Source organism: Afipia sp. GAS231 (genome assembly GCF_900103365.1).
Classification (GTDB): Bacteria; Pseudomonadota; Alphaproteobacteria; order Rhizobiales; family Xanthobacteraceae; genus Bradyrhizobium.
The window spans coordinates 5,386,408-5,610,146 of sequence record NZ_LT629703.1 but is presented as its reverse complement, the minus strand read 5'-3'; the positions used below and the strand labels follow the sequence as shown (position 1 = coordinate 5,610,146).

The following is a 223,739-nucleotide window of genomic DNA, read 5'->3' as shown; positions in this document are numbered from 1 at the left end:
GCGAGACTGCGCTGCCGGCAGGCGTCAATCCAGTCCACCACGGTGCCAATCGGATCAAAAGCAATTTGGGAGTTCGACATCGTCCACCTCACGCGCCTGCGCCCTCGCCCAGAAGTAATATAGGCGCGATGAACCCGCTCTGAACCGGCCATTCAGCCCGTGTTTGAAAACCGCGCGGGAACACCTGAGGGAACTTACCTCTCGCGCAGTCGTTTTCATGTCGGCCTCTCCCGAGGGAACCAACATGAAATTCGCCATCATCACGGTCGCGACCGCCGCCCTTTTCGCAAATTCGATGACACTCGCGCAGAACGCCAGCAGGGGTTCGACCACGACGACGGGCGATACCGCGGTTTCTCCCGCCATATCGAATCCGGCGAATGCCGGTTCCAGTAGCGATAATCGTCCGAGTCCTGGTGCAGGCGTTGCGAGTGGCGTGTTGAACAACGGTACGTCCGGCGACACGATCGGAACCGGTCATGGAACGCCCCCAGCTCCGGCGACGGGAACCGGCGCGGCGGGTCACAAATAAATGTAGTCCGCATGAACGCAGTGATATGCGGGGTGCCGACAAAGATCCCGGATCTCGCGGAGCCTGTCATCCGGCGCGCATTCGCGCGACCCGTTGGCTCATCCGGGCTACGCTCTACGCCACGCGCCGTGCCGTGAAGGTCCCGTTCGGCTGATAGAACATCAATTCATCGATCGTCGTCCCCTCGCCGCGGAATTCGATGACAAAGCCTTTAAGCTCGACAATACGGAAGCGCCGGCCCTGCTGGGGCGCGAGGTGATAGGCCGGCTGGAAGTCGGGCTTCAGCACCAGTCCACCTTTGTCATCGAGCGTCACGCGATGCATGGTCGCGCCGCCCTTGAACTCGCCGACGCAACGCGCACGGAAGGCCGGATCCAGGCAGTCGCCGGAGGCCAGGCGCGTGAACACGATATCCTTGACCATCGGCTCGAGCGAGGTCGAGAGACTGACGATGTTGCCGTCGCGATCGGTCAGGAAGGTGATGGCGAGCCTGTCCGGCAGCAGGCGATCCGGCACCTCGGGCAGTTCGAACGTCTCGTAATGACGGTGCAACAGCGGCGCGAACATGCCGCGCCACGACCACTGCAGCGCGCCGTGCTGATAGCGGACCGACATCACGCCATAGGCCGGATGTTCGTAGTCGGCGGCATAGGCTTCGAGTTCGTGCGCAGGCTTCGTGTTCTTGTGGCGGGCTTTCTCGCGCGCGTCCTTGTCGGCCTGGATATGGGCGATGAACTCGTCGCGGCGTTTCTTGGCCCGCCCGCGCCAGTCGACCGGTTCGCGGCCGCGCAGCCGGTCGAGGATATACCACGTCAGGGCCATCGTCGCCTCGCTCGGGCTGCGGTTGGTGAAGACGGCAACGCCGATGCCATGATCCGGCAGCATCGCCATCTCCGTGTTCCAGCCGGGCCAGCCGCCGCCGTGCCGCACCAGCCGGTCGCCGCGATAGGAATTGCACTGGAAGCCGAGGCCATAATGGCCTTCGCCGAACTCGGCCTCGCTTGGCTGGGAGATGTAGATGCGCGCCGCATGCAGTTCGGCGACCAGCGTCGCCGGCAGCAAACGCTCGCCATCGAGTTCGCCTTTGCCGAGGTGCAGTCGCATCCAGTTGGCAAGGTCTTCGACCGAGGTGTTGATCGCGCCGGCCGCGGTGGTGCGGATCGGCAGGCGCATCGCCGGCAGCCGCGTATCCTCATGCATCATGTAGGGCCGCGCAGCGTCCGGGATGGCTTCGAGCTCTTCGAGGGAAAAGCCGACCTTCATGCCGAGCCGGTCGGTCAGCCGGGCGCGGATAAATGCCTCGTAACTCTGCCCGCTGAGCCGCTCGATCAGGAGACCGGCGACGTTGTAGCCGAGGTTGCTGTATTGCCAGGTGGAGCGGAGATCGCGGCTCGGCTCGAGATATCGCATTGGCGCGAGCATTTCGGCCGGCGCACGGTCGCCGGCAAAATGCACCCAGTCATGGCGCGGCAAGCCCGAATGATGCGACAGCAGATCGCGCACGGTGACGCGCTCGGTCGCGATCGCATCGTGCAAACGAAACTCGGGCATGTAGTCGCGAACCGGTTTGGTCCAGTCGAGCCGCCCCTCGTTGTGCAGCAATGCCATCGCGGTCGCGGTGAAGGATTTGGTGATCGAGCAGATCACGAACTGCGTCGCCGTCGTCATCGGCAGATCGCGCTCGACATCGCGCACGCCCCAGGCCCGCGTCAGCGCCACCTTGCCGTCCTGCACCACGGCGAGCGTCGCACCCGGCACCTTCCAGTCTTCCAGAACGCCGGTGGCGAGTTGATCGAGTTCGGGGATCAGGGATTGGATCGATACGTGAGGTGCTTCGGCAGAGGAGTTCATCGAAAAACTCTCTTCGTTCAACCGTCAACAAACTGCGCCCTCACAGCACGGGCGCGGTGGCGTTCCGGCATGTCGGTTTCCCGACGGGCCAGCGGTTCGTCAGCGTGGAAGGAGATCGATGAAAATTGTCAGCATGGCTGCATCCTCGCCTCATGCGAATTTACATGAGGCGAAGCACCGGTCCAGCAGCACATGCTGCAACACGCCTCGCGTTACGAAGAATTAATGCGTGCTTGTAGGATGGGTGGAGCGAAGCGATACCCATCGCATCTTGGTGAGAATGATGGGTATCGCTTCGCTCCACCCATCCTACGGGACCTACCAGGCCACGCTATCCCTCGATCACATCAAGCACCTTCGGCGGCGACATCGGCAGTGCGTAGAACCGCTTTCCGAGCGCCTGGTGGACGGCGTTGGAGATCGCGGACATGACAGGGATCAGCGGCACTTCGCCGACGCCCTTGACGCCCTGCGGATGTTTCGGGTTCGGCACCTCGACCATGATGGTGTCGATCATCGGCAGGTCCGAACACACCGGCATGCGGTAGTCGAGGAAACCGGGATTATCGACCTTGCCCTGCTTGTTGTAGATGTATTCCTCGTTGAGCGCCCAGCCGATGCCCTGGCTGACGCCGCCCTGCAACTGGCCTTCGACGTAGGAAGGATGCACGGCGCGGCCGACGTCCTGAATCGCGGTGTAGCGGATCACCCTGACAATGCCGAGTTCGACATCGACCTCGACATCGGCGATGTGGGTGCCGAAGCCGCCCTCTGCGCCGACCGTATTGAGCTGCACACCAGCGCCGATCGGACCGCCCATCGACGGCGCCTTCTCGGCAAGCTCCTTCAGCGTCAGCGGTTCGAACTGACCGGCGTTGGGGCTGACCGGATGCGCGGCGCCGTTTTCCCATTTCACCGCTTCGGGATCGATGTCCCAGATTTTTGCCGCACGTTCGCGCAAGGTGTGAATGACCTTCTCGGTCGATTGCGTCACCACGATCGAGGACGCGAACAGCACACGGCTGCCGCCGGTGAGGTTCGAGAAGCCGATGGTTGCGGTGTCGCCGATCAGCACCGAGACGCGGCGATAGTCGATGCCGAGCAGCTCAGCGCAGATGTTGGCGATGCCGGCGCGGGAGCCGCCGATGTCGGGATGACCTGTGGTGACGACGACGTTGCCGTCCTCGGTGATGTTGACCTGCGCCGAGGATTCGCCGCCGGCGTTGAACCAGTAGCCGGAGGCAACACCCCTGCCCTGAAACTTGCCGAGCGGCGCCTTGTAATGGTCGGAGTCGCGCGCGGCCTCCAGCGTCTCGATGTAACCGATGCGCGGATAGACCGGGCCGTGCGCGGCCTTGGTGCCTTCCTTCGCCGCGTTCTTCAAGCGCAGCGCCAGCGGATCCATCTTCAGCGCCTCGGCGAGCTCATCGAGCACGCACTCCACGGCATAGGCGCCGATCGGTGCGCCCGGCGCGCGATAGGCCGCGACCTTGGAGCGGTTCGACAGCACGTCGAAACCTTCCGACAGAACGTGCGGAATATCGTAGGGCGCAAAGCTGCACCCAACCGCACCACGGATCGGCGAGCCCGGAAATGCGCCGGCCTGCAGATAGAAGATGCCGTGCCCGGCGACGATGGTGCCGTCCTTCTTGGCGCCGATCTTCACCGTGCTCTTGGAGCCCGATGTCGGCCCCGTCGCCCGCATCACTTCCTCGCGGGTCATCACCATCTTGACCGGACGGCCGGATTTTTTCGCGAGCATGGTCGCGAGCGGTTCGAGATAAACGATGGTCTTGCCGCCGAAACCGCCGCCGATTTCGGCGGGGATGGCGCGGATGTCGCTCTGGTTGATGCCGGTGAGATACGCCGTCATCGCTCGCACCATGAACTGGCCCTGGCTCGAGCTCCAGATCGTGGTCTTGTTGTCGGCGGCAACCGAGATCAGGCAGGCATGCGGCTCGATATAGCCTTGATGCACCGGGCGCGTCGTGAAGGAGCGCTCGATCACGACATCGGCTTCTTCGAAGCCTTTGACGATGTCGCCTTTCTTGACTTCGAGCCGGCCTGCGATGTTCGACGGCTTGCCTTCGAACTTCACGAAGTCATGCAGGATCGGCGCGTCAGGCTTGAGCGCATCGTCGATCTCGATCGACCATGGCAGCACTTCGTAATCGACCTCGATCAGTTCGCAGGCTTTCGCCGCGATCGCTTCGGTCGTCGCCGCAACGGCGGCAATGGGATGGCCCGGGAACAGCGCCTTCTCGCGCGCCATCACGTTGCGGCACATCCAGCGCATGTCCTGGATACCCAGCATCACCGACTTGTCGACCGGGAAATCGACGATGTCCTCGGCGGTGACGACGGCTTTCACGCCGGGCAGCGCTTCCGCCTTCGAGGTGTCGATCGACTTGATCCGCGCATGCGGATGCGGGCTGCGCAGCACCTTGCCCCAGATCATGCCGGGCATGGTGGTGTCGGCGGCGAACGCCGCACGGCCGGTGACCTTGTCGACGCCATCGGGCCTGATGGTGCGCTGGCCGATCCACTTGTTGTTGGTGACGACGTTCATTGTGCTGCCTCCCGCATTTCGGCGGCGGTTTCCAGAACCGCGCGAACGATCTTGTCATAGCCGGTGCACCGGCAAAGATTGCCGGCGAGCCAGAAGCGGACCTGCTCCTCGCTCGGATCGGGATTTTTCCGCAACAGCGCGTCGGACGCGATCAGCATGCCGGAGGTGCAGATGCCACATTGCAGCGCTGCCGATTCCAGAAACTTCTGCTGCAGCGGATGCAATTTGTCGCCGTGCGCCATGCCCTCGATGGTGCGGATCTCGTGGCCTTCGGCCTCGACCGCGAGCATCAGGCAGGAACAAACCAGCCGGTCATCGAGCGTGATCGAGCAGGCGCCGCAGTCGCCGGAGGCGCAGCCTTCCTTGGAGCCGGTGAGACCGAGCGGCCCGCGCAGCGCGTCGAGCATGGTGTCTGACGGTTCGCACAGATATTCCATCGGCTCGCCGTTGATGGACGTGGTGACGTGAACTTTGGCCATGAAAGTGATTTCCCGAATTCAGATTTTTTGGGCGCGCTGGGCGGCAATCAGGGTCGTGCGCTTCAACAGCACACCTGCCACCTTGGTGCGGTAGACGATGGTGCCGCGCTTGTCGTCGATCGGACGGCAGGCGGCGGAGCAGGCGCTGGCTGCCTTGGCGAGCGCAGCGTCATCGAGCTTGCTGCCGATCAACGCCTTCGCCGCGTCTTCCACCAGCAACACGGTCGGTGCCACGGCGCCAAGGCCGACGCGGGCCGCGGTGCAGACGCCGTCTTTCATGGTGAGGCTGACGCCGAGGCCGACGACGGCGATATCCATTTCGGTGCGCGGGATCATGCGCAAGTAAGCGTCGCTGGAGCCGGCGGGACGCGGCGGCAAAGTAAAACTGACGAGGATTTCGCCTGGCTTTAGATTGGTACGGCCGGGACCGGCCGGCACGTCTTCCACCTTGATATCGCGGCGGCCGTTCGGGCCCTGCACGGTGACGACGGCGCCGGCCGCGACCATCGCGGGCACGCTGTCGCCGGCCGGTGAGCCGTTGCAGAGATTGCCGCCGGCCGAGGCCCGTCCCTGGACCTGCTTGGAGCCGATCAGGTTGACGGCTTCCAGCACGCCGGGCCAGACCTTGCCAAAGCTCTCGTGCTCGGCGAGCTCCATGCCTGACACGGCGGCGCCGACGCGAAACCCGCCGTCCTTGGTCTGCTCGATCGAAGTCAGATCGGGAATTTTCTTGATGTCGACGATCAGGCCCGGCTTCACCATGCCGGCGCGCATCTGCACCAGCAAATCGGTGCCACCGGCCAGAATGCGCGCGGCGCTGCCTGCGGCGGCAAAAGCGCCAATCGCTTCGTCCAGCGTCGCTGGCGCCATGTATCGGAGTTCCGTCATACCGTTCCCCGTCTCCCTGATCGGTGCGCCCCATATGGGCGGCGGCCCTTTTTCGACCTGCGCCATAAGCCTACACGGCGGGGGTGGATTGGAACAGCCCGCGAGATCGGGTGCAGGCGGCAGGCTCCCATGCGCGGAGTGGGGCTTGCGCGGTGATATTGCTCCGAGTTTTCGGCCGTAGGGTGGGCAAAGGCGCCCTTGCGCCGTGCCCACCATTGCTTGTAGTTGCGGGATCGCCTGAGCTGGTGGGCACGCTACGCTTTGCCTACCCTACGATCCCCTATTTCACACCGGTGACATTGATGCCGTTTTCCAGATTTCTCGTTGTCACAGCGGCGTCACTGGCATTTTCAACCCTCGCATCGGCCCAACCAGCGCCGTCGCCCGTCCGGCCGGCACAGCCCCGGCCAGCGGCTGCGCCGAGAACAGTGACGGCGCCGAGGCCAGCCGTCGCAGCCCCCGGCCAGCCGGTCGCCATGGCGCCAAGCCCGCGCGCGGCGGCCTGTCACAACGGCCTGCCGTTCGACCGCTTCCTCGCCGAGCTCAAGCAACAGGCGATAGCCGCCGGCGTATCGCAACGCGCGCTCAGCGAGGCCGCGCCCTACCTCGTCTACGACCAGAGCATCGTCAACCGCGACCGCGGCCAGCGCGTGTTCGGCCAGGTGTTCACCGAATTCGCCAGGCGCCGGGCGTCCGACGGCGCGGCGCAACAGTCGCAGGCACGGATCCGGATGTATGCGGCGGCGTTCAATCGCGCCGAAAAGGAATATGGCGTGCCGCCGGCGGTGATCGCCGCGTTCTGGGGGCTGGAGAGCAGCTTTGGCGCCGAGCTCGGCAATCTGCATACGCTGCCGTCGCTGGTGTCGCTGGCCTATGACTGCCGCCGCTCCGAGATGTTCCAGAACGAGACCATCGCGGCGCTGAAGATCATCGATCGCGGCGACCTCACGGCCAGCGAGATGATCGGCTCGTGGGCCGGCGAACTCGGTCAGACGCAATTTTTGCCGACGCATTATTTCAACTATGCGGTGGACTATGACGGCGACGGCCATCGCAACTTGTTGCGCAGCGCGCCCGACGTGATCGGCTCGACCGCGAACTACATTGCCAACGGTTTGAAATGGCGGCGCGGCGAGCCGTGGCTGCAGGAAGTGCGCGCGCCGCAAAACTTGGCTTCCAGTTTTCCTTGGGATCAAGCCGATCTCACGATCAAATTGCCGCGCTCGAAATGGGCGCAGTTCGGCGTGACCTACGCGGATGGAAAACCGCTGCCGAACGACGACATGCCGGCCTCGCTGCTGCTGCCGATGGGCCGCACCGGGCCGGCGTTCCTCGCTTATGCGAATTTCGCGGCCTACACCGAATGGAATAATTCGCTGATCTATTCGACCACTGCGGGCTATCTCGCCACCCGCATCGCCGGCGCAGCACCAATGCGCCAGCCCTCGGCGCCGGTGGTGCAACTGCCGTTCAACGAGATCAAGGAATTGCAGCAGCTATTGGTGCGCGCCGGCTTCAATGTCGGCAAGGTCGACGGCGTGCTCGGCCAGCAGAGCCGCATTGCGGTGAAGACGATGCAGGCGAAATACGGACTGCCGGCCGATTCATGGCCGACAGCCGAATTGCTGGCACGGATGCGCAGCGCGCCGCGGTAAGGCGCAGCATGTCATTCCCCGCGAAAGCGGGGAATCCAGTACGCCGCGCCCTTTCGATTTAAACCGCAAACGCCTCTGGAATACTGGATCGTCCGATCCAGCCGGACGATGACGGCGTGAAATAAATCTCGTGATCGACGGGTGGATGCAGTTGCATTTACCTACCGGCCGCCCCACCTGCAGCACGCAGTCTCTGCATGCAACGATATTCCACAACACGAAAAGAGCATCCCATGTCTTTCTATGACGCCACCGTGCCGGCCTACCTGCAAGTTCTAGGCTCCCTCTCCGGCCTGCTCACCAAGGCCGAGGCGCATTGCACCGCCAAGAAAATCGCGCCCGAGGTGCTGCTCAATTCGCGGCTCTATCCCGACATGCTGCCGCTGTCCAAGCAGATCCAGCTCGCCAGCGATTTCGCCACCCGCGGCTGCGCCCGCGTCACCCATAGCGAAGTGCCGCAGACCCCCGATACCGAAAAGACCTTTGAAGAATTGCGCGCGCGGCTCGCCAAGACCGCCGACTATGTGAAGTCGTTCGAGCCCACGCAGTTCGAAGGCGCCGACGCTAAGGACGTCACCTTCCCCGTCGGTCCGGAAAAGACCATGACGATGAAGGGCCAGCAGTTCATCTCGAACTTCTCTCTGCCCCAGTTCTACTTCCACGCTGCGATTGCGCACGGCCTGTTGCGCCAAGCCGGCGTCGAAGTCGGCAAGCGCGATTTTCTCGGCGCGAATTAGTTCGCGTCATTCCGGTTCGAAGGCCCAGACCTCAGGGGTGCAATTGCACCCCGGGGAATCTCGAGATTCTCAGATGCGCAATTGCGCATCGTAGTTCGATGCTTCGCATCGGCCCGGAATGACAAGAGAGCGTTTCGTTGTTGCGAGGAGCCAACGGGTCGCGCGAATGCGCGCCCGATGACAGGCTCCGCGACGAAGCAATCCAGATTTTCCTCGGTGCGGGATTTCTGGATTGCTTCGCTTCGCTCGCAATGACGTGGTAAAGTTTCTCCCCTAATAACAAAAAACTCGCAGGGAGAAATCGCGCTTATGTCTACCACCACGCACGCCCCCAGAAAAATCGATCCGTCCGCCTCGCTGCATGCGGAATCGCTTGGCCTTGCCAAGAGCCATGGCCGCCTCGCCGGCCGCCGCATCATCGTGGTCGGCGCCGGCCAGCGCAAAATCATCGACGAGGAGCCGCCGATCGGCAATGGCCGCGCGATGTCGGTGCTGTTCGCGCGCGAGGGCGCGCATGTCGCCTGCATCGACGTCAGCAAGGAAGCCGCCGACAACACCGTGGCGCAGATCGCGGCCGAAGGCGGCAAGGCTTTTACCGATGTGGTCGATGTCTCCGACATTGCTGCGATCGCGCCTGCGATCGAGCGCTGCGCCAAGCGACTCGGCGGTCTCGATGGCCTGGCGCTCAACGTCGGCATTTCCTGCGGCCTGTCGCTGCCGAAGATGACGGCGGAAGCCTGGGACAAGGATTACGCCGTCAACGTCCGCAGCCACATGCTGTTCGCGCAGAAGGCGCTGGAGATCATGGCACCCGGCGGCGCCATCACCCTGACCTCGTCGATGGCGAGCCAGCGCGGCAACGGCCGCAACCCGGCCTATGAATCCTCCAAGGCCGCGCAGATCGCGCTCGGCCGGGCGATTGCCCGCGCCGGCGAAGAAAAGGGCATTCGCTGCAATGTGATCGCGCCGGGCTTCATCGACAGTCCGATGGGCCGCGACGCCAGCCGACGGCGGGCCGATCGCGCGCTGACGGTGCCGTTCGGCCGCCAGGGCACCGGCTGGGAGGTCGCCTATGCTGCGTTGTTCCTGATTTCGAATGAATCATCCTACGTCAACGCGCACACACTGTTCCTCGATGCCGGCCATATGGGCGGGATCGTGCGCGGCTGATCTCCGCCAATAGAATTGGGTGGGGCATTGCACTGCACGCGCCAATGCCCACCTGTTCCCTACCCGCCAACTTTCCGGAACCCAACAACATGAGCCAGACCAAACTGTTCGAGCCCTTCAAGCTTGGCCCGATTACGCTGCCGAACCGCCTCGCGATGGCGCCGCTGACCCGCAACCGCGCGATACCGCCCGGCATGGTGCCGAGCCCGCTGGCAGTGGACTATTACGGCCAACGCGCCTCGGCGGGATTGCTGATCACTGAAGCCAGCCAGGTCTCGCAGCAGGGCCAGGGCTATCAGGACACCCCCGGCATCTATTCCAAGGAACAGATCGCCGGTTGGCGCAAGGTCACCGACCGCGTCCATGAGAAGGGCGGGCACATCTATATCCAGATCTGGCATGTTGGCCGTATCTCGCATGACTCGCTGCAGCCCGGCGGCGGCAAGCCGGTTGGGCCCTCGGCGATCCGCGCCAAGGGCAAGACCTTCGTCAACGGCACCTTCACCGATATCTCCGAGCCGCGCGCACTGGAGCTCTCGGAAATCCCCGGGATTATCGAGGACTTCAAGCGCGGTACCGCGAACGCACTGGAAGCCGGTTTCGACGGCGTCGAAATCCACGGCGCCAACGGCTACCTGCTCGACCAGTTCGCCAAGGACGGCGCCAACAAGCGCACCGATGCCTATGGCGGATCGATTGAAAACCGCGCGAAGCTGATGCTCGAAGTATCGAAAGTGGTCGCAGCCGTCGCCGGCGCCGATCGCACCGGCATCCGCATTTCGCCGGTGACGCCGGCCAACGACGTTTCGGATAGCAATCCGCAGCCGCTGTTCGATTACATCGTGGAAGGGCTCAACGCGCTGAAGCTGACCTACATTCACGTCATCGAGGGTGCTACCGGCGGCCCGCGCGACATTGCGCCGTTCGACTATGCGTCGCTCCGCAAGCGCTTCAAGCAGGCCTACGTCGCCAACAACGGCTACGATTTCGATCTCGCCACCAAAGTGCTGGCCGAAAATGCGGCCGACCTGATTGCGTTCGGCAAGCCGTTCATCTCGAACCCCGACCTGGTCGAGCGCCTGAAGAAGGGCGCACCGCTGAACGCGTTCGACAAGGCCACGTTCTATGGCGGCGGCGCCAAGGGATACACCGACTATCCGACGCTCGGGGCGGCGCAGGCAGCGGAGTAACTGACTGTCATGCCCCTCGAAGGCGGGGCATCCAGTAATCACTGACGCCGGTGATTGAACCGAAAGGCCGCTGCGTACTGGATCGTCCGCCTTCGCGGACGATGACAGCAATCTTGGTGCCCACGACAACGCGTAACAAAAAAGGCCGGGATCGCTCCCGGCCTTTCGCTATTCGGATAAACTCCGCGACGATGCAGTCGGGCCTTCCCGTGCCGCTCTGGATGCTTCGCTTCGCTCGCGATGACGGCTAAGATGAACCCGCGCAGCCGCAGCGTTCGTCTTCGTCGGGGAGCATGGTCGAAGGATATGAGCCGGAACACCGCCGAGGACATCGCGCGTGATGCGACCGCAGCCTTCAACTCCGGCCAGCCCGACCGGGCGCGCAAGCTATGTGAGGAAGGTCTGGCGGATCGGCCGGGCGAACCGATGCTCCATCATCTTCTCGCCGCCGTGCTGTTTTCCAAGGGCGAGCTTGACCCCGCCCGTGTGCATGTCGAGGCCAGCCTTGCCAGGCGACCGGACAATGCGGCCGCGCGCCTCCTCGCGGCACGCATCGCTCGCACCGCGGGGGATTTCGACAGCGCATTGTCGCATCTGGATCTGATCATCGCCGCCGCGCCCCAGCGGGAAGCCTTTCTGGAGAAAGCGCGAACGCTCGATCAGGCAAGTCTCCAGACGGGCCTTCGCGAACAGGCGCGCGAGGCATGGCGGGCCATTCTGAAAGTCATTCCGCAGAGCCAGGAGGCCGCAGCGCGGCTCGGGCGGCTGGCATGGGAAGATGGCGACCAGGCTGCGGCGCTGCCCCTGCTCGAGCGCGCAACCCAGGGTGACACGCCGGCGTCCACCTGGTTCGATCTCGGCCTCGTCCGCCAGGATTTGCGCGACTACGTCGGGGCCGCAACCGCCTATCGGCGCGCCTTCGAGGCAAAGCCGGACTTTGCCGAAGCCGCGCTCAACCTTGGCGTGGTGCTGCAGGAGAGCGGCGATATCGACAATGCCATGCACGCCTACGCGCAGGCCTATCGCCTGCGCCCGCAAACTTTCGGCACCATCGCGATGGCGCTGACTTCGGCCTCGCACGGCCGCCTGTGGCTCGATGAGGATGCACTGCGCCGCAAGCTAGGACGTTAGGCGACCGCGCCTGGCCCGAAAATGCTTGCGATAGACATTGGGCGCAGCCAGCACGTCGGCAACAACCTTCGAATAAGCCTGCCGGTGCTCCTCATCAAAAGCCTCAAACACCAACTCGGGCGCCTCGCGCGGCACCGCAAAGCACTGCGCCACAGGCGTGCCCTTCGGCAGCACGCCGGAAAAATCAGGCTGGGTCCAGATCGCCGGAAAATTGATTCCGCCGTCGTGGAAGCGATCGGAATCCACCAATCCCGAGATCAAGCGAAATGGCAGGTCATCGCGATTGACCGGATGGGTTGCGAACAGCGACCAGCCGGGATCGACTTCGACGGTCCAGAAGCTGTTGAATTTGAGGGCAGCCTGCCCGTTGCCAAACGGCGCGGCGGCAAACTGCGCAGCGGGATGGAAGCTCAGCGGCGCGCGCGGATGGCCTGACGTCTCTGGCTTCGGAATGTCCCAATCCCAGGCGAACTCCCCACGCTCGACCCTGATGTCGCAGGGCAACGGAATAATGATCCCATAGGCCATCGCATCAACGAAAGGCGGACATTGCTTGACGGTACGAATTTCCCGTCCGTGGATTTCCGAGTGCGCTTTCGCCGGCATGGCACGAAGCCAGTCTGGAAGCGCGCTGCGCGCTAAAACCGGCTGCGGCAGATGATCCGACAGTGCCGGATCGCAGCGGAAAATCATGCGCATGGGGAAGCTCCTTAAGTCGTCGGCGCGATGTGGCGCTGATTATATCCTCATTGCGGGCCAACGGGTCGCGCGAATAGAAAAAGGCCGGGATTGCTCCCGGCCTTTCGCTTCTCTCTCCGTCATGCCCCGCGAAGGCGGGGCATCCAGTAGCCGCAGCCGTCGGCGATAGAGCCGAAAAGCCGCGGTGTACTGGATCGTCCGGTCAAGCCGGACGATGACGCCAAGGCGTTACTTCGCTTCGGCGCGCTTCGGCGGCGATGCCGGCCACGACTTGATCAGCGTGTCGTAGTCGATGGTTTCGCCCTTGGGCTTCTCGTTGGCCAGCTTGCGCTGGGGCGCGATATTGCCGTCCTTGGCCGACTTCGCGAACCAGTACTCAGCCGTTTCCTTCTTGTTGAGCTTCGGTCCGCACTCCTTCTGCACGCCGGATTTCTCGAGACGTTCCATCACCGAGTCCTGCGCGGCTGCGAGCGAGTCCATCGCGGCCTGCGGCGTCTTCGCACCGGACGACGCATCGCCGATGTTCTGCCACCACAATTGCGCAAGCTTCGGATAATCAGGCACGTTGTTGCCGGTCGGGGTCCACTGCACGCGCGCGGGCGAGCGGTAGAACTCGATCAGACCGCCGAGCTTCGGAGCACGCTCCGTGAACGACTTGTCCCAGATATCGGATTCACGGATGAAAGTGAGACCGACATGGCTCTTCTTCAGTGACACCGACTTGGACACGATGAACTGCAGGTAGAGCCAGGCTGCCTTGCGGCGATCAACCGGGGTCGACTTCAGCAAGGTCGCAGAACCCACGTCCTGATAACCCAGCTTCATGCCTTCCTTCCAGTACGAGCCGTGCGGCGACGGAGCCATGCGCCACTTCGGCGTGCCATCGGCGTTCATGACCGGCAGACCGGGCTTCACCATGTCGGCGGTGAAGGCGGTGTACCAGAACACCTGCTGGGCAATCGCGCCCTGCGACGGAACCGGTCCCGACTCGGAGAAGGTCATGCCTTGCGCCTGCGGCGGGGCATACTTCTTCATCCAGTCGAGATACTTGACGATCGAATAGACCGACGCCGGTCCGTTGACGTCGCCGCCACGCTCGACGGACGAGCCGACCGGACGACAGCCTTCCATCCGGATGCCCCATTCGTCGACGGGGAGTCCGTTCGGGATGCCCTTGTCGCCGTTGCCGGCCATCGACAACCACGCGTCGGTGAAGCGCCAGCCCAGTGACGGATCCTTCTTGCCGTAGTCCATGTGGCCATAGACGCGGACGCCGTTGATTTCCTTGATGTCGTTGGTGAAGAACTCGGCGATATCTTCATACGCCGACCAGTTCACGGGGACGCCAAGGTCGTAGCCGTACTTGGCCTTGAACTTCGCCTTGTACTCCGGATTGGAGAACCAGTCGTAGCGGAACCAATAGAGGTTCGCGAACTGCTGGTCGGGCAACTGATAGAGATGTCCGTCCGGCGCGGTGGTGAAGGACTTGCCGATGAAGTCGTTGACGTCGAGCATCGGATCGGTGACGTCCTTGCCTTCCTTGGCCATCCAGTCCGTCAAGTCGACGGCCTGACCGTAGCGGAAGTGCGTTCCGATGAAGTCGGAGTCGTTGATCCAGCCGTCATAGACATTCTTGCCCGACTGCATCTGGGTCTGGATTTTCTCGACGACGTCACCTTCCTGGATGATGTCGTGCTTGACCTTGATGCCGGTGATTTCCTCGAAGGCCTTTGCAAGCGTCTTCGATTCATACTCGTGCACGGTCAGGGTTTCGGAAGTGACGTTGATCTCCATGCCCTTGAACGGCGCAGCGGCCTTGATGAACCACTGCATTTCCTTCATCTGGTCGTCCTTGGACAACGTCGACGGCTGAAATTCAGAATCGATCCACTTCTTGGCAGCAGCTTCGTCCGCCAATGCGGGCGCGGCCATCGTGACCGATGCCGCGATCAGCGCAGCGGCGCTGGTCATCGTCAGAAGACGATCCTTGGTCTTTCCTCTCAAGTGTCGCATTTTGGTTCCTCCGGTTGCAGAATCAAAAACCAGGCCCGGGTTGGTCCCGGATCTGCTCATTTTTCGCCTCTCTCAGACGTTGCGGAAAATCGCAACGGCAGACAGCAGCGAAATTACGGTTGCGAGCCACAGGCTCGAAATCTCAACGCCCTCCCCGATTGGAAGCGTGGCGATCGCATCGGTACCGACGAAAGCGATCCACAACAGATGGATCACGGCTGATAGCACCAGCGAAATGAACAGGCGGTCGCCGCGCGTGGTCGGAATCCGCAGGATGCCGATCCGCTCGGCCTCCGGATAAGCGACCGCAAGCCATGTCATCACGCCCAGGGTGAGCGACAGCATCACGAAGAAGATCGCGGTCGGCACCGTCCACGCCATCCATGCGATGTTTTCCATGGCTACACCCTGCCCAGCGCGAAACCGCGCGCGATGTAGTTGCGAACGAACCAGATCACCAGCGCGCCCGGGATGATGGTGAGCACGCCGGCCGCGGCCAGCAAACCCCAGTCCATGCCGGCGGCCGAAACCGTGCGCGTCATGATCGCCGAGATCGGCTTGGCGGCCACCGTCGTCAGCGTGCGCGCCAGCAGCAGTTCGACCCAGGAAAACATGAAGCAGAAGAATGCCGCGACGCCGATGCCGCTGCCGATCAGCGGCACCAGGATCTTGACGAAGAAGCGCGGGAACGAATAGCCGTCGAGGAACGCGGTCTCGTCGATCTCGCGCGGCACGCCGGAAACGAAGCCTTCGAGGATCCACACCGCCAGCGGCACATTGAAGATGCAGTGCGCCAGCGCCACGGCCCACGGCGTATCGAACAGCCCGATCGCCGAATAGAGATTGAAGAACGGCAGCGCATAGACCGCCGCTGGCGCCATCCGGTTCGACAGCAGCCAGAAGAACAGATGCTTGTCGCCGAGGAAGCGGTAGCGCGAAAACGCGTAAGCAGCCGGCAACGCCACCGAAATCGAGATCACGGTGTTGATCACGACGTAATTCAGCGAATGGATATAGCCGGAATACCAGCTCTCGTCGGTGAAGATGCGGATGTAGTTTGCCAGCGTCGGCTGGTGCGGCCACAGCGTCATGGTCGAGACGATCTCGCCATTGGTCTTGAAGCTCATGTTGACGAGCCAGTAGATCGGCAACAGCAGGAAGATCAGGAACAGCACCATGATGATGCGACGGCCGGGAATCGAATGCATCATGCGACTCCCTGTTTGGCCGGGCGATCGGCGCCGGCGTTGGTCATGACGGTGTAGAACACCCAGCACACGATCAGGATGATCAGGTTGTAGACCAGCGACAGCGCCGCCGCCTTGCCGAGGTCGAACTGCCCGAGCGCGATCTTGACCAGCTCGATCGAGACGAACGTGGTCGAGTTGCCCGGTCCGCCGCCCGTCACGACGAACGGTTCGGTGTAGATCATAAAACTGTCCATGAAGCGCAGCAGCACCGCAATCAGCAGCACACGGTTCATCTTTGGCAACTGGATTGCGGTGAATACCGCCCAGCGCGAGGCGCCGTCGATCTGCGCCGCCTGGTAATAGGCGTCGGGGATCGACTTCAGGCCGGCGTAGCACAGCAGCGCAACCAGCGACGTCCAGTGCCAGACATCCATCACGATGACGGTCGCCCAGGCGTCGAATTCGTTGGAGACGTAGTTATAATTCATGCCGAGACTGTTGAGCGTATAGCCGAGCAGTCCGATGTCGGGCCGGCCGAAAATCTGCCAGATCGTCCCGACCACGTTCCACGGAATCAAGAGCGGCAACGCCAGGATCACGAGACAGGCAGCCACCGTCCAACCCTCGCGCGGCATCGACAGCGCCACCAGGATGCCGAGTGGCACCTCGATCGCGAGAATCACGGCGGAGAAGAACAGGTTGCGGCCGAGCGACGCAAGAAAGCGTCCGCCGAGATCGGTCGAGGGATCGAGCAGCTCCTTGAACCAGCCGACACCGTTCCAGAAGAACTGGTTGTTGCCGAAGGTATCCTGCATCGAATAGTTCACCACCGTCATCAGCGGCAGGATCGCGGAGAACGCGACCACCAGGAACACCGGCAGCACCAGGAACCAGGCTTTCTGGTTGACCGTCTTGTCCATCAGGCAACCCCCTCGACCAGGCGGCTGTCGGCATAGACGTGAACATGTGAGGGATCGAACACCAGCCCAACGGTGCTGTCGGGAACGGAGAACCCCGGCGGTACGCGCGCGGCGAATTTGGCGTCGCCGACACGAACGCGGGCGAAGCGGACGCGGCCGAGGTCGTCGATGCGTTCGATATTGGCCGACAACAGCCCCGAAGCGGGAGCCGCGACATTGACGAATTCCGGCCGCACGCCGATCTCGATCTTCGCCCCCGCCGGCAGCACGCCGTAATTGCGATGGAGGCCGATGGTATGGCCGTCGATCCGCGCCTCGTGGCCGCTCACCGTGGCCGGCACGATGTTCATGCCGGGCGAGCCGATGAAATAACCGACAAAGGTATGCGCAGGCTTGTCGAACAGTTCGGCCGGCGTGCCGCTCTGCACCACCCCGCCATCGTGCATCACGACCACGGTATCGGCAAAGGTCAGCGCCTCGGTCTGGTCGTGGGTGACGTAGATCATCGTGAGGTCGAGATCGCGGTGCAGTGCCTTGAGTTTCGAACGCAGCTGCCATTTCAGTTCGGGATCGATCACCGTCAGCGGCTCGTCGAACAGGATCGCGGCGACGTCGGAGCGGACCAGACCGCGGCCGAGCGAAATCTTCTGCTTGGCGTCCGCCGTCAGCCGGGTGGCCTTGCGGTTGAGATAGGGCGTGAGGTCGAGCAGGTCGGCAATCCGTTTGACGCGCGCGTCGATATCGGCCTTCGGCACGCCGCGGTTCTTGAGGGGGAATGCCAGGTTTTGGCCGACCGTCATGGTGTCGTAGATCACCGGAAACTGGAACACTTGCGCGATATTGCGCTTCTGGGTTGACAGCGGTGTGATATCGGCGCCGTCGAACAGGATCTGCCCGCGCGACGGCGTCACGATACCGGAAATCAGGTTGAGCAGCGTGGTCTTGCCGCAGCCGGACGGCCCAAGCAGCGCATAGGCGCCGCCCTGCCGCCAGGTCATGGTCACCGGCTTCAGCGCAAATGATTCGGGCGGCGCATCGTTGCCGCCGTAGGAATGCGCGAGATCGACGAGGTCAATGCGGGCCATGATGCATCTCCCTCAAATTGCTTTGCTGGGTGCCGCGACCAGCCGGTCGGCGGCGTCGAACACAAAAACATTGTCGGGATCGAGCACGGCATCGAGCACGTGGCCGGGTTCGTATTCATGGACGCCCTGCAGCACTGCCACCCAGTTCGACGCATCGCGGTTGAGATGCACAAAACTTTCCGAACCGGTAATCTCGGTCACGGTGACGGTTGCCTGGAACGCATGACGGCCGGCAATGCCGTTCGCCACTTCCAACTGATGCGCGCGGAAGCCGACGCGATAGGGTCCATCGGCCAGCGACGCGTAGAGTCCGCTAGCAGGCGCCTGGATGCCGCCGGCGTATTGGACCGAACCGCTTTTCTTCTCGATGCCGACGAGGTTGAGCGGCGGATCGGAAAACACCTGCGCCACCCGCAGCGTGTCGGGCTGGCGATAGACTTTTGAGGTATTGCCGGCCTGCAGCACCTGGCCTTCCCACATGCAGAGCGTGTCGCCGCCGAGCAGCAGCGCTTCGGAGGGCTCGGTGGTCGCATAGACGAAGATCGCGCCCGACGCCTCGAAGATGCGCGGCAGTTCGGTGCGCAACTCCTCGCGCAGCTTGTAATCAAGATTGGCGAGCGGCTCGTCGAGCAGCACCAGATCGGCGCCCTTGACCAGCGCGCGGGCGATCGCGGTGCGCTGCTGCTGGCCGCCGGACAGTTGCAGCGGCGTGCGCTGCAGATACGGCTCGAGCCGCAACAGGCTGGCCGCCTCCTGCACCCGCTTTTCGATCTCGCCGCGCGGCTTGCCCTGCACGCGCAAGGGCGAGGCGATGTTCTCGTAGACCGTCAGCGAGGGATAATTGATGAATTGCTGGTAGACCATCGCGACCGAGCGTTGCCGCACGTCGGCGCCGGTCACGTCCTTGCCATCGACCAGCACGCGGCCTGCGGATGGCTTGTCGAGACCGGCGAGCAGCCGCATGATCGAGGTCTTGCCCGACAGCGTCGGCCCGAGCAGCACGCTCAGCGTACCGCGGTCGAGCGTCAGCGAGACATCGCGAATGGTCGGGATGCCATCCACGGTGCGCGTGACATGTTCGAGCGTGACGCTCATGTCCGTCCTCCCGCTTCACGTAGGGGACGTTCGCCGGCGGCGCGGTTGGCGGCGATCCATGCATCGAGCGCGGCGATTTGGTCGGATGACAGCCGCAAGCCGAGCTTGGACCGGCGCCACACCACGTCTTCGGCGGTACAGGCCCATTCCGCCGACATCAGGTACCTGACTTCGCTTTCCGTCAAGCTGGCGCCGAATGACTGGCCGAGATCGGCCATCGATTTCGCACTGCCTAAAACCTTGGCGGCGCGGGTGCCATAGGCGTGCGCCATCCGGTTGGCATGGGCGGACGGGAGAAACGAATATTTCCGCACCAGTTCCGCAGTCAGCGCCGCAATCGCCGAGACATCCATGTCGCCGCCGGGCAGCGGTTGCTTGCCGGTCCAGCCTTCCTTGGCCTTGGCGCTACGCAGGTACGGCGCGAGCCGTTCCAATGCCTCTTCGGCCAGACGCCGATAGGTCGTGATCTTGCCGCCATAGATCGACAGCAGCGGCGCACCGCCCGGCGTATCGAGTTCGAACACGTAATCGCGGGTCGCGGCCTTGGCTTCGCTGGCGCCATCGTCATACAGCGGGCGGACACCGGAATAGGTCCAGACCACGTCTTCCGGCGTGACCGGATTTTTCAGATATTCGCTGGCGGAGGCGCAGAGATACTGGATCTCCTCGTTCGACGCCTTCACCTTCGAAGGATCGCCGTCGTAATCGCGATCGGTGGTTCCGATCAGCGTGAAATCGTCCTGGTAGGGAATGACGAAGATGATGCGGCCATCGGCGTTCTGGAACATGTAGGCGCGGTCGTGCTCATAGAGCTTGCGCACCACGATGTGGGAGCCCTGCACCAGCCGTACTTTGGCGCGCGCGTTGACGCCGGAGCCGGACGACAGCACCTGCTCGACCCAGGGACCGCCGGCATTGACCAGTGCGCGGGCGTTGATGGTGGTGCGCGCACCGCTGATGGTGTTCTCGACGGTGACCTGCCAGATGCCGTCGGCCTGCCGGATCTCGACCGCGCGGGTGCGGGTGTGAATTTCGGCGCCGCGATCCGCCGCATCGCGCGCGGTGAGCACGACCAGGCGCGCGTCGTCGACGAAGCAATCGGAATATTCAAAGCCCTTGGTGTAACGGTTGGCGATCAAGGGTTTTCCCACCTCGTCATGGGCGAGATCGACCGAGCGGGTCGGCGGGAGCAAATGCCGGCCGCCGATGTGATCGTACAGAAACAACCCCAGCCTGAGCAGCCAGGCCGGTCGCAATCCGGAATGGTGCGGCAAAACGAAACGCAGCGGGCGAATGATATGCGGCGCGATCTGCCAGAGGATTTCGCGCTCGATCAGCGCCTCGCGGACCAGCCGGAACTCGTAATATTCGAGATAGCGCAGACCGCCATGTACCAGCTTGGTCGACCAGGACGACGTCCCGCTAGCCAAGTCATTCATTTCACATAGGAAAACAGAATTACCCCGGCCCGCCGCATCGCGCGCGATGCCGCAGCCGTTAATGCCGCCTCCAATGATGGCGAGGTCGAATACCCTGTCCAAAGATCGCTTCCCCGGCGGTCGCCCGTTCACTTCGGCGATTTCGCTTTCGGATTCGATTAAATCACAACGGAAAACGAAAGCAAGCGAAAGTGAGGAACCCGCTGTGGAATTTTCCGAACGCGGTGGTGTAGAGGGCGGCCAGCATCCATCGAGACGCCGCGGAGCCTGTCATCGGGCGCGCATTCGCGCGACCCCTACTTCAGCCGCACCACCGTCGACGGCTCCGCCGCCTGGTCATCGATATCGGCGGCGGGCTTGTCCATCGCCTCGACCACCTCGATGCCTCTGCTGTGGCAGATGTTGGCGAGGCCGGCGGGTAGCGCGGCGTCGGTGACGAAGGTCTGGATCTGGCTGATATGGGCGATGCGAACCGGCGCGCTTCGGCGAAGTTTTGTCGAGTCCGCCACCAGCATGACGCTGCGCGCGTTGGCGATGATGGCTTGCGCCGCCTGCACCTCGCGATAGTCGAAGTCCAAGAGCGCGCCCTCCTCGTCGATCGCCGAAGCACCGATGATGGCGTAATCGACCTTGAACTGGCCAATGAGACTGATCGCGGTGGAACCAATCACCGCACCATCGGCGCGGCGCACCGCGCCGCCGGCCACGATGACCTCGATGCGCGGGTGCCGGTACAGCAGCATCGCGACATTTAGGTTGTTGGTGATGACGAGCAGGTCCTCATGCGAGGTCAGCGCGCTCGCGACTTCTTCGGTCGTGGTGCCGATGTTGATGAACAGCGAGCAGCCGTTCGGAATCCGCGACGCCGCGGCGATCCCGATCGCCCGCTTCTCCTCGGCGGCGACAAAGCGTCGCGCCTCATAAGCGAGGTTTTCGACGCCGGAGGCGATGATGGCGCCGCCATGGATCCGCGTCAGCGAACGCTGATCGCAGAGGTCGTTGAGATCCTTGCGGATGGTCTGCGCCGACACCTCGAAACGCCGCGCCAGATCCTCCACGATCACGCGGCCGGAGGCGCGGGCGATATTGAGGATTTCGGTCTGGCGGTTGGACAATCCGGCCATTGCAGCTCCCTCGGCAGCCCCTTTGGCAGCACCCTGGAAATGAGGCCCTTATGGTGCGGCGGTTTGGCGATGCGGTCAACGAGGGAGATCGGTTGCAAGGGCGGCCAGCCGGGCGAAACAACCAAACCTGGTTAAGACGATTGGCGCCGGAAGCGGCACCTGCCGTTCGCAACCGCACCATGCACAATCCTCGACAAAACAACGCGCGGCTGCAACACTGGTTGCACAGCCAAAAAATGGAGGAAGCGATGAACATCGATCGACGTCAGCTTGCTTTGCCTGCTCTCGCTCTCGGCCTGCTCAGCATTGTTCCAGGCTTGATTGCGCCAGCCTTCATTACTCCAGCTTTGGCCGGCGCCGATGAAGATGCGGTTGCGAAGAACGTCGAGGCATTTCGCAAGGCCCAGATATCAGCCAACGCCGAGGCGCTCGCCGCGCTGTGTGCCGCCGAACTTAGTTACAGCCACTCCGACGGCCGCGTCGAGGACAAGGCGACCTTCATCGCCAACGCCACCAACGGAAAATCGAAAGTCCTGTCGCTGGAATATCAGGACACCAAGATTGCCGTGGTCGGCCCGGCGGCGATCGTGCGCTTCCACTGGGTGGGCGAAGCTGAAGCCGTTGCCGACGGCAAGAAGAGCTCCACCAATCTGCACATCCTGATGAACTGGCAGAAGCAGGGTGCGGACTGGAAACTTCTGTCGCGCGCCTCCACCAAGCTCTGACGACGGACCGCCGTTTTCAGGCGAAGCCGGCTTGGCAAGGCCCGTTTCGCAAGACCCGGCGGTTACGCCGCTGTCGGCAGCACGCCGCCGGCGAGACGGGTCGCCGCGCGCTCGGCCTCGCGCGCGTTGCGAAACACCTGACCTTCCAGCCGGTTGAAACGGTGCGACGCGGCAAAGAACCGGAAACCGCCGGGACCGCGCACGACGATGCCTGCGGGTTGCGACGAAACTTCGATGATGAACGTATCCGACATTGCCTGGCCTTGGTTGATTCGCTGCTTGCAACGGATGTAGGGGCTGATTGTTCCGGGCGTGTGACGAAGCCGTGGCGTCTTCGCGTGCAACCGGGCCGTGTCAGTCGCGAAGCAGGCGATGACAACAGTGGGCGTGCGGACGTCGCCACATCTCATGTGCCGTCAGGCGTATTTTTGCCTTATTCCCCTCGGGAATCGCGGCCAGGCTGCCGCTGTGTTCCCGACGAATCTTTGCTATGAAGGGCCTGTCAGCAGGGAGAAATGGACATGATTTCGAAATTTGCGCTTTCGGCGCTTCTGGCCCTCGCGGTGTGCGGGCCCGTTCAGGAGGCCGCGGCGCAGGATGCGGTCGGTGGTGCGATCGCCGGCGGCGTGCTCGGCGGGATCGTCGGCGGCGCGCTCGGTGGCCGTGGCGGTGCGGCGGCTGGTGCGATCATCGGCGCCGGCACCGGTGCCGCGATTGCCTCCGAGGGCGAGCGTCGCGCGGGCGGCTACCGCTATTACCAAGGCGGATGCTACGTGGAGCAGCCCGGCGGCTGGGTCGCGGTTTCCGGCCGTTACTGCCAGACCGCCGAATACGACGGTCCGCCGCCGCGGGCTTATGTCGAACCGCCGCGCCCGCGCTGCACCTACTCGCCCTCCTACGATCCGCGCCGTGGCACGTTCATCGGCCGTGACGGCTACGAGCGTCCCTGCCCGTAGGGCTTGGGTCTGATCCAATCGGAACAATGACCACCCCGCATGACCTGCGGGGTGGTTTTTCGTTTGGGAATGCTGCTGCGCTTACGCCGGGATCGGTGGAGGTCCGGCCTGCGCGATCGGCTGCGGACGGCCCTGATCGTCGATCGAGACGTAGGTGAAATTGCCGTCCGTCACCAGGATCGGCACCATCTCCCGGCGCCGCAGTGCCCAGGCCTCGAGATGGACCGTGACCGAGGTCCGGCCGATCCGCACCAGACTGGCGTGAACGGAAACGAGATCGCCGACATAAACCGCTTTACGAAAATTCATCGCCTCGATCGCGACGGTAACGGTAGGCGATTTCGCGATCTTGGAAGCGAACACCCCGCCGCCGAGATCCATCTGGCCGAGCAGCCAGCCGCCGAAGATATCGCCGTTGGCGTTGGTGTCGGCCGGCATCGCCAGCGTGCGGATGCAGAGATCGCCGCTCGGCTCGATTTCGGTGGTCGCCGGCGCGTGGACGTGAGTCACTTGGGTATCGGTCACTTGAAATTCTCCCAGCCGGCATCGGGCGTGAACCGGCCGCCGAATTTTTCAGTCAGCGCGCGCAAGGTCGAGACCACGTTTTCGACGCCGCGGCTGCGCGCATAATTCAACGGACCGCCGCGGAACGGCGCGTAACCGGTACCGAAGATGACGGCACCGTCGACCACGTCGGCATTGTCGACGATGCCTTCGCGCAAGGACGCGACGCAGACATTGGACATCGGCAGGATCAGCCGGTCGATCATTTCGGGCGAAGGCTGGCCGGCCGACGACGCCGTCGGCGCGGTATCGGCCTTGCCGTCCTTCCAGATGTAAAAGCCCTTGCCGGTCTTGCGGCCGAGTTCGCCTCTCGCGACCTTTTCGCGCAGCCAGGCCGGCGTCGGCGGCAGCATATCGCCGAATTTCGAGCGCAGCATGTCGCCGACATCCAAGCAGATATCGAGACCGACCTGATCGGCGAGTTCGATCGGGCCCATCGGCATGCCGAACTTTTTGGCCGCGGCGTCGATGACTGATTTGTCGACCTTCTCGTCGAGCATCACCATCGCTTCCAGCATGTAGGGCGTCAGCGCACGGTTGACGAGAAAGCCGGGTGAACTCTTCACCGGCAACGGCAGCCGGTCGATGGCGCCGACAAAGGCCAGCGCCTCCTTCAGCAATTGCACATCTGTGCCGTCGTGGCTGACCACTTCAACCAATTGAAGCCGCGACACCGGGTTGAAGAAATGCAGCCCAAGCAGCCGCTCGGGTTTCTGCAAGGTGGTGCGTAAATCCTGCAGCGGAATGCTCGACGTGTTGGTGGCGAGGATCGCGCCGGGCTTCATCTTCGGCTCCAGGCCGGCATAGACCTTCTGCTTCAATTCCAGCTTTTCCGGCACCGCCTCGATGATGAGATCGGCGTTGCGGACGCCTTCTGCCTGCATGTCCGGCATCAGCCTGTCCAGTGCATCGCGGACGTCGGTGCGCTTACGCAGGATCTTTCCGAACAATTCCGACGCGCGCTTGATGGCGCCGGCGATCGGCTCCGGCTTCATGTCGGCGAGCGTGACCCGCATGTCCTGGCCGGCGCACCAGGCCGCGATGTCGCCGCCCATCGCACCGGCGCCGATCACGTGGACATGCGCAATCTTGTTGCCGGTGCCGGCGAGCTTCTTCATCTGCTCGCGCAGGAAGAACACCCGGATCAGGTTCTGCGCTGATGGCGTCACCATCAACCGGGCGAACGATGCCTTCTCGGCGGTGAGCATCGCCGCCTTGTCGCCGCCGTGCTTTTCCCAGAGATCGATCAGCGCATAAGGTGCGGGATAGTGCTCCTCGGGTGCGGCCTTGCCGGCCTCGGCGCGCATCCGCGAGGCAAGCAGCCCGCGCACCGGACCGAGGTTGAGTATGGTGTTGAGCAGCCCAGGCCGCGCGCGCGTGAGGCGGCCCGCCATCGCATCCTTTACCGCGCCGCGAACGTGACGCTCCTGCGTGACGGCATCGACCAATCCCAACGATCGCGCTTTCCGCGCATCGATGGTCTTGCCGGTCAGCATCAAGGTCATCGCCTGCATCGGATTGACCAGATGCGTGAAGCGCACGGTGCCGCCGAGGCCGGGATGCAGGCCGAGCATCACTTCCGGGAAGCCAAACCGCGCATCATCGATCGCGATCCGCATCTGGCAGGCCAGCGCCACCTCAAGACCACCGCCGAGGCAGAAGCCGTGGACGACAGCGACGGTCGGGATGCGCAGCGCCTCCATCCGGTCGATCACCGCATGTGCCCGGCCGATCTGGGTCTCGATCGCGCCGGCGTCGGTCACGCCGCGGAATTCGTTGACGTCGGCGCCGGCAATGAAGCCGGATGTCTTGGCGGAGCGAACGACAAGCCCGGTCGGCCGTGCACTTTCGAGCTCGGCCAGCACCTTGTCGAGCTCTTCGAGCAGATCGGCCGACAGCGTATTGGCGCTGGCCCCGTCACGGTCGAACAACAGCCAGGCGACGCCGTCCGCGTCGCGGGTCAGCTTGAAATTTTTGTACGGCCCGCTGGCATCGGGTTTCGGCCCGAGTTCGAGTACGCGATCGCCGAGAAGGTCCATGATCACTGAGTCCATGGTCACACCATCTCTATCAGCATCGCGCCGCCCTGCCCGCCACCGATGCATTCGGTGGCGATGCCGCGCCGTGTCCCCAGCCGCTTCATCGCGTTGACCAGATGCAGCACGATGCGGTTGCCGCTGCAGCCGACGGGATGACCGAGGCTGATGGCGCCGCCATCGACGTTCATTTTGGTCTGATCGATCTCGCCGGCCGCACCTTCGAGGCCGAGAATTTCCTTGCAGAACTTTTCGTCCTTCCAGGCGGCGAGACAGCCCAGCACCTGCGTCGCAAAAGCCTCGTTCAATTCCCAGGTCTCGATATCCTGCAAGGTCAGGCTGTTGCGCTTGAGAAGCTCGGTCGCCGACAGCACGGGGCCGAGCCCCATGATCCCGGGATCGAGCGCCGACCACTGGCTGTCGAGGATGACCGCCTTCGGCGTCAGCCCGTGCTTGGCGACGGCCTCCTCGGACGCAAGGATCACCCAGGACGCACCGTCGGTAATCTGCGAGGAGTTGCCGGCGGTGACCTTGCCCCAGGGCCGTTCAAACACCGGCTTCAGTTTTGCAAGAGTTTCCGGCGTCGAGTCCGGCCGCACGCCGTCGTCGTGATCGTAGAATTTGCCGTCGCGGCCGAACGCGGTTTCAACCTCACCCTTGAGCCAGCCTTGGCTTTGCGCGTTGGCCAGCCGCTTGTGGCTTTCGGCGGCATAGACGTCGGATTGCGCGCGGGTGACGCCGAAGAGGTGCCCGACCACTTCGGCGGTCTGCCCCATGTTGAGTTCGGTGATGGGATCGGTCAGCCCGCGTTCGAGGCCGATGATCGGCTTGAGATAGCTCGGCCGTACCCTCAGCGCCGCCATGATCTTGGCGCCGATACCCTTGGCGCCGGCCAGGCCAGCAAACCAGCGCACGCCCTGCTGCGACCACACCAGCGGCGCGTGGCTCAGCGCCTCGGCGCCGCCGGCCAGGATCAGGTCGGACACGCCTTCGCGGATGTAGCGGTAACCAGTGTCGATCGACTGCATGCCGGAGCCGCAATTGATCTGCACGGTGAAGGCGACCATCCTCTCGCCCATGCCGAGCCGGAGCGCGGCGACGCGCGCCGGGTTCATCTCATCGGCGATGACATTGACGCAGCCGAGGATGACCTGGTCGAAGGCTGTGGGCGCAAACGGCTGCCGCGCCAACAACGGCCGCCCGCATTGCACGGCGAGATCGACCGGCGAGAACGGGCCTGGACCGGAACGTGCTTTCAGGAACGGCGTCCGGCTGCCGTCGACGATAAAGACCGGTCGCGCCATCAGCTCGCTGCCCTCTGATCACCCAGTTCCTGAAAGAATTGATGCACTTCGGCAGGCTTCTTGTAAATCGGCGACAGCGCCTCCGGCGCGAAATCGTCGACTTCAATCACTTTGGCAACGGCCTCATGCGCCGCCGCAAGCTTTTCGCCCTCCGCCTGGGTAATGACGCCTTTCTTCATGGCTTCCTTCCAATCGTGCAGGCGCGCGGCGTGCATCTGCTTTGAAATATCCTCCGCGGCGGTGACCAGCAGGAACGCTTTTTCGAGCCGGGCAACGCCACCGTCATCGTCGACATGCGACAGATCAGGTGTCAGCCGGTCGCGCGCCGCCGATGGCTCCAGCACCAGTTGCGCGCATTGATGTACGACCAGATCGGAGGGGCCGCGCACGTTGGCACCGAACGGCTGGATCAGGAATTTCAGGATCACCGCCACGAACCGGTTCGGCAGGTTGGCGAGAATTTCGGCCAAACGGTTCTCGATGGTACGGAAGCCGCTCGCCATGCACCATTCGAGCGCGGGCAGATCCGCTTGTTGGCGCCCCTCGTCCTGCCAGCGCTTCAGCACTGCCGACAGCAGATATAGCTCGGACAGAATATCGCCAAAGCGCGCGGACAGCATCTCCTTGCGCTTGAGCGCGCCACCCAAGGTCAGCAGCGCCATGTCGGCGCACAGCGCAAACGCCGACGAATAGCGCGACAGCTGGCGATAGAACGGCGTCGCTTCGCCGGCATCGGGCGCCGGCGCAAACAGGCCGCCGGTCCAGCTGCGGCCCCAGGCGCGGAACATGGTCGTAAAACTGTGACCGACATGGGCCCAGAACGACTTGTCGAAGGCGTCGAGGCCCTTGACACGATCGGGTTCGCCGAGCGCGTTCATCTCTTCCAGGAGATAAGGATGTGCGCGGATCGCGCCCTGCCCGAACACGATCAGGTTGCGGGTCAGGATATTGGCGCCCTCGACGGTGATGCCGACCGGCACCGAACGGTAGAGATTGCCCATGTAGTTCTGCGGGCCGTCGATCACGGCCTTGCCGCCGTGGATGTCCATGGCGTCGTCGATCGCGATCCGCATCCGCTCGGTGGCGTGTAGCTTCATGATGCCGGAAATGACCGCGGGATGATGGCCCTGGTTGAGCGCCGCACAGGTCAGCCGCCGCGCCGCGTCGAGCAGATAGGCGGTGCCGGCGATGCGCGCGAGCGGCTCCTCGATGCCTTCGAACTTGCTGATCGAGATTCCGAACTGCTCGCGAATGCGCGCATAAGCGCCTGATGTGCGCGCGGCATAGGCCGCGCCTGCCGCCGAAAGCGAGGGCAGCGAAATGCCGCGGCCGGCGGCAAGCGCCGTCATCAACATCTTCCAGCCCTGGCCGAGCCGCTCCTGGCCGCCGATGATGTAGTCCATCGGGATAAAGACATCGTGGCCCCAGTTCGGGCCGTTCTGAAACACCTGCATCGCCGGCAGATGGCGATGGCCGATCTGAACGCCGGGCAGATGGGTCGGAATCAGCGCCACGGAGATTCCGAGGTCTTCTTGCTGACCGACGAGATGATCGGGGTCATAGGCCTTGAAGGCAAGCCCAAGCAGCGTCGCGACCGGTCCGAGCGTGATGTAGCGCTTGTGCCAGTTCAGCCGCAGGCCGAGCACTTCGCGGCCTTCGAACTCGCCCTTGCAGATGATGCCGGTGTCGATCATCGACGCCGCATCCGAGCCGGCCTCGGGGCTGGTCAATCCGAAACAAGGAATGTCGCGGCCGTCGGCGAGCCGCGGCAGCCATTGTTGCTGCTGCTCCGTGGTGCCGAAGCGCATCAGGAGTTCGCCCGGCCCGAGCGAGTTCGGCACCATCACGGTGACGGCTGCGGTCAGCGACCGCGACGAAATCTTGCGCACCACTTCGGAATGCGCGTAGGGCGAGAAACCGAGCCCGCCATGCTCCTTCGGAATGATCATGCCGAAGAATTTTTTGGCCTTGATGAAGGACCAGACTTCCGGCGGCAGATCGCGCCATTCCCAGCAGATCTTCCACTCATCGAGCATGGCGCAGAGCTCGTCGACCGGGCCGTGGAGGAAGGCGCGCTCCTCGTCGGTCAACGTGGCCGGCGCGGTCGCCAGCAGTTTCGACCAGTCCGGATTACCGGTGAAGAGGTCGGCGTCCCACCAGACATCGCCGGCCTCCAGCGCCTCGCGCTCGGTGTCGGACATCGTGGGCAATACGCCGTGCGCCCAGGAGAAGATCGGTTTGGTGATGAAGTCGCGGCGGAAGCTCATGGCGATCACCTCATGGTTGGCGGCGCGGCTGGCGCCGCACCTTAAGCCAAACGACGGTTCATCCTAGCTGATGGCGCAGGATTCGGGGGCACTTCGCGGCGGGAATGAAGCGAAATTGATGAACCAACCGATAACGGCGGTAGCCCGTTTCGGTTCCGAAATGGCTGCATTTTCCGTCGCTTGGGCGGGATGGACATGTTTCCTGGCCGACGGAAATCCGCCCCCGCGGCCGGTCCCTCTCGCTGAGCGATCGGACAACTCTACGAAATGCTGAACCGGGTCAGGGCATTGCTATGGTAATGCTCACGCTGTCCAGATCGATTGCTTTGAAGCGAAGACCTCATGGCGATGTCGGCTCATCCTGCGATCTTCGGATCCCGTGCGTCCTGCGCCCGATCGATTGCGGTTGCGGCGATCTCGGTCGCGATCTGGTGCGCCGCCTCGACAAGCCGTGCGGCCGACACGCCTGCCCCGTCGCCGGACAAGCTCGATCGCATCACCGAATTCTTCGACAACGAAATTGCCTCGGGGAAATTGCCCGGCGCCGTCGTGTTGATCCAGCAGCATGGCAAGCCGGTCTACCTGAAGTGCTTCGGCGTTCAGGACGTCGCCACCAAGGCGCCGATGACGCCGGATACGATCTTTGCGCTGCATTCGATGACCAAGCCGATCACCAGTCTGGCGGCAATGATGTTGATCGACGCCGGCAAGATGTCGCTGTCGGATCCGGCCTCGAAATTCATCCCGGCGTTTGCCGATGTGAAGGTCGGGGTCGCGGCAGATGGAGCGGCTGCACTGAAACTCGTTCCACCGGACCGGCCGATCACGATCGCGGACTTGCTGCGCCAAACGTCGGGCATCACCTACGAGTATATCGGCGGCAAGCTGATCATGAAGGCCTATTCCGAAGCCGGGCTTTTCAACGGGCGTTACGACAACAAGACGTTTGCCGATCGCATTGCAAAATTGCCGTTGGCGCGGCAGCCCGGGACGCTCTGGCGCTACGGCCATTCGACCGACGTCATCGGCCGCATCATCGAGATCGTATCCGGACAGACGCTGTACCAGTTCGAAAAGCAGCACATCTTCGATCCGCTTGGCATGACCAGCACCAAGTTCGTGCTCGACAACGCCGGCGAACGCGCGCGAATGGCGGAGCCGTTGCCTGATGATACCGTCCTGAAAGACGCCGAGACCGAACGCCGCGCCCATCCGGAATGGGAATCCGGCGGTGGCGGGCTGGTATCCTCCCTGACCGACTACGCTCGCTTTGCCCAGATGCTGCTCAACGGCGGCCAGCTTGACGGAAAACGATATCTTGGCCCGGCGGCTTTCAAGACGATGACATCAGACCATGTCGGAGCCGGTTCCGGTGTCGCGCGGGACTATTACTATTTTCCAGGCGATGGCTTTGGCTACGGTTATGGCCTCGCCGTGCGCACCGATCCCGGCAATGCCCGACCGCCGCCGCCGGGCTCAATCGGCGAACTCAAATGGGACAGCGGCAGCGGCACTTATTTCGGCGTCGATCCGAACCTCGACATGATCTATATCCTGCTGGAGCAGACCCAGAACGAACGCGCACGCATCACGCCCGCGTTCAAGAAGCTGGTTTATGACGCGTTCAGCCAAGAAAACAGCAAAGACGGCGGCAAGGAAAAGTGATCAATCCGGCCGGATCATCTCGAACATGTCTTCCGGCTTGACCGTGAAATAATCGCCGCGGCGGCCGGCGCGCACGATGGGCTTTGCCAGTGCCGTGATATAGACGCCGTCCTTGATCATGGCCTTGTCGATGTGGACGGCAACCACTTCACCCAGCGTCAGCCAGGCGCTGGCCTTTTCGCCATTGGCGCCCTTCAACTGGATGATCTCCGTCAACTTGCATTCGAAAGCGACCGGGCTTTCAGCCACCCGCGGCACGTTGACGAGCTTGCCGGGCACCGCCGTCAATCCGGCGATCTGAAACTCGCTGACATCAGGGGCAACATGGGCGGCCGTGGCGTTCATGTGTTTCGCCAGATCCACGGTGGCGAGATTCCAGATGAATTCGCCGGTATCCTTGACGTTCTGGACGGTGTCCTTCCAGGACGTCGAGGAAAAGCCGATGATCGGCGGCGTGTAACAGAAGCCGTTGAAGAAGCTGTAGGGCGCCAAGTTGACGTTGCCCTTGCCGTCCCGCGACGAAATCCAGCCGATCGGGCGCGGCGCGATGATGGCGTTGAAGGGGTCGTGCTTGAGGCCGTGGCCGTTTTTGGGTTCGTAATAATGCAGGTCTTGGCTGGTCACGGCTGGCGGTCCTTGTTGCTCAATTCCGGACCGCTCCTTTAGCATGCGGCGACAATCCCGCGATCACAAAGTCGATCATTTCGTCGATCGACGGGCCCGGCTTGTTGGCACACTGGGCGATCATTTGCGGGTGGAAGAACCGCATCATCGCCGTGCAGGTGCAAAGCGCCGCCAACGGCACGTCGGTAACCTCGAACTCTCCGGAGGCTGCGCCCTCGGCGATAACGCTACCGATAGTTCCGGTGATCCGCTCCATATGGGCCACGCAGACGTCCCAGCTTTCCTCCATCGCGATCTCGACCATCTCATGCAGCTTGGAATTGCCGACATAGCGTTCCGCATTCATGTGGTGGATCGAGGTCATCAGTTCGCGCAGGCGGCTCGCCGCCGGGCCGCCGGTGGACGCGATGGTCTGCGCGGCCTGCTCGACCTCGCCCATCAGGCCGCGCGCCACGCCTTCGTGGATCGCCTTCTTCGAGTCGAAGAAGCGATAGACGTTGGCCGGGCTCATCCGCAGTTCCTTGGCGATGTCGGCCACCGTGGTCTTCTGGTAGCCGATCACCCGGAACAGACGCTCCGCCACCACGAGAATCCGTTCCCGGGTGTCGGTTTCGATGATTTCCGAAGTCAGCGTCATGTCAGAGCAATCTTCAATTATTCCGCGGCATCGGCAAGCGGAAATGCGAGCGGAGGCGTCGCCAGATCCTTGGCCGGATGATGCTGCGGCGCAAGATCAGGCTGCTCGATTTCGCCGCTTTCTTCCAGGCTCTTGCGGAACCAGAGCGCGTAGAGGCCCGGCAGGTACAGCAAGGTCAGGAAGGTTGCAACAAACAATCCGCCCATGATGGTGATCGCCATCGGGCCCCAGAAGGCCGAGCGCGACAGCGGGATCATGGCCAGGATGGCGGCCAGCGCCGTCAGCACCACCGGCCGGGCACGTCGGACGGTGGCTTCGACGATGGCTTCCCGGCGCGTCAGGCCCTGGGCGACGTCGGACTCGATCTGATCCACCAGGATCACCGCGTTGCGCATGATCATGCCGGCCAGCGCGATCAGGCCAAGCAGCGCCACGAAGCCGAACGGCTGGTTGGCGACATTGAGCCCGAGCGAAGCGCCGACGATGCCGAGCGGTGCGGTCAGGAACACCAGGATCAGCCGCGAAAAGCTCTGCAACTGGATCATCAGCAGCGTCAGCATGACCAGCACCATCAGCGGAAACAGCACGAAGATCGAGGCGTTGCCCTTGGCGGATTCCTCGAACGCGCCGCCCGCCTCGATCCGGTAGGCCGGCTCGAGATGATCGCGGATTTCCTGCAATTTAGGCGAAATCTGGCTGGTGATGTCGGGCGCCTGGACGCCGTCGACGACGTCGCTGCGCACGGTGATCGCCATGTCGCGGTTGCGCCGCCACAGGATCGGGTCCTCATGGGCATATTCGATTTTGGCGATCTGTTGCAGCGGCACCGCAACGCCGTTGCGTGACGTCACAGTGAGGTCACCGACGCGGCCGAGATCGAGCCGTTCGGACGGCACCGCGCGCGCGATCACGCCGACCTTCTCGATGCCGTCGCGAATGGTGGTGACCGGCGCACCCGAGATCAGCATCGCAAGCGCCTGCGAGACGTCCTGCGGGGTGAGACCGAGCGCGCGGGCGCGGTCCTGATCCACGACCAGCTTCAGGTAGGGCGACTGCTCGTTCCAGTCGAGCTGAACGTCCTTGGTCTTGTCGTTCTGCCGCATCACGTCGCGCACCTTGTAGGCGATGTCACGCACCGTGTTCGGATCGGGGCCGATCACGCGGAACTGGACCGGGAAGCCGACCGGCGGACCGAAATTGAAGCGATCGACGCGCACCCGCGCCTCGGTCAGTTCGCCTTCATTGACGGCCTTCTCGAGCCGCGCCTTGATCCGCTCGCGGGCCTCGACGTCCTTGGAGACGATCACGATCTCGGCAAAGGCTTCGTTCGGCAGCTGCGGATTGAGGCCGAGCCAGAAGCGCGGCGAACCCTGGCCGATATAGGAGGTGTAGGTCGCGATATCCTTGTCGTCCTTGAGCAACGCCTCGGCCTTCTTCACGGACTTTTCCGTGACGTTGAAGGCGGTGCCTTCGGGCAGGCGCAGTTGCAGGAACAGCTCAGGCCGTTCCGACAGCGGGAAGAACTGCTGCTGGACATGACCGAAGCCGACGATCGAGAGCACGAACACGCCGACGGTCGCCACCACCACCTTGACGCGGTGATCGACGCACCACTGCACCACGCGGCGCAACCCGCGATACATTCGGGTCTCGTAGACGGCGTGCGGATCGTGGTTATGGCTGACGGTGATGTTCGGCAACAGCTTGACGCCGATATAGGGCGTGAAGATCACGGCGACGAACCAGGACGCGACCAGCGCAATCGCCACGATCCAGAAGATGCCGCCGGCGTATTCGCCGACCGCCGAATTGGCAAAGCCGATGGGGAGGAAGCCAGCGGCCGTGACCAGCGTCCCCGTGAGCATCGGAAACGCAGTTGATTCCCAGGCAAAGGACGCCGCGCGCACGCGGTCCCAGCCCTGTTCCATTTTCACCACCATCATTTCGACGGCAATGATGGCATCGTCGACCAGGAGGCCGAGCGCGATGATCAGCGCGCCGAGCGTGATGCGGTGCAGATCGAGCGACATCGCATTCATGACGATGAAGACTATCGCCAGCACCAGCGGCACCGAGGCCGCTACCACGATGCCGGTGCGCCATCCGAGCGCGACAAACGAGACGAACAGCACGATCGCGAGCGCCTCGATGAAGGAGTGCACGAACTCGCCGACGGCGCGCTCGACCACCTTCGGCTGGTCGGCGATCTGATCGACATTAATGCCCTGCGGCACCGCAGCCATGAACTCCGCGACCGCCTTCTCGACGTCCTTGCCGAGTTCGAGGATGTTGGCGCCGCGGGTGGTGACCACGCCGATGCCGAGCGCGGGCTTGCCCTCCTGACGGGCGATGAAAGTCGGCGGATCGACATAGCCATGCGTGACGGTCGCGATGTCGCCCAGACGGAACACGCGGCCGTTGCTTTCGACCGGCGTTTCCGCAACGGCCTTAACGCCGTCGAGCGCACCGGTGACGCGCAGCGGCACGCGCTGCGACGAGGTTTCGACGGTGCCGGCCGGGGTTACGTTGTTCTGCTTGGCGAGCGAATCGAACAGCGCCTGCGGCGTGATGCCGAGCGTCGCCAGCTTGGCATGCGAGAACTCGACATAGATGCGCTCGTCCTGGGTGCCGTAGAGATCGACCTTGGTGACCCCGGGCACCTTCAACAACCGCTGGCGCATGCCTTCGGCGGTCTTCTTTAACTGCGCATAATCAGCGCCGTCGCCGGTCATCATGTAGAGGATCGAATCGACGTCGGAGAACTCGTCGTTGACGACCGGGCCGAGCAGGCCCGCCGGCAGCTGGCCCTGCACGTCGGCCAGCTTCTTGCGCAGCAGGTAAAACAGATAAGGCACGTCCTTTGGCGGGGTCGAATCCTTGAAGGTGACCTGCATCGCCGTGAAGGCCGGCTTGGAATAGGTCTGCACCTTTTCGAAGAACGGCAGTTCCTGCAGCTTCTTCTCGATGGGATCGGCGACCTGGGTCTGCATTTCCTGGGCGGTGGCGCCGGGCCAGATCGCCGAGACGTTGACCACCTTGACCGTGAAGAACGGATCCTCGGCGCGGCCGAGCTTCTGGTAGGAGACGAAGCCGGCTGCGCCCAGCGCGATCATCAGGAACAGGATCAGGGTCGGATGGCTGACCGCCCAGCCCGAGAGATTGAAGCGCTTCATGTCACTCTCCAATGATAGGCAGGCTTAGAACGACAGCGACGAAACAACCCGGACCTTCTGGGCCGGATCGAGCTTTTGCACGCCGAGCGCCACGACCTTGGCGCCTTCAGGGACGCCGCCGGTGATGACGACGGAATTGCTTTCATAAGATTTCACGGTGACCGGCTTCAGCACCACTTCGCCGGAATCGCCGACGATGTAGAGCGAGGGCTCGCTGCCCTGGCTGAACAGCGCCGACAGCGGCAGCCTTGCGACGCGTTCGGTGGCGGGATCTGAAAGGGTCAGCGTCGCGGTCATGCCGAGCGAGACTTTGTCGCCGGCTTCCGGCAGCGAGAATTTGGCGAGAAAAGTCCGCGTCGCCGGATCGGCCGAGGGTGCGACCTCGCGCAGCTTCGCCGCGTATTTCTTGTCTGCGTCCGACCACAGCGTCACAGTGGCAGTGCCATCCTTGGCGCGGCCGACCAGCGTTTCGGGAATTGCGACCACGGCTTCCTTTTCTGCAAAGCGCGCGACGCGGATCGCGGTCTGGCCGGAGCCTACGACCTGGCCGGGATCGACGAGAGTCGCGGTGACGACGCCGCGGGTATCGGCGACCAGCGTTGCATACGACAGCGAGTTCTTCGTCAGTTCGACGGAGCGCTCGGCACGGTCGAGGCGCGCGCGGGCCTCATCGGCGGCGGCGCGGCTCGTATCCATCTGCGCATCGGTGGTCCAGCCCTTGGCGCGCAGATCCTTGGCGCGCTGTTCGGCGGCGCCGGCCTGCGCCAGCACGCCGGTGGCGGCGGTGAATTCGGCCACGGCCTGCTCGGCCTGCAGCTTCAGATCGACCTCGTCGAGGGTGGCGAGCGGCTGGCCGACATCGACGGTCTGGCCGACCTCGACCAGGCGCTTTGCGACCTTGCCGGGGACCCGAAAGCCCATGTCGGTCTCGATCCGGGGCTTGATGGTGCCGACGAAACTGCGCTCGGGCGTCTCCGCCTCGTAATGCACGGTCGCGACCAGAACCGGACGCCCGGGAGCCGCCACCTCGGCCGCCTTTTCATTGCAGCCGGTCAGCGCAACTACCGCCAGCGCCAGCGCTGCACCGGTCAAGAGCTTGTAATAGCTAGAAAAAATCGAACGGGCGAACATCGGACTCTCCATCGCGGATCTGATGAAGAGTGTCGAATACTAACTGACGATTGTCAATATTCGTCAGTGATCATGTGTTCGTGATGAGGAATTGGGTTAAGGGGTGGTTCCCTCTTTTTCCTGTATCGACGTCCCCCGCACCCTCCCTGTCGTCCCCGCGAACGCGGGAACGACGGATAGAGAGTCGCTACTTCGCCTGACCTGCCGCGGCGAATTCGGTCTTGGTGTCGTGCCCGCCGAGGAACACCAGCAGGCCGGCCGCGAGCGGCAACAGCGACAGCACCAACAAACCGGTCGACGTGCTCCCGGTGGCGTCCTTGACCCAGCCGATCAGATACGGCCCTCCGAAGCCCGCAAGATTGCCGATCGAATTGATCAGCGCGATCGCGCCGGCCGCTGCGGTGCCGGACAACCACGCCGTCGGCAGCGTCCAGAACACCGCGAAGGTGCAGAACACGCCGATCGCCGCAATCGTCAGCATGATCATGGTCGTGGTGGGATCGGTGATGTAGCTGGAGATGGCGAGTGCCGCCGCCGTCAGGAGCAGCGGTCCGCCGACATGCGCGACGCGCTCGCGCGTAGCATCGGAGTGACGCGCCCACAGGATCATCGCGATGGTGCCGAACAGGAAAGGTATCGCCGTGACGAAACCGGTCTGGGCATTGGTGAGGCCAAACGCCTTCACGATCTGCGGCAGCCAGAACTGCATGCCGTACAGCGCGCCGACGAAACCGAAATAGACCAGGCTCAGCATGATGACCTTCGGCGATGACAACGCCTGCCCGAGCGACAGATGCTTCACTGCCTGCTTGGTCGCGATCTCGGCCTGCAGCTTTGCCGCCAGCCATGCCTTCTGTTCGGCTGTCAGCCAACTCGCCTTCTCCGGCCTGTCGGTGAGATAGAACCAGGTGACGATGCCGAGCAGCATCGAGGGCACGCCCTCGATGATGAACAGCCACTGCCAGCCCTTCAGTCCCATGGCGCCGTCGAGCCCGAGCAACAGGCCGGAGATCGGCGCGCCGATCACGGTCGACACCGGCACGGCAATCGCAAATGCGGCGAGAAACCGCGCGCGATATTCCGCCGGATACCAATAGGTCAGATAGAGGATGATGCCGGGAAAGAAGCCGGCTTCGGCAACGCCGAGCAGGAAGCGCAGCACGTAAAAGCTCAACTCGCCGCTCACCAGTGCCATCGCCGCCGAAATGATGCCCCAGGTCACCATGATGCGGGCGATCCAGCGGCTGGCGCCGAATCTTTCCAGCGCGAGATTGCTCGGCACCTCGAAAATGAAATAGCCGATGAAGAAGATGCCGGCGCCCCAGGCGAAGATCAGCGGCGTGAATTTCAGCTCGGCGTTCATCGTCAACGCGGCGAAGCCGAGATTGACGCGGTCGAGATAGGAAAAGAAGTAGGCCAGCACCAGGAACGGTATCAACCGCCACGAAATGACGCGGATGGTTGAAGTCTCGATCTCGCTCTTCGCAGGCGTGGTGGCAAGCGTACTGGACTGGCTCATTGGTTTCCCCCGAGGTTTCTTGTGCCTCAGGGATTACCGAGTGCTTTCGCATCTGGCAACGGCGAATGCCCGCGCTGGCGTAACACGGGCATGCCGTTGGTGAGGGGCTGGCCTTTTCCGTAGAACTACGCGCGCGGATACTTACTCCGCCAATTGAAACCGCTCAAAGCGATCCAGTTCTTCCTCGATGCGGCGCTTGTAAAGCTTGGCACCACCGCGCGCGGCGCCCTTGCCGACCCAGGTCCATTTCTGCATCAGCAATTTACGGTTCTGGCGGTCGGCCTTGAGATCGATGGCGGCGACGATGTCGTCGCCGACCAGCACCGGCAGTGCGAAGTAGCCGAACACACGCTTCTGCTTCGGCACATAGGCCTCGAACCGGTGGCCATAGCCGAAGAACAGTTCGGTGCGCTTGCGCTGGATGATCAGGGGATCGAACGGCGACAGGATATGCACGAGACCGGCGTCGCCCTCGCCTGCCGATGCCGCCGCGTCCGGCTCCAGCACCTCGGATCGCGCCCAGTGTTCCTGCTTGCCGGCACCTTCCAGTGCTACCGGCGCCAATTCCTTGCGCCGCACTCGTGCCTCGATCAGGCGACGGATCGCGGCCTTGCTGGGAGCATCGAGATGGCAGATCGAATCCAGGCTGACGAGCCCCTGTGAACGCAGCGCGCGGTCGAGCAGGTAGGCCGTGATCTCCGCAGACGTTGCCGGCTTCGGCGATTTTTCCCAGCCGAAATGCCGCGCCGTCAGTTCATAGGTCTTGAGCATGCCGGTGCGCTCGGAGATCGTCACCTCACCGGTGTAGAAGGCCAGTTGCAGCGCCCGCTTCGACGGCTTGCGGCTCTGCCACAGGTGCTCCTTCTCCGTCAGCACGTCGTCCTCGATGTCGCGGATGGTGAGCGCTCCCTCGCGCTGCAGCAGCCGCATCACTTTGCGGGTGTCTTCGGGCTTGACGGAAGCGAACCAGCGGTGGCCTTCGCGCTTGTGCAGCTTCATCAGCGGTACGAAGAAGCGGAAATCCTTTGCCGGCACGTAGGACAGCGCATGCGTCCAGTATTCGAACACGCTCTTGTCGGCGCTCTGGGCCGCGCGCAGGTCCGCGCGGCTATATGCGGGGATGCGACTGTAGAGAATGTGGTGGTGGCAGCGTTCGATCACGTTGATGGTGTCGATCTGCACATAACCGAGATGCTCGACCGCGGCCGCGGTCGCCTGCGGCCCGTCGCCGAACGGCACTGATGTATCGAGCCGCTGGGCGCGGAGCCAGATTTGCCGGGCCTCGGCTTTGCTCAAAGGATGGGGATCGGTCTTGCGGGGCATCGCGCCGCAATGTAGTCGGATTCGCGCGCGTGAGAAGTCGGGAAACAGGCATCGCCTGCCCCTCACCTCAATGCTTGCACCTCAATGCTTGGCCCGCTCCGCAATACTGCCGGTCGCGACCGTGGCGTCGCAGGAGGCCTTACCCCGTTCCGTCGCCTGGCACCGATAGACGCTGCCGGTGAGTCGATCGACCAGCCAGGCGGTCTCCTCGGTGGGGCTTTCGACGCCGACATAGCGGCTGCCGAGCGCATTGATCAGCGTCGACAGCAGGATGGCCGCCGCTATCATGGCCGCACCAATCAGGATCGGTATCGAGCTTCCGGAACTTTCCGGTTCCGGTGTGCTGGGACGATAGCCCTGATATTCACGCTGACGCTTTACCGACTGAAACACCCGCCCGCCCGTCTCGCTGGTCTTGAACGATTTATTGCTCGAATTTTTTCTTGGATTTTCTTCGTGAGTTGCCTTGGTAAGTCGCCATCTGGCCAATTTGTTGTCCGCAGATCGGCGCTGGCGCGACGGCATTGAGACCGCTTCGTAACCTGAATGGAAAAGGCGGCCCACAAGCCGCCTTTTGTCTGTCCGCCTTTTGTCCGTCAGAGGTTTGGTGCTCAGCGCCGGAACAATCCGCCCATCATGCCGCCGAAGAAGGCGCCGGGGCCGCCACCGCCGCCGCGGTGATAATGACGGCTGCCGCCTCCGCCACCGCCGTGACGGCGGGACGAACGCACCGACTCGTCGTCGGCGTCGTCGCTGGAAGCGGACGCCACGCGGGTCGCCAGGATTTCGGACTGCAGCGCCTTGTGCTGCAGCGCGTTGAGGTAACCGCTCTTCGGATAGCCGCGGGCGGCCTGCCAGCGGGTGATCACGGCGCGGGTGTTGTCGTCGAACTTGCCGGAAACCTTGGTGTCGAAGCCGAGGCTGGTCAGGCGGCGCTGCACGTCGCGACGCTGGCTGCGATCGAGGCCGAGTTGGTCCTCGGTGGTCTGGCTGGCTTCGTCCGAGAAGGTCGAGGGGTCGACGCCGACGCCCGTGGTCAGGTTACGGGTAACGGTCGAGGGGCCGTCCTGCAGCGAGGCGATCCGGGCCAGCGCGATCGGCTTGAAGGTGCCGTTCGGATAGTTGGTGAGATAGGCGTTGAGTTCTTCCGGCTTGTTGGAGTCCTTGATCGACCGCCAGAATTCGAGTTCGACTTCGGAGGCGGGACCGGCGGCGGCCACCGGCGTGTTGACGGCCTCAACCGCGCTGCCGCTGGCGACGGGGTTCAGATAGACCGAGCCGATCAGGTTGGTGTGACCCCAGGGCAGCTGGTTCTTGCTGGTCTCCTCGTTGACCTGGGCGCGGACCTTGGTCATCGCCTGCTGGATCTCGACGCCGGGGGAAGCGATGTTGGCCATCAGGGCGCGGGTGAACGGGCTGTTGGTGCCGGCCTCGCCGTCGAGCGCGGTTTGTCCGGGGCCGGTGGCGAACGCGATCAGCGTGCCTTCGCCGGATTTCATTTCCGCAAGGCCGCTGGCGACGCTGACGCTGCGGGTCGCCTTGGCGGAACGGATCTTGGCAGCGAAGGGATTGTCGCGGCAGGCATCGAGGAACACCAGCTTGACCTTGGCATCGCTCATGGTCTGTTCGAGCGTGAGGTCGACATTGATGGCGGCGCCGAGCTTGACGTCCATTTCGGATTTTAAGTCGGCATCGACCGGCAGCAGATAGTTGGTGCCGTTCACCGCGATGCCGTGGCCGGCATAGAAGAACAGCGCGACGTCGGCGCCTTCCGCCTTCTTGCCGAAATCCAAAAGCTTCTCCGTCATCTTGTCGCGGGTGAGGTTGGAACCTTCCACGACGTCGAAACCGACATTGCGCAACAGCTTGGCCATCGATTTGGCGTCGACCGCCGGATTGGGCAGCGCCGCCACGTTCTTGTAGGCGCCGTTGCCGACCACGAAAGCCACGCGCTTGTCGGCCATGGCCGCATTGGCGCTGACGAGAAGTGTTGCTGCCGAGAGTGCCGCGATCAGGAAGCGCATGTTCATTCTCCCCTTGCCTGACCATCGGGGCTTCGCCCGAGGTCCTCATCCGATGGGGCAGTGTGATCCCGGGACAGGGGTTGTTACCGTGATTTAGATCACACAGAGAAACTGGGGCTCGAACCGGATCCCTGGACGTAGCGACGTGGCCGCAAAATCTGGGGAATGACGCAAAAGCCGCCCCCGACAAGAGCGCCAGGACCTTGGCGACTTCGCTCCGCCGGAAAGCCGGACCTTCCCTGCGTGATCCAAATCACATTCCCAGCTTTGAACCCGTCCTATGTTCCCAGCATCAAAACGCCATGCACGCCATGCTGGCGTAACCGTGAGGAACCCGACAATGACCCGCCTTAATGGACTTTCCATCGTGACTATCGGCGCCGCGCTGTCGATGACGGCGGGCCTGGCTTTTGCCGGCGATACCGTGTCGGCCGATCAGATCCTGAGCGCGCTGAAGCCGAAGCCGCTGACCCGCGGCCTTTCGACCGGCCCGCAAGAGGACACCGCAACACAGGCCAAGGAAGCAGGCTTCGTCAATACGCTGCGCAACCGCAAGACCCGGTCGCTCTCGCTCGACGAACGCCAGGAGATTGCCGAGATCGCCGCGACCAAGCCGAAGATCGATCTCGAAATTCACTTCGACTACAACTCCGCCGACATCAGCAAGGACTCGATGCCGTCGGTGCAGGAACTCGGCAAGGCGCTCTCCAACGCCAGCCTGAAGGGTTCGACCTTCGTGGTCGCCGGTCATACCGATGCGATGGGCGGCGAGGCCTATAACCAGGACCTCTCTGAGCGCCGCGCCGATACGATCAAGAAGTACCTGACCGACAAATACGGCCTCGTCGGCGCCAACCTCGTGACCGTCGGTTACGGCAAGACCCAGCCGAAGGATCCGAACGCGCCGATGGACCCGGCCAACCGCCGTGTTCAGGTCGTCAACATGGACACCAAGACCGCGTCGAAGTGACGTCTGGAAGTTGATCCGCCTGCCCGCTCCGGCAGGCGGATTTCATTGGGGGGACCGACATGAAATCGCAACTCATTGGCGTCGCGCTCGTTGCCCTGCTCGCGATCGGCGCATCACTTCCCGGCCACGCCGAAGATGCCGCCAAGCCCACGGATACCGCGGCGCCAGCCGCTGCCGCGCCGGCAACGAGCAAAGCCGACGCGCCCGCCAGCGTGCCGCGTCCGTCGATCGCGCCGAAGACCGCCGAGCCCGCCTCACCGCCTTCTGCAACCGAAGCGGCACCGCCGCGTCATCGGCGCTACGCGCGTCATCACTATCGGCGCTACGCCTATTGGGAGCCGTTCCCGATCTATCTGCCGCACTTCCATCGCCACCGGATCTATTGGGGCCGGATTCCGTGGTTCTCGTTCTGAAGCGGCTTCGCCTCAGATCCAGCTCTGAAAAATCATCAGGCGGCGATAGGTTTCCATCGACGTCCCCAAAGACGCCACCGAGATCGGCAGCATCGCCGCGAAGCCGAGCGCTGCCGCCGCGACGAAGGCCCACAACATCCAGCGCGGCGGCGCCCGCTCGCCTTGCGTGAACGCGTAGACCAGCGCCAGCGACGCAATCGTCGCCGACGGCAAATAGTAATAGATGAAGCCAATGGTGCGCGGCAGCGTTGCCCACGCCAGCCATGGACCGATGTAAAACGCCAGAATCAGAAACGCATCGGCGCGGCGCTTGGCGATCCAGTCTCGCAGGCAGATACCGACTGCCACCAATGCGGGCCACAGGATCAGCGGATTGCCGAGAAAGGCGATCGCCTGAAAGCGGTCGTCGGCGAGCTTGTCGAACTGAAACCAGATCGGCCGCATCAACAACGGCCATGACGGCCACGAACTCATATAGGGATGCGGCGGATGCGAACCGGAGTTCTCGACAAAGATCCAGCGCTGCGCCTCGATGAAATCGCCGACCGACAATCCATATAGCGGAACGTAGGTCACGTAATAGGCCAGCGCCGGAATCAGCACGAAGCAGACGGCGAAATGGGTGTACCTGAATTCGGGCCAGCGGTCCGGTTGATACCAGTCACTGGCCTCGGCGTCCGCGAACGAAGTACGCCAGCCCTGCATCAGGCGGATGACGGCAACGATCGCGATACATACGCCGAGCGGAAACAACCCGCTCCATTTGCTGGCTGTCGCAAGACCGAATGCGAAACCGGCCAGCGCGAACGCGATCTCCGGTTTCTGTTTCCTGTAGCCATGGATGAATGCCGCGACGCCGAACAGATCGAACGCCAGCATGTAAATATCCAGCATCGCGATCCGCGATTGCACGAACACCATCTGGTTGAGAAACGTCAGCGCCGCGGTCGCGAGCGCCGGCCCTTGCGCGGCAAACAACGCGAGCCCGCAAAGATACATCGCAACGATCGCCAGCGCCCCGAACACGACGCTGGGATAGCGCCAGCCGAGCGAGTTATCTCCGAAGGCGCGAATCGACAACGCCATGAACTCTTTTGCCAATGGCGGATGCATCGGGTTGAGCAATGGGTTCGGCACACCCGGCTCAAGCAACTGCTTTGCTGCAGGCACATAGTGCACTTCATCGAAATTGATTTTGTCGGGCGTGGTTAATCCGATCATCAAGGCAAGATGCGCGACGACGAAGATCGCGACAGAAATTGCCACAATCTTCCACACCGGATTTTGCGGAACAAACAGCGATTTGACGGCCGCCTCACGCGAATCTTCCGTCGCGCGCAGCGCTGCAGAGGGAGCGGCACTTTGCGATCGATCGCGTTGAACTTTTTTTCGTCTGGAGGTCACTAATCGACGGGCCGGTAAAGTGGAACAACTTTGTGATAAAATTACAACATCGCTGGCCCGCACAATCCGGTACGATGACCGATATAGATTGTACGGTGGGAAATGATTGCGCGTAACTACATTTTTGCTGTGTTGGGAATCTGCCTCGTGGCCGGTATCGACGCAGCGTCAGCTCAAGCTCCCACGCGTGTCGGCGAAGCCGCCGTCGTCAAAAACGAAGTCCTCCGCGTCGCGGCGTCTTCGACCAGCCAGATCAATGTGGGCGATGGATTGCTGCGCGACGAGGTCGTGCGCACCGGCCTCGACAGCGCGACGCGGCTGGTGATGGCCGACAGCACCAATCTCTCGCTCGGCCCGAATGCCACGCTCAAACTCGATCGCACCGTGTTCGACGACGAACACCATTATCGCGACATCGCGGTACGGCTGACCTCAGGCACCTTCCGATTCGTGACCGGAAATTCGGAAAAGGCCGCCTACAAGATCACGACGCCGCTGGCGACGATCGGCGTCCGCGGTACCGAGCTGGATATTCGGTCGCTGCGCGGCCAGACCATCGTCTATCTGCTGGGAGGCGCGGCCTCTGTCTGCACGCTCGCGTTTGACTGTATCCAACTGACGCTGCCCGGCGATACTGCCGTCATCACGTCAAGCGGCGGCAAGACCACGATCAAGAAGACGAACAACTCGCCGTGGACCTTCGCCAAGACCTGCGGCGCGGCCGCCGGCCTCTGCAGCACCACGCAATATGCGGACGCGACGCCCACGGTGATTCCTGCCGTCGATGACGGCAGCGATCCCACCGGCATGCTGTGCGGGCGCTGACGATGGCAAACCCCTCACGCGGCTGGATCGTCTTCGGCACCATGCTGGTCGCGGTGTCGCTGTTTTTTATACGCGGCGAATCGGGCATTGCCCGCGCGGCAACCACTTCCTGCGGAACTTCGACGTCGACGGGCACGTCGACACACATCAATACGGAATCCAGTGGTTATTCGGAAGGGTGCAGCACCTCGACGTCAACCTCCACTTCGAGTTCAACATCGACCTCAACGTCTTCGTCGACTCCGACACCCACTCCGACCACCACCGGCGCCGATTCCAGCGGCAACTCGGTCAACGATCTGGCCAAGCAGCGCTTCAACCAGATGATCACCAACCGCGTGCTCGGTACTGTGCTGCTCGGCATCAACGAGCAGGTCAACTGCAGCGATTGCGTCAGCGCGTTCGGCTCGGCGGGCTCGTTCTCGGCCGGCATTCACGGCCGCAAGAGCCTGACCGACAATCTGTCGCTGCTGGCGGGCATCGCCTATACCCAGTACAGCGAGGGCGGCTACAGCGTCACCAGCGCGCCGATCACCGCATTCGCGCTACGCTATGATTTCGTCGACTGGGGATCGTCGCGGCCGTTCTTCGATATCGGCACCATCCTGACGCCGTATGAAAAGGTGCGTTACACGCGCAGTTATACCACGAGCCTTGGCGCGGTATCGCTCGACGGCCAGACCACTGCCAGCAATTACGCGGTCTACGGCCGCGCCGGCTGGATGAGCCGGCTGTCGCCGCGCGATGAAGTCGCGGCCTCCGTCGAGGTGTGGCAATTGTGGCAACGGGTCAACGGCTATACCGATCCGTCCGGCGCACCGCTAAATCCGTTCGACGCCACGATCGCCGGCGGCACCGACAAGACCAGCCTCGTCAAGGTCGGCGGCCAGTGGACGCATCTGTTCGGCAGTAGCGTCGAGGCCAACGTCAACGGCGGCTGGGTGCAATCCTTTGGCTCGCACTCCGGCATCGTCGCCACCGTGACCGGCAACGGCACCGTGGTGCCGACGATCGGCAACCAGGGCTGGTTCGAATATGGCGGCCGCCTCGGCTTCCGTATCACCAAAGGCTGGGTCGCCGACCTCTTCCTCAACGGCACCGCTGGCCCGCAACCGGTCGGCAACACGCTGCATGGCGGCGTCGGATTGCGGATCAGTTATTAGCGCTGGGCGCCATCTCTCCTCACGTCATGGCCGGGCTTGACCCGGCCATCCACGTCTCCTCCGAAGAAAGAAAGCGCGTGGATGCCCGGGTCAAGCCCGGGCATGACGACGTTTGATGCGTTGAAACTAACTCATGTCGCGATCGGCGTCGGCATCGTCAGAAACGCCCGCGTCACGTGCCAGAACAATTGCCGGTTGATCGCCAGCGCCACCGAATGAGCGGTGCCGGGCAGGATGATGAACTGGCGATCGCCGTTCGGCAGCTTGTTATAGAATTCCTCGAGATCGGCGACGGTGGCGATGCCGTCATACTCGCCGCGCACCAGCAGCACCGGCGCCAGCACCTTCTCCGGATGCACCACCGGCAGGTTGGCGGTCATGTCGAGATAAGTCCCGGTCGGGATCTGGTCGCCGAACTGCATCTCGACATCGGCCAGCACCTCGATCGCGGCGGGGTCCGACGTGCCGGGCTTGTCGCGCGTCGCGATCGAACTGATCATCGCGCGGTCGCGCTTGCGCATGTTGTGGGTGCGATAATATTCGACCTGCTCGGCGCGCTTGGTCAGGGTCGGCGAGCCCTCGCCCTTGTAGGTGAAGGCGGCGAACACCAGTCGATCGACACTCTCAGGCTGCTGCATCGCAAAGGCGCCGGCGCGCAGCGCGCCCGAGGATTCGCCGACGAAATGCAGTTTCTTCTGGCCGGTCTCGCGCGCGATCAGTTCGACCGCGACCTTCAAATCCTCGGCGCCGCTGGCGATGTCGGCATTACCAGAGGTGCGGCCGGACTTGCCGTAATTCTCGTGGTCCATGGTCCAGACGTCGAAGCCGTAGCGGGCGAATTCGTTCATGACGGAATATTCGCCCTTGCCGGGCACGTTGAGATCGAACACCCGCGAGGTCACCGACGAACCGTGGACGAAGAACACGACCGGCCGCGCCGGCTCGCCAGCCTTCGGCGCGCCGATCCGCTTGCGGAACATCCACAGGGGAATGTCGCCCTTCTTGGTCCAGTATTCGCTGCTCCAGATCTCGCCGCCTTCGGTGGCGATGGCGGTCGCGGCCTGCGCCGGCATCGCGGCCGCGGCTATGGCGCCGATCCCTCCGATGCCGAGTGCCCCAAGAACCGTGCGCCGCGCCAGTGAAGTTTCGGAATCGATCATGGCTGTTCCCCATGCGTGAAATTTTCTTGATGCCAAGTCTAACATGCACATGGTGCTTTGAAAGCTGGTGTGCGCTGCAATGCAAAAACAATTATCGCGCGATCACCTGCGGAACAGGCTGACAGCCGGCGGTTGCGGGGCTTATCCTCCGCCGGCCAATCAGGCCAGGGAGCTAACGCATGAGCAGCAATCTCACAGAAGAAGAACTCGCCGCGTTGATGCCGTCCGAATTGTGTCAGTACCAGACCCCGATCCCCACCCAGATCGTCTCCAGTGACGAATTTTATCCGGACCCGCAGAACGAGCGACAGCGCGAGGTCGAGGCGCGGCTGCTGGCGATGGCCGACGACCTCGGCGGCAAGCAGGGCCTCGACCGCCGCCGGTTTTTCCAGACCGCCGCCGGCATGGCCGCGTCCTTCGTGGCAATGAACGAGGTCTATGGACCGCTGTTCGACGTTACGAAGGCGGAGGCCGCCACGCCGGCGATGGCGCAGGAACGTGCTGCCGCGCTGAAGGACCAGTTCATCATGGACATGCATACGCATTTCCTGCGCGACGACACCCGCATCATGACGTTCGTCAACATGCGCGCCGCAGTCGGCAAGGCCGGCTGGAACAAGCAGCTCGGCGATCACGAACAGACCATCGAGGACCTGAAGTTCAACAACTACAAGAAGGAGATGTTTCTCGACTCCGACACCAAGATCTCACTGATCTCGTCCGCGCCATCCGATATCGAGCAGGACTGGTTCCTGACCAACGAACAGATGGCCGACGCCCGCAAGAAGATCAACGACGAGGCCGGCTCGCGGCGGGTGTTCTCGCACATGATCTTCACGCCGGGACAGCCCGGCTGGCTCGACAAGCTCGATGCTGGTTTGGCGCTGAAGCCGGAATCCTGCAAGGGCTATACGGTCGGTGACAACACCCACAAGGAAATCAGCCGCTATCCCTGGCGGATGGACGACGAAAAGGTCGCCTACCAGGGCTACGAGAAGATGGTGAAAGCCGGCATCAAGAATGTCTGCATTCACAAGGGACTGTTTCCGCCTGGCATCGAGAAACAATATCCCAACCTGCGCGGCTTTGCCGACGTCGCCGATGTTGGCCAAGCGGCTAAAGACTGGCCGCAGCTCAACTTCGTCATCTATCACTCGGCCTATCGTCATGTCGGCGGCGACCCCAAGCAGGCGCTGGCAGAATTCGAGCGTACCGGGCGTATCTCTTGGACCAGCGATCTCGCCGACATCCCGGCGCAATATGGTGTCAGCAATGTCTACGGCGATGTCGGGCAGTTGTTCGCGACCACGCTGGTCGCCGAACCCAATGTCTGCGCAGCTTTGATGGGCACACTGATCAAGGGGCTCGGCGTCGATCACGTCTGCTGGGGTACCGACGCGCTGTGGACCGGCGCACCGCAGTGGCAGATCGAAGGCCTGCGGCGACTGGAAATCCCCGAAACGATGCAGAAGAAATTTGGCTACGCGCCGCTGGGCGCCGCCGACGGTCCGGTGAAGACCGCAATCTTCGGTGACAACAATGCGCGGCTCTACGGTATCCAGCCGAAGCGCGCGATGCTCGACCTCAAGGGCGACCGGTTTGCCCTGATGAAGGCGGAATACGAGAAGGCCGGACCGGAGCCGTCGAACATCCGCTATGGCTACGTGGTGCCGAACAAGCCGATGGATCACAGCGTGTTTGTGTGAGGCGTCCTGATTGAAATATCGAAAACAACCCCATGCAAAGTAGCAGGGGATCGCCTCCGCCCTCATTGCGAGCGAAGCGTCGAACCCGGAAGTTCGAGATTCTCCGGTGCGCAATTGCGCATCGGAGTTCGACGCTAACGCGTCGCCCCCGGAATGACGGCAAGAGCCGTCACCTCCCCTTGAACTGCGGCTTGCGTTTTTCGCTGAACGCCTTGACGCCTTCCTTGAGATCTTCGCTGGTGCGCACCGGATCAAGCAGCCGGCGCACCTCAGCGACGGTTTCCAGCGGTCCCTTCGGCATCGCCTCGCGCGCCAGCCGCTTCAGCGCCTGCACCACCAGCGGTGCTGCGGTGGCAATCTTTGCCGCCATCTCCTGGGCGAGCACGACATGCTGCCCCTTCGGCGCGATCTTGTTGACGAAGCCGATCTCGTAGGCGCGTTGCGCCGACATCTCTTCGCCGACCAGGAGAAACTCCATCGCAATCTTGTGCGGCATGCGCGCCAGCACCGACGACACGCCGCCGCCTGTCGTGCCGACCTTGACCTCGGGATAGCTGAACCGCGTCGTCTCCGACGCCACGCACATGTCGGCCATCTGCACCAGAACGAAGCCGCCGCCAACCACCCAGCCGGACGTCGCGGCAATCACCGGCTTGTCCAACTCGACGCCCAGTCCAGGCACCGCACGCCACATGTCGGCGGGAAAATCCCTGACGTCGGCGCCGACGCAGAAATACGCTTCCTCGGCAGCCGCCAGCACCGCGACGCGATCGTCGCTGTCGCGAAATCGCCGCCAGGCCTCGCACAGTTCTTCGCACAAAGCGGGGTTGAGCGCATTATGCGCGGACGCGCGATCCATCGTGATGGTAGCGACGTGGCCGGCGCTTTCGTAGCGTACAAGCTTCATGGGACCTCCCGTATTTTTTTGTCATTCCGGGCGATGCGAAGCATCGAACCCGGAAGTTCGAGATAATTTAATCTCGAACTTCTCCGATGCGCAATTGCGCTTCTTCGAGGTGGCCCGGAATGACGCGCTACTTCTTCTCGGCGGGATCGCGGTGCACGGGATCGATCCACAGCACGGTTTCCGGCTTTTCCACCGGCTCGATGTCGAGGTTGATCGCCACCGCCTCGCCGTCGCTGCGCACCAGCACGCATTCCAGCACCTCATCGCGGCTGGCGTTGATCTCCTGATGCGGCACATAGGGCGGGACGAAGATGAAATCGCCGGGACCTGCTTCGGCGGTGAACTGCAACTGCTCGCCCCAGCGCATCCGCGCCTTGCCCTTGACGACGAAGATGATGCTTTCGAGATGGCCGTGATGATGGGCGCCGGTCTTTGCGTCGGGCCGGATGGTGACGGTACCCGCCCATAACTTCTGCGCGCCGACGCGGGCGAAATTGATCGCGGCCTTGCGGTCCATGCCCGCGGTCGACGGCACATTGGGATCGAGCTGATTGCCGGGAATGACGCGAACGCCGTCATGCTTCCAGCGCTCGGCGTCGCCGTGCGAATGATCGTGGTCGTGGGAATGATGGGGATGGGTGTGATCGTGAGGACCGGTCATTCTTGTTGCTTTCCGAAAAGTCGCCATTGCGTTCCAAAACGTACATAAAACCGTGATCGCAAACCAGTCAAATAGAGGAACTTCGAGTGCCCCTGGCGACTTGTCGTTGCGAAGCTCAAACAGCGCAAAGGAGAGTTCCGATGGGTGCAACGGCAGACAAGATCAAGGGCACGACCAACGAGGCGATCGGCAAGGCCAAACAGGGCATCGGTGAAGCGACCGGCTCCGACCGCCTGCAGGGCGAAGGCGTGATCCAGGAATTGAAGGGCAAGGGTCAGAAGGCCGTCGGCGACGCCAAGGACGCCACCAAGGACGCGGTGAATAAGGCGGCCGCGGCGGCGAACAAGAATCTCTGATCGAGCATGATCTGAAATGGATGAGACCGGTCCTATGGGCCGGTCTTTTTCTTGGATCGAAACGGCAAACGATTTCGTCATGGCCGGGCTTGTCCCGGCCATCCACGTCTTTGCACACCAAAGAGGAAGTAAGACGTGGATGCCCGGGACATCTAGCGCGAAGACGCGCTTCGCGCTTTTGCCCGGGCATGACGTTTAGGGATATCGCTACCGCCGCTTCGCTATCACATCTGGATTGACCACGTTGCTCGGCGTGCCCGCGGCATAGGCGACGATCTGGTCAAAAATATCGGTGAACTGGAGCTGATATTCGTCGCGTGTGACGTAGCCGATATGTGGCGTACAGATCGCGTTTGGCAAATTCAGCAAGCCATCGTTGACGTCGACCAGCGGTTCCTTTTCGTAGACGTCCACCGCCGCCATGCCGGGCCGTCCGGCGCGCAAGGCGTTGACCAGCGCGTTCGGCTCGATCAGCGGTGCGCGGCTGGTATTGACCAGCAACGCGGTCGGCTTCATTCGCGCGAGGTCTTCGGCCTTGACGATGCCGCGCGTGGCATCGACCAGGCGCATATGCAGCGACAGCACATCGCACTGTTCGAAGAATTCAGCCTTGCTGGCCGCGGTCGCGTAGCCGTCGGCGCGGGCCTTGGCCAAAGCCTGCTCGCGCGCCCATACCAGCACCTTCATGCCGAACGCCTTGCCGTACCCGGCGACGACCGCGCCGATCCGGCCATAGCCATAGATGCCGAGCGTCTTGCCGCCCACGCTATGGCCGACACCGATCTGCCATTTGCCGGCTTTCATATTGGCGACCTGCTGCGGGATGGCGCGCATTCCCGCCAGCACCAGCCCCCAGGTGAATTCGGCGGTCGCAAAAGATGGCGTATCGGCGTGCTGGCTCGACGACACGACGATGCCGAGACGGGTGCAGGTGTCGATATCGATATGGGGAAAGACGCTGCGCTGGCTGATCAGCTTCAGCTTTGGCAGCCGCTCCAGCAGCGGCGTGCGGATCTGGGTCCGTTCCCGGATCAGCACCAGCGCCTCGTTATCGCGCAGGCGCTCGGCGAGAGCATCGACGTCCTGGACGTGGTCGTTCCAGATGGTGACGTCGTGTCCGGCCAGTTTCTTGAAACAGTCGAGGGTGCGCAGCGTGTCGAAGTAATCGTCGAGGATCGAGACTTTCACGATGCGCTCCCCCGTCAGTTGTCGTTCAAGAATTACTTCACGGCCAGCAATTCGACGTCGAACATCAAGGTCGCGTTGGGCGGGATGACGCCGCCGGCGCCACGGGCGCCATAGCCGAGTGCGGGCGGAATGATCAGCGTGCGCTTGCCGCCGACCTTCATCGAGGCGACGCCCTCGTCCCAGCCGGCAATCACCCGCTTCTGCCCGATCGGAAACTCGAACGGCTCGTTGCGGTCCACGGACGAGTCGAATTTCTTGCCCTTCTGGCCGTTTTCATAGAGCCACCCGGTGTAATGCATCACGCAGGTCTGGCCAGGCTTCGGCGAGGCGCCTGTGCCGACAGTGCTGTCGATGATCTGCAAGCCTGAAGCTGTGGTCATGGGTTTTCCTGCGGTCTGGGCCGATGCCATCCTGGAGGCAACGGGCGTGGCAATCGCGGCCGCCATGGCGGCAAACGCGGTCTGAATGAGGGTGCGTCGGGAAGATCGCATCTGTTGAACCTTTGTTGGAAAAGACGGAGGTCTCTAGCCCAAAGCAAGCGGTTTCCCTAGCCATTTTTCGCAAGTTTAATAGCCCAGCGCGCAACCGTCCTTGCGGGGATCCGAGCCGCCGGTCAGCGTGCCCTTGTCCCAATCGATCCAGATCGCCTGGCCGCCGCCGAGCGGGCCGACCACGCTGGTGGTCTTGTGCCCGATCTTCTTCAGGCCCTCGACGATCGCGGCCGGCACGCTGTCCTCGAGCTGGTAGACGCCCTCGTAATGCAGGCCGCGCGGCATATCGATGGCTTCCTGCACATCGCAGCCATAGTCGAGCATGTTGGTCAGCACATGGGTCTGGCCGACCGGCTGATACTGGCCGCCCATCACGCCGAACGGCATCACAGCGCGGCCATTTTTGGTCGCGAGGCTCGGAATGATGGTGTGCAGCGGCCGCTTGCGCGATGCGATGCAGTTGGGGTGGCCGGGCTGAATCCGGAAGCCGCCGGCGCGGTTTTGCAAGAGCACGCCGGTCTTGTTGGAAACGATCGCGGAGCCGAACGAATGCGCGATCGAGTTGATGAACGAACAGACGTTGCGGTCCTTGTCGACCACGGTGATGTAGACGGTGGACGGGTTCATCGGCGGCGCGACGTTCGGCAGATCGAGCAATCCGTCCATGCGGATCTTGCTGATGTGCTCCTCGGCGAATTCCCTGGCGAGGATGCCAGCGACGTCGACATGAACCTGCTCGGGGTCGCCGATATCCTGTTCGCGCATCATATAGGCAATCCGCGCGGCCTCGGCTTCGAGATGGAAGCGCTCCACGCTGAGCGCGGGGAATTTGGTCAGGTCGAAACGGGAGAGAATGTTGAGCATGACCAGCATGGTGATGCCCGGGCCGTTCGGCGGGCACTGCCAGACGTCGTGGCCTTTGTAGATGGTGCCGATCGGCGACGTGGTCTCGGTGGTATGGCTGGCGAAATCTTCCAGCGTGTGCAGGCCGCCGATGCCGCGCAAGGTCTCGACCATGTCCTCGGCGATGGCGCCGCTGTAGAACGCGTCACGGCCACCCTTGGCGATCGCGCGCAGCGTCTTGCCCAGTTCAGGCTGGTGGATGACGTCGCCGGCCACTGCCGGCTTGCCGTGCGGCAGCAGGTAGCGCTCGGTGTTGGTGCCGTTCTTCAGCTTGTCAAAACCGTTCTTCCAGTCGAACGCAATACGTGGAGCGACGATGTAGCCCTCTTCTGCGGCCTTGATCGCGGGTTGCAACAGTGTGTCGAGCCCCATCTTGCCGTGATCGCGCAGGATGGTGTCCCAGGCATCGATGGCGCCGGGAATGCTGACGGCATGGGCCGAAGTCAGCGGCACCGAATTGATCTTGCGCTCCAGGTACCATTCCGCCGTGGCCGCCGCGGGCGCGCGGCCGGAGCCGTTATAGGCCACGATCTTGCCCTCGCCTTTCGGCTGGATCAGCGCGAAACAATCTCCGCCGATGCCGGTCGATTGCGGCTCGATCACCGCGAGCAGCCCGGCTGCCGCAACCGCAGCGTCGGCGGCGGTGCCGCCCGCGCGCATCACGTCGATTGCCACCAGCGCCGCCGCCGGGTGCGACGTCGCCACCATCGCGTTCTGGGCATGGACCGTGGAACGGCCGGCGAAATGGAAATTCCTCATCGCTAGTCTTTCTTTATGAGCGTATTTTTGAGCGCCCCACCGTCATGGGCAGGTTTTTCAAGGTTTGCTTGCGTTTCTTGGCATATTCATCCCGGGCAGGGCAATGGCTGGTATGCCAGGGAATGACCTGCGAGAAATGCGCGGAATACACCTGACTTTGCGGGGTTTCCCCACCCCTGCCCGCCTGATAAACGGTCGCGATGCCGTTAAAAGTCGCCGCCTTCTATCAATTCGCAGCACTTCCGGATTTCCGGGAATTGCGGGAGCCGCTGCGCGCGATCTGCGCGAGCCTGGGGCTGAAAGGCAGCGTGCTGCTGGCACCGGAGGGCATCAACGGCACCGTGGCAGGTCCCTCTGAAGGCATCGACGCGCTGGTGGCCGAATTGCAGCACGGCGCGCTGTTCGGCGGCCGGCTCGACAGTCTCGAACTAAAATTCTCGCAGAGTTCGGAGATGCCGTTTCAGCGGATGAAGGTCCGGCTGAAGAAGGAGATCGTCACGCTCGGCGCCGCCGTCGATCCGACGCGGCAGGTCGGCACCTACGTCGAACCCGCCGACTGGAATGCACTGATTGCCGCGCCGGATACGCTGGTCATCGATACCCGCAATCAATTCGAGGTAGCGATGGGCACGTTCGAGGGCGCGGTCGATCCGGGAATAAAGAGCTTTGGCCAATTCAAGGAATTTACCGCGCAAAAGCTCGATCCGGCCAAGCACCGCAGGATCGCGATGTTCTGCACCGGCGGCATCCGCTGCGAGAAAGCCAGCGCCTATCTGCTGGCGAAAGGGTTCGACGAGGTCTATCACCTCAAGGGCGGCATCCTGCGCTACCTGGAAGGCGTGCCCGAAGCGGAAAGCCGCTGGCGCGGCGAATGCTTCGTGTTCGACGAACGCGTCGCGCTCGGTCACGGCCTGCGCGAGCACAAAACGAGTGACGGCTCCCATGAGTGAAGGCAACCCGCTGAACGAACGCATCGACGCCCTGGAAATGCGGCTGACCTATCAGGACGAGGCCATCGAAACCTTGAACCAGACCGTCACCAGGCAATGGCTCGAGATCGACCGGCTGAAGCATCAGCTTTCCGAAATGAAAGAGCGCCTGCAGGAAGCCGAAAGCCACGCGCCGGGCCCGGCCAACGAGCCGCCGCCGCATTACTAGGGGCCAATACAAACAGAAACGGCCTCCACAAGGGAGACCGCTTCGTCAGTCCCAATCGCACTGAAATCAGCGATCGCGCTCGATGATGACCTTGCGGTCACGATCGTAATCGCGGTCGCGGTCGTGACCTCGACGAATCACCACCGCGTCGTCGCGGTCGCGATATTCGCGCTCACGAACCACTTCACGGTCGCGATAGCGGTCGCCGTGACCGTTGCCGACGGTGACGCCGACGCCTGCCGGGCCAACACCAACACCAAATTCTTCCGCGCTTGCCGGCATCGCAACAGAAATCGCGGCCACTGCGACGGCAGCCATTGCAATATGCTTGATCATCGCTTCGCTCCTCTTGGATTTAATTACCGTGGATGCAATTCGCGGAAATGTGATTTGTTCCGCGCCATCATGCATCACGCGCAAATGAACTCACACGCGCATGCCAAACCAGATCGCAACCGCGATCATGGTCAGCACGATCGCCGCCCAAACCGCAGGGACGACAAGCTTCGAACTGCCGCTGCGCGGCGAGTCGTTGGCGGCATGGTTGAATTCGGTTTGCATCGGTTCACCCACCGGCGCTACCGAAAGACGGCGCGCAATTTTTCCCAAAGCGTTTCGTTGTCGATATGGCCATCGGCCTTCGACGGCGCCGGCTGCGTGGCGCTCACCGGGTCGGATGCCGGAAAGCTGTCCATCAGGCCGGTTTCGAGCTTTGCATGCATCTCCCTGTCGGCAGCAAGCGCGGAAGCCGGATTGGCCGCGTGCTTGTCATGCGGAGCAGGGTTAAATTTCTCAGCCATCGTGTTAGTCCTCCGTGACAGTATCAACGTCCCGTATTCCCCGTGGTTCCATATCTCGCCTTGGCCAGGCCGGAACCAACGTGTATCAGGGGCTCCAAATATCGGCAGCTCCGGCAGGAACCTTTCGTTGACCCAGAAATCGGCCACCAAACCCTTTATCGAAGTGCTGTCCGGCCACCGTCAGCCGGTGCCGCCGGTCTGGATGATGCGGCAAGCCGGGCGCTATCTGCCGGAATATCGCGAGCTGCGCGCCAAGGCGGGCGGCTTTCTCGATCTGTGCTTCACGCCGGATTATGCCGCCGAAATCACGCTGCAACCGATCCGGCGTTTCAACTTCGATGCGGCGATCATCTTTTCCGACATTCTGGTGATCCCCTATGCGCTCGGCCGCTCCGTGCGCTTCGAGGCCGGCGAAGGCCCGAGGCTCGATCCGCTGGATACGCCGGAGAAGGTGGCGACGCTGGCGCGGCAGGCCGACTTTGGCAAACTCGAGCCGGTCTGTGAAGCGCTGCGCCGCGTGCGCCGCGAGCTCGATCCACGCATCGCGCTGATCGGCTTCTGCGGCGCGCCGTGGACGGTCGCGACCTACATGGTCGCCGGGCAAGGCACGCCGGATCAGGGCCCGGCGCGGATGATGGCCTACCGGCATCCCGAGGCGTTCGCCGACATCATCGATGTGCTGGTGGAGAATTCGATTCAGTACCTGCTCAGCCAGCTCAAAGCCGGCGCCGATGTGCTGCAGATCTTCGACACCTGGGCCGGCGTGCTGCCGCCGCGCGAATTTCAGCGCTGGTCGATCGAGCCGGCCCGGCGCATCGTCGCCGGCGTGCGCGCGCAGGTGCCGGACGCCAAGATCATCGGCTTTCCCCGCGGCGCCGGCGCGCAGCTTCCCGACTATGTCGAGGCAACGGGCGTCAACGCGGTGAGCATCGACTGGGCCGCCGAACCGTCGCTGATCCGCGAGCGCGTGCAAAACCGCGTCGCCGTGCAGGGCAATCTCGATCCGCTGGTACTGATCGCAGGTGGTGCGGCGCTCGACCGCGCGGTGGACGATGTATTGGCGAACTACGCCGGCGGCCCATTTATTTTCAACCTCGGCCACGGCATTCAGCCGGAAACCCCGATCGCGCATGTCGAGCAGATGCTGAAGCGGGTAAGGGATTACAAGGGCTGAACCGACCACGGGCCGTCATACCCGCGAAGGCGGGTATCCAGTAATCGCCGGCGTCTGCAGGAGCCCAGATGTCACGGCGTACTGGATCATCCGCCTTCGCGGATGATGACAGTTACCGCGCATCCTCCAAAATCATGTCCGACGCCTTCTCCGCGATCATGATCGTCGGCGCATTGGTATTGCCCGACATCAGGTCGGGCATCACGGAGGCATCGACGACGCGCAGACCCTCGATGCCGCGCACCCGGAGCCGCTGGTCGACGACCGCCAAGGGATCGTTGCCCATCCGGCAGGTCGAGGTCGGATGATAGACCGTGCTGCCGGTGCGACGGCAGAAATCCAGCAACTCGTCGTCGCTCGCCACCTTCGGCCCAGGATCGACCTCGCCGACCGCGTAGGGTTTCAACGCCGGCGCCGCCAGAATCTTGCGCAGGATCCGGATGCCGTCGATGAAAGCCCGGCGATCGGTTTCGGTCGCGAGATAATTGATGCGGATTTCCGGCGGCACCGAAGCATCGGCGCTCCTGATGCGCAGTGAGCCGCGGCTCTCCGGCCGCAACTGGCACACCGAGGCGGTGAAACCGGATTGCGCATGCAGCTTCTCGCCCATCTTGTCGGTCGAGAACGGCAGGAAGTGGATCTGGATATCGGGTGACGCCAGCCGCGGACTGGTCTTGAAGAACGCGCCTGACGTTCCAGCCGCGATCGTCAGCGGTCCCTTGCGGAACGCCGCATATTGCGCGCCGGCCAGCATCTTGCGAATGGGATTGTTGACGATATCGTTCAGCGTGATGGATTGCGCGCACCGCGTCACCAGCCGCACCTGCATGTGATCCTGCAGATCGTTGCCGACGCCTTGCGCGTCGAGCACGACATCGATGCCGTGGCTCTTCAAGAGGTCCGCCGGTCCGACGCCGGAGAGCTGCAGCAATTGCGGCGAGTTGTACGCGCCGCTGGAAACCAGGATTTCCTTGCGCGCTTTGGCCGTGCGGAGCTGGCCTTCCTGTTTGTACTCCACCGCTTTGGCGCGGCGGCCTTCGAACAGGATGCGCTGCGCCAGCGCCGAGGTCTCGACGTGCAAATTGCCGCGCTTCAATGCCGGCCGCAGATAGGAGAACGCGGTCGAGGCGCGCCGACCGCGGCTTGTCGTGGTCTGGAAAAATCCCGCGCCTTCTTGCGTCGCGCCATTGAAATCGGGATTGGTCGGAATGCCGGCCTCGGCCGCGGCAACGACAAAAGCTTCCGACAGCGGATCGTGGTGGCGCCAGTCGGAGACCGGCAGCGGCCCGCTTGCGCCGTGATATTTGCTCTCGCCGCGCTGCTGGTTCTCGGCCTTCTTGAAATAGGGCAGCACGTCGTCATAGCCCCAGCCGGCATTGCCGCGCTGACGCCAGCGATCGTAGTCCTCGTGCTGGCCACGGACATACAAGAGACCGTTGATCGAACTCGAACCGCCCAGCACCTTGCCGCGCGGCTGAAACACCTGGCGACCGTTCAGTCCCGGTTCGGGCTCGGTCTGGTACATCCAGTTGACGGTCTTTTCCTTGAACAGTTTTCCGTAGCCGAGCGGCACGTGAATCCAGAGATTGCTGTCCTTGGGACCGGCCTCCAGCAGCAGCACCGAGTGCTTGCCGTCGGCGCTCAGGCGATTGGCGAGCACGCAGCCGGCCGAACCGGCGCCGACGACGACATAATCGAATTCGGCGGCGTCATTGTTGTTATTGTTCATTGGTTTCCTCCCGCGACACGAGAGGTAGCGGGGCCGCCACAGGCGGTCAATTGCCTCCCGGTCGCGGGCGCGGAAAAAACCGCGATCAATGATCGCGATTATGCCGGCTGCTTGGCAAGCTTCAGGAAGTCCGGCGGCCGGCGCTCGGCGAAGGCAGAGAAGGCTTCGCGCGCCTCCATGGTTTGCAGGCGTTTTGCAAATTGTTCGCTTTCGGCCAGGATCTGCGCCATCAGCACTTCCGGATTGCGCATCAGCCGTTTGGTCGTGCTGACGGCGCCAGCCGGCTGCCGGGCCAGACGAACGGCGAAAGCCCTTGCCTCGGCATCGAGCTTCTCCAGCGGCACCACCTTGTTGGCCAGCCCCCACGCCAATGCGGAACGCGCATCCACCGGCTCGCCAAGGGCGAACATTTCAAAGGCACGGGCATAGCCGATGCGGAGCGGCATCAGCAGGCTCGAGGCCGCTTCCGGCACCAAAGCCAGGTTGACGAACGGCGTTGAAAGCTGGGCATTCTCGGTCAGCACGACCAAATCGCAATGCAGCAGCATCGTGGTGCCGACGCCGACCGCGCGCCCCTGCACGGCCGCGACCAATGGACGGCTCGATCGTGCGAGCGCCTGCAGGAAGCGGCTGACATGCCGCTCGCCATGCGAACCACCTGCGGCAATGGCGGCGAATTCGCCGACGTCGTTGCCGGCAGTGAACATGTCCCCCTCGCCTCGGATCAGCACGACGCGAACGCTGTCGTCGGTCTCTGCGCCTTCGATCGCGTCGGCCAGCGCGCCGTACATCGCGTTGGTCAGCGCGTTCTTCTTGTCGGGCCGCGCCATCGTCAGGCTGAGAACGCCGCCGTTGTTTTCGATCTTGATATGTTCCGTCACTGATCTTCTCCTCTGGGAAAACTGGTTTGCAGGCTGGTCAGCCAGCGCGCCACGACATCGATTTCGGCTTCACTGAATCCGGCGGTGAGCCGCGCATTGACTTCGGAAAGTCCGGCCTTCGCCCGCGCCGCCGCCGCACGACCGGCCGGCGTCAGCCACAGCCGCCACGCCCGCCCGTCATCGGGATCGGCGCGCCGCTGAATCAGGTTCGCCGCCGTCATTCGGTCCACCAATCCGCTGATGCCGGGCGGGCCGAGATCGAGCGCCGCCCCCGCCTCGCCCATCAGCACACCGTCGCGCTGACCGAGGACAAACAGCAGGCCGGACTGCGCCGCCGTTACCCCGCTGGCATCGGTCTGCGCCGCCATCCAGCGCTGCAAGCGGCGCTGGGCGACATTGAGCAGGAACACCAGCCGGGGCTCGCGGGATTTAGTTCGCATGCGAAGTATCTAGGCCAACATGAGGCCGTTGTCACCTTGATTCTGAGGGAAGCAGCAGTAACGTTGCCGCGAGGCGGCCTTCAGTGCACCCGAAGCGCCTCGATCAGCGACTTGAACGCGCGGCTGTATTCGCTGCCCGCCTTGAGAACGTCCGACCGGCCGGCGCAGGCGACGGCGGCTTCGGTCGCGGCCCCGAGCAGCAGACGCGCCAGCGGCTCGGTCGGCTGCCGCGCGATCAGTCCGGCATCCATCGCGGCGGTGAGTGCGAGCGGAAATTTGCCGCCAAAGTGCCGTGCGTCGATATCGCGCCAGCGCTCCCAGCCGAGCACCGCCGGGCCGTCGCGCAGGATGATCTGGCAGATCGGTCCCTTCGCGCATGCGGCAAAATAGTGCTGCGTGCCTGCGACCATCGCTGCCAGCACATCCTTTTCCGTTCGCACCGCACGATCGATGTCGGCGACGAGGTCGCGCGAGACCACGTCGAACACCGCTTCGAATACCGCCTCCTTGGTCGCGAAGTGATGATAGACGGCGCCCTTCGCCACCTGCGCGGCCTGCGCGATGTCGTCGATGGTGGTGGCGGCAAAGCCGCGGTCGCCGAACAGGCGGCGTCCCGCCTTCAGGATCGCCTCCGTTGTCGCCGCACGCCGCTCCGCCTGTTTCGCCATCGAATTTGTCTAGTCGAAATTCACCGCGACGGCCAGTTGACTTTCCGACCTTTGGTCGGTATTTACCGACTTATAGTCGGTTTATATCCAAACGAGGTCACGCCATGCCCAGCCGTCAAACCGTCGAAGCTTTCGTCGCGCTGGTGGAAGCCGGCGACTATGTCGGCGCGATCGAACATTTCTACGCGCCCGACGCCTCGACGCGGGAGAACATCGGCGAGCCCGTGGTCGGTCGCGACGTCCTGATGGCCAAGGAGCGCGGCGTGATGGCCGGGTTCAGGAAGATCGAGGCCTCGCGCATTGGGCCCGTCCTGATCGACGGCGACACCGTGACGGCGCGTTGGAAATTTACCTTCACCGGCATGGATGGATCGTCGCGCACCCTGGAAGAAATCGCCTGGCAGACCTGGCGCGGCGACAAGTTGATTGAAGAACGCTTCTTCTACGATCCGCGTCAAATGGCGCAATGAGACGAGACCTCAAAAAATCGATTTTCGATTGACGACACCGGAATAACCAGCCAAGCTGCCCGTTATGAGCAGTATCGGGTTGAGTTTTGGCGACGATCTGGCCGGCGACCGGCCCAGAAGCCTGACGTCGGCTGTTCAGGAGCGGCTCCGGGCCGATATTCTTTCGACCCGGCTGCTGCCCGGCCAGAAGCTGCATATCGCGGGGCTCGCCAAGCGGTTTTCCGTCAGTCTTGCCGCGGTTCGCGAAGCCTTGTCGCGCCTCGTCGCCGACGGGCTGGTGCAGGCCTCCGACCAGCGCGGCTTCCGCGTCAGCCCGGTCTCACCGGCCGACCTCAAGGACGTCACGCAGACCCGCGTCGATATCGAGGGTCTGGCGTTGCGACGCTCGATCGAGCATGGCGACCAGGCATGGCTGGCGTCGGTCGAGCAGTCTTTCGCGGCACTCTCGGCCGTACCCTACACCTACCCGGATGATCCGACCCATCATTACGAGGAATGGGTGGTGCGCCACGGCGTCTTCCACCGGACGCTGGTGAACGCCTGCGGCTCGCCCTGGCTGCTCGGGTTTCGCGACGTGTTGCACGAGCAGAGCGAGCGCTATCGCCGGCTATCGATCCGGCGCAACAACGAACAATCCCGCAACGTCGAGGCCGAACACGCCGCGATCGTGCATGCCGTGCTGAAGCGCGATCCGGACGCCGCAGTCGAGGCACTCTCGAAGCATTTCATGACGACCATGCATCTGGTCGAACTTGCGACTCCCAAACCACCGGCGAAGATCGACACCGCCTGATCGAAAATTTCGAAAAACTAATCCAAATCAAAAAAAGCAGAGGGAACGTCACCATGAGTTTCACACGGCGTCACGTGTTGACCACGATTACGGCAGCCGCCCTGCTCGGCACGTCGGTGATGGCGCAGGCCGCGGACACGGTTCGCATCGGCCTTCCGACCAAGACCTATTGGCCGACCACGATCGCGGAGACCGCGGTCAAGCAAAAACTGTTCGAGAAGGAAGGCATCACCGCGGAACTGACGATCTATCGCGGCGGCGCCGAGACGTTCGAGGCGATGGCCGCGGGCGCCGCCGACGTCATCCTCGACGCGACGTCGCTGGCTGCGGCCGGACGCAAGAAAGGCGTGATGTCGAAAGTCGTCGCCAACGCCGCCATGGGCTACTACGGCTGGCAGTTGATGGTGCTTGCCAAATCGACGGCGGGGGTCAAGGACCTCAACGCCAAGAAGGTGGCGATCACCTCGGCGGGCTCCGGCTCCGACCTGCTGGCGCTGTGGACCATTCAGGACAAGAAGATCGACTTCACCCGGGTGCCGGTCGGCGGCGGCGGTCTGGTGCCGAACCTGCTCGCCGGCAATGTCGACGCAGCCGTGGTCTATTCGCCGCTGAGTTTCCAGATTTCCAAGTCCGGCGAAGCCAAGACCATTCTCGATTATTCCAAGGAAGTGCCGCCAAATCTCGCCGCCGGCTGGATCGTGCTCGACAAATACGCGCAGGAGAAGCCGCAACTGGTACAGAAGACGCTGAACGCACTCTATGGCGCGTTGATGTTCATGCGCGACAACAAGGACGTCACCGTCAAGCTGATCTCCGAACTCTACGAAATTCCCGTCGAGATCGCCGCGCTGGAATATGACGCCACCATCATGCATCTGGAAACCGACGGCAGCATGAGCGGGCCGAAGATCCCGGATGAGGTTCAACTGGCGCTCGACATGGCCAAGGCCGGCGGCATGAAGGATCTGGCGCCGGCGGCCGAGGTGATCTCGACCCAATTCAAGCCGGTTCCGACAAAACCTTGAGGCGACTTCGATGCAAGGGATCGGTGTAAAGGCGGCGCGGGTCGCGATTGTGGTGGCGCTGTTCGCGATATGGGAAATCCTGTCGCGAACCGGCCTCGTCAATCCGCGGCTGCTCCCCTCCGCGTCCGACACGCTGTCGACGCTCGGCGACCTCCTGCAGCGCGCGAGCGTCCGCAAGGATCTCGTGGTGACCGCGACAGAGGTCGTGACCGCGTTCGCGCTGGCGGTTCCCTTTGGCGCACTGATCGGCTTTCTGATCGCCGAGAACCGCTATTTTGCCGACGTGGCAAAACCCTTGCTGTTTTTCGCCTTCAGCATTCCCAAGTCGATCTTCCTGCCGATGTTCATCCTGGTGTTCGGGGTCGGCTTTTCGCAAAAGGTCGGCTTCGGCTTCTTCTCGACCATCTTCATCGTGATCATGTCGACCACGACGGCGGTCGACTCGGTGAAGGTCGAACATCTCACGGTCGCCCGCTCCTATGGCGCGACCTCGATGCAAACCGCGTTCCGGGTCTATCTGCCGAGCATGCTCCCGGTGCTGCTGGAGGCGTTGCGGATCTCGATGATCTTCAACCTGACGGGGGTCATCCTCGCCGAAATGTACGCCTCGCGCGACGGCATCGGTCACCAGATCGCGACCTGGGGCGAGAATTTTCAGATGAAGCAGTTGCTGGCCGGCGTGATCATGATCGCCGTGATCGCCATCAGCTTCAACGAACTGGTCAGATGGGTGGAAACACGATGCAGCCATTGGCGAACATAACCCCGCTGAAGCCGGCCGGCGCGATCGAGGTCCGCAATGTCGGCCAGATCTTCAGGACCCCGACGCAGGACGTCACCGCCCTCGAAGAGGTTTCGCTCGACGTCAAACCCGGCCGCTTCGTCGTGCTGGTGGGCCCGAGTGGCTGCGGCAAGTCGACGCTTTTGATGATGATGGCCGGCCTGCGCCAGCAGACCTCGGGCACCATCACCATCAGTGGCGCGCCGATCCCGGAGCCGGATCCAAATCGTGTCGGTGTGGTGTTCCAGGAGGCCAGCCTGTTTCCGTGGCTGACGGCGGAGGAGAATGTCGAATTTCCGCTGGCGCTGCGCCGCGTTGCCAAGGATGAGCGCCGCGCCAAGGCGCAGGATGCGCTCAAGCTCGTCGGCCTTGACGGCTTCGGCAGCCGTCATCCGCACGAACTGTCCGGCGGCATGAAGCAGCGCGTCTCGATCGCGCGCGGCCTGGTGCAGGACCCGCCGGTGCTGCTGATGGACGAGCCGTTCGCCGCCCTCGACGAGCAGACCCGCATGACCATGGGCGACGAACTGTTGCGGATCTGGGCCGCCACCGGCAAGACCGTGGTGTTCGTCACCCACAGCCTGACCGAGGCGGTTTATCTCGCCGACGAAGTGATCGTGATGTCGCCGCGGCCCGGCCGCATCGTCGACCATCTGCAGGTCTCGCTGCCGCGCCCGCGCACCTATGAGATGCTGAGCGGCGACGCCTTCGGCCGGATGCGCGACCGCATCTGGCAGCACATTCGAAAATCGGCATGAGGCTCGGATGACCGCGACAACCCTTCGCAGACTGATCGTGATCGGCCTGATTGCGCTGTGGGAAATCCTGCCGCGCGCCGGCCTCATTCCCGAACTGTTTCTGCCCTCGCTGTCCTCGACGCTGGCAGCCGGCTGGAGCGAGGCCGCGGAATACGGCCACGCGCTGGCGGTGACGCTCTATGAGGTCGCGATATCGATGGCGTTCGCTTGCGGCGGCGGCATCCTGCTCGGGGCCGTCGTCGGTAGCCTGCCGCGGCCGCGCATCCTGATCATGCCGATGGTATCCAGTCTTTACGCAGTGCCGCTCGTCATCCTTTATCCGGTATTCACAGTGTGGCTCGGCATCGGCTCGGAATCCAAGATCGCGTTCGCGTCGATCTATGGCTTCCTGCCGACGATGCTCGCCACCGCGGCCGGGATCCAGACCATCGATCCGCAGTTGCTGCTCGCCGCGCGCAGCATGGGCGCGACGCTGAGCCAGCGGCTGGTGCGGGTGATCATTCCGGCCGCGATCCCGACCGTGCTGTCGGGACTGCGGGTTGGCGGCGCGCTGGTGATCGTCGGCGTCGTCGTGTCCGAGATGCTGATTTCGTCCGCCGGCATCGGTTACCTGATCTCGCGCTACCGCACCATTCTCGACAGCCCGCATGTCTTCGCCGGGGTGCTGCTGGTGCTGGCGATGGCGATCGCCTTCAACGCCGGCATCAAATGGATCGAGCGCAAGGCCGCGATCTGGCAGACCGGATCGCGCGCCGGTCAGCGCGCCGCCGACGAACTCACTGCCGGCACCCTGCAGCCAGCGACCTGACGGAGTAATGGTGTGTTCGACCTGACGCTGACATTCGACAATGGCCCCGAGCCCGGCGTCACGCCGCGCGTGCTCGACATCCTGCATGAGCGCGGCATCAAGACCACGTTCTTCGTGATCGGCGAAAAGCTCGGCGATCCCGTGCGTAGACAGCTCGCCGTGCGCGCCCATAGCGAAGGCCACTGGATCGGCAATCACACCTTTACCCACACCGTGCCGCTCGGGCAGCAGCGCGATGCCGCCACGGCCCAGAACGAGATTGGCCGGACCCAAGCCGCCATCGGCGACCTCGCACATCCCAAGCGCTGGTTCCGTCCGTTCGGCGGCGGCGGCAATCTCGACGACCGGCTGCTGAAGCCGTCCGTCGTCGATTACCTCACCGACCACAAGCATAGCTGCGTGCTGTGGAACGCGATTCCGCGCGACTGGAACGATCCCGATGGCTGGGTAGACCGCGCGCTGGAACAATGCCGGTCACAGCCGTGGAGCCTGATGGTGCTGCACGATTTACCTGGTGGCGCGATGAACCATCTCGAACGTTTTCTCGACCGCGCCGCGGAGGCCGGCGCGCGCTTCCACCAGGATTTTCCGCCCGGTTGCGTCCCGATCCGTTCGGGCGAGATCGTGCTCCCCATCCACGCCTATGTGTCCAACATCGAAGAGAGTGTCACACCATGAAGATCGCAAGTTTCAAAGCGGGTACCATCGCAACCTGGGGCCTCGTCACCGACGCAGGGATCATCGACGCCGGCAAGCGGCTGAAGGCCTATCCGACGCTGAAGGCGCTGCTCGCGAATGGATCGCTTGGCGAATTGAACGCGCTGAAAGGTGAACGCGCGGACTACACGCTGGCCGAAATCGAGCTGCTGCCGACCGTGCCCGACCCGGACAAGATTTTTTGCATCGGCGTCAACTACGCGACGCATCTGGCCGAAAGCGGCCATCCCACCCCGCCGCACCCGATGATCTTCACCCGTTTCGCCAACAGCCAGGTCGGCGGCGGCCAGCCGATGATCCGGCCGCCGGAATCCGAACGCTTCGATTATGAAGGCGAAATGGCGGTCATCATCGGCAAGGCCGGCCGCCGCATTTCACGCGAGGCCGCGCTGTCCCATGTCGCAGGCTACGCCTGCTACAACGACGGCAGCATCCGCGACTGGCAGCGCCACACCTCGCAATTCGCGCCCGGCAAGAATTTCGTCGGCACCGGCGGCTTCGGGCCGTGGATGGTGACGACGGACGAAATCCCCGACATCTCCAAGCAGACCATCGCAACCCGCCTCAACGGCGTCGAGGTGCAGGCCGCACCGATTTCGGACCTCGTGTTCGACGTGCCGGCGTTGATCGCCTATTGCTCGACCTTCACCGAACTCGTCCCCGGCGACGTCATCGTCACCGGGACCACCGGCGGCGTCGGCGCCTATCGCACGCCGCCGCTCTGGATGAAGGAAGGCGACGTCGTCGAGGTCGAGGTTTCCGGCATCGGCGTGCTGCGCAATCCCGTCAACGACGAGATTGCGGCGAAGGCGACGCGGGCGGCCTGAACCAACAAGAAACAAGAAGAGCAAGGAGACGATCATGAACCTGCCAAAGCACCTGTTGCCGACCACGGTGGTCGGCAGCTATCCGCAACCGGAATGGCTGGTCGACCGCGCCATGCTGTCCAAGGTGGTGCCGCGCACGCGCATGCATGCGATGTGGCGGCTGCCGGCCGAACATCTGGAGGAAGCCCAGGACGACGCCACCGTCGTTGCTATCAGAGACATGGAGCGCGCCGGCATCGATGTGGTCACCGATGGCGAAATCCGCCGCGAAAGCTATTCCAACCGTTTTGCCACCGCGCTTGACGGCATTGATGCCGACAATCCCGCCCTCATCACCGCGCGCAACGGCACGCAAACGCCGGTACCGCGCGTGATCGGCCCGGTGAAGCGCGGCCGTCCGGTCGAGCTGACCGACATGGAGTTCCTGCGCAGGAATACCGACCGTGCCGCCAAGATCACCCTGCCCGGCCCGTTCACGATGAGCCAGCAGGCCAAGAACGAGTTCTACAAAGATGACGAGGAACTGGCGATGGCGTTCGCCGCGGCCGTCAACGCCGAGGCGCTCGACCTGCAAAAGGCCGGCGCCGACGTGATCCAGCTCGACGAGCCCTGGGTGCGCAACAATCCGGATCTGGCACGGCGCTATGCGGTCAAGGCGATCAACCGCGCCTTACAAGGAATCACGGTGCCGACGGTGGTGCATCTGTGCTTCGGCTATGCCGCTGTTGTGCCGGGCTCCACCAAGCCGGCCGGCTACTCATTTCTGGCCGAACTCGCCGACACCAGCGCCGAGCAAATTTCGATCGAGGCGGCGCAACCAAAACTCGATCTTGGCGTGCTGAAGGACCTGTCGTCGAAGAAGATCATGCTCGGCGTGCTCGACCTCGGCAATCCCGAGATCGAGACGGCGGAGGTCGTGGCTGATCGTATCCGCAATGGTCTCAAGCATGTCGCAGCCGATCGCCTTGTCGTCGCGCCCGATTGCGGCATGAAGTACATGGCCCGCCATGTTGCATTCGGAAAGCTGAAGGCGATGTGCGATGCGGCGGCGACGGTGCGTAAGGAGATCAGCTAGACCGGCGGCATTTTTTGACGCGTTTTCTTCACGCGAACCGGTACCCACCCCCGGATCAAGTCCGAGGGCATGCTTCGCTCGAAAACGCTATGTCAAAGCAGCTTGGCGCGGACGAACAGCGCGCGGAGCGCGTTGGTCGCCTGCACCGTCAACATCGCATTCCCGGCAGCGCGCTGCAGGGCGCCGACCGCATCGGCGTGCAGCGCGCGGAATTCGATCCACTCGATGCTGCTGAGATTGGTGATGAAGCGATAGGCCTGACCGACGGTCCCGATCGACACCGTCTGCCCGTTCAGACTGATCTTGAAAATTGCCCGTAGTGGCGTGTCGGAATCGGAAGCTCCGTCCGCGATAACGGTCATGACGGAGAGGTCGAGCGCCGCGACGCGGTGAGGCCCTCGCGAAGGTTCGGCACCACGACGAGACGCGTGACCTCGCCGTTGTTGTACGCCTTCAGGAACCTGTCGTATTCCCTGATCGAGACGCAGCCGTTGGAATCGCCGTTGGGGCCGAGCATGTAGCTGTGGACCAGCAGGCCCGACCGGCCGAGCGCGTCGCTATCGCCGACCGGCGTCATGCGCAGCGCTGCAACGCCATGGAACAGCTTTTCTCGCGGCTTCAGGTCGTAGACGGCCGGCGGCGTCGCTCCGACCATGCGTTGGTTCACGTGCGAGGGATCGTCCATCAGGCTGCCGAGGCCGGAATGCGCCTCAAGCCTCGCGCCGTTCGGCAGGTACACCGCGCGTGCCGAAATGTCGTAGACGGCGGTAAGGTTGTCGTAGCCCAGTGCGCCAAGATCAGGCTTCTCGGCAAACAATCCGTCGCCGGGCGTCAGCGAGGCCAGGGTGAAACGCATCGGCATCAGGTCGGCCAGTTTCTGGAATGCGGTACGGCTATCCGACGGCGCCGGCGGCGGTGGATCGTTTCTCGCCTGAAGATTGGCTTCGACCGGCCGCGACCGCGGCATCGGCACTGCCGCAATCTCCGCCGTGGACGCGGGCGGAGTGGCCGGGCCGCTGCTGTCGCGCAACTTGCCGATCAGCAGGCTTTCGATGTGATTGAACTCGGCGTCGAAATCGGCGCGCGGCGAACGGGCGACGGGGCGCGAGGGATAGCTGATCACGGACGCGCTGCGGGTCGGGCCCGAACCGAACCGGTCGTCGAACGAGGTCAGACCGGCGACGGACGAGTTCGCGCCGGCGACATTGGCGGATGCCGGCTTGTGGATCCAGCGGGCGAGATCGAAATCGGTGATCGAGGCAGCCAGCACTGATGCCATTGCGATCGCAGCGAAGGCGAACGCCGCCTTGGCGAACAATGGGGCACCGCGGCTCGACGCAAGCCTGGCATTTCTCGTCGTGAAGCTATCCATCCGTCCCCGGCTCGGCGCTCCGAAATCACCCCTGATTCGTAAGGGATTCACCGAATAATTGCCAATATAATGCAAACCAAAACAAGGCATAATCGAGACAGGCGGTGACCGCCACCACCCCCCCGGGCCACGTCATGGTAAACCGGCCGACCGTCCCACGGCCAACGGCCAACGGCCAACGGCGTGAAATAGCTGCCACAATTCAGGGCTGGAGGCCCGGATTCGTATTGGGAGCGGGCGCCGGCTCCATTTCGGCCTGTTCCGGCAGCTTTTCCGCGTGCACGGCCAGCGCCTCGCCGATCCAGATCGGATCGGCCAGATGGTCCCGCCGCGGGTTGGTGGTGTTCGGATGCACCAGGACGCTCAGCCTGCCATGGTTGAGCATCAGCCAGGGGACGAATTCGGGAAAGATCTCCCTGGCGAACGCCACCTGATACATCGCCTGGTCGTGGGGCCCGACCTTGACGTCGTGCCAGCGCCCCAGCGTGACCGAAAAGCGTTCGCCGATCCAGCTGCGCAATTGCTCGGCCTCGGCCCGCGTCGTCGCCGGATCGTAATAGATATGGGCGTGGTAGCTCGCGATCTCACCCGTCGATCGCGGACCCGTTTCCGCTGCACCGGTCATGTCATCCGCTCCACGCCATCGCCGCTTCGAATGCCGGCCGCGATGATCGCTGCAACCTGAGGCGTGGTCAATCCACGCGCCCGTCAGCGCCCGCCGACTTCGCGAATCGCCCTGGAGCCGTCCCAACCGATGGCGGCCTGCCTGATCCGCTCGAAGAACGCGCCCTTGGTGCCGCTGATGTCGGATATTTCGATCACGGTGCCCGGATGGAATTGCGTATCGAAATAGGCGAAGCGGCCCTGCTCGCCACCGATCTGGCCTTCGTGCCCGACCTTGTAACCGAGCGAGAGCGCACGGTCGTAGAGCGACTGGTAATCCCTCGACCAATACGACATGTGCTGCAGCCCTTCCCGGCCGGCGTCGAGAAACTCCTTGTACATCGACGGCGCATCGTTGCGTTGCTGGATCAACTCGATCTGCAGATCGCCGGAATTGGCAAGCGCGATGCTCATCTCGACGTCGGAGTCTTTTCCGCGGTGACGGAAATAGTCGGTCTTGACCCGATCCATGTAGTACCAGGGCCCGACCCCCATCACGTTGATCCAGTGATCCATGGCGGCGCGGATGTCGCGGACCACATAGCCGTTCTGGGCAACCCCACCGAAAATACGGCTCATGTCGCGCTTACTTCCCCTTGAACAGCACCGGAAGCTGGCGCGGCCCGCGCACGGTGCCTTCCGACCATTTCACCTCACCCGCCGGATCCAGCTTGAAATCCGGAATCCGCTTCAGCCATTCCTCGATCGCGACCGTCATCTCCATGCGCGCGAGGTTGGAGCCGACGCAGCGGTGAATGCCGAGGCCGAAGGCGGCATGGCGGTTTTCCTTGCGGTCGATCACCACTTTGTCGGCGTCCGGGAACATGGCCGGATCGCGGTTCGCAGCCGGGAATGACAGCAGCACCATATTGCCCGGCTTGACCGGGCAACCGCTGATGGTGGTTTCCCCGATCACTTCGCGGGCCATCGTCACCGGCGAATAGGCCCGCAAGAATTCCTCGATCGCAGTCGGCATCAGTTCGGGCTCGGCGATCAGGCGGTCGCGGTCGGCGGGCGTCTTCGCCAGATGCCACAACGAGGCGCCGATCCCGCTCCAGGTGGTGTCGATCCCGGCGATCAGAAGCAGCCGCAGCGAGCCCAGCACATGCATGTCCGACAGTGGCTGACCGTCCCTGTCCCTGGCGTTCATCATTGTTGAAATGAGGTCGTCGGTCGGGTTCTTCTTCCGCGCCTCGATATGTCCGGCGAAATAATGAGTCATTTCATGGACTGCCCGCATCAGGGCGGCATCGTCCTTGATGCCGAGCTCGAGAATTTCGTGGATCCACTTGATGAAGAGATCGCCGTCCTTTTCGGGAATGCCGAGCATGTGGGCGATCGCCCGAACCGGAATGTTCTTGGTATAGCGCGCCGCGGCGTCGCATTTGCCGTCCGCGATGAACTCGTCGATCAGTTCGTTGCAGATGGCGCGAACCCGCGGCTCCAGCTTCTTCATCGCATCGGGTGTAAAGGGCGGCAGCAGCAATTGCTTGGCGGGCTTGTGTTCCGGCGGATCTGACGTGATCGGCGGCGCCGTATTGGTGATCGGCGGCCGGACGTCGCGCACGATGACGCGGCGGGAAGAGAAATGCTCGGTGTCGTAGGCGATTTCCTTCACCGCCTGATAGGTCGTCGGCAGATAGCAGCCGAGGAAGCGCTTGGTGTGGACCACCGGACATTCGTTGCGCAGTTCGTCCCAGATCGGAAACGGATCTTCGGTCCAGCGCGGATCGGTATGGTCGAAATCATTGACCCAGTCCGCGACCGGGGGATGTTCGGGCATGACGCTGACGGTGTCGGACATCGGAAAATTCCTTCGGCTTCGTTCGTTCAAAACGGGATAAGCGGAATTGATTGGGACCGATTACTCTTCGGTCACTTCGATCGCGATTTCCGGGCAGTTGGTCTGGGCGAGCCAGGCCTTGTCTTCCAGGCCTGATGGCACCGAGCCGTCGCCGATCTCATGCGCATTGCCGAATTCGTCGAGATTGAACAGTTCGGGCGCCAGTGATTTACAGCGCGCGTGGCCCTGACATTTGTCCTGGTCGACGCGGATTTTCAGCTTTCCGGTCATGGCAAGCGTTTCCCTCTGTGGCGCGCTTGGCTGCGCGTGTACTGTTTGTTGATTTCGGGCGTCGCCAGCCGGCTGGGCTGGCGCACGTCGAAGTTATGGCCTATTACATTCGTTCTATGGTAGTGCTGTCAAGCAAATTGTTAGAACTGTTATAGGATCGTGAGACCAAATGCCGCCTCGACCTGCACGCAAAGCGCTCAACGCCTACCACCACGGGGATCTCCGCGATGCCCTGGTTCAGGCTGCGTTGCAGGAAGTCGAACTCGGCGGCCCGGAAGCGATCAATATCAGCGCGCTGGCGAAAAAGCTCGGCGTCTCGCAACCGGCGCCCTACAAGCATTTTGCCGACCGCGAGACATTGCTGGTCGCCGTCACGGCGGAAGCCTTCCGGCAGTTCAGCGCCATGCTGCGGGCGTCGATCGCCGAGCCGTCGAAGCGTTCGAAACTGTCGCGCTTTGCGCAACTCACGCTGGATTTCGGCCTGCGTCGCAACGGCGTCTACCGCCTGATGTTCGCTTCGCGCGTCATGGCCTGCGCCCCGAAGGGCAGCGAGCTTCATGTTGCTGCGATGGAGACCTTCGACCTTTTGGTGGAAGCGCTGGAAGCGCCTGCGATCGGATATTTGCGCGAGCGCAGCGCCTTGAAGATCTGGGCCTCGCTGCACGGCGTGGTGATGCTGGCGGAACAGGGCCTGCTCACCGGCGAGGTCGGCCATACCAGCCGGGAAGAATTGGTCGAGGAGATCGTCGAGCAGACCAAGCTGGCGCTGTCGGTGGCGATCGAGGCAGCCAAGACGGCCGGGTGAAATCCAGCGCCGGCCCTAATTGTGACCGGCTCCGGCAGTCCTGCGACATCCGGCTTCCTGACACTGCCGTGGAATGTTAGCGTCCGTCCTCGGAACAGCAGTTTCCAACAGGGAAAGAACGACGATGGCCGAAACCAAGATCGATGTGGATCCGCCCCAATCCGTCGCCGTTGCCACCACGCGGTCGATCGAGCTGACCCAGGTCGCGACGCGAAGCGAACACGATCTGATCGGCAACGCCGACGTTCCCGCCAACGCCTATTGGGGCGTCCACACCTTGCGGGCCGTGGACAATTTCCCCATCACCGGCGTTCCCGTCGGTCATTTTCCGGACCTGGTGCGGGCGCTGGCGCTGGTGAAGCAGGCCGCGGCGCGCGCCAACCGGCGCCTCGGGCATCTGCCGCCGGCGAAAGCCGACGCCATTGACCGCGCCTGCGATTTGATCGCCAAGGACGGACGCTTCCACGACCAGTTCGTGGTCGACGCCATTCAGGGCGGCGCCGGAACCTCCACCAACATGAACGCCAACGAGGTCATTGCCAACGTGGCGCTCGAACTGATGGGGAAACACAAGGGCGACTATGCCGCGCTTCATCCCAACGACGACGTCAACATGGCGCAGTCGACCAACGACGCCTATCCGACGGCGCTGCGGCTTGCGATCATTTTCGCCGCCGCCCCCCTGATCGCGGCGCTCGACGAACTCGCCTTTGCCTTCAAGTCGAAAGCCGTCGAGTTCGGCGACATCCTCAAGATCGGCCGCACCCAGCTTCAGGACGCCGTGCCGATGACGCTGGGCCAGGAATTCGATGCCTATTTTGCCACCATCAAGGAAGACGTCGCGCGAATAAGGGAAGCCGCAGCGCTGTTTCGCGAAGTCAATCTCGGCGCCACGGCGATCGGCACCGGCATCAATGCCGATCCGCGCTATGCCGCACTTGCGATCGAGGAACTGGCGCGGGCTTCCCATGAACCGATGGTGCCGGCCAGCAACCTGATCGAGGCGACCTCCGACATGGGCGCCTTCGTCCTATTCTCCGGCGTGCTGAAACGCGTCGCGGTCAAACTGTCGAAGATCTGCAACGACCTGCGTCTGCTGTCGAGCGGCCCGCGTGCGGGTTTTGGCGAGATTCGGCTGCCGACGGTGCAGGCGGGATCCTCGATCATGCCCGGCAAGGTCAACCCGGTGATCCCCGAAGTGGTCAACCAGGTCGCCTATATGGTGATCGGCCACGACCTCACCGTGACGATGTGCGCCGAAGGGGGACAGCTTCAGCTCAACGCCTTCGAGCCCACGATCGGCTACTGCGTGCTGTCATCGCTGCGCACGCTGACGGCAGCGATCAACACCTTGACGAAGAAATGCGTGGTTGGCATCGAGGCCGACCGCGAGCGTTGCCGCGCACTGGTCGAGGACAGCATCGGGCTCGTGACCGCGCTGGTCCCCGCTTTGGGCTACGAAACCTGCTCGCGGGTCGCCAAGCAGGCGCTGGCGCAAAAGCGCCGGGTCGCCGACATCGTGCTGGAGGAAAAGCTGCTGACGCCGGAACAGATGGAGCGTCTGTTCCGTCCGGAGGCCATGACCTCTCCTGCCCGTGCGCGGTAGGGAAAGCGAGCGCAACTCAATCCGGCGAGTAGCCTGCAGCGTTACTTCTTCGCCGCCGCCTCGGCCAGCAGATCATTGAACTCTTTCAACGCCGCCGACGCCGGTTTGCCGCGGGTATCGAGCGTTGTCGCCCACTCCTGGCCGACGCCCTTGAGCTTCTCTTTCATCTGGGCGCGGGTGTCTTCCGGGATCGCCACAAAGGTGACGCCGGATTTCTGCAAGTGCGCGCGCGTGTCGATCAGCTCCTTGTCGACCTCGGCGCAGACTTTCGGCACGATAGCCTCGGATGCTTCGTCCATCGCCTTCCTGACGTCGTCCGGAAGGCGATCCCAGACCGCCTGGTTGATCGAGTAGGCGACGATGAAGCTGCCGAAGCTGACGCCGTCGGTGGTGTATTTGATCAATGAGTCCATGCCGTAGGCGACGACGCTTTCCATCGCGAACAGCAAGCCGTCCATGGTGCCACGCGTCAGCGACTCATAGGCATCGGGCGCCGCCATGCGCACCGGCACCGCGCCGAGCGCGCGCAAGGTGAGGTCCTGCGCGCCGCCGGTGGTGCGCAGCTTCAATCCCTGCATGTCCTTCATGGTCTCGATCTTCTGCTTGGTCGTGAACACCGGATAGGGCGGCAGCACGACTTCCATCAGCAGCCGGATCTTGTTCGGCGCGTATTCCTGGGCCGCCAGAACACCCTGGCGCGCGCTCTTCCAGTAGGCGAGGCCGCCCTGGCAACTGGTATCGAAGGCTTCCGGTAACTGCGCCACCTCTGACAGCGGCATTTTGTCGGACACGTAGGACGGCCCGATGTAGCCGATATCGACGACGCCGGATTGCGTCAGGCGGAGCATGTCGGTCGCCTTGCCCAGTTGCTGGTTGGGATAATAGCTGAACGTGACGGCGCCGTTGGTTTTACGGGTGACCTCGTCCATCCAGGGTTTCAGCATCAGCCGCACCAGGTAGTGTCCGGCGGGAAACGAGTCCGCCACACGCAGTTCCAGCGCCTGCGCGGGGACCGCGACACTCGCCGTCAGCATCAGCAACCCCGCCAACCGAAACATCGGCTTTATTTTGGCTCGCATGGCGATCCCCTTGTTGCGTTGCTAGACGCCGAGATAGGCGCGCTGAACATAGTCGCTCTTGACGAGTTCCGGTCCCGGACCGCTCAAGGCGATGCGGCCGTTCTCCAGCACATAAGCGTAATGGCAGAGCCGTAGCGCGAGGCTGGCATTCTGTTCGACCAGCACGATCGACAGGCCCTCCTCCCTATTGATGGTCTGGATCAGGCGCCCGATCTCCTGCACCATGATCGGCGCCAGACCGAGCGAAGGCTCGTCCAGCAACAGCACCTTCGGCGCCGCCATCAGCGCGCGGGCGATTGCCAGCATCTGCTGTTCGCCGCCCGACAACGAGCCGGCCATCTGGTCTCGCCGTTGCCGGAGCTTTGGAAAGAACTCGAACATCCGTTCGACCGATTGGTGCAGATGCGCGCCCTGCGGCTGCAGATAGCCGCCGACCAACAGATTGTCGTGCACGCTCATGCGCGGAAATACCCGTCGCCCCTCGGGCGACAGCGCGATGCCGCGCGCCACGATTTCGGGCGGCGACATGCCGTCGATCCTTGTGTCGCCAAAGCTGATCTCGCCCTTGCTCGGCGACCTCAGCCCCATGATCGCGCGCAAGGTGCTGGTCTTGCCGGCGCCGTTGCTGCCCACCAGTGACACGATCTGCGCTGGTGCCACGTCGAGGCTGATGCCGCTGAGCGCGACGCGGCTGCCGTATTCGACGTGCATATCCCGGATACAAAGCGCCTGGCTCATCCGACCTCCTCGGAGCCGAGGTAGGCCTCGATCACCTTGCGATTGGCGCGAATGTCTGATGGCCCGCCCTCGGCGATCAACTCACCGTGGTCAAGCACGACGATGCGGTGGCACAGTCCCATCACCAGCCGCATGTGATGCTCGACCAGCAGCACGGCGACGCCCTCGGTTTCGTGGATTTGGCGGATCAGGCGGCCGAACTCGGCCGCCTCCTCCGGATTGAGCCCGGCGACCGGCTCATCGAGCATCAGAAGCGTGGGGTTGGCGGCAAGCGCAATCGCGACGCCGAGCCGGCGCTGACCGCCATAGGACAATTCGCCGGCGCGCCAATCGCGGTAGGGCGTGAGTTGCAGCCGATTGAGCAACACACCGCAACGTTCACCGGTCGCCGTCAGCGTGGCGCGTGCGGCACGGGTGTTGAACACCGAACTCAGCATCGACACCGGCGTGGTCGCGAACGCGCCGCGCATGACGTTTTCGATCACGGTGGCATCCGGAAACACCGTGGTGGCCTGGAACGTCCGCACCAGCCCTTCGCCGACGATGGCGCTCGGCTTCTTGCCGACGATGCCGTGCCCCTTGAACCGGATCGCGCCTGATGTCGGCGCCATCACGCCGCTGACGACATTGAAGCAGGTGGTCTTGCCGGCGCCGTTGGGGCCGATCAGTCCGACGATCTCGCCTTTGTTCACCGCGAATGAGACATCCTTCAGCGCATTCAATCCGCCGAAACGCCGGCTGATGCCATCCACTTCCAGCAAGGCGGTCATTTCGGCGCCTCCGCTCCGGAAGTTTTCCTGAACAGCGAGCGTCCGATCGAGACCAGACCGTTCGGCAGGAACAGCAATACTGCGAGCAGGATCGCGCCGTAGACGATATGTTGCGCCCCGACCAGGCCGCGCAACAGTTCCGGCAACGGCGTCAGGAACAGCGCGCCGAGCACGCCGCCGAGCAGCGTCTGCCGGCCACCGACGACCAGCATGGTGATATAGGCAATCGAATCGTTGAAGGTGAAGCTGTCCGGCGACAGGAAGCGGATGTAATGCACCATCGTCGCCCCGGCAGCCCCCGCGATGCCGCTGCCGAGCGCGAAGGCGATGATCTGATAGTGACTGACATCGATGCCAGAGGATTCGGCGAGCCGTACGTTTTCCGCGATCGAACGGAACGCCCGGCCATATTGCGACCGCATCAGGGCCCAGACGAAGATCAGGACGATGATGAACGCGGCCAGTGCAAAATAATAGAACCGCAGCCGGGTCGACAGCGGAAATCCGAACAACGAAATCGCGGGAATGCCAAGCAATCCATTGGCGCCGTGGGTGACGCTTTCCCAATTGAGCGCAATCAGCGTGAACACCTGCCCGGCGAGGAACGTGACCAGTACGAAATAGACGCCGCGCAGGCGCAGCAGGATTTTGCCGAGCAACGCTGCCGCAAGCCCGGTCACCAATCCGGCAAGCACGATGCCGAAGATCGGTGGAATCTTGAATGTCAGGGCCGCAAGCGCCGAGACGTAGGCGCCGGCGGCAACGAACGCGGCATGCCCGAGCGAGATCTGTCCGACCGCCGCGATCAGGCCGAGGCTGACCGCAAAGATCGCATTGAGCAGCATCAGATTCGCCAGATGAATATAGAACTGGTTTGCGGTCAGTTGCGGTAGCACCAGCGCCGCCGCTAGCACGACGGCGATGGCCGCACGCGGCAGCATACGGTTGCGCGCCGCCGGCGCAGACCCATCGCGGCCGATGGCGGATGATGATCCCTCCACCTCAGGCCTCCCTTTGTCCCAACAGGCCGGCGGGCCGGACCAGCAGGATCAGGATCACGAGCAGAAGCTGCAGGATGTCGGACACCAGCGATCCGAAGATCGTGGCGGTAAAGCTCTCGATCATGCCGAGCATCAATCCACCAACCACAGCACCCGGCACCGAGCCGAGACCGCCGAGAATGACGACGACGAACGCCTTGAGCATCGGCGTCAGTCCGACAAACGGCGACACCGAGAATACCGGACCCATCAGGGCGCCGGCGAGCGCCGCGAGCGCCACGCTCAGCCCGAACGCCAGCGGATAGATGGTGTTGACCCGAATGCCCTGCAGCAGCGCGGTTTCGGTATCCTGGGCAACGGCTCGCATTGCGCGCCCGAGGCGGGTTCGCTGCATGAACAGCCAGAAAGCGACGAAGATCACCGCTGCCGCCGCGATGACCACCAGCCGCGACCACGGAAAACTGAATGGGCCGATCGCCAGCGTGCCGGTGACGATGTCGGGCATCGCGCGCGGCGCCGGTCCCCACAGCAGCACGGCACCGTTCTGAATGATGACGGAAATCGCCAATGTTGCGATCATTCCCGACATTTCATCGGCGCGAAACGGCTGGATCAGGGTTCGCTCGATCAGCATGCCCAAGATGCCGACCGTCACCGCCGCGATCGCCAGGCAGACGACGAACGGCATTTCCCAGTAGACATAGGTAAAGAACGCCGTGAACGCGCCGAGCATATAGAACTCGCCATGCGCGAAGTTGACCACGCGCATGATCCCGAACGTCAGCGTGAAACCGACCGCCATCAGCATGTACATCGCGCCGATGACGAGACCGTTCAGCGCCGCCTGCGCCAGAAGTATCGAATAGTCCAAACCCGTTCTCCCGCGTCAGGCCGCAGCACTCAGTTGCGAAGCCTGCGCTATTCGCACACCACAGGCGTGCATTTGGCGACGACATGGGCTTCGCCGCCTTTGAGCAGTGCGACGTAGAAGGGAGCATCGAGCTGCTGGTTCGATTTCCATTGCGCCTGCCCGATCCAGTTCACCTTGCCGAGCACGCTGTCGAAATCCTTCAGGCCCAGCACCGCCTCGCGGACCTTGTCCACGTCGGTCACCGTTCCGGCCTTCTGCATGCCGGCGAACAGCATCTGCACGTTGGCATAGAAGAACGGACTGAAGGCGTTGAGCGGAACCTTGTATTTGGTCTCGAACCGCCTGGTGTACTCCTGGATCGATGCAAGCTCCGAATTGATCGGCTGATGCACGTAGACGTTTTCGGTCGCCTCCTTGCCCGCGATCTTCAGGATGTCCGCGGTGGCGTCGCCGCCGGTTCGGATGATCGGACCCTTGAAGCCGAGCTCGCGCAACTGCTTGACCAGCAGGCCTGCGGTCTGCGGCGAATTGCCGTCGAGCTCGAAGGCATCGATGTTCTGCGCCAGCACGCGCGTCAGCAACGGCACGAAGTCGACGCGCTCGCGCTCGAAGAATTCCTTGGCGACGAACTTGGCGCCGACCGCCTGGTAGGCGGCCTCGTTGGCGGCGCCGACCTGCTGCCCGGATTCGTCGTTCGGGAACAGACCGCCGACGCGCTTGGCGCCGAGCTTCTGAACCACCCACTTGATCTGCGGATCGGAGAACACGTCCGACGGAATCACCGGCCGCAGGCTGTATCTGTACTCGGCCGACAGCGCCTTCGGCGTGAACGCCATCGTCATGGTGATGACCTTGTTTTCGGTCGAGACCGGAAGCAACGCCAGCGCCGGCGCCGAGCCGAGCGGACCGACCACGTACTTGACGCCGTCGTCGAACACGAGGCGGTTGAACGCGGTCAGGGCGTCGGCGGCCTTGTAGTGATCGTCATAGGCGATGACCTCGACCTGGTACTTCTTGCCGCCGACCTCGAGGCCGCCCTTGCTGTTGACCTCCTCGGCGGCGAGTTCGGCCGCGCCCTGCATCGCGATGCCCCACGCCGTTCCGGCGCCGGACAGCGTCGCCAGCACGCCGAGCTTCAGGGCTTCGGCTCCGGCAGCATGGGAAGAGACGGCAAAGACCGACGACAGAAGCGCGACCTTCAGAAATCCACGCATGGCTACCTCCCTGGTGTCGGGAGCGGTCAAGGCCGCCCTCTCACGATCTCGCTGTTGATGGCTTCCGTCGGCGCAAGGCGCGACGGGCAGCGTCGAACCTAGCCCGCCGCCTTGACGAAAGTCAACTGTTGACAGTTTAACGCCCGTGTCGGAAACATTCGGGCGGCGTAGCGCCGCAGCGACCCTGTTCAGGAGCCTGATGACCGACGGCCAACGAGCAAACAGTTCGGACAGCAAGACCTTTCCGGCCTAAACCCATTCAACCGGGAAGTCCGGGCCGCTATACGAAAAGAAGAAACACAGCACAGGTGAAGGCCAAATGACCTATCTGGTCGCCCATGACTTGCCGACGCTGCCGGCCGGCGAGCGTTTTCGAAAGCTGCTGCAACGTCCCGGCATCCTGCAGATCCCCGGCGCCTATTGCGGCCTCGCGGCGCTACAGGCCAAGGCCGCCCGGTTCGAGGCGCTGTATCTGTCGGGTGCTGCGATGTCCGCCTCGATGGGGCTGCCGGACCTCGGCATTCTCACCATCGAGGACGTCTGCTTCTTTGTCCGTCAGGTGGCTCGCGCCTCGCAGCTTCCCGTGCTGGTGGATGGCGATACCGGCTTCGGCGAGGCGCTCAACGTGATGAACATGGTTCGCGCGTTCGAGGACGCCGGCGCTGCGGCGGTCCAGATCGAGGACCAGATCCTGCCGAAGAAGTGCGGTCATCTCAACGACAAGAAGCTGATTGCGCCCGAGGATATGGCCGCGAAAATCGCCGCCGCCGCCAAAGCCCGCCGGCACCTCTATGTCGTGGCCCGGACGGACGCCGCCGCCGACGAAGGGCTCGACAGCGCGATCAACCGCGCAAAACTCTATGTCGAGGCCGGCGCCGACGCGATCTTCCCGGAAGCCCTCCATGACCCCGAGGACTTCCGCAAGTTTTCCGAAACCATCAAGGTGCCGCTGCTGGCCAACATGACCGAGTTCGGGCGAACACCGTTCATGACGGCTTCCGAGTTCGAAGCGCTCGGCTACAAGATGGTGATCTGGCCGGTCAGCGCGCTGCGGATGGCGGCAAAGGCGCAGGCCGATCTCTATGAGGCGATCCGCAACGACGGCGGCACCCATCACCTGATCGACCGCATGCAAACCCGCGCAGAACTCTACGCCACCATCGGCTACCACGAATACGAGGCGCTGGATTCGTCGATCATCACGTCGGTGACCCCGGAGGGCATGCCGCAACGGTCAACCGGCAAGTAGATCGCAGTAGTCCAAGCGAAGCGCGGAGCTACCTTCGCGCCAACGCGGCGGCCCTGCCGCCCTTGCCGGACAGTGTGGTCGCGGTCTTCGGCTTCCGCAGCGGCGCAACCGGGGCGGCTTCCTGCCGAGCGGCCGCTTCCCGCATCTGCTCCTCGACATAGACGCGCGCGTTGCCGATATGCAGACGCATTTTACGTTCGGCTTCGACGGGGTCCCGCTTCATCAGCGCTGCGACGATATCCTTGTGCTCGCGCAGGGCCTGCTTGGCGCGTCCCGGCTTGGTAGAGGATTTGTAGCGATAGACCCGCAGCAGATAGTAGAGGTCCTCGCACAGCATCTGGACCAGCCGCGCGTTGCGGCTGCCCTTCACGATCCGGAAGTGAAAATCGAAGTCCTTCGACTCCTGGTAATAGCCGGTGCCTTCCTGGACGCTCTTCTGCTGCTGGTGCTGATCGAGTAGTTCGGAAAGCGCTTCCAGCTCCTCGTCGGTCATGTTCTTGGCGGCAAGCCCGCATGCCAGCCCTTCCAGCGCTTCGCGCACCTGCAGCACCTCATAGAGATCGCCGGGTGACAGGCTGGCGACGCGGACGCCGATGTTCGGCGTCCGCTGCAACAGCTTGCGGCCTTCGAGCCTGCGGATAGCTTCGCGCAACGGGCCACGGCTGACGCCCAGCGACGCGGCCAGCGCCTGCTCGCTGATCTTGCTGCCTGGCTGAAGATCGCCGCTCATGATCGCAGCTTCGATCCGCTCTGCGAGAGCGTCCACCAATGATTGCGCGGAAATCTTGCTGCTCAAAATGCCGTTCATGAAAACCTTCCAAGGACCACGGCTTCAGCAGCCTGCACAGACGCCTCCGCACTGGCTCGGCGCGGAGGAAACGACGATCCTGTTCGTCCCCGCGACATTGCCGGATCGGCCCTCTTGCCCATTACTATGTCCCTTCGCCGAGAACAATCAATCGCAGAAATACCTGTTCCATCAACTGTCTACAGTTAAGCGATCCGCAGTGCCGTGAGCGTCCCCTCCTCGATGGCCTGGAAGAATTTTCTCGGGCCGCCGACATCGCCAGCATAATGTAGGGGAATTCCGAGCCCATGCAGGCTATCGGTTTCGATCTTCCGCGAAACGTATCCAGTGCAGAAGATCACATTGTCGATGTCGTGCAGCGTGCGCCGCACGCGGCCCACTGGCTTGATTTCGACCCAGTCCGGACCGACCGCGAGCAACTCCATATTCGCCAGAACTTCGATGTTCAGTTCGGTGATCCGGTCAAGATAGTAGACGCGGTCGGCATGAACAGCCTTCTTCAGCATTTCCGAGCGCACGATCATGATGACCTTCTTGCCCTGGTCCGCCAGATAATCCGCCACCTCGATGCCGACCAGGCCGCCACCGACGACGACACAGGTCTGGCCCGCCTGTTCGAGGCCGGCAATCACCCGCCACCCGCTCAGGACATGGGGCAGATCGGCGCCCGGAACGTCGGGCTGAATCGGCGAAGCGCCGGTCGCCACGATGATCGCTTCGGGCTTCAGCGCGCGCGCATCATCGGCCGAAAACGACCGGTTGAGACTGACGGGAATACCGAGGCGCACGAGTTCGGCGGTGAAGTAGCGCAATGCATTCCGGATCTCACCGCGATGCGGCGGCTGATGCGCCAGCAAAAGCTGCCCGCCGACCACGGCTTCCTTTTCGAACAGATGGACATCGTGTCCGCGCCGGGCCGCCGTCACGGCAGCGGACAGTCCGGCCGCACCGCTGCCGATCACGACGACGCGCCTCGACACCGGCCTGAGCGCGAGCAGCGGCTTCAACTCCAGCTCCCGGCTCACCATCGGGTTGACGGTGCAGGCCAGACCTTTGTGGCGGTGAACCGTGGCGATGCACTCGTTGCAGGCGATGCAGGGCGCGATCGTCTCGACCCGGCCGGCTTTGGCCTTGGCCGGAAAGAAGGGATCGGCGATCAGAGCCCGGCTCAGGCAGATGAAATCCGCCTGCCCGTCTTCGAGGATCTGCTCGGCCAATTCAGGCGTATTGATGCGCCCGACCACCATCACCGGGACCTTGACCCGCTTTCGGATCGCATCGCCGTAGCTCACGTAGCAGCCGCGATCGACCGACATGCCCGGTACGACCATGTAAGGACGCGACGCGTGCACGCCGCCGGACACGCTGATCGAATCGGCACCGGCCGCCTCGAACATGACGGCCATCTCGATGGCGTCGGCGAGTTCGAGGCCGTGCTGGACGTGATCCCGGCCGTTCATGCGAACGATGACGGGATAGTCCGCGCCGAGCTTGGCCTTGATCGCCTCGATCAGCCGCACGCCAAAATAGGCGCGGCCCCGCACGCTGCCGCCGTACTCGTCCTCGCGCTTGTTCGAATCCGGCGACAGAAACTCTCCGATCAGATAGCCGTGTGCACCATGGAGTTCGACGGCATCAAAACCCGCGTCGCGCGAACGCCGCGCCGCTTCCGCAAACCGTTCGACGATGCGGTCGATCTCGCCGACCGTCAGTTCCTTCGGTATCACGGCATCGCCGACGCCGGTGAACTGCGAAGGAATCGGCGACGGCGCCAGCGGCACCGAGCCCGAGACATCAGGGATGGATTCGCGGCCACCGTGGTTGAGCTGCAGCGCCATCTTGGCGCCCTCCGCATGGGCCGCCTGCACCACCTTGCGCAGACCGGGAATGAAGCAATCGTCATGCAGCATCGCATTGTGGTGCAGCCGTTTGCCTTCCTGTTCGATATAGGTGGCTTCGACCACGATCAGCCCGGTGCCGCCGCGGGCCCGCTCGGCGTAGTATTCGACGAGATCGTCGCCGACAAAACCGTCCTTGTCCGCAAGCTCCGAACTGGTGGCCGCGAACACGACCCGGTTCGGCAATTCCAGCGAGCCGATCTTGCCCGGCGCAAACAGTTTCGGAAACATCGGCACACTCACCAGTCTATGGAGACGGACTATTCGGGCGTTCGATAGACGACATTGCCCTCGAACAGCCGGCGGGCGCTGCGGTAGACCGCGCCGTAATCAGCCTTGGCGGCGCCGGCGGCGGAAAGCGAAACCCCGGCATCGACCAGCGTAACGCCGGACGGATGCGCAATCCGGATCGGGCCGGTCGCGTTGCTCAACTGCGCGGGAATGCTGCCGGGGATGCGGGTCGCGACCGAGAGGCAGATCGCGCCGGTGATCGGCGTGGCGCGATGCGGCTGGCCGACCGAGATCATGCGTACCCAGATGTCGGCATCGGCAGCCCTGAGTTCGCGGCCGGACAGCGTTCGCCCGGCGCGCGGACCCGACACCATTGCGACCTTGGGAATGCCGGTCATGCGCTTGGCCTGTTCGAGATCGGGCGCAATCCCCATCTTCACCGATGCCGCGCAGCGGATCGCTTCCATCCGCTGCAGAAAAACCGCATCGTGGTCGAGCGCGTCAGGCAATTCATCACCGGATTGCCCAACCGCGCTTGCCTCGACGAAAACGCAGGGGTTGGCGGCATCGACGCAGGACGCCTTGACGATCCCGAGCCCTTCGATGTCGAACTCGTCGACGGCGCACCCGGTCGGCAACAGCTTGCCGGTCCGCGCGCCACCCGGTTCGAGAAACTCCAGCCGGATCGGCGCAGCCTTGCCGCCGACGCCATCGATTTCCATTTCGCCGGTGGCCGCGAGCGCGCCCTGCTCGACCGGAAAGCGGGCGACGATGATTTTTGACGTGTTGGTGTTGTGAATGCGGACGGTAGCTTCGCCATTGGCGGGACCCGTGACCAGCCCTTCGTCGAGCGCAAACGGCCCGACCGCCGAAGACATGTTGCCGCAATTGGCGCCGTAATCAACAAAAGTGTCGCGGACGCCGATCTGCGCGAAGGTGTAGTCGACATCGGCGTCCGGCCGGCTCGGCGGGCCGATGATACAGATCTTCGACAGCGAGGAAATGCCGCCGCCCATGCCGTCGAGCTGGCGGCCGTTCGGGTCGGGCGAGCCCATCACCTGCAGGAAGATCGGATCCCAATCCGCAGGTTTGGCGGGCAGGTCTTCCTTCCGGAACATCACCGCCTTGGAAGTGCCGCCCCGCATGAACACCGCACGAAGTCGAGCATTTGCCATGGAGGTTCTCCCGTCCCTTATTTCAACGGCTCGGCATCGAGGCGGATGATATCCGCAGGGCCACCCGGCTGCGCCGGATAGCGTTGTAGCACGAGCGGGTCGTGGCCGGGCACGATATGGGACAGCGACGTCGCCATGCGCCGCATCGCGTCATACCCTTCGAGCGTCTCGCTGACGTCGACGACGACCGGAAACGGCCGGTACTGTTCGAAATTCGCATAATAATGCGAGGCGTCGGAGGCGACCACGACCCAGCCGCGTCGGGTCCGGACCCGCACGAACTGCAGGCCGCGCGAATGACCGCCGACCAGATGAACCGACACGCCATCGGCGATTTCGCTCGAACCGTCGTGGAAGGCGACGCGACCCTGAAACAGTTTTTGCACCATCGCGGTGACGTCTTCCGCCTCGAACGGATGACGCAAAGTGGAATGGCACATGCAGCGGCCGGTGCAGTATTCCATCTCGCGGTCCTGAACGTGATATTTCGCGTTCGGAAACAGGTCATGGTTGCCGGCGTGGTCGTAATGCATGTGGGTCAGGATCACGTCCTTGACGCCGGCAGCTTCGATTCCCGCGGCCTTCAAACCTTCGGCCACCGGCCGCGTCAGTTTTCGCGCGCGCCGCTTGGCCATGTTGGCATCGAAACCGGTGTCGATCACAATGGTCTGGCCGCCACCCTTCAGCACCCAGACGAAGAAATCCATCGGCATCGGACCGTCATGCGGGTCGCCGCCGAGAAAATTCTCCGCCGTTTTACGCTCGGCGTTGTGGGCGTAACGGATCGCGAGAATTTCGTATTCCGACATGGTGCGCTCCGTTCCGGTGGCTAGCTGACGGCCTTGTCCTGCGCCTTGCGCCATTCGAGAAGCCGGCGAATGCCCTCCTCGATGGAGACTTCCGGCACCCATCCCAGCATCTTCTCGATCTTGGCCCGGCTGAAATCGAGCTGATCGGTCACACTCGATCGCACGCTGCCGCCGCCGGCCTTGAACACCGGTTTGAGCGAGCTACCGGTAATCGACAGCAGGATTTCGACCAGGCGATTGAGCGAGGTGGCAACGCCCGTCACCACGTTGAAACTCTCCGCGGTCACGTCGGAGGCCATCGCCATGACATTTGCCCGCGCGACGTCGGCGACATGGATGTAGTCGTGCACCTCGCTGCCGTCGCCGGTGATAACAGGCGCTTCGCCGCGCGCGATGCGGTCATAGTTTTCCATGATGTAGAGCGCGTTGACGCCGCGATAGTGCTGGCGCTCGCCGTAGACGGTCGAGTATCGCAGCCCGATCGCCTGGATGCCGTGCTTGGCGCTGTAGAGCTTGCTGAGATTTTCGCCGATCAGCTTGGTGCAGGCATACAACGCGGCCGCGGGCTGGAAGCTAGAGAGCTGCGCCGGTGCCTGTTCGTCGACCAAGCCCGGGGCCGGATCGCCGTAGACCGCGACCGACGACGAGAACACCACCTTCTTGACGTTGCGGTAGCGGCACGCCTCGAAGATATTGACCTGGCCCTCGACATTGACGGCGAGGCCCAGGCTCGGGTTCTGGCTGAGCGGCAGCGTCAGGAAGCCGGCGATCGCGAACACGCCGTCGCAACCTTCAAAGGCATCATAGAGCTCGTTGATGCGCAGGATGTCGCCGCGCAACAGCTTGACGCGGGGATTGCCGAGCAACGACTTGACCGTCTCCGGATTGCCCAGTGAAAAATTGTCGAGCAGTACGACTTCGCGCGCACCCTGGCTCAGCAACTGTTCCGCGACGTGCGAACCGATCAGGCTGGCGCCTCCGGTGACGACAAACTTCCCTTCGGCGATCTTCATGGAGGCTCACAACTCTTTCGCAAACAACGCCGCAGCTCGCGGCAAACTGCTAGCCCGCGGGACGGACTGCCATCGATGATATCCGCGCTGCGGACATCATACCCGCAGACCGTATCGCCACCCTCTCAAACTGTCTACAGTTTTCATTATGCGGCATAGGCGCACGCCGTTGCGCGGCCAGCGGGGCTGCGGCGTCGCTTAACGGCGGCCGTGTCTGTATAGAGGGTGCCGACGAACAGGCCTCGCGGGCCGACACGGCCTTGAACAATCAGGAACGGGAGAAAAACAATGTCTGAGAAGGTCGCGGTCATCGGAATGGGGCAGATGGGATCCGGGATGGCCGGGCGGCTGCGGGAGTCCAACCTCGATGTCGTCGGCTATGACGTCAATGCCGAACAGCGCGCCCGTCTCACCAAGGAAGGCTTTCGAATGACGTCGAGCATCGCCGAGGCGCTCGCAGGCCGTTCGATCGTACTGACCAGCCTGCCCGACCCCAAGGCGGTGACGGAAGCCTGGCTCGGCGCCGAGGGGATCGTCGCGCATGCCGCCAAGGGCACGCTGTGCATCGAGCTCTCGACCATCGATCCGCAAACGATGCGTCAAGCCGCCGAGGCCGCTGCTGCGCGCGGCATCGCGGTGGTCGACTGCCCGGTCAGCGGCAGCCCCAATGAGGCGCGCGCCGGCAAGCTGATCCTGATCGCCGGCGGCGACAAGGCCGACGTCGAGCGCGCCGAACCGATCCTGAAGCTGCTCGGCAACGAGTGGAAGTACACCGGCGGCGTCGGCACCGCCAAGGTCGTCAAGATCGTCAACAACATGATGTCGATGGGCAACGTGCTGGTCGCAGCCGAAGCGTTCGCGCTCGGCGTCGCCGCCGGCGTCGAGCCGGAAAAACTCTACGACGTGCTGTCGGTGAGCGGCGGTCGCTCGCATCATTTCACCAAGCGTTTCCCGAACGCGCTCAAGGGCGACTTCTCGCCGGGGTTCAAGATGGAGCTCGGCGAAAAGGATCTCGCGCTCGGCGTCGAACTCGGGCGCATGACCAAGATGCCGACGCCATCCGCATCCGCGACCCGCGAGATGTATGCGCTGGCGCTGGCCGAAGGCTTTCGCGGCCAGGACATCGTCTCGCTGCTGGCGATGTACCAGAACTGGGCCAAGCCGAAGAGCTGACGTGCGGCCTTGCTGGGAAAGGCCGCGATCGATTTACAGTAATCCAGTTCGAACGCCGCGCCGCGGACACATCCCGGGCGCGGCAATTCATTGTCCCGTCAGGGCACCCAGGTCGTTTCGGGAGCCTCCTGCGCGCCGCGGGGTGCGAACACGACCTTCTTGGCTGGCGCCTTGTGCAACTCGCTGACTTCCAATAGCCGCGTGACTTGCGCGACCTCGGTGATCTTTTCGAAGGTCTCGAGCCGCTCGAACAGCGGCGCGATCTGCTCGCGTGGCAGGCTGCGGGCTGCGCAATCGCTGAACTTGTCCCACAATTCGCTGCTGCTCATCGGGTTATCGCCGCCGCGGCCGACGAGATTGTCGATCCGCCGCGCCAGCCGCCTGCCGTCCTTCATTGTCACGATCACCTCCGCGCCCCACTGGTGCTCGGCATCATCAGCCATATCGGGGTGCGGACTGGCCGTTGTCAGGTCCAGCAGCCGCACGATCTCGGGATCGAAATGCGCGTCGCCCTCGAAATCCTTCAGGCGCAGCACGCCATAGCGAAGCGCGCGTGCGACGACGTATTGAACGCTGAACTTGGCTTCCAGCGGCGTCTGCGGATGCGGCGTGTTGGTATGGCGCAGCCGCCGGCCATGCGGCATCACTTCGATACGCGCGATATCGGCGGCCTCGATCTTCTCCTCGCGACGTAAATTCAGCGCCATGTTGATGGCGGGATGGGTACTGCCACAGCAGGGAAATTGCTTGAGCCCGATCGACTTGGCCTCGATTTCCCACGGCTGGCCCCAGTTCTCGAACAGTTTTGCGGTATCGAAGGTGCCGGGACCGTTGAAGACGTTCAAAAAGCCTTGCGCATGCTCGAAGACATCGGTGGCGGCATCGAAGCCGCCTTCGGCCAGCAATGCTGCGAGCAGACCGTTGCGGCAGCACTGGCCGATATGCAGCGGCTTGGTCATGGTGCCGAAATTCGCCTTCAGTCCGCTCGCCAGCGACGCTGCGATACACAGCGCCATCGTGGTCTTGGCATGATCGAGCTTGATCAGATGACACGCAGCCGCCGCAGCGCCGAAGACGCCGAGCGTAGCGGTCGGGTGCCAGCCCTTGTCGTAGTGGTGGAAATTGACGGCGCGTGCGAGCCTGATCTCGACTTCGACGCCGATCACATAGGCCGCCACGATATCCTGGCCGGTTCCGCCGCGCTCCTCCGCCAATGCCAGCAGCGTCGAGACCAGCGGCACCGAATGATGGCCGCCCATGATGCCGCTGAAATCGTCGAAATCGAGCGCATGCGACGCGGTGCCGTTGATCAACGCCGCATCGAGCGCACTGGTGCGCCGCGCCGAGCCGAAGATCAGCGAAGGCCCGGGCGCTGTAGCTACGCCCGGGGTCTTGAGCAGGATCTGCGTGCAGGGTTCCGGATACCCCGCCAAGGTCACGCCGATCGCATCGAGGATACATGTCCTCGCCTGTGCGATCGCGCCCTTGGTGAGCTGACGCTTGTCAAAGGCGAGAACATGCTGCGCCAGGGTCTGGAGCAGCGTGATCCCGGAAGGCTCGCTCGGCGCAATTGCCGGATTTGATTTTACCGATGCCGAAGATGCGTCGCTCATGTTGCTTCTCCCGTTTCTTCGCCTTAGTCGGCTGCCGCCGCGCTACGCCCGGCGATCCGCCCGAAGGTCGCGCCCGAGACGAGACCGGTGCCGGCCGGATAGTTGTCGTAGAACAGGCCGCCGACCATTTCGCCGCAGCAGAACAACCCCTTGATCGGACGCCAGTCGGTGCCGATCACCTGCGCGGTCTCGTTCACCTTCAGGCCGCCGAAGGTAAAGGTGATGCCGCCGGTGGCGCTGTAGGCATAGAACGGTGGCTTGGCCACTTTCAGCGCCCAGTTGGTTTTCTCCAGATCGAGCCCCTTGCTGGAGAGACCGTCCTTCCTGGTCGGATCGAAGCCGTCGTCCATCTCGCGGGCATGGGCATTGTATTCGTCGACAGTCTTCAAAGCCTGCGCCTTGTCGTCGAAGTCGAGCTGGTCGATCAGGTCTTCCAGTGTGTTGGCGGTAATCGGCTTGCTGGTCTGGTAACGCGGCTCCAGCAGATGGACCACGCGGGAGTCGAAGATCTGCCAGGCCTTGGCGCCGGGCTCGGCGAGAATCGCGCGGCCGAACTTGGCATAGGTGAACAGCGCGCCATCCTCGCCTTCGTCGACAAACCGCTTGCCCTTGCGGTTGAGCATGATGCCGTAGACGTAGCTCAGCCGGTTGCTGCGATCGGTCAGTTCGCGCGGGGCAAACTCACCCCAGTCGGCGCTGATCGGCGTGGCGTGGCAGCCGCTCCACTGTCCCCACGGCATGGCGCCAACATTCATCGCCATCCGCAAGCCGTCGCCCTGGTTGTGCGGCGTTCCCCGCACCTTGGCGGCGCCGACCAGCGGACCGATATGCTGGGTGCGCATCTGCACGTTGGCCTCGAAGCCGCCGCAGCCGAGCACGATCGAACGGGCGTTCAAGACCGACATGCCGTCGTCGTCGCGCACCTTGACACCATTGACCCTGCCGTCGTCACCGATCAGAAGCTCGACCGCCGCGGTGCCGTAGCGAATTTCGATACCGAGCTTCTCGGCGGTAGCGAACCAGCTTCGCGACAGGCCGACGCCCTCATGCTCGGCGCGCACCACCAGGCCGCGCGCCCACACCATGACGTTGTCCTTCTTGACCGCGGACAGCGTGATCGCCGGCTCCATCTTGATGCCGCCGACCTTCTTCATCCACTTCACGGTGTCGAACGAATTATGCACCAGCAATTTCGACAGCACCGGATCGGTGCGCCCGCTGGTGACGCGCATCAAGTCGCCGTGAAAGTCTTCCTTCGGATAGGGCGAAATGCCGTCGTAGAAGTTTTCGAACTCTTCCTCGACGTCAGGCAACAGCTCGCCGATCTCGCGCGGATCGTCGAAGGCAAAGCGCAGCACGCCGCCGCTCCAATGGGTATTGCCGCCGCGCATCTCCCGCGGCGCCTTCTCGATCACCACGACGCGCTCGGCGCCGTTCTCCTTGGCGGAAACGGCGGCAGCCAATGCCGCGTTACCGGCGCCGACCACGATGACATCATACGTACTCATAACTTCGCTCTCCTGATTGACTGGCTTGTTGTGGATCGCAGCAAGGCCGCGATCTCGGTGGCGGAATGGGTTTCGAGCTTCAGCACAGCCTCGCGAATGCGTTCGGCTTGAACCAGCGGGATCGACAAGGTGGCGGAAGCGCGAAATTTCTTCGAAACCGCGGCCTCATCCAGCGCGCGCTCGCCCGCGCCGCTGTTGACGCGGATATGCCTAAAGAAGCTGCGGCCATCCTTCAGCGTCACGCGGACACCGCCGGAGAAGAAGGTCGGGAAAGCCGAGTCCGGATCGACGGCGCAGGTGACGCGCTGCGTCAGGTCCAGCACCACCGGATCCGCCAGGGCGGCCGGCATCAGGTCGGCGAGACCGAACGCACCCTTGATGAGGCAGGTAGCAATAACGAACTGGGCGCTGAACTTCGCTTCATATTCGTTGGTCGGCCGGGTCTTGGCGGCGGCCGGTTCGGCCACGATCGGCATGGTATCGCGCGGCAGATAGGCCTCTACGCTGGCAATGTCGGCAGGGTTGACCCCGGCATGCAGTTCGATCGCGGCGTCCGCACAGCCGTGGATGAAATGGCAGACCGGATAAGGCTTGATCGCGGTCTCGGCCAATTCCCAGACCTTACCGAGACTCGTGAGCTCGGCGTTGAGATCGATCGGCGCCGGCGAATGCTGGATATGCGTGTCGAAGAAGCCGAAGCGACCTTCATAGGGACGCGTCGGGGCCTTGAAGCCTTGTTGCGCCAGAACCGCAGCGGTGATGCCGGCGACTGCGGCCCAGCCGGGATGCATGCGCTTGGTCCACGCGCCTTCCTCAAGGAACACCTGGACGCCCGAGGCGGTGCTGGCGGCGATGCCTTGCGCGGCGACGATGCCGTCGGCCGACAGGCCGAGAATGCGCGCGGCCACCACCGCCGAACTGAAATGCGCGACCAGCCCGGTGGCATGAAAGCCCGCATGGTGGAAGCCGCCCTTGACCGCGGCGCCGACGCGGATCGCGGTCTCCATCCCGGCGGCGTAGGCAACCAGTAACGTCTTGCCGTCGATGCCGCGGGATTCGCCGAAGGTCAGCGCACAGGGAAGACAGGCCGCGGTGGCGTGAATGATGCTGTTGAGGTGGGTGTCGTCGAAGTCGAGGCCGTGGATCAGCATGCCGTTGGCAAGCGCCGCGTCCCGCACCGGCAAGCGGACATCGCGGCCGATCACGCTGCACGTCCCCTCACCGCCCAGCGCCGTGGCGCCAGCAACCGCGACATCGGCAAAACCGTAGGCATTGGAAGCGAGGCCGCAGCCCAACGCGTCGAGGATCAAAAGCTCGGCGCGATGCAGCACCGGCGCCGGGATATCTTCGAACTTCAAGCCGGCGGCAAACTCGGCCAGCGTTCGGGCCGGCTTGGTGGCCGCTGATGAGACGGACGTCTTATCCAGCATGCCGCAATCTCGCTTCGGTTTGAGCCACATCGTCGACGAGACGACAGTCGCGGGCATCGAACGAAAGAATGGCGGGGCTGCCGGGTGCGAGTGCGCTGCGCGAATAGGCGCGCAGACGGTCGGCGCCGACCTCGACGATGTATTCGACATGCGGACCGAGATACATGCCGCTGACGACGTGACCGGTTAGCCGGTTCTGTCCGGCAATCGCCGCCGCCGACGTTTCGTCGAGCCGGATCGCCTCGGGACGCAACAATGCAATCTTGGAGCGGCCGTCGTCGCGGTCGGTGGCCGGATCGACCTCGACCGGCGAGCCATTTTCCAGTTGCCACCCGCGGCCAACACGCTGCACATGCAGGAAATTGGCGTTGCCGATGAAGTCGGCAACGAAGCGATTGACCGGCTGCTGGTACAGATCGCGCGGCGTGCCTTCCTGCACGATCCGGCCTGAATCCATCACGATGACGCGGTCGGACATCGACAGCGCCTCGGTCTGGTCGTGCGTCACGTACAGCGCGGGCACGTTCAATTCGCGCTGGATCCGGCTGATCTCCAGCCGGGTGCGATCGCGCAGGCGGGCGTCGAGGTTCGACAGCGGCTCATCGAACAGCAGCAATCGCGGGCGCGCCGCGATCGCCCGCGCCAGCGCCACGCGCTGCTGTTGTCCTCCTGACAATTCGGAAGGACGGCGCTTGGCGAGCTTGCCCATGCCGACGATGTCGAGCGCCCAGTTGACGCCGGCGGCGACGTCGCGCTCGCCTTTCACGGTGAGCGGAAATGCGACGTTCTCCGCGACCGTCAGATGCGGCCAAACCGCATAGGACTGGAACACCATGCCGAGATCGCGCTCGTGCGGCGGCACGAACAGGTTGGCGGCCGGATCGGAAACCGTCTCGCCGTTGATGGCGATGCTGCCGCCGGTCGGGGTTTCCAGGCCTGCAATGCATCGCAATGTGGTGGTCTTGCCGCAGCCGGAGGGCCCGAGCAGCGTGACGAACTCGCCGTCGGCCACGTCGAACGATATCGAGTAGATGACGGTGAAGGCGCCATAGGATTTGACGAGGTTGCGGACGGCGATACCCATCGCAGATTATTCCCTTCTCTATCGCCTGCGCGCGCCGGGCATGGCCCAGAGCAGCAAGGACATCATGGCGACCATCAGGATCATCGCGAGGATCGAGAGCGCGCTCGCGAGCCCCCAATTGGCCTGTTCGAACGACGACCAGATCGAAACCGACAGCACCGAGGTCGAGGCGGTGAAGATCAGGATCGTGGCGGAGATTTCGCGGAAGAACGCCATGAACAGCAGGAAGTAGCTGCTCTGCAGCGACGGCAGGCTGAGCGGCATCAGGATGCGCCAGACGCCGGACAAACGGCTCGCGCCCGCGGTCCAGGCCGCTTCCTCGAGGCTGCGGTCGAGCTGCACGAAGCGCGCGCCGGACGTTTCGGTCGCGTAGGGCAAAAAGCGCGTGACATAGGCCAGCACGATCAGGGTCAGCGTGCCGTAGAGCGGCAGCGGCAGGTAGGCGTAGGCCCACAACAGGCCGAGACCAAGCACGATGCCGGGCACGCCGAACGGGAGCATGACCAGCGCATCAAGCACGCGGTATCCGGTCGGACGCAGCCGCACGGTGAAATAGCTGCAGGCAATGCCGAGCACGACACCGACCAGCGCGCCGCCGCCGGACACGATCACGGTGTTGAAGATCGCCCGCTGGGTTTCTTCCGAATTCCAGATGTAAATATAATTGCGGAAGGTGAAGGCGGCGTCGAACGGATTGGCGGTAAAGAACTTGATCAGCGAGGTGTAGAGCAGGATCAGGCCAGGCAGCACCAGACTGACCGCAATATAGAAACCGCAGATCAGATTGACCGGCCAGCGCCAGACGCCGAGCGGGATCGGCGTGATCTTGCCGGCCTTGCCGGTCGTCACCACTGAGCGTCCGCCACGCGCCAGCCGCCGCTGCAGCAGGATGGCAATGCCGGTAATCGCCGCAAGCGTCAGGCCGATCGCGGCCGCAAGCCCGTAGGCCGTCGGCGGAAACCGGCACAGCAGATAAATTTGCGTGGCCAGAACCGTGACGTGGCCGGGAACGCCGATCAGCACGGGGATGCCGAACTGCTCCAGGGTCAGCACCAGACACAGCAGGGCACTGGAAGCGAGCGCATAGGACAGCATCGGCAGCGTGACGCTGCGCAACATCCGCCACGGCGAAGCGCCCGCCGTGCGGGCGGCCTCCTCGTAGCTCGGGTCCATGCCCATGATCGGCCCGCGGATCGTCAGATAGACGAACGGCACCTGATGCAGCACCATGACGAAGACGATGCCGGCGGCGCTGTAGATATCGACCGAAACGGATTCGATATTGAGCAGGCGCAGGAGATCATTGATGACGCCACCGGGCGAACCGATCACGATCCAGGCCATCGCCAGAATGAACGACGGGAAATAGAAGCTGAGCCCCAGCAATCCCGTCATCGTGCTCGGCCAGCGGAAGTCAGTACGATGGATCACCAGCGCCAGCGCCGTGCCCATCACCATCGCGAACAAGGTGCTCAGCCCCGCGACTTCCAGCGTCGTCAGCAAGGTCTCGACGACACCGGGCGAAGCCAGGTTAATCCAGTTCGCCAAGGTCCACTGGCCGGGCATGCCCGGCGAAGTGTCGCGCAGGCTGCCGATCACCAGCGCCGCGAGCGGAACCAGCGCCAGAAACGCCACGATCGCAAAGACGATCACATAGAGCCCGGTCAACACGCCGTCATGCGCCGCCGCGCGCTTGACGGCGGATGGACGTACGCGCGCGGAGGACGCTTCCAGCCCGAAGCGACCTTCACCCTGATCCAACTGTGAACTCTGCAAAATCGACATGAGCCTCAACGAATGCCGAAGGTTTCACGCCACACGTCGATGGTCTTGTTCTGCTCGGGCCCGGAGACGATCGTCAGCGAGTCGACCGCGTTCGATAGCGCCGAGGTCGGCGGGATGAATTTGGTCGGCGCCACGCCGGGTCGGGTAACGGGCAAGCCGCCCTGTTCCTGCAGCACCAGTTGCCCCGGCGCGCTCAAGAGCCAGTTGACGAAGACCTTGCCGGCGTTGGGATGCGGCGCGCGGCCGCTCACCATGACGTAGCCGCTGTTGGTGGCGGTGCCGGATTTCGGATAGACGAAGCCGATCGGCGCGCCATCCTCGAGGCCGGGCTCGAGCGGCAGATCAGCGAGCGTCGCCACCATCACGTCGCCGCGCAGCACGGCCTGAAACACGCCGGCCGACCCCTCGAAGAACCTGATGTCGTTGGCCTTCAGCTTTTGTGCCGCATCCGGAATACCGTTCTTGACCCAGAAAGCGACCAGACCCTGCACGGCGATCGAGCGCCAGGGCGGATCCATGGCGACCTTGCCCTTCCACTTCGGATCCCAGAGATCGGTCCATTCCTTCGGCGCATCTGACGGCTTCACCCGCTGCTTGTTATAAATAATGACGTTGCGGGAGGTATGGACGGCGAAGATCTTGTTGCCGTGATTGACGTCTTGGTTGAAGGCGGCGAGTTCCGGCGGGGTCCATTCGGCCGCCCAGCCCGCCTTGTCGACGCCGGCGAACATGGCATCGTCGGGGAAGGTCAGCATCGCGTCGGCGAGATTGCGGCCGGCGTTGAATTCGGTCGAGAAGCGTTCGATCAGCGGTGCGCTGCCGAGCCGGATCTGTTCGGTCTGGATGCCGGGGTTGGCCTTTCGGAATTCGATCATCAACTGCTCAACGCCTTGCGGGCGCAGGTTGTGATAGAAGCTGAGCTTGCCTTCTTTCAGTGCCGCGGCCTGCACCGCCGGCCAGTCTTCGGCGGCGACCATCGCACGTGATGGCGCCAGCGCGCCTAGCGCCAATGCGGCACTGATGCTGGTGAGGACAGTACGGCGCGTGATGTCGCGATCGCCGGTTCTCGTCATGGGCAGTTTCCCTGTTTTTGCGCGGCTTGGCCGCGTCTTGTTTTGATGACGGACTTCTTTTCTATCGGCGCAGCAGATCCCTTGAGCTATCAACGCGATTTTGCGATCCGGCGCGCGCGGCCTCGGCCATCGCCGCCAGTCGCAGTTCGTAGCCGCGCCGAACATGACGGCGGGCCAGTTCCTCGGCCGCAGCTTCGTCGCGCCGCGCGATGGCGGCAACGATGGCCTGATGTTCGCCCTGCGCTTCCGCGATACGGCCGGGAGCGGCGAACGTGGTGCGGCCGAGCAGGACGACGGAATCGTGCAGGTCCTGCAGGCTCTTCAGCAGAAAGCGGTTGTGGGCGGCGCGGTAAATATGCTCGTGGAAAAGCGTATTCTCCCGCGCATGGATTTTGGGATCGTCGGGCAACTGACGATGCGTATCCACCATCGCCTGCAGCATGTGGATTTCGGTCGCGTCGGCAAAGCGCGCCGACATCCCGGCCGCCGCGCCTTCGAGGCGCTCGCGCACATCATAGAGTTCGGCGACCGCGCGCAAATCGTGCTGCGCAACCGAAAGCCCGCCACCCGGCGCATGGACCAGCATGCCGTCGGATTGTAGGCGGCGCATCGCTTCGCGGATCGGCGTGCGGCTGACCTTGAGCCAGGAACAAAGCTCGAGTTCGAGCACGCGTTGGCCGGCTTCGAGCTGGCCCTCCTGGATCGCATTGCGGATCGCCCGATAGGCCTGCTCGGCCAGCCCGCCGGCCGCCCGCGATGAGGCTGCGCCGGGCCAGGCCACAAGCGTGTCATCCTCAACCGTGTTCGATCCCGAAATAGCCGCCTCCCAAGGAGAAACTTCGACCTTTCCTCGGTGTATAACCATGTATACATTCATATGCAAAGCAAAAAGTGGGAAGAAAATGCCGAAATTGGAACTCGACCATGGAAACCCCGCGGCAACCGGTCGCGTGACTGCCGACACGCCCGCGGTCTCGCTGACCCGCGCCTTCACCGATTTGCTGGCGGCGTGGCGGCCGCATCATCCGGAATTGCTGGATCGCTGCAGGCTGCTGTTGCTCGATGGCTTGGCCGTCGCGGTGGCGGGTGCCGGCGAACGCGGGCCGAGCCTGATGGCTGAGCAGACGCGTGCCGAATGTCCTGACGGGCCGGCCACCGTGATCGGCCACGGATTTGCGACCAGCGTCGTGCAAGCCGCGCGCGTCAACGGCATGGCGATGCATGTGCTGGATTTCGAACCGATGTGGAATCCGCCGAACCACGCGTTGTCGACGCTGCTGCCGGCGCTGCTGGCGCTGGCTGAGTTGCGCGAGCGGGATGGCGAAGGCCCGCAAGGACACGCGGTGTTGCGGGCCATCGCCAAAGGTGTCGAGGCGCAGGGGCGGCTGCGTCTGGCGTCAGGTCAGATCGAACCGGCCAGACTCTCGATCCATCCGCCGGGCGCGGTCGGCGCGCTTGCGGCAGCGCTTGCATGCGCCGACATGCTTGGTCTCGAAGGCGAGCGGTTGGCTGCGGCGGTCGCCGTCGCCAGTTCGCGCACTGGCGGGTTGCTCGCCAATGTCGGCTCGATGACCAAGGCGCTGCATTGTGGCGATGCCGCTGCGAACGGCGTGCAGGCCGCGATGCTGGCAGCGGCGGGTTTTAGCGCCGACGAAGACGCGCTCGGCAGCCCGCGCGGCTGGGGCGCTTCGCTGTTCGGCGCGACGTTCGAGCCTGCGCATCTGCTGGCGCCGATTGGCATCGGCCGCGCGATAAACCCTGGTCCGGCCTGGAAGCTGTTCCCGTCGCAATTCGCGACACATTTCGCGATCACCGCGGCGCTCGAAGCGCGCGAGGCCATCGGCGCCGATGCGCTGAAGCGGATTTCACGCGTCGAACTGCGAACGCCGGTGATGCCATACATCGACCGGCCGCGCCCGTATTCGGGCCTCGACGGAAAATTCTCGTGGCAATATACGGCTGCTATCGCCCTGCTCGACGGCAAGGTCGAGCCGGCGAGCTTCAAGGACGAACGGCGGTTCAAGGAGGATGTCGTGGCGCTGCTCGATCGCACCGTCCTGATCGGCGATGGCGCGATCTCCGGCCGCTTCGACCAGATGCATGTCGAGATATCAGTTGAATTGAACGATGGCCAGATCATCCAGCGGCGTTGCGATGCGCCGATGGGGAGCTGGAGCCGGCCTGTGCCGGACGAACGGGTCACGGCGAAGGCACGCGCACTATTGGTTGACGCCATCGGCGCCGAAAAGACGATGGCGGTCGAGCGCGCCATTGCAGCCCCCGGCGGATTTCATATTCGCCCGTTGATGGCGCTGCTCGCTTAGCCTCTCAAGCGCCTCCACGACGACGGGGCGAACTGCGTTGCCGCGGGAGCAACTGCGGATGATTCGCGCCAACGATATATTTGCTCTCAACAGCTATTGACGCACGCCGCGGTTCCCACTTCGATACCACCGGCGGAAAGGTGGGGGAGCCATGAGACACCCGATGGACACGGCCGTCATGTCAGGCGCGCTTTGGCTGTTGGCGGCGATGCTGATCGACGTGCTGACGCCGAAAGAGCTGAACGTCTACATGATCGGGGCCGTGCTGGCGCCGGCGGTGATCGTCGGTGCCGTGTTCTATCACCTGAAGCTGCCCGGCCCGGATCTGGCGATCTCGCTGGCAACCTTATGGCTGGTGTCGGTGATGGCGATCGAGTCGATCACGCCGAAACCGATATCGCCCTACTTCATGATTGCCGCCGTGGCCCCGGCGATTCTGGTCGGTGCATGGCTTCATGGCTCCGCCAGATGGAGCCGCGGCGCCGGAGCCGCTCAACGAAAAAGCGTTTGAGATCTTGCCTCGATCGGCCGCCGATCAGGCCCCGATCCGCTCTTTCAACTGTTCAAATTCGCCGCGCCGATAAGTTGCGCCGTCCGGCATGACGATTTCCACGTTCAGGCAGCCGTCGGAAATCAGCTCGGAAGCTTTCTTGATCGCGGCGGGCACGGAGTCACGATGCAACGTGACCGTCCCAGATGTATCGAGCGCGGTGATGTAAAATTTCATGAACGCTCCCGGCTTTGTGCAGCGCTCATTCTGGCGGGAAGTCGGACCACGTCAAGGGGCGCGATCCGGGAGTTTTCGGTCATTGGGTGGGGGGAACAAAGCCCCGGGAGGCGCGCAACGTTGGCACGAGGGCCATTCGGCCGGCTTCGGGGTGCCGAATTGGTCGCTGATCGGGGCCATCCGGAGGGGACAGTTCCCGGCGTCCCGAACGCCGTGAAAATCTCCTAAGTTGTTGATCTTGCTGCTCTGTAGAATCAGGCTGGTCCGGCACATCGAATTCCGTGCGCATCTCTTGAGCTGTCTTGCGCGCTACCTGGAGCAGAATGAGATCAGGCTGAACCGTGACGACGGACCATCTCAAGCGGCACGGGCGCTGCGAGCCGGCGCCTGCCAGTGGTCTCACTCCCAAGGCAGGCCGCGACCGATTTTGGGTCTGCGAGGTGCGAAGCTCGCGGACGTCGCGACCGTGCGCCAATAGGCGGCTGCGATCAGCTCGCGTAAGCGGCGTTCCATAACATGGATAGGCCAGCCGCAATCATGATCCCGTCCATGATGCGGCGAAAGAGGTCCGGATCCAGCTTCAAGACAAAACGCTTTGCGATGAAAGCTCCCGACATCAGCGAAGCCCCGGCGATCAACCCTTTCAGCGCCACTGCGGCGTCAAGAGCGCCAAAGCGCTGGAAGGTTGCCGACTTGCTGAGAAAAACGCCGAGTGAGCTTGCGGCCTCGGTGGCAAGAAATGCGCCCTTGGTCAGGCCGTAAAACAAGAACAAGGGAACGCTGAGCGGTCCGGTGGAGACCACAATACCCGTCAGGTAGCCGATGATCGCGCCGCCGATAGCGAGATGCCACAGCGATATCGTTAGCTGATGCCGAGCGAGCCAATGCCGCGCCGGCACCATCGCCATCAGAAACAGCCCGATCGCGATGTCGACCGCACGCGACGGCAGTACCAGCAACGTCCGCGCCCCAAGCGCCGCCGCCGGAATGCCTGGTATCGTGTAGGCGGCGCATGCACGCCAATCGACCTCGCGCCACCAGGCGAGCACGCGCGACAGGTTGGCCATCACGGCCGCAACAGCCATGATCGGCACGGCCTCTTTTGGACCGAATTCATAGACCAGCACCGGCACCAGCATGATCGAGGAGCCGGTGCCTACAATGCCGCTGATCGTTCCCGCCGCGAGCCCGACGGCGCAGACAAACAAGAAATTCAAGTGGAAGACCTCCGGGGACCGACAAGTATCTGCGCTCATTTCCGCGGATGCGCGCGGGGTAGATTTGCACTCGAAGTACAGCCCTTAGCAGGGGACTTCAGCGGGCGTTCTGAAGTCAAGGCTTTCTATCTAACGCAGTGATTTCCTCGCGCGACCACCGCTCGTCGCGCGCGAAACGACCAGTACGAAATCCCGACGCGCGCAACGCAGTCAACATCACCAACAACCTCAACGAAAACTCATTCGGAAACACACCTATCAGCGTTTTCCGGAAATGATATCCTTTTGCCCATTGAAAGAGTGACGAGTTGTCACAAGAGTCATTGCATCCATGTAAGATTGTAATGTTAAGTAACACACGTCATGAACGATCGAGGTTTCCGCTCGAAAACATTTGAATCCGCATGGCGCGAAGTCTGCGGAGAGGAAGGAGTCGAATTTGCCGATTCCCGCGATACAAAGGGAAGTTTTGCAGCGTCACCAACGCCGCAGGAGAGATTGATCAATTCGCGGCGGTGATCACGACCATGGGCTCGGCGATAGCGGGAAGTGCCAACACGGCGCTCGTTCTTCTGGCGAATTCAATTCTCTTCGACAAATCGGCGACAAGTGCGAGCTGCGGTGATTCAAGGTCCTCGGGAGGAACCTTGGCCGTGGCACGCTACGCTGATGCGGCATCGCCAAGCGCTCTCGCACTAGGGGACCACGAAGCCACCATCTACCGACAGGACATGCCCGGTCGTGAAAGAGGAATCGCCGGAACATAACCAGAGGACGGCATTCGCCACTTCGCCGGGCATTCCGAGCCGGCCCATCGGGTGCAACGACTTGATGCGCGCCGTGACCGCCGGATCCTGAAAAAAAGCGCGCGTTGCCATATCGGTCGAGATCACGCCCGGCGCCACCGCGTTGATGCGGACACCCTTGTCCGCATACTCGATCGCGGCGGATCTGGTGATACCAACGACGCCATGTTTGCTGGCGTAGTACGCCGCGCCCAGGCGTCCGCCGGTCAGGCCGGCGACTGACGCCATGTTGACCATCGCACCCCTGTTCTTCACCAGGTGCGGAAGCTCGTGCTTCATGGACAGGAACAATCCCTTGAGATTGATTCCAATAACCTGGTCCCAGGTTTCCTCGGCGTAGTTCTCAAGCGGAATGAAAGGCGTGCCCTCGATTCCCGCGTTGTTGAATGCCATGTCCAGGCCGCCATAGCGTCCGACGACCTCGGCCAGCAGCGCCGCGACCTGATCGGGTTGCGAGACGTCGGCCTTGACGAAGTGGGCTTCGCCGCCGCCGCTGCGGATCAGATCAACTGTCTTGAAGCCCTCGTCTTCGCGGCGGCCGGCGACGACCACTTTGGCGCCGCGGGCCGCGAACGCCACCGCCGTCTCGCGGCCTATCCCTGAGGTTCCGCCGGTGACAAGGGCAACCTTTCCGTGGAAAGAACTGGACATTTTGTTTTCCCGCCCAATTCAATCCGGGACTTTCGAACCATGGCTCGCCACCAGCAGCCATCGGTCATCGCGTCGCTCGAACACCTGGGTGAACAGAAGGGTATAGGAGATTGCCGCGCCGCTCTTTGCGGTAGCCTGGATCAGCACCGGCGTCGTGGTGATTGCGTTACCCGGGTGTAGCTGGATGTGTGGAGGCTCCTTCGCCGACAACTTCCATTCCGAGACGCTGTTAAACCGTGCCTGATAGCTCTTCTTGACGGCTTCCCAGCCGACCGCAGCCTGCTTGTCGGACGGGAAGACCAGGACGACCCCCGAATCGTGAGCCCATAACGGTTCGAGCTTTGAGATGTCTCGTTCCGAGGCCAGCGCGAAGTAGCGGTTCAACAGCGCACCCAGTGTTTCTGCTTCCGATGACTGCGCCTGCGATGAATAAACGAGCACGCCGAGGACAGTGGCGAGCAGGAGTGAAAGCAGGCCATCTTTTCTCATTCGCTGAAGCATGGGGGGTTCCTTTTGCTGAGAGAGGCAATCAGCGCGGATGCGCCTCACGTCTCTCAAAAAAAATCTTTTGCGGCGGTCGTGGGATCGCCTTGGTATATTTCGTCGGTCAACCCGTGCTGAACAGCTGCATCGTCGCCGCCGTCAGCGCAGGAGTTCAAGATTTGCACCGAGGATCTCCCAGGGGTGAATTTCGTGGTTGGACCAAACGCCCTTCGTGAAGAAGGGATCGTTGGCGGCCAACGCCTCGGCCTCCTGCAACGTGTCGGCTTCGTAGACGATCAGCGCGCCGGTACCGTCCAGGAACGGTCCGGCCACGACGATCTTGCCTTCGTTTCTCAGCTTCTGGGCGTAGTCGCGATGAAGCGGCCGGACCTGCTGGATTTTCTGCTCGTCTGCCACATACGCTATGACGTTCGCGAATTTCATCGATCCGACCCTTCAGATTTGTAACCTATCGACATCCGTGCGCGTTGTTACGCGACGCCGCTCACGATCAGGCCGCGCCCTGTTCGACCTGCAACGCCGGATAATCGGTGTATCCTTTTTCCGCGCCGCCGTAGAACGTCGGACGATCGTAGGGATTGAGCGGGGCATCCACCGCCATGCGGTAGGGCAAATCGGGATTGGCGATGAAGGCGCGGCCGAACGCAATTGCATCGGCGGTTCCGGCGCGGATTCCGGCTTCCGCCGTGGCCTTTGTAAAACCTCCAGACACAATCAACGGTCCCGCAAAGGACGGCCTGAACAAGGATGCGACGGACGGCGGAGCATCGATATTCGGATCCTCCCGCAGCCCGGCATTGACCCGCGGTTCGATCAGATGGAGATACGCAATCCCGCGGTCTGACAGGGCTTCAATCGCAAATCGATTGATCGACAATGGATCGGAGTCTCTCATGTCGTTTACGCTGCCGAACGGCGACATCCTGACGCCGACACGCGCTGGTCCGAGCCGCGCGATCAATCGGTCCGTCACGTCCAGCAGCAGTCGTGCCCGATTTTCGATGCTGCCGCCGTACTGATCGGTTCGATGATTGGTTCCATCCTGAAGGAATTGATCGATGAGATAGCCGTTAGCGGCATGCAGTTCGACGCCGTTGAAGCCGGCCTCCAGAGCCAAGGCAGCCGCCCTATCATATTGCTCGATGATCGAGGGAATTTCGCCGGTGAGAAGCGCACGGGGCGTCTCATAGGGCATCCGCTTGAACCCGGCAGCGAAGGTCTCTCCCGCCGGGCGTACCGCAGATGCGGATACCGGAAGCGAACCGTCCGGATGATGGCTCGAATGAGAGATTCTTCCGACGTGCCAAAGCTGCAGAAATACGATCCCGCCCTTTTGATGAATTGCATTCACGACCGTCTTCCATCCGGACACCTGTTCTTCGGTGTGGATTCCCGGCGTTCGCGGATAACCCTTCCCTTGCCACGAAATTTGCGTGGCTTCCGCAATGATGAGGCCGCCGCGGCTGGCACGCTGGGCGTAGTATTGCGCGTTCAGTGCATGTGGCGCGGCGCCGGGCTCGCTCGCGCGCATCCGTGTGAGGGGCGCCATCACCACGCGATGTGCCAGCGCGTGGTTACCGATCTTGAGCGGCGAGTGAAGCGATAACGTCATGGAACCTCCAAGATGACCGACCATATTAGATTGACGCAGCATGCAGCAGTCCCCTCGCTCGCCCTGGGGCTCACGAAGCGAGACTGCTGAATACGATCTTTTCGAAAATGTCGAAGGGCGCGTTGCTGCGATCGACCTTTGAGCGCAGGACAGCTCCCTCCCAGGAATTCAGCAAGAATGCCCCGATCGCCTTCGCATCCAGATCGCGACGAACGGAGCCATCCGCTTGCGCCTCCTTGACGCAAGCTTCGATCGCACCGCTCCATTTTGCAAGAATGGCAGCCAGGCGCTCCCGCATCGCGGGACTTTGATCGGTCATCTCGATCGACAGATTGCCGATCATACAGCCCGGCCGGTATTTGAGTTTTCGGGCCAGTTCGTTCAACCTGCGAAAATAGGACTTCAGCCGGGCGACTGGCATCATGTCCGTATTCTTCAATACTTCGAGGGACCGGAGCGCCCCTTCCCAGTAACGCTCCAGCGCGACCAGTCCCAAGGCCTCCTTGCTCTCGAAATGATTGTAGAAAGAGCCCTTGGGAACGCCTGCGGCGTCGGTAATGTCCTGCACGCCGGTCGCGTTGAATCCCCGCTGATGCAGGACCTTCAGCGCGGCTTCGACAATCTCTTCCTTGACACTTGGGCGCGGCATACGATCCAATATGACCGTTCGTCTTAGAATGTCAAGACGGGAATAGGCAGAGTGGAGACCGACAGGTCTTCGGCAGTAACGAAAAACCAGGCAGCGATATGTGATCAGGCTCCCCAGCGCAGCGCCGCCGTGTGTACGGGCGCATCCCACATAGCAAGCGCTTGGGCATCGAGCACCGATACCGTAACCGAAGCACCGGCCATGTCGAGAGATGTGACGTATGATCCGGTCAGGAAACGCGTCGCCTTGATCCCCGCGCCGTCAAGAATTCGCCTCGCGCTGTTGACCATCAAATAAAGCTCGATCAGCGGCGTTGCACCGAAGCCGTTGACGATAAGCAGCACTTCGCTGCCCTGCTTCGGCGCAAGGTCCTTGAGGATCGCACCCAGCAGTTCATCGGCGATCGCATCGGCGGAAACCAGCGGCACGCGGCGCCGGCCGGGCTCGCCATGGATCCCGACACCCATTTCCATCTCATTGTCCGCCAAGGTGAAATTGGGCCGCCCGGCTGCCGGCACCGTGCACGGCGTCAGCGCCACGCCCATTGACCGCGTCCTCCGATTGACGGAGTCGCCGAGCACCTTGAGTGCGGCAAGCGGCATCCCGGTCTCGGCCGCGGCGCCGACCATCTTTTCCACGATCAGCGTACCGGCGACACCGCGACGGCCGGTCGTGTAGGTCGAGTTCTCGACCGCCACGTCGTCGTCCGTCACCACGCTCGCAAACTCCCGCCCGGCCATCTCGGCAGCCATGGTGAAATTCATCAGGTCGCCTTCGTAGTTCTTGACGATGAAGAGGACGCCGGCGCCGGTATCGACGGCTTCCGCCGCCTCGACCATCTGGTCCGGCGTCGGCGAGGTGAAGACCTGGCCGGGGCAAGCGGCATCAAGCATGCCGTGGCCGACAAAGCCCGCGTGCAGCGGTTCATGGCCCGAACCGCCGCCTGAAATCAGCGCGACTTTGCCGGGCTTCAACGCGCGGCGGCGCACGAATTTGCGCTCGGCACCCAGCAGCAGGATATCGGCGTGGGCAGCGGCAAACCCGTCCAGGCTTTCCTCGAGCAACGTCTCGGTGCTGTTGATCAGCTTTTTCATCGGCGTTCCCTCTCCCATTGTCCGGCTTGCCGTACGGCCGAATTTGTCAGCCCACGCTCTCGGCGTAACGCGCGAGCCGCGCTGCGAAATCGATCACGAGCTGCTCGAGCGAACGATTCTTCTTGTCGTCGCCGAGGTCGGGCACTGTCACCGTGATGCTGCGGGTACGCGTTTCGCGATGGGGCGCGCGCAGGCGTCCCGGATGCGCCCGTGCATAGGCCTCCAGGAAGGCGGTACGCTCGGGACCGGAAAGATGGCAGACCTCGAAAATGATCGCGACATGCTTTGCCGGTATCGGCACCAGATAGGCAGGATTGGTGATCTGGGATACGAACGAGCGGTTCTTGCCCAAAGCCGCCGCGAGTTTCAGGCGCGTCCCGGACGGCCGGTTATCGAGCACCTGCCGCAGGATGGCCTTGTAGTCTGCGACATTGCTGTCGTCCCGCTCGTGCGGTTGATCACGTTCACCGTTGGTCATGGGTCACCGTGGCAATCGTGGCCTTGAGCCGGGCGACGGCAACTGGCGATACCGAGAGCGTCGTGAGCCCGGTCGCGAGCAGTGCCTTGGTCAGCCGGGTATCGGCGGCGGCGTCGCCACAGAGCGAGACCTCGACCCCGCGCGCGCATGCAGCCTCGACGGTCCGGGCGATCAGCGCCAGCACCGCCGGATTGCCGGTATCGTTGAGGTCGGCGACGGCGCCAATGTCGCGAGCCGCCGCCATCGTGTATTGTGTCAGGTCGTTCGAGCCGATCGAATAGAACCCGGCGTCGAAATCCTCGGCACAGAGCGCGGCCGCGGGTACCTCGACCATGATACCAAGCGGAGGGCGGGCGCAGGCGATCCCTTCTGCCCTTAGTGCCTCGATCTCGTCGTCAAGCATCGCGCGCGCGCGGTCGAGTTCGGCGGGAACGGCGACCATCGGCAGCATCACCTTCAACGTGCCATGGACCGCCGCACGCGACAGCGCCCTGAGCTGCAGGCGGAACACTTCCGGCCGCGCAAGCGACAGCCGGATGCCGCGAAGACCGAGGAACGGATTGCTCTCGCCGTCGATCGTCAACCCCGGGATCGGCTTGTCGCCGCCGGCATCGAGCGTGCGGATGGTAACGGGCCGTCCTTCCGCCCAATCGAGAATGCGCCGATAGACCAGATATTGGGTTTCCTCGTCCGGCAGGCCGTGAGAGGCCGCGAACAGGAATTCCGTGCGCACCAGACCAATGCCGTCGCAGATCGCGGGATCGAGGTCGGCAAGATCCTCAGGCGCGGCAATGTTGAGAAGCACCGTGATACGCCGGCCACCTGCCGTGATGGCAGGTTCGGCCCGCGCGGCGTCTGCGACGGCCCGTGCAGCATCCGCAGCCTTCATGCGGTGCTCGAACAGGCGCCGCGTTTCCGGCTCGGGATCGAAGATGACGGTGCCGGCGTCACCATCAACCAGCGCCAGGGCAGGTGGTCGTTCTTCCCAGGCCAGGGGGCCAAGTCCGACCACCATCGGGGTCCCGCGCGCCCGTGCCAGCATGGCAACATGGGAGGAAGAAGAGCCCGCGGCCAGCACGATCGCGCCACCGCATCGCCAATCGGTTGCGAGGAAGGCGGAGGGCGAGATGTCGTCGCTCGCAACGATTGAGCCGCCCCCGATCGCCGCAGACCTGTCCGCACCGTTCAGACACACCAGCACGCGGTCGCGGATATCAACGAGATCGGCGACGCGGGCACGAAAATACTCGTCTTCCGCCGCGCGGTATCCGGCGATCTCCGCATTGAGCACCGAACGCCAGGCATGGTCGGCAGGCGTGCCCGCCGCGATGGCGTCGAATGCGCCCTCCGCCAGCGCATCATCCTCCAGCATCGCGACCTGGAACTCCAGAATCTCCGCCGCCTCGGCCTGCTCCGCCCCTATCAATTCGGCGAGCTCTGCGGTCGCACCTTCGATCGCCGCCTTCAGCGCGGCAGCTTCCTGAGCGGGATCGCCCGGTGCCCGGCGGCTTTCCTCCACGACGGCCGTCAGAACGGTGACCGGTCCGATGGCGAGGCCCGGCGAAGCGGCACGACCGGTGCGATGGATCTCGGTCACCGTTTCAAGCCTCGCCAAAGCCGTCATGCACCAGCGCCAGCACGGCGGCGAGCGCCGCCTCACCGTCGTGGCCGGTGACGCGGAAATGCAGCGCCGCGCCCTGCGGAGCCTTCACGCGCATCACTTTCACAGGGCTCTTGGCATCGGTCCAGGGACCGTCCGGCGCGAGCGCAAGTTCGATCTTCGCAGCAAAGCGTTTCGCGCATTGCGTCAGCTTGACCGACGGCCGCGCATGAAGACCCACGGCATTGACGAGAACCGCCGAGGCCATCAGCGGCACCGACGCCTTGGACGCGCGGCTGGCGTTGACATCATGCATAGAATTCCTCCGCACTGCGCTGGACCGCGGTTAGCGACGAGCCGCCGGAGGACTCGGTCGCGGCGATCACGGCCCCTTCGACCACTGGAGCATTGCAAACCACGACGCGGGCGCGCCGGTCTTCCGGTAACATCTCCACCGCCATCTCCGAATTCGTCTCTGCCCCGCCGAGATCGACCAGGATTGCCACCCCGGCAGGCGACCAAGCGAGTTCGATCGCCTCGAGGATGCCGGCAACATTGGTACCGAGCCCACCCTCGGGGTCGCCACCTGTCCAGGCGAGCGGCACCGCATTGCCGACCATCTGACGCACCATATCGGCCGCACCTTCCGCGATTTTGGCGGAATGCGAAACGATGACGATTCCGACGTTGCCCGAACTACTCATAAACCTGCCTCGAATTCCAGTGTTACGACTGCTGCGCCGATCAGGAGGGACGCCGAGCGTGAGCCGGGATCCATATGACCGATGGAACGTTCGCCGAGAAACGACGCCCGACCGCGCGTTGCGAGCATCGGCGTCGTACGCTCCGCGGCCTCGGTCGCTTCCGCGGCGATCGCCGCGGCGTCCCCGCCGGCCGCAAGTACCGCCTGCACCGGCACCAGGACATCAAGCAGGGTCTTCTGCCCTGCTTCCGAGCGCCCGCGTGCCTTGACGGCATCGATCGCCCTGCCCGTCGCGGCAACGAGATCGGCGCGCGCAGGCTCCTCCGGAAGCGCCTTGCCGAGTTCCATGAAGAAGGTGCCGACCAGCGGCCCGGAAGCGCCACCGACCTTCATCACCAGCGTCATGCCGATCGCCTTCAGCATCTCGGGCGTTGATTTATCCGCAAGCGCTGGCAAGGTGGCGAGCACGGCCTCGAAACCACGCTTCATGTTCAGCCCGTGGTCGCCATCGCCAATCGCCTGGTCGAGGCTGGTCAATTCGTCGGCATGCTCGATCACCGCCACTGCCAGCGCCCGAACCAGCTTCTCCTTCGCCGCCCGATCCAGATTCATGCAGCGATCCTCCTGCCGTCCGCGTCGAAGAACAGCGGGTTGTTGAGACGGAGCGACACGACATCGCCGGCGCCGAGCTTCGCCTCCGGGTCCGACAGCGTCACCACGGCTTGGCCACCAAGGTCGAGGTGGAGATGGCTCTGGTCGCCGAGATGCTCAATTCGCGTCACCGTAGCCGATACTTCCCCGCTGCCATGCGCGATCGTCAGATGCTCGGTCCGCGCGCCGACGGTCCTGGCGCCGCTCGGCGCGCCCGCGAAAATATCCGCCGGCAAGAGGTTAATCGCCGGCTGGCCAAGCCGTGCGGCAACATGGGCATTGACCGGGTTCTCGTAGATCTCGCGCGGCGTCCCGATCTGCAGCAACCGCCCGCCCTCGATCACGCCGATGCGCGACGCCATGGTCATCGCTTCGGTCTGATCGTGGGTGACGTAGAGGATCGTCGCGCCGAGGTCGGTCTGGATGCGCTTGAGTTCGAGACGCATTTCGCCGCGCAGTTTGGCGTCGAGCGACGAGAGCGGCTCGTCCATCAGATAGATCGAGGGCGAGCGAACCAGGGCCCGGCCGATCGCGACGCGCTGCATCTGGCCGCCCGACAGCTGCGTCGCCTTGTTCTGGAGCTTGGTTTCGATGTGGAGCAGACGCGCAACCTCCTCGACCTTCGCGCGGATTTCGGCCTCCGCCACCCGGCGAATCGGCGCACGCAATGCGAAGGCCATATTCTCGAATACGGTAAGATGCGGATACAGCGAATATTGCTGGAAGACGAAGGCGACGTCGCGGTCGGCCGGCGCATCGGCCGTCACGTCGCGCCCGTCGATCCGGATCGATCCGCTGTCGGGCATCTCAAGGCCGGCGACCAGACGCAGTGTCGTGGTCTTGCCCGCACCGGTCGGACCCAGTAGCGCAACGAATTCGCCGTCGCCGACCTTCAGCGACAGATCACTGATCGCCGGTGCACCCTTGAATGCCTTCGAAACCGCCCTGATCTCGACTTCAGCCATGCAGGCCTCCCCCATGCAACGCGGTGCGGATCGCCCGGCCGGATGCCTTATCGAAAATCGACAGCGTATCGGGTCGAAAGTCGAGCCCAACGCTCTCTCCGGTCCGGAAGCGGATGCTCGCGGGCGACCGCGCCTTGAGCGCGCCGTAGCGGGTGGTCACGGTTACGATCTGCGTGGTGCCGAGATACTCCGCGCCATAAACCTCGCCCCGCACCATCCCGCGGTCGGTGAAGCGAATGTGTTCGGGCCTGACGCCGAGGACGAGATCGCTCTCCGCCAGCGTCTCGCGTGCGGTGGGAATAGAGACCTCGCCTTCGCCGAGCCGGATCGCCTGTTTGCCGGTTGCCACGCTGTCGCGGAACGGCAGGAAGTTCATCGGCGGCGAGCCGATAAAGTCGGCGACGAACAGCGAAGCCGGCCGATCATAGATATCGCGCGGGCTCGCGACCTGTTCGACGACGCCATTGTTCATCACCGCGATCGTATCGGCCATCGCCATGGCCTCGAGCTGGTCATGCGTGACATAGACCGTCGTGGCGCCGAGCCGATCGTGCAGCGCCCGCAATTCGCGGATCATCGCCTCGCGCATTTCGGTGTCGAGCGCGCCGAGCGGCTCGTCCATCAAAAAACATTTCGGCTTGCGCACGATCGCCCGCCCGAGCGCGACGCGCTGCCGGTCGCCGCCGGCAAGGCCCGACACCGGCCGATCGAGCAAATGCGAGATGCGCAGGATGCGCGCGGCCTCAACCACCCGCCGATCGGTTTCCGCGGTACCGATGCCTTCGCACTTCAGGGGAAAGCCGATGTTTCGCCGCACATTCATGTGCGGATAGAGCGCAAACAATTGAAACACGAAGGCAATGTCGCGCGCCGAGGCGCGGTTCATCGTCACATCCTCGCCGTCGAGCCGGATCGAGCCCGCCGTCGGCAGCTCCAATCCAGCGATCATGCGCAGCGTGGTGGTCTTGCCGCAACCGGACGGCCCGAGGAGACAGAGGAACTGGCCGTCCTCCACCGTGAAGCTCGCCGCCTTGACCGCGTGAAACGCGCCAAAGGATTTGTCGAGCGCCTCGACCCTGATCTGTGCCATCGCCCTACTCCCTGACCTTCGAGACGATGATGAACATCACCGTGCCGAACAGCGTGGTCGCGAACGACCAGGAATACAGCGCCAGGAAAAACGGCTGCATCAGCATCACGACGCCGATGGCGATGACCGCGGTCGCGACCGCTTCCAGCGGCCCGCGCCGCAGGATTTTGTCAATGACACCGCGCCGCGGCGCGGAAGTGATCGAATCGACGCTCATTTGCGAACAGCTCCAAAGGTGATGCCGCGGAGCAGATGCTTGCGCAGAAGCACGGTGAAGACGACGATCGGCACCAGGAACAGCGTGGTGCCGGCGGCAACCGCCGGCCAGTCCTGGCCGCCCTCGCCGATGATGATAGGAATGAACGGCGGCGCGGTCTGCGCGTTGCCGGAGGTCAGGAGCACGGCGAAGGCGTATTCGTTCCAGGCGAAGATCAGGCAGAAGATCGCGGTTGCAGCGATCCCGGTCGTTGCCTGCGGCAGCACCACCTTCACGAAGGCCTGAAAGCGCGTGTAGCCGTCGATCATCGCCGCCTCCTCATACTCGCGCGGGATCTCGTCGATGAAGCCCTTTAGCAGCCAGACGGCGAGCGAGACGTTGACGGACGTGTAGAGCAGAATCATTCCAAGTCGCGTATCCGACAGCCCGATGGTGCGGTACATCAGGTAGATCGGGATGGCGACCGCGATCGGCGGCATCATCCTGGTCGAGAGGATAAAGAACAGCAGATCGTCCTTCAGTGGCACGCGGAACCGCGAGAAGCCGTACGCCGACAGCGTGCCGAGCGCGACGGCAAGCACGGTCGAGCCGAAGGCGATGATCAGCGAATTGATGAAGCGCGGCACGTAGTTCGACGGTCCGGCGACGACCATGTTGCGATCGCGCGCGATGCTGTCGCAAAGTCCCTGCGGCGGTCCCAGCGTCTGGATGAAATCCGGCGTCTGCCGCGAGCGGGTGGTGACAAGGTTGCAATACCCTTCCAGCGACGGCTGGAAGATGATCTTGGGTGGATAGGAAATCGCATCGTCCGGCGATTTGAACGAGGTGAGCACGATCCAGACCAGGGGGATCATCGTGATCACCGCATAGAGTATCACGAGCGAGCCCGCAAAGCGCCTGGTGCCGGGGGTCGGTTCGACGACGGAATGGGCGGCGTTTGCAATGCTCATCGGCTTTTCACCCGGTTGAGTGCCTTCACATAGATGTTGGCGAGGCCGAATACCGTCACAAACAGGATGATCGCGAAGGCTGAGGAATAACCGGTCCGCCAGCTCTCGAAGGCCGCACGCTTGAGCGTGATCGAAGCCACTTCCGTGGTGGAGCCCGGCCCGCCTCCGGTAAGGAGATTGACCATATCGAACATCTTGAAGTTCTCGATGCCGCGAAACAGCACGGCGAGCATGATGAACGGCAGGGCCATCGGCAGCGTGATCGACCAGAACTGCCGCCACTTCGAGGCGCGGTCGACCTCCGCCGCCTCGTAGATGTAGTCCGGGATCGACCGCAGGCCGGCAAGGCAAATCAGCATCACATAGGGCGTCCACATCCAGGCATCGACAATGACGATCGCCCAGGGGCTGAGCGTCACGTCACCCAGCATCTGGAACGACGATGCGGAGCGGCCGGTGAGGAAGGCGAACACATAGTTGAAGAGCCCGATCTGCGGCTGGTAGAGGAAAGTCCAGAAATTGCCGACGACCGCGGGCGACAGCATCATCGGCAGCAGGATGATGGTGGTCCACATGCCGTGGCCGCGGAACTTCTTGTCGATCAGGAAGGCGAGGCCGAATCCAAGCACGGTCTCGATGACGACGGTCCAGATCACGAAGTGTGCGGTCACCTGCATCGCCGACCAGATGTCCGGATCGGTCAGGATCGACTGATACCAGTCGGTCCCCATCCATCGCATCGGGACGTTCGGCCGGTTGGCGCGGTAGTTGGTGAACGACAGATAAATGGTCCAGATCAGCGGAAAGATGTTGATGGCCAGAAGCAGCACGATGGTCGGCGTGATGAAGAGCCAAGCCAGCGCCTTGTCGGACAGACCCCGAATCCGGCGCACCACGCGCGGTTGCAGCGGCGCGGCGCGGTATGTGATTTGCGACGAGACACTCAAATCATTCATGGCGTCGGAAGTCCTGGTGTGCCGCGATCGCGGAAAAACTGCCGCTGTCGAATGGAGCCGCCTGGAGCGCGATCGACTGCGCTCCAGGCGCTTATCCTAGAACTTCTTGCCTTCTTCCTTGAAGACGGCTTTCCAGTCTTTCACCAGACCGTCGAGCGCCTCCTGTGCGGTGCCCTTGTCGGCGACCACGTAGTCATGCACCCGCTTCTGTTCAGCCTGCAGAAGCTGGGCATAGGAAGGCTCGGCCCAGAAGTCGACGACCATACCCATGGACTTCAGGAACTCCTTGGCGAAAGGCGCGCTGTCCGGAAAACCCGGGTCGTTCAGCACGGACTTGGCGCAGGAATAGCCGCCGAGCGCCCACCACTTCTTCTGCACGTCCCCGCCGGAGAACCACTTGATGTATTGCAGCGCTTCGCCCTGGTTCTTGGAATAGGAGACGACCGAGATGCCCTGTCCGCCGAGCTGCGTCGCCTGGGTGGTGGCAGCGGGATTGGAGAAGAAGCCGATCTTGTCGCCGCCGACATTCGGGTCCTTGTAGAGGCCCGGGAAGAAGGCGAAGAAGTTCATCTGCAGCGCGACCTGCCCGGACTTGAACGCATCAAGACCTTCCGACATGTAGGAGTTGGAGGCGCCCGGAGGCGTGCAGCACTTGTAGAGTTCCTTGTAGGCTTCGAGCCCCTTGACCGCGCCGGCCGAGTTGACGAACCCGTCCATCGCATAGGGCTTGTTGGGATCCTGGTATTTGAAGCCGTAGTCGTAGAGATAGTTTGAGACGCCCATGGTGATGCCTTCCGAGCCGCGCTCGGTATAGATCGACGCACCATAGACCTTCTTGCCGTCGATCTCGCGGCCCTGGAAGAACTGCGCGATATCGCGGAGTTCATCGAGCGTCTTCGGCACCGCGAGGTCCCGGCCGTATTTGGCCTTGAAATCCTTCTGCACGTCGGGCCGCGCAAACCAGTCCTTGCGATAGGTCCAGCCCACCGCGTCGCCCATGGCAGGCAGCGCCCAATAGTTCGGCGTGTTCTTCGGCCACTGCGAATAACCGACGACGGTCGCCGGCATATAGTCGTCCATGCTGATTCCTTCCTTCTTGAAGAAATCGTTGAGCTTGACGTACTGGCCGTTCTCCGCGGCGCCGCCGATCCATTGTGAATCGCCGATAATGAGATCGCACAGCGAGCCCCGCGAATTGAGTTCGTTCAGGAAGCGGTCGGCATAGTTGGGCCACGGCACGAATTCGAATTTCATGCCGATGCCGGTCTTGGCGGTGAAGTCCTTCGACAGTTCGACCAGCGCGTTGGCCGGATCCCAGGCCGCCCAGCACAGCGTGATCGTCTTGCCCTGCGCATGCGCAGGCGTTGTTGCAGCACCGATGCTGAGTCCGGCGACTCCACCCGCAGCAAAAAGCATCTTCAACATATTCTTCATGCCCATTTCCCTCCTGTTGGGCCGGCCATCGACATGGCGCGGCGTTCCTGCCCGCTCGAAAGCTCGAGCGGTGCGACACAGTCCTTGACGCGTTGAATGACCTGAACCGACGTTCCCTCGCGCTCGCGGATTCTTGGGATCCGTGGAGCTCGATTTGTTTAGTAAATCACAGTTTACTAAACATTGCAAGCGGGCTTCTTTTCAAAAGCTCGCGCAACGCCTGGCGGTTTAAACCAGGCGACCGTTAAGGTGGTTTCCTGCAAGCTCGTTGCGGTCGAACCGGACTTGCGAAGCAATCACATCGGCCCCCGAAACGGCGCTATCGATTGCGCGTGTCGCCCCTGGCGCTTCAATTCCAACGCGATCCTATTTTGTTGCGTCAATTCAGTTCGGGCCCAAAACTTGGCGCGAGTTCGTTTGCGCTCGCGAGACGCTACCAATAAGCGCAACGGATCGCAGAAGATCGAAGGAAGGCGAGCAAAATCGAAAGATTTGGTAGCGAGAGAGGGACTCGAACCCCCGACCCCAGGATTATGATTCCCGTGCTCTAACCAGCTGAGCTACCTCGCCACGGTTCACCCTCACGGCACACTCTACCGTAGTCGCGAACGCGCGGCATATAAGGAGTGGGTCAAGGGCCTGTCAAGCAAAGCCCGCCGCGCTGCCAAGTGTCTGCAAACCGGGCTATTTCGGCCGGATCGTGGGGTCGCCGCCGGGGCTGCCGGGCGGCGGAATCACCGGTGTTTTGCCCACATCCGGCGCCGGCGCGCGCATTTCGGGATCGACCCCGGCCGGAGGGCACAGCACACCATCGGAACGGGCCAGTTTGTCGCCGAGCGGTTCGGACGCCCTGCCGGTGGTCATGCCTTCCGGAGCCGCCTCGCCGGGGTGTTGCCCCGGCTGCATCGGCGCACAGTTGGCGGTGGGTGGTGGTGATGGCGGCGCGGTCTGGGCCGGGGGAGTGACCGGACCAGGCGGGGCCTGTGCGGAGGCTCCACCGGAGGCCGCCATCACAATGCATGACAGAAATATTGCGCGTTTTATTCCCATGCCGGGAAAACGGCTGATGGCCGCGGATGTTCCCGGCCGTTCTTCGTCTTGTTTTGACGCGTTTTCTTGAGACGAAAACGCTATGCCTTACGGAACCGGATCAGCGAAAAATGCCCCATGGGCGGCATCGGCCGCCGTTCGGTCAGGCTGACCCCGCCATGTTTGGCGGCCCAGTCGGTCAGCCGCGCCCACGGAAATTCCGGGCGCCAGCCGAGCCGCCGCGCCAATGGCGCGAATGCCAGTTCGAACAGCCGGCGCGGGCCGCTCTCGGCGCCGATGTGATTGACCAGGATGAGTTCGCCGCCGGGCTTCAGCACGCGGATGAAATCATCCAGCGTGCGCTCCGGATCCGGCACCGCGGTGATGACATATTGCGCCACCACCGCATCGAAAAACGAATCCCTGAACGCGAGATTCTTGGCGTCCATCACCGCCAGCGTTTCGACATTGCTGAGACCCTGCGCGCGCACGCGCTTGAGCGCCCGGCGCAGCATCGGCTCGGAAATATCGACGCCGCATAATTTGGTGCTGCGCGAATAATCCGACAGCGACAATCCGGTGCCGACACCGACGTCGAGAATGCGCCCGCCGATCTTGTCGGCTTCCGCGATGGTCGACTGCCGGCCGGCGTCGAACACCTTGCCGAACACGAGATCGTAGACCGGCGCCCAGCGCCCATAAGCCTTTTCGACCCCCTCGCGGTCGATGTCCCCAGCCATTTCCTGACGCCCCGAATTTTTTAAGTGCGCATCGCCTCGGCCAGCGGCGCGGTTTCCTGCACCCCTGCCCGTGCCACCGCATTCCTTGCCGTGGCGCTCTTGATGAATCCGCCGCCGAGCACGCGCGCCTGACCCGCGGCCGCGTCGTAGAACACGCAGGCCTGACCCGGCGACACGCCTTCTTCGCCGGCGACCAGTTCGACTTCATAGCCGTCGTCGACCGCGCGCAGCCACGCCGGTTGTGGCGGGCGCGTCGAGCGCACGCGCACGAACATCTCGATGCCGTCGCCGATGACGCGGTCCAACGGACCGTCGCCGATCCAGTTGAGGTCGCGCAATTTGATACGGTCCATCCGCAGCGCCTCGCGCGGTCCGACCACGACACGGCGGCTCGTGGCATCGAGCTTGATGACGTAGAGCGGCGCGCTGGCGGCGATGCCCAGTCCCTTGCGCTGGCCGACGGTGAAATGAACGATGCCCTGATGCCGGCCGATGACGTTGCCATCGAGGTCGACGATATCGCCGGGCTCGATCGCGCCGGGCTTCAGCCGGCCGATGATGTCGGTGTAGCGTCCGGTCGGCACGAAGCAGATATCCTGGCTGTCCTGCTTGTCGGCGATTTCAAGCTCAAAACGCCGCGCCAGTTCGCGCACCTCGGGCTTCGTCATATCGCCGAGCGGAAAGCGCAGATAGTCGAGCTGTTCACGCGTGGTCGCGAACAGGAAGTAGCTCTGGTCGCGATCGCCGTCGGCGGCGCAAACCATCGCCCGCGATCCGTCGGCAAGCCGGCGCGAGGCGACATAGTGTCCGGTCGCCAGCGCGTTGGCGCCGAGCTCTCGCGCGGTCGACAGCAGATCGCGAAACTTGATCGAGCGGTTGCACTCGATGCACGGCACTGGCGTTTCGCCGAGCGCGTAGCTGTCGGCAAAATTGTCGATCACGGATTCGCGGAAGCGGCTTTCGTAGTCGAGCACGTAATGCGGGATGCCGATCCGCTCGGCGACGTTACGGGCATCGTGGATGTCGCGGCCGGCGCAGCAGGCGCCCTTGCGATGGGTGGCGGCACCGTGGTCGTAGAGCTGCAGCGTGATCCCGACCACGTCATAGCCCTGGGACTTCAACAAGGCGGCCGTCACCGAGGAGTCGACGCCACCCGACATGGCGACCACGACCCGCGTGTCCTGGGGGCGGCCTTCGAGATCCAGACTGTTTGGCATGGCAGGGGTCATCGACTTCAATCGCGAGAATTGGCGTGGCGCGCGCGCCAGAACTAGAAAACCTTTTATATATAAGGCCTTAGGTCATTTTTCGGCCATCGCGGGCCGGATCGGACGCCGCTCTTTAATATAGGCCGTATTCTCGCGAGGCAATCAGTGGAAGCTGCATTTGGAGCGGCTCCAGACGGCAAATCTTGCCGCCGGGCAGAAAAGGGGGCCATGACAACGTCCCGGCGCCTCCCCTAGCTTCATTCTATATAATTGAAATTGCTATGCTATTTTTGTCGGACGGAGGTGGCCCGGTCCTTGCTGACTGATAGCCAGGGTTCAATGCGAGGGTTCGCCGGTGGTCAGTGTCACGTCAGAAGTATTGGCAAACGCGTCGGTGCAGAGCGCGTCGGCGAGGTCGGCCCGTCCGGATCCCACCCCGCCGGCCGGAAACGACAGTTTTGCGGCGCTGATCGACGGCAATGCGGGCCAGAGCGACAACCGTGCCCAAGCGAGTTCCCAAGCGAACTCTCAGGCGAACTCCCAAGCAAACTCTCAAGACAATTCCCAGGCCGCGTCACAGGCGCCCGCCCCACGGCGCGCCGACGATTCGCAAAGCCCAGCCGACAACCGCTCACGCGATACCACATCCGCGTCGGACAATGCGCCGCGCAACGACTCGAACGACAGCAATACCGCCGTCAACGCGCAGGACAACGCCGCTGCAAGCGACAAAGCCGGCGCGCCCCACACCAAATCGAAATCCGACGCATCGAAGTCCTCCGACACCAAGTCCGATGACGCCAAGGATGCTGCGGTAAAATCTGCCAGCGGTGACGCTTCGACCACCGATCAGGCGGCAAAGCAGGATGCAACGGCCGCGGTGACCGCGGACGCCATTGCCGTCACCATTGCCGCACCCGTAGCACCCGCCGGCACGTCTGTCGCAACACCGGCGACCGACAAGGCCGCAGCGCCGCTCGCGATTGCCGCCGCAGGGATCGCCGCCTCCGCTGCCGTGGTCAACGCTACCGCTCCGGGCGCGGCCACAGCCGACGCCGGCTCGACGGCCGCAGCAACCGCAAACACGACAAAGGCCGACGGCACCAAGACCGATACCCAGGCGGCCGTCGGCGGGGCCGTCACCGCGCAAGCCACGACGGCCGACACGACCACCGCCGCCGGCATTGCGCTCGCCGCATCCTCGGGCGCCAAGCAGCCCGCGGCGACGAAAGACGCGACGCCGATCAAGACGACCAAGGTCGTCAAGGAAGGCATCACCACGACGGCAGACAACACCTCCGACGCGCCGGCCACCACGACAGACGATGCGGCTTCCATCGTTCCCGCCGGCACGTCGCCGACGGCAGCAGCCAAACCGAAAGCCGAGAACGGCATCGTCGATGCCGTCAAGGCCGAGGCGTCGGGCAATGCCGCTCCGGCCGCCAATGCCACCGCCCACGGACACGCGGCTACCGCCGACTTTAGCCAAGCGCTGGCCAATTCGTCGGGCAACGGTTTGCTGGGCGCCGCCGCCATTCAGGCGCAGCAGCCCTCCGCTGCAACGACACCCATCGCTGCTGCGCAACTGACCGTCACCGCAGCGACGGGTGATGCCGTGCCGCTGAGCGGCGTGGCGATGGAGATCGCAGCGTCGGCCAAGAGCGGCAAGACCAGTTTCGAAATCCGGCTCGACCCCGCCGATCTCGGCCGCATCGACGTCCGGATCGATGTCGACCGCAGCGGCCAGGTTACGTCGCATCTGACCGTCGAAAAACCGGAGACGCTTTCGATGCTGCGGCAGGACGCCCCCCAGTTGCAGCGCGCGCTGGATGACGCCGGCTTCAAGACCGACGGCAGCGGGCTGCAATTCAGCCTGCGCGACCAGTCCTCTTCCGGCCAGAACAGCGGCAACGATAGCGGCCGCAACGCACAGCGGCTGGTGATCAGCGAAGACGACACGATGCCTGCGACAGCGATCGCAGGACGAAGCTACGGCCGCATGCTCGGATCGAGCAGCGGCGTCGACATCAGAGTTTGAGGAGAACGACATGGCAGACGCAGCAACAGTAGCCGGCCGGGTAGTCTCGGGCACGACGCCGCTTCCGACCTCTTCATCGGGTTCGTCGCTGAGTTCGACCACCGGCGCGACGCTCGCCGGCAACTTCCAGACGTTCCTGACGCTGCTGACGACGCAGTTGCAGAACCAAAATCCGCTCAGTCCGCTGGACACCAACCAGTTCACCCAGCAGCTGGTGCAGTTCGCCGGCGTGGAACAGCAGCTCAAGACCAACGAAGAGCTGACCTCGCTGGTCACGCTGCAGCAGACCGCGCAATCGACGCAGGCGCTGGGCTTTGTCGGCAAGACCGCGGTGGTCGACGGCAGCACGGCCGCGCTGACCAACGCTTCGGCGACCTGGGATATCAGTGTCCCCAAGGCCGCCAACTTGAATCTCACGGTCACCAACAGCACCGGGCAGACCGTCTTCAGCAACACCTACTCGGTCCAGGCCGGCGACAATCAGCCGTTTGCCTGGAACGGCAAGGGCACCGACGGCACCCAGTGGCCGGATGGAAAATATACGCTGACCGCTACCGCCACCGACAGCAACGGCCAAACCGTCGCCGCTACGACCCGGCTGCAGGGCACGGTCAGCTCGGTGGACCTCACCCAGACGCCGCCGTTGCTGACGATCAACGGGCAGACCTACACGGTCAACCAGATCAAGGCCATCGTCAGCTAGCCGGCCGCCAGACCGGCAGCGCCCCCCCTCAACACCACCCAGACAGGCTCGGCCCGGCATTGCCGGGCCGAATGCGTTCCGGGCCATTTCAAGGAGATTCGTATTGGAGGCTTGGGCTTAGGCAAATTTTAAGTTGCGGGGCGTAGGTTGTTACCGTGAGTTCAGTGGTTGAGAGTTTGTGAGTACGCCATGACAGAACCCCATCGCCCGAGGGTAAAATACGTCATCGGGCCTGACGGCAGTCCGTTAACAATTGCGGACTTGCCCGCGCCCGGAACCAAACGGTGGGTCATCCGCCGCAAGGCCGAAGTCGTTGCCGCAGTTCGCGGCGGCCTGCTCTCCCTTGAGGAGGCTTGCAGCCGCTACACGCTGACGGTGGACGAGTTCCTGTCTTGGCAGTTTTCCATCGATCAGCATGGCCTGGCCGGCTTGCGGACCACCCGGATCCAGCAATATCGCCAGTAAGCTCGCCTGAACCGAAAGATTTGATGAAAACCGGCTTCGCTTTGTGAAGCCGGTTTTTTTCATGCCGAACTTTCGTCGCCGTTCTTAACCTTCGTTAACCATATGGAAACCATCACCTAGGCAATAATTGCCCAGTCGGTCCCCGATACGAATCTTGGGTCCGAATCCCTGGGGGCAGTTGGTGCAAAGTCTCGTTGCTTTCCTGCGAAGTCTCGGTGCCTCGCGGCTGATGGCCATGATCGCGGTCACAACCGCGCTGGTCGCCTTCTTTGCGTTCGTCATCATGCGCGTCACGACGCCGCAGATGACCACCCTGTTCACCGACCTGACCGCCGAAGACTCCTCCAGCATCATCAAGGACCTGGAACGCCAGGCGATCCCCTTCGAACTTCGCAACGAGGGCGCCGTGATCATGGTGCCCAAGGACAAGGTCACCCGGCTGCGGATGAAGCTGGCCGAAAGCAACCTGCCCAAGGGCGGCGGCGTCGGCTACGAGATTTTCGACAAGTCCGACGCCCTCGGCACCACCAGCTTCGTCCAGAACATCAATCATTTGCGCGCGCTGGAGGGCGAACTTGCCCGCACCATCCGTGCCATCGACAAGATCCAGGCCGCCCGCGTCCATCTGGTGCTGCCGGAACGGCCGCTGTTTTCGCGCGAAACCCCGGAGCCGTCGGCCTCGATCGTGGTCCGGGTCCGCGGCAGCCTCGAGCCGGCACAAATCCGCGCCATCCGCCATGTGGTCGCCTCCGCCGTCAACGGGCTGAAGCCGCAACGGGTATCGATCGTCGACGAGGGCGGCCGGCTGCTGGCCGACGGCGCCGGCGGCGACAATGAAAGCACGGCCGGCGACGAGCGCCGCTCCGCGTTCGAAAAGCGGATGCGCAACGAGGTCGAGGGCATCGTCTCCTCGGTGGTCGGCCAGGGCCGCGCCCGGGTCCAGCTCACCGCCGATTTCGACTACAACAAGATCACCCAGACCTCGGACAAGTTCGATCCGGAGGGCCGGGTGCTGCGCTCCAGCCAGAGCCGCGAGGAATCTTCCGCCACCGCCGAGAACAACGGCCAGGTGACGGTCAATAACGAATTGCCCGGCAACCAGGCCAATAGCGGCCCGGCCGCCCGCGACCAGAGCAAGAAGAGCGAAGAAACCAACAATTACGAGATTTCGCGCATCACCAAGACCGAAGTCACCGAGGTCGGAAGGGTCAACAAGATCTCGGTCGCCGTGCTGGTCGACGGCGCCTATACCAAGAACGAAAAAGGCGAGATGGTCTATGCGGACCGCAGCAAGGAGCAGCTGGACCGCATCGCCACCCTGGTTCGCTCGGCGATCGGCTTCGACCAGAAGCGCGGCGACCAGGTCGAGGTCGTCAACCTTCGCTTTGCCGAGGCCCCGTCCGTGCCCCCGGTCGTGGAGCCGACCGGCCTGCTCGGCATGCTGCAATTCACCAAGGATGACGTCATGTACGTCATCGAGCTCGGCGTCATGATGCTGCTCGGCCTCGTGGTGCTGTTCATGGTGATCCGGCCGCTGGTCAAGCGCATCCTCGCCGCCGAAGTCGTGCCAGCGCTGACCAGCGAAGCCGCGCCGGCCCTGACCGACGGCAGCGCGGACGGCGCGGCCGGTCAGGCGCTGCTTCCCGTATCGCTGATCGACGTCGCCCAGGTTCAGGGCCAGGTTCACGCCCAGGCCGTGCACCGGGTCGGCGAACTGGCCGAACGCAATCCCAACGAAACCGCATCCATTGTTCGTCAATGGCTGACCGAACCCGCCGAGTAATCCGACATGGCAGCCGTCCCGCAAACCACCAACGCCAACGACATCACCACCGTCATCTCGGCGCTGGCGAGCCGTCAGGCCACCCGGCCCAAGGGCAAGCCGCTGAGCGGCCCGAAGCGCGCCGCCATCCTGATGCTGGCGCTGGGCGAAAAATATGGCGGCAAGGTCTGGTCGCTGCTCGACGACGACGAGGTTCGCGAATTGTCGATCCACATGTCGACGCTCGGCAACGTCGAGGCCGAGGTGGTCGAGGACCTCATGCTCGAATTCGTTTCCCGCATGTCGGCATCCGGCGCGCTGATGGGAACTTTCGACGCCACCGAACGGCTGCTGCAGCAATATCTGCCGTCAGAGCGCGTCACCGGCATCATGGATGAAATTCGCGGCCCCGCCGGCCGCAACATGTGGGAGAAGCTCTCCAACGTCCAGGAAGAGGTGCTCGCCAACTATCTCAAGAACGAATACCCGCAGACCATCGCCGTGGTGCTGTCGAAACTGAAGCCGGAACACGCTGCCCGCGTGCTCGCGATCCTGCCCGAGGACCTGGCACTCGACGTGGTCGCCCGCATGCTGAAGATGGAAGCGGTGCAGAAGGAAGTGATCGAGCGTGTCGAGCAGACGCTGCGCACCGAATTCATGTCCAACCTGTCGCAAACCCGCCGCCGTGATGCCCATGAAGTGATGGCCGAAATCTTCAACAATTTCGACCGCCAGACCGAAACCCGCTTCATCACCTCGCTGGAAGAGGAAAACCGCGAATCCGCGGAGCGCATCAAGGCGCTGATGTTCACCTTCGACGACCTGATCAAGCTCGACTCCGCCTCGGCGCAGACGCTGATGCGCAATATCGACAAGGACAAGCTCGGCATCGCGCTGAAGAGCGCCAACGAGGAAGTGCGCAGCTTCTTCCTCGGCAACATGTCCTCGCGCGCCGGCAAGATGCTGATGGACGACATGGCCGCGATGGGACCGGTGCGGTTGCGCGACGTCGACGAGGCGCAGGCGCTGCTCGTCAACCTCGCCAAGGATATGGCCGCCAAGGGCGAAATCACCCTGACCAAGAACCGTGCCGACGACGAGCTGGTGTACTGATGGCAGCACCTGCAAAATTCCTGTTCGACATGGACTTCGGGGCGCCCGACAAGGCGCGCGAGCGTGCCGCGACGGCCGCCGAGATCGCGGAGAAGATCGCCACCGCCGAAGCCCGCGCCTATCGCGCCGGCTACGACGCCGCCCAGCGCGAGGCCAAGGCGGAAAGCGACCGCCGCGCGGCGCTGGCGCTCGAGGAAATCGGCATCGCCATCAAGGGCATCGCGTCGCGCTTTTCCGGCATCGAAACCCGGATGGAGACCGAGGCCGTCGACGTCGCGGTCGCGGTGGCGCGCAAGCTGTGCGACGAACTGGTTTCCCGCGAGCCGATCGCCGAGATCACCGCGCTGGTGAGCGACTGCTTCTCGCATCTGGTCGCGACGCCGCATCTGGTGGTGCGCATCAACGATCAGCTCTACGAGGCCGCGCGCGACAAGATCGAGCGGCTCGCCTCCCAGTGCGGCTTCGAAGGCCGGCTCGTCATTCTGGCCGAGCCTGGCATCGCCAGCGGCGACTGCCGAATCGAATGGGCCGACGGCGGCGTGGTGCTGGAGCGCGCCACTATCGAAGCCAAGATCAGCGAACTTGTCGGGCGCTATATGGCGTCCCGCCATCAGGCCGGAAGTTGAGGGCCATGAGGACTGAACCATGAGCGACACCGATACTCACGTACCGCTTCCCGATCTCAACGCGGCGGACACGGCACCGGTCGACGATCTGGCCTACAACGAGGACGAACAGGCCTCGCGGATCGCGGCCGACCTCGAAGCCGTCTTCGACGTTCCGGTGCAGGTCTCGGCCGTGCTCGGCCGTTCCAAGATGGACGTCGGCGAGCTCCTGAAGCTCGGACCCGGCACCGTGCTCGAACTCGACCGCCGCGTCGGTGAAGCCATCGACATCTACGTCAACAACCGCCTGGTGGCGCGCGGCGAAGTGGTTCTGGTGGAAGACAAGCTCGGCGTCACCATGACCGAAATCATCAAGGCAGAACGAACCTAACAATTTTGGCGATCCGCGCGTAACAGGCGCGCACCAGACGAACAGGAGATAAACATGCGGCTTCTCATCGTTGGCACATTGAAGGGCCAGCTCACCACGGCCACCAAGATCGCGATGGACAACGGGGCCTCGGTGACCCACGCCGAGGCGATCGAGCAGGCGATGGCCGTGCTGCGCAGCGGCAAGGGCGCCGATCTGCTGCTGGTCGACGTCGCCCTCGACATTCGCGACCTGGTGATGCGGCTCGAAGCCGAACACATCCACGTGCCGATCGTGGCCTGCGGCATCACCAACGACGCCCGCGCCGCGGTCGCCGCGATCCATGCCGGCGCCAAGGAATACATCCCGCTGCCGCCCGATCCGGAACTGATCGCCGCCGTACTGGCCGCCGTCGCCAACGATTCCCGTGACCTCGTCTACCGCGACGAAGCCATGGGCAAGGTGATCAAGCTGGCGCAGCAGATCGCCGGCTCGGACGCCTCTGTGATGATCACCGGCGAGTCCGGCACCGGCAAGGAAGTGCTGGCGCGCTATGTCCACACCCGCTCCACCCGCGCCAAGAAGCCCTTCATCTCGATCAACTGCGCGGCGATCCCCGAGCACCTCCTGGAGTCCGAACTGTTCGGCCACGAAAAGGGCGCCTTCACCGGTGCCGTGGCGCGCCGCATCGGCAAGTTCGAGGAAGCCACCGGCGGCACGCTGCTGCTCGACGAAATCTCCGAAATGGACGTGCGGCTGCAATCCAAACTGTTGCGCGCGATCCAGGAGCGCGTGATCGACCGCGTCGGCGGCACCAAGCCGGTCCCGGTCGACATCCGCATCATCGCGACCTCGAACCGCAACCTCGCCGACGCCGTGCGCGAAGGCACTTTCCGCGAGGATCTGCTGTTCCGTCTCAACGTCGTCAACCTGAAGATCCCGCCGCTGCGCGAACGCCCGGCCGACATTCTCGAACTGGCGCAGCACTTCGCCAAGAAATATGCCGAAGCCAACGGCGTGCCGCTGCGGCCGATTTCCGCCGACGCCCGGCGGGTGCTCAGCGCCAACCGCTGGCAGGGCAACGTGCGCGAGTTGGAAAACACCATGCACCGCTCGGTGCTGATGGCGCAGGGGGACGAGATCGGCGCCGACGCCATCCTGACGCCCGACGGCGACCGTCTCGACCTCGCCAAGACCGCGCCCGCGGTGGCGCATGCCACCTTCGCCGCTGAGCAGGTCACCCGCGCCCTCGTCGGCCGTACCGTTGCCGACGTCGAACGCGATTTGATCCTGGAGACGCTGAAGCATTGCCTGGGCAATCGCACCCATGCCGCCAACATTTTGGGCATTTCGATCCGCACCCTGCGCAACAAGCTGAACGAATATGCCGACGGCGGCTTGCCGATCACGCCGGCCGGCTCGGGTGAATATGCGCGGTTTGCGGCGGCGGGATAGCGACAACGCCTCTCCAACGTCATTCCGGGGCGATGCGAAGCATCGAACCCGGAATCTCGAGATTCCGGGTTCGCTTCGCGCCCCGGAATGACGAAACATCACAGCCTGCGACTATCAATCACGAATAACTCGGCGCATCCGGCTTGCGAAAAATGTGAATGGGATCGCCGGGCTGCAGATCGCGCCCGGTGAAGACCGCATAGGCATAGAGCGCGAGATAGGCGATCGCGAGCGCGCCGACGCCGTAAAATGCCCAGGTCGCAATCCGCTTCATCAGGTCGTGGTTCCACGCAGAGGTTCCGGCAGGATTTGCCACGAGCCTTCTAACGCTCCCTCGCACCTGGCGCCATAGCCGCTACTTTCAGGGGTGCCTCAGCCGTTCATCGCGTCGCGCGCGGTCTGGGTACGCTGACCTCGGCCAACCTCACGGCGTCCTCGTCGCGGTCGATCGCGACATACTGGCCCTGCCAGTAGGCAAGCGCTGCGGTGCGCGACGAGAGCTGCAGGTCCAGCACGCGGCCGATGACGATCGCGTGGGAATGCCGCTCGATGATATCCTCGACCTCGCAGTCGATCGCCGCCAGCGCGCCGACCAGCAACGGCACGCCGGAGGCCCGCGTCACCCATTCGGCGCCGGCAAAGCGTGCGGCGCCCTTCAGCCCACCTTTGCCGGTAAAGCGCTCGGCAATGTCGACCTGATCCGACGTCAGAATGTTGACGCCGAAAAAGCCGTGGCGCTTCACCAGCGGCCAGGACGAGGCTTCCCGGTTGATGCTGACGATCAGCGCCGCCGGCTCGACCGACAGCGACGACACCGACGTGACCGTCATGCCGGAAATATCCTTGCCCCGCCCGGCGGTGATGACACTGACCCCGCCGGTCAACTGACGCATGGCGCCGCGAAAATCGGTCGAAGAGATCTCGCGCGGGATCGCAATATCACGGACAACGGAGTTCATGGCAGCCTCGCTGGGTCCAGCCTTAAAGGTCGGAGGTATCGTCGGTGCCTTGCAGCAGGTTCTTCAGGATCGAGCCTTCCAGCGCGGCGAGTTCGGCCGAGCCGCGACGGCGCGGACGCGGGATATCGACGTTAATGTCGTGCGCGATACGGCCGTCCTCGATGACCAGCACGCGATCGGCCAGCGCAACCGCTTCCGATACGTCATGCGTCACCAGGATCGCGGTAAACGCCTGATCGTGCCAGACCCGTTCCAACAGCCGCTGCATCGAAATCCGCGTCAGTGCATCGAGCGCGCCGAGCGGTTCGTCGAACGCCAGCACACGGGGCCGGCTGACCAGCGCCCGCGCCAGCGCGACGCGCTGCTTCTGGCCGCCGGACAGCACCGCCGGCCATTGCGCCCGCTTGTCGTCGAGACCGACCTCGACCAGCGCGCTTTCGGCGCGCGCCTGGGCATCGGCTGTGTTCCGCTCGCGGCCGAGGCCGACTTCGACATTCGAGAGCACCCGTGCCCAAGGCAACAGCCGCGGCTCCTGAAACATCACGCGAATGTCCTCCGCCCGCGCCTGTTCGCCCAAGGCGATGGTGCCGGCAGTAACGGCGTCGAGACCCGCGACCAGCCGCAGCAACGTGCTCTTGCCGCAACCGCTGCGGCCGACGATGGCGACGAACTGGCCCGCGGGAATATGCAGGTCGATGCCGCGTAACACCTCGTTGTCGCCGAACGACTTGCGAAGCCCGCGAATGGTCAGCGACAGGCCGCGCGGCTGACCCTCCGAACCACGTTGCACGACTCGCGCCTGTTCGACGAAGTTCGCGGGTTCGACCAGTTCGGCCTCGGGAGAAATGAAACGAACAGCTTGCTGCATGATATCCTCAGTGTTTCCCAAAGGCCGGATGCCAGGACAGCGTCAGCCGCTCCAGCGCGCGCGAGGCGCTGTCGGCCAGCTTGCCGAGCAGCGCATAGATCAGGATCGAGAGCACCACGACGTCGATCAGCATGAACTCGCGCGCCTGCATCGCCATGTAACCGAGACCGGATGACGCCGCGATGGTCTCCGCCACGATCAGCGTCAGCCACATGATGCCGAGCGCGAAGCGCAGGCCGACGAAAATCGACGGCAGCGCGCCCGGGAAGATCACCCGGCGGAACAGTTCACCGTCGCTCATCCCGTAGATCCGCCCCATTTCGATCAGTTGCGGATCGACGGTGCGGATGCCGTGCAGCGTGTTGAGATAGATTGGAAAGAACACGCCGAGCGCCACCAAAAACAGTTTTGCCGATTCATCGATCCCGAACCACAGGATCACCAGCGGGATCAAAGCGAGATGCGGGATATTGCGCACCATCTGCAGCGTGGTGTCGGTCAGTTTGCTGGAAAGCTGCGACAGGCCGTTCGCTAAACCAAAGGCAAAGCCGATACCGCCGCCGATCAGGAAGCCGATGCTGGCGCGCCAGAAGCTGACCCAGATGTTGCGCGCGAGTTCGCCGGACAGCAGCAGTTTCCACCCCGCCAGCGCCACGTCGCTCGGCGCCGGCAACACCCGCGCCGGCACAAATCCGGTCACGCAGGCGAGTTGCCAGACCAGGAGAATGCCGAGCGGCACGATCCAGGGGATCAGGCCATCGGCCCGTGGCAGGCGCAGGTTGCGGCCACGGATGCGGGGAAGTTGTTCGATCAGACTCATGATTGCGATGCCTGTTTATGCGGACGATATTCGTTACCGATGGTCTCGCCGAACGGACCGGTGTTGACGCGGATCGGCGTCACATTGTTCGGCTGCGCCAGCGACAGCAGCGGGAACACCAGTTCGGCAAAGCGATAGGCTTCCTCGAGATGCGGGTAGCCTGACAGGATGAAGGTATCGATGCCGACATCCTGATACTCCTTGATTCGTGCCGCGACGGTCTGGGGATCGCCGACCAGCGCGGTGCCCGCGCCGCCGCGGACCAGGCCGACGCCGGCCCAGAGGTTGGGGCTGATCTCGAGCTTGTCGCGGCGGCCGCCATGCAGTTGCGCCATCCGCTGCTGGCCGACCGAGTCCATGCGCGAGAAGATCTTTTGCGCCGAGGCCACGGTTTCGTCGGTGACATGCTGAATCAGTTCGTCCGCGGCCTTCCACGCCTCGGCATTGGTTTCGCGCACGATCACGTGCAGCCGGATGCCGAACGACAGCTTGCGCCCGCGTTTGGCAGCGACCGCGCGCACGCGTTCGACCTTCTCGGCGACCTGCGCCGGCGGCTCACCCCAGGTCAGGTATTTGTCCACGGTATCGACGGCGACATCGATGCCGGCGTCCGACGAGCCGCCGAAATAGAGCGGCGGTCGCGGCGACTGCACCGGCGGGAACAACAGGCGGCCGTCCTCGATGCGGATGTGCTTGCCTTCGACATTGACTGACTTGCCCGCGAGCAGGTCGCTATAGACGTTGAGGAACTCGCGCGTCACTTCATAGCGCTCGTCGTGGCCGAGGAAGATGCCGTCGCCCTTGTTCTCGACCGGATCGCCGCCGGTGACGACGTTGACCAGCAACCGTCCGTTGCTGACCCGGTCAAGTGTCGCGGTCATGCGCGCGGCGACGCTCGGCGACTGCAAACCCGGCCGCACCGCCACCAGGTAGCGCAGGCGCTCGGTCCAGGGTGCTACCGCCGACGCGATCACCCAGGAGTCCTCGCAGCTTCGCCCGGTCGGCAGCAGCACGCCGAAATAACCGAGTTGATCGGCGGCCTGCGCGATCTGGCGCAGGTAGTTGAAGTTCACCTCGCGGCCACCGGTCGTGGTGCCGAGATAGCGGCCGTCGCCATGGGTCGGCAGGAACCAGAGGATGTTGGCGTTGGCGGGATTCGGTGCATGTATCGTCATGATTCAGGATCCGGGTTTGCGCTGAACGTCCGAGACCGTGATGGCTTTCGGCAACAGGCCGAGCGCCACGAACGTATCGGCGATGCGCTGCTGGCTTGCGATCACGTCGTCGCTGATCGGCAGGATCCCGTAGGATTCGCGCTTCAGCGACACCGCAAGCACCGAAGCCGGCAAGCCGACCGACGGGCTCAATTGCGCGGCGACGGCCTCGATATTGTTCTTGGTCCAGTCGTCGGCCTCGTTGAGCGCCGCAAGCACGACATCGACCGCCCTGGTGTTGTCGGCGAGGAACTTCTTCGACGAAAAATAGAACTGATGGTTGGCGACGAGACCGGTGCCGTCGACAAGGATTTTCGCGCCGGTCGAGGCCTCGGCTGCCGCCTCATAGGGATCCCAGATCACCCAGGCATCGACGGAGCCGCGGGTGAACGCGGCGAGCGCATCCGAGGGCGCTAGGAATACGGGCTGGACGTCGGTATATTTCAGCCCGGCTTTCTCCAGCGCCTTGACCAGAAGATAGTGAACGTTGGACCCCTTGTTCAGCGCGACCTTCTTGCCCTTCAAATCGGCGACCGATTTCAGCGGACTGTCCTTGGGGACCAGAATGGCCTCTCCCTGCGGCGCCGGCGGATCATAGGCCAGATAGACCAGCGGCGCGCCGGCGGCCTGCGCAAAGATCGGCGGCGTTTCCCCCGCAATCCCGAAATCGATCGCGCCGATATTGAGCGCTTCGAGCAGCGGCGGGCCTGACGGAAATTCCGTCCACACCACGTTGTAGCGGAGCGGCTTGAGTTTCTCTTCGAGCGAGCCCTTGCCTTTCAGCAGGACCAGCTTGCCGTATTTCTGGAAGCCGATGCGGACCACCTTGTCCTGGCCGTATGAGACGCCCACCATGGCGGCAACGATACCCATGGACAACACGGCAGCCGTCATCATTCGTTGAAACCAACGCATGGCCTTTTCTCCTCGATGAATGGATGAATTGGGAAAGCGATCAGGTCAGGTTTGCACCGGCCTCCAGACCGCATCCCGCACCACGACCGGCTTCGGGATCAGGCCCAGTCTGTGGAAACGATCCGCAACCGCCTGCTGGGTGGCGACGATGTCATCGGTTACCGGACCGATCACGAACGATGCCCGGTTGGCCGCAACGATCTGGACTTCGAGAGGCACACCGGTCACCGCAGCGAGTGCCGCCGCGACGTCGGCGCGGTGCGCCTCCGCCCAGCGCGCCGCCTCTGTCAGCCCGCTGATGACGTCGCGGGTATGCTGAACGTTGTTGTTCGCGAAGTCGCGGTTGGCGAGATAGAACGAGTTGGTCTTGGCGACTTCATGGGCGTTGACGAGGATACGTCCGCCCTGGCGCTTCTCACCGATCGCAAAATACGGATCCCAGATCGCCCAGGCCTCGATGCTGCCGTTGGCGAAAGCAGGACCTGCGTCGGGCGGCGACAGATAGACCGGCGTGATGTCTTCGTAGGTCAGCCCGGCCCTTTCGAGCGTCGCGATCAGGACGTTGTGCGCGCTCGTCCCCTTGGCAACTCCGATCCGCCGGCCCTTCAAGTCGGCAATGGTGCGGATCGTCGAAGCGGCGGGCACGAGAATGCCCTGCCCGTTGGTGATCGGCGATCCCGCCACATAGACGATATTGGCGTTCGCAGCCTGGGCGAAAATCGGCGGTGTATCGCCGACCGAACCGAAATCGACGCTTCCGGTGCTCATCGCTTCGAGCAATGGCGGACCCGAGGTGAACTCAACCCATTTGATCGCGATCTGCTTCGCCGCGAACTGCTTTTCCAGCACCGACTGCTGGCGCGCAATCACCAGAACGCCGGTCTTCTGGTAGCCGATCCGGATTTCCTTCAGCGGCGCCTGTGCAACCGCAGGCGCCGCCAGCGCGGCGACTGCGGCAGTTCCAAGCGAGAGCTTGAGGAATTCACGACGCTTCATCACATTCTCCTGATCATGTTCGCGACGTGCCGCGACCATGCGATGACAGGATGATGGTGCGATGCGCGCGGAGTGTCGAGGGTGCGGAAAAAATAGCAACGACCGCGCTGCCGGGCCCAATTTCGACGATGGGTTTATTGCCGGAACAGGATCGGACTCGATTCATTTGTTTTCGCCTCGCCAGTCGCAGGATTCGTTAATGTTGAATCAGGCACGCGACGCCGTCGCGAATTGAAGCGATCAATCGGATCGATTGCGCCTTCCAAAAATCTTGCTCGGCGTTTCGCTGAACAATCGCCGCTGGAGAGAAATTTTCTGCGAAACGCCGGCCGGTCGATGCGATGTCGCTACGGCTTCCATAAGTTTCCACCGCACCTCGAAACGCGAAACGATCATTGCCCGCGCATCGGGATATTCAGTCAGGCATTTCATTGACCGCCATGCCGCCAGCCATACGCTTTGCGGATCGCTGGTTACGAAGCAACACAGCGGATTAGATCGGAAAGAGACACAGGCATGAATACAATCCAGTCAGAATCAAAACCCCGCTCACACATGCGCAATTTTGGTGCGGCGCTGTTCAGCGTCGCCATCGGGATCGCCATGACGGCATCGGCCATGGCCGCCGACACAATCACGTTGCGTGTCGGCGATCAAAAGGGTGGCAATCGCTCGTTGCTCGAAATCGCGGGGCTGGCGAAGGACCTGCCGTACAAGATCGAATGGTCGGAATTTCCGGCCGCGGCGCCGATTCTCGAAGCGCTCAATGCCGGCGCGCTGGATGTCGGCTACACCGGCGATCTCGCGTTCCTGACCGTGTATGCGGCGGGCGCACCGATCAAGGCCATCGGCGGCACCCGCGCCGATGCGCGGACCCAGGCCATTCTCGTGCGCCAGGACTCGCCCATCAAGAGCGCCGCCGACCTGAAAGGCAAGCGGCTGGCGGGAACGCGTGGCGGATGGGGCCAGTTCCTGATCGATGCGACCCTCGAGAAGAACGGCGACAAGATCGAGGATGCGACCTTCGCGCCGCTTGGCCCGGTCGATGCCAAGATCGCTTTGGTCGCGGGCTCGATCGACGGCTGGGCCGTCTGGGAACCCTATGTGTCCTATGCGACGCTGAAGGACAATGCGCGGATCGTCGCTACCGGCGAAGGCCTGACGCCGACCATCACCTTCATCGTCGCCTCGGATGCTGCGATCGCCACCAAGCGCGCCGCCGTGCAGGATCTGGTGCAACGGCTGAACAAGGCGCGGCTCTGGTCGCTCGATCATCTCGCGGAATATGCCAAGAGCACGGCTGAGCTGACGAAACTTCCCGAAGACGTGCTGTTGAGCGCCTACACCGCCCAGCGCACCAGTCCGGTCGCAATCGACGAAAATATCGTCAAGGAGGTTCAGGAAGCGTCGGACCGCGCCACACGCTTCGGGATCCTGTCGAAGAAACTCGACGTCGGCAAAGCCGTGGATCGCGGCTTTACGGCGGCGGCGAACTTGAACTGACAGTCTTTGCAAAACGATCGCGGCGCGAGGATGATCCACGCGCCGCGTCAACCGTCCACTCAAACGACTGCTAGCCCGCCGCGACCTTCGCGGCTGGAGCCACGTTCACCGCGAGTTTGCCGTAGCGGTCCTTGAAGGCTTCGGTATCGATCTCTTCGAGCATGATCGCGCCGCTCATCACGCCGGCCTTCCAGGCGTCATGCTCGGGATCTTGCTGAAATTCCGGCATCACTTCCTTGCCGAACAGTTCGAGCGACTCGCAGATATGCTCGTGGCTGTTCTTGCCGGCCTGGTTGAGCAGGATCACCTGGTCGATATGCGAGGCGCGGAACCGCCGCAGCTTCTTGCGGATGGTTTCCGGCGAACCGATCAGGCCGCCGCGCAGCGCCGCTTCCTGGGCTCCCGGATTTTCGCGCTTCCACTTGTTGTATTCGTCCCACATGTTGACGGTGCCGGGATCAGGGCGCTGGCGGTTCTGCGACGCACCGTAGAAGCGCAGCGCGAACTGGAAGAAGGTGGCGCCGTCGGCGCGCGCCCGCGCCTCCTCGTCGGTCTTGGCGCACATGAAGAACGACACCAGCGCCATGTTCGGGTTGATGTTGTAGTCGGCGAGCTTCTTCAGCCGCTTGGTGATCGCATTGTAATAGGCGTGCACCCAGGCATGCGCAGCGTCGGCGCTGACGAACTGGAAGCCGAGCGCGCCAAAACCGTTTTCGCCGGCGCGCTCGATGGTCTGCAACTGCGAGCATGCCATCCACAGCGGCGGGTGCGGCTTCTGCACCGGCTTGGGGACGACGTTGCGCAAGGGAATGTCGAAATACTTGCCGTGATGTTCGGTGCCCACCTTGGTGAACATCGGGAAGATGGCCTGCACCGCCTCCTCGAACACCTCGCGCTTGGTTTCCATGTCGCGGCCGAACGGCGTCAGTTCGGTGATGGAAGCGCTTTCGCCCATGCCGAACTCGCAGCGGCCATTGCTGAGCAGGTCCAGCACCGCAACCTTCTCGGCAACGCGGGCCGGGTGGTTGGTGGTGAGCTGGAAGATGCCGTGGCCGAGCCGGATCTTCTTGGTGCGCTGGCTGGCGGCGGCGAGAAAGGATTCCGGCGAGGGTGAGTGCGAATATTCCTCGAGGAAGTGGTGTTCCACGACCCAGGCGTGGTCATAGCCAATCCGGTCGGCGGTCTCGAGCTGCGTCAGCGCGTTCTGGTAGAGCCTGAGTTCGTCGCCCTCTTCCCAGGGACGCGGCAGTTGCAGCTCATAAAAGATGCCGAATTTCATGAGGTCTCTCCCAAACCGCTTGTTGTTTTGTGGCAGTGTATTCCCCACCGGCGACAAGTCTAGCCTTGGCCGCGAAACACCAATTCCGCGTCGCGGAAGCCGGCTTGCACTGGTGGCCTGAATGGTTAGCTTGGGGTAGATGAGTCGCGGCCGATACCGGCCCGCTCTCCCCTCCGCTGGACCCCATGACCACCTTTACGCCGCATCAGGATTCCGCGCTCAAGGCCGTTGCCGACTGGATGAAGGCCAAGCCCGGCAGGAACGGCACGCCGCCGGTGTTCCGGCTGTTCGGCTATGCCGGAACCGGCAAGACCACGCTGGCGCGGCACATCGCCGACGGCGTCGATGGCGAGGTGAAATTCGCGGCCTTCACCGGCAAGGCGGCGCTGGTGATGCGCAACAAGGGCTGCGACAACGCCTCCACCATCCACTCGCTGATCTATCGCGCCCGCGAATCCGGCGTCGAGCAGCCGAGTTTTGAGCTATGGGACGACGCACCCGCCTCGAAAGCCAAGCTGATCGTGATCGACGAATGCTCGATGGTCGACGCCGAACTCGGCCGCGACCTGATGTCGTTCGACTGTCCGCTGTTGGTGCTGGGAGATCCCGCGCAATTGCCGCCGATCCAGGGCGGCGGCTTCTTCACCGACTCTGAACCCGACGCGATGCTGACCGAGGTGCATCGGCAAGCCCAGGACGATCCGATCGTGCGGATGTCGATGGATATCCGCGAGGGCCGCGAACTCGAAATCGGCCGCCATGGCGAGAGCGAGGTGGTGTCGCGCAACGAACTCGATCCGGACCGGGTGATGCAGGCCGACCAGGTGCTGGTCGGGCGCAACAACACCCGCCGCGCCTACAACATGCGGGTACGGCAGAAGCAGAATATCGAAGATCCGTTGCCGGTCGCCGGCGACAAGCTGGTGTGCCTGCGCAACAACCGCAAGAAAGGCCTGTTCAACGGCGGGCTGTGGCGGGTGAAGTCGCGGGCGCAGTCAAAGTCCAAGATCATCACGATGCGGCTGTCGCCGGATGAGGATTTCGGCCACAAGGTGACCAAGGTCTCGGTACGCGGCGACTGCTTCGGCGGCGCGATCGAGACCATTCCGTGGGAGCAGCGCAAGCCCTACGACGAGTTCGACTACGGCTACGTGCTGACCGTGCACAAATCGCAGGGCTCGCAGTGGGACGACGTCGTATTGTTCGACGAGAGCTTTGCGTTCCAGGAAAGCCGCGCCCGGTGGCTCTATACGGGCATCACGCGTGCGGCGAAGCGGCTGAGCGTGGTGGTGTAGCTGGTCATTCCGGGGCGGCTCGAAGAGCCGAACCCGGAATCTCGAGATCCCGGGTTCGACGCTTCGCATCGCCCCGGGATGACGGATTGTCTTGCTTCGCAACCCAATCCGTCACTTCCCCGCCACGAAGTAAAAATCCTCGCGCCCGGGCGGCGAGCCGTAGGTAAACGGCTGCTGCGCGTGGTTGGTGGCCTTCCAGACGTCATCGCGGACGATGTCGAACAGTTTCCGCACCTCGACCTTGGGCTCCCTGATGTCGCGCGCGAGCACGGTCGCGAACGGACTGTTGGCGGTTTCGCCGTCGAGCGCGGTTTCGCCATGCTTGGCGGCGTAGACCACCATGAATCCGGCTTCCGGTTCGATGTTGGAAAGGCCCTTGCTGACCAGCTTCAGCGCAATGGTGCGCCGCATGGTTTTGTCGAAGGGATTGTCGCGGCAGGCGTCCAGCAGGACCAGCTTCAGCTTGCGCGCGCCACCAACCGCGGCGATCACCTGCTCCAGCGCCACCGCCTGCGACTCGGCGTCATGGTCGGTCGCGAGCCGCGCATCGGTCGGGATCAAGTAATTCACCCCGCCGACCTCCATGCCGTGACCAGCATAATAAACCACCGCCCAGTCCGACTTCTCGGCCTCTGCGCCGAATGTGCGCAAGGCAGAAAAGAAACTGTCGCGGGTAAGGTCGGGCGCGAGCGTCACGGTCGCAAAGCCGAGCCCGCGAAGCGTATCGGCGATCAGCCTGGCATCGCGCGGCGGGTTGTCGAGCTGTCGCACGTTCCTGTAGGCGCCGTTGCCGATGATCAGCGCCACCTTGCGGTCGCCGGACGGCCCCGCCGCCGCGCCTTTTCCCTGAGTCGGCTTCTGCGCCGGTGCGGAAGGCGGCGCGACCGCGAGCAGCGCCGCCAGGCGATCCTTCGCGAAACGTCGCGCGATCGCGGTGTCGGTAGCGTCAAGCTTCGTCAGCGTGGCGCTCGCGGATCGGTAGTCGTAGCGCGCCGCCACGGCGTCGCCCTTCTTCTCAAAATACTGCCCTCGTCCGGCATGCGCGCGGATGTAGTTCGGGGCGATCCTGATCGCCTCGTTGTAATCGGCCAGCGCCGCATCGAGATCGCCCTTGGCGAGATAGGCATTTGGCACGGCTGGTCAGCACGAAAACGTTTTTCGGCGTTTTCGCCAGCGCTTCATTGCAGTCCGCGATCGCCTCGTCGAACCGCTTCATCTCCGTGTAGGTCATGCAGCGGTTCGACGGAACCGACGACCCGTCCGCGTTGAGCTTCTGCGCTTCGGAATAATCCGCCAGTGCGGCGTCATATTGCTGGAGCAGGGTTTCCGCGCGGGCGCGATTGTTGAGATGGATGTAGCGGTTTGGGCTGGTCGGACCAAATTTGATCGCGGCATTGAATTCATCGAGCGCGCGCGGGAAGTCGAGCTTGCGCAGGAAGATAATGCCGCGGTTGTTGTAGGCGTTCGCAAAATTCGGACGCATCTGCAGGCACAGGTCGTAGTCGGCGAGCGCATGCTCGTCGTCGCCCTTGCTGCTGTAGGCGATGCCGCGTGAGTTGACGTATCCGACGCTTTCGGGGTCGGCGTCATGCGCTTTGCCGAAAGCCGCGATCGCGCTGTCGTAATCGCGCTTCTTCATGAAGGAGTCGCCGATGACCTGATAGGCGGCCGCCCTCGGTTTCCCGTTAATCGTGTCATCCGCCGTCACCGCCGAACAGGCGACCAGCCTCGCCTCCGCCTCCGCGGCCGGATCCCGGCAGATATCGATATCCGCAGCCGCCAGCACAGGACCCGCGCCGGCAAGCGTGACGATCGCTACGAACAGGGCGCGCAACATCGCAAATACGCTCCGGCGGATGCTGATTGGACGCGGGAAGCGGCCACGAGTTCATTGTTGGAAGGGACCACCGGTCGGGTCAAGCGTGGTCCTCACTCTGTCCTGATGCTTGGTCTAAATCCTTGCAGCCACGCGGTTTTATTCACGAACTCGTGTGAAACGGGCCGTAACAAACTCCGCCATCGGCCGTATCTTGAGGCATCGGGAGAACCGTGCCGATTGCGAAACACGGCTCCCGCCCTAAACTGCCCCCCAACCCGCTCGCCCCTGAGGAAACCATGTCCCCTCGTCGATTCAGCCGTCTTTCGTTCTGCGCCGCCGCCATCGGTGCGCTCGCCGTTGCTGCGTTCGCCGTCGCCCCCTCGCTGGCGGCCGAAGATGCCGTGATCATTCCCGCCCCCGCCGCCGATGCGCAAGCAGCCGGTGCGATCCAGACCGCCGTTCTCGCCGGCGGCTGCTTCTGGGGCGTCCAGGGTGTGTTCCAGCACACCGCAGGCGTGATCAATGCGGTCTCCGGTTACGCCGGCGGCACCAAGGCCACCGCCGACTACAACACGGTTTCGAGCGGCACCACCGGCCATGCGGAATCGGTCGAGATCAAGTTCGACCCGAAGAAAATCAGCTATGGCAAGATTTTGCAGATCTACTTCTCGGTCGCGCACGATCCGACCCAGTTGAACCGACAGGGCCCCGACAGCGGCACGCAATACCGCTCGGCGATCTTCACCACCAATGACGAGCAGAAAAAGGTCGCGGAGGCATACATTGCCCAGCTCAACGCTGCCAAAGTCTACAAAAAGCCGATCGTGACCAAGATCGGCCCGCTGGAGGCGTTCTATCCGGCGGAAGCCTATCACCAGGACTACCTGACGCTGCACCCGACGCAGCCCTATATTGCCTACAACGACATCCCGAAGGTCGAGAATCTGAAAAAGATCTTTGCGGAAAACTACATCGAAAAGCCGACGCTGGTGAGCAACGCGAAGGTCACCAACTGACTTTCCGTCATTGCGAGGAGCGTAAGCGACGAAGCAATCCAGACTTTCTTCTGCCATAAGGCTGGATTGCTTCGCGGAGCCTGTCATCGGGCGGGCGTTCGCCCGACCCGTTGGCTCGCAATGACGATTGAACCCGAAGGAGCACATTAATGTCCGACACCAAGACGACGACCAAGGTCGAGAAGAGCGAAGCCGAGTGGCGCCGCGAGCTGACGCCGATGCAGTATGCGGTGCTGCGCGAAAAGGCGACCGAGCGGCCGTTCTCCGGCGAATATGAGCACGAGCACCGCAGCGGGACCTACACCTGCGCCGGCTGCGGCCAGACACTGTTCGAGTCCGATGCCAAGTTCGATTCCGGCTGCGGCTGGCCGAGTTTTACGGCGCCCGCCGTCGACAGCCATGTCGACGAGGAGCGTGACGTTACCCACGGCATGATCCGCACCGAGGTGCTGTGCTCGAAGTGCAACGGCCATCTCGGCCACGTCTTCGAGGACGGCCCCGGCCCGACCGGCCTGCGCTACTGCATCAACTCGGCCGCATTGAAGCTGCAGCCGAAATAATTGCCGCGCCGTCCTTCCCCACTTGTCATGCGCGGGCTTGACCCGCGCATCCATCAAGGGGGCGGCGGCCGAACTTCTCAACTCTCTATCGAACGCACTTCCCGCCCCGTGCGACCAAGAGCTGGTCGCGCGGGGTTTTTCTCATGATTTTCCTTTGCTTGCCCCGCGCGCGAGCCACAAGGAAGTTCTGATGCACATGTCCAAACGTCTGCTGCTCGGTCTAGGTCTTGCCGGCCTCATCATGGAGAGCGTTGTGATCCAGCCTGCCCTCGCCGCCGACAAGGTTTCGCTGTTCAAGGTCATCACCCAAAAGGACGAGATCGTGATCGGCCTGTCCGACGACGAACTGGCCCAGGTCGACGGCAAAAACGCCGGCGGCATCGCCAAGATGCTGGTCGCCAAGGGCTCGATGAGCGTCTGGCAATATGCCGTGCACAAATCCGCCTCTGGCGACCTCGAACAGGCCCCGCTGCACAAGGTCGGCCTGATCGCCACGGAATCGCTGCGCGTCGAGCCCTATGCCAGCCCGCTCAAGGTGTTGCCGGTGGACGAGACGAAGAAATGACGACAGGCCGTCATTCCGGGATGGTGCGCTAGCACCAGACCCCAGATGCGCAATTGCGCATCGGGGAATCTCGAGATTCCGGGTTCGATGCTCCGCATCGCCCCGGAATGACATCCTCTTCGGCGGATCGACCACGACTTGCGGCCCGGATTGTGCTTTGATCCGGGCCGCGGGGGCGTTTCCGCGCGGCCCGCGGCCTTTCGGGGAGGGTGCCATGTCGCTTGGACTGATACTGATCATCATCCTGATTATTTTCCTGCTGGGCGGCTTCTCGGGCCGTTTTGGCGGCTATGGCTACGGTATGGGCCATTCCGGCATGGGGCTCGGCGGGGTGATTTTAGTCGTGCTGGTCATCCTGCTGCTGCTCGGCAAGCTGTAATTCGTATAAATATTTGAAATTACTGGCTTTATCGAAAAGCCGGCGCAGCCATGCGTGGATTCATCATCACCCCCGATCAGCGGCTTCAGGAGTCGCATTTCTGTCAAACAGGCTTATATTGGGGGTCGAAATGACGAGCACGGCGCGCCGCCGGGATAGCGGCCCACCGTCATCCAATCCACATTCGCTCCCCAGAGCCAAAAAGATTGAGGTCTGAGACCATGCGTCCCTTCAGCTATGACACCGCCGCCGAACTCTTCCCCGCCGCGATCCGCAAGAAGAAGCGGGCGGGCTTCGCCTATCGGCGGTTTGGCACCGCGGCCGAAGCGGTTCGCTTCGCGATCGAGGAGCTGCCGGCGGATTCGCTGAACGGCGCCTATCTGCAAGTCGAGGAAGCGCGCTTCGACCAGAGCGGCATCCGCACGCTCTATGAAAGCGAAGCCTTCCCGCTGGAGCGCCGCCCCCGTGCGGACGCGCCCGCGGACGCCGACGCCGCCTGACGAATTCGCTTCCAATAACAAGCCCTCGGACCATCGCGTCCGGGGGCTTTTTTTATTGCCTCCCGATGCGCGCGCTAGATGCGCGGCTGCTTGTCCATCCACTTCTTGAGCATCTTCACATTGCGGACATTGGCGCGGAACATGACGTCGAAGGCGTCGCCCGCCAGCGGCACCATCCCGACCACGCCGTCGACCGCGACATTGGCCAGCATCCGCGCCGTGATGTGCCAGGGCGCGCCGAGCGCGCGGGCCTCGCGCACCAGCCACAGCGAGATCGCGGTGGTGATGAGATCGCCGACGATGGGGATCAGCCCGATCAGGCCGTCGATGCCGTAGCGGATATTGGTGCCGGGCAGGATGAAAGCGACGTCGAGCAGTTTTGCGATCGCGTCGAGCCGCGCCAGCCGCTGCTCGCGGGTCAGGTTGGCGAACGGGTTGGCTGCGTTGTTGCCGAAATCGAACCGAAAGGCCTCGAACTGCGCGCGCATCCCCGGGTCCGGAATTTCGTTGCCGTCCTGGTCGATGACAGGACCGCGCCCCGGCGCACGCGCGCGATAGGGCCCGTGGGAGGGCCGCTCGGTGCGGAAACGTTTCGGCATAATGATATCGTCGTTTGACATGGTCATCAGATGGTAACGCGAATGCGAGGCGCAAGTTGCGTCAAAATATCCCTTGTTGGTTTGCGCGAATTCTAGTCGCAAAACCGGCAGCCCACTTTTGCTGAATACGCGCTAACGCCCCCGCGCCGCCGTTGGCGTCAGGCCGAAGCGGCGGCGAAAACAGCGGTTGAAATAGGACAGGTCGTTGAAGCCGCAATCGAAGGCGATGTCGCTGATGCGCCGCTCGCCTGGCTGCGCCAACCATTCCGCCGCGCGGCGCAGCCGCAGTTCCAACAGCCGCGAGGTAAAACTGGCGCCGGCTTCATACAGCAATTCGTTGACGTAGCGCTCCGACAGCCCGGCGGCGGCGGCGAGTTTCTGCGCGGAGAAATCCGGCTCGGCGAAGCGCCGTTGCAGGATCATCAGCACCGCCTTCAGCCGCACCGCGCGCACGCCGCCGCGGCGCGCCTCGGCCGCGATATCGCTGCGGGCACCGAGGCCGAGCGCTGCGAGATCCATCAGGTGGCCGGCAATGGCAAAGCCGGCTTCGTCGACGGCGCCCGGATGGCACAGCAGCAGATCGCTGTAATCCATCGCCAGCGACAGCGCGCCGCCGGGCTCGAGTTCGCGGCCGACGAGATCGTCGACACCGGACACCATGGCCTTCAGCGTCGCCGTCGGCAGGTGCACGTTGGTGAAGCGCTTGGCGTTGAGGCCATCGACCGCCAGGAACGGCTCGTCGAGCTTGAGCAGCGCCATCGACCCCGGCCGCATCACGAATTCGCGGCCGCGATGGGTGACGCGGGATTCGCGGTCGCCGGTGTTGCGCGCGAGGCAATAGCGGTCGTCGTTGGTCGCCAGCACCTGGCGTTTGTCGCGCCGTACCGTGGTGAAGGTGCCGTCGCAGCGGCCGAGCATGGTGGTGCCGATATGGATCGAATTCATCGCCGCGCGAAACGGCACGTCGTCGGCGGGATCGAGCTCGCCGGTGTTGGAAAAATGCTCGAACAGTTCGGCGAAATGCATGAAGCGCTGCCGCTCGCTTAGGCCCTGCGGCAGCATGTCGGTCGACAGCATTTTCTTCAGCACAGGCATCGGCGGGGGAGCTGGTGAGGCTATTCCAGTTAGGCGACGCCAGTCTGGCCGGCGCCGGATGAACGCTGGATGAAGGTTAGCGCCCGACAGTCCAAGTTGGCAAACCCGGGGCGCCCGCCAGTCCAAGACGGCGGCTTCGAGCAAGCTTAACCGTGTGGCGGCCTGGCCCCCCAGGCCTGCGGCCGCCATCCCCCCAACCGGAATGGCCTGCGCTTGAAAAAACCCAGAGGAGACCACGAGATGACGACATCTTTCGCGCGCAAGGCGCTGCTCGGCACCGCCATCGCCGCCAGCATGGGCATCGGCTACGCCATCGGCGCGCAGCCGCACATGGCCGAGACCGTCACCCTGCTGCAATCGGCGCGGGCGGAGCTCGCCGCCGCAACCCCCAACAAGGGCGGCCACCGCGAACGCGGGCTCGGCCTGATCGACCAGGCCATCGCCGAAGTCCGCGCCGGCATGGCCTTCGCCGGCGGCTAGAGCTGGAAAACGCTCTTGTGCCTGAAGCCTGACCATTTCGTTCAACCCATCAGGAGACGCCTCATGAACAGACTGATCGCCACGGCCTTTGTCCTCGGTACCCTCGTCAGCGGCGCCAACGCGCTGCCGCTCGCTCCTGTTGCGCCGGCGTCCGACAGCAACGTGATCGCGGTTGCCGGCGGCTGCGGCGCCGGCTGGCATCGCGGCCCCTATGGCGGCTGCCGGCAGAACTACGCCAACCCGGCGGCGCATGCCTGCCCGCGCGGCTTCTACGTCGGCCCCGGCGGCCGCTGCCGCGCCAATGGCACCTAAACATTCCATCACGTAAACGTACTTCCATCATCTGCGGCGGGCCGAAAGGTCCGCCGTTTTTGGTTCGCTGATGCACATGTCAAACAGCAACGGCTCTTGCTCTGTCCGTCATTGCCGGGCTTGACCCGGCAATCCATCAACTTCGAAAGATGCTCTTGCGAAGTTGGATGGATGCCCGGGTCAAGCCCGGGCATGACAAAGAAAATGAATACGACTTCGCGATCTCGCGGCATGTTCTGCCCGGAGTTTTGCAATCAAACTTGCCCTCAAAACATAGAGGGCGCAGGGAAGACCGGGCGCGCGCCGCACCCGCGGTCTTGCGTGCGATAGTTGCAACAGAATGGTGCACGCAAGCATACAGGTTTGGCGGAGGCATCCGGCCTTCCCTGCGCAATGGCTTTACGGCTTATACGAGATCGTCCTGGTGACCCTGCTTTTCGTGACACCATCGCCCTTGGGCAGCGTTGGCCGCCTTCGAACTTGACGCCTGCATCGGGGCGTCGGACCCAAACGATTTCGCCGTACGCAACAGCAGCGTTCGTCTTCACTGCCGTCGCGTCCACCGCATCTCACCGCACGTTCGTGACGATCGCGAGCGCCCCTCTCATCGCGGGAGACGGGCGGAGTTAAACACCTGATTTGCCCGACGGGGCCAGCGACTTATTTTTGCGCGGAGGGCTGGACAGACTTTTGCTGATTTGCCCGTCGTGCCAGTTTGTCGCATGCGTGCGCCAACCATCGCGCTTGCGCGCTGCGGCGACTCATCGGCTGAAGAGCGCTTCAGCGCATGATCCGGCCCGACATCCACACCGTAATGATACGGGTTAGCCAGACCGGCTAACACAACCTACTAATCCGGTGCCGCAGTTGGGGACATACATCAGGACATCGCGCCGGATGGCTGGGACTGTCGCAGTTGCGAGGCCCGGATTACCGGGGGGCATTCCGGGCCTCGTTTTCACTGCCGTGCCAACTCCGCCGCAAAGCCACTCGCAGCGAGAAACCATCGAGTCGCGAAGACAGTTAGTGGCATGCTTCAGACGCGGCCGAGCTGCACCTGGCGGTCGACTGCAATCCAGGTCGCTCGAGCCACGGCCAGCAACGTTCCAGCTTCGCCATGGGCCGCGGCCTCGGCAACGCGTTTGCGGCCGTCGCGGCCGGTCTCCCAAGCCGTGATGACGCACCGCTCTCCCGGGCGCGGCCGCGCCTCAATCCGTGCGGACATCCGACCTAAAAGGATCGGCGTTCGGTCGAAGTTGCCGCTCTCCCGGTCGTATGAGGAAGCATAACCCGTCGGACAATCGAGCGCCGACCAGAGAAACTCGGGCGCAACCAGGCCATCCTCTCCCGTCAAGCTCGAATCCGGTATCCAGGTTGCCGCGAGCACAGCCGACCCATTCAGGGATTGACGCCCGAGCGGTCCGGCAAAAATGCGCAGGCCATCTCCCTGCTTCCTTGCAGGTCCACACACGAAACACGTCGGCAACAGATGCTCGTGTGGCTTGACCGGGGTCAGCAGCTCGGCCGCACGTGCTTCGTCGAAACCGGCCTTCTCAAGCTGCGCAATTTCAACACCTGCCGGTCGTCCGGTTGCAACGACCAGCGCGCCATCTCGGAGCTCCCATGGGCCGTCGTCCGTTGCGACGACATCCAGCCGGGTATCCAAGGGAGGCGGCGTGCGCAGCGTTACCTCCGCGCCGCCGGGAATGTGCCGGGCCAGCCGGCCGCAGACATATCCGCCGTTCCCGGAGTTTGGAGGACCACAGTAGCGCTTGTCGATCGTGATCGATGTCATCGATCTCTTCCTCTCTTGCCGCCGCCGGCACACGCTACCTTATCTTGATACTGCTCTCATCGCGGATTCCAACAAGCTGAGGCGGCCTTGTCCGTTACCGAAGTATGATTCTGCAAATACCAGGCATCAGCGGATCGGCGGCGCGTACTGAATACCGCCCTTGTTCCAGAGGTTGTTGAGGCCGCGGGCAATGCCGAGCCTGGAGCCGACGCCGACATTGCGCTCGAACGACTCGCCGTAATTACCGACGGCCCTCACGATACGCGAGATCCAGTCCTTGGTCAGGCCAAGCTGTTCGCCGAGATTGCCGTCAGTGCCGAAGGCGCGCTTGAGCTCCGGCTTGTCGGACTTGGCCATTTCACCGACGTTCTTTTGGGTCACGCCGAGTTCTTCGGCGTCGACCATCGCAAACAGCGTCCATTTCACGATGTCGAACCACTGGTCGTCACCATGGCGCACCATCGGCCCCAGCGGCTCTTTCGAGATCACCTCGGGCAATACGATGTGATCGGCGGGATTGGTCAGTTTCAGCCGCTCGGCATAAAGCTGCGAGACATCAGACGTGAAGACGTCGCAACGCCCGGTTTCATAGGCCTTCACGGTCTCATCGGCGGTGCCGAAGGCGATCACCTCGTACTTCATATTGGTGCCCTTGAAGTAGTCGGCGAGATTCTGCTCGGTCGTGGTTCCCGTCGTCACGCAGACCGAGGCGCTGTTCAGTTCGAGTGCGGAATTCACCTTCAGCGACTTCTTCACCAGAAAGCCCTGGCCGTCATAATAGGTCACGCCGGTGAAGTTGGCGCCGAGCGAGGTGTCGCGTGACACGGTCCATGTCGTGTTTCGCGACAACACGTCGATTTCGCCGGACTGCAGCGCGGTGAAGCGGTCCTTGGCCGACAGCGGCACGAACTTGACCTTGCTCGCGTCGTTGAAGATCGCGGCCGCAATTGCCCGGCAGACATCGACGTCGAGCCCAGACCAGTTTCCGTTGTCGTCGGGGGACGAGAAACCCGGCAGGCCCTGGCCGACGCCGCACGAGAGCATGCCACGGTCCTTGACCGTCTTCAGGGTTTGCGCCGAAGCCGCCTGGAGCGAGAGGCCGGCGGTAACAGCGAGGGTGAGAACCAGGGATACGCGTTTCATGATTACCTTTCGTGGAGATTTTTGGTCGTAATGACGGCCGATGCGCATGGCGCGCGCATGGGCCAACCGCGCCATCGGTAGTCCCGCGTCCGGGAGATTTCAGAATTGCTGGCGAGCGACCCTGGAACGCGCGGCACGCGCATGGCGCGCCGATGGGCCATTCATCGATCCCATGGCAAACCAGGGTTGATGTCCCAGCCATAAATTGCCGCACACAGCGAGACCAGCAAGCCCACGCTACACATTGCGACGATCGCTATCAGCGTGCGCGTGTCGAGGGACTTGCCCTGAACAGAGGGCCGTTTGCCTGATCGGGCAACCAGGTGGTGCTGAGCCGCAATGCCCGTCACCAGGACAACAGCCGACAACAGCACCGTGGGCCAAGGCGAGCCTTCGCCGACGGTTGCCGATTTCTGCCCAGCCCCGTTGCCCACGGCCCCGATGGCGTAGAGGAAGCCGACGAGCGCCAGCACACAGGCCGCGATGCCGTACACCAGGAGCCTCACGCGATTCATTGGATCACTCCTCACGCGGCCGCGAGAGCATCGCGCCCTTGTTGAACGAAAGCTGTTTCGGCCGGTCAGAACGCGACACGGACGCCGCCTTTGGCGGTGCCGATGCGGCTGCGATCGGACATCGCGATGCCTTCGAGCCCGCCGAACACCGCGATGTCGGCGCGGACGTGATAGTCAAAGCCCGCGCCCGCCACCACGCCGACGCTGCTGGCCTGGCCCGGTGTCGCGAAGGCGAGGTTCTGGCCGATCAGGATGGCGTTGATGGTGGTATCGCCGACGCGCTGCTGCGCGATCACGCCGCCATGCACGTTGGTCTTCAGGCTGTGATCGCCGCCGAAGAAGGTCGTCACCTTCGATACATCCAGTTCGCCGCGCTCCTCCAAATTCTGCAGCGTCCGGCTGCCGACCGACAGGCCCTGCGCCGAACCCGCTTCGCTGAAGCCGTCGAACAGTCCCGCGACATAGCGCAGCCGTGCCGTCGGCGTCAGCACATAGCCGTTGCCGATGGCGTAGCGAAACCCGTAGGCGACCTCCGGGCTGACGAACCAGCCATGATAGCTCGCACTCGCGGTCTCTGTGCCGCCGGCGGCAAGATTGTTCAGCACCAGCCGCCTCGACGCGTTGGCGGCGCTGCCGCCCTGCAGCGTGAAATCGACAAACTGCGAAGCCCATTCGAAGCGGCTATAGGCGCCGGCGAACACGTAGTCGGTGTTCACGGTCTGTGAATTGAGATCGACCGAAAGCCCGCTGGTGCCGCCGCCGATGAACGCGCCGACCAGCCAATCCGGACGCAGCTTGCGATCGATGCCGATGGCGCCGCCCCACGCCGAGGATGTCGCGCGCAAGGTCTCGGTCGTAGCGTCTTGGATACGCTGGCCGCCAAAGCTGTTGGCCCACACCGTGATCGGCGCGGGGTTCGACCAGGCGGAGACGATGCCGGGCGCCTTGGTCAAAACGTGATCGCTCTCCGGCGCATAGGCCATCGCCATCATCGTGCCGTTGGCCGACGGCGACACGCCGTTGAGCCGCCCTTGCACCAGCGACGACACGCCGCCGGTGAAATCCAGCAAGGTGCGGTCGGCCTGCGCCAGCGCGGTCGGATCAAGCGTTGCGAGCTGATTTCCGGCATGCACCGCGGGGCCGTTGAAGCCGCCATTGTTGAAGCTGGTGTTGAGAACACCGGTGAAGTTGATGAAGGTCGGAAGGATGACGGTCGTGAGCGACGATACCTTGCTATTCGGCGCGACCACCGTGACATTCACGACGTCATTGCCAAACCCCATGTCGACGACGCCGACGATGCGCGAACCGGCCAGCAATGTCAGGGTGTCGGCCGCACTCGATAGCTGGATCGCGGTGCCGCCGGTACCGATGATGGCACCGGAGTTGGTGATGGTGGTCGCCCCGGTGGCTTGAATGCCGATGAAGCCGGAGATGGTCCCGGCGTTGGTCACCTTGACCGTGTTGCCGAAGATACCGACGTTACCGCCCGCTATCGAGCCGAAATTGGTCACCACGGTATTGGTGGCCCCGACGGCCTCGAATCCCGCCGAGATCGAGCCTGAATTGGTGACCGTGGCATCCGTGCCTGCTACGATTCCAATTCCCTGCCCGCCAACGGCGGAGATCGTGCCGGTGTTGCTGACAACGGCGCTACCGCTGCTGCTGACGCCGATGCCGGTCACGGCGGCAGCGGAGATCGTGCCGGAATTGCTGACCGCCACCGTGCCGGCGCTGATGCCGATGTTCCCGCCTGCGATCAAACCGGTGTTGGTGACGGTGACGGTGGTGGCCGAGATGCCGATCGTCGCGCTGGAAATCGAACCGGCATTGTTGACGACCACCGTGAGGCCGTCGATCCCCGCAAAGCCGCCGAAAATGACGCCGGAACTGGCATTCGCCACGCTCAAAGCGTCGCCACTGATCCCAACTCCCACCGCGCCCGAAATATTACCGGCATTACGGATGGTGCCCCCGGCCGTGGTCTGGATGCCGTCGGCGCTGCCGGTGATGATGCCGGTGCTTGTGTTCGTGACATCGACCGAAGCGCCGACAATGCCGTTGCCGGCGGTTCCGGAGATCGTTCCGGAGTTGACCAGGTCCACCTTTCCCAGAGTTTCTATTCCATTTCCGCCGCCCGTGATACTGCCCGTGCTTGTGTTGGTGACAGCGGCGGAAGCGCTGACGATGCCATTGCCGCTGACGCCTCCGGCAATCGAGCCGGCGTTATTGACGGTTGCCGTCGTCGTGGCCTCGATGCCGTTGAGGCCGCTCGAAATTATGCCGGTACCGGTGTTCGTTACGACCGCGGTGTCGGCGAGGATGGCGCTGCCGGTGCTGCCCGATATCAGGCCGGCGTTGTTGATGGTGGCGATCACCGTCGCCACAATACCATTCAAACCGCCCAAAATAACGCCGGTGCCTGCATTTGCCACAACAGCGGTGTCGGAATTGATGCCTTTGGAGCCCGCGCCGGCGAATACGGTCCCGGAGTTGACCAAGGTGGTGGTGTTGGCAGAGAGCGCGACGGCGTTCGTGCCCGTTGAGATCGTGCCGGAATTGGTCACGGTGGCCGTTTGGGCAAGGATGCCATTGCCTAACAGGCTCGAGATCGCCCCCGAGTTAGTTACGTCGGCTGACACTGCCTGGATGCCGACCGAGCCCGTGATGTTGCCGGTGTTGACCACGGTGGCGGTCGTGGCACGGATGGCTCTTCCATTCGCGCCTAACGCCGAGATCGAGCCGGCGTTGGACACTTTGCCCACGCCGCCAAACTTGACACCGTCATCACCCTCGATGGTGCCGGTGCTCGTGTTGGTCACCTCGCCGTTCTGGAGGAAGATACCCCTTCCCGTCCCCGAGATGCGCCCGGAGTTGGTGACGAAGCCTGTCGAAAAAAAAGCAATCCCATTGCTGTTAGCGCCGGTCCCCGAGATAACACCGGCAACGGCGTTGTTCACGTTGCCGTTGCCAGCGCTGATGATACCACCGCTGTTGCCCACGCCCGCGCCCGAAATGGTTCCGGAATTGTTGATCGTTCCCAAGTCATTGAAGATCAGTCCGATGTCTGTTCCCGTCACCGACGCGCCGGAAAGGATATTGTAGGTATTGCCTCTATCGGCGTTGGTGCCGTAGCCGACGGTGCCATCCTGATCGACGGTCGCGCCGGAGCAAGTGACGGTGGTGTTGTTCACCGGCGATGTCGGCGCGCATGCCGCCTCGGCCCGATCAACCACCACGAATGGCGCGACCAACAATGCAAACAGACCACCTCGTACAAGGCCGCGGCGGGCCAACCGCGGTAAGGCCAGTCGCAGCGCGAAATCATCGAGCCGTGAAGACCGCATCAGGCGGCCTCCCTTTTGGCAGATAGACGATCGAGTGCCGCTTTAGCCTCGCTTGTCATGCGCCGGACGATCTCACCTGCTGGCAGAATCTCGCCGATGTTGCCCGCGCTTTGTCCGGCAGTCAGGCAAGCCTGCTCGATGTCGCCGTTGAAATCGCGCGTCGGCAGGATGGCGCTGTAGCGCGGCACCGGGATCGTCTGGCCGTTGAGGACCGTTGAGCCATTGATCTGGCCTTCCGCATCGCCAATGGCCTCGGCTTCTCGCCCCAGCGCCACGCGTGCACCGTCATTGACGATCGCCCGCATCGGCTGATCGGGCCATTCGGGGCCGTAGATCGAGAGGATCGCCGTATCGCCGACATCGGCGGACAGCACGCGGTCCTTGTAGGAATTGTGCGCGTCTGCCTCTTGCGCGGCGAGGAAGCGAGTGCCGCACCATACGGCGTCGGCCCCGAGAACGAGTGCCGCGGCCATGGTCGTGCCATCAACGATGCCGCCTGCGGCAAGCAACGGCAAGCCGGGGAAGCGCCTGCGGATGCGCGGAAACAGCGTCATGGTCGAGGCTTCGGCGCGATTATGCCCGCCCGCCTCCGCGCCCTGGACGATGAGCGCGTCGGCGCCGAGTGCGGCCGCCTGCTCGGCTTCGGCGACGCGGCCGATTTGTATCCAGACCTTGATCCCGGCCTGCTTCAATCGTTCGACATGCCCCGGCGTCGGTAACGTCCAGAAGAAGATGGCGAGCGCCACCTGTTCCTCGATGAGAACGGACACGTGTTCATCGGTGACGAAATCGCCGATCAGATCGACGCCGAACGGCCGCTTTGTCAGTGTCTTGGTCTGTCGGACGAGATCGCGCACGACGTCGGGCGGATTGATGTCGGCCCCGATCGTGCCGAGCCCGCCGGCTTGGCAGACCGCGGCCGCGAGAGCCGGACGCGCGATCATCGCCATGCCCGCATTGACGATGGGCGTTGTGAGCTTGAAGGTCCGGGTGATGGACGTTGAAAAAGCGGCGCTCGGGAAGGCTTCGATCTCGCTCGACGCGGGCGGTGGCATCAACTGGGTCATAATCCGGTCCCTTTTGTCGTATGACACGGCAGGAAGCGGCCGTGATTTGTGCCGCTTGAGTAGTCAGCAAAGGGACGGCGGTCTTGACATACTCCGCCAAAGCCTTGCGAGATCGCGCCAATGACGACGGAAAGACATGCTGCGGCCAGGCTCGCCCCGCCGACCATCAATCTGGCCAGCGTCGTTTATGGCCTTGACGCCTACATGCGCTCGCGCGGGGCCGAGGCGGGTGACGCCTTGCGCCGAGCCGGTCTCGAGCCCGGCGACCTGACCGATCCCGATCGGCGCGTGCCGCTCATCCGCTATCTGGAGCTCTTGGAGATCTGTGCCGACCTCGTCGCCGATCCGCAATTCGGCTTGAAGTTCGGTGCACAGTACGAACCGAGGCACGTCGGCGTCGTCGGCAATGTCGCCCTGGCCTCGCGCACGGTCGGCGAAGCCTTCGAAACCATAGGGCGCTATCTGCCCACCATGGTCGACGCCACCGTGCACGGCGTGGACGTCAGCGACGGGATCGCGTTTGTGTATTCCTACTATATCGATCCGCTGATGATGTCGTACCGGCAGAAAGGCGACTGGGCGATCGCCTTCGCGTGCAACCTCATGCGCGTAGGGCTCGGCGATCCGCGCTGGACCCCGCAGGAGGTCCTGCTGCCGCAGCTGGCGGACGAAACGACGGCGGAACGCCGCACCCGCGTGGAGATCATGGGCGACAACATCCGGGTCGGCCATCCCTGGGCCGGCATCCGGTTTGACGCCGGCCTGCTGAAGCGGCCGATGGCGACGGCCGATGCCATGATCGAGGCCCTGATGCGCCATTACGGCGATCTTCGGCTCGCCGCTTTGCCGGAACAGCGCGGCGAGCTCGAGCAATTGCGCCGCGAGATCGCCCGCGTGCTGGTCAAGGGCGAGGGCGGCATCGAGCACCTCGCCAAGGCGACCGGCACCTCGGTGCGCACGCTGCAGCGGCGGCTGAAGGATGCCGGCGTGAACTACTCCGACCTGCAGAACGATGTGCGCAAGACGCTGGCGCTGAACCTCCTGGAAAACGAGACGCTGGCGCTGGCGGAAATCGCTTTTTCGCTCGGCTACTCCGAAGTCAGCGCGTTCAATCATGCCTTCCGGCGCTGGGTCGGCCAATCGCCGGGCGATTATCGTCGGCTACGCGCAGTTCATCTCAAATCCGCCGCCGCGAAGAAGTCGGAGCCGCCTGCCAGGGAATCGATTTGAATAAACCCACTCGGCAGGCCTCAAATTGAGGCTTACCGAAACGCGCGCGTGCTTTACGTCGAATGCACCGGCTGTGGCTCGTCGGCATATCTGTGCGCGAGCCAGGACGAGATCGTCGCCGGCACCAGGCCAACGAGGCCATACAGGACGAACTGCAGCGCGCCGGTATCCGGCCCGCGCGAGCCGTAGAGCAATTCCGCCAGCACGAAGCCGAGACAGGCCATGATCACCGTCCGCAGCGCCGGTTTGATGCGCGGCACATGAAACAGGATGTCATCGACCGCCCCCATCATCAGCGCCGGCACGATGCCGAACAGATAACTGTACGGCAGCGTCTTGAAGAACGCCGCCAGGAACTTGCCGACCTCGCCCCAATTGGTCTCGGTCCAATAACCCGACGACACCGTCGTCGCCAGCAACAGCAGGAAGCCGCCGATCAGGGGGCCGATGGCTGCGAAGATCAGATAGCGTTTCATGGCGACCTCTGCGTGAACCCGTGCATCAGGCTAAACTTTTTCCGTTGACCGGACATGATCCGGTTCCTGATCAGCCACTCGGCGCGTGCAATTTCGAATTCAGTCAAGACGGAGTCAAGGGCCAACCAGCTTTGGTTACACCGCGTGAAACCGCAGGCTCTAATTCCGGTTCGCGAGAGTGATCAGCCGGCCACTCAGCCGGCTTTCGCGGCCGCCGCCGCTATCGCAGCAAACCCGTTAGCCCGGCTTCTTGCAGGCCATCGCTTGAGGAGATGCAGGACCGGTCTTGGCGAGCAGCCGATCGGTGCCCCATCTGACCGTCCATTGCGCCACCGACAGCAGCAGGGATTCATGGATTGCCACGCATTGGTCGAGCTCGCGCTGGGTCGGCGGCGGACAGCCGGGCCGGTTGCGAACGATCATGGTCGTCGTCGACCAGCTCAGCCGGGCGGCCTTGCAGGCCACAACCAAACCATACAGCCGCTCGCCGTCGAGCAAGGGTTCAATGGCTTCCGGCTTGACGTCTGCCTTCAATGCGAGCGCCGCCACCACGTTGATGTATTCGCCCCTCACGGCAAACCGGTTCACGGCTCCATCATTGAGCTTGCCGGTGCGGTTGAGCACAGTGAGTTCGCTTTGCACCGCGGTGTAGTCGACCTTCGGCCGCGTCACGCGCGGCTGTTCGACGGCCGCCGCAAGTGCCCCTTCTGCTTTCGCCTTCGCGACGGGCCGCGGCGCCGTCAGGAAGCGCGCCTGCACCACGTCGGCAACCTTGCTGAGCAACTCCCGCAGCAGGTTGCCGGGCAGGTCCAGCCGAAGGCCGAGCTTTTCGGCCAGGCTTTCGTCGCGCTCCGCCCGCCCGACCAGCGTCGCGTAGCCGCATTCGGAGAAACGCGCGCCGGCGTTCCGCGCCAGCGCATTGGAGACGTTGACGTCGCCAAGCCGCATCAGCGCATCGGTGAGTTTCTCGCTGAGGGCTTTCCGGTCGCAGATCGCCAGCAAATGGTGCTGGCGGCCGCTGTTGACGATTTCAAGCAGGTCCGCTTCCGACAGGCCGCCCGACCTTCGCAACACCGGCGCGGCGACCTGGGGATTGTGGTGAAAAGCAAGCGCGCGGATCGTCTGGCGCGGCGCCCGCTCGATCGCGGACAGGTCCTCGCTGAGATCGACCAGCAATGTCGCCTCGACGCGACCGATCAGGCCAGCGAGGACGCCATCGACGGAATTGATCTGGGATTCGCTGAGGTGGTCGACGCTGGACAGGAACAGGTCCGTCACCTGCCCGAAGATCTCGGCATCGTGCTCGGGTCCGCCCTTTTCGGCGCCGTTCAATTCCGCGCGCAGGGTCGACGATACGGCGGCCATTAAGCGTCCCACTGGGGTTGCAGCGCGCGGATCACTGGCATTCCCAGGTCCCCGTTAATGAAGGGAATGTAGATGCCAGCAGGCAATAATCACGGAGTTTACGCGGGTTCTCCTAATGGGTAGTTGCCGGCCAAACCGATTTTGTCCGCATTTTTACGGAGGGCCGGCGTCCGGCCCCGCGCCGGCCATCCGGCAATTCCGCGCGCGCGAAGGCGAGACTTTCCCGGTACTCCCGGGAAATCCGCCGCCCCTACTCGCCCCACGCCGCGAACGCGTCGTTGAACGCGCGTTCGCCGGGGGCGCCCTTTTCGATCGCGATGATGGCGCGGCGCTGGTTGACGTAGACCAGCGGCACGTCGAACCACGACCGCTCCTTCAGGAGCTGCAGGTTGCGGGTGCGGTCGTTGTCGACGTTGGACAGGCCGACCAGGAAGAAGCCGTCGGTGACCTTGACCGCGAGGCCGGCCAGCGGCGTGCCGCGCGCCTGCTCGTTCGACTTCATCAGGATGCCGGGCACGTTGCCGACGCCGCCGCCGGAAAAATCCTGCGGCAGGATGAAGGTCAGTTCCGCAGTGTGACTCGCCGGCAATGAACTGTCGGTGTTGCGACGGAACGACATCGTCATCTTGAACTTGCGGTCGGGAATATCGATGTCGGCGCGCACGGCGATGTCGGGCTTCTGGTTGCCGGTCGCCTTGATCGGTTCGGTGCGCCAGATCACCGAGCCGACATATTGCTTGCCCTTGGGATCGCCCGGGTCCTCGTCATACAGCACCACGCGCTGCGCCACCGGCGCGATCGTATCTGACGACGAAGGCTGGCCGACGCGATCGGGGATCTTCGGCTTCGACTGCGGCGCGGAGGAATCCTTCGGCGCTTCCACCACCGGCGACGATTTGAACAGACCGCTCACGACAGAGGCGACCGACCGGTACGAGACAATCCCGATACCGATCAGAACCAGCACGATGCCGATCGCGATCGCGCTCTTGAACGGGAACACCGCAGGCGCCCGGGTGCGCTTCTTCGGCTCGCGGTCGCGATCCTGCGACAGCCGCGAGCGCTGCGGCGTCGGCTGCGGCATTTGCGGCGGCGGCGCGTAGCGATCCGCCTCCTCCAGCGACTCGTCATAGGAATACGGCTGTTCGGGATCGGCGCCGCGGTTTTCCATACCGGGCTCGATCCGGTCGAATTCCGGCGAGGGCGACGGTACGTTGGCGTAGGTTTTTCGCGCGTTGCGGTTGGCGGTCGCAGCAGCCCGGCCGAGATCGTCGGCGTCGGCGGCGATATCGCGGAAGCCGCGCATGCTCGGCGGCTGCGGCATCTGCGGGGCCGAATTGTCGGGGCCGCGGCGCGGCGCGCCGGTGCGTTCGCGGGTCGGCGGCAGCACCGGATCCTGCATCGGCAATTGCGGCGGCTGCGGGCGCGGCGCCGGCGGTTCGGCGCGCAGATTGCGCTGGCCGCGCTGCGGATCGTCCCCTCCCAGCGGCGGACGGGCGTCGCGCGACGGGGCTGCGGGCGGGCGCGGGCGCAGGGCCGGAGAATTTGGGGCCGGAGAATCAAGTGAAGACGGGCCGGTGTCCGGTGGCCGGGCGTTGGCGCGGCGGAAGGCGTCGCCGCTCGAGGAACGCGCGGCGCCGCCGGGCCGCGAGGCGTCGCGGGCACGCTGGGCGGCCTCGGATTCGACCTTGCGGACGGCCTCTTCCAGCGACAGCCGTTCGCGGGTGATCTCGGATTCGCTCAATGGCGGCTGCACGCTGCGCAACTGCGCGATCAAGGCCGAGCGGGCCCGCTCGTACAGCGCACGGCGGCTCTCGCCGGGGGCGCTGGGGTCCAGGCCGGCAATGGCACGTGCGATCAGCGGGTAATAATCAGCCATATCAACTCAATCATGCACCCTTGCCGGTAACATCCCGTTAAGCCTCAAACGGGTTTTGAACCAGGATAGTATCCTCGCGTTCGGGGCTGGTGGAAAGCAAGGCGATGGGACAGCCCACCAGTTCCTCGACCCGGCGGACATATTTGATGGCCTGGGCCGGCAGATCCGCCCAGGAGCGGGCATTGGCGGTCGGTTCCTTCCAGCCCTCGATGGTCTCATAAATCGGCACCACCCGGGCCTGGGCGCCCTCGCCGGCCGGCAGATGGTCGATTTCCTTGCCGTCCAGCATGTAGCCGGTGCAGACCTCGATCGAATCGAAGCCATCGAGAATGTCGAGCTTGGTCAGCGCCAGCCCGGTGATGCCGCAGGTCCGCACCGTCTGCCGCACCAGCACGGCGTCGAACCAGCCGCAGCGCCGCTTGCGCCCGGTGTTGACGCCGAATTCCTTGCCGCGGCGGCCGATCTCCTCACCGATCTCGTTGTTGAGCTCGGTCGGGAACGGACCCTGGCCGACCCGGGTCGTATAGGCCTTGCAAATACCGAGCACATAGCCGACCGCGCCCGGACCCATGCCGGTGCCGGTCGCCGCCTGCGCCGCCACCGTGTTGGACGAGGTGACGTAGGGATAGGTGCCGTGGTCGACATCCAGCAGCGCGCCCTGCGCGCCCTCGAACAGGATGCGCTTGCCTTCGCGGCGCTTGATATCGAGCAACCGCCACACCGTCTCGGCATAGGGCAGCAGCTTCGGCGCGAACGCCGACAATTCCTTCAGGATGTCCGCGCCGTCGAATTCTTTCAGATTGAAGCCGCGGCGCAGCGCGTTGTGGTGCGCCAGCAGGCGGTCGATCTTGTGCGGCAGGGTGTCGAGATCGGCGAGATCCATCAGGCGGATGGCGCGGCGGCCGACCTTGTCTTCATAGGCCGGGCCGATGCCGCGCTGGGTGGTGCCGATCGCGGTGGCCTTGTTGGCGGATTCCCGCAAGCTGTCCAGTTCGCGGTGCAGCGGCAGGATCAGCGTGACGTTCTCGGCGATGCGCAGATTGTCCGGGCTGATGGCAACGCCCTGCCCCTGCAGCTTCGCGACTTCGTCGAGGAAGGCCTGCGGGTCGAACACCACGCCGTTGCCGATGACGGCCAATTTCGACGGCCGCAGCACGCCGGACGGCAATAGCGCCAGTTTATAAGTCTCGCCATTGATGACGAGCGTATGGCCGGCATTGTGGCCGCCCTGGAAGCGCACGACGATGTCGGCCTGCTCCGACAACCAGTCGACGATCTTGCCCTTCCCCTCGTCGCCCCACTGGGCGCCGACGACGACAACATTGGCCATTTCTAAGGTGTTCCCTGCAACTCAGTTGATCCCAGCATGATCTCGTCGGAAAAAGGTCCCATCTTCCGGATCAAGCTTTAGCCTCTCGTTCGAGCATGATCCTTGCGGAAAACCGGTACCCACTTTTCCCTCGCGACAAACGCCGAAGGCGTTTGCGCTGAGATCATGCTGCCCAGCCAAAATCACGGCCGGGGGCCGTTCGGATGTAAGGCAGCTCCATCGGATAAAGGAAGCGGGCTATCGACGCAAGCAAGAAGGTAGCTTTCGGGGGCCCTTAGAGGCCCTCCAACCCATTGATATCCCCGGAAAATTTGTGGCCGCGTTGGGGCAAAGAGATGAACACGGAGTAATCCGGACGATGTCCAAAACCACGAGGGCAACCCAGGCCCTGGAAAAGTCCGGCGTGCGGTTCACCCTGCACAGTTACGATTACGATCCGGATGCCGACAGCATCGGGCTGCAGGCGGCCGAGGCGCTCGGCGTCGAGCCGCAACGCATGCTGAAGACGCTGATGGCCGAGGTCGACGGCAAGCCGGTCTGCGCCGTGGTGCCGTCGGACGCCGAGGTCAGCATGAAGAAGCTCGCCTCAGCCTTCGGCGCCAAAGCCGCCAGGATGATGCGCCCGGCCGATGCCGAACGGCTGACCGGCTATCATGTCGGCGGCATCAGCCCGTTCGGCCAGAAGAAGCGCGTGCCGGTCGCGATCGAGGCGGCCGCGCTCGGCCACGCCGCCGTGTTCCTCAACGGCGGCCAGCGCGGATTGCAGATCGAGCTCGATCCCAACGATGCCGTCAAGGTGTTGGGCGCGATCGCACGGCCGCTGATCGCATAACCTTCCGTCATGGCCGGGCATAGCCGTCTGAAGGACGGCGTCGCTTCCGCTCGCCTATGTCCCGGCCATCCACGTCTTAAGCTATGTCGACCCAAGAAAGACGTGGATGCCCGGGACATCTGGCGCGAAGACGCGCTTCGCGCTTCTGCCCGGGCATCACGAGAAACCTGTGCAGCCCGATTTTCTGAACGACTCTTGAGTCCGCTAAGGCTGGGTCTGCGCCCACAGCATCGCGTCAACGATGGCCTCGCGCAATTTCGGGCGCAGCGCGTCGTCGCATTCGATGAACGCCAGAATGGAGCTGGCACGAACCGCAAAGCGGTTGCGCTTGTCGGCATCGATCTCTTCAGCCGACGGTGGCTGTTTCAAAAATGGCTGTGTCAAAAATCTGTCCCATCAGTTGCCAAATCCGACCGCACGGGAGACGAAACAGCGAAAAACGCCATCGTCCCAAATGGTCCACCGGTCGAACGGACACTCAATTCTTATTCAAGACTTGCCTTGGTTCAAGACTTGCCCTGGTTCAAAACCTGCCTGCAATTCAAAGCTCGAACTCAATACCCTGAACTCAACTCAATTGTTACGCTTGATGTTACGCTTAATGCATTGCGCTTAATGCATTACGCATAATGCCTGACGTATTGCGCATAATGCCTGCGTTGCCGCCTGCGTCACCCGTTCATCCAAACAAAATCGGATTGGGTCACGCTCCGGGATCACCTTTAGATTGCATATTCGCACCCTCCCTGGCAACCCCGAACGGCCGATGGCGCGCGGCGCGCCGCGTTTCGCGACCGCGCATGGTCGCGATGCATCTGCCCCATTGATGCAGCCGTCAAATCCGTGTCTGTGGCGGGTGCTGGGCGGGCCGCGGCGCCATGACCGGGCGCTGCCAGGCGCGAACCCGCTTTCACTTCGTTCGAAAACGCAATGGGCCGCGAATGTCTGCTTCCGAACCAGCCTCCCGCGCTCCGGCCGGCAACTGGATCGCCAACCAGCCCTATCTGCTGCTCTCGATCACCGCGATGTGCTGGGCCGGCAACGCCATCGTCGGCCGGCTCGCGGCCGGGCACATCGCGCCAGTCACGCTTTCGTTCCTGCGCTGGACGTTCGCGTTCCTGATCATCCTGCCGTTTGCCTGGAAACATCTGGTGCGCGACTGGGCCGCGATCCGCGGCCGCCTCGGCATCATGATCGTGCTTGCGATCACCGGCATCGGCGCCTTCAACACCCTGCAATACTGGGCGCTCGAGCACACCCAGGCGCTCAACACGCTGCTGCTGCAGTCGGCGTCCCCGCTGGTGGTCGCGATCTGGTCGCTGCTGCTGCTCGGCATACGGCTGACGCCGGCGCAGGCGTTCGGCGTGCTGCTGTCGCTGTGCGGCGTGCTGGTGATCCTGCTGCATGGCGACCTCACCACGCTGTCCAAGATCGATTTCAACAAGGGTGACCTGATCTTCATCGTGGCGCTCGTGATCTTCGCGCTGTATTCGGTGCTGTCGCTGAAGCGCCCCGACATCCACGCGCTGTCGTTCGTCGCCTTTACCTTCGGCGCCGGTGCCGCCTGCCTGATCCCGCTGTTCATCTGGGAACTGGTCGCGCGGCCGCCGATGGAGTTCAACACCGCCAACCTGCTGACGCTGGTCTATGTCGCGCTGTTTCCCTCGACGCTGGCCTATCTCTGCTTCAATCGCGGCGTGCAACTGATCGGCGCCAACCGCGCCGCCCCCTTCTTTCACGTGGTGCCGGTGTTCGGCACCGTGATGTCGATCGCCTTCCTCGGCGAACATCCGCAGGCGTTCCAGTTCATCGGCTTTGCGCTGGTCTTGACCGGTGTGTTCGTGGCGTCGCGAAAGCAGCAAAGCACGTAGAGCCGGTTCTGAGACTTCGCTTGAAAACGCTACGCGGTGACTTGGCGGGTCAAATCCGCTATCGTTCCGGAATGCTTTGCAAGGCACCCCGATGAGAGCGCGCGCCAGCAATCTGATGATCGGCACCCTGACCCTGGCCCTGATTGCCGGGTCGTTCGGCGCGTTCCTGACCTACCGCAAGATCGCCGGCATCCGGCAGCAGGTGCCTTTCCGGGTGATCTTCGAAGGTTCCGCTTCCGGCCTGCGCAGGGGCGGCAGCGTCAATTTCGCCGGCATCCGGGTCGGCGAGGTGGTGTCGCTGAAGCTCGACCATCCGCGCCGCGTCGTGGCGCTGACCATGATCGACGGCGCCACGCCGGTGCGCAAGGACACCCAGGTCGGCCTCGAATTCCAGGGCCTCACCGGTATCGCGGCGATCTCGTTCACCGGCGGCTCCGACGGCGCGCCGCCGCCGCCCAAGGGGGCGGACGGCATTCCGGAACTGACCGCCGACGCCGAAGGCACGCTCGGGCTGCAGGAGAAAATCCGCCGGGCGCTGCGCAACGTCGACAAGGCGATCACCGACAACGAGACGGCGGTCAAGGACACGCTGCTGAATTTCGAAACCTTTACCGCTTCGCTGTCCGGCAGCGGCGAGCGGATCACCAACATCGTCAACACGGCGGACGCCGGCATCAGCAGCGTCGACAACGCGCTGACCAAGACCCAGGATTTTCTCGGTGGCCTCGCCAGCGACAAATATGGCGGCGAATTACTACCGACCGTGATTTCGATGCGCGAATTGATCGAGAGCTTTGACAAGAAGTCCGACAGAATGCTGAACGATGCCCGGAAAATGCTCGGCGATCTCAGCCAGTCCATCAACAGCAGCAAGTTTGGCGCAGCGCCGCCAAGGCGATAGGCTGAAGCCACGACAATAACAAAAACAGGAAACGCCGTGCTCGACAAATCCGCCACCGTCACCCCGCCGCCCGCCACCGTCACCCGCGCCGAGAGCACCGTTCCGCGCCATCTGAAAAAGTATCTGGCGCTGGATGATTTCGAAGCGACGGCACGGCGGCGAATTCCGAAATTCCTCTACGGCTATATTTCCGGCGGCGCCGAGAGCGACGCTGCGGTGCGCGACAACCGCAAAGCGCTCGACGAATACGGTTTCGTGCCGCGCGTGCTCAACGACGTCTCCGGCCGCGACCAGACCGCGACCTTGTTCGGCAAGAGCTACGCCTCGCCGTTCGGCATCCCGCCGATGGGCTCCTCGGCGCTGTGCGCCTATCGCGGCGACATCGTGCTGGCGAAGGCCGCGCGCGAAACGAACGTGCCGATGATTCTCAGCGCCTCGTCGCTGATCACGCTGGAAGACGTCCGCCGCGCCAATCAGGATGCGTGGTACCAGGCCTATCTCGCCGGCGTGCCGGAACGGATCGAGCCGCTGGTCGATCGGGTCGCTGCGGCCGGTTACGACACCTTCGTGGTCACGGCCGACGTTCCGGTGCCGCCGAACCGCGAGAACAACATCCGCAACGGCTTTCAGGTGCCGCTGGCGATCACGCCCCGCGTCGCCTTTGATGTCGCGAGCCATCCGCACTGGCTATTCGGCACCTGGGCGCGCACCGTGAAGAATTTCGGCATGCCGCATTTCGAGAACATGGACGCGCAGCGCGGCCCGCCGGTGCTGGCCAAGAACCTGATGCGCAATATCGGCCATCGCGACCAGCTCGCCTGGAAGCATGTCGAACTGATCCGCCGCCGCTGGAAGGGCAAGCTCGTGGTCAAGGGCCTGGTCTCGCCCGCCGATGCGCGAATCGCGCGCGAGAGCGGCGTCGACGGCCTGATGCTCTCCAACCATGGCGGCCGCCAGCTCGACTACACCCTATCCGGCCTGCGCACGCTGCCGGAGATCGCAGCGGAATCAAAAGGCATGACCATCATGGTCGACGGCGGCATCCGCCGCGGCACCGACGTGATCAAGGCGCTCGCGCTCGGCGCCCATTTCGTCTGGATCGGACGTCCGTTCCTCTACGCCGCGATCGCCGGCGGCGAGGCCGGCGTGACCCGCGCGATCACCTTGCTGCAGGCCGAGATCGACCGCGACCTCGCACTGCTCGGGATTCGCAAGCTGAGCGAGATCACGCCGGATCTGGTAAGGAAGTTTTAGCTCCCGTCATTGCGAGGAGCGAAGCGACGAAGCAATCCATCTATCCGAGAAGAAAGTCTGGATTGCTTCGCTGCGCTCGCAATGACGGCAGTAACTACCCCACCTTGAACTTGCTGTACGCTTCCTTCGTCGCGATGATCACATGCTCGGCGCAACCATTGGTGCGGTGCGGATCGCAGTTCGTCTCGTAATCCGTCGACGTCATCATGTCGATGAACGCCGCCACATCAGGATAATACACCAGCGCCAGATAATCCCACTGATTGCCGGCCTCGGCGCCCAGCGCCACCGCCTTGGCGTCGCCGGTCCACAGCAGCGTGCCGCCGCGCGCCTTGATCATCGGCACCGTCAGCGCACTGTAGCGCAGATAGGCGTCCCAGCCGGAGCCGTCGCCGTCGAGCGAGCGCTCGCGGAATCGCATCAGGTTCACCATCACCACCGGCGCCTGAAGCTCCATCGCTTCGAGACCCCTGACGTTCAACAGATCGACGCCCATTTTTTGCTCCCCGGCAACCAACAGAGCCTTGATTCAACAGAGCCTCAATTCAACAGAACCTTGCACATTGTAGCATTGCAGGCGCGGGACTTGTCGCGCGATATGATTCCGGCGCAACGTTGTCAGAGATCATGTCCCAGCCCGCCCCTTCAGCGCCGTCCCCAGGTCCGGTCCGCTGGCTCAACAACCAGCCGTATATTCTGCTGACCCTGACCTCGCTGTTCTGGGCCGGCAATATCGTGCTGGCGCGCCATGTTGCCGGCCACGTACCACCGCTGACGCTGTCCTGCCTGCGCTGGTACGGGACGTTCCTGATCCTGCTGCCGTTCGCCTGGCCGCACCTGAAGCGCGACTGGCCGGTGTTGCGCGCGCATCTGCCGCTATTGTTGCTGCTGTCGGTACTCGGCTTTGCCTACAACAACGCCGTTTCGTTCTGGGCCATGCAATATACCGAGGCGCTGAATGCGCTGCTGATCCAGTCCGCCGGCCCGCTGTTCGTGGCGGTGTGGACGTTGGCTTTGTTCGGGGTCCGCTTGACCGGTGCTCAACTTGCCGGGATCGCGATCTCGCTGGTCGGCGTGCTTACCATCATTCTGCGCGGCGACTGGAGTGCGCTCGCCGGCATCCGCTTCAACCGCGGCGACCTGATGTTCGGCAGTTCGCTGGTGGCGTTCGGGCTGTATTCGGCGCTGATGCTGCGCCGGCCGGTGACGCATCCGCTGTCGCTGATTTCGTTCACCACCTGCTGCGGCGCGACCATGCTGGTGCCGTTTTCGATCTGGGAGTTTTCGACCGGCGTGACGCTGAAACTCGATGCGATTTCGATGGCGACGCTGGCTTACGTCATCATATTCCCGTCGACGCTGGCCTATACGTTCTTCAACCGCGGTATTGCGCTGATCGGGCCCAATCGTGCGGCGCCGTTCTTTCATCTGGTGCCGATGTTCGGTTCGGCGATGGCGATCCTCCTGCTCGGCGAGCAACTCCGGCTGTATCACCTGGCCGGCTATGCGCTGGTGCTTGCCGGCGTCGTGATTGCGTCAAGACGCGCCTCGGCGAAGGCGTAGATTTAGTGGTACAGGCAGGCTAGCCTGCTCGCCAACACACCAAAAACCTATTTGAGGAAACGTACGATGATCGCATTGTCGCACCCGTGCCGGCTCGCCACGGCTGCCATTTACCTGACGCTGACTGCCGCGGCTTTCGCGCAGGCGCCCTATCCGAACCGCAACATCACGCTGGTGCTGCCGTTCGCCGCCGGCAGCGGCACCGACACCACCACCCGCCTGATCGGCAAGGAACTCGGCGTGGCGCTCGGCGTCAACACCGTGATCGACAACAAGGCCGGCGCCAACGGCTCGATCGCGGCGAGCTACGTCGCCCGTTCGCCGGCGGACGGCTACACGCTGTTCGTGACCACCAACACCACGCATTCGGCCAATCCGTTTCTGCTCAAGACCATGAGCTACGACCCGGTCAAGGATTTCACCCCGATCGCGCGAACCGGCGACCTGCCCTTCATGCTGGTGATCAATCCGGAAATTCCGGCCAACTCAGTCGCCGAACTGATCGCGCTGGCGAAGAAGGAGCCGGGCAAGTACTCCTATGCCAGCGGCTCTTCGTCGGCGATCGTCTCGGGCGCGACCTTCGCCCGCCTCGCCGGCATCGACCTCCTGCACGTGCCCTACAAGAGCTCGCCGCCGGCGCTGACCGACGTGATCGCGGGCCGCGTCTCGATGATGTTCGTCGACGTCCCGACCGGCCTGCCGCACGTCAACGGCAAGGCGCTGAAGGCGCTTGCCGTCACCACCAAACAGCGCTCGGCGCTGCTGCCGGAGCTTCCGACCATGGACGACACCGTGAAGGGTTTTGATATCACCTCATGGCAGGGCTATCTCGGCCCGGCCAACATGCCCAAGGATATCGTCGTCAAGCTGAACGCGGAAATCCGCAAGATCGTCGAGCGGCCGGACATCAAGAGCCAGCTCGCCGAGCGCGGCATGGAAGCCTTCTCGGGCCCGCCGGAAGAGTTCGACGCGTTCCTGAAGGAGCAGCTGGTGCTGTGGGAGAAGCTGATTACGGCGGCGGGGATCGAGAAGCAGTGACGGCGCTCCGACAAATTACGTGTCCCGGACGCGGTGCAGCGTCCTTCACGCTGCGCCGCAGAGCCGGGACCCATGGACCCCGGACCAGCAGCGCATCACTACGTGCTGCGCTGCATCCGGGGAACGCGACGGTGATCGCTGGTTACGCCGCGCGGACCTTGGCCAAAAACTCATCGACCGCGCTGCGCAGCATACCGGACTGGTTGTCGAGTTCGCGGGCGTTCGACAGCACTTCGGAGGCAGCCTTGCCGGTCGCCGCTGCCGCCGTGGTGACGCCGCCGATATTGGCGTTGATCTCGCTGGAGCCTGCCGCCACCGACTGGATGTTGCGCGCGATCTCGCGGGTGGCGTCGCCCTGCTGGTCGATCGCGGTCGAAATCGAGACCGTGATTTCGCTCATCTGGGCGATGGTCTCGGTGATGCCGCCGATCGAGGTCACAGCTTCGTTGGTCGAAGCCTGCATCGCCGCAACCTGCGCCGAGATTTCCTCGGTCGCCTTGGCGGTCTGGTTGGCCAGCGCCTTCACTTCGGAAGCGACGACCGCAAAACCGCGGCCGGACTCGCCGGCGCGCGCGGCCTCGATGGTGGCGTTCAGCGCGAGCAAATTGGTCTGCGCGGCGATGGAGTGAATAAGTTTCACGACTTCGCCGATCTTCTCGGCGCCGGTCGACAACGCGCCGACGGTGGCGTTGGTGCGCTCGGCATCGCCGACCGCCTTGCTGGCGATCTCGCTGGAGCGCGCCACCTGCCGGGAAATCTCGCCCACGGAACTCGACAATTCCTCCGCGGCGGCGGCAACGGTGCCGACATTGTTCGACGAGCTTTCGGAGGCTGCGCTGACGGTGGCGGCGCGCGCACTGGCGTCGCTGGCGGTCGTCGTCATCGACTGCGCGGTGGACTGCATGCCGGCGGCAGCCGTCGATACCGAACGGACGATACCGGTGACGCTGCGCTCAAAATCGCTGGCGATATTCTCCATCGCCACGCGGCGCTCCGCCGCGGTCCGGGCCTGGGTCGCAGCCTCAGCCTCTTCGAGCCCGCGGATGCGGACCGCGTTGTCCTTGAAGATCTGCACGGTGGCGGCCATCGCGCCGACTTCGTCGCCGCGGCCGAGGCCAGGAATCTCGCCGTCGAGCTTGCCGTCGGCCAGCGCCCGCATGCGGTCGCCGAGGGCGCCGAGTGGCTTGGAAATGCTGCGGCCGATCACCCAGGCGATGCAGCCCGCAATCAGGCCGATACCGAGAATGGCCAAGGCCAGCAGCCACGCGATCGGCGCCAACTTGGCATCGAGATCGTCGAGATAGGCGCCGTTGCCGACATAGATGTTCCAGCCGGGAATGGCGGCCGCATAGGCGATCTTGCGGATCGGCTTTTCCTCACCGGGCCTCATATACTCGTAGACCATGGTGTGCTCGCCCTTGGCGGCAACGCCATCGCGCCATTCGCGCCCGATGTTTCTTCCATTGGTGATGGTATCGAGGCGGTTCTGGCCGATCTGCCTGGGATCGGGCGCCAGCACCGTGACGCCTTCCATGGTCGAGCCGAACAGATAGCCCTGGCCCTTGTCGAAGGTCAGCGAATTGCCGCGCTTGCCGAATTCCGCGATCGCCGCTTCCTTGGTCATCTGGCCGGCATCGACCTGCTTCTGCAGCCCGGCCGCCATGTTGCGCGCCATGTCGACGACCGCGTGAAGCTGGTCGATCTTGGCGTTCATCATTTCGCGTTGCACGAGGTAGCCGGCGAGAACGCCCGCCGCGCAAAGGCCGAGCAAGGTCACGCCCACCAAAATACCGAGTTTGGGGGTGATCGTCATATTGGTCAGCTTCACGGGAGATCTCCGGAAAAATGGCGCGCTGGACGCGCACGCGATTCGCGAGGGAACGGTCGGCGCCACGCTAGTTCCCCACCATTTAGCGCTTTGTTACGAAACGGCTCCGTAGAAGCACGGGCACGAAAAAAGCAGCAATCGTCAGACAGCAGCGAGGCGCCCGACGCCCAACTCTATCGTCATGGCCGGGCTTGACCCGGCCATCCACGACTTACTTTCTTTTCGCTGCGTCCAAAGACGTGGATGCCCGGGACAAGCCCGGGCATGACGACGTTTGGGTGTGACGCGTGAAACTTACGCCGCGCGGACCTTGGCCAAAAATTCATCCACCGCGCTGCGCAGCATGCCGGACTGGTTGTCGAGTTCGCGGGCGTTCGACAGCACTTCGGACGCGGCCTTGCCGGTCGCTGCGGCCGCGGTGGTGACGCCGCCGATATTGGCGTTGATCTCGCTCGATCCGGCCGCCACCGACTGGATGTTGCGCGCGATCTCGCGGGTGGCATCGCCCTGCTGGTCGATCGCGGTCGAAATACTCACCGTGATCTCGCTCATCTGCGCGATGGTCTCGGTGATGCCGCCGATCGAGGTGACGGCTTCGCTGGTCGAAGCCTGCATCGCGGCAACCTGCGCCGAGATTTCCTCGGTCGCCTTGGCGGTCTGGTTGGCCAGCGCCTTCACTTCGGAAGCCACGACCGCGAACCCGCGACCGGATTCACCGGCGCGCGCCGCTTCGATGGTCGCGTTCAGCGCCAGCAAATTGGTCTGCGCGGCAATCGAATGGATCAGCTTGACCACTTCACCGATCTTCTCGGCGCCGGTCGAGAGCGCGCCGACGGTGGCGTTGGTACGCTCGGCATCGCCCACGGCCTTGCTGGCGATCTCGCTGGAGCGCGCCACCTGGCGGGAGATCTCGCCGACCGAACTGGAGAGCTCCTCCGCGGCGGCGGCAACGGTGCCGACATTGTTCGACGAGCTTTCGGCTGCGGCGCTGACCGTGGCGGCGCGCGAACTGGCGTCGCTGGCGGTCGCCGTCATCGACTGGGCGGTCGACTGCATGCCGGCGGCAGCCGTCGATACCGAGCGGACGATGCCGGTGACGCTGCGCTCGAAATCGCTGGCGATATTTTCCATCGCGGCGCGGCGATCCGCCTTGGCGCGGGCCTGGGTCGCAGCCTCGGCCTCTTCCAGCCCGCGGATGCGGACCGCATTGTCCTTGAAGATCTGCACGGTCGCAGCCATCGCGCCGACTTCGTCGCCGCGGCCGAGGCCGGGGATCGCGCCGTCGAGCTTGCCGTCGGCCAGTGCCTGCATGCGCGCGCCGAGTTCGCCCAGCGGCTTACTGATGCTGCGGCCGATCATCCAGGCGATCGAGCCTGAAATCACGCCGATACCGAGAATAGCCAGGCCCAGCAGCCACGCGATCGGCTTCATCTTGGCATCGAGATCGTCGAGATAGGCGCCGGTGCCGAGGTACATGTCGAAGCCGGGGACGGCGACGGCGTAGCCCATCTTGCGGATCGGCTTTTCCTCGCCGGGCTTCACATATTCATAGAACAGCAAGATCGAGCCGTTGGCCTTGACGCCGTCCATCAGTTCCACGGACAGCTTGCGGCCGTTGGTCACCACGTCCATGCGGTTGGTGCCGACCTGCTTGGGATCGGGCGCCATAATCGTGATGCCGTTATAGGCGGTGCCGAACAGGTAACCCGCGCCCTTGTCGTAGGTCAGGGTATTGGCCCGCTTGCCTAACTCGGCAATCGCAGCTTCCTTGGTCATTTCGCCGGCATCGACCTGCTTCTTCAGGCCGGCCGCCAGATTAAGACCCATATCGACGATCGCCTTGGTCTGGTCGAGGCGCGCATTGAACATCTCGCGCTGCATCAAATAACCCGCGAGGATGCCGGCCGCGCAGAGGCCGAGCAGGGTCACACCCACCAAAATACCGAGTTTGGGGGTGATCTTCATATTGGTCAGCTTCACAGGGATTTCTCCGGTAGCGGGTGCGCGGGCATGCGATTGGCGGATTGATTCAAGGCACGGTATCGTGAGACCCTTTAGAACTCTGTTAAGCGTCCTCCGTAGAAGTCCTGACCAGGCGACAAAAGGGAAGGTCCCTCGGAGGACCGGGAATGCGACGGAAAACGGCCAACGCCGTGAAAAAGGCCGCGTGAACGATGAAGACGGCGCCGCGTTGTCGCCGTCACAACCAACACCGAAGAATAAAATCGGGGGAAACAGGAAATGCCGAAATTCAGGATTTTGACGCCGAAGGGCGCGAGCTTCTCCGTCGCCAGCAGCAATTACGACTATGAAAAGGAGGCGCTCGATCCGATCGACGCCGAAATCATCGAGGCGCCAGCCAACGAGGCGGAATTCATTGCCGCCGCCAAAACCGCCGACGCGATCTACGCCAAGAGCATGCGGATCACCAAAACCGTGATCGACGCTTTGGAAAACTGCAAGGTGATCACGCTCGGCAGCGTCGGCGTCGACAGCGTCGACGTCAAGGCCGCCACCGCCCGCGGCATCCCCGTCACCAACATCCCTGACACCTTCATCGAGGAGGTCGCCGATCACGCCATGATGCTGTTGCTCTCAGGCTTCCGGCGGCTGGTCGAGCAGGACAAGATGGTGCGTTCCGGCCGCTGGTCCGAGGGCCGCCCGGCCCTTTTGAAGATCCCGCGGCTGATGGGCCAGACGCTCGGCTTCATTTCGTTCGGCCGCGTCGCGCGTGCGGTCGCCAAGCGCGCCGCCCCGTTCGGCCTGCGGATGATCGCTTACGATCCCTTCATCCAGGAAACCCTGATTTCCGACCATGGCGTGATCCCCGCAACCCTGTCGGAGGTGCTGTCGCAATCCGACTTCCTGTCGATGCATGCGCCTGCCCGGCCCGAGGTGCACCACATGCTCGGCGAGAAGCATTTCAAGCAGATGAAAAAGAGCGCGATCTTCATCAACACCGGCCGCGGCGCCACGGTGGACGAGGAAGCGTTGATCAAGGCGCTGCAGGAAGGCTGGATCTCGCATGCCGCCCTCGACGTGCTGGAAACAGAACCGCCGTCGCACAACAACCCGATGCTATCCATGGAAAACGTCACGCTGACCGCCCATGTCGCCTCGGCCTCGGCACGTTTCGACGAGGCGCGCAAGCGCCGTGTGGGCTACGAATTGTCACTGGTCCTGCAGGGAATGTGGCCGGTAAGCTGCGTCAATCCGTCGGTGCTGCAGAACACCGCGCTTCGCCGCTGGCAACCCGTCAGCATGGATCGCGGACCGAATAGCTGACACCGCGAGTACGTTCGAACGGAAGGTTCACCGGCGATTCAACGCCGGGAACCCAAAAAACAGGGAGAACACCATGAGGAACGACATCACCCGTCGCGATGCGCTCGTGCTGGGCGTTTCCACTGCGGCGCTTGCGGCCACCGGCACATCGGCGCGCGCGGACATCAAAGCCGCCGACGTTCCGGCGCCGGCGCTCCCGATCGAAAAAGGCGCGAGCCTGCGCATGCTGCGGCCGGTCCGGTTCGTGCCGGCCGACGAAGAGGTGTTCCGCGCCAATGCCGCCAGCTTCACCGCCAAGACCGGCGTCGAGGTCAAGGTCGACTTCGTCGGCTGGGAAGACATCAACCAGCAGACCGCGGTGACATCAAACTCAGGCGCCGGCCCGGATATCATCATCGGTTTCGGCGACTCGCCGCACATCTATGTCGACAAGCTGGTCGAACTCACCGACGTCGCCGACTACATCGGCAAACGCTATGGCGGCTGGCTGGCATTGGCCAAGAAATACGGCATGAAAGGCAAGAGCAACGTCTGGATCGGTTTGCCGTTCGGCGCCAGCGGCGGCCCGCTGGTCTACCGCAAGTCCATTCTCAAGTCGGTCGGCTTCGACCGGGTTCCGGACGACCATGCCGGGATTCTCGACCTCTGCAAGAAGCTGCAGGCGGCCGGCAAGCCGGCGGGCTTCGCGCTCGGCAACGCCGTCGGCGACGGCAACGGCTTTGCAAGCTGGCTGTTGTGGTCGCACAACGCTTCCCTGCTGGACGAAGAAGGCAACGTCATCATCAACAGCAAGGAAACCATCGCCGCGCTGAATTACCTGAAACAACTCTATCCGACCTTCATCGCCGGCACGCCGTCGTGGAACGACGTCAGCAACAACCGCGCCTACTCGTCCGGCGAAATCGCGCTGACCGCCAACGGCGTCTCGCTGTATTTCTCGCTGAAGAAGGATCCGGCGACGGCCGCGATCGCCGAGGATACCGAACACCAGTTGCTGCCCAAGGGCCTGGCACCGGTCCCGCCGATGTCGGGATTGACGCTGAACGCGATGGTGTTCAAGCACAGCCCGTATCCCAACGCCGCCAAGGCCTTCCTGCAGTTCATGCTGGAAAAGGAGCAGTACGAGCCCTGGCTCAACGCCAACAGCGGCTACTGGGCGCAACCGCTGGCGGCTTATGCCGATGCCGCGGTGTGGTCGGGCGATCCCAAGGTCGCGATCTTCAAGGACACCATGAAGAGCAACTATTACAACGGCTACAAGGGGCCGATCTCGACCGCGACCGGCGCCGTCAACGCCGACTACGTGCTGGTGCAGATGTGCGCCTCCGTCGCCACCGATGCCGCGACGCCGGAAGCCGCGGCAGCCGAAGCAGAACGGCGGGCGAAGCGGTATTTCCGCCGCTCTTGATGCCGTCATTCCGGGATGGTCCGCAGGACCAGACCCGGAATCTCGAGATTCCGGGTTCGATGCTCGCGCATCGCCCCGGAATGACTGGGCTCCGAGGATCAAAACCTGATGTCCGTGACCACACTCCCATCGCGGCGAACCATTCATCGGCAGCCGGGCTGGCTGGTGCGGCTGTTCGACTACAAGCCGTTCCTGATCACGGTCTGCCTCGCGCCGGCGATCGGGTTGCTCGCGGTATTCCTGACCTATCCGCTCGGCCTCGGCGTCTGGCTCGCCTTCACCGACACCACCATCGGCCGGCGCGGCGTGTTCGTCGGCCTCGAAAACTTTCAGTATCTGCTCAGCGATCCCCTGTGGTGGAACGCGGTGTTCTACAGCGTAATCTACACTGCGATCGCCACCTTCGGAAAATTCGCGCTCGGCTTCTGGCTGGCGCTGCTGCTGAACAATCATTTTCCGTTCAAGAACCTGCTGCGCGCCATCATATTGCTGCCGTGGATCGTGCCGACGGTGCTGTCGGCGCTGGCGTTCTGGTGGATCTACGATCCGCAGTTCTCGATCATCTCCTATCTCCTGGTCGACGTGCTGCACATCCGCACCCACAATATCGATTTCCTCGGCACGCCGTGGCCGGCGCGGTTCTCGCTGATCGCCGCCAATATCTGGCGCGGCATACCGTTCGTGGCGATCTCGCTGCTGGCCGGCCTGCAGACAATTTCACCTTCGCTCTATGAGGCGGCGATGCTGGACGGCGCCTCGGCCTGGCAGCGCTTCCGCTACATCACCTTCCCGATGATGATGCCGATATTGGCGATCGTGATGACGTTCTCGATCATCTTCACCTTTACCGATTTCCAGCTGGTCTACGCCATCACCCGCGGCGGTCCGGTCAACTCGACGCATCTGCTGGCGACGTTGGCGTTCCAGCGCGGCATCGCCGGCGGCGAACTTGGCGAAGGTGCCGCGATCGCGGTCTCGATGATCCCGTTCCTGGTGTTCGCGACCTTGTTCAGTTACTTCGGCCTTGCCCGCCGCAAATGGCAGCAGGGAGAGAGCAATGACTGACGCGCAAAGTACTCAAGTTTTGCAATCCACCAACGTCGCCAGCGCCACGCCGGATACCATGGCGTGGGATTCGCGGGCGCGGCGGGTGATGATGATCTATCTGCCGCTGTCCTGCTTCGTGCTGATCCTGCTGTTTCCGTTCTACTGGATGGCGATCACCTCGTTCAAGCCGAACGCCGAGCTGCTGAATTACAAGGAGCACAACCCGTTCTGGATCACCTCGCCGACCATCGACCACATCCGGCATCTCCTGTTCAACACCGCCTATCCGCGCTGGCTGAAGACCACGATGTTGGTGGCGATCGGATCGACGACCCTTTCATTGTTCGCTTCCACGCTCGCGGCCTACGCGATCGAGCGGCTGCGCTTCCGCGGCAGTCCCTATGTCGGCCTCGGGATCTACCTCGCTTATCTGGTGCCGCCGTCGATCCTGTTCATTCCGATGGCGACGGTGGTGGTGCAGTTCGGCCTGTTCGACAGTCCGCTGGCGCTGATCCTGGTGTACCCGACCTTTCTGGTGCCGTTCTGCACCTGGCTCCTGATCGGTTATTTCAAATCTATCCCCTATGAGCTCGAGGAATGCGCGCTGGTCGACGGCGCGACGCGGCTGCAGATCCTGTGGCGGATCACGCTGCCGCTGGCGGTGCCCGGCCTGATCTCGGCCGGCATCTTCTCCTTCACGCTGTCGTGGAACGAATTCATCTACGCGCTCGCCTTCATCCAGAGCAGCGCCAACAAGACCGTCCCGGTGGCGATCCTGACCGAACTGGTCTCCGGCGACGTCTATCAATGGGGCGCGCTGATGGCGGGTTCGCTGCTCGGCTCGCTGCCGGTCGCGGTGTTCTATTCGCTGTTCGTCGACTACTACGTCTCCTCGCTGACCGGCGCGGTGAAGGAATAGCGCGATGCGCTTCACCTCTCCCCGCTTGCGGGGAGAGGTAGCAGCGACATCGGTGCCTAGCCTGAAGGAATCATCACCACGCCCTTGTCCTTCGGCCACCGCACCCGCCACGCGAAGGCAATGTCCCTGACCTCGCCGGGCTTGGCGTCATAGGCCCATTCCAGCACGCCGCGTTTGTCGCGCAAGTTGGTTGCGGTCGGCGGCGTCGTGGCGGGGAGCATTTCGACCTGGATTTCCTCGTTCTCGCTGACCGGCAACTGGTCCTCGATTGCGATTTTGATCGGGAAGTCGTGGCCGTTGCGCACCGTGGTCTTGAACGAACGCTCGTCGGTCTTCGACGTCGTCACGATCAGGCCGGCCGAGCCTTCGTTGCGTTTGACGACGGCGCGTTCGATCTTGATCTTGTCGTCGGCGCCGAAACCGAGCCGCACCGTCTCGTCCTTGCCGGCGGCGGCCAGCTGGCCGCGACCGACGAAGCTGCCGTCGCGATAAATCGAGACCCGGCCCGGCAGCAGCGGCGCGTCCTCGTTCTGCTTGAAACTGGCTTCGAGGAACGCGGTCGGATCCCTCACCGGCACGGCGCGCACCGCCAGATCGGGCGCCAACGTCACGCTCGAGACGCGCAGGCTCTTGGCGCCTTCGCTGGCGCCGAGACTGACGCGGCCGGGAATCTTGAACATCACCTGGAAGCCTCCGACATCGGCCGTGGCCTGCTGCTCGTCGGCGCGTTCGGGAGCCGGCTCGGCCAGCTTGGCGAGCCCGCCGCGCGCAAACAGCCGCTGGCTGTCGGAGGCCGCACCCATCGGTGCCGCCGGCATCGGGCGCGGCGGTTGCGGATACTGCACGATCAGCGAATTCAGGTCCGGCGCGTTGCCGCCGCGCGCGGTGCGCACGGTCGAGACCGACAGCGCGACATTGGACCAGTCCTCGCCAGTGTTCTGGGTGATCTCGGCGCGGCGCACCAGTTCGAGCGCGGGCTTGCGCTCCTTCGCGCCGGTATCGAGCCGCGCGTCGTACAGCGGCACCCAGCGAGCATTGCGCACCGCATAGGTCACGCGCAGCGTCGCTTTGGTGGCGGCAGCCGCCGCCAGGTCGATCCGCACTTCGAGCCTGTTCGACGGCTTCTGTGCGCGATCCTGTTCGAGTTGCGCGATCTGCCGGTCGAGTTCGCGCTGCTTGCGTTCGGCGTCGCGGATCGCCGTATCGGCGGAGGCAACTTCCTCACCGACCGCGGCAAAGGCAGCGCGCCACTCGGCAATGGGGCGTGCCTCGCCCTTGTCGCCGATGCCGGCCGGTGAGGCTTCGGCAAAGCGCTCGGCGAACTTGCGCCGCGCGGCGGCGGCTTCGATCGCGCCCTGCAGGTTGGCGCGCTCGTCTTTCAGCGCCTCGATGCGCTTGTCGAGTTCGGGCAGGTTGGCCGGAGGCGCCGCGCGCGGCGGCCTGGTGTCGATCGCGCCGATGGTGAGTTTCGCACCCGCCTCGCCTTCGACCCGCAGCGACGACGGATCCAGCGTCAGCGGAAAATCCTTGAGGATCGCCGAATGGTCGCCGGCCGGAAGATCGAGTGTGATGACCCGCGTGACGCTGGCGCCATCGGGATAGACGGTGACGGCGTCGACCGCCGAAGCGGCGTCGAGGTCGGCCGCCCGCGCCTGTGCGGCGGCGAGCCCGGCCAGGACAACGAGGCTGGTCGTAACAAGACTGTTGGCAATCGATCGCATGGATTCCCTCCTTGATCCGTCGTCAAGACGGTGCGCAAAAGCCCACCACCCCTGGTGATGAGACGCAGCGGAGAAGGAACCGGTTCGATTGGGGTTTCCATGTGGCTGGCCAGCGGCAGGACCGCGGCCACGGGTGCGACAGCGTCGCAGCCCTTTCAGGGATAGCGAGCCTGATGGCGATTCTGGCTGAACACACGACGGAGCAGTTCGGCCGCGGTGCGGGCGCCGACCTTGCGCATGATGCCGGCCCGATAGCCTTCGATCGTTCGTGCGCTGAGGCCGAGATAGCGCGCAATTTCCTTGTTGGTCTCGCCGATCGCAAGCCGCGCCAGCACCTCGCGCTCGCGGGCGGTCAAGGGCTCGCCGCCGGGAACATAGAGCGAGACCTTCGAAAGATCGTCCGTCGATGCCGACTCCGAATGTTCGGCGATGGCTTCCTCGAACCGCTCGACGACTTCGCTGATGCGGACCGGCTTGACGATGAAATCGGACGCGCCGTGGCGGATCGCATCGACCGCCAGCGGAATGGCGCCATGGGCCGAGGTGACGAAAATCGGCGCCGGGCAATTTTCCGAACGGAGTTTCTTCAGCACCTCGAAGCCGGAGCGGTCGACCGCGTCGACCTCGATGAAGACGCCGGCCGGCGTGCGGGTTTTTGCGTAGGACAATAGCGCGGCGCCGTCGGCAAAGCTGATGACGTCGTAGCCTTTTTCCTGCAGGCCGTTCGACAGCGCTTCCCGCGTTCTCGCGTCATCGTCGATGACGAATACCTCACGTCTGGACGTCGCATTCCACGGCATGGCTGCCCCCAGGCAAAAAATACTTTGATCGATATGGCTTTGGGGGATCGCCGGCAGGTGACCGAAACAGACGGGTCAATAATTGTGCTGCGATCCAACGAGCCCGGCGCTCAAACGCGCCGGTGTCCCGGTATTTCGGTCACGTATTTATACTGGATCGGAACAATGCGTTTGACCGATGGGGACAGATATTTTACATTTCGGGACATCGATTGAAGATTGAAGCATGACCGATCTGATACGCAGCGCCAGCCTGACGCATTACGCAGAGATTGCCCGATCCGTGGGCATCGACCCCAGGGCGATGCTGAAACAGGCACGGATTCCGCTGCATTGCCTTGAGAGCCCGGACCTGCGCGTCGCCGTCGGCAGCGTCCGCCGCCTGCTCGAAGCCTCCGCCGAGGCCGCCGGTGTCGAGGAGTTCGGACTGCGGCTGGCCGAGCGCGGCGGCTTCTCCGCGCTCGGACCGGTGGCGCTCGTGGTTCGCGAACAGGCCACCGTCGGCGCGGCGCTCGAAGCGCTGGCGCGCTACATTCAAATTCAGAACGAGGCGATGCGGCTGGAAATCGACCGCCGCGATGACCTGGTCACGATCGCGATGTTCCTGCGCGGCGGCCCGCAGCGCGCCACCCGGCAGTCGAGGGAATTGGCGCTGGGCCGAATCCACCGGCTGATGGTCTCGCTGATGCCGGCGGACTGGCGGCCGCTGGAGGTTCATCTGGCGCATGCGCCACCGCTGCGCCGGACCTATCACCGAAAATTCTTCGGCTGCGATGTCACGTTCGATTCCGAGTTCGACGCCATCGTCTGTCACGCGCGCGACATGCACCGCGCGATCCCGACGGCGCAGCCGATGCTGGCGAGCTACGTCGAGAACCGGGTGAAGGAAATCGGCGCGCGCCCGGAACACTGGGACGGCAAAGTGCGCGAGCTGATGCGGGTGCTGCTGCCGGGCGGCAACTGCACGATCGAAACCGTCGCCGAGCATCTGGCCTGCGACCGCCGCACCATCCATCGCCGCCTCAGGGAATGCAGCACGACTTTTTCCACCATCCTGGATGCCGAGCGCGCGGATATCGCGATGCGGCTGGTCGAGGACGGCAACCGGCCGCTGAAAGAGATCGCCGGGCTGCTCGGCTTCTCGGCGCAGAGCGCGCTGGCGCGGTGGTTTCGCGGCAGGTTCGGCTGCAGCATCACCGATTGGCGCGGCGGCGGCCGGCGGCGGGCGATGATGGCTGCCCGCTGGTAGCGAATAGCGTTTTCGAGCGAAGCATGCCCTCGGACTTGATCCGGGGTGGATACCGGTTCGCGTAAAGAAAACGCGTCAAACAAAAGAGCCCGGTTCTGATTTAATCAGAACCGGCCAGCCTCACGCCGCGCGTACCGAGTTCAGGAATTTGCCGACTTCGAGCTTGAGACGGTTGCTGTCACCCGACAGCGACTGCGCGGCCGAGAGCACCTGCGCCGAGGCCGAACCGGTTTCGGTCGCGCCCTGCTTGACGTCGGAGATGTGCGCGCTGACCTGGGTCGTGCCCATCGCCGCCTGCTGCACGTTGCGCGAGATTTCCTGGGTGGCGGCGCCCTGCTCTTCCACGGCGGCTGCAATGGTCGACGAGATTTCCGACAGTTTTGCGATGGTGCCGCTGATGTCCCGGATCGAGCTGACGGAATGCGCCGTGGCGGACTGGATGTCGGCGATCTGGCGGCCGATATCGCCGGTCGCCTTGGCGGTCTGCTCGGCCAGCGCCTTGACTTCGGAAGCCACCACCGCAAAGCCGCGGCCGGCCTCACCGGCGCGCGCCGCCTCGATCGTCGCGTTGAGGGCCAAAAGGTTGGTCTGTCCCGCGATGGTGTTGATGAGTTCGACGACGTCGCCGATCCGGGCCGCCGCCAGCGACAACTCGCCGACCCGGTCGTTGGTCTGCTGCGCCTGACCGACGGCCTCGTTGGCCATCCGCGCCGATTCCTGCACCTGGCGGCTGATCTCGTTGACCGAGGAGGATAGCTCCTCGGTCGCCGACGCCACCGACTGCACGTTGGTCGAGGCCTCCTCGGAGGCCGCCGCCACCATGGTGGCAAGTTGCTGTGAACGCGTCGCGGTCGAGGTCAGCGCATCCGCCGAGGCTTCCAGTTCGGTGGAAGCCGAAGACACCGTCTCGACGATCTCACCGACCGCGCCTTCGAAACTGTCCGCCATCCGGATCATGTCGGCCTTGCGCTGTTCGGCCAGCAGCCGTTCCTGCCGGCTCTTTTCCTCGGCTTCGTCCCGCGCCTTTTGCTCGGCATTGATCTTGAAGGTCTCGACCGCCTGCGCGATCTCACCGATCTCGTCGCGCCGGCCGAGGCCGGGAAGCACGACGGCAAAATTGCCGTTGGCAAGCTCGATCATGGCCGTGGTCATGGCTTTCAGCGGCTTCGACACCGAGCGACCGATCAGGAGACCTGCGCCCATCACCAGCACCGCAATCACGGCAATGGCGACGCCAATCAGGCGCTGGATGTCTTCCCGTTCAGAGCGGTCCGACTGCTCGGCCTCGGCCCTGATTGCGGTCACCGATTTCGATACCCCCTCGATCACCGGCTCGACCGCCGCAAACGCCTCCGACATCGACTTGAGTTCGGCGGCCAGCTTCAGCGCCTGGCCCATCCAGGCCTGGAAGTCGCGCTGATAGTCGGCGAGCTTCTGCGACAGCTCGGTCTTGGCGGCTTCCGGAATAGTCGCGTTCTCGACGCCGGCGAGGAATTCGGCGCTGCGCTTTTTCATGTCCTCGCCATATTTGGCGTCCCGCCGCAGCATGAAATCCTTTTCGTGGCGGCGCATCGTCAGCATGGTGACCAGCAGCGACTGCTCATGCAGCGCCTCGACCCGCGCTTCGATATCGTGAACCGAATTGCGCAGGCGTCCTTCGAGGCCCGACTTTTCGTCGAGGCCGAGCTCGCGCTTCTGTTCGACGACGGCGACGAAATTCGCCTGATACTTTTTGAGCGACGCCTGCATCGCCTCGATCTGGCGGGCGAGATCGGGCTTGCCGATCGCAACGACCTTGTCGCGCAACCGGTCGATATCGACGGCAACGGATTTGCCGATCTCGATCTGGCTGTCCGCCTTCTTCGCGTCGTTGCGCAGCAGGAAATCCTTTTCGGCCCGGCGGCCTTCCAGCAATTCCACTTCGATCTGGCGGTTCAGTTCGGCGACGCTACGCGCGCTTTCCGCGGCGCTGCGATACCCGGCCACCGCGTTCTCACCGTAGAGGTGGATGCCGCCGACCAGCACGACGCCCATCAGGCCGATGACGCCGATCGCCGTAATCTTGTGGGTGAGACGCAAGGAAAGAGACCGCATGCTGATCTCCTGAGGAGGTCGGTTCGAAACGAGAAACCTGTTCCTGCAGCTTTAGCGCGCGATCCTGCAACTTTTAGTAAAGTTCTAACCACGTAAGATTACGTGTCGCTGCGCAAATTGCAGGCAGGTACGCGACGACCCCTCCCGCAGAGGGAGGGATCCAAATCGCAATGCCGAAAAAACAGGCGGACTGGAACGTCAGCGCCTTCTTAAAAAGTCAGCGCCTTCTTAAAAGGTCAGCGCCTTGGCCTGCTTGACCTGCGGCAACGCCTGCACCTTGCTAAGCACGTCAGCGGGCACAGCACCGTCGACCTCGACCAGCGCGATGGCGTCGGCGCCCTGCTTGACGCGGCCGAGATGGAAGGTGGCGATGTTGAGCTTGGCGTCGCCGAGCAGGCTCGCGAAAGCACCGATGAAGCCCGGCTTGTCCTCGTTGGTGACGTAGATCATCGACTTGCCGAATTCGGCGTCGATGCGGATGCCCTTGATGTCGACCAGCCGCGGCTTGCCGTCATGATAGACGGTGCCCGAGACCGAACGCTCCTGCCGCTCGGTCGAGACGGTCACCGTGATCAGGCTTTCGTAGTCGCTATGCGCGGCGCGCACGATCTCGTCGACCACCATGCCGCGCTCCTTGGCGACAACCGGCGCCGAGACCACATTGACCTCACCCAGCATCGGCCGCAGCAGGCCCGACAGCACCGCCGACGTGATCGCCTTGATCTTCATTTCGGCGACATGGCCCTCATAGGTGATCTGCACCTTGGCGATGCCGGTCTCGGTGAGCTGGCCCGCGAACGAGCCGAGTTTTTCGGCAAGCTCGATGAATGGCTTCAGCTTCGGCGCCTCTTCCGCCGTGATCGACGGGAAATTCACCGCGTTCGAGATCGCGCCGGTCAAAAGATAATCCGACATCTGCTCGGCGACCTGGAGTGCGACGTTCTCCTGCGCTTCCGTGGTGGCGGCGCCGAGATGCGGCGTGCAGATCACGTTGGGATGGCCGAACAGCACGTTGGTGGTGGCGGGCTCCTCGACGAACACGTCGAAGGCGGCGCCCGCGACATGCTTGGAGTTCAGCGCATCGACCAGCGCCTGCTCGTCGACCAGGCCGCCGCGGGCGCAGTTGATGATCCGCACGCCCTTCTTCATTTTGGCGATCGCAGCCACGTCGATGATGTTCTTGGTCTTATCGGTCAGCGGGGTATGCAGCGTGATGAAATCGGCGCGCTTGAGCAGCTCGTCGAGCTCGACCTTCTCGACGCCGATATCCTTGGCGCGCTCCGGCGACAGGAACGGGTCGAACGCGATCACCTTCATGCGCAGGCCGAGCGCACGGTCGGCGACGATGGCGCCGATATTGCCGCAGCCGACCACGCCCAACGTCTTGGCGGTGATCTCGACGCCCATGAAGCGGTTCTTCTCCCACTTGCCGGCCTGGGTCGAGGCGTCGGCCTGCGGAATTTCGCGCGCCAGCGCCAGCATCAGCGTGATCGCGTGCTCTGCGGTCGTGATCGAATTGCCGAACGGCGTATTCATCACGATGATGCCCTTGGCGGTGGCGGCCGGGATTTCGACATTGTCGACGCCGATGCCGGCGCGGCCGATCACTTTCAACCGGGTCGCCTTCTCGAGAATCTTGGCGGTCGCCTTCGTCGCCGAACGAATGGCGAGCCCGTCATAATTGCCGATGATCTCGGCGAGCTTGTCCTTGTCCTTGCCGAGATTGGGCTGGAAGTCGACCTCGATGCCGCGATCCTTGAAGATCTGCACGGCGGCGGGAGAGAGCGCGTCGGAAATGAGAACCCTTGGCTTGGACATCTGAATGTTTCCTTCGCCCTCCCCTGGAGGAGGAGGGGCGGCGCGACGCGCCGGAGTGGGGTGAAACTGTCAATGTGAAATTTGCGTGCGTCGGATTGGGAGAGCGATCACCGCAGCCCGACGCATCTCACGGTGCGTCGACCCTCCCCCTTCAGGGGAGGGTGAAACTTACGCCGCCTTCGGCAACGCCGCCTTGATCTCGGCGAACGCCCAATCGATCCACTGCGTCAGCAATGCGACGTCGGACGCTTCCACGGTGGCGCCGCACCAGATCCGCAGGCCCGCGGGCGCATCGCGGTAATAGGCGAAGTCGAAACCGGCGCCTTCCTTCTCGACCAGCGCGACCAGCTTCTTCGAAAAGTCCGCTTGCGCATCTGCCGTCAGCGAGGTGATCGCGGGATCGACGATCTTGAGGCACACCGAGGTGTTGGAGCGGATCGAGACGTCCCTGGCCAGGAAGTCGATCCAAGGCGTCTTCGCCTTCCAGTCGGCCAGCGCCTTGGTGTTGGCGTCGGCGCGGGCGATCAGGGCCTTGAGGCCGCCGATCGACTTCGCCCAGTTCAGCGCATCGAGATAGTCCTCGACGCACAGCATCGACGGCGTGTTGATGGTCTCGCCTTCGAAGATGCCTTCGTTGAGCTTGCCGCCCTTGGTCATGCGGAAAATCTTCGGCAGCGGCCATGCCGGCTTGTAGGTCTCCAACCGTTCCACCGCACGCGGCGACAGAATCAGCATGCCGTGCGCGGCTTCGCCGCCCAGCGCCTTCTGCCAGGAGAACGTGACGACATCGAGCTTCGGCCAGTCGAGCGGTTGCGCAAACGCCGCCGAGGTCGCGTCGCAGATGGTGAGGCCCTCGCGGTCTGCCTTGATCCAGTCGGCGTTGGGCACGCGCACGCCCGAGGTGGTGCCATTCCAGGTGAAGACGATGTCGGAAGCGGGATCGGCTTTGGAAAGATCGGGGATATCGCCATAGCCGGCATGCAGCTTGGTGACGTCCTTGAGCTTCAATTCCTTGACGATGTCGCTGACCCAGCCCTCGCCGAACGATTCCCAGGCGATGGTGGTGACGGGCCGCGCGCCGAGCAACGACCACAGCGCCATTTCGACCGCGCCGGTATCGGACGCCGGCACGATGCCGATCCGGTAGCCGGCCGGCACTTCAAGCACTTCGCGCGTCAGATCGATCGCGAGCTTGAGCTTGGCCTTGCCGACCTTCGCACGATGCGAGCGGCCGAGCGCTGCGTCCTTGAGATTTTGGGGATTCCAGCCGGGGCGCTTGGCGCAGGGGCCGGAGGAGAAATGCGGCACGTTGGGCCGCGAAGCGGGCTTCGCTACGGTCATGATCTATCCTTCCAGATAGTAAGCCTCCCGTTGGGGGGAGGTGTCCCGCCGCGGTACATAAGGTAAACGTGCCCGACCGTCAAGGAACCTGCGAGTCGAGAATTGCTCCGAGATCGGGGACAATTGATGTGTTCTCGACCTCTGCCGATGGCGCGGGCTGCTTCTCCAGCAATTCGACCGCGTCGGAAATCAGCTTGGCGGCGCGCCGCCGGCTGGCAATCTTCAGAACGCTTTTCTCGCCGGCCCGCACCACATATTCGTTGCCGTCGCGAACGATCGAATAATTACCCATCGGAAAATCCCCACGCTGCCCACGCCGCCCCATGGGAGACGTCGGCATAGCGGAGACGCTCCTCCCAGTAAATTTACGGACGCCCGCGTAGTTTACCGGTTGTTAACCGGATTGCGGAGTGAACACCACCGCAGGCATTGGCCGACGGCGCCTCGCAACCTTGCGGATAGAGCGTTTTTCCAGCGAAGTGGAAACCGGTTCGCGGCAAGAAAACGCGTCAAATCAAAAATCTGGAGCCCCGTTCCGATTCCATCGGAACGGAAAAGGCTCCAGTCATCGTCGACGCGTCAAAATCGAACGGTCATGCCGACATGGCTGCGCGCAAAGCCGAGCCTTTCATAGAACCGCTGCGCATCAACGCGGGTATGGTGCGTCAGCAACTCGACCAGCTTGCAGCCTTTGCCGCGCGCTTCCCCAAGCGCCCACTGTACCAACAGTTCGCCGATGCCGCGGCTGCGACAATGGCTGGCGACGCGGACGTCCTCGATCAGGCCACGCGAGGCGCCCTGCGAACTTAAGCCAGGCAGGATGCACAATTGCAGGCAGCCGACGACAGCGCCGTCGCCGTCCTCGGCGACCACGAGCTGGATGTTCGGATCGCGCTCGACGGTCTCGAACGCCGTGTAATAGGATTGCGGCAGCGGATCTTCGATCCGTTCGCGGGCGCCACCGAGCGGATCGTCCGCCAGCATGCCGACAATGACGGCGACGTCCTCACGACAGACGCGGCGGATGGTGACTTTCGAGATCGCAGTCATGAGTTTTTCCAGATGGGATTTCAGCGCGCCGGCGTCAGGCCGAGATGCTTCTCGGTCTCGCCGATCCAGCGGCGCACGGAAGGATGGCCACTGAGATCGAAGCCACCTTCATGCGCCACGCGCGTATAAGCCAACAGCGAAACGTCGGCCAGCGAGACGGCGTTACCGACCAGAAATGGCGTGATCGCGAGTTGATGCTCCATCCGCGCCAGCGCTGCGTAGCCGCGCTTGACCTTGTCGGGATCGAGATCGGAGGCCGGCCTGCCCAGATAGAACATGTGGAAGCGGCACGCCGCGATATAGGGCTCGTGGCTGTATTGTTCCCAGAACAGCCATTCGTCCATCTTGGCCTGTGCGAAAGCATCGGAAGGAATCAAATCGCTGCCGCCGGCGAGATAACGGATGATGGCGTTGGATTGCGCCAACGTGCGGCCGTCGTCGAGCGCGACCGCAGGCACCTGGCCGGCATCGTTCACTTTCAGAAATTCCGGCGTCCGGGTTTCCTGCTTGAGTGTATCGATCGCCACCCAATCGTAGGGCAGCGCGAGACGATCGCACACCCATTTCACCTTCAGGCAATTGCCCGAATTGATATCGCCGTAGATTTTCATGCTGGCCGCCTCTTGGGAGACGGCAGAGCAGCAGGCGGAGAGAAATCTGTCAACAGGACCTGACGGCAAGCACGCTTGAACGTGCCTGCCGGATCAGAACTTGTAGCCGAGGCCGGCGCGCACGCTGTTGGTGCTGAAGCTGGTATCCTTCACCGACATGAACCTGACGTATTCCCACTCGGCGCGCATGAACAGACCACCCCAAATGTTGTACTCCGTTCCGAGACCGGCGGTCCAGCCGGCCACGAAACTGTTGGTGCGATGCTCGGCGTTGGAAACCGAGCCGGCGCCTATTTGAGCGGTGATATGCGTGGTGGTGGTAGTGTAGACGGGAGTTCCGTTGACGAATCCTACCAGCGTTTGAGTCGTCTGGTCGTAATCGTCCCACTTGGTGTAGGAAACCGTCGCCGACCGCGCCGTATCGACACGGCCGACGGCCAGGCCGCCAAACATATACGGCAGGAAGTCGCCGGCGGCCCACCCCGCGCGACCGCGGAACGTCACCACGTCCTTGACCTGCAAGGACGCTTTACCGGTCAGTGTCGTGCTGTAGGTATGAGTATGGCCGGCCGGTGGACTCTCTCCCGTGGGATTGACGATGTTGAGGCTCATCCCGTTGGTGGACGAGCTCGCAAGGCTGTTCATGTAATTGTAGTTGGCCTCGACACCCAGGACGACCTGGTCCCACTGCCAGTTGCGACCGACGAAACCACCAAAGCCGGTGGCCTGCGCGTGGTTCTTGGAAAGCAGCGACCACTGCGAGACCGGATCCTGAAGCACGCTGTTGCGCAACATGAAATTCGTGAGCGTCTTGACCGAATGGCTGAAGTCCATGTCTGCCGAGGTGTAGCCGACTTGGCCGCCGACATACCAACCGTCCCAGTTTCGCGTGCTATGCGTCATTCCGTCGGTGACGGCGCCGCGGAGTATCGGCAAATCGGGGAGATCGGCGGCTTGCGCACCGGCCGCTACGCCGCACATCATCGCTGCCAGCAAGGTCAAACGCATCACAACGCTCCATCGCATACTCTGAACTTGGCGCTGATCATCGCCTGTTAACCTTAACCAATCGTTTTCGCGAGCCGTCGATTGGCGCGATCTTGCCGAAAAGCCGCCGCATATTTTGCACCAGCTCCCGCGCATGACCCGCGCGACGCAAAAGCAAAACGGCGCGGGAAGATCCCGCGCCGTCTGCAATCGTTAACCGATGAAGAGCCGAATTAACCCTTGCGAACCAGCGGCTGCTGATAGACCGGCTGCGGCTGGTCGAAATTCCAGCGCACCCCGAGCTTCAGGTCATGCGAGGTGATGCTCTTGAAGGTCGTCGGGTTGACGACGTTGTTGGTGCCGTCGAAGGTCTTGAGATCGCCGGTCAGGCCGTCGCCCATGTCGAGATAACGATAGGCGAGTTCGACGGTGAAGTTTGGCGAAACCTTGTAGGCGACACCGGCGTGCAGCGCCCAGGCCAGGTTCCACTTCGACACGTTATCGCCGAAGGCCAGACCCGGCAGCGCGCCGCCGCCGTTATTGGCAATGCCCTGATCGGTGAAACCGTTGATCGCGACCCGCGCGCCGCCGACGCCGGCGCCGATGAACGGGGTCATGCACCACCAGGTGCCGAGATCGACATAGGCGTTGGCGAGAACCACCCACTCGTTCTTGGTGGCGTGGTAGGTATCGGTGCCGACGCCGCCCGGATAGGTGATGCGGTCGGTGCCGAAGAATTGCGAGTTGCCGCGGTATTCACCGGTGACGTCTGCGCGGAACCAGTTGTTGACCCGATAGCCGACGCCGAGGCCGTAGATGCCGGCGGTGTTGAAGTTGAGGTTCTGAACCGACGAGGTGTTGTTGGCATCGAGCACGTTGTTCAGACGGTCGACGCGCTGATTGCTGAAACCGATGTCGCCGCGCAAGTACCAGCCGCCGAAGTCTTCGATCACCGGGGGCGGTGCATACATCTGCGGGGGCGGCGCAATTGCCATGTCTGCGGCAAGCGCTGCCTGGGACAACAAAGTTGCCGCTCCGGCGGCGATGATAAACTTAACGCTACGCATTGGCTTCGTCCTTTTGTCCGGTGAGGGCTGACTACGGAGGCCTCACTTCAAAAACTCACGGTCGGACGATGCCAGCAAATGCTTAAGCGGCGCTTAACCCTAATTTTTAAGGTTGATAATCTCTGACGATTTTTTGTCCTGATGTTCGCTGCCCGTAATTTGCAGCATTTGAGGCACACAAAGCGGCGAAACCGCCATACATCCTAACGATGTATTGACGCAACGAAGCCCGCGGCCGCCTTGTTAAGATTTCGTTGACGGAATGTCGCCGCGCGTCGTGCGCGCGCTCACCGCGCGTGCTTGGGCATCTTCGGCAGAAACACCGCCAGCAGCCCGAGCGCCGGCAGGAAGGCGCAGACATGATAGACGAACGCGATGCCGGTGTGATCGGCGAGCCTGCCGAGCAGCGCAGCACCCAGTCCGCCGATCCCGAAGGCGACGCCGAAGAACACGCCGGAGATCATCCCGAAGCGGTGCGGCATCAGTTCCTGCGCGAACACGATGATGGAAGACGTCGCCGACGACAGGATCAGGCCGATGATCACGCTCAGCACCGCCGAACCGAACAGGCCGGCATAGGGCAGCGCCAGCGTGAACGGCAGCGCGCCGAGGATCGAGAACCAGATGATGTATTTGCGGCCATAGCGATCGCCGAGCGAGCCGCCGAAGAAAGCACCGGCCGCATTGGCGGCAAGGAAGATGAACAGATAAAGCTGGGCGGCCTGGGTCGAGACGTCGAACTTGTCGATCAGATAGAAGATGTAATAGCTCGACAGGCTCGACACATAGAGCTGCTTCGAAAACAGCAGCGCGACCAGCACCCCCAGCGCGATCTTGACGCGGCGCGCGTCCGGAGCATCCGGATGGCGTTCGACCACGGTGGCTTTTTTGGTCGCGATCTGTGGCTTGTACCAGACGCCGATCCGCCACAGGATCACGATCGCCAGAAATGCGATCGAGGAAAACCAGGCGATGCTCGGTTGGCCGAACGGCACCACGATCAGCGCCGCCAGCACCGGCCCCATCGAGGTTCCGAAGCTGCCGCCGAGTTGAAACACCGACTGCGCAAATCCGTAGCGCCCGCCGGAAGCGAGCCGCGCGATCCGCGCCGACTCCGGATGAAACACCGCCGAGCCGAGGCCGACCAGCGCCGCTGCAATCAGGATGATGCCATAAGAGCCGGCGACGCTCAGCAGCAGCAAGCCAACGAAGGTGAAGCCCATGCCGATGGACAGTGAAAACGGCTGCGCCTTCTTGTCGGTGAAATGCCCGACCAGCGGCTGCAGCAGCGACGCGGTAAACTGGAACGCCAGCGTGATCATGCCGATCTGCGCATAGTCCAGCGCGTAGGAGTCTTTCAGGATCGGATAGACCGAGGCAATCAGCGACTGCATGGTGTCGTTGAGGAAGTGCGAGAAGCTGATTCCGGCCAGCACGATATAGGCCGGCCCCGCCGCGGCGGCTTTGGCCGCGAGGCCGGGCGTCACGTCCGGCACCAGCACGGGCGCTGCCAGCGCTTCTTCGGAGACGTTGACGGGCTTGTTCAAGGGCGCATTCCCTCAGGTCGATGCAGAGCGCAATGCACGCCTTCTACGCCGCGTACACGGATCAGACTACCGGCATTAGCCGATAGCTGCGATGCGCTAAATGTCCATTCTCCGTCATGGCCGGGCTTGTCCCGGCCATCCACGTCTTCTCTTGCGCGATACAGTCAAGACGTGGATGCCCGGGACAAGCCCGGGCATGACGACTGAGGAGCGAAATCCGATTTCGCTAAACTACTTTGAGTCTTACGCCGCCGCGGCGTGACCGAGCGCGTCGCAGATCTGGTCGACGATTTCCTCGACCAGGATGCGGTCGTCGCCCTCGCCCATCACCCGGATCACCGGCTCGGTGCCGGAGGAGCGGACCAGCAGGCGGCCGTGGCCGTTGAGGCGCCTTTCGCCGTCGACGATCGCCGACTGCACGTTGGCATGGTCGAGCGGTTTGCCGCTGCGGTAGCGCACGTTCTTGAGGATCTGCGGCAGCGGATCGAAACGGTGGCAGACTTCCGACACCGGACGGCGAAGCTTCTGCACCACGGCGAGCACCTGAAGTGCTGCGACGAAGCCGTCGCCGGTGGTGGCGTAGTCGGACAGGATGATGTGGCCCGACGGTTCGCCGCCGAGATTGTAGCCCTGCTTCAGCATCTGCTCGAGCACGTAGCGGTCGCCGACCGGCGTGCGCACCATGCCGATGCCCTGGCCTTCGAGGAAGCGTTCGAGCCCGAGATTGGACATCACGGTGGCGACGATGCCGGGTTTGGCGAGACGGCCGTCTTCCTTCCAGCTCTGCGCGATCACCGCGAGTAGCTGGTCGCCGTCGACCACATGGCCGCGCTCGTCGACCAGGATGACGCGGTCGGCGTCGCCGTCGAGCGCGATGCCGATGTCGGCGCGCATCTCGCGCACCTTCCTGCTCAGCGCTTCCGGCGAAGTCGAGCCGCACTCCTTGTTGATGTTGAAACCATCGGGATCGACGCCCATCGCGACGACGTCGGCGCCAAGCTCCCACAGCGCTTCCGGCACCACCTTGTAGGCGGCGCCGTGGGCGCAGTCGATCACGACGCGCAGGCCGTCGAGCGAGAGCTCGCGCGGCAGCGTGCGCTTGGCGAATTCGATGTAGCGGTCGTGGACGCCGTCGATGCGGCGAGCCCGGCCGAGGCTGGCGCTCTGCGCCAGATGGCGATCGATCGGCTCGTCCAGCAACTGCTCGATCTGCTTCTCGACGTCATCGGACAATTTGAAGCCCTGCGGGCCGAACAGCTTGATGCCGTTGTCCTCGAACAGGTTGTGGGAGGCCGAAATCATCACGCCGAGATCGGCGCGCATCGATTTGGTCAGCATCGCCACCGCCGGCGTCGGGATCGGGCCGAGCAGCAGCACGTCCATGCCGACCGAGGTGAAGCCCGCCACCATGGCGTATTCGATCATGTAGCCGGAGAGGCGCGTGTCCTTGCCGATCACCACGCGATGGCGGTGATCGCCGCGCTGAAACACCAGTCCGGCCGCCTGCCCCACCTTGAGCGCGAGCTCCGGTGTGATGAGACCATTGGCGCGGCCCCGAATCCCGTCGGTACCGAAATATTTGCGACTCATATTACCCCCAGCCCATTCAGGGTTTCCCGGCCATCCCGGTCCAAGAATCCCCGAACGCCCTCCATCATAGCGTGTGGGCGGTTATAATCCCTCAGCCGTTCAAATGGCTTCAAAAAATATGATGAATCATTACGGCCATCGGCGGCCAGGAAAATAGATAACCAGTTGTTATACCTTGATATTTTACAATTCAGCGGTGCTGCTGCCGGGATGTCAGCCGACCCGTTTGACGTTACGGTCGCCCTTCGAGGGCGCCGGCTGGGTCACACTGACCGAGTCGGACCCCGGAAAAGTCTCTTCCAGCCCCTCCTCCAGGGCGTCGTCCAGCCGGCGCTTTTCGGCCTGTTTTTCGGCGGCGCTGGCGGCTTTGGAAACGGTACGCGGTGCAGACATGGCATCTCCTCCCGCGGGCTTTGCTCCGCGATTTGGCTCGGGTACCAACCATGCTAGATGACAACATAGCCAAGAAATTCAAGAAGGGCCGGAACGTCCATGAAGCACATCACCTGCATTGAGGATCTGCGCTTGCTGCACCAGCGCCGCGTGCCGAAGGCGTTTTTCGACTATGCGGACCGCGGCTCCTACACCGAGGACACGCTGCGCGCCAACCACGACGACCTGCAGCAGATCAAGTTCCGCCAGCGCGTCCTGGTCGACGTCTCGAAACGCGATCTCTCGACCACGATCCTCGGCGAGCCCGCCGCGATGCCGCTGATCCTAGCGCCGGTCGGCCTGCTCGGCATGCAATATGGCGACGGCGAGATTCACGCCTGCCGCGCGGCGCAGGCCGCCGGCATTCCCTTTACCCAGAGCACGATGTCGATCTGTTCGATCGAGGACATCGCGGCTGCCGTCGACAAGCCGTTCTGGTTCCAGCTCTACGTGATGAAGGACCGCGGCTTCATCAAGTCGCTGATCGAGCGCGCGATCGCCGCCAAGTGCTCAGCGCTGGTGCTCACCGTCGACCTGCAGGTGATCGGGCAGCGCCATCAGGACATCAAGAACGGCATGACCGTGCCGCCGGAATGGTCGCTGTCGAAGCTGATCGACTTCGCCAGCAAGCCGGCCTGGGTCTCCGGCGTGCTGCAGGGCAAGCGCCGCACCTTCGGCAACCTCGCCGGCCATCTCAAGGTCAGCGACGACATCACGTCGCTGTCGACCTGGATCAATTCGCAGTTCGACACCTCGCTGAACTGGAAGGACATCGACTGGATCCGCAGCATCTGGCCGGGCAAGCTGATCCTCAAGGGCATTCTCGACGTCGAGGATGCCGAGATCGCCGCCAAGACCGGCGCGCAGGCAATCGTGGTCTCCAACCACGGCGGCCGTCAGCTCGACGGCGCGCCGTCGTCGATCGAGGTGCTGCCTGAAATCGTCGACGAGGTCGGCTCGCAGGTGGAAATCATGTTCGACGGCGGCATCCGCTCAGGCCAGGACGTGATGCGTGCGCTGGCGCTCGGCGCCAAATCCTGCATGATCGGCCGCGCCTATGCCTACGGGCTCGGCGCCGGCGGCGAGGCCGGCGTTGCGAAGGCGCTCGACATTCTCGCCAAGGAACTCATCACCACGATGGGCCTCTGCGGTGTCAACACCATCGCCGAAATCGACGATCACGTGCTGGCGATCTAGAAGGGCACTCTTTTATTTTGGCGCGTTTTCTTTACGCGAACCAGGGGTCCACTTCGCTCGAAAACGCTATGCTAGCTCGCAGCACGCTGATCCTCGGTGGGCTCGATATAGAACCCGGAATAATTGTCGACCCAGACGAGGCGATCATGCACCTCTTTCACGCCGGCGGTATTTTCGGCAGCGACGATGGTCGCCTGGCGTGAGCGCTCGTCGAAGATGATGCCGTGGAGATGAACGATTCCATTTCGCACCGTCGCCTGAAATCCAATCGGACGCCAAAGCGCCTGCGATACTGCGCGGGTAATCCGCTCCCGGATATGATCGTCGTCGGACGTCGGATCAGGAACGTCGCCCGCCATGCTGGCGACCGCCCGCAACAGATTGGCCCGGCTGACGATGCCGGCAAGCGCAACCCCTTTCATCACGGGCAAGCGCTTGACGTTGTTCTTCTCCATCGTCCGGACGATGTCGTCGAGCGAAGCATCTTCCTCAACGGTGACCGGATTACGCGTCATCACTTCACCGACCTTGCGCCCGTGTTCGCGGACGAAATCGGCTCCTTCCGCTCCCGGCCCAAGCAGAAACTGAAGCCACCTCGCGCGTTTGCGTCCGGTGCCGATTTCGGAACGATGCAGGAAATCGCTCTCCGAGAGGATGCCGACCAGCTTTTTCGCGTCGTCCAGCACCGGCAACCCGCTCACGTGGTGCCTCAGCATCACATCAGCGGCTTCGGCGATCGGGGTATCGGGCGTCACCGTAATGACGGCGCGCGTCATGACTTGATGGGCACGCATCGAACCCTCCTGACTTCTGTTTAGAACGGACGCCGCGGTGAGCGCGTGCGCGTCTGGCGATCGCCCCAGCCGAGGACGATGGCGAAGGTTGCAAACATTGCGGTGACGGCGATGACAACCAGAATTGTATCGAGGGGCATTGCGGTTCTCCATGCTAGATGGAGAAAGCCTAATCGCGCCGCTTCACGCGTGCTTTGACGTGAATCAATTTTTGACGTGAAATCAAGTTCGCGACGCCGTCGATCACGCCGCGAGTTGCTCCAGCGCGGTGGCGTTGAGCAGGCGCACGCCATCGGGTACGATCACCAGCGCCTTCTTGCGGCCGAGCTTGGTCAAGGTACGGCTGACGGTCTCGATGGTGAGGCCGAGATAATCGGCAATATCCTGTCGGCTCATCGGCAACGGCACATTGACCGAGACCGATCCGATCCGGCCATAGCGTGCCTGCAGGTTGAGCAGGAAGGCCGCGACCTTTTCCTCCGCGGTCTTGCGGCCCAACAACAGCATCTGGTCCTGCGCGAGGCTCAGTTCATGGCCGGCGAATTCGTGCAGACGGCGCAGCAGATGCGGCCGCTCGTCAACATAGCTAAGAAACGCCGAGCGCGTGAACCGGCATGCTCTCACTTCGGTCACCGCTTCCGCCGCAACGCTGTAACGGTTCATCAGCGCGAGGCCGAGAAAATCGCCGGCGAGTGCAAAACCCACGATCTGCCGCCGGCCGTCGGGCAACGACTTGCAGAGCCGCACCACGCCCTCGGTGACATTGAAGACGCTGCCCGCCAGCGCATCCTGTTCGAACAGGGTGGCCTTCGCCGCAAACATCCTGACCTGGCTGATCCGGTCCAGTTCGTCGAGCTCCGAAGGCGCCAGCGCGCCGCAGACGCTGAACAGGCGAACCTTGCAATCGTCGCAGCCATTCGTACTGCGCCCATGCTGCCAACTGCCTGCCTCCGGTCCGGCGCAAGATGCGATCGATGTCATGAGATGGTCCGCCTTCGGCTTCGCCATATTTGTAGCAGTTTGATCTCAATCAACCAAAGCGGTCCTTGATCCAGATCAATGCCCAAATGCATGGCCGCCGCGATGATTGAACTCTATGGGCCCCGGCATGAACGAGCAATCAGAACAATTTCAAGCCATTCCAATGAGTTGGCAACGCGCGACCGCAGCCTATCCGCTGGTGCGCCTGCACGACGCCAGCGTCTCACTCGACAAATGGCTGCGTTTCGTCCGGCGTCATTGCGGACCGTCGCACCAACGCGCCGGACTGATTGCGATCCGGGATTGCCGCGGCATCGTCCACGCGCTGTTCAGCTACCGGGTCGATTTCGACCTGCACAACCGCAAACGCCTCTGCGTCGCCAACCTGATCGTCGCCCACATCCCCGGCTCGAAAATCGAAGAGGCGGTCGCGACCAGCACCCGCAACATCTCGGCCGAACTCGGCTGCCACACCATCAGCGCCGAGCAGCCCTTCCGTCCGGCAAGTGCGCCATGGAAGCGATGTCCGACCGCCGAAGCGCTGACGCGGCGTATCGGCCTGAGCCGCCGGTTACACTGACGGGGGCGTTCGTCGTTCCGGGATGGTCCGAAGGACCAGACCTCAGGTGCGCAATTGCGCACCGAGGAAGTTCGAGATTCCGGGTTCGCTTCGCGCCCCGGAATGACCCTGCGGGTCACATCGGCGGCGTGATGCCGTCGCGGCCGACATTGACGCGGTTGGCTTCGAGCGTGCCGTCGTCCTTCTTGACCGCGCCGAAGATGATGATCTTGGCGCCCGCCTTCAGTTCGGCCTTGTCGCCGGCGACAAAGGTGACGATCGGCGTGCCCGGCGGCACCAGCACTTTCTTTTCGCCGTCCTTGTACTTGACCAGGATGTTCTGGCCGTCGGTGCCCTTCACCGTCTGGGCGACGGTGGCGTTGGTCATGGTCGAGTTCGGGCGCTGATCCCAGGGCCGAAAGCCTTCGGCGGCGCCGCGCTGGTTTTCGGGGAAAATATGCACCGCGACGGCCTTCTGGACCCCGTCCGGTTCCGGTACCGCGGTGACGCCGATATAGGAGCCTTCCTTGATCTCGGACAATTCGGTCTTGGCGACGCCGAACACCGCCACATTGTCGGTCATCCGTACCTTCATGTCGGTGCCCTCGCGGGATTTGATCGACAGCATGGATCCGTCGACGGCCTCGATGGTGCCGCGAATGCGCACGGTCGGCGGTGTTTGCGCCGATGCCGCGATGGCGACGGCGGAAACAATGGCGAGCGAGGCGAGTAGTGAAGCGAATTTCGGCATGAGTCCCTCCCTGGGTTTGTTTCAGAGAGGGAGACATCTCGCTCTCTGCGAATCCGCATTCCGGGATGGTCCGAAGGACCAGACCCAGAATCTCGAGATTCCGGGTTCGATGCTACGCATCGCCCCGGAATGGCGTTGCACGTCACATCGGCGGCGTGAGCCCGTCGCGGCCGACGCTGACGCGGTTGGTCTCGAATGAACCGTCCGGCAGCTTCTTCATGAAGGCGATCACCTTGGCGCCGGGCTTGAGGTCCGACTTGTCGGCGGGGACGTAGGTGACCACCGGCGTCTCCGGGGAAACCAGGACTTTCTTCTCGCCGTCCTTGTACTTGATGTTCAGGGTGTGCCCGTCATTGCCGACCACGGACTGTTCCACGGTCGCGTTGGTCATGCTGCTGTTGGGCTTGAGATCGTAGGGCCGCGAGCCCTCGCCGGTGCCGCGCATGTTTTCCGGAAACACATGGACCTCGACCGCGTTGTTGGCGCCATCCGGCCCGGGGACCGTGGTGGTGCCGATGAAGGAACCGACCTTGATGTCCGTCAGTGCGATCTTGGTGATGCCGACGATCTTGATGTCGCCGGTCATGTGCAGCTTGACGTCCTCGCCGGCGCGCGACTTGACCGCAATCACGTCGCCGTCGACGGCCTCGATGGTGCCGCGCACCCGCGACGGCGTCGGCGACTGTTGGGCGATGGCATAGATCGTCGAAGCCGCGACCATGGCGACGGCAACAAGCGGGCGAACGAACGGGTAGCGAAGAGCGGGCATTCAGAAATCTCCGGAAACTGGCGGGGTCGTGCTGACCTAACCATTGACCCCGGCTTTTCGAAAATATTCCGCTCAAAAACCCGCGATCAGCCGATCATGTCTTCGTGAGATCGGCCTCGACCAGCGCCCGCAATTCCGGCGTCACTTCGGGTCGCCGGCCGAACCACAATTCGAAGCCCCGCACCGCCTGATGCAACAGCATGCCGAGCCCGTCGGCGGTCTTCAGGCCGCGGCCCTGGGCTGCGGCAAGCAAGGGCGTTTGCAGCGGCACGTAGACGAGATCGGCGACCACGGCATTTTGCGGCAGCAGGCCGGTGTCGAGTTCGAGCGCGGGCTGGCCTTTCATGCCGAGCGAAGTGGTGTTCACCAGCAGGCCCGCGCGCGGCAGCAGATCGCCGGCCGATTCCCATGCGACCGGCACCACCTTCGGTCCAAATTGGTCCGCGAGCGCGCGGGCGCGCTCAAGCGTGCGGTTGGCCAGATGGACGCGCTTGATGCCGCGTTCGATCAGTCCGAACAACACCGCGCGCGACGCACCGCCGGCGCCCAGCACCAGCGCATCCTCAGCGCTGTCCCAGCCGGGCGCGCCGGCGTCGAGATTGTTGATGAAGCCTTCGACATCGGTATTGGTCGAGCGCAGCTCACCATCCCGAAACCACAGCGTATTGGCCGCACCGACCGCGCGGGCGCGATCGTCCGGCTTCGACAGCGCCAGCGCGCGCTCCTTGTGCGGAAGGGTGACATTGGCGCCGACGAAGCCGCGAACGGAAAGCCGCAGGACAAAATCCCCGAACTCGTCGGGCGGTACGGCCTCGATGACGTAGCCGCCCTCGATGCCGAGCGTGCGCAACCAGTAATGATGGATCAGCGGCGAGCGCGAATGCGCCGCCGGCCACCCGATCAGGCACGCGGCAGGGGGTCTGGTTCCACTGGTCATGGCCGTCAAATCGGGCAAGCGGGAGGAAGAGTCAATGCTTCCGGTTAGTCGCGGTGACGATGCCGCTCAGGATCAGCGCCGCAGCGGCGGCAAACCAGATCGCCGCAAGGTTGATCCAGACATAGGCCAGCGCGCCGAGCACCGACCCCGCAACCAGCGCCGCCCACAACATGAGATTGGGCGCCCAGGCCCAGCGCGCCCCGCCGGTCACCGCCTTCGCCATCAGCTGGCCGACCTTGACCAGCGCGCCGGTGACGTAGGTCAGGCCGAGACCGGCGCCGCCGTGGATCTGGAACACGGCATTCTCCAGCCCCATCGCCAGCACGATCGCCGCGACCGCAAGGCTCGACTGGCCGAACGTATAAGCGAGCGCGGCGGCCGCCAGCAGCAACGCCTCCGCCAGCAGCACGGAGGGCTGGCGATGCGCGCCGTGGCCGAGCACGATCAGGCTGCCGGCCGCAGCGCCGGTCACGAACAGCGCGATCAGTCCGAGCGCCTCGACCGCGGTCTGCCAATGCGCCTGCGCGATGGCGACGCCCATCCTCGTCGAATTGCCGCTCATGAAGGAGACGAACAGGCCGCCAAGCTGCAGATAGCCGATGCCGTCGACATAGCCGGCGAGCGCGCTCAGCGCGCAGGCCAGGGCAACGTTGCGCCGTGAATCAAGCATCGCTGTCTTGCGCACCCATCATGATGCGCAAGCTAGCGGTGACTGACGGCGTTGCCAATGTTAGCCCGCCGGCAGGAGGCCTATCGGCAACCGCTACGCCGCTACCCGGTGCGCGGCGATGATCTGGTCGGCGGCGCGGCCGGTGACTTCGGCCATGCGATCGAACTGCCGGGTGAAGCCGCCGGCGCCCGCGGTGGCCGACCGCAACTCCACGATCAGGTCGCCGATTTCGGCTTCCGGCATGGTGGCGCGGACGCAATCCCAGCCCGGCCAGTTCTCGCGGGTATCGAAGCCGAGGATCTGGCCGCGCCGCGCCGACAGGATGGCGTTGACCTTCGCCGTGGCATCGGTCGGGCAGACGATCTCCACCATATGGATCGGCTCCAGCAGCACCGGCTGGCACTGCGGCAACGCCTCGCTCATGCCGAGCCGCGCCGCGGTGCGGAAGGCAAGATCAGAGGAGTCGACGCTGTGATAGGAGCCGTCCGTCAGCGTCACGTGCAGATCGATCACGGGGAAGCCGAGCGGGCCGCGCAAGAGCCCATCGACGACGCCCTCCTCGACCGCGCCGATATAGTTGCGCGGCACCGCGCCGCCGACGACCTTTTCGTGGAATTCGAAGCCGGAGCCGCGCGGCATCGGCTTGACCTCCAGCACCACGTCGCCGAACTGGCCGTGACCGCCGGACTGCTTCTTGTGGCGGCCGCGCTGCGTGATCGGCTTTCGGATGGTCTCCTGATAGCCGATCGTCGGCGCCTGTGATTTGACGTTGACGCCGAAGCGGTCGCGCAGCCGTTCCAGCGCGACACGCAAATGCATCTCGCCCTGCCCCCACAACACAGTGTCGTGGGTTTGCGGGTTCTGCACCATGGTCAGCGACGGATCCTCCTCGTTCAGCCGCAACAGCGACTGGCCGAGCTTGACGTCGTCCTTGCGGTCGGTCGCCGCCAGCGACATCGCCAGCACCGGTGGCACCGGTTCGACATGGGCGAGCGCTTTCGGTGCGGTCTTGCCGCTCGACACCGTATCGCCGGTCTTGATCGCGTCGAGCTTGCCGAGCGCGATAGTGTCGCCGGCTTCCGCTGCGGCGCGCTTGGAATCATAGGCGCCGTTGACGGCGAGGATGCCGGATACGCGGCCGGTTTCGCCGGACGAGGACTGCAGCGTCGCGCCGTCATCGAGATGGCCGGCCAGCAGCCGCGCCAGCGACAGCTTGCCGCCGTGCTGCAGATGCACGGTCTTGAGCACATAGGCCAGCGCGTCCTTTTGCGAGGAGGCCCCGAGACGTTTCGCGGTCTCGGCCACGCCGGGCGCTTCATGCCGCAGCGCCTTCATCAGCCGCAGCACGCCGTTCTCGCGCGCCGCGGCGCCGAGCAGCACCGGGCAGATCAGGCCTTCGCGCAATTCGCGCGCGAGATCGTCGAACACCGCGTCGCGCGGCGGCTGGATATCCTCCAGCAGTTGCTCCATCAGCGCGTCGTCGTGATCGGCGAGCTTTTCCAGCATCGAGAACCGCGCTTCCTTTTCGCGGTCGAGGTCGCCGCCTTCGAGATCCACGACTTCGGAAGGCTTGTGCTCGCGATAGACAAAAGCGCGTTCCAGCGCCAGATCGACGAAACCTTCGATCAGATCACCGTTCCAGATCGGAATCTGCCGCAGCACCAGCGGCACGCGCGATGCCGGCTGCAGCGTCGCCAGCGTCTCGCGGATTCGCTTGTTGGCGCGATCGATCTTGTTCAGGAACAGGAAGCGCGGAATGCCGAGATCTTCGAGCTCGCGCAGGATGATCTGCAGTTGCGGCAGCTTCTTCTCGTCGGCTTCGCAGACCACGACCGCGGCATCGACCGCCGGAAGGGCTGATCGCATGTCCTGCGCGAACTCGATCGAGCCGGGACAATCGATAAAAGTGTAGCTGTCGCCCATGAAGCTGGTGGTGGCGGCGCTAAGCCCCACGCCCATCTTGTGGTGGCGCGCCTCGGGGCTGGAATCGCCTACGGAAGTTCCGGCATCGACGCTGCCGGCTCGGGGGATGGCGCCTGTGCGCGCCAGGATGGCTTCAAGAAGTGTGGTTTTACCGCTCTGGAAAGGGCCCACCAGCGCAATGCACCGTGGACCTCGGGGACTTCTGACGTCTTGTCCCATTGCCGCCTCCTCGTTTGGAGCTCGGCCCGTGATTGGGTCGGCAAATCAGATGCTCCGCCCGTCCCGCGATTTTGGCAAGCGGGAAATGTCGCTGCGCTGCATCGTGAACCGAAGGGGCTATCCAATACCGTCATTGCGATCGCGTCGGCGATTAGCCCAACGGGTCCGCGCAAGGCGCGGCCCGATGACGGGCTCCGGCGTAATCCGCCGCGATGTAGATGGCGGATTACGCTTCCGCCTTCGCTCTTCGAGCTACCGCGGACAAGTCGCTAATCCGCCCCACGAACGCCGAGTTTACCGTCCCGGCCGAAGTTCCAGGCTTTCCAGTCCGGCGGCGACGCTGACGCCGACCTGGCCCTGCACGCTCAGCGGCTGCAGCGCGATCGAATTGTTGGAACCGCCGACCAGCACATTGCCGCCGACGCCGACGCCGAGCGTCGCACTGCCCTGTGCGCCGGCGTAGGAGCCGGAGAGGTCGCCCGGCCCGAGCCGCGCCACCGGTGCGAACACGCCCCAGGCCAGCGCCGATTCCTGGGTGATGCCGAGATCGAGACCGACCTTGCGGATGGTGGCGATGTAGCGATCGTCAGGAACGCCGTCGACGCGCAGCACGCAGCCGAGGTTGGTCACGGAACCGACAATGAAGCCGACGCTGGCGCCGCCGCGGCATTCGAGAACGCCGACCTGCACCCGTGCCGGCTGCTGCGCGCTGGCGCCGGCGATCAATGCGGTGAGCATGCCAAGTGCGGCACCGGCAAGAATGAGGAAGCGACGCATGAAGAAATCTCCGGCTGAAAGATGTGATGCGAGCAGAGAGTCAAAAACCGCGCCGTGCCCACGGCGCTCGGAGTTCTATGCCATAACATGAAGGACGGTACCAGATTTGGCGGGGACTGAACGACGCCGTCTCACAAGCGACGCCGTGCCACATATCGTTAGCCATACTTGACCGGCTTATATAGGTATATTACTATAACCCCGTGAATGATTTGCTGCGCACGATCAAGCCAACGGTTTTCGTCGGCTCGAGCCGCAAGGACCTGCAAGGATTTCCTGCGCCCGTTCGCAGCAAAATCGGGCAAGCCCTTTTTGAAGTGCAGGTCGGCGAGCACCCGTCCAACGCAAAACCCTTGAAGGGGTTGAGCGGAGTGTTGGAAATTCGCGATAACTTTGATGGCGATACTTATCGGGCCGTCTACACGGTACGTTTTCAGGGTGTCATGTACGTGCTGCACGCGTTCCAGAAAAAATCCACCAGCGGAATATCCACTCCGCAGCGGCACATGGACCTTATCCGGCAGCGCCTGCGCGACGCCGAAACCATCCATAACGCAACCAAGGGAGTTCGGTGATGAGCGTTAAAAAACTGCCCGCCCACGAAGTCGGAAGTGGCAACATCTTCGCTGACCTTGGCCTGCCCAATGCAGGGGAACATCAGCTTAAAGCTGCGCTCATCGTGCAGTTGAAGCGAGTAATCGCTGAACGCGGTCTCACCCAGGTCTCAGCAGCCAAGCTGGTGGAGATGAAACAGCCCGATTTGTCAAAGCTGATGCGTGGCGAGTTCCGGCTGGCTTCCGTGGAAAAACTGATGCGGATGCTCACCGCCTTCGACCAGGATGTAGAAATCACCATCAAGCCTCATCGCAAACGCGGCGAGGCTGGCCGGATTACTTTTATTCCGGCCGCTTAGAGTATCCGGGCCGGCTCCAAAAAAAGGCCCGCTTGCACGGGCCTTTTCCTAAACCGTAACTGACCTCAGCCGCGCCGATGGCGGCGATAATGCCGGCGCGGGCCGTTGCCGTGGAACGGCTGCAGTTCGATATCGGCGATCCCGGCCGCAACGTTCAGCCCGGTCTGGCCCTGCAGGCTGATCGGCTGCAGCGCGTAAGAGTTCGCAGGACCGCCGACCAGGAAATTGCCGCCACCACCGACGCCGACCGAGGCGTTGGCGCCGACGCCACCGTAGTTGCCGGCGAGATCGCCACGGCTGATCCGGCTGTTCGGCGCGTTCACCGCCCAGGCCAGTTGCGTCTGCGCGGTGATGCCGAGATCGAGGCCATAGCGGCGCACGGTCGCGATGTAAGGTTCGGGACGCCGTCCCTCGCTCTGGAACACGCATTCGAGGCTGGTCACCGAGCCGACCACGAAGCCGACATTCTGGCCGCCCTGGCATTGCAGGATACCGGCGCGAACCGGCGGCAGCGCGTTGGCAGCGGCGAGCGGCGCGATCAGCGCCGCCGTGGCAAGGGCAGCCTTGGCAAGGGTCGGTGTCAGGAACTTCATGTGTCTAAATCTCCGCAAGATGAATTGAATTTGCGGAGCGCACAGGAAGGAAGCGCCGTGTTCAAAACAAGGCGCTTCCAAAAGAAGTCTTCAAAACATCAAACGTGCGACGCGTGATGTGATTTGACATGCCTTGTTTCGGGCACGTTTACACAATGCGAAACAAAACGACCGGCGAAACGGAACTACCGCAAATTGCCGCAAAAGCGCTGGATGCGCTTGCAAGCATCTTCGAGGTCGGACGTTTTCGTCGCGTAGGAAATCCGGAACGCCGGTCCAAGCCCGAACGCCGAACCCTGCACGACGGCGACGCCTTCGGTTTCCAGCAATTCGGTGACGAAGTCCTCGTCGTTCGCAAGCACCTTGCCGGATGGCGAGGTCTTGCCGATGGTGCCGGCGCAGGACGGATAGACGTAGAACGCGCCTTCGGGCCGCGGGCATTCGATGCCCTTGGCCTGGTTCAGCATCGACACCACGAGGTCGCGGCGTTCCTTGAACACCTTGTTGTGCACGGGGATGAAATCCTGCGGACCATTGAGCGCCTCGACCGATGCCCACTGCGAGATCGACGACGGGTTCGAGGTCGACTGCGACTGGATCGTCTGCATCGCCTTGATCAGTTCGGCCGGGCCGCCGGCATAACCGATGCGCCAGCCGGTCATGCAATAGGCCTTGGAGACGCCGTTCACAGTCAGCGTGCGGTCGTACAGTTTCGGTTCAACCTGCGCCGGCGTCGCGAATACGAAGTCGTCATAGACGAGGTGCTCGTACATGTCGTCGGTCATCACCCAGATCTGCGGGTGCTTCACCAGCACGTCGGTGATCGCCTTCAGCTCGCTGCGGGTATAGGCAGCGCCGGTCGGGTTCGACGGAGAACAGAGAATGATCCACTTGGTTTTCGGCGTGATCGCCTTTTCCAGATCCTCGGGCCGCAGCTTGAAGCCGCTCGAGGCCGGGCACACCACCGGCACGGATTCGCCGCCGGCCAGCGCCACCATTTCCGGATAGCTCACCCAGTACGGCGCGGGGATGATCACCTCGTCGCCGGGGTTCAGGGTCGCCATCAGTGCATTGTAGAGCACCTGCTTGCCGCCGGTGCCGACGATGATCTGGTTCGGCTTGTAGGTCAGGCCGTTCTCGCGCTGGAACTTGGCGATGATGGCTTCCTTCAGCTCGGGAATGCCGCCGACATCGGTGTACTTGGTCTTGCCGGCCTCGATGGCGTGGATCGCCGCCAGCTTGATGTTGGCGGGCGTGTCGAAATCCGGCTCGCCGGCGCCCAGGCCAATGACGTTGCGGCCCGCCGCTTTCAGCGCGCGTGCTTTATCCGTGACCGCGATCGTCGCGGACGGCTTCACACGGGCGAGCGCAGCGGACAGGAAGGTCATCATTTTCTCCAAGGTAAACGTCAGGGCAAACGTCGTGAATTCAGGCGATTCCACGACTCTTTCTGATGGGATCGCTGCACCCTAAGGCGCTGCGCGCTGCATCGCAAGAAGCTTGGCCGCTGAAGGCCAAACTTTAGAGAACGTTAAAGCCGGTTCAGTACGGTCGGAGCAATATCAGCGCAATATTCGGCAAATTCCGCGGCGAAATGACAAATATCCGGCAAGGGCTGCGATCCGGCGAATGGCTGACGGCGGCGCGGATGCGCGGCTACAGCCTGATCCTGCTCAGCCTTTCCGTGCTGGTATTTGCCGGATGGATCGCGGTCTCCGATGGCCTGATCGACCGCAACGGCCAGCCGATCGGCACCGATTTCTCCAACGTCTACGCCGCGGGCACACTGACCTCGCAGGGCCGCTCGGCGGAAGCCTACGTGCCGCCGCTGCAGCATGCCGCAGAGAAGGCCGTGTTCGACGGCCGCGAAGTGCCGTTCTTTGGCTGGCACTATCCGCCGTTCTTCTTTGCGATCGCCGTGCTCGTCGCCGCCGTCCCCTATGCGTGGGGCCTCGCGATCTGGCTGATCGCAAGCTTTGCCGCCTACCTCGCCGCGATCCGCGCCATCCTGCCGCGCCCCGAGACGCTGCTCGTCGCCGCCGCCTTTCCTGCGGTGTACGTCAATGCCGGTCATGGCCAGAACGGATTCCTCACCGCGGCGCTGCTCGGCGGCGCCCTGCACTGGCTCGATCGAAGGCCGGCGCTGGCCGGCGTGCTGATCGGGCTACTGGCCTACAAGCCGCAGTTCGGCGTGCTGATCCCGATCGCGCTCGTCGCAGGCGGACGCTGGCGCACGGCCGGCACGGCCGCCGTGACCGTTGCCGCGCTGGTCTCCGTCAGCTTGCTGACGCTCGGCGGCGGCATCTGGCATGCCTTCACCGACTCGATGAATTTCACGCAGACCGTCGTGCTCGAACAGGGCGGCACCGGCTGGCAAAAGATCCAGTCGATCTTCTCGGCGGTGCGGGCCTGGGGCGTCGGCGTACCGGTCTCCTACACGATTCAGGCCGCGCTGCTGGCCTCGCTCGCCGCCAGCCTGGCCTGGCTGTGGCACAGCGACGCCGCGTTCGAACTCAAGGCTGCGGCCTTGGCGACAGGCAGCCTGCTGGCAACGCCCTACGTGCTCGACTATGACCTCGTGGTGCTGGCGGTCGCGATCGCCTTCTTTGCACGATACGGTCTCAAACAAGGTTTTCGCGATTTCGAGATCAGCTTGCTGGCGGCAGCCTGGATCGTGCCGCTGCTGTCGCGCAGCATCGCAGGCATCACCACCATTCCCCTTGGGCTGATCGTGATGCTCGCCTTTTATGCGTTGGTGTTGCGGCGCGCGGCGCTGGATCGCGCCCAGGTTGCCGTCGGCGCGCCGGGAATCGCGCAAGCGTGATCTGAATTGTCAGCGCGTGTTGCAAGCCATATTGATAGAATCATTCTGCACGCGTGCAGTGCGGTAGAGGTTTTCGACTTTTTCCATTCGCCAGGTCTTGCGACCCATCGGTAACGGCATCATTGTTTAGCCGCGTTGCGTCGCGACAAGCCCGCCCCGCCTACCGAACCTCTCGACCGGACGAAGCCCTGAACACGATGTACAAGCTCTATTCGATGCAGCGCTCCGGCAACAGCTACAAGGTCCGCCTTGCGCTGGCGCTGCTTAATGCGCCGTATCACGCCATCGAGGTTGACATCCTGCGTGGCGAAAGCCGCACGCCGGAATTTCTGGCGAAGAACCCGAGCGGCCAGGTGCCGCTGCTCGAAGTCGCCGACGGACGCTACCTCGCCGAGTCCAACGCCATTCTCTGGTATGTCTGCGGCGGCACCTCGCTGGCGCCGGAATCGCGGGTCGAACGCGCCGAAGCGCTGCAATGGATGTTCTTCGAACAGCACGCGCTGGAGCCCAATATCGGCGCCGCCTATTTCTGGCTGTCGCTGGTCAAGGGCGGCCGCGACCTGCAAACCCACGCGCTGGAAGACTGGATGGAACGCGGCTATGCCGCGTTGCAGGTGATGGAAAATCACCTCAAGGGCCATACCTATTTCGCCGCCGGGCAACTCACGGTCGCCGACATCGCGGTGTACGGCTACACCCATGTCGCCGACCGCTGCGACTATGATCTCGCAACCTTCCCCGCGATCCGCGCCTGGTTGCGGCGGGTCGAACAGACCCCCGGTTTCGTCGCCATGGACTGGCAGCCGGGGGCCGAGGTCGAGGATCCCGCCCCTATCGCCGCAGGCGCTTGACCCATCCCGCGGCTTGCGGCCGGGTGTTCACATTTGCGCGAGAACACGCCCAAAGGTTAACAACCCCGGGGTGAGCGTTAACTTCTGCGGCGGTTCCGCGGTTTTCGGCGCGGGAAACGCCGCAATGTTGCCGGCTGACGCTGCGAGATTCCGGACGTCGCGGATGATTCGCCCGCGTCTTGAAGGATTTGGACCATGATACGGTCGCCCGGCACGGCTGGCTTTGTGAGCCGCCCTGCACCTGTTGCTTCTTCCCGATTGACCAACGCCATCGCCGCCACGCTCGCGATCGGCGCACTCTCGCTGTGCCTCGCCGTCACACTGACCGTGCTGTCGATCCGGGTCTCGATGGCGATGCCGTTCCCGGCGTAGTCACGGCTTTTCTGTTTGCATCATTAGCAGCACGCGACGATATCGATCGCGATCGGACCATGATGAAAACACCCGTTGGACTGGTGACCGTCGCGCTGACGGCAGCAATCCTGTTTGCGGCCTTGCTCCTTGTCGTCACCCGCACGCATGGCGAAAACCACGACCGTGCGCTGCAAATGCTGTCGCCTGCCGCGAACTGAGGCGCCGCCGGAACCTTCCCGCTTGACGCGTTTTCTGCCGCAGACAAGCCGACGCAATCTGCGCAAGCTTGATTGCTGTGCGAAGCACGCCCACGGATCAGGTCCGAGGGCGTGCTTCGCTCGAAACGCGATCATGACCATTTGTGGAAAATGAAGAACGCGCCGGCAGCGATGAAGGCAAAGCCCAAAGCGTGATTCCAGCCCAGCGGCTCTTTCAGATACAGCACCGAAAATCCGGCGAACACCACCAGCGTAATCACTTCCTGCATGGTCTTGAGCTGTGCCGCGGAATAGACCGCGCTGCCCCAGCGGTTGGCCGGCACTGCCAGCCAGTATTCGAAAAACGCAATGCCCCAGCTCACCATGATCACCAGCGGCAGCGAGCTTTCCTTGAATTTCAGATGGCCGTACCAGGCAAAGGTCATGAATACGTTGGAGGCAAACAACATCAGGATGGGAAGGAGCGAGGGGGAGATCGTCGGCATTGAGTCCTCTTGAAATTACCCGCACTAACGGCCGGGCGCGGAACCCGGTTCCGTCAGTTTCGAATATCATTTGAATTCAAAACCACAAAAGCCGGATGCATCCCGGCAACGCCTTTTTAAGACTACAAAAAGATGGCCCGCCGCGATTGAAACTATCGGGCACACTAAGGCCCTTATTGTCTGTCGGCGGACAATGGATAAGGGCATGCGGATCGACTGGCGCGCAATCTCAGGTCCCGCTTTGACGGCAGCAACGGCGTCGATCGCCTTCATTGTCGACCGCCACTTCGTTGCCGTGCCCAATCCCGCGCCGCTGTTCGTCTGCATCGTCGCCCTTGCCGCATCGATCAGCGGCATCACCTCCGGCCTGATCAGCGCTGCGATCGCGGTGGCGTCATCGGCGGTATTCTTTCTCGGACACCGCGCCATGCCCGGCTACGACACCTCGGATCTGGCGCGCATGGGACTGCTGGCGGCGACCGCGGCCGGCACCGCCGTCATCACCGGGGTGCTGCGGCAAAAATGGATCGATGCGTTCGCCTGGGAGCAGAAGCACCATGCGACTTCCGCGCGGCTGTCGGCAGCACTCGATCAGGTCGATATCGGCATCGTGCTGCTCGGTCCGGACACCCGTGCGGAATTCATCAACCGCGCCTTCCGCGACTATTTCCGGCTGTCAGACCAGCAGGCTGACAGTCAGCCGCCCTTTATCGCGCTGATGTACCACGGCCGCGATACCGGCGCCTGGGAGCTGCCCGAGGACGAATTGGGCGACTTCATCGCGCGGCGCACCGAGGCGATGCGGACCGGCGACTCGACGCCGATCAACATCAATCTGACCAGCGGCGAGGTGCTGCGCTTCAGTTGCACGGCACTGCCGGACGGCGGACGCATGTTGAGCTACACGCCCGTCACCGACCTCGTCCGTCACAACGACGATCCCGCGAGCGCCGACTACTACCGCTCGCTGCGCGGCGGCGACCGCTACTTCGCACGGCAATTGCGCGCGGCGGAGTGAACGCGGCGCCGCGCCCGGCGCGCCGCGCCGGTCGCCAAAGCGATTGATCCCGCTTGATGGCGAAGCTAGGAAGGATGCGCCCTCGCGCAGTCATGACTTTTTCCGCGCGACTTCCTGCGGAGAAGGAATCGCGCATGTCCGGTGATGTCACCATCCGCTCCGTCACCCGCCAGGATTACGCGCAGTGGCTTCCACTGTGGGACGGCTACAATGCGTTCTACGGCCGCTCGGGCCCGACCGCGCTGGCGCCCGAGATCACCGCGACGACCTGGCAGCGTTTCTTCGACGGCTACGAACCGGTGCATGCGCTGGTCGCCGACTGCGGCGGCGAGCTGCTCGGGCTGACTCACTATCTGTTTCACCGGTCGACCACGGCGATCGAGCCGACCTGTTATCTGCAGGACCTGTTCACCGATGCCGCCGCGCGCGGCAAGGGCGTCGGGCGGGCGCTGATCAAGGGCGTCTACGCGCAGGCGCAACTGGCCGGCTCAGCGCGAGTCTACTGGCAGACGCACGAGACCAACCACACCGCGATGCAGCTCTACGACAACGTCGCGGAGAAGTCGGGCTTCGTGGTCTACCGCCGGATTTTCTGACCGCTTTTGCCCCTGTGGATAAGTTTTGGTGTCACCGGCGCGTAACATAGCTTGGCTAGGTTGCGCCTGCGTTTGATCAGGCCCCCCGTCTCAGATCACGCGCCCCAAGCGGTTCCCGGTCAGTCGCCGCGTCTGACCGGGGCCGCATCTTTTTGTGCTTATTCCTGCATTCCTGCCCAGCGCCAATCGCGGTAACACCGCACCTTGCGGGCCAACGGCACGCGGGCCACACTGTGCGCCCTTCTCGTGCCACCCCCACAGGATCGATCCATGCAAATTCGCAATCTCGGCGGCTCCGGCCTGCGCGTGTCCGCCGTCGGCCTCGGCTGCAACAATTTCGGCCAGCGCACTGATCTCGAGACCTCGCGCAAGGTGATCCACAAGGCGATCGACCTCGGCATCACGCTGTTCGACACCGCCGACATCTATGCTGGCATGGGCGGCTCCGAGACCGTACTCGGCCAGGTCCTTGGCGACCGCCGCAAGGACATCGTGCTGGCGACCAAATATTCCAAGCCGATGAGCAACGACGGCACCAAGCAGGGCGCCTCGCGCCGCTACATCATGTCTGCCGTCGAAGCGAGCCTGACGCGGCTGAAGACCGACTACATCGATCTCTATCAGCAGCACGACTACGATCCGCTGACGCCGATCGAGGAAACCCTGCGTGCGCTCGATGACCTCGTCCGCCAGGGCAAGGTGCGCTACATCGGCAATTCGAATTTTCCGGCCTGGCGCATCGCCGAAGCCGAACTGGTCGCGCGGCAGATGAACGTCGGCCGCTTCGTCTCGTGCCAGGACGAATACAGCCTCGTGGTGCGCGGCATCGAAAAGGACCTGCTGCCGGCCGCTCAAGAGTACAAACTCGGATTGCTGCCGTTCTTCCCGCTGGCGAGCGGGTTGTTGACCGGCAAGTACCAGCGCGGCGCGGCGGCCCCCGCCGATACGCGTTTCGGCAAGGCCCCTGCCTTGAAGGACCGTTACGTCACGCCGCGCAACGAGGACATCGTCGAAAAGCTGGAGGCGTTCGCCAAAGCCCGCGGCCACAGCATGCTCGAACTCGCCTTCTCGTGGCTCGCCGCACGCCCGCAAGTCTCCAGCGTCATCGCCGGCGCCACCCGCGTCGAGCAGGTCGAGCAGAACGTGAAAGCGATCGGCTGGACCCTGAGCGCGGAAGAGATGGCGGAGATCGACGCGATTACGAAGTAGGGACGGCGTAATTCTCTTCGCGCCTTCCCCAACTCTTTCGTCATGGCCGGGCTTGTCCCGGCCATCCACGTCTTTGCCGCTGAGAAAGGAAGTCGTGGATGCCCGGGACAAGCCCGGGCATGACGGTGTTGTTGGAGCTGGGTTTACCCCACCAATCCCTGCATCGGCTTCACCGGCGCGCTGTCGGGGAACACCGTTTCGGCCAGCACGCGCTCGGCGAGACCGAACTGATCGTGCAGCAGGCCTTTCATGACCGCGCGCAGGTCGGTGGTCGGCGCGAGGTCGCGGCCCTGGTAGAGGTTGGCGTATTTCAGTCCCGGCCAGTCCGAGATCACCCGGCCGCCCTTCACCGCGCCGCCGGCGAGCAGCGCGAGGGTGCCGGTGCCGTGGTCGGTGCCCTGGGTGCCGTTGATGCGCGCGGTGCGACCGAATTCGGTGGCGACCACGACCACGGTTTCGCGCCAGCGCTCGCCGAGCCCGCTTTCGAATTCCGCCAGCGCGCCGTCGAGGCCGCCGAGCAGTTGCGCCAGCCGGCCGACCGGACCGCCTTCATTGGCATGGGTGTCCCAGCCGTCGAAGGCGAGCGCTGCGATCCGCGGACCGTCGTCGGCCGCCATCAGTTTCGCAGCGCCGCGTGCCACCAGCCGCATCGCGCCGGCGCCGTTGGTGCCGGGCTTCGGCTTCATGTCGTCGCCCTGCGCCGCCTTGTCGAGCGCGAGCCCTTGCGTCAGCGCCGTGGCCAGCGCGGGATCGCGGTGGCTGTAGAGCTCGGCCAACCGCGTCGCGGTATCGTCGGCGACCTGCGGTAGCGCGACCGGCGCCCAGCCGACCGTTGGGGCTGCGCCGCGCAGCACCAAAGGCGTGGTCGGACCGACCGCGAGCGCGCTCGTCACCCGCTCGCCCTTGGGGAGCGATTCCAGCGCGCGGTTGAGCCAGCCGGATTGCACGCGGCCGGGCCCGGCAAAGCCGCTTTCGAGCACGTCCTGCCCGTCGAAATGCGAGCGGTCCCGATACGACGTCGCCACCGCGTGAACCACTGCGGCCTTCTTGTCGCGATACATCCGCGCGAATTCCGGCATCGCGGGATGCAGCGCAAAGAACGAATCCAGCGGCAGCGCCGCATTCGGGCCGGATGAACTCAGCGCGATCGCGCCATGCAGGCCGGCGTAATCGGGGTCACCGATCGGAGCTACGGTAGCAAGCCCGTCCAACGCGCCGCGCAGGATGATGACCACGAGCCGCGGATCGCGGCCGTCGGCGGCCCGCGCGAATTTCGGCAAATACGCCCAGGCCGCAAACGATGCGCCACCCAGCAACAGTGCGCGTCGCGACGTCACCGAAGCCCGCAGCCCTTCGCAGCAATTCATGTTGATTTCCATTGAAGTCATCTCCTCTGGAATTCCGGCGACATCAGCAACAGCGCCAGCGCCTGCTGCCGCGATTCCGCGCGCTCGACGGTTTTGCGCGTCTCCTCGGAGGCCGCGTCCGCAGCGGCGAGTTCGAGCAGCGCGCGGGGATCGATGCCATCACCTAGACGCGACGCAATCTGCGCGGAGATATCGAGCCGCAGCTTCATGCCCTCCGGTGCGGCCCATGCCGCATTGCTGTCGGGAAAGCCGTTCGGCCCTGCGGGTGACCAAAGCGGCTGGCCGAGCACATTGAGGGCGCCGAGATAGCGGCCGGGATCGCCGGGAATTTGCGCGAGCAATCTGCCGCTGGCGACCAGGAATTCGTAAGGCGATCGCATCTTGGTCAACGGCGCCTGCCAGGCTTCGTCGGAATCCAGAAGCGCCATCGCCAGCGCCTTGAGATCGCCGTCGGACTTGACGAAGACATCGCTCAGCCGCGCCACCAGTGCTGGCGGCGGATCGTCCGCCACGAAGTGCCGGGCGAATTTGGTCGCGATGAATTTCGCGGTCGACGGATGCCGTGCGATATCAGCCAGCACCGCCTCGCCCTGCGCCACGCCGTTGGCTTCGTAGATCTTGCCCATCACGCGCTGCGCGCCGGGCTGATGCGCATTGGCATTGAACACGAAAGTGCCGGGCGTACCGAGCGCGCCCTGCCGTCCCGCATAGGTCCAGCCGGTGATGATCCGCGCCAGCGAGGTCACGTCGTCCTGCGAATAGCCGCCGCCGACACCGAGCGTATGCAGCTCCATGATCTCGCGCGCGAGATTTTCGTTCAGCCCGCGGTTGCGGTTCAGCCCGGCGCGGGAGTCCGGGCCGAGCGACTGCTGGTTGTCGAGAAAGAACAGCATCGCCGGGTGCTGCTCGACCGCCTTCAACATATCGGCGAAGCGCCCGAGCACATGGGGCCGGATCGCCTCACGCTCGAACGAGCCCGCCCACATCCGTGCCAGTCCGCCCTTGCCGGCGGAGATGCAGAAATGATTGGACCAGAACACCACCAGCCGCTCGACGAATCCGCAATCGGCCATGGTGGCGCGCTGCAGCCGCGCCAGCGCCTCGGCGCGAAACGTCTTCTGGATGATGTTGAGCTGTTGCGGCGGCGGCTTTGGCGCATTGGGCTGCATGGTCTCGGCAGACTTAGCTGAAGGATCGGCCATCGTCGCATTGGCGCCGTCGCCAGCCTTCATCTGCGATTCCTTCGCCTCCGGGTCCTTCGCCGTGATGTCCATGGCGATGCTGCTGAGCGACAGGTTTCGCCGCTGCCCCTTCGCATCCCGCGGCGTCGGCTGCGCGGGCGCTTCGGTCCCGGCAGCGGGCGCGGCCTTGGCGGCGGCGTCACGGGCCTGCTGGATCTCGAACTGATAGTCGAACACCGCCTTGCCGAGCGCCGGCGTCGACTGCAATCCGGGAACTTCGAGCAGCACGCCGTTGGGGCGGAGCAGCTCGGCCTTGACGAAGCCGCGCGGATCGGAGGCGGCGTTGACGAAATCGCCGGACGCCCCGCCCCGCGCGCCGAAGCCGAAGCGATTGAGCGCAACGAGGGCTGCTTGCGAATCGCGGGCCATACGATTTCCCTAAAACGTTCCCGGGCGTATATTGCGCCGGACTATACCGCCGTTCGAGATGAACCCGAGATTAATTCCGTGTAGGGATGCGGCCCCGTTCATGACAAATCGGTCAGAAAACCAGCCCCTACGTCGCCTCGCCTGCGCCAGTTGCGGCGCCGAATTCGGCTGCAACCTGTCGGGGGCGTGCTGGTGCATGGACGAAGCCTATCGGCTGCCGATGCCGTCGGACGGCGGCGATTGTCTGTGCCCGGATTGCCTGCGCAAGGCGGCCGCGCGCGCCGCAGACGCGGCGGCAACGTGACCGGCAAATGGAACGTGCATGCCGTCCTGCTCGACATGGACGGCACGCTGCTCGACACTGAACGGGTCTATCTCGACAGCCTGGTCGCGGCGCTGCACGCGCATGGCTATACCGACGACGTCGTCGCGCTCTGCCATGCGATGGTCGGTCTGCCGGGGCCGGAATGCGAAGCCATGCTGCACGCACGCTACGGCGAGGATTTTCCGCTTGCTGACATCAACAAGGCCTTCATGGCAAAGCGCGATGAAATTCTGGAGGCCGGGTTACCCGTGAAACGCGGCGCGGTCGAGCTGCTGGATGCGCTGCAGGCAGCGGAATATCCGATGGCGATCGTCACCTCCTCGTCGCGGCGCACCGCCGACGCGCATCTGCGGCTCGCCGGAATCCACGACCGTTTCAATGCGATCCTGACCCGCGACGACGTCGTCAGGGGCAAACCGAGCCCCGAGCTCTATCTGCTGGCAGCGTCAAGGTTCGGCGTAATGCCGCAAACCTGTGTGGCGGTCGAGGATTCCAATCACGGCGTGGCGTCGGCGCTCGCCGCGGGTGCGATCACCATCATGGTGCCCGACATGGTGCCGCCGACGGACGCCTCGCGCGCCAACTGCGCGGCCGTGGTGCCCGACCTCGGCGCCGTGCTCGAGATGCTGCGAGCCCGCTGCGGGTTTTGACCGGCGCCCAACCGTCATTGCGAGCGAAGCGAAGCAATCCAGTCTTACCAAACAAAGAAAGACTGGATTGCTTCGTCGCTACGCTCCTCGCAATGACGTCCTGATTACACCGCGCACGCCCAGCGCCTTCTTCCGCCCCGGCAGCGCCGCCTCGACCAACGATCGCGCGGCTTCGCCGGCGGTTTCCATATAGCTGGGATCACGGTGCAGCAGGACGACGGCAAAGGAGCCGTCGAGCAGCAGCAGGACCTGTCGCGACAGTTTTGACGCCTCGGCAATTCCGGCAGCCGTAAACGTCTCGCGCAGCCACGCCTCGAATTTCTTCTTGTGCGCGGCGCCGATGGTGATCGCGGGATGTCCGGGCAGGTTGGCGAGTTCAGCAGAGGTGCGCAGGAAGCCGCAACCCTTCCATTTCGGATGCCGCGCCGAGCGGGCGAGGCTGCGAAAGATGCGCTCGACCTGGACCGGCAACCCGTCGTCGCGCTCGGCGAACCATTGCTTGAACAGCGCCAGATTGGGCTGATCGCGGCCGGCGAGATAGGCCGCCACCAGATCGTCCTTGCTCCGGAAATGATAATACAGCGTGCGCTTGGTGACGCCGGCCTTCGCCGCCACCGCGTCAACGCTGACGCCCCTTATGCCGTCATTGTAGAACAGCTTATTCGCCGCCGAAATGATGCGCTCGCGGGTCGGGACTGCGGATCGTGCCATGGCGGCAATGTATACCGACCAGTGAATATACTCAATCCGGATCGGCTCCTATGCTGCGCGCAATGCTGCCCTCTCGGAGACGACCCGATGTCCGACACTGTACTGCTCGAAACCAAGGACGGGATCGCGCTGATCACGCTCAACCGGCCCGACAAGCTCAATGCGCTCAGCTACGAATTGATCGACCGCCTGATGGCGGTGCTCGACCAGATCGAGGTTGATGCCAGCGCCGGCGTCGTGGTGCTCACCGGCGCCGGCGAACGCGCGTTTTCTGCCGGCGCCGACATCCACGAATTTTCCGGCAGCGTCAGCCGCGGACCGAATACCGCGGCGCGCGACTTCGTCCGGCGCGGCCAGGCCATGACTGCGCGCCTCGAAGCATTCAGGAAGCCAGTGATTGCCGCCGTCAATGGCTTGGCGTTCGGCGGCGGCTGCGAGATCACCGAAGCCGTCCATCTCGCCATCGCCAGCGACCGCGCCTCCTTTGCCAAGCCCGAGATCAATCTCGGCATGCCGCCGACGTTCGGCGGCACCCAGCGGCTGCCACGGCTGGCCGGGCGCAAGCGCGCGCTGGAAATGCTGTTGACCGGCGATCCCTTCTCGGCCGCGCGAGCGCTGGAGATCGGCCTCGTCAACAAGGTCGTGCCGCATGACGAACTATTGCCGGCGACGCGCGAACTCGCCGGCCGCATCATGCGCCATTCGCCGCTTGCGGCCGCCAGCATCATCACCGCCGTGACCCGCGGATTGAACATGGCGATCGGCGAAGGGCTGCAGGTCGAAAGCGAACAGTTCGCGGCAATGGCTCCGACCAGCGATCTCGTCGAAGGCCTCGCCGCGTGGCGCGAGCGAAGGCCGCCGAACTATACCGGCCGCTGACGCCTGCATTCGCTCAAATTTTAGCGGAACACTTAGCGATGCGTTTGCGATCGCATGAACGTCATGAGCGGACGGAAATCGGCAATGGCTGGTCCGTTAACAGGTTGCATTTAAACTGCCGAAACATCCTGGGATGAGTCGGATCGATGAAACGAATCTACCTCTATGTGGCCCTGGCCTTCGTGGCCTCGTTTGCCGGCGTATCATGGGCCGCGCGCGGCTTTCCCGTCAGCGTCGGCGCGTGGCCGAAGGTATTTGCCTCCGGCGATCAGGGCGCCAGAGATGACCAGGACAAGCGGCGCGAGAACGAGCGCATCATGCGCTCGCTCGACACGATCAGGAGCGAAGCGCTGCAAGCCGCGACCGGCTTTGCGCTGTCGCCGTGCGACAGCACCATGAAGCAAAATTTCGTCGATGCGCTGACGGCCTATGTCCATGCCTGGCAGATCAAGCTGGACTGTCCGAGGCTCGCGAACATGCCGACCGTGTGCAGCCAGGAAAAGCTGAAGGCCGCCGTCGTCACCTTTTCGACGCCGCTCGATCAGCGCCTCACGGACGCTGTCGCGCAGGCCTTCGACCAGCCCGGCATCACCATCGCGGACTTTCCGGAGTCAATTCGCTTCGACATGTTGCGGTTCGGCGGCCCCGCCCTCCGACCGGGATATTTGCCGGTCTGTGAACCCCAGCTGCGCACCAGCGCCGGGAGATTCCGCTGAGCTGATGTTGCGACGCTAGCGCATATACATCGGCGGCAATCCGGGCGGCACCGCGCCGGACAGGAACGACGCCAGATACATCTTGCCAAGAACATGGCTGGTCTCGGGTGTTTCGGGTAGCAGCCGTCGATCGCGGATCGATCGTTCGAATTCGGCGGCGGTTGGCGCCGAAAGGTCGGCATCGGGCCTTGCCCGCGGGGCCGATGCCGAAGCGCTGAACAGGACACCCGCATAAAACAGGCGGGTCAGAGAACGCGCCAGCGCAAGTCGCTCGCGCAAATGGCGATCCGGCGGCCGGCCGAGGCAAGCCTGCAACAACACTTCTTCCAGCGCCAATGACGGCGCAAAGTTGTCGAGCGCGGTTGCGAGATCAACGAGGGGATCGTTGCAGAAGGCGTTCTCCCAGTCGATCAGCCACAATCGTTTGCCGTCGAACAAGAGGTTGCGCGGCAGGAAATCGTTATGGCTGGAGACGTGCGCGTTGGCGTCGAGGACATAGGCCTTGCGTATGTCAATCAGCCGTTGCGAAGCGGCATCGAGAACGCCATCGGCGAACAGACCGGTTTTGCAAACATGCGCCCAGACCCGGCGGACGATCTCGGGGTATTCGATGAAGCGCGAAAACAGCGGCAAGCCCTGTAGCTGCTTCAACAGTGCTCCGGTCGCCTGCGCCAAACCCAGTGGGCCGCCCGGATAGGTATCGAGCGGCTGGTCCTCGACGAAATCCATCATCACGACCCGGTCGTTCGCATCGAGATAATGAATTCGCGGCGCGAGACCCGCTTCGGCGGCGATCCGCATCGAGTCATACTGGTGCGGGTTGCGCAGCGGACTAGGCTGCCCTTCCAGGCGCAATACGAAGCGACGGTGGCCCGCCTCAATCAGAAAAACCCCCGCCCCCGACACACCGCCCGTCGCAGGCCTGACGTTGACGGCAGCCGTGGCATCAAGCACGGCCGCGATCGCCGAAACCGCGACGTCGCGCCGGGCGGCCGGAAGTGCGGCAAAGGGGTCGTTGCTCATGGTCTTGTCCAATGGTGGCGGCGGCCGGTCGAAGCCTATGCCGGATAGCCCGGCGATTTCCGCGCCATGCCGTCGAACGCATCGAGCAACCGTTCGCGCCAGGCATAGACCGGATCGTCTTCGGCCAGCAGCCTGAACGGTGAGACCACGCGCGCCCACTGGAACGGGCCGAACACGATATAGTCGGCGTAGTTCGGCGCGGCGCCACCGAGAAATTGTTGCGTCTTCAGGGTCAGCCGCAGCGGGTCGAGCGATTTGCGAAAGCCTTCGACGGCCTTGTCGCGGCCGGCCATGACTTCCTCCAGCGGCTTGCCGAAGCGCGCTTCGCGCGTCTTGCGAAAATAGGCGGCGTCGACCGGCTTCAGGTTAAGCGGGATGTCGGCGATGATCATCGGAAAGATGCCGCCGACGATGCTCAGATCGCCCCACCAGTTCAGCATCCGCGCCATGGCGCGGCCGCCCTCGCCGCCGAACAGCGACGGCCGGTCCGGATAGCGATCTTCCAGATAATTCGCGATCGCCCAGGAATCGACAACCGGCGTTTCACCGTCGAGCAGCACCGGCACCTTGTCGGACTTGTGCGGCGCGATCGCTTCCTTCTCGGTAAAACACCACGGGATCGTTTCCGCCGACAGCCCCTTATGCGCCAGTGCCATCCGCGTCCGCCAGCAGAACGGGCTGAACGGACGGCCGGCGTCGGCGCCGACGAGTTCGTAGAGTTTGAGTGACATTGGGGCGGCGATCCTGTTCGAAGACAGCCGCCAAACTACCCGTCATTGCGAGGAGCGCAAGCGACGAAGCAATCCATCCTTGCTTTGCCGCACGATGGATTGCTTCGCGGAGCCTGTCATCGGGCGCGCATTCGCGCGACCCGTTGGCTCGCAATGACGGATTTGGTCAGCCCCCTCCTGTCATGCCCCGCGAAGGCGGGGCATCCAGTACGCCGCGGCGGTTGTGGTAGCGATGAGCGGTGGCGCTTACTGGATCATCCGCCTTCGCGGATGATGACAGCGGTGCATGTCGTTCGCTACTTCACCACCGCCGCGGTCTGACCGAACAGCAGCTTGCGCTCTTCCTCGGTGCGGATCGCGGGCTGGCCGAAGTTCGGGTTGACCTCTTTCGCCTTGGCATAGGCGCGCATCGTCGCCGGCCGCGCGCCGATAGTTTCCATCCAGCGCTTGAGATGCGGGAAGTCGTCGATGTTCTGGCCCTGGTTCTTGTAGGGCACGATCCAGGGATAGGCCGCCATATCCGCGATCGAATAGTCGCCGGCGACGAACTCGCGGTCCGACAGGCGCTTGTTGAGCACGCCATAGAGCCGGTTGGTCTCGTTCACGTAGCGGTCGATCGCGTAAGGCAGCTTTTCGACGGCGTAGTTGCGGAAGTGGTGGTTCTGCCCGGCCATCGGCCCGAGCCCGCCCATCTGCCAGAACGTCCACTGGATCGCGTCGTAGCGGCCGTAGAGGTCGGCGGGCAGGAATTTTCCGGTCTTCTCCGCCAGATACAGCAGCATCGCGCCGGACTCGAAGATCGAGATCGGTTTTCCGCCGCCCTTCGGCGCGTGATCGACCATCGCCGGAATGCGGTTGTTCGGTGCGATCGCCAGAAATTCCGGCTTGAACTGATCACCCTTGCCGATGACGACAGGGAAAATCTTGTACTCCAGGGCGGCCTCTTCAAGAAACATCGTTATCTTGTGGCCGTTCGGCGTGGACCAGTAATGAAGGTCGATCATGGGCGCTGTCCCTGCATGAAATTGAAGCGCATCTCGAAATGGATGCGGATGCATGGATTTGAGCCGGGTCGTACCCTTGAGTCAATGGCACCGGCACGCCCGCGCGCGAATGTGATGACGCGTTGAGGCGGCATGGATTTGGGCTTAAGCTTGTGGGCAGGTTTTGCGGATCTGGTAACGACTTAATTGGGAGACATCCTATGACCGAGAACCTCGCCCGCCGTGATTTTCTGAAAGCGTCAGCCGCCTTCGCCGGCATCGCAGCCACAAGCGCATTTTCCTGCGTCGAGATCGCAAGCGCCGCACCGATCGCGGTGCCGACGGTGGACAAGCTGTCGATCAAGGTGCTGGTCGATTCCAGCTTCGATGCGTTCTTCCGCCCCAAGCAGGCCAATGGTGTCTCGATCACGCCGACAGCCAGGGGCGCCGATTTCCGGAAACCGCTGCACAGCGAGTGGGGACTGTCGCTGTGGCTGGAATCGCAGGCCGCGGGTGATCAGCGTACGCTGATGCTGGATTACGGCTATACGCCGGAGGTTCTGATCAACAACATGGAATTGGTCGGCGCCGATCCGTCGAAGATCGACGCGCTGATCGTCAGTCACGGGCATTACGATCATTTCGGCGGCCTCAACGGCTTCCTCGACAAGTTCCGTGACAAGCTTCCGGCCGAGGTCAAACTTTACGCCGGCGGCGAGGACAATTTCTGCCATCGCGTCAACCCCACGCCGACCAAAGGCCAGTTCACCGACTTCGGCGCGCTCGACCGCCGCCAGCTCGCGTCGCAGAAGGTCACGACCGTGCTGTGCGAAACGCCGACGGTGATCGCCGGCCACGCCTTCACCACCGGCAAGATCACCCGCCGCAGTATCGAGCGCGTGCTGCCGCAGACCTGGGTCGAATTCGGCATCAAGGACGGCCTCGGCTGCAACATCGGTCACTACCTGCCAGCCGAGATGGAAGGCAAGATCGTGCCCGATGAACACATCCACGAGCACGCCACCTGTTTCAACGTGAAGGATATGGGCCTCGTGGTGATCTCCTCCTGCGGCCATGTCGGCATCGTCAATTCGGTCAAGCAGGCGCAGGAAGTCTCCGGCATCCAGAAGATCCACGCCATCGTCGGCGGCTTCCATCTCGGGCCGGCGCCGGCGGACTACCTCAAGCAGGTGGTCGGCGAGATCAAGGCGCTCGATCCAGATGTGCTGATCCCGATGCATTGCAGCGGATTGAACTTCGTCCAGGAGGCGACAGCGCAGATGGGCGACAAGGTGCTGGTCACCACCACCGGCAGCCGCCTCACCTTCGGCATATGATCCGTCGTGCCGGCATCTTGCTGTGGCTGATGCTGGCGCCCGCGTTCGCCGGCGAAGCACCGACGCGCTCGCCGGCGGAGGTGATGGACATCCTGATGTGGAATCGGGAGCCGGTCGGCGGCCCCTTTGAACTCACAGACCACACCGGCAAGCCGCGCACCAACAGTGACTTCCGCGGCAAACTGATGCTGGTCTATTTCGGCTTCACCTATTGTCCCGACGTCTGCCCGACCGATCTGCAGGCGATCGGGCTCGCACTCGACAAACTCGGCACTGCGGCCGACAGCGTGCAGCCGCTGTTCATCACGGTCGATCCCGAGCGTGACACCGCAGCGCATCTCGCCGAATATGTGGCGATGTTTCATCCGCGCCTGATCGGGCTGACCGGAAGCGCGGAGGCGATCCGCAAAGCCGCCGATGCCTACAAGGTCTATTACGCGAAGGTAGATACACCCAAAGACACCGTGGGCTACTACACCGTCGATCACACCGCCTACATCTATCTGATGGACCGCGAGGGCAATTATCTCGGCTTCTTTCCGCCGGGCACATCCGCTGACCGCATGGTAGAGATTATCCGGCCGCGGCTTGGGGAGACGGCAAGGTAGCGTTCCGGTCACACCCCAGAAGGCCGTCAGAATGCCGTCGCGCTGGCGCGCGACGCATAGAACAGCCAGCCGCCATAAAGAATGTAATAGCCGGCAACGGTCGTGATCAGCCGGTTGGCCCAGGTGCGAAACTGCTGGTCGCTCATCGCTTCCAGGATGCGCCGCGCCAGCGTGGTGCCGAGCATCGACGCCGCGATCGCAACCCCTGCCAGTACCGGATCGAGCGTCGCGGCCTGGTCGATGATGCCGCCGAAGTAGATCAGCTTCGTGAAATGGCTGGCGACCTGGCAGGTCGCCTTGGTCGCGACCGTCTCGCGGCGGCCGAAATTGCCGCCGAGGAAGAACGTATCCATCAGCGGGCCGGAGACGCCGGTCATCAGCATCAGCCCCATGCAGACGGTGCCGTAGAAGGTGCCCTGCCAGACGCTGTCCGGATTAGGCTTGATATCCTTTGGCATCATCCGCGCCATGAACGGGGTGGCGCCGAGCAGCAGCAGCGCGATCGGCTTGTCCGGCACATAGCGGGTGAGCGACCACAGGCCGAGCGCCAGCGCGCAGCCGATCAAATAGACCGATACCGGCCGCCAGCGGATATGCGCGCGCCACAGGAAGGCGCGCCAGCCGTTCGACGCCATCTGCGTGATCGCGTGCAGCACCATCGCGGTGGGCAGCGGCATGAAGGTCAGCAGCACGCCGATCAGGATCATGCCGCCGGCCATGCCGAACAGGCCCGACAGGAACGCGGTCGCGACCATCAGCAGGCCCAGCGCGGCGATCAGAATCGGCGTCATTGGAATCTCCTCAAAGGTGTTTTGCCGCGCTTGGACCGGGGGCGCAAACTGAGTTATCTTGCCCTGGCATCAGTTTTCCTGAGGCTAGTGGATAGTATGCGGCGGCTACTCTTTCTCAACGGCATCAAGGCATTCGAGGCGGCGGCGCGGAGCGGCAGCTTCGCCGCGGCCGGCCAGGAGCTCAACGTCTCGGCGGCGGCGGTCAGCCGCATGGTTCACTTGCTGGAAGAACGGCTTGGCGTCGCGCTGTTCGAGCGCAAGGCCAACCGGCTCGAGACCACGCTCGCCGGCCGCGCCTATCAGAGCGGGCTGACGCCGATCTTCGACGCGCTGGCGAGCCTGACCGCGCAGGTGACGACGCCCTCCGGCGCACGGGTGCTGACCATCGGGGTCGGGCCGACCTTTGCGATGCGCTGGTTCATCCCGCGGCTGGTGGATTTTCGCAAACAAGAGCCCGACATCGAGGTGCGCATCACCACCGGCGGCGCGGCCGCGCCGTTCGGTGACGACTGGAGTTGCGGCATCAAGCTTGGCGACGGCGAGTGGCCCGGCCTGATCGCCGAGCCGTTGTTCGCCGCCGACCTCACGCCGGTCTGCGCGCCCCGGCTCGCCAATGCGCTGAAGCGCCCAAGCGATCTCAAAGGCACGACGCTGCTGCGGGTCGCGCATTCGCCCGACGACTGGTCGTCGTGGCTGAAGGCCGCCGGCGTCACGCGCGTCACCGCGCGCGGGCCGGAGTTTCAGTTCTACGGCCAGGCGCTGCAAGCCGCGGTCGACGGGCTCGGCATCGCGATGGGCATCCGGCCCTATATCGACGACGACCTCGCCGCCGGACGGCTGGTGGCGCCGTTCGATAGCAGCGTGCCCAAGGGCATGCGCTGGTACCTGGTCTATCGCGGCTTCCGCACCGAGCAGCGCGATTTTGCCGCGTTCCGGCGCTGGATCATTCGCGCGGCGGCTGAGCCGGCCGCGCGCCGAAAGGGCCAGCGTCATGCCGGTTGAACGGGTGGACACCCTGATCATCGGCGGCGGCCAGGCCGGCCTCGTGATGAGCCACCGGCTCAAGCAGCGCGGACTTTCTCATCTGGTGCTGGAACGGCAGCGGATCGCCGAACGCTGGCGCAGCGAGCGCTGGGACGGTTTGAAATTCCAGTTTCCGAACTGGTCGGTGCGGCTGCCGGATTTTCCGTTTCCGCACGCCGACCCGGACGCCTTCGCCACCACGGATGAGATCGTCAAATTCATCGAGGCCTATGCCGCGTTCGTAGCACCTCCGATCCGCTGCGGCGTTGAGGTGACGCGGCTGCGCCGGCGCGATGATGCACGCGGCTTCGTCGCCGAGACCGCCGGCGATATCATCGAAGCTGACAATGTCGTGGTCGCCACCGGCCCTTATCAGCGCGCGCTGGTCCCGGACCTGTTGCGCGACCATCCGGTGTTTCAGGTCCATGCCTCAAAGTACCAAAATCCAAAACAGCTTCCGTCCGGCGCGGTGCTGGTGGCCGGCGCCGGCGCGTCGGGCGCGCAGATTGCCGAGGAGCTGCAGCGCGCCGGACGCCGCGTCTATCTCTCGGTCGGAACCCATCGCCGGCTGCCGCGCCGTTACCGCGGCCGCGACCTGTTCTGGTGGCTCGCCGAAATGGGCATCGACCAGACTCCGACCGCGCAGCGCGGGGCGTCGGCTTTGGGGCCGGTGATCTCGGGCGCCTATGGTGGCCAGACCATCGACTTCCGCCGTTACGCCGCCGACGGCATGACGCTAACAGGACATCTGCAAAGCGCCCGCGGCGGCGTAGTTGAGATCGCACCGGGTCTTGCCGAAAGCATGGTCGCCGGCGACCTCGTCTTCACCACTTTCCTCGACATCGTCGACGGCTTCGTAAAACTGCATGGCCTGAATCTGCCCGAAGAGC

224 protein-coding genes and 1 tRNA gene (2 of these 225 only partly in view) are annotated in these 223,739 nt (G+C 63.5%); 81 read left to right on the top strand and 144 right to left on the bottom strand.

All coding sequences use genetic code 11. The annotated features are described in order from the left end of the window. A protein-coding gene (locus tag BLS26_RS26580; protein WP_157676596.1) for a hypothetical protein crosses the window boundary here: on the bottom strand, positions 1 to 80 show its 5' portion. 262 nt of this gene lie to the left of the window's left edge; only the first 80 of its 342 coding nucleotides appear in the window; the start codon lies at positions 78 to 80; its stop codon lies off the left edge, out of view. Between the two features lie 164 nt (positions 81 to 244). Between BLS26_RS26580 and BLS26_RS35995 the strand changes: the two genes are divergently transcribed. After that, on the top strand, positions 245 to 532 hold the full coding sequence (locus BLS26_RS35995) for a hypothetical protein (RefSeq protein ID WP_157676595.1): 288 nt from the start codon (positions 245 to 247) through the stop codon (positions 530 to 532). 114 nt (positions 533 to 646) lie between these two features. On the opposite strand, the gene BLS26_RS26570 is transcribed toward BLS26_RS35995, so the two are convergent. From BLS26_RS26570 to BLS26_RS26555, 4 genes are all read right to left on the bottom strand, one after another. Further along, positions 647 to 2,383, bottom strand: coding sequence for a serine hydrolase (locus BLS26_RS26570; protein WP_092515514.1), 1,737 nt, complete (start codon positions 2,381 to 2,383; stop codon positions 647 to 649). Between the two features lie 331 nt (positions 2,384 to 2,714). Next, positions 2,715 to 4,952, bottom strand: a complete 2,238-nt coding sequence (locus BLS26_RS26565) for a xanthine dehydrogenase family protein molybdopterin-binding subunit (RefSeq protein ID WP_092515513.1) — start codon at positions 4,950 to 4,952, stop codon at positions 2,715 to 2,717. After that, a complete protein-coding gene (locus BLS26_RS26560) occupies positions 4,949 to 5,431 on the bottom strand; it encodes a (2Fe-2S)-binding protein (RefSeq protein WP_092515512.1) in 483 nt (160 codons plus the stop codon). The genes BLS26_RS26565 and BLS26_RS26560 overlap by 4 nt, the downstream gene beginning before the upstream one ends. A gap of 18 nt (positions 5,432 to 5,449) precedes the next feature. Further along, on the bottom strand, positions 5,450 to 6,319 hold the full coding sequence (locus BLS26_RS26555) for a xanthine dehydrogenase family protein subunit M (protein ID WP_092515511.1): 870 nt from the start codon (positions 6,317 to 6,319) through the stop codon (positions 5,450 to 5,452). A gap of 476 nt (positions 6,320 to 6,795) precedes the next feature. Between BLS26_RS26555 and BLS26_RS26550 the strand changes: the two genes are divergently transcribed. The 5 genes from BLS26_RS26550 (at position 6,796) to BLS26_RS26530 (ending at position 12,202) form a co-directional block, all read left to right on the top strand. Then, positions 6,796 to 7,974: a lytic murein transglycosylase gene (locus tag BLS26_RS26550; RefSeq protein WP_371361034.1), complete on the top strand. Its 1,179-nt coding sequence runs from the start codon at positions 6,796 to 6,798 to the stop codon at positions 7,972 to 7,974. 233 nt (positions 7,975 to 8,207) lie between these two features. Beyond that, on the top strand, positions 8,208 to 8,711 hold the full coding sequence (locus tag BLS26_RS26545) for a DUF1993 family protein (RefSeq protein ID WP_092515509.1): 504 nt from the start codon (positions 8,208 to 8,210) through the stop codon (positions 8,709 to 8,711). A gap of 309 nt (positions 8,712 to 9,020) precedes the next feature. Continuing rightward, complete coding sequence (locus BLS26_RS26540) at positions 9,021 to 9,881, top strand: SDR family NAD(P)-dependent oxidoreductase (RefSeq protein WP_092515508.1); 861 nt, start codon at positions 9,021 to 9,023, stop codon at positions 9,879 to 9,881. 89 nt (positions 9,882 to 9,970) lie between these two features. Continuing rightward, on the top strand, positions 9,971 to 11,071 hold the full coding sequence (locus BLS26_RS26535) for an alkene reductase (protein ID WP_092518606.1): 1,101 nt from the start codon (positions 9,971 to 9,973) through the stop codon (positions 11,069 to 11,071). Between the two features lie 306 nt (positions 11,072 to 11,377). After that, entirely contained in the window at positions 11,378 to 12,202 is an 825-nt protein-coding gene (locus BLS26_RS26530; RefSeq protein ID WP_092515507.1) for a lipopolysaccharide assembly protein LapB, read from the top strand. On the opposite strand, the gene BLS26_RS26525 is transcribed toward BLS26_RS26530, so the two are convergent. The 9 genes from BLS26_RS26525 to BLS26_RS26485 form a co-directional block, all read right to left on the bottom strand. Continuing rightward, positions 12,191 to 12,901, bottom strand: a complete 711-nt coding sequence (locus tag BLS26_RS26525; protein ID WP_092515506.1) for a hypothetical protein — start codon at positions 12,899 to 12,901, stop codon at positions 12,191 to 12,193. The two genes, BLS26_RS26530 and BLS26_RS26525, sit on opposite strands and share 12 nt — an antisense overlap. 228 nt (positions 12,902 to 13,129) lie before the next feature. Beyond that, a complete protein-coding gene (locus BLS26_RS26520) occupies positions 13,130 to 14,914 on the bottom strand; it encodes an ABC transporter substrate-binding protein (protein WP_092515505.1) in 1,785 nt (594 codons plus the stop codon). Between the two features lie 72 nt (positions 14,915 to 14,986). Further along, the gene (locus BLS26_RS26515; RefSeq protein ID WP_092515504.1) at positions 14,987 to 15,313 is read right to left on the bottom strand and encodes a DUF2160 domain-containing protein; all 327 of its coding nucleotides are present in this window, start codon (positions 15,311 to 15,313) and stop codon (positions 14,987 to 14,989) included. 2 nt (positions 15,314 to 15,315) lie between these two features. Next, the gene (locus tag BLS26_RS26510; protein ID WP_092518605.1) at positions 15,316 to 16,122 is read right to left on the bottom strand and encodes a carbohydrate ABC transporter permease; all 807 of its coding nucleotides are present in this window, start codon (positions 16,120 to 16,122) and stop codon (positions 15,316 to 15,318) included. Beyond that, a complete protein-coding gene (locus tag BLS26_RS26505; RefSeq protein ID WP_092515503.1) occupies positions 16,122 to 17,024 on the bottom strand; it encodes a carbohydrate ABC transporter permease in 903 nt (300 codons plus the stop codon). Before BLS26_RS26505 ends, BLS26_RS26510 begins: the two co-directional genes overlap by 1 nt. Further along, on the bottom strand, positions 17,024 to 18,109 hold the full coding sequence (locus tag BLS26_RS26500) for an ABC transporter ATP-binding protein (RefSeq protein ID WP_092515502.1): 1,086 nt from the start codon (positions 18,107 to 18,109) through the stop codon (positions 17,024 to 17,026). Before BLS26_RS26500 ends, BLS26_RS26505 begins: the two co-directional genes overlap by 1 nt. Positions 18,110 to 18,121: 12 nt before the next feature. Beyond that, positions 18,122 to 19,204, bottom strand: a complete 1,083-nt coding sequence (locus BLS26_RS26495; RefSeq protein ID WP_092515501.1) for an ABC transporter ATP-binding protein — start codon at positions 19,202 to 19,204, stop codon at positions 18,122 to 18,124. Further along, positions 19,201 to 20,745, bottom strand: coding sequence for a glycerol-3-phosphate dehydrogenase (gene glpD, locus BLS26_RS26490; RefSeq protein ID WP_092515500.1), 1,545 nt, complete (start codon positions 20,743 to 20,745; stop codon positions 19,201 to 19,203). Before glpD ends, BLS26_RS26495 begins: the two co-directional genes overlap by 4 nt. 194 nt (positions 20,746 to 20,939) lie before the next feature. Next, a complete protein-coding gene (locus tag BLS26_RS26485; RefSeq protein ID WP_092515499.1) occupies positions 20,940 to 21,767 on the bottom strand; it encodes a DeoR/GlpR family DNA-binding transcription regulator in 828 nt (275 codons plus the stop codon). A 248-nt stretch (positions 21,768 to 22,015) separates the two neighbouring features. Between BLS26_RS26485 and BLS26_RS26480 the strand changes: the two genes are divergently transcribed. Then, on the top strand, positions 22,016 to 22,492 hold the full coding sequence (locus tag BLS26_RS26480) for a nuclear transport factor 2 family protein (RefSeq protein ID WP_092518603.1): 477 nt from the start codon (positions 22,016 to 22,018) through the stop codon (positions 22,490 to 22,492). Between the two features lie 62 nt (positions 22,493 to 22,554). On the opposite strand, the gene BLS26_RS26475 is transcribed toward BLS26_RS26480, so the two are convergent. Continuing rightward, on the bottom strand, positions 22,555 to 22,746 hold the full coding sequence (locus BLS26_RS26475) for a hypothetical protein (RefSeq protein ID WP_092515498.1): 192 nt from the start codon (positions 22,744 to 22,746) through the stop codon (positions 22,555 to 22,557). A gap of 267 nt (positions 22,747 to 23,013) precedes the next feature. Here BLS26_RS26475 and BLS26_RS26470 point away from each other — a divergent pair, with 267 nt between their 5' ends. After that, positions 23,014 to 23,448 carry a BA14K family protein gene (locus BLS26_RS26470; protein WP_157676594.1) on the top strand — a complete coding sequence of 145 codons (435 nt, stop codon included), beginning with the start codon at positions 23,014 to 23,016 and terminating at the stop codon, positions 23,446 to 23,448. Positions 23,449 to 23,529: 81 nt separating this feature from the next. On the opposite strand, the gene BLS26_RS26465 is transcribed toward BLS26_RS26470, so the two are convergent. The 4 genes from BLS26_RS26465 to BLS26_RS26450 all read right to left on the bottom strand — a co-directional run bounded on the left by BLS26_RS26465 (position 23,530) and on the right by BLS26_RS26450 (position 29,619). Continuing rightward, on the bottom strand, positions 23,530 to 23,886 hold the full coding sequence (locus BLS26_RS26465; RefSeq protein ID WP_244542036.1) for an acyl-CoA thioesterase: 357 nt from the start codon (positions 23,884 to 23,886) through the stop codon (positions 23,530 to 23,532). 83 nt (positions 23,887 to 23,969) lie between these two features. Continuing rightward, on the bottom strand, positions 23,970 to 26,066 hold the full coding sequence (locus BLS26_RS26460; protein ID WP_172804706.1) for a 3-hydroxyacyl-CoA dehydrogenase NAD-binding domain-containing protein: 2,097 nt from the start codon (positions 26,064 to 26,066) through the stop codon (positions 23,970 to 23,972). Positions 26,067 to 26,068: 2 nt separating this feature from the next. Continuing rightward, positions 26,069 to 27,352 (bottom strand): acetyl-CoA C-acetyltransferase, encoded by a 1,284-nt coding sequence (locus BLS26_RS26455; RefSeq protein ID WP_092515495.1) that lies wholly within the window; start codon positions 27,350 to 27,352, stop codon positions 26,069 to 26,071. Next, positions 27,352 to 29,619: an acyl-CoA dehydrogenase gene (locus tag BLS26_RS26450; protein WP_092515494.1), complete on the bottom strand. Its 2,268-nt coding sequence runs from the start codon at positions 29,617 to 29,619 to the stop codon at positions 27,352 to 27,354. Before BLS26_RS26450 ends, BLS26_RS26455 begins: the two co-directional genes overlap by 1 nt. Positions 29,620 to 29,967: 348 nt before the next feature. Between BLS26_RS26450 and BLS26_RS26445 the strand changes: the two genes are divergently transcribed. Continuing rightward, a complete protein-coding gene (locus BLS26_RS26445) occupies positions 29,968 to 31,284 on the top strand; it encodes a serine hydrolase (protein ID WP_092518601.1) in 1,317 nt (438 codons plus the stop codon). Here the strand turns inward: BLS26_RS26445 and BLS26_RS26440 are convergent, their stop codons facing one another. The 8 genes from BLS26_RS26440 to BLS26_RS26405 form a co-directional block, all read right to left on the bottom strand. Next, positions 31,285 to 31,908 carry a flavin reductase family protein gene (locus BLS26_RS26440; protein ID WP_172804705.1) on the bottom strand — a complete coding sequence of 208 codons (624 nt, stop codon included), beginning with the start codon at positions 31,906 to 31,908 and terminating at the stop codon, positions 31,285 to 31,287. A gap of 19 nt (positions 31,909 to 31,927) precedes the next feature. Next, a complete protein-coding gene (locus BLS26_RS26435) occupies positions 31,928 to 32,545 on the bottom strand; it encodes a TetR/AcrR family transcriptional regulator (protein ID WP_092518599.1) in 618 nt (205 codons plus the stop codon). Positions 32,546 to 32,562: 17 nt separating this feature from the next. Next, on the bottom strand, positions 32,563 to 35,718 hold the full coding sequence (locus BLS26_RS26430; RefSeq protein ID WP_092515492.1) for an efflux RND transporter permease subunit: 3,156 nt from the start codon (positions 35,716 to 35,718) through the stop codon (positions 32,563 to 32,565). Positions 35,719 to 35,742: 24 nt separating this feature from the next. Continuing rightward, entirely contained in the window at positions 35,743 to 36,849 is a 1,107-nt protein-coding gene (locus BLS26_RS26425; protein ID WP_092518597.1) for an efflux RND transporter periplasmic adaptor subunit, read from the bottom strand. 187 nt (positions 36,850 to 37,036) lie between these two features. Continuing rightward, the gene (locus BLS26_RS26420; protein ID WP_092515491.1) at positions 37,037 to 38,368 is read right to left on the bottom strand and encodes an MFS transporter; all 1,332 of its coding nucleotides are present in this window, start codon (positions 38,366 to 38,368) and stop codon (positions 37,037 to 37,039) included. A gap of 141 nt (positions 38,369 to 38,509) precedes the next feature. Then, on the bottom strand, positions 38,510 to 39,691 hold the full coding sequence (locus BLS26_RS26415; protein WP_092515490.1) for a winged helix-turn-helix domain-containing protein: 1,182 nt from the start codon (positions 39,689 to 39,691) through the stop codon (positions 38,510 to 38,512). An 81-nt stretch (positions 39,692 to 39,772) separates the two neighbouring features. After that, the gene (locus BLS26_RS26410) at positions 39,773 to 40,003 is read right to left on the bottom strand and encodes a hypothetical protein (protein ID WP_092518595.1); all 231 of its coding nucleotides are present in this window, start codon (positions 40,001 to 40,003) and stop codon (positions 39,773 to 39,775) included. Between the two features lie 299 nt (positions 40,004 to 40,302). Beyond that, entirely contained in the window at positions 40,303 to 41,715 is a 1,413-nt protein-coding gene (locus tag BLS26_RS26405) for a caspase family protein (RefSeq protein ID WP_092515489.1), read from the bottom strand. A gap of 340 nt (positions 41,716 to 42,055) precedes the next feature. On the opposite strand from BLS26_RS26405, the gene BLS26_RS26400 reads away from it, so the two are divergent. Both BLS26_RS26400 and BLS26_RS26395 read left to right on the top strand, forming a co-directional pair. Further along, positions 42,056 to 42,685 carry an OmpA family protein gene (locus tag BLS26_RS26400; RefSeq protein ID WP_092515488.1) on the top strand — a complete coding sequence of 210 codons (630 nt, stop codon included), beginning with the start codon at positions 42,056 to 42,058 and terminating at the stop codon, positions 42,683 to 42,685. 59 nt (positions 42,686 to 42,744) lie between these two features. Next, complete coding sequence (locus tag BLS26_RS26395; RefSeq protein ID WP_092515487.1) at positions 42,745 to 43,098, top strand: hypothetical protein; 354 nt, start codon at positions 42,745 to 42,747, stop codon at positions 43,096 to 43,098. 12 nt (positions 43,099 to 43,110) lie between these two features. On the opposite strand, the gene BLS26_RS26390 is transcribed toward BLS26_RS26395, so the two are convergent. Next, positions 43,111 to 44,319, bottom strand: a complete 1,209-nt coding sequence (locus BLS26_RS26390) for a phospholipid carrier-dependent glycosyltransferase (RefSeq protein WP_092518593.1) — start codon at positions 44,317 to 44,319, stop codon at positions 43,111 to 43,113. Positions 44,320 to 44,604: 285 nt separating this feature from the next. On the opposite strand from BLS26_RS26390, the gene BLS26_RS26385 reads away from it, so the two are divergent. Then, positions 44,605 to 45,327, top strand: a complete 723-nt coding sequence (locus BLS26_RS26385; protein ID WP_092515486.1) for a FecR domain-containing protein — start codon at positions 44,605 to 44,607, stop codon at positions 45,325 to 45,327. Between the two features lie 2 nt (positions 45,328 to 45,329). Continuing rightward, complete coding sequence (locus BLS26_RS26380; protein ID WP_244541693.1) at positions 45,330 to 46,490, top strand: hypothetical protein; 1,161 nt, start codon at positions 45,330 to 45,332, stop codon at positions 46,488 to 46,490. A gap of 131 nt (positions 46,491 to 46,621) precedes the next feature. On the opposite strand, the gene BLS26_RS26375 is transcribed toward BLS26_RS26380, so the two are convergent. Next, entirely contained in the window at positions 46,622 to 47,650 is a 1,029-nt protein-coding gene (locus BLS26_RS26375; protein ID WP_092515484.1) for an alpha/beta hydrolase, read from the bottom strand. A 179-nt stretch (positions 47,651 to 47,829) separates the two neighbouring features. On the opposite strand from BLS26_RS26375, the gene BLS26_RS26370 reads away from it, so the two are divergent. After that, entirely contained in the window at positions 47,830 to 49,356 is a 1,527-nt protein-coding gene (locus BLS26_RS26370) for an amidohydrolase family protein (protein WP_092515483.1), read from the top strand. A 169-nt stretch (positions 49,357 to 49,525) separates the two neighbouring features. Here the strand turns inward: BLS26_RS26370 and BLS26_RS26365 are convergent, their stop codons facing one another. Next, the gene (locus BLS26_RS26365) at positions 49,526 to 50,263 is read right to left on the bottom strand and encodes an enoyl-CoA hydratase/isomerase family protein (protein ID WP_092515482.1); all 738 of its coding nucleotides are present in this window, start codon (positions 50,261 to 50,263) and stop codon (positions 49,526 to 49,528) included. Between the two features lie 127 nt (positions 50,264 to 50,390). Then, positions 50,391 to 50,924, bottom strand: a complete 534-nt coding sequence (locus BLS26_RS26360) for a cupin domain-containing protein (RefSeq protein ID WP_092515481.1) — start codon at positions 50,922 to 50,924, stop codon at positions 50,391 to 50,393. A 140-nt stretch (positions 50,925 to 51,064) separates the two neighbouring features. On the opposite strand from BLS26_RS26360, the gene BLS26_RS26355 reads away from it, so the two are divergent. Continuing rightward, positions 51,065 to 51,280, top strand: coding sequence for a CsbD family protein (locus BLS26_RS26355; protein ID WP_092515480.1), 216 nt, complete (start codon positions 51,065 to 51,067; stop codon positions 51,278 to 51,280). Positions 51,281 to 51,487: 207 nt separating this feature from the next. On the opposite strand, the gene BLS26_RS26345 is transcribed toward BLS26_RS26355, so the two are convergent. The 3 genes from BLS26_RS26345 to ggt form a co-directional block, all read right to left on the bottom strand. Next, the gene (locus BLS26_RS26345; RefSeq protein ID WP_092515478.1) at positions 51,488 to 52,468 is read right to left on the bottom strand and encodes a D-2-hydroxyacid dehydrogenase family protein; all 981 of its coding nucleotides are present in this window, start codon (positions 52,466 to 52,468) and stop codon (positions 51,488 to 51,490) included. Positions 52,469 to 52,500: 32 nt separating this feature from the next. Beyond that, positions 52,501 to 52,914 (bottom strand): FKBP-type peptidyl-prolyl cis-trans isomerase, encoded by a 414-nt coding sequence (locus tag BLS26_RS26340; RefSeq protein WP_371361031.1) that lies wholly within the window; start codon positions 52,912 to 52,914, stop codon positions 52,501 to 52,503. 120 nt (positions 52,915 to 53,034) lie between these two features. Beyond that, on the bottom strand, positions 53,035 to 54,621 hold the full coding sequence (gene ggt, locus BLS26_RS26335; protein WP_092515476.1) for a gamma-glutamyltransferase: 1,587 nt from the start codon (positions 54,619 to 54,621) through the stop codon (positions 53,035 to 53,037). Positions 54,622 to 54,821: 200 nt separating this feature from the next. Here ggt and BLS26_RS26330 point away from each other — a divergent pair, with 200 nt between their 5' ends. Together BLS26_RS26330 and BLS26_RS26325 are read left to right on the top strand one after the other, a co-directional pair. Then, positions 54,822 to 55,571 carry a rhodanese-related sulfurtransferase gene (locus BLS26_RS26330; protein WP_092515475.1) on the top strand — a complete coding sequence of 250 codons (750 nt, stop codon included), beginning with the start codon at positions 54,822 to 54,824 and terminating at the stop codon, positions 55,569 to 55,571. Next, positions 55,564 to 55,779 carry a SlyX family protein gene (locus BLS26_RS26325; RefSeq protein WP_092515474.1) on the top strand — a complete coding sequence of 72 codons (216 nt, stop codon included), beginning with the start codon at positions 55,564 to 55,566 and terminating at the stop codon, positions 55,777 to 55,779. Before BLS26_RS26330 ends, BLS26_RS26325 begins: the two co-directional genes overlap by 8 nt. Positions 55,780 to 55,845: 66 nt before the next feature. Here the strand turns inward: BLS26_RS26325 and BLS26_RS36520 are convergent, their stop codons facing one another. The 3 genes from BLS26_RS36520 to BLS26_RS26315 are packed head-to-tail and all read right to left on the bottom strand — an operon-like array spanning position 55,846 to position 56,579. Continuing rightward, entirely contained in the window at positions 55,846 to 56,199 is a 354-nt protein-coding gene (locus tag BLS26_RS36520) for a hypothetical protein (RefSeq protein ID WP_197681279.1), read from the bottom strand. Between the two features lie 6 nt (positions 56,200 to 56,205). Continuing rightward, a complete protein-coding gene (locus tag BLS26_RS37080; protein ID WP_256385884.1) occupies positions 56,206 to 56,340 on the bottom strand; it encodes a hypothetical protein in 135 nt (44 codons plus the stop codon). Between the two features lie 17 nt (positions 56,341 to 56,357). Continuing rightward, positions 56,358 to 56,579, bottom strand: coding sequence for a hypothetical protein (locus BLS26_RS26315; RefSeq protein WP_092515473.1), 222 nt, complete (start codon positions 56,577 to 56,579; stop codon positions 56,358 to 56,360). Between the two features lie 202 nt (positions 56,580 to 56,781). On the opposite strand from BLS26_RS26315, the gene hemE reads away from it, so the two are divergent. Further along, entirely contained in the window at positions 56,782 to 57,753 is a 972-nt protein-coding gene (gene hemE / locus BLS26_RS26310; RefSeq protein WP_371361029.1) for a uroporphyrinogen decarboxylase, read from the top strand. A 112-nt stretch (positions 57,754 to 57,865) separates the two neighbouring features. Here hemE and BLS26_RS26305 read toward each other — a convergent pair whose 3' ends face one another. The 4 genes from BLS26_RS26305 to BLS26_RS26290 all read right to left on the bottom strand — a co-directional run bounded on the left by BLS26_RS26305 (position 57,866) and on the right by BLS26_RS26290 (position 61,471). Beyond that, entirely contained in the window at positions 57,866 to 59,482 is a 1,617-nt protein-coding gene (locus BLS26_RS26305; RefSeq protein ID WP_092515471.1) for a GMC family oxidoreductase, read from the bottom strand. A 98-nt stretch (positions 59,483 to 59,580) separates the two neighbouring features. Further along, the gene (locus tag BLS26_RS26300; RefSeq protein WP_092515470.1) at positions 59,581 to 60,363 is read right to left on the bottom strand and encodes an enoyl-CoA hydratase; all 783 of its coding nucleotides are present in this window, start codon (positions 60,361 to 60,363) and stop codon (positions 59,581 to 59,583) included. Beyond that, a complete protein-coding gene (locus BLS26_RS26295; protein WP_092515469.1) occupies positions 60,360 to 60,803 on the bottom strand; it encodes a MarR family winged helix-turn-helix transcriptional regulator in 444 nt (147 codons plus the stop codon). Before BLS26_RS26295 ends, BLS26_RS26300 begins: the two co-directional genes overlap by 4 nt. An 80-nt stretch (positions 60,804 to 60,883) precedes the next feature. Beyond that, positions 60,884 to 61,471 carry a TetR/AcrR family transcriptional regulator gene (locus tag BLS26_RS26290; RefSeq protein ID WP_092515468.1) on the bottom strand — a complete coding sequence of 196 codons (588 nt, stop codon included), beginning with the start codon at positions 61,469 to 61,471 and terminating at the stop codon, positions 60,884 to 60,886. Positions 61,472 to 61,575: 104 nt separating this feature from the next. On the opposite strand from BLS26_RS26290, the gene BLS26_RS26285 reads away from it, so the two are divergent. The 9 genes from BLS26_RS26285 to BLS26_RS26245 all read left to right on the top strand — a co-directional run bounded on the left by BLS26_RS26285 (position 61,576) and on the right by BLS26_RS26245 (position 68,725). Beyond that, complete coding sequence (locus BLS26_RS26285) at positions 61,576 to 61,941, top strand: nuclear transport factor 2 family protein (RefSeq protein ID WP_092515467.1); 366 nt, start codon at positions 61,576 to 61,578, stop codon at positions 61,939 to 61,941. A 64-nt stretch (positions 61,942 to 62,005) separates the two neighbouring features. Further along, entirely contained in the window at positions 62,006 to 62,734 is a 729-nt protein-coding gene (locus tag BLS26_RS26280) for a GntR family transcriptional regulator (protein WP_092515466.1), read from the top strand. Positions 62,735 to 62,787: 53 nt separating this feature from the next. After that, positions 62,788 to 63,759: an ABC transporter substrate-binding protein gene (locus BLS26_RS26275; protein WP_092515465.1), complete on the top strand. Its 972-nt coding sequence runs from the start codon at positions 62,788 to 62,790 to the stop codon at positions 63,757 to 63,759. 10 nt (positions 63,760 to 63,769) lie between these two features. After that, entirely contained in the window at positions 63,770 to 64,522 is a 753-nt protein-coding gene (locus BLS26_RS26270; RefSeq protein ID WP_092515464.1) for an ABC transporter permease, read from the top strand. Further along, positions 64,501 to 65,298 (top strand): ABC transporter ATP-binding protein, encoded by a 798-nt coding sequence (locus tag BLS26_RS26265; RefSeq protein WP_244541692.1) that lies wholly within the window; start codon positions 64,501 to 64,503, stop codon positions 65,296 to 65,298. The genes BLS26_RS26270 and BLS26_RS26265 overlap by 22 nt, the downstream gene beginning before the upstream one ends. 7 nt (positions 65,299 to 65,305) lie before the next feature. Then, positions 65,306 to 66,106: an ABC transporter permease gene (locus BLS26_RS26260; RefSeq protein WP_092515462.1), complete on the top strand. Its 801-nt coding sequence runs from the start codon at positions 65,306 to 65,308 to the stop codon at positions 66,104 to 66,106. A gap of 12 nt (positions 66,107 to 66,118) precedes the next feature. Further along, positions 66,119 to 66,784, top strand: coding sequence for a polysaccharide deacetylase family protein (locus BLS26_RS26255; RefSeq protein ID WP_092515461.1), 666 nt, complete (start codon positions 66,119 to 66,121; stop codon positions 66,782 to 66,784). Beyond that, positions 66,781 to 67,650, top strand: coding sequence for a fumarylacetoacetate hydrolase family protein (locus tag BLS26_RS26250; protein ID WP_092515460.1), 870 nt, complete (start codon positions 66,781 to 66,783; stop codon positions 67,648 to 67,650). The genes BLS26_RS26255 and BLS26_RS26250 overlap by 4 nt, the downstream gene beginning before the upstream one ends. A 34-nt stretch (positions 67,651 to 67,684) precedes the next feature. Then, positions 67,685 to 68,725 carry a uroporphyrinogen decarboxylase family protein gene (locus BLS26_RS26245; RefSeq protein ID WP_172804704.1) on the top strand — a complete coding sequence of 347 codons (1,041 nt, stop codon included), beginning with the start codon at positions 67,685 to 67,687 and terminating at the stop codon, positions 68,723 to 68,725. Between the two features lie 92 nt (positions 68,726 to 68,817). Here BLS26_RS26245 and BLS26_RS26240 read toward each other — a convergent pair whose 3' ends face one another. The 6 genes from BLS26_RS26240 to BLS26_RS26215 all read right to left on the bottom strand — a co-directional run bounded on the left by BLS26_RS26240 (position 68,818) and on the right by BLS26_RS26215 (position 72,834). Then, positions 68,818 to 69,087 carry a hypothetical protein gene (locus BLS26_RS26240; protein ID WP_371360671.1) on the bottom strand — a complete coding sequence of 90 codons (270 nt, stop codon included), beginning with the start codon at positions 69,085 to 69,087 and terminating at the stop codon, positions 68,818 to 68,820. Beyond that, positions 69,084 to 70,097: a DUF2778 domain-containing protein gene (locus BLS26_RS26235; protein WP_244541691.1), complete on the bottom strand. Its 1,014-nt coding sequence runs from the start codon at positions 70,095 to 70,097 to the stop codon at positions 69,084 to 69,086. The genes BLS26_RS26240 and BLS26_RS26235 overlap by 4 nt, the downstream gene beginning before the upstream one ends. A gap of 202 nt (positions 70,098 to 70,299) precedes the next feature. After that, positions 70,300 to 70,722, bottom strand: a complete 423-nt coding sequence (locus BLS26_RS26230) for a DOPA 4,5-dioxygenase family protein (protein WP_092515459.1) — start codon at positions 70,720 to 70,722, stop codon at positions 70,300 to 70,302. An 83-nt stretch (positions 70,723 to 70,805) separates the two neighbouring features. Continuing rightward, positions 70,806 to 71,339, bottom strand: a complete 534-nt coding sequence (locus BLS26_RS26225) for a VOC family protein (protein WP_092515458.1) — start codon at positions 71,337 to 71,339, stop codon at positions 70,806 to 70,808. A 7-nt stretch (positions 71,340 to 71,346) separates the two neighbouring features. Next, on the bottom strand, positions 71,347 to 72,564 hold the full coding sequence (locus tag BLS26_RS26220) for a cytochrome P450 (RefSeq protein ID WP_092515457.1): 1,218 nt from the start codon (positions 72,562 to 72,564) through the stop codon (positions 71,347 to 71,349). Positions 72,565 to 72,624: 60 nt separating this feature from the next. After that, on the bottom strand, positions 72,625 to 72,834 hold the full coding sequence (locus tag BLS26_RS26215; RefSeq protein ID WP_092515456.1) for a ferredoxin: 210 nt from the start codon (positions 72,832 to 72,834) through the stop codon (positions 72,625 to 72,627). Positions 72,835 to 73,003: 169 nt separating this feature from the next. On the opposite strand from BLS26_RS26215, the gene BLS26_RS26210 reads away from it, so the two are divergent. Together BLS26_RS26210 and BLS26_RS26205 are read left to right on the top strand one after the other, a co-directional pair. After that, positions 73,004 to 73,639, top strand: a complete 636-nt coding sequence (locus tag BLS26_RS26210) for a TetR/AcrR family transcriptional regulator (protein WP_092515455.1) — start codon at positions 73,004 to 73,006, stop codon at positions 73,637 to 73,639. Positions 73,640 to 73,763: 124 nt separating this feature from the next. Then, on the top strand, positions 73,764 to 75,245 hold the full coding sequence (locus tag BLS26_RS26205; protein WP_092515454.1) for an aspartate ammonia-lyase: 1,482 nt from the start codon (positions 73,764 to 73,766) through the stop codon (positions 75,243 to 75,245). A 41-nt stretch (positions 75,246 to 75,286) separates the two neighbouring features. Here the strand turns inward: BLS26_RS26205 and dctP are convergent, their stop codons facing one another. Genes dctP through BLS26_RS26175 form a run of 6 tightly spaced genes read right to left on the bottom strand, consistent with a single transcriptional unit; the run spans position 75,287 to position 80,918 of the window. Then, positions 75,287 to 76,303, bottom strand: coding sequence for a TRAP transporter substrate-binding protein DctP (gene dctP / locus BLS26_RS26200; protein WP_172804815.1), 1,017 nt, complete (start codon positions 76,301 to 76,303; stop codon positions 75,287 to 75,289). A gap of 42 nt (positions 76,304 to 76,345) precedes the next feature. Then, complete coding sequence (locus BLS26_RS26195; protein WP_092515452.1) at positions 76,346 to 77,062, bottom strand: ABC transporter ATP-binding protein; 717 nt, start codon at positions 77,060 to 77,062, stop codon at positions 76,346 to 76,348. Continuing rightward, positions 77,059 to 77,832, bottom strand: a complete 774-nt coding sequence (locus tag BLS26_RS26190) for an ABC transporter ATP-binding protein (RefSeq protein ID WP_092515451.1) — start codon at positions 77,830 to 77,832, stop codon at positions 77,059 to 77,061. Before BLS26_RS26190 ends, BLS26_RS26195 begins: the two co-directional genes overlap by 4 nt. Next, positions 77,829 to 78,833: a branched-chain amino acid ABC transporter permease gene (locus BLS26_RS26185; protein ID WP_157676593.1), complete on the bottom strand. Its 1,005-nt coding sequence runs from the start codon at positions 78,831 to 78,833 to the stop codon at positions 77,829 to 77,831. Before BLS26_RS26185 ends, BLS26_RS26190 begins: the two co-directional genes overlap by 4 nt. A 1-nt stretch (position 78,834) precedes the next feature. After that, positions 78,835 to 79,704: a branched-chain amino acid ABC transporter permease gene (locus BLS26_RS26180; protein ID WP_092515449.1), complete on the bottom strand. Its 870-nt coding sequence runs from the start codon at positions 79,702 to 79,704 to the stop codon at positions 78,835 to 78,837. A 47-nt stretch (positions 79,705 to 79,751) separates the two neighbouring features. Beyond that, positions 79,752 to 80,918 carry an ABC transporter substrate-binding protein gene (locus BLS26_RS26175; RefSeq protein WP_092515448.1) on the bottom strand — a complete coding sequence of 389 codons (1,167 nt, stop codon included), beginning with the start codon at positions 80,916 to 80,918 and terminating at the stop codon, positions 79,752 to 79,754. Between the two features lie 319 nt (positions 80,919 to 81,237). Here BLS26_RS26175 and prpB point away from each other — a divergent pair, with 319 nt between their 5' ends. Then, positions 81,238 to 82,167, top strand: a complete 930-nt coding sequence (prpB, locus tag BLS26_RS26170) for a methylisocitrate lyase (protein ID WP_092515447.1) — start codon at positions 81,238 to 81,240, stop codon at positions 82,165 to 82,167. Between the two features lie 28 nt (positions 82,168 to 82,195). On the opposite strand, the gene BLS26_RS26165 is transcribed toward prpB, so the two are convergent. The 5 genes from BLS26_RS26165 to BLS26_RS26145 form a co-directional block, all read right to left on the bottom strand. Then, positions 82,196 to 82,975, bottom strand: a complete 780-nt coding sequence (locus tag BLS26_RS26165; RefSeq protein ID WP_092515446.1) for a GntR family transcriptional regulator — start codon at positions 82,973 to 82,975, stop codon at positions 82,196 to 82,198. A 185-nt stretch (positions 82,976 to 83,160) separates the two neighbouring features. Beyond that, positions 83,161 to 85,104: an FAD-dependent oxidoreductase gene (locus tag BLS26_RS26160; protein WP_092515445.1), complete on the bottom strand. Its 1,944-nt coding sequence runs from the start codon at positions 85,102 to 85,104 to the stop codon at positions 83,161 to 83,163. A gap of 29 nt (positions 85,105 to 85,133) precedes the next feature. Further along, positions 85,134 to 86,279, bottom strand: a complete 1,146-nt coding sequence (locus BLS26_RS26155; RefSeq protein WP_092515444.1) for a 2-methylaconitate cis-trans isomerase PrpF family protein — start codon at positions 86,277 to 86,279, stop codon at positions 85,134 to 85,136. Between the two features lie 17 nt (positions 86,280 to 86,296). Beyond that, positions 86,297 to 87,088, bottom strand: coding sequence for an N-acyl homoserine lactonase family protein (locus BLS26_RS26150; RefSeq protein WP_092518585.1), 792 nt, complete (start codon positions 87,086 to 87,088; stop codon positions 86,297 to 86,299). A 20-nt stretch (positions 87,089 to 87,108) separates the two neighbouring features. Continuing rightward, complete coding sequence (locus tag BLS26_RS26145) at positions 87,109 to 88,101, bottom strand: NAD-dependent epimerase/dehydratase family protein (RefSeq protein WP_092515443.1); 993 nt, start codon at positions 88,099 to 88,101, stop codon at positions 87,109 to 87,111. 288 nt (positions 88,102 to 88,389) lie between these two features. Between BLS26_RS26145 and BLS26_RS26140 the strand changes: the two genes are divergently transcribed. Next, the gene (locus BLS26_RS26140; RefSeq protein ID WP_092515442.1) at positions 88,390 to 89,274 is read left to right on the top strand and encodes an NAD(P)-dependent oxidoreductase; all 885 of its coding nucleotides are present in this window, start codon (positions 88,390 to 88,392) and stop codon (positions 89,272 to 89,274) included. 98 nt (positions 89,275 to 89,372) lie between these two features. Here the strand turns inward: BLS26_RS26140 and BLS26_RS26135 are convergent, their stop codons facing one another. The 7 genes from BLS26_RS26135 to BLS26_RS26105 form a co-directional block, all read right to left on the bottom strand. Further along, positions 89,373 to 90,887 (bottom strand): MmgE/PrpD family protein, encoded by a 1,515-nt coding sequence (locus BLS26_RS26135; protein WP_092515441.1) that lies wholly within the window; start codon positions 90,885 to 90,887, stop codon positions 89,373 to 89,375. A gap of 23 nt (positions 90,888 to 90,910) precedes the next feature. Continuing rightward, positions 90,911 to 92,395 (bottom strand): FAD-dependent tricarballylate dehydrogenase TcuA, encoded by a 1,485-nt coding sequence (gene tcuA, locus BLS26_RS26130; protein WP_092515440.1) that lies wholly within the window; start codon positions 92,393 to 92,395, stop codon positions 90,911 to 90,913. Beyond that, entirely contained in the window at positions 92,392 to 93,825 is a 1,434-nt protein-coding gene (locus tag BLS26_RS26125; protein ID WP_157676592.1) for an MmgE/PrpD family protein, read from the bottom strand. The genes tcuA and BLS26_RS26125 overlap by 4 nt, the downstream gene beginning before the upstream one ends. Continuing rightward, positions 93,815 to 94,909, bottom strand: coding sequence for an ABC transporter ATP-binding protein (locus BLS26_RS26120; protein WP_092515438.1), 1,095 nt, complete (start codon positions 94,907 to 94,909; stop codon positions 93,815 to 93,817). The genes BLS26_RS26125 and BLS26_RS26120 overlap by 11 nt, the downstream gene beginning before the upstream one ends. An 18-nt stretch (positions 94,910 to 94,927) precedes the next feature. After that, positions 94,928 to 96,670 carry an iron ABC transporter permease gene (locus BLS26_RS26115; protein ID WP_172804702.1) on the bottom strand — a complete coding sequence of 581 codons (1,743 nt, stop codon included), beginning with the start codon at positions 96,668 to 96,670 and terminating at the stop codon, positions 94,928 to 94,930. 29 nt (positions 96,671 to 96,699) lie between these two features. After that, positions 96,700 to 97,767 carry an ABC transporter substrate-binding protein gene (locus BLS26_RS26110; RefSeq protein ID WP_157676591.1) on the bottom strand — a complete coding sequence of 356 codons (1,068 nt, stop codon included), beginning with the start codon at positions 97,765 to 97,767 and terminating at the stop codon, positions 96,700 to 96,702. Between the two features lie 61 nt (positions 97,768 to 97,828). Further along, positions 97,829 to 98,731, bottom strand: a complete 903-nt coding sequence (locus tag BLS26_RS26105; RefSeq protein WP_157676590.1) for a GntR family transcriptional regulator — start codon at positions 98,729 to 98,731, stop codon at positions 97,829 to 97,831. Here BLS26_RS26105 and BLS26_RS26100 point away from each other — a divergent pair. Both BLS26_RS26100 and BLS26_RS26095 read left to right on the top strand, forming a co-directional pair. Beyond that, entirely contained in the window at positions 98,718 to 100,091 is a 1,374-nt protein-coding gene (locus BLS26_RS26100; RefSeq protein WP_197681278.1) for an MmgE/PrpD family protein, read from the top strand. The genes BLS26_RS26105 and BLS26_RS26100 overlap by 14 nt on opposite strands. 163 nt (positions 100,092 to 100,254) lie before the next feature. Continuing rightward, positions 100,255 to 100,602 carry a hypothetical protein gene (locus BLS26_RS26095; RefSeq protein ID WP_244541690.1) on the top strand — a complete coding sequence of 116 codons (348 nt, stop codon included), beginning with the start codon at positions 100,255 to 100,257 and terminating at the stop codon, positions 100,600 to 100,602. 24 nt (positions 100,603 to 100,626) lie between these two features. Here BLS26_RS26095 and BLS26_RS26090 read toward each other — a convergent pair whose 3' ends face one another. From BLS26_RS26090 to mnmA, 23 genes are all read right to left on the bottom strand, one after another. After that, positions 100,627 to 100,818 carry a hypothetical protein gene (locus BLS26_RS26090; RefSeq protein WP_027539788.1) on the bottom strand — a complete coding sequence of 64 codons (192 nt, stop codon included), beginning with the start codon at positions 100,816 to 100,818 and terminating at the stop codon, positions 100,627 to 100,629. A gap of 488 nt (positions 100,819 to 101,306) precedes the next feature. Beyond that, entirely contained in the window at positions 101,307 to 102,035 is a 729-nt protein-coding gene (locus BLS26_RS26080; protein ID WP_092515431.1) for a sulfite exporter TauE/SafE family protein, read from the bottom strand. Positions 102,036 to 102,730: 695 nt separating this feature from the next. Further along, entirely contained in the window at positions 102,731 to 103,420 is a 690-nt protein-coding gene (locus tag BLS26_RS26075) for an SDR family oxidoreductase (RefSeq protein ID WP_244541689.1), read from the bottom strand. Between the two features lie 90 nt (positions 103,421 to 103,510). Continuing rightward, on the bottom strand, positions 103,511 to 103,993 hold the full coding sequence (locus BLS26_RS26070) for a nuclear transport factor 2 family protein (RefSeq protein WP_092515429.1): 483 nt from the start codon (positions 103,991 to 103,993) through the stop codon (positions 103,511 to 103,513). 141 nt (positions 103,994 to 104,134) lie between these two features. Beyond that, positions 104,135 to 104,419 carry a YciI family protein gene (locus BLS26_RS26065; protein WP_092515428.1) on the bottom strand — a complete coding sequence of 95 codons (285 nt, stop codon included), beginning with the start codon at positions 104,417 to 104,419 and terminating at the stop codon, positions 104,135 to 104,137. Between the two features lie 67 nt (positions 104,420 to 104,486). Then, positions 104,487 to 105,608, bottom strand: a complete 1,122-nt coding sequence (locus BLS26_RS26060) for an alkene reductase (RefSeq protein WP_092515427.1) — start codon at positions 105,606 to 105,608, stop codon at positions 104,487 to 104,489. A gap of 70 nt (positions 105,609 to 105,678) precedes the next feature. Next, entirely contained in the window at positions 105,679 to 106,407 is a 729-nt protein-coding gene (locus BLS26_RS26055) for a TetR/AcrR family transcriptional regulator (protein WP_244541688.1), read from the bottom strand. After that, positions 106,362 to 107,351 carry a dihydroxyacetone kinase subunit DhaK gene (dhaK, locus tag BLS26_RS26050; protein WP_092515425.1) on the bottom strand — a complete coding sequence of 330 codons (990 nt, stop codon included), beginning with the start codon at positions 107,349 to 107,351 and terminating at the stop codon, positions 106,362 to 106,364. The genes BLS26_RS26055 and dhaK overlap by 46 nt, the downstream gene beginning before the upstream one ends. Positions 107,352 to 107,397: 46 nt before the next feature. Further along, complete coding sequence (locus BLS26_RS26045; protein ID WP_092515424.1) at positions 107,398 to 107,829, bottom strand: hypothetical protein; 432 nt, start codon at positions 107,827 to 107,829, stop codon at positions 107,398 to 107,400. Next, positions 107,816 to 109,426, bottom strand: a complete 1,611-nt coding sequence (gene ptsP, locus BLS26_RS26040) for a phosphoenolpyruvate--protein phosphotransferase (protein WP_092515423.1) — start codon at positions 109,424 to 109,426, stop codon at positions 107,816 to 107,818. The genes BLS26_RS26045 and ptsP overlap by 14 nt, the downstream gene beginning before the upstream one ends. Before the next feature lie 4 nt (positions 109,427 to 109,430). Next, positions 109,431 to 109,745 carry an HPr family phosphocarrier protein gene (locus BLS26_RS26035; RefSeq protein WP_092515422.1) on the bottom strand — a complete coding sequence of 105 codons (315 nt, stop codon included), beginning with the start codon at positions 109,743 to 109,745 and terminating at the stop codon, positions 109,431 to 109,433. Beyond that, the gene (gene dhaM, locus BLS26_RS26030; RefSeq protein WP_092515421.1) at positions 109,738 to 110,133 is read right to left on the bottom strand and encodes a dihydroxyacetone kinase phosphoryl donor subunit DhaM; all 396 of its coding nucleotides are present in this window, start codon (positions 110,131 to 110,133) and stop codon (positions 109,738 to 109,740) included. Before dhaM ends, BLS26_RS26035 begins: the two co-directional genes overlap by 8 nt. Beyond that, on the bottom strand, positions 110,130 to 110,744 hold the full coding sequence (gene dhaL, locus BLS26_RS26025) for a dihydroxyacetone kinase subunit DhaL (protein ID WP_172804700.1): 615 nt from the start codon (positions 110,742 to 110,744) through the stop codon (positions 110,130 to 110,132). Before dhaL ends, dhaM begins: the two co-directional genes overlap by 4 nt. Continuing rightward, on the bottom strand, positions 110,741 to 111,748 hold the full coding sequence (locus BLS26_RS26020; RefSeq protein WP_092515420.1) for an ABC transporter ATP-binding protein: 1,008 nt from the start codon (positions 111,746 to 111,748) through the stop codon (positions 110,741 to 110,743). Before BLS26_RS26020 ends, dhaL begins: the two co-directional genes overlap by 4 nt. Continuing rightward, positions 111,741 to 112,838 carry an ABC transporter ATP-binding protein gene (locus BLS26_RS26015; RefSeq protein ID WP_092515419.1) on the bottom strand — a complete coding sequence of 366 codons (1,098 nt, stop codon included), beginning with the start codon at positions 112,836 to 112,838 and terminating at the stop codon, positions 111,741 to 111,743. Before BLS26_RS26015 ends, BLS26_RS26020 begins: the two co-directional genes overlap by 8 nt. A 4-nt stretch (positions 112,839 to 112,842) precedes the next feature. Next, positions 112,843 to 113,055 carry a hypothetical protein gene (locus BLS26_RS26010; RefSeq protein ID WP_092515418.1) on the bottom strand — a complete coding sequence of 71 codons (213 nt, stop codon included), beginning with the start codon at positions 113,053 to 113,055 and terminating at the stop codon, positions 112,843 to 112,845. Continuing rightward, entirely contained in the window at positions 113,052 to 114,005 is a 954-nt protein-coding gene (locus tag BLS26_RS26005) for a carbohydrate ABC transporter permease (protein WP_092515417.1), read from the bottom strand. The genes BLS26_RS26010 and BLS26_RS26005 overlap by 4 nt, the downstream gene beginning before the upstream one ends. Then, on the bottom strand, positions 114,002 to 114,961 hold the full coding sequence (locus BLS26_RS26000) for a carbohydrate ABC transporter permease (protein WP_172804699.1): 960 nt from the start codon (positions 114,959 to 114,961) through the stop codon (positions 114,002 to 114,004). Before BLS26_RS26000 ends, BLS26_RS26005 begins: the two co-directional genes overlap by 4 nt. Positions 114,962 to 115,057: 96 nt before the next feature. Continuing rightward, positions 115,058 to 116,395, bottom strand: coding sequence for an ABC transporter substrate-binding protein (locus tag BLS26_RS25995; protein WP_371360670.1), 1,338 nt, complete (start codon positions 116,393 to 116,395; stop codon positions 115,058 to 115,060). A 493-nt stretch (positions 116,396 to 116,888) separates the two neighbouring features. Continuing rightward, positions 116,889 to 116,965 (bottom strand) — tRNA-Met (locus tag BLS26_RS25990). Between the two features lie 114 nt (positions 116,966 to 117,079). After that, positions 117,080 to 117,445 carry a hypothetical protein gene (locus tag BLS26_RS25985; protein WP_172804698.1) on the bottom strand — a complete coding sequence of 122 codons (366 nt, stop codon included), beginning with the start codon at positions 117,443 to 117,445 and terminating at the stop codon, positions 117,080 to 117,082. 80 nt (positions 117,446 to 117,525) lie between these two features. Beyond that, positions 117,526 to 118,164, bottom strand: a complete 639-nt coding sequence (locus tag BLS26_RS25980) for a class I SAM-dependent methyltransferase (RefSeq protein WP_092515415.1) — start codon at positions 118,162 to 118,164, stop codon at positions 117,526 to 117,528. A gap of 20 nt (positions 118,165 to 118,184) precedes the next feature. After that, positions 118,185 to 119,381, bottom strand: a complete 1,197-nt coding sequence (gene mnmA, locus BLS26_RS25975; protein ID WP_092515414.1) for a tRNA 2-thiouridine(34) synthase MnmA — start codon at positions 119,379 to 119,381, stop codon at positions 118,185 to 118,187. A 346-nt stretch (positions 119,382 to 119,727) separates the two neighbouring features. Here mnmA and BLS26_RS25970 point away from each other — a divergent pair, with 346 nt between their 5' ends. The 8 genes from BLS26_RS25970 to BLS26_RS25935 all read left to right on the top strand — a co-directional run bounded on the left by BLS26_RS25970 (position 119,728) and on the right by BLS26_RS25935 (position 127,883). Then, positions 119,728 to 121,410 carry a flagellar hook-length control protein FliK gene (locus BLS26_RS25970; protein ID WP_092515413.1) on the top strand — a complete coding sequence of 561 codons (1,683 nt, stop codon included), beginning with the start codon at positions 119,728 to 119,730 and terminating at the stop codon, positions 121,408 to 121,410. A 10-nt stretch (positions 121,411 to 121,420) separates the two neighbouring features. Then, entirely contained in the window at positions 121,421 to 122,113 is a 693-nt protein-coding gene (locus tag BLS26_RS25965) for a flagellar hook assembly protein FlgD (protein WP_092515412.1), read from the top strand. 189 nt (positions 122,114 to 122,302) lie between these two features. Further along, a complete protein-coding gene (locus tag BLS26_RS25960) occupies positions 122,303 to 122,578 on the top strand; it encodes a DUF1153 domain-containing protein (protein ID WP_002714638.1) in 276 nt (91 codons plus the stop codon). 181 nt (positions 122,579 to 122,759) lie between these two features. Further along, positions 122,760 to 124,361 (top strand): flagellar basal-body MS-ring/collar protein FliF, encoded by a 1,602-nt coding sequence (fliF, locus tag BLS26_RS25955; RefSeq protein WP_092518577.1) that lies wholly within the window; start codon positions 122,760 to 122,762, stop codon positions 124,359 to 124,361. A gap of 6 nt (positions 124,362 to 124,367) precedes the next feature. Continuing rightward, entirely contained in the window at positions 124,368 to 125,453 is a 1,086-nt protein-coding gene (gene fliG / locus BLS26_RS25950) for a flagellar motor switch protein FliG (RefSeq protein WP_092515411.1), read from the top strand. Beyond that, the gene (locus BLS26_RS25945) at positions 125,453 to 126,079 is read left to right on the top strand and encodes a FliH/SctL family protein (protein WP_092515410.1); all 627 of its coding nucleotides are present in this window, start codon (positions 125,453 to 125,455) and stop codon (positions 126,077 to 126,079) included. The genes fliG and BLS26_RS25945 overlap by 1 nt, the downstream gene beginning before the upstream one ends. Positions 126,080 to 126,098: 19 nt before the next feature. Continuing rightward, positions 126,099 to 126,449, top strand: coding sequence for a flagellar motor switch protein FliN (gene fliN, locus BLS26_RS25940; RefSeq protein WP_092515409.1), 351 nt, complete (start codon positions 126,099 to 126,101; stop codon positions 126,447 to 126,449). A 54-nt stretch (positions 126,450 to 126,503) separates the two neighbouring features. Continuing rightward, entirely contained in the window at positions 126,504 to 127,883 is a 1,380-nt protein-coding gene (locus BLS26_RS25935; RefSeq protein ID WP_092515408.1) for a sigma-54-dependent Fis family transcriptional regulator, read from the top strand. 118 nt (positions 127,884 to 128,001) lie between these two features. Here the strand turns inward: BLS26_RS25935 and BLS26_RS36390 are convergent, their stop codons facing one another. The 7 genes from BLS26_RS36390 to BLS26_RS25905 all read right to left on the bottom strand — a co-directional run bounded on the left by BLS26_RS36390 (position 128,002) and on the right by BLS26_RS25905 (position 133,655). After that, on the bottom strand, positions 128,002 to 128,157 hold the full coding sequence (locus BLS26_RS36390) for a hypothetical protein (protein ID WP_172804697.1): 156 nt from the start codon (positions 128,155 to 128,157) through the stop codon (positions 128,002 to 128,004). Between the two features lie 106 nt (positions 128,158 to 128,263). Beyond that, positions 128,264 to 128,842 (bottom strand): flavin reductase family protein, encoded by a 579-nt coding sequence (locus BLS26_RS25930; protein ID WP_092515407.1) that lies wholly within the window; start codon positions 128,840 to 128,842, stop codon positions 128,264 to 128,266. Positions 128,843 to 128,864: 22 nt separating this feature from the next. Continuing rightward, on the bottom strand, positions 128,865 to 129,710 hold the full coding sequence (locus BLS26_RS25925; protein ID WP_092515406.1) for an ATP-binding cassette domain-containing protein: 846 nt from the start codon (positions 129,708 to 129,710) through the stop codon (positions 128,865 to 128,867). A gap of 7 nt (positions 129,711 to 129,717) precedes the next feature. Next, positions 129,718 to 130,530 carry an ABC transporter permease subunit gene (locus BLS26_RS25920; RefSeq protein ID WP_092515405.1) on the bottom strand — a complete coding sequence of 271 codons (813 nt, stop codon included), beginning with the start codon at positions 130,528 to 130,530 and terminating at the stop codon, positions 129,718 to 129,720. After that, the gene (gene ssuD, locus BLS26_RS25915) at positions 130,527 to 131,705 is read right to left on the bottom strand and encodes an FMNH2-dependent alkanesulfonate monooxygenase (protein ID WP_092515404.1); all 1,179 of its coding nucleotides are present in this window, start codon (positions 131,703 to 131,705) and stop codon (positions 130,527 to 130,529) included. Before ssuD ends, BLS26_RS25920 begins: the two co-directional genes overlap by 4 nt. A gap of 3 nt (positions 131,706 to 131,708) precedes the next feature. Beyond that, the gene (locus tag BLS26_RS25910; protein ID WP_092515403.1) at positions 131,709 to 132,659 is read right to left on the bottom strand and encodes a sulfonate ABC transporter substrate-binding protein; all 951 of its coding nucleotides are present in this window, start codon (positions 132,657 to 132,659) and stop codon (positions 131,709 to 131,711) included. 45 nt (positions 132,660 to 132,704) lie between these two features. Next, the gene (locus tag BLS26_RS25905) at positions 132,705 to 133,655 is read right to left on the bottom strand and encodes a sulfonate ABC transporter substrate-binding protein (protein WP_092518575.1); all 951 of its coding nucleotides are present in this window, start codon (positions 133,653 to 133,655) and stop codon (positions 132,705 to 132,707) included. A gap of 516 nt (positions 133,656 to 134,171) precedes the next feature. Between BLS26_RS25905 and BLS26_RS25895 the strand changes: the two genes are divergently transcribed. Continuing rightward, positions 134,172 to 135,158 carry an ABC transporter substrate-binding protein gene (locus BLS26_RS25895; protein WP_244541687.1) on the top strand — a complete coding sequence of 329 codons (987 nt, stop codon included), beginning with the start codon at positions 134,172 to 134,174 and terminating at the stop codon, positions 135,156 to 135,158. A gap of 70 nt (positions 135,159 to 135,228) precedes the next feature. On the opposite strand, the gene BLS26_RS25890 is transcribed toward BLS26_RS25895, so the two are convergent. After that, complete coding sequence (locus tag BLS26_RS25890; RefSeq protein WP_092515400.1) at positions 135,229 to 136,437, bottom strand: LLM class flavin-dependent oxidoreductase; 1,209 nt, start codon at positions 136,435 to 136,437, stop codon at positions 135,229 to 135,231. A 185-nt stretch (positions 136,438 to 136,622) separates the two neighbouring features. Here BLS26_RS25890 and BLS26_RS25885 point away from each other — a divergent pair, with 185 nt between their 5' ends. Further along, the gene (locus BLS26_RS25885; RefSeq protein WP_092515399.1) at positions 136,623 to 137,732 is read left to right on the top strand and encodes an ATP-dependent RecD-like DNA helicase; all 1,110 of its coding nucleotides are present in this window, start codon (positions 136,623 to 136,625) and stop codon (positions 137,730 to 137,732) included. A 111-nt stretch (positions 137,733 to 137,843) separates the two neighbouring features. Here the strand turns inward: BLS26_RS25885 and BLS26_RS37305 are convergent, their stop codons facing one another. Further along, on the bottom strand, positions 137,844 to 138,866 hold the full coding sequence (locus tag BLS26_RS37305; protein WP_371360669.1) for a caspase family protein: 1,023 nt from the start codon (positions 138,864 to 138,866) through the stop codon (positions 137,844 to 137,846). After that, positions 138,748 to 139,569, bottom strand: a complete 822-nt coding sequence (locus BLS26_RS37300; protein WP_371360668.1) for a tetratricopeptide repeat protein — start codon at positions 139,567 to 139,569, stop codon at positions 138,748 to 138,750. Before BLS26_RS37300 ends, BLS26_RS37305 begins: the two co-directional genes overlap by 119 nt. A gap of 278 nt (positions 139,570 to 139,847) precedes the next feature. Here BLS26_RS37300 and msrA point away from each other — a divergent pair, with 278 nt between their 5' ends. From msrA to BLS26_RS25855, 5 genes are all read left to right on the top strand, one after another. Continuing rightward, positions 139,848 to 140,567, top strand: a complete 720-nt coding sequence (gene msrA, locus BLS26_RS25875; protein ID WP_092515398.1) for a peptide-methionine (S)-S-oxide reductase MsrA — start codon at positions 139,848 to 139,850, stop codon at positions 140,565 to 140,567. A gap of 149 nt (positions 140,568 to 140,716) precedes the next feature. Further along, on the top strand, positions 140,717 to 141,127 hold the full coding sequence (gene msrB / locus BLS26_RS25870) for a peptide-methionine (R)-S-oxide reductase MsrB (protein WP_092515397.1): 411 nt from the start codon (positions 140,717 to 140,719) through the stop codon (positions 141,125 to 141,127). Between the two features lie 190 nt (positions 141,128 to 141,317). Then, positions 141,318 to 141,692 (top strand): hypothetical protein, encoded by a 375-nt coding sequence (locus BLS26_RS25865; protein ID WP_244541686.1) that lies wholly within the window; start codon positions 141,318 to 141,320, stop codon positions 141,690 to 141,692. Positions 141,693 to 141,906: 214 nt separating this feature from the next. After that, positions 141,907 to 142,071 (top strand): DUF3309 family protein, encoded by a 165-nt coding sequence (locus tag BLS26_RS25860; RefSeq protein ID WP_092518571.1) that lies wholly within the window; start codon positions 141,907 to 141,909, stop codon positions 142,069 to 142,071. Positions 142,072 to 142,292: 221 nt separating this feature from the next. Next, a complete protein-coding gene (locus BLS26_RS25855) occupies positions 142,293 to 142,571 on the top strand; it encodes a hypothetical protein (protein ID WP_027536864.1) in 279 nt (92 codons plus the stop codon). A 74-nt stretch (positions 142,572 to 142,645) separates the two neighbouring features. Here the strand turns inward: BLS26_RS25855 and BLS26_RS25850 are convergent, their stop codons facing one another. Both BLS26_RS25850 and BLS26_RS25845 read right to left on the bottom strand, forming a co-directional pair. Further along, positions 142,646 to 143,197 carry a DUF4112 domain-containing protein gene (locus BLS26_RS25850; protein WP_092518569.1) on the bottom strand — a complete coding sequence of 184 codons (552 nt, stop codon included), beginning with the start codon at positions 143,195 to 143,197 and terminating at the stop codon, positions 142,646 to 142,648. Between the two features lie 105 nt (positions 143,198 to 143,302). Beyond that, on the bottom strand, positions 143,303 to 144,247 hold the full coding sequence (locus BLS26_RS25845; RefSeq protein ID WP_244541685.1) for an AraC family transcriptional regulator: 945 nt from the start codon (positions 144,245 to 144,247) through the stop codon (positions 143,303 to 143,305). Positions 144,248 to 144,505: 258 nt separating this feature from the next. Here BLS26_RS25845 and BLS26_RS25840 point away from each other — a divergent pair, with 258 nt between their 5' ends. Continuing rightward, positions 144,506 to 144,745, top strand: a complete 240-nt coding sequence (locus BLS26_RS25840) for a hypothetical protein (protein ID WP_092515395.1) — start codon at positions 144,506 to 144,508, stop codon at positions 144,743 to 144,745. Between the two features lie 63 nt (positions 144,746 to 144,808). Next, entirely contained in the window at positions 144,809 to 145,057 is a 249-nt protein-coding gene (locus BLS26_RS25835; protein WP_092515394.1) for a GCG_CRPN prefix-to-repeats domain-containing protein, read from the top strand. A 1,036-nt stretch (positions 145,058 to 146,093) separates the two neighbouring features. Here BLS26_RS25835 and BLS26_RS25830 read toward each other — a convergent pair. The 5 genes from BLS26_RS25830 to BLS26_RS25810 form a co-directional block, all read right to left on the bottom strand. Then, a complete protein-coding gene (locus tag BLS26_RS25830; protein ID WP_092515393.1) occupies positions 146,094 to 146,852 on the bottom strand; it encodes a hypothetical protein in 759 nt (252 codons plus the stop codon). Positions 146,853 to 146,978: 126 nt separating this feature from the next. Next, positions 146,979 to 147,995 carry an amino acid ABC transporter substrate-binding protein gene (locus BLS26_RS25825; RefSeq protein WP_092518567.1) on the bottom strand — a complete coding sequence of 339 codons (1,017 nt, stop codon included), beginning with the start codon at positions 147,993 to 147,995 and terminating at the stop codon, positions 146,979 to 146,981. A 161-nt stretch (positions 147,996 to 148,156) separates the two neighbouring features. Beyond that, positions 148,157 to 148,510, bottom strand: a complete 354-nt coding sequence (locus tag BLS26_RS25820) for a hypothetical protein (RefSeq protein ID WP_092515392.1) — start codon at positions 148,508 to 148,510, stop codon at positions 148,157 to 148,159. 65 nt (positions 148,511 to 148,575) lie between these two features. After that, positions 148,576 to 151,857, bottom strand: a complete 3,282-nt coding sequence (locus tag BLS26_RS25815; protein WP_092515391.1) for an autotransporter domain-containing protein — start codon at positions 151,855 to 151,857, stop codon at positions 148,576 to 148,578. Then, a complete protein-coding gene (locus tag BLS26_RS25810; RefSeq protein ID WP_244541684.1) occupies positions 151,857 to 152,924 on the bottom strand; it encodes a nitronate monooxygenase family protein in 1,068 nt (355 codons plus the stop codon). Before BLS26_RS25810 ends, BLS26_RS25815 begins: the two co-directional genes overlap by 1 nt. Before the next feature lie 120 nt (positions 152,925 to 153,044). Here BLS26_RS25810 and BLS26_RS25805 point away from each other — a divergent pair, with 120 nt between their 5' ends. Next, on the top strand, positions 153,045 to 154,154 hold the full coding sequence (locus tag BLS26_RS25805) for an AraC family transcriptional regulator (RefSeq protein WP_092515390.1): 1,110 nt from the start codon (positions 153,045 to 153,047) through the stop codon (positions 154,152 to 154,154). A 53-nt stretch (positions 154,155 to 154,207) separates the two neighbouring features. On the opposite strand, the gene BLS26_RS25800 is transcribed toward BLS26_RS25805, so the two are convergent. The 4 genes from BLS26_RS25800 to BLS26_RS25785 all read right to left on the bottom strand — a co-directional run bounded on the left by BLS26_RS25800 (position 154,208) and on the right by BLS26_RS25785 (position 159,204). Beyond that, positions 154,208 to 154,630, bottom strand: a complete 423-nt coding sequence (locus BLS26_RS25800) for a DUF5413 family protein (protein WP_092515389.1) — start codon at positions 154,628 to 154,630, stop codon at positions 154,208 to 154,210. Between the two features lie 237 nt (positions 154,631 to 154,867). Beyond that, entirely contained in the window at positions 154,868 to 155,995 is a 1,128-nt protein-coding gene (locus BLS26_RS25795) for a DUF2336 domain-containing protein (protein WP_092515388.1), read from the bottom strand. A 250-nt stretch (positions 155,996 to 156,245) separates the two neighbouring features. Then, entirely contained in the window at positions 156,246 to 157,874 is a 1,629-nt protein-coding gene (locus BLS26_RS25790; RefSeq protein ID WP_092515387.1) for a hypothetical protein, read from the bottom strand. A 37-nt stretch (positions 157,875 to 157,911) separates the two neighbouring features. Beyond that, the gene (locus tag BLS26_RS25785) at positions 157,912 to 159,204 is read right to left on the bottom strand and encodes an adenylosuccinate synthase (protein WP_092515386.1); all 1,293 of its coding nucleotides are present in this window, start codon (positions 159,202 to 159,204) and stop codon (positions 157,912 to 157,914) included. A 358-nt stretch (positions 159,205 to 159,562) separates the two neighbouring features. On the opposite strand from BLS26_RS25785, the gene ybaK reads away from it, so the two are divergent. Next, on the top strand, positions 159,563 to 160,036 hold the full coding sequence (gene ybaK / locus BLS26_RS25780; protein WP_172804696.1) for a Cys-tRNA(Pro) deacylase: 474 nt from the start codon (positions 159,563 to 159,565) through the stop codon (positions 160,034 to 160,036). 204 nt (positions 160,037 to 160,240) lie between these two features. On the opposite strand, the gene BLS26_RS35985 is transcribed toward ybaK, so the two are convergent. Further along, positions 160,241 to 160,420: a hypothetical protein gene (locus tag BLS26_RS35985; RefSeq protein WP_157676589.1), complete on the bottom strand. Its 180-nt coding sequence runs from the start codon at positions 160,418 to 160,420 to the stop codon at positions 160,241 to 160,243. Between the two features lie 557 nt (positions 160,421 to 160,977). Between BLS26_RS35985 and BLS26_RS25775 the strand changes: the two genes are divergently transcribed. The 3 genes from BLS26_RS25775 to BLS26_RS25765 all read left to right on the top strand — a co-directional run bounded on the left by BLS26_RS25775 (position 160,978) and on the right by BLS26_RS25765 (position 164,062). After that, complete coding sequence (locus tag BLS26_RS25775) at positions 160,978 to 161,907, top strand: DMT family transporter (protein WP_092515385.1); 930 nt, start codon at positions 160,978 to 160,980, stop codon at positions 161,905 to 161,907. Between the two features lie 91 nt (positions 161,908 to 161,998). Continuing rightward, complete coding sequence (locus BLS26_RS25770; RefSeq protein ID WP_092515384.1) at positions 161,999 to 162,808, top strand: MlaD family protein; 810 nt, start codon at positions 161,999 to 162,001, stop codon at positions 162,806 to 162,808. Between the two features lie 111 nt (positions 162,809 to 162,919). After that, positions 162,920 to 164,062 (top strand): alpha-hydroxy-acid oxidizing protein, encoded by a 1,143-nt coding sequence (locus BLS26_RS25765; protein ID WP_371361027.1) that lies wholly within the window; start codon positions 162,920 to 162,922, stop codon positions 164,060 to 164,062. A gap of 94 nt (positions 164,063 to 164,156) precedes the next feature. Here BLS26_RS25765 and BLS26_RS25760 read toward each other — a convergent pair whose 3' ends face one another. Further along, on the bottom strand, positions 164,157 to 164,558 hold the full coding sequence (locus BLS26_RS25760) for a DUF1330 domain-containing protein (protein WP_092515382.1): 402 nt from the start codon (positions 164,556 to 164,558) through the stop codon (positions 164,157 to 164,159). Positions 164,559 to 164,689: 131 nt separating this feature from the next. On the opposite strand from BLS26_RS25760, the gene BLS26_RS25755 reads away from it, so the two are divergent. Next, positions 164,690 to 165,625, top strand: coding sequence for a DMT family transporter (locus BLS26_RS25755; protein ID WP_092515381.1), 936 nt, complete (start codon positions 164,690 to 164,692; stop codon positions 165,623 to 165,625). Between the two features lie 66 nt (positions 165,626 to 165,691). Beyond that, the gene (locus tag BLS26_RS25750) at positions 165,692 to 166,663 is read left to right on the top strand and encodes a tripartite tricarboxylate transporter substrate binding protein (RefSeq protein ID WP_092515380.1); all 972 of its coding nucleotides are present in this window, start codon (positions 165,692 to 165,694) and stop codon (positions 166,661 to 166,663) included. A 142-nt stretch (positions 166,664 to 166,805) separates the two neighbouring features. Here BLS26_RS25750 and BLS26_RS25745 read toward each other — a convergent pair whose 3' ends face one another. Further along, entirely contained in the window at positions 166,806 to 168,491 is a 1,686-nt protein-coding gene (locus BLS26_RS25745) for a methyl-accepting chemotaxis protein (protein ID WP_092515379.1), read from the bottom strand. 294 nt (positions 168,492 to 168,785) lie between these two features. Continuing rightward, the gene (locus BLS26_RS25740) at positions 168,786 to 170,471 is read right to left on the bottom strand and encodes a methyl-accepting chemotaxis protein (RefSeq protein WP_092515378.1); all 1,686 of its coding nucleotides are present in this window, start codon (positions 170,469 to 170,471) and stop codon (positions 168,786 to 168,788) included. 261 nt (positions 170,472 to 170,732) lie between these two features. Between BLS26_RS25740 and BLS26_RS25735 the strand changes: the two genes are divergently transcribed. The 4 genes from BLS26_RS25735 (at position 170,733) to BLS26_RS25720 (ending at position 175,150) form a co-directional block, all read left to right on the top strand. Further along, positions 170,733 to 171,776, top strand: a complete 1,044-nt coding sequence (locus BLS26_RS25735; RefSeq protein ID WP_092515377.1) for a C-terminal binding protein — start codon at positions 170,733 to 170,735, stop codon at positions 171,774 to 171,776. A gap of 73 nt (positions 171,777 to 171,849) precedes the next feature. After that, positions 171,850 to 173,184, top strand: coding sequence for an ABC transporter substrate-binding protein (locus tag BLS26_RS25730; protein WP_092515376.1), 1,335 nt, complete (start codon positions 171,850 to 171,852; stop codon positions 173,182 to 173,184). Between the two features lie 108 nt (positions 173,185 to 173,292). Beyond that, on the top strand, positions 173,293 to 174,249 hold the full coding sequence (locus BLS26_RS25725; protein WP_092515375.1) for a carbohydrate ABC transporter permease: 957 nt from the start codon (positions 173,293 to 173,295) through the stop codon (positions 174,247 to 174,249). Positions 174,250 to 174,307: 58 nt separating this feature from the next. After that, positions 174,308 to 175,150 (top strand): carbohydrate ABC transporter permease, encoded by an 843-nt coding sequence (locus tag BLS26_RS25720; protein ID WP_371361025.1) that lies wholly within the window; start codon positions 174,308 to 174,310, stop codon positions 175,148 to 175,150. A 56-nt stretch (positions 175,151 to 175,206) separates the two neighbouring features. On the opposite strand, the gene BLS26_RS25715 is transcribed toward BLS26_RS25720, so the two are convergent. Together BLS26_RS25715 and BLS26_RS25710 are read right to left on the bottom strand one after the other, a co-directional pair. Further along, on the bottom strand, positions 175,207 to 176,871 hold the full coding sequence (locus tag BLS26_RS25715) for a mucoidy inhibitor MuiA family protein (protein ID WP_092515373.1): 1,665 nt from the start codon (positions 176,869 to 176,871) through the stop codon (positions 175,207 to 175,209). A gap of 155 nt (positions 176,872 to 177,026) precedes the next feature. Next, a complete protein-coding gene (locus tag BLS26_RS25710; RefSeq protein WP_092515372.1) occupies positions 177,027 to 177,671 on the bottom strand; it encodes a response regulator transcription factor in 645 nt (214 codons plus the stop codon). Positions 177,672 to 177,897: 226 nt separating this feature from the next. Between BLS26_RS25710 and BLS26_RS25705 the strand changes: the two genes are divergently transcribed. Then, positions 177,898 to 178,920: an AraC family transcriptional regulator gene (locus BLS26_RS25705; protein ID WP_092515371.1), complete on the top strand. Its 1,023-nt coding sequence runs from the start codon at positions 177,898 to 177,900 to the stop codon at positions 178,918 to 178,920. A gap of 120 nt (positions 178,921 to 179,040) precedes the next feature. Here BLS26_RS25705 and BLS26_RS25700 read toward each other — a convergent pair whose 3' ends face one another. The 11 genes from BLS26_RS25700 to BLS26_RS25650 all read right to left on the bottom strand — a co-directional run bounded on the left by BLS26_RS25700 (position 179,041) and on the right by BLS26_RS25650 (position 191,418). Beyond that, positions 179,041 to 181,014 (bottom strand): methyl-accepting chemotaxis protein, encoded by a 1,974-nt coding sequence (locus tag BLS26_RS25700; RefSeq protein ID WP_092515370.1) that lies wholly within the window; start codon positions 181,012 to 181,014, stop codon positions 179,041 to 179,043. A gap of 228 nt (positions 181,015 to 181,242) precedes the next feature. Next, entirely contained in the window at positions 181,243 to 182,832 is a 1,590-nt protein-coding gene (gene serA, locus BLS26_RS25695; protein ID WP_092515369.1) for a phosphoglycerate dehydrogenase, read from the bottom strand. 168 nt (positions 182,833 to 183,000) lie between these two features. Next, on the bottom strand, positions 183,001 to 184,173 hold the full coding sequence (locus tag BLS26_RS25690; RefSeq protein ID WP_092515368.1) for a phosphoserine transaminase: 1,173 nt from the start codon (positions 184,171 to 184,173) through the stop codon (positions 183,001 to 183,003). A 79-nt stretch (positions 184,174 to 184,252) separates the two neighbouring features. Continuing rightward, positions 184,253 to 184,465, bottom strand: a complete 213-nt coding sequence (locus tag BLS26_RS25685) for a hypothetical protein (protein WP_244541683.1) — start codon at positions 184,463 to 184,465, stop codon at positions 184,253 to 184,255. Between the two features lie 287 nt (positions 184,466 to 184,752). Beyond that, complete coding sequence (locus BLS26_RS25680) at positions 184,753 to 185,223, bottom strand: GNAT family N-acetyltransferase (protein WP_092515367.1); 471 nt, start codon at positions 185,221 to 185,223, stop codon at positions 184,753 to 184,755. 20 nt (positions 185,224 to 185,243) lie between these two features. Beyond that, positions 185,244 to 185,834, bottom strand: a complete 591-nt coding sequence (locus BLS26_RS25675) for a glutathione S-transferase family protein (RefSeq protein WP_092515366.1) — start codon at positions 185,832 to 185,834, stop codon at positions 185,244 to 185,246. A gap of 93 nt (positions 185,835 to 185,927) precedes the next feature. Next, positions 185,928 to 186,842: an outer membrane protein gene (locus BLS26_RS25670; protein WP_092515365.1), complete on the bottom strand. Its 915-nt coding sequence runs from the start codon at positions 186,840 to 186,842 to the stop codon at positions 185,928 to 185,930. Positions 186,843 to 187,054: 212 nt separating this feature from the next. Beyond that, a complete protein-coding gene (locus tag BLS26_RS25665; RefSeq protein ID WP_092515364.1) occupies positions 187,055 to 187,888 on the bottom strand; it encodes an outer membrane protein in 834 nt (277 codons plus the stop codon). A 287-nt stretch (positions 187,889 to 188,175) separates the two neighbouring features. Then, entirely contained in the window at positions 188,176 to 189,435 is a 1,260-nt protein-coding gene (locus tag BLS26_RS25660) for an MFS transporter (protein ID WP_092515363.1), read from the bottom strand. A 243-nt stretch (positions 189,436 to 189,678) separates the two neighbouring features. Next, positions 189,679 to 191,025: a phosphoglucosamine mutase gene (glmM, locus tag BLS26_RS25655; protein ID WP_092515362.1), complete on the bottom strand. Its 1,347-nt coding sequence runs from the start codon at positions 191,023 to 191,025 to the stop codon at positions 189,679 to 189,681. Positions 191,026 to 191,238: 213 nt separating this feature from the next. Further along, entirely contained in the window at positions 191,239 to 191,418 is a 180-nt protein-coding gene (locus BLS26_RS25650) for a hypothetical protein (RefSeq protein WP_074824077.1), read from the bottom strand. A gap of 99 nt (positions 191,419 to 191,517) precedes the next feature. On the opposite strand from BLS26_RS25650, the gene BLS26_RS25645 reads away from it, so the two are divergent. Further along, entirely contained in the window at positions 191,518 to 192,654 is a 1,137-nt protein-coding gene (locus BLS26_RS25645) for an alpha-hydroxy acid oxidase (RefSeq protein WP_092515361.1), read from the top strand. Between the two features lie 71 nt (positions 192,655 to 192,725). Here BLS26_RS25645 and BLS26_RS25640 read toward each other — a convergent pair whose 3' ends face one another. Both BLS26_RS25640 and BLS26_RS25635 read right to left on the bottom strand, forming a co-directional pair. Beyond that, the gene (locus BLS26_RS25640; RefSeq protein ID WP_092515360.1) at positions 192,726 to 193,448 is read right to left on the bottom strand and encodes a CBS domain-containing protein; all 723 of its coding nucleotides are present in this window, start codon (positions 193,446 to 193,448) and stop codon (positions 192,726 to 192,728) included. 243 nt (positions 193,449 to 193,691) lie between these two features. Further along, on the bottom strand, positions 193,692 to 194,429 hold the full coding sequence (locus BLS26_RS25635; RefSeq protein ID WP_092518559.1) for a Crp/Fnr family transcriptional regulator: 738 nt from the start codon (positions 194,427 to 194,429) through the stop codon (positions 193,692 to 193,694). Between the two features lie 163 nt (positions 194,430 to 194,592). On the opposite strand from BLS26_RS25635, the gene BLS26_RS25630 reads away from it, so the two are divergent. Further along, positions 194,593 to 195,009, top strand: coding sequence for a hypothetical protein (locus tag BLS26_RS25630; RefSeq protein ID WP_092515359.1), 417 nt, complete (start codon positions 194,593 to 194,595; stop codon positions 195,007 to 195,009). 115 nt (positions 195,010 to 195,124) lie between these two features. Here the strand turns inward: BLS26_RS25630 and BLS26_RS25625 are convergent, their stop codons facing one another. From BLS26_RS25625 to BLS26_RS25600, 6 genes are all read right to left on the bottom strand, one after another. Further along, positions 195,125 to 195,739 carry a hypothetical protein gene (locus BLS26_RS25625; protein WP_092515358.1) on the bottom strand — a complete coding sequence of 205 codons (615 nt, stop codon included), beginning with the start codon at positions 195,737 to 195,739 and terminating at the stop codon, positions 195,125 to 195,127. 142 nt (positions 195,740 to 195,881) lie between these two features. Next, positions 195,882 to 196,460 (bottom strand): hypothetical protein, encoded by a 579-nt coding sequence (locus BLS26_RS25620; protein ID WP_172804814.1) that lies wholly within the window; start codon positions 196,458 to 196,460, stop codon positions 195,882 to 195,884. 142 nt (positions 196,461 to 196,602) lie between these two features. Continuing rightward, the gene (locus BLS26_RS25615) at positions 196,603 to 197,445 is read right to left on the bottom strand and encodes a shikimate dehydrogenase (protein ID WP_092515356.1); all 843 of its coding nucleotides are present in this window, start codon (positions 197,443 to 197,445) and stop codon (positions 196,603 to 196,605) included. A gap of 31 nt (positions 197,446 to 197,476) precedes the next feature. Beyond that, positions 197,477 to 198,115, bottom strand: a complete 639-nt coding sequence (locus tag BLS26_RS25610; protein ID WP_092515355.1) for a YoaK family protein — start codon at positions 198,113 to 198,115, stop codon at positions 197,477 to 197,479. A gap of 93 nt (positions 198,116 to 198,208) precedes the next feature. Then, complete coding sequence (locus tag BLS26_RS25605) at positions 198,209 to 200,257, bottom strand: elongation factor G (protein ID WP_092515354.1); 2,049 nt, start codon at positions 200,255 to 200,257, stop codon at positions 198,209 to 198,211. A 294-nt stretch (positions 200,258 to 200,551) separates the two neighbouring features. Continuing rightward, positions 200,552 to 201,034, bottom strand: coding sequence for a DUF992 domain-containing protein (locus BLS26_RS25600; protein ID WP_092515353.1), 483 nt, complete (start codon positions 201,032 to 201,034; stop codon positions 200,552 to 200,554). Between the two features lie 203 nt (positions 201,035 to 201,237). Here BLS26_RS25600 and BLS26_RS25595 point away from each other — a divergent pair, with 203 nt between their 5' ends. Then, on the top strand, positions 201,238 to 201,609 hold the full coding sequence (locus tag BLS26_RS25595; RefSeq protein ID WP_092515352.1) for a type II toxin-antitoxin system RelE/ParE family toxin: 372 nt from the start codon (positions 201,238 to 201,240) through the stop codon (positions 201,607 to 201,609). Further along, on the top strand, positions 201,606 to 201,947 hold the full coding sequence (locus tag BLS26_RS25590; RefSeq protein ID WP_092515351.1) for a helix-turn-helix domain-containing protein: 342 nt from the start codon (positions 201,606 to 201,608) through the stop codon (positions 201,945 to 201,947). Before BLS26_RS25595 ends, BLS26_RS25590 begins: the two co-directional genes overlap by 4 nt. Before the next feature lie 65 nt (positions 201,948 to 202,012). Here BLS26_RS25590 and BLS26_RS25585 read toward each other — a convergent pair whose 3' ends face one another. Both BLS26_RS25585 and BLS26_RS25580 read right to left on the bottom strand, forming a co-directional pair. Continuing rightward, positions 202,013 to 202,540 carry a DUF992 domain-containing protein gene (locus BLS26_RS25585; protein WP_092515350.1) on the bottom strand — a complete coding sequence of 176 codons (528 nt, stop codon included), beginning with the start codon at positions 202,538 to 202,540 and terminating at the stop codon, positions 202,013 to 202,015. A 185-nt stretch (positions 202,541 to 202,725) separates the two neighbouring features. After that, positions 202,726 to 203,928: a pyridoxal phosphate-dependent aminotransferase gene (locus tag BLS26_RS25580; RefSeq protein ID WP_092518557.1), complete on the bottom strand. Its 1,203-nt coding sequence runs from the start codon at positions 203,926 to 203,928 to the stop codon at positions 202,726 to 202,728. Between the two features lie 206 nt (positions 203,929 to 204,134). On the opposite strand from BLS26_RS25580, the gene BLS26_RS25575 reads away from it, so the two are divergent. The 4 genes from BLS26_RS25575 to BLS26_RS36380 all read left to right on the top strand — a co-directional run bounded on the left by BLS26_RS25575 (position 204,135) and on the right by BLS26_RS36380 (position 206,787). Further along, the gene (locus tag BLS26_RS25575; RefSeq protein WP_092515349.1) at positions 204,135 to 205,364 is read left to right on the top strand and encodes a glycosyltransferase family 87 protein; all 1,230 of its coding nucleotides are present in this window, start codon (positions 204,135 to 204,137) and stop codon (positions 205,362 to 205,364) included. Positions 205,365 to 205,561: 197 nt separating this feature from the next. Next, the gene (locus BLS26_RS25570) at positions 205,562 to 206,215 is read left to right on the top strand and encodes a glutathione S-transferase family protein (RefSeq protein ID WP_092515348.1); all 654 of its coding nucleotides are present in this window, start codon (positions 205,562 to 205,564) and stop codon (positions 206,213 to 206,215) included. A gap of 195 nt (positions 206,216 to 206,410) precedes the next feature. Further along, positions 206,411 to 206,587 carry a hypothetical protein gene (locus BLS26_RS36385; RefSeq protein WP_172804695.1) on the top strand — a complete coding sequence of 59 codons (177 nt, stop codon included), beginning with the start codon at positions 206,411 to 206,413 and terminating at the stop codon, positions 206,585 to 206,587. Positions 206,588 to 206,646: 59 nt separating this feature from the next. Continuing rightward, complete coding sequence (locus BLS26_RS36380; protein ID WP_172804694.1) at positions 206,647 to 206,787, top strand: hypothetical protein; 141 nt, start codon at positions 206,647 to 206,649, stop codon at positions 206,785 to 206,787. A gap of 131 nt (positions 206,788 to 206,918) precedes the next feature. On the opposite strand, the gene BLS26_RS25565 is transcribed toward BLS26_RS36380, so the two are convergent. Then, a complete protein-coding gene (locus BLS26_RS25565; RefSeq protein WP_092515347.1) occupies positions 206,919 to 207,272 on the bottom strand; it encodes a DMT family protein in 354 nt (117 codons plus the stop codon). Positions 207,273 to 207,477: 205 nt separating this feature from the next. Here BLS26_RS25565 and BLS26_RS25560 point away from each other — a divergent pair, with 205 nt between their 5' ends. From BLS26_RS25560 to BLS26_RS25550, 3 genes are all read left to right on the top strand, one after another. Then, on the top strand, positions 207,478 to 208,290 hold the full coding sequence (locus BLS26_RS25560; RefSeq protein ID WP_092515346.1) for a PAS-domain containing protein: 813 nt from the start codon (positions 207,478 to 207,480) through the stop codon (positions 208,288 to 208,290). Between the two features lie 134 nt (positions 208,291 to 208,424). Then, entirely contained in the window at positions 208,425 to 208,886 is a 462-nt protein-coding gene (locus tag BLS26_RS25555) for a GNAT family N-acetyltransferase (RefSeq protein WP_092515345.1), read from the top strand. 270 nt (positions 208,887 to 209,156) lie between these two features. Continuing rightward, positions 209,157 to 210,095: an aldo/keto reductase gene (locus BLS26_RS25550; RefSeq protein ID WP_092515344.1), complete on the top strand. Its 939-nt coding sequence runs from the start codon at positions 209,157 to 209,159 to the stop codon at positions 210,093 to 210,095. A 143-nt stretch (positions 210,096 to 210,238) separates the two neighbouring features. On the opposite strand, the gene BLS26_RS25545 is transcribed toward BLS26_RS25550, so the two are convergent. After that, positions 210,239 to 211,474: a DUF1501 domain-containing protein gene (locus BLS26_RS25545; RefSeq protein WP_371360667.1), complete on the bottom strand. Its 1,236-nt coding sequence runs from the start codon at positions 211,472 to 211,474 to the stop codon at positions 210,239 to 210,241. A 5-nt stretch (positions 211,475 to 211,479) separates the two neighbouring features. Beyond that, positions 211,480 to 213,072, bottom strand: coding sequence for a DUF1800 domain-containing protein (locus BLS26_RS25540; protein WP_092515343.1), 1,593 nt, complete (start codon positions 213,070 to 213,072; stop codon positions 211,480 to 211,482). Between the two features lie 100 nt (positions 213,073 to 213,172). Here BLS26_RS25540 and BLS26_RS25535 point away from each other — a divergent pair, with 100 nt between their 5' ends. Further along, entirely contained in the window at positions 213,173 to 213,376 is a 204-nt protein-coding gene (locus BLS26_RS25535; RefSeq protein WP_092515342.1) for a cysteine-rich CWC family protein, read from the top strand. Next, complete coding sequence (locus BLS26_RS25530) at positions 213,373 to 214,047, top strand: HAD family phosphatase (protein ID WP_092518553.1); 675 nt, start codon at positions 213,373 to 213,375, stop codon at positions 214,045 to 214,047. Before BLS26_RS25535 ends, BLS26_RS25530 begins: the two co-directional genes overlap by 4 nt. Positions 214,048 to 214,125: 78 nt before the next feature. Here BLS26_RS25530 and BLS26_RS25525 read toward each other — a convergent pair whose 3' ends face one another. Then, a complete protein-coding gene (locus tag BLS26_RS25525) occupies positions 214,126 to 214,758 on the bottom strand; it encodes a TetR/AcrR family transcriptional regulator (RefSeq protein WP_092515341.1) in 633 nt (210 codons plus the stop codon). Between the two features lie 87 nt (positions 214,759 to 214,845). On the opposite strand from BLS26_RS25525, the gene BLS26_RS25520 reads away from it, so the two are divergent. After that, a complete protein-coding gene (locus BLS26_RS25520) occupies positions 214,846 to 215,637 on the top strand; it encodes a crotonase/enoyl-CoA hydratase family protein (protein ID WP_092515340.1) in 792 nt (263 codons plus the stop codon). Positions 215,638 to 215,783: 146 nt separating this feature from the next. Continuing rightward, a complete protein-coding gene (locus BLS26_RS25515; RefSeq protein WP_092515339.1) occupies positions 215,784 to 216,353 on the top strand; it encodes a hypothetical protein in 570 nt (189 codons plus the stop codon). A gap of 15 nt (positions 216,354 to 216,368) precedes the next feature. Here BLS26_RS25515 and BLS26_RS25510 read toward each other — a convergent pair whose 3' ends face one another. The 3 genes from BLS26_RS25510 to BLS26_RS25500 all read right to left on the bottom strand — a co-directional run bounded on the left by BLS26_RS25510 (position 216,369) and on the right by BLS26_RS25500 (position 219,111). Continuing rightward, positions 216,369 to 217,376, bottom strand: coding sequence for a phosphotransferase (locus BLS26_RS25510; RefSeq protein ID WP_157676588.1), 1,008 nt, complete (start codon positions 217,374 to 217,376; stop codon positions 216,369 to 216,371). A 35-nt stretch (positions 217,377 to 217,411) separates the two neighbouring features. Continuing rightward, complete coding sequence (locus BLS26_RS25505; RefSeq protein ID WP_092515337.1) at positions 217,412 to 218,107, bottom strand: glutathione S-transferase family protein; 696 nt, start codon at positions 218,105 to 218,107, stop codon at positions 217,412 to 217,414. A 296-nt stretch (positions 218,108 to 218,403) separates the two neighbouring features. Further along, positions 218,404 to 219,111, bottom strand: a complete 708-nt coding sequence (locus tag BLS26_RS25500; protein WP_092515336.1) for a glutathione binding-like protein — start codon at positions 219,109 to 219,111, stop codon at positions 218,404 to 218,406. A 200-nt stretch (positions 219,112 to 219,311) separates the two neighbouring features. On the opposite strand from BLS26_RS25500, the gene BLS26_RS25495 reads away from it, so the two are divergent. Beyond that, entirely contained in the window at positions 219,312 to 220,427 is a 1,116-nt protein-coding gene (locus BLS26_RS25495; RefSeq protein ID WP_092515335.1) for an MBL fold metallo-hydrolase, read from the top strand. Beyond that, positions 220,424 to 221,035 carry an SCO family protein gene (locus tag BLS26_RS25490; protein WP_092515334.1) on the top strand — a complete coding sequence of 204 codons (612 nt, stop codon included), beginning with the start codon at positions 220,424 to 220,426 and terminating at the stop codon, positions 221,033 to 221,035. Before BLS26_RS25495 ends, BLS26_RS25490 begins: the two co-directional genes overlap by 4 nt. Before the next feature lie 26 nt (positions 221,036 to 221,061). Here BLS26_RS25490 and BLS26_RS25485 read toward each other — a convergent pair whose 3' ends face one another. After that, positions 221,062 to 221,826, bottom strand: coding sequence for a sulfite exporter TauE/SafE family protein (locus BLS26_RS25485; protein ID WP_092515333.1), 765 nt, complete (start codon positions 221,824 to 221,826; stop codon positions 221,062 to 221,064). 96 nt (positions 221,827 to 221,922) lie between these two features. Between BLS26_RS25485 and BLS26_RS25480 the strand changes: the two genes are divergently transcribed. After that, positions 221,923 to 222,828, top strand: coding sequence for a LysR substrate-binding domain-containing protein (locus tag BLS26_RS25480; RefSeq protein WP_172804692.1), 906 nt, complete (start codon positions 221,923 to 221,925; stop codon positions 222,826 to 222,828). After that, on the top strand, positions 222,818 to 223,739 hold the 5' portion of the coding sequence (locus tag BLS26_RS25475; RefSeq protein WP_092518551.1) for an NAD(P)-binding domain-containing protein. The gene runs 302 nt beyond the window's last position; 922 of the gene's 1,224 nt are visible here — the first part of the coding sequence; it begins with the start codon at positions 222,818 to 222,820; its stop codon lies beyond the right edge, outside the window. Before BLS26_RS25480 ends, BLS26_RS25475 begins: the two co-directional genes overlap by 11 nt.

What these genes read in the sequence shown, in the direction of transcription:
- BLS26_RS25615 (WP_092515356.1), bottom strand. Translation starts at nt 197,445, where the DNA reads ATGACCAGTGGAACCAGACCCCCTGCCGCGTGCCTGATCGGGTGGCCG.
- BLS26_RS26005 (WP_092515417.1), bottom strand. Translation starts at nt 114,005, where the DNA reads ATGAGCATTGCAAACGCCGCCCATTCCGTCGTCGAACCGACCCCCGGC.
- BLS26_RS26505 (WP_092515503.1), bottom strand. Translation starts at nt 17,024, where the DNA reads ATGGACAAGACGGTCAACCAGAAAGCCTGGTTCCTGGTGCTGCCGGTG.
- BLS26_RS25520 (WP_092515340.1), top strand. Translation starts at nt 214,846, where the DNA reads ATGTCCGACACTGTACTGCTCGAAACCAAGGACGGGATCGCGCTGATC.
- prpB (WP_092515447.1), top strand. Translation starts at nt 81,238, where the DNA reads ATGACCTATCTGGTCGCCCATGACTTGCCGACGCTGCCGGCCGGCGAG.
- BLS26_RS35995 (WP_157676595.1), top strand. Translation starts at nt 245, where the DNA reads ATGAAATTCGCCATCATCACGGTCGCGACCGCCGCCCTTTTCGCAAAT.
- BLS26_RS25845 (WP_244541685.1), bottom strand. Translation starts at nt 144,247, where the DNA reads ATGCTGTCGACCGACATGCTGCCGCAGGGCCTAAGCGAGCGGCAGCGC.
- BLS26_RS25560 (WP_092515346.1), top strand. Translation starts at nt 207,478, where the DNA reads ATGCGGATCGACTGGCGCGCAATCTCAGGTCCCGCTTTGACGGCAGCA.
- dhaL (WP_172804700.1), bottom strand. Translation starts at nt 110,744, where the DNA reads ATGAATCTGGATCGGGCGGCGAAGGAGAAGCTGGTTCGGGCGCTGGCA.
- BLS26_RS26275 (WP_092515465.1), top strand. Translation starts at nt 62,788, where the DNA reads ATGAGTTTCACACGGCGTCACGTGTTGACCACGATTACGGCAGCCGCC.
- BLS26_RS26475 (WP_092515498.1), bottom strand. Translation starts at nt 22,746, where the DNA reads ATGTCGGATACGTTCATCATCGAAGTTTCGTCGCAACCCGCAGGCATC.
- BLS26_RS25555 (WP_092515345.1), top strand. Translation starts at nt 208,425, where the DNA reads ATGTCCGGTGATGTCACCATCCGCTCCGTCACCCGCCAGGATTACGCG.
- BLS26_RS25610 (WP_092515355.1), bottom strand. Translation starts at nt 198,115, where the DNA reads ATGCTTGATTCACGGCGCAACGTTGCCCTGGCCTGCGCGCTGAGCGCG.
- BLS26_RS25820 (WP_092515392.1), bottom strand. Translation starts at nt 148,510, where the DNA reads ATGAATCGCGTGAGGCTCCTGGTGTACGGCATCGCGGCCTGTGTGCTG.
- BLS26_RS26195 (WP_092515452.1), bottom strand. Translation starts at nt 77,062, where the DNA reads ATGAGCCAGGCGCTTTGTATCCGGGATATGCACGTCGAATACGGCAGC.
- BLS26_RS37300 (WP_371360668.1), bottom strand. Translation starts at nt 139,569, where the DNA reads ATGTTGCGCGCCCTGTTCGTAGCGATCGTCACGCTTGCCGGCGCGGGT.
- BLS26_RS26355 (WP_092515480.1), top strand. Translation starts at nt 51,065, where the DNA reads ATGGGTGCAACGGCAGACAAGATCAAGGGCACGACCAACGAGGCGATC.
- BLS26_RS26465 (WP_244542036.1), bottom strand. Translation starts at nt 23,886, where the DNA reads ATGCCGGCCGACACCAACGCCAACGGCGATATCTTCGGCGGCTGGCTG.
- BLS26_RS25980 (WP_092515415.1), bottom strand. Translation starts at nt 118,164, where the DNA reads ATGGCTGGGGACATCGACCGCGAGGGGGTCGAAAAGGCTTATGGGCGC.
- BLS26_RS26060 (WP_092515427.1), bottom strand. Translation starts at nt 105,608, where the DNA reads ATGACGTTATCGCTTCACTCGCCGCTCAAGATCGGTAACCACGCGCTG.
- BLS26_RS26175 (WP_092515448.1), bottom strand. Translation starts at nt 80,918, where the DNA reads ATGCGTGGATTTCTGAAGGTCGCGCTTCTGTCGTCGGTCTTTGCCGTC.
- BLS26_RS26270 (WP_092515464.1), top strand. Translation starts at nt 63,770, where the DNA reads ATGCAAGGGATCGGTGTAAAGGCGGCGCGGGTCGCGATTGTGGTGGCG.
- fliG (WP_092515411.1), top strand. Translation starts at nt 124,368, where the DNA reads ATGGCAGCCGTCCCGCAAACCACCAACGCCAACGACATCACCACCGTC.
- BLS26_RS25505 (WP_092515337.1), bottom strand. Translation starts at nt 218,107, where the DNA reads ATGTCACTCAAACTCTACGAACTCGTCGGCGCCGACGCCGGCCGTCCG.
- BLS26_RS26220 (WP_092515457.1), bottom strand. Translation starts at nt 72,564, where the DNA reads ATGTCCGACACCGTCAGCGTCATGCCCGAACATCCCCCGGTCGCGGAC.
- BLS26_RS26095 (WP_244541690.1), top strand. Translation starts at nt 100,255, where the DNA reads ATGGACACGGCCGTCATGTCAGGCGCGCTTTGGCTGTTGGCGGCGATG.
- BLS26_RS26560 (WP_092515512.1), bottom strand. Translation starts at nt 5,431, where the DNA reads ATGGCCAAAGTTCACGTCACCACGTCCATCAACGGCGAGCCGATGGAA.
- tcuA (WP_092515440.1), bottom strand. Translation starts at nt 92,395, where the DNA reads ATGAGTACGTATGATGTCATCGTGGTCGGCGCCGGTAACGCGGCATTG.
- BLS26_RS25790 (WP_092515387.1), bottom strand. Translation starts at nt 157,874, where the DNA reads ATGGCTGATTATTACCCGCTGATCGCACGTGCCATTGCCGGCCTGGAC.
- ggt (WP_092515476.1), bottom strand. Translation starts at nt 54,621, where the DNA reads ATGAGGAATTTCCATTTCGCCGGCCGTTCCACGGTCCATGCCCAGAAC.
- BLS26_RS25720 (WP_371361025.1), top strand. Translation starts at nt 174,308, where the DNA reads ATGGCGTGGGATTCGCGGGCGCGGCGGGTGATGATGATCTATCTGCCG.
- BLS26_RS25840 (WP_092515395.1), top strand. Translation starts at nt 144,506, where the DNA reads ATGACGACATCTTTCGCGCGCAAGGCGCTGCTCGGCACCGCCATCGCC.
- BLS26_RS25645 (WP_092515361.1), top strand. Translation starts at nt 191,518, where the DNA reads ATGAAGCACATCACCTGCATTGAGGATCTGCGCTTGCTGCACCAGCGC.
- BLS26_RS26215 (WP_092515456.1), bottom strand. Translation starts at nt 72,834, where the DNA reads ATGACCGGAAAGCTGAAAATCCGCGTCGACCAGGACAAATGTCAGGGC.
- BLS26_RS26020 (WP_092515420.1), bottom strand. Translation starts at nt 111,748, where the DNA reads ATGGCTGAAGTCGAGATCAGGGCGGTTTCGAAGGCATTCAAGGGTGCA.
- BLS26_RS26070 (WP_092515429.1), bottom strand. Translation starts at nt 103,993, where the DNA reads ATGCTTCAGCGAATGAGAAAAGATGGCCTGCTTTCACTCCTGCTCGCC.
- BLS26_RS36385 (WP_172804695.1), top strand. Translation starts at nt 206,411, where the DNA reads ATGATACGGTCGCCCGGCACGGCTGGCTTTGTGAGCCGCCCTGCACCT.
- BLS26_RS25550 (WP_092515344.1), top strand. Translation starts at nt 209,157, where the DNA reads ATGCAAATTCGCAATCTCGGCGGCTCCGGCCTGCGCGTGTCCGCCGTC.
- BLS26_RS26155 (WP_092515444.1), bottom strand. Translation starts at nt 86,279, where the DNA reads ATGGCAAATGCTCGACTTCGTGCGGTGTTCATGCGGGGCGGCACTTCC.
- BLS26_RS25865 (WP_244541686.1), top strand. Translation starts at nt 141,318, where the DNA reads ATGCACATGTCCAAACGTCTGCTGCTCGGTCTAGGTCTTGCCGGCCTC.
- dctP (WP_172804815.1), bottom strand. Translation starts at nt 76,303, where the DNA reads ATGTTTCGGTTGGCGGGGTTGCTGATGCTGACGGCGAGTGTCGCGGTC.
- msrB (WP_092515397.1), top strand. Translation starts at nt 140,717, where the DNA reads ATGTCCGACACCAAGACGACGACCAAGGTCGAGAAGAGCGAAGCCGAG.
- BLS26_RS26390 (WP_092518593.1), bottom strand. Translation starts at nt 44,319, where the DNA reads ATGATCGGATTAACCACGCCCGACAAAATCAATTTCGATGAAGTGCAC.
- BLS26_RS26435 (WP_092518599.1), bottom strand. Translation starts at nt 32,545, where the DNA reads ATGACGCTGACTTCGGAAATCATCGAAACCGACACCCGGGAACGGATT.
- BLS26_RS25855 (WP_027536864.1), top strand. Translation starts at nt 142,293, where the DNA reads ATGCGTCCCTTCAGCTATGACACCGCCGCCGAACTCTTCCCCGCCGCG.
- BLS26_RS25580 (WP_092518557.1), bottom strand. Translation starts at nt 203,928, where the DNA reads ATGACCTTCCTGTCCGCTGCGCTCGCCCGTGTGAAGCCGTCCGCGACG.
- BLS26_RS26120 (WP_092515438.1), bottom strand. Translation starts at nt 94,909, where the DNA reads ATGGGTATCGCCGTCCGCAACCTCGTCAAATCCTATGGCGCCTTCACC.
- BLS26_RS25585 (WP_092515350.1), bottom strand. Translation starts at nt 202,540, where the DNA reads ATGAAGTTCCTGACACCGACCCTTGCCAAGGCTGCCCTTGCCACGGCG.
- BLS26_RS25830 (WP_092515393.1), bottom strand. Translation starts at nt 146,852, where the DNA reads ATGACATCGATCACGATCGACAAGCGCTACTGTGGTCCTCCAAACTCC.
- BLS26_RS25515 (WP_092515339.1), top strand. Translation starts at nt 215,784, where the DNA reads ATGAAACGAATCTACCTCTATGTGGCCCTGGCCTTCGTGGCCTCGTTT.
- BLS26_RS26515 (WP_092515504.1), bottom strand. Translation starts at nt 15,313, where the DNA reads ATGGAAAACATCGCATGGATGGCGTGGACGGTGCCGACCGCGATCTTC.
- BLS26_RS36380 (WP_172804694.1), top strand. Translation starts at nt 206,647, where the DNA reads ATGATGAAAACACCCGTTGGACTGGTGACCGTCGCGCTGACGGCAGCA.
- BLS26_RS26285 (WP_092515467.1), top strand. Translation starts at nt 61,576, where the DNA reads ATGCCCAGCCGTCAAACCGTCGAAGCTTTCGTCGCGCTGGTGGAAGCC.
- BLS26_RS26500 (WP_092515502.1), bottom strand. Translation starts at nt 18,109, where the DNA reads ATGGCCCGCATTGACCTCGTCGATCTCGCGCATTCCTACGGCGGCAAC.
- BLS26_RS26550 (WP_371361034.1), top strand. Translation starts at nt 6,796, where the DNA reads ATGGCGCCAAGCCCGCGCGCGGCGGCCTGTCACAACGGCCTGCCGTTC.
- BLS26_RS25675 (WP_092515366.1), bottom strand. Translation starts at nt 185,834, where the DNA reads ATGAAAATCTACGGCGATATCAATTCGGGCAATTGCCTGAAGGTGAAA.
- BLS26_RS26415 (WP_092515490.1), bottom strand. Translation starts at nt 39,691, where the DNA reads ATGCCCCGCAAGACCGATCCCCATCCTTTGAGCAAAGCCGAGGCCCGG.
- BLS26_RS26210 (WP_092515455.1), top strand. Translation starts at nt 73,004, where the DNA reads ATGCCGCCTCGACCTGCACGCAAAGCGCTCAACGCCTACCACCACGGG.
- BLS26_RS25685 (WP_244541683.1), bottom strand. Translation starts at nt 184,465, where the DNA reads ATGGGTAATTATTCGATCGTTCGCGACGGCAACGAATATGTGGTGCGG.
- BLS26_RS25670 (WP_092515365.1), bottom strand. Translation starts at nt 186,842, where the DNA reads ATGCGTTTGACCTTGCTGGCAGCGATGATGTGCGGCGTAGCGGCCGGT.
- BLS26_RS25750 (WP_092515380.1), top strand. Translation starts at nt 165,692, where the DNA reads ATGATCGCATTGTCGCACCCGTGCCGGCTCGCCACGGCTGCCATTTAC.
- BLS26_RS26290 (WP_092515468.1), bottom strand. Translation starts at nt 61,471, where the DNA reads ATGGCGAAACAGGCGGAGCGGCGTGCGGCGACAACGGAGGCGATCCTG.
- BLS26_RS25815 (WP_092515391.1), bottom strand. Translation starts at nt 151,857, where the DNA reads ATGCGGTCTTCACGGCTCGATGATTTCGCGCTGCGACTGGCCTTACCG.
- BLS26_RS25960 (WP_002714638.1), top strand. Translation starts at nt 122,303, where the DNA reads ATGACAGAACCCCATCGCCCGAGGGTAAAATACGTCATCGGGCCTGAC.
- BLS26_RS25495 (WP_092515335.1), top strand. Translation starts at nt 219,312, where the DNA reads ATGACCGAGAACCTCGCCCGCCGTGATTTTCTGAAAGCGTCAGCCGCC.
- BLS26_RS25680 (WP_092515367.1), bottom strand. Translation starts at nt 185,223, where the DNA reads ATGACTGCGATCTCGAAAGTCACCATCCGCCGCGTCTGTCGTGAGGAC.
- BLS26_RS25705 (WP_092515371.1), top strand. Translation starts at nt 177,898, where the DNA reads ATGACCGATCTGATACGCAGCGCCAGCCTGACGCATTACGCAGAGATT.
- BLS26_RS25710 (WP_092515372.1), bottom strand. Translation starts at nt 177,671, where the DNA reads ATGCCGTGGAATGCGACGTCCAGACGTGAGGTATTCGTCATCGACGAT.
- BLS26_RS25965 (WP_092515412.1), top strand. Translation starts at nt 121,421, where the DNA reads ATGGCAGACGCAGCAACAGTAGCCGGCCGGGTAGTCTCGGGCACGACG.
- BLS26_RS26230 (WP_092515459.1), bottom strand. Translation starts at nt 70,722, where the DNA reads ATGACCGGTGCAGCGGAAACGGGTCCGCGATCGACGGGTGAGATCGCG.
- BLS26_RS25795 (WP_092515388.1), bottom strand. Translation starts at nt 155,995, where the DNA reads ATGGCCGCCGTATCGTCGACCCTGCGCGCGGAATTGAACGGCGCCGAA.
- BLS26_RS25545 (WP_371360667.1), bottom strand. Translation starts at nt 211,474, where the DNA reads ATGGAAATCAACATGAATTGCTGCGAAGGGCTGCGGGCTTCGGTGACG.
- dhaM (WP_092515421.1), bottom strand. Translation starts at nt 110,133, where the DNA reads ATGAGTAGTTCGGGCAACGTCGGAATCGTCATCGTTTCGCATTCCGCC.
- BLS26_RS26450 (WP_092515494.1), bottom strand. Translation starts at nt 29,619, where the DNA reads ATGAGCTTCCGCCGCGACTTCATCACCAAACCGATCTTCTCCTGGGCG.
- BLS26_RS26160 (WP_092515445.1), bottom strand. Translation starts at nt 85,104, where the DNA reads ATGTTTCCGAAACTGTTTGCGCCGGGCAAGATCGGCTCGCTGGAATTG.
- BLS26_RS25690 (WP_092515368.1), bottom strand. Translation starts at nt 184,173, where the DNA reads ATGACCGTAGCGAAGCCCGCTTCGCGGCCCAACGTGCCGCATTTCTCC.
- BLS26_RS25890 (WP_092515400.1), bottom strand. Translation starts at nt 136,437, where the DNA reads ATGAAATTCGGCATCTTTTATGAGCTGCAACTGCCGCGTCCCTGGGAA.
- BLS26_RS25635 (WP_092518559.1), bottom strand. Translation starts at nt 194,429, where the DNA reads ATGACATCGATCGCATCTTGCGCCGGACCGGAGGCAGGCAGTTGGCAG.
- BLS26_RS26545 (WP_092515509.1), top strand. Translation starts at nt 8,208, where the DNA reads ATGTCTTTCTATGACGCCACCGTGCCGGCCTACCTGCAAGTTCTAGGC.
- BLS26_RS26330 (WP_092515475.1), top strand. Translation starts at nt 54,822, where the DNA reads ATGCCGTTAAAAGTCGCCGCCTTCTATCAATTCGCAGCACTTCCGGAT.
- BLS26_RS26225 (WP_092515458.1), bottom strand. Translation starts at nt 71,339, where the DNA reads ATGAGCCGTATTTTCGGTGGGGTTGCCCAGAACGGCTATGTGGTCCGC.
- BLS26_RS25735 (WP_092515377.1), top strand. Translation starts at nt 170,733, where the DNA reads ATGCCGAAATTCAGGATTTTGACGCCGAAGGGCGCGAGCTTCTCCGTC.
- BLS26_RS26480 (WP_092518603.1), top strand. Translation starts at nt 22,016, where the DNA reads ATGAACATCGATCGACGTCAGCTTGCTTTGCCTGCTCTCGCTCTCGGC.
- BLS26_RS26015 (WP_092515419.1), bottom strand. Translation starts at nt 112,838, where the DNA reads ATGGCACAGATCAGGGTCGAGGCGCTCGACAAATCCTTTGGCGCGTTT.
- BLS26_RS25620 (WP_172804814.1), bottom strand. Translation starts at nt 196,460, where the DNA reads ATGGTCGCGGCTTCGACGATCTATGCCATCGCCCAACAGTCGCCGACG.
- BLS26_RS26325 (WP_092515474.1), top strand. Translation starts at nt 55,564, where the DNA reads ATGAGTGAAGGCAACCCGCTGAACGAACGCATCGACGCCCTGGAAATG.
- BLS26_RS25575 (WP_092515349.1), top strand. Translation starts at nt 204,135, where the DNA reads ATGACAAATATCCGGCAAGGGCTGCGATCCGGCGAATGGCTGACGGCG.
- BLS26_RS25535 (WP_092515342.1), top strand. Translation starts at nt 213,173, where the DNA reads ATGACAAATCGGTCAGAAAACCAGCCCCTACGTCGCCTCGCCTGCGCC.
- BLS26_RS26045 (WP_092515424.1), bottom strand. Translation starts at nt 107,829, where the DNA reads ATGACCAACGGTGAACGTGATCAACCGCACGAGCGGGACGACAGCAAT.
- BLS26_RS26555 (WP_092515511.1), bottom strand. Translation starts at nt 6,319, where the DNA reads ATGACGGAACTCCGATACATGGCGCCAGCGACGCTGGACGAAGCGATT.
- BLS26_RS26145 (WP_092515443.1), bottom strand. Translation starts at nt 88,101, where the DNA reads ATGAAGATCGCCGAAGGGAAGTTTGTCGTCACCGGAGGCGCCAGCCTG.
- BLS26_RS25485 (WP_092515333.1), bottom strand. Translation starts at nt 221,826, where the DNA reads ATGACGCCGATTCTGATCGCCGCGCTGGGCCTGCTGATGGTCGCGACC.
- BLS26_RS25850 (WP_092518569.1), bottom strand. Translation starts at nt 143,197, where the DNA reads ATGACCATGTCAAACGACGATATCATTATGCCGAAACGTTTCCGCACC.
- ssuD (WP_092515404.1), bottom strand. Translation starts at nt 131,705, where the DNA reads ATGACGATACATGCACCGAATCCCGCCAACGCCAACATCCTCTGGTTC.
- BLS26_RS26455 (WP_092515495.1), bottom strand. Translation starts at nt 27,352, where the DNA reads ATGGCGCGACCGGTCTTTATCGTCGACGGCAGCCGGACGCCGTTCCTG.
- BLS26_RS25725 (WP_092515375.1), top strand. Translation starts at nt 173,293, where the DNA reads ATGTCCGTGACCACACTCCCATCGCGGCGAACCATTCATCGGCAGCCG.
- BLS26_RS26190 (WP_092515451.1), bottom strand. Translation starts at nt 77,832, where the DNA reads ATGACCGCCTTGCTGGAAGTGGATGGCATCAGCCGGCGTTTCGGCGGA.
- dhaK (WP_092515425.1), bottom strand. Translation starts at nt 107,351, where the DNA reads ATGAAAAAGCTGATCAACAGCACCGAGACGTTGCTCGAGGAAAGCCTG.
- BLS26_RS25925 (WP_092515406.1), bottom strand. Translation starts at nt 129,710, where the DNA reads ATGCAGCAAGCTGTTCGTTTCATTTCTCCCGAGGCCGAACTGGTCGAA.
- BLS26_RS36390 (WP_172804697.1), bottom strand. Translation starts at nt 128,157, where the DNA reads ATGAAGCGGATTGCGACCTGGGCATTTTACGGCGTCGGCGCGCTCGCG.
- BLS26_RS26540 (WP_092515508.1), top strand. Translation starts at nt 9,021, where the DNA reads ATGTCTACCACCACGCACGCCCCCAGAAAAATCGATCCGTCCGCCTCG.
- BLS26_RS25910 (WP_092515403.1), bottom strand. Translation starts at nt 132,659, where the DNA reads ATGCGTTGGTTTCAACGAATGATGACGGCTGCCGTGTTGTCCATGGGT.
- BLS26_RS26400 (WP_092515488.1), top strand. Translation starts at nt 42,056, where the DNA reads ATGACCCGCCTTAATGGACTTTCCATCGTGACTATCGGCGCCGCGCTG.
- fliN (WP_092515409.1), top strand. Translation starts at nt 126,099, where the DNA reads ATGAGCGACACCGATACTCACGTACCGCTTCCCGATCTCAACGCGGCG.
- BLS26_RS26365 (WP_092515482.1), bottom strand. Translation starts at nt 50,263, where the DNA reads ATGAAGCTTGTACGCTACGAAAGCGCCGGCCACGTCGCTACCATCACG.
- BLS26_RS26530 (WP_092515507.1), top strand. Translation starts at nt 11,378, where the DNA reads ATGAGCCGGAACACCGCCGAGGACATCGCGCGTGATGCGACCGCAGCC.
- BLS26_RS26470 (WP_157676594.1), top strand. Translation starts at nt 23,014, where the DNA reads ATGATTTCGAAATTTGCGCTTTCGGCGCTTCTGGCCCTCGCGGTGTGC.
- BLS26_RS26370 (WP_092515483.1), top strand. Translation starts at nt 47,830, where the DNA reads ATGAGCAGCAATCTCACAGAAGAAGAACTCGCCGCGTTGATGCCGTCC.
- BLS26_RS26035 (WP_092515422.1), bottom strand. Translation starts at nt 109,745, where the DNA reads ATGCATGATGTCAACGCCAGCCGCGCGTCCAAGGCGTCGGTGCCGCTG.
- BLS26_RS26460 (WP_172804706.1), bottom strand. Translation starts at nt 26,066, where the DNA reads ATGGACTCAGTGATCATGGACCTTCTCGGCGATCGCGTACTCGAACTC.
- BLS26_RS25800 (WP_092515389.1), bottom strand. Translation starts at nt 154,630, where the DNA reads ATGAAACGCTATCTGATCTTCGCAGCCATCGGCCCCCTGATCGGCGGC.
- BLS26_RS26525 (WP_092515506.1), bottom strand. Translation starts at nt 12,901, where the DNA reads ATGCGCATGATTTTCCGCTGCGATCCGGCACTGTCGGATCATCTGCCG.
- BLS26_RS26000 (WP_172804699.1), bottom strand. Translation starts at nt 114,961, where the DNA reads ATGAATGATTTGAGTGTCTCGTCGCAAATCACATACCGCGCCGCGCCG.
- BLS26_RS26305 (WP_092515471.1), bottom strand. Translation starts at nt 59,482, where the DNA reads ATGAACAATAACAACAATGACGCCGCCGAATTCGATTATGTCGTCGTC.
- BLS26_RS25640 (WP_092515360.1), bottom strand. Translation starts at nt 193,448, where the DNA reads ATGCGTGCCCATCAAGTCATGACGCGCGCCGTCATTACGGTGACGCCC.
- BLS26_RS25805 (WP_092515390.1), top strand. Translation starts at nt 153,045, where the DNA reads ATGACGACGGAAAGACATGCTGCGGCCAGGCTCGCCCCGCCGACCATC.
- BLS26_RS26340 (WP_371361031.1), bottom strand. Translation starts at nt 52,914, where the DNA reads ATGGCGGCCGCGATTGCCACGCCCGTTGCCTCCAGGATGGCATCGGCC.
- BLS26_RS26295 (WP_092515469.1), bottom strand. Translation starts at nt 60,803, where the DNA reads ATGCGAACTAAATCCCGCGAGCCCCGGCTGGTGTTCCTGCTCAATGTC.
- BLS26_RS26165 (WP_092515446.1), bottom strand. Translation starts at nt 82,975, where the DNA reads ATGAACGGCATTTTGAGCAGCAAGATTTCCGCGCAATCATTGGTGGAC.
- BLS26_RS25995 (WP_371360670.1), bottom strand. Translation starts at nt 116,395, where the DNA reads ATGAAGAATATGTTGAAGATGCTTTTTGCTGCGGGTGGAGTCGCCGGA.
- BLS26_RS26235 (WP_244541691.1), bottom strand. Translation starts at nt 70,097, where the DNA reads ATGGATAGCTTCACGACGAGAAATGCCAGGCTTGCGTCGAGCCGCGGT.
- BLS26_RS26485 (WP_092515499.1), bottom strand. Translation starts at nt 21,767, where the DNA reads ATGGCCGGATTGTCCAACCGCCAGACCGAAATCCTCAATATCGCCCGC.
- BLS26_RS26315 (WP_092515473.1), bottom strand. Translation starts at nt 56,579, where the DNA reads ATGGCTGAGAAATTTAACCCTGCTCCGCATGACAAGCACGCGGCCAAT.
- BLS26_RS26265 (WP_244541692.1), top strand. Translation starts at nt 64,501, where the DNA reads ATGCAGCCATTGGCGAACATAACCCCGCTGAAGCCGGCCGGCGCGATC.
- BLS26_RS25935 (WP_092515408.1), top strand. Translation starts at nt 126,504, where the DNA reads ATGCGGCTTCTCATCGTTGGCACATTGAAGGGCCAGCTCACCACGGCC.
- BLS26_RS26360 (WP_092515481.1), bottom strand. Translation starts at nt 50,924, where the DNA reads ATGACCGGTCCTCACGATCACACCCATCCCCATCATTCCCACGACCAC.
- BLS26_RS26205 (WP_092515454.1), top strand. Translation starts at nt 73,764, where the DNA reads ATGGCCGAAACCAAGATCGATGTGGATCCGCCCCAATCCGTCGCCGTT.
- BLS26_RS26280 (WP_092515466.1), top strand. Translation starts at nt 62,006, where the DNA reads ATGAGCAGTATCGGGTTGAGTTTTGGCGACGATCTGGCCGGCGACCGG.
- BLS26_RS26430 (WP_092515492.1), bottom strand. Translation starts at nt 35,718, where the DNA reads ATGAAGCGCTTCAATCTCTCGGGCTGGGCGGTCAGCCATCCGACCCTG.
- BLS26_RS25730 (WP_092515376.1), top strand. Translation starts at nt 171,850, where the DNA reads ATGAGGAACGACATCACCCGTCGCGATGCGCTCGTGCTGGGCGTTTCC.
- BLS26_RS26425 (WP_092518597.1), bottom strand. Translation starts at nt 36,849, where the DNA reads ATGTTCGCCCGTTCGATTTTTTCTAGCTATTACAAGCTCTTGACCGGT.
- BLS26_RS25895 (WP_244541687.1), top strand. Translation starts at nt 134,172, where the DNA reads ATGAATACAATCCAGTCAGAATCAAAACCCCGCTCACACATGCGCAAT.
- BLS26_RS26535 (WP_092518606.1), top strand. Translation starts at nt 9,971, where the DNA reads ATGAGCCAGACCAAACTGTTCGAGCCCTTCAAGCTTGGCCCGATTACG.
- BLS26_RS25525 (WP_092515341.1), bottom strand. Translation starts at nt 214,758, where the DNA reads ATGGCACGATCCGCAGTCCCGACCCGCGAGCGCATCATTTCGGCGGCG.
- BLS26_RS25490 (WP_092515334.1), top strand. Translation starts at nt 220,424, where the DNA reads ATGATCCGTCGTGCCGGCATCTTGCTGTGGCTGATGCTGGCGCCCGCG.
- BLS26_RS26510 (WP_092518605.1), bottom strand. Translation starts at nt 16,122, where the DNA reads ATGCATTCGATTCCCGGCCGTCGCATCATCATGGTGCTGTTCCTGATC.
- BLS26_RS26445 (WP_092518601.1), top strand. Translation starts at nt 29,968, where the DNA reads ATGTCGGCTCATCCTGCGATCTTCGGATCCCGTGCGTCCTGCGCCCGA.
- BLS26_RS37080 (WP_256385884.1), bottom strand. Translation starts at nt 56,340, where the DNA reads ATGCAAACCGAATTCAACCATGCCGCCAACGACTCGCCGCGCAGCGGC.
- BLS26_RS25860 (WP_092518571.1), top strand. Translation starts at nt 141,907, where the DNA reads ATGTCGCTTGGACTGATACTGATCATCATCCTGATTATTTTCCTGCTG.
- BLS26_RS25930 (WP_092515407.1), bottom strand. Translation starts at nt 128,842, where the DNA reads ATGAACTCCGTTGTCCGTGATATTGCGATCCCGCGCGAGATCTCTTCG.
- BLS26_RS25665 (WP_092515364.1), bottom strand. Translation starts at nt 187,888, where the DNA reads ATGCGTAGCGTTAAGTTTATCATCGCCGCCGGAGCGGCAACTTTGTTG.
- BLS26_RS25565 (WP_092515347.1), bottom strand. Translation starts at nt 207,272, where the DNA reads ATGCCGACGATCTCCCCCTCGCTCCTTCCCATCCTGATGTTGTTTGCC.
- BLS26_RS25755 (WP_092515381.1), top strand. Translation starts at nt 164,690, where the DNA reads ATGTCCCAGCCCGCCCCTTCAGCGCCGTCCCCAGGTCCGGTCCGCTGG.
- BLS26_RS25905 (WP_092518575.1), bottom strand. Translation starts at nt 133,655, where the DNA reads ATGAAGCGTCGTGAATTCCTCAAGCTCTCGCTTGGAACTGCCGCAGTC.
- BLS26_RS26405 (WP_092515489.1), bottom strand. Translation starts at nt 41,715, where the DNA reads ATGCGCTTCCTGATCGCGGCACTCTCGGCAGCAACACTTCTCGTCAGC.
- serA (WP_092515369.1), bottom strand. Translation starts at nt 182,832, where the DNA reads ATGTCCAAGCCAAGGGTTCTCATTTCCGACGCGCTCTCTCCCGCCGCC.
- glmM (WP_092515362.1), bottom strand. Translation starts at nt 191,025, where the DNA reads ATGAGTCGCAAATATTTCGGTACCGACGGGATTCGGGGCCGCGCCAAT.
- BLS26_RS26010 (WP_092515418.1), bottom strand. Translation starts at nt 113,055, where the DNA reads ATGAGCGTCGATTCGATCACTTCCGCGCCGCGGCGCGGTGTCATTGAC.
- BLS26_RS26150 (WP_092518585.1), bottom strand. Translation starts at nt 87,088, where the DNA reads ATGTCGGAATACGAAATTCTCGCGATCCGTTACGCCCACAACGCCGAG.
- BLS26_RS26495 (WP_092515501.1), bottom strand. Translation starts at nt 19,204, where the DNA reads ATGAGCGTCACGCTCGAACATGTCACGCGCACCGTGGATGGCATCCCG.
- msrA (WP_092515398.1), top strand. Translation starts at nt 139,848, where the DNA reads ATGTCCCCTCGTCGATTCAGCCGTCTTTCGTTCTGCGCCGCCGCCATC.
- BLS26_RS25630 (WP_092515359.1), top strand. Translation starts at nt 194,593, where the DNA reads ATGAGTTGGCAACGCGCGACCGCAGCCTATCCGCTGGTGCGCCTGCAC.
- BLS26_RS25985 (WP_172804698.1), bottom strand. Translation starts at nt 117,445, where the DNA reads ATGGGAATAAAACGCGCAATATTTCTGTCATGCATTGTGATGGCGGCC.
- BLS26_RS25835 (WP_092515394.1), top strand. Translation starts at nt 144,809, where the DNA reads ATGAACAGACTGATCGCCACGGCCTTTGTCCTCGGTACCCTCGTCAGC.
- mnmA (WP_092515414.1), bottom strand. Translation starts at nt 119,381, where the DNA reads ATGCCAAACAGTCTGGATCTCGAAGGCCGCCCCCAGGACACGCGGGTC.
- BLS26_RS26245 (WP_172804704.1), top strand. Translation starts at nt 67,685, where the DNA reads ATGAACCTGCCAAAGCACCTGTTGCCGACCACGGTGGTCGGCAGCTAT.
- BLS26_RS26420 (WP_092515491.1), bottom strand. Translation starts at nt 38,368, where the DNA reads ATGAGCCAGTCCAGTACGCTTGCCACCACGCCTGCGAAGAGCGAGATC.
- BLS26_RS25510 (WP_157676588.1), bottom strand. Translation starts at nt 217,376, where the DNA reads ATGAGCAACGACCCCTTTGCCGCACTTCCGGCCGCCCGGCGCGACGTC.
- BLS26_RS26520 (WP_092515505.1), bottom strand. Translation starts at nt 14,914, where the DNA reads ATGCGACACTTGAGAGGAAAGACCAAGGATCGTCTTCTGACGATGACC.
- BLS26_RS26380 (WP_244541693.1), top strand. Translation starts at nt 45,330, where the DNA reads ATGGCAAACCCCTCACGCGGCTGGATCGTCTTCGGCACCATGCTGGTC.
- BLS26_RS26260 (WP_092515462.1), top strand. Translation starts at nt 65,306, where the DNA reads ATGACCGCGACAACCCTTCGCAGACTGATCGTGATCGGCCTGATTGCG.
- BLS26_RS25945 (WP_092515410.1), top strand. Translation starts at nt 125,453, where the DNA reads ATGGCAGCACCTGCAAAATTCCTGTTCGACATGGACTTCGGGGCGCCC.
- BLS26_RS26395 (WP_092515487.1), top strand. Translation starts at nt 42,745, where the DNA reads ATGAAATCGCAACTCATTGGCGTCGCGCTCGTTGCCCTGCTCGCGATC.
- BLS26_RS25600 (WP_092515353.1), bottom strand. Translation starts at nt 201,034, where the DNA reads ATGCGTCGCTTCCTCATTCTTGCCGGTGCCGCACTTGGCATGCTCACC.
- BLS26_RS26125 (WP_157676592.1), bottom strand. Translation starts at nt 93,825, where the DNA reads ATGCTGGATAAGACGTCCGTCTCATCAGCGGCCACCAAGCCGGCCCGA.
- BLS26_RS26250 (WP_092515460.1), top strand. Translation starts at nt 66,781, where the DNA reads ATGAAGATCGCAAGTTTCAAAGCGGGTACCATCGCAACCTGGGGCCTC.
- BLS26_RS25775 (WP_092515385.1), top strand. Translation starts at nt 160,978, where the DNA reads ATGTCTGCTTCCGAACCAGCCTCCCGCGCTCCGGCCGGCAACTGGATC.
- BLS26_RS25785 (WP_092515386.1), bottom strand. Translation starts at nt 159,204, where the DNA reads ATGGCCAATGTTGTCGTCGTCGGCGCCCAGTGGGGCGACGAGGGGAAG.
- BLS26_RS25625 (WP_092515358.1), bottom strand. Translation starts at nt 195,739, where the DNA reads ATGCCGAAATTCGCTTCACTACTCGCCTCGCTCGCCATTGTTTCCGCC.
- BLS26_RS25825 (WP_092518567.1), bottom strand. Translation starts at nt 147,995, where the DNA reads ATGAAACGCGTATCCCTGGTTCTCACCCTCGCTGTTACCGCCGGCCTC.
- BLS26_RS25570 (WP_092515348.1), top strand. Translation starts at nt 205,562, where the DNA reads ATGTACAAGCTCTATTCGATGCAGCGCTCCGGCAACAGCTACAAGGTC.
- BLS26_RS25810 (WP_244541684.1), bottom strand. Translation starts at nt 152,924, where the DNA reads ATGACCCAGTTGATGCCACCGCCCGCGTCGAGCGAGATCGAAGCCTTC.
- BLS26_RS26240 (WP_371360671.1), bottom strand. Translation starts at nt 69,087, where the DNA reads ATGACCGTTATCGCGGACGGAGCTTCCGATTCCGACACGCCACTACGG.
- BLS26_RS25920 (WP_092515405.1), bottom strand. Translation starts at nt 130,530, where the DNA reads ATGAGTCTGATCGAACAACTTCCCCGCATCCGTGGCCGCAACCTGCGC.
- BLS26_RS25650 (WP_074824077.1), bottom strand. Translation starts at nt 191,418, where the DNA reads ATGTCTGCACCGCGTACCGTTTCCAAAGCCGCCAGCGCCGCCGAAAAA.
- BLS26_RS26385 (WP_092515486.1), top strand. Translation starts at nt 44,605, where the DNA reads ATGATTGCGCGTAACTACATTTTTGCTGTGTTGGGAATCTGCCTCGTG.
- ybaK (WP_172804696.1), top strand. Translation starts at nt 159,563, where the DNA reads ATGTCCAAAACCACGAGGGCAACCCAGGCCCTGGAAAAGTCCGGCGTG.
- BLS26_RS25885 (WP_092515399.1), top strand. Translation starts at nt 136,623, where the DNA reads ATGACCACCTTTACGCCGCATCAGGATTCCGCGCTCAAGGCCGTTGCC.
- BLS26_RS26135 (WP_092515441.1), bottom strand. Translation starts at nt 90,887, where the DNA reads ATGAGCGACGCATCTTCGGCATCGGTAAAATCAAATCCGGCAATTGCG.
- BLS26_RS26140 (WP_092515442.1), top strand. Translation starts at nt 88,390, where the DNA reads ATGTCTGAGAAGGTCGCGGTCATCGGAATGGGGCAGATGGGATCCGGG.
- BLS26_RS25540 (WP_092515343.1), bottom strand. Translation starts at nt 213,072, where the DNA reads ATGGCCCGCGATTCGCAAGCAGCCCTCGTTGCGCTCAATCGCTTCGGC.
- BLS26_RS25700 (WP_092515370.1), bottom strand. Translation starts at nt 181,014, where the DNA reads ATGCGGTCTCTTTCCTTGCGTCTCACCCACAAGATTACGGCGATCGGC.
- BLS26_RS26565 (WP_092515513.1), bottom strand. Translation starts at nt 4,952, where the DNA reads ATGAACGTCGTCACCAACAACAAGTGGATCGGCCAGCGCACCATCAGG.
- hemE (WP_371361029.1), top strand. Translation starts at nt 56,782, where the DNA reads ATGATGCGGCAAGCCGGGCGCTATCTGCCGGAATATCGCGAGCTGCGC.
- BLS26_RS26375 (WP_092515484.1), bottom strand. Translation starts at nt 47,650, where the DNA reads ATGATCGATTCCGAAACTTCACTGGCGCGGCGCACGGTTCTTGGGGCA.
- BLS26_RS25605 (WP_092515354.1), bottom strand. Translation starts at nt 200,257, where the DNA reads ATGGGACAAGACGTCAGAAGTCCCCGAGGTCCACGGTGCATTGCGCTG.
- BLS26_RS25715 (WP_092515373.1), bottom strand. Translation starts at nt 176,871, where the DNA reads ATGCGATCGATTGCCAACAGTCTTGTTACGACCAGCCTCGTTGTCCTG.
- BLS26_RS25760 (WP_092515382.1), bottom strand. Translation starts at nt 164,558, where the DNA reads ATGGGCGTCGATCTGTTGAACGTCAGGGGTCTCGAAGCGATGGAGCTT.
- BLS26_RS25500 (WP_092515336.1), bottom strand. Translation starts at nt 219,111, where the DNA reads ATGATCGACCTTCATTACTGGTCCACGCCGAACGGCCACAAGATAACG.
- BLS26_RS26570 (WP_092515514.1), bottom strand. Translation starts at nt 2,383, where the DNA reads ATGAACTCCTCTGCCGAAGCACCTCACGTATCGATCCAATCCCTGATC.
- BLS26_RS25480 (WP_172804692.1), top strand. Translation starts at nt 221,923, where the DNA reads ATGCGGCGGCTACTCTTTCTCAACGGCATCAAGGCATTCGAGGCGGCG.
- BLS26_RS26110 (WP_157676591.1), bottom strand. Translation starts at nt 97,767, where the DNA reads ATGACGAGAACCGGCGATCGCGACATCACGCGCCGTACTGTCCTCACC.
- BLS26_RS26090 (WP_027539788.1), bottom strand. Translation starts at nt 100,818, where the DNA reads ATGAAATTTTACATCACCGCGCTCGATACATCTGGGACGGTCACGTTG.
- BLS26_RS25770 (WP_092515384.1), top strand. Translation starts at nt 161,999, where the DNA reads ATGAGAGCGCGCGCCAGCAATCTGATGATCGGCACCCTGACCCTGGCC.
- BLS26_RS26065 (WP_092515428.1), bottom strand. Translation starts at nt 104,419, where the DNA reads ATGAAATTCGCGAACGTCATAGCGTATGTGGCAGACGAGCAGAAAATC.